This is a genomic window from Noviherbaspirillum sp. UKPF54, assembly GCF_007874125.1.
In the GTDB taxonomy this organism is placed as follows: domain Bacteria; phylum Pseudomonadota; class Gammaproteobacteria; order Burkholderiales; family Burkholderiaceae_D; genus Noviherbaspirillum.
This window is the reverse complement of record NZ_CP040128.1, coordinates 622,024-850,559: the sequence shown is the minus strand read 5'-3', so window position 1 is coordinate 850,559 and position 228,536 is coordinate 622,024. Positions and strand designations below refer to the sequence as shown.

The 228,536-nt window shown below is 62.3% G+C and carries 211 protein-coding genes, 7 tRNA genes, 3 rRNA genes and 2 pseudogenes (1 of these 223 running past the window's edge); 107 read left to right on the top strand and 116 right to left on the bottom strand.

Annotation, left to right across the window (positions count from 1 at the left end; all coding sequences use genetic code 11):
- On the bottom strand, positions 1-1,145 hold the 5' portion of the coding sequence (locus FAY22_RS04010; protein ID WP_146329019.1) for an AMP-binding protein. 601 nt of this gene lie to the left of the window's left edge; the window shows 1,145 of its 1,746 coding nt (coding positions 1-1,145); it begins with the start codon at positions 1,143-1,145; the stop codon falls past the left edge of the window.
- Between the two features lie 357 nt (positions 1,146-1,502).
- Here FAY22_RS04010 and FAY22_RS04005 point away from each other — a divergent pair, with 357 nt between their 5' ends.
- Together FAY22_RS04005 and FAY22_RS04000 are read left to right on the top strand one after the other, a co-directional pair.
- Positions 1,503-2,252 (top strand): MBL fold metallo-hydrolase, encoded by a 750-nt coding sequence (locus FAY22_RS04005; RefSeq protein ID WP_146329018.1) that lies wholly within the window; start codon positions 1,503-1,505, stop codon positions 2,250-2,252.
- 59 nt (positions 2,253-2,311) lie between these two features.
- Entirely contained in the window at positions 2,312-2,764 is a 453-nt protein-coding gene (locus FAY22_RS04000) for an isoprenylcysteine carboxylmethyltransferase family protein (RefSeq protein ID WP_146329017.1), read from the top strand.
- A gap of 1 nt (position 2,765) precedes the next feature.
- Here FAY22_RS04000 and ppsA read toward each other — a convergent pair whose 3' ends face one another.
- Together ppsA and FAY22_RS03990 are read right to left on the bottom strand one after the other, a co-directional pair.
- Positions 2,766-5,192: a phosphoenolpyruvate synthase gene (ppsA, locus tag FAY22_RS03995; protein ID WP_146333212.1), complete on the bottom strand. Its 2,427-nt coding sequence runs from the start codon at positions 5,190-5,192 to the stop codon at positions 2,766-2,768.
- A 159-nt stretch (positions 5,193-5,351) separates the two neighbouring features.
- Complete coding sequence (locus FAY22_RS03990) at positions 5,352-5,798, bottom strand: Hsp20/alpha crystallin family protein (RefSeq protein WP_146329016.1); 447 nt, start codon at positions 5,796-5,798, stop codon at positions 5,352-5,354.
- Positions 5,799-6,021: 223 nt separating this feature from the next.
- Between FAY22_RS03990 and FAY22_RS21930 the strand changes: the two genes are divergently transcribed.
- Positions 6,022-6,183 carry a hypothetical protein gene (locus FAY22_RS21930; protein ID WP_168204765.1) on the top strand — a complete coding sequence of 54 codons (162 nt, stop codon included), beginning with the start codon at positions 6,022-6,024 and terminating at the stop codon, positions 6,181-6,183.
- A 6-nt stretch (positions 6,184-6,189) separates the two neighbouring features.
- Here FAY22_RS21930 and FAY22_RS03985 read toward each other — a convergent pair whose 3' ends face one another.
- Positions 6,190-6,612: an NUDIX hydrolase gene (locus FAY22_RS03985; protein WP_146329015.1), complete on the bottom strand. Its 423-nt coding sequence runs from the start codon at positions 6,610-6,612 to the stop codon at positions 6,190-6,192.
- 240 nt (positions 6,613-6,852) lie between these two features.
- Here FAY22_RS03985 and atpD point away from each other — a divergent pair, with 240 nt between their 5' ends.
- From atpD to FAY22_RS03945, 8 genes are read left to right on the top strand one after another with little or no spacing between them, the layout of a single operon-like run.
- Complete coding sequence (gene atpD, locus FAY22_RS03980) at positions 6,853-8,223, top strand: F0F1 ATP synthase subunit beta (RefSeq protein ID WP_146329014.1); 1,371 nt, start codon at positions 6,853-6,855, stop codon at positions 8,221-8,223.
- Positions 8,220-8,630, top strand: coding sequence for a F0F1 ATP synthase subunit epsilon (locus FAY22_RS03975; RefSeq protein ID WP_146329013.1), 411 nt, complete (start codon positions 8,220-8,222; stop codon positions 8,628-8,630). The genes atpD and FAY22_RS03975 overlap by 4 nt, the downstream gene beginning before the upstream one ends.
- The gene (locus FAY22_RS03970; RefSeq protein WP_146329012.1) at positions 8,627-8,902 is read left to right on the top strand and encodes an AtpZ/AtpI family protein; all 276 of its coding nucleotides are present in this window, start codon (positions 8,627-8,629) and stop codon (positions 8,900-8,902) included. Before FAY22_RS03975 ends, FAY22_RS03970 begins: the two co-directional genes overlap by 4 nt.
- Positions 8,899-9,603, top strand: coding sequence for a F0F1 ATP synthase subunit A (locus FAY22_RS03965; protein WP_146329011.1), 705 nt, complete (start codon positions 8,899-8,901; stop codon positions 9,601-9,603). The genes FAY22_RS03970 and FAY22_RS03965 overlap by 4 nt, the downstream gene beginning before the upstream one ends.
- Entirely contained in the window at positions 9,600-9,866 is a 267-nt protein-coding gene (locus tag FAY22_RS03960; protein WP_146329010.1) for a F0F1 ATP synthase subunit C, read from the top strand. The genes FAY22_RS03965 and FAY22_RS03960 overlap by 4 nt, the downstream gene beginning before the upstream one ends.
- An 8-nt stretch (positions 9,867-9,874) precedes the next feature.
- On the top strand, positions 9,875-10,612 hold the full coding sequence (locus FAY22_RS03955) for a F0F1 ATP synthase subunit delta (protein ID WP_146329009.1): 738 nt from the start codon (positions 9,875-9,877) through the stop codon (positions 10,610-10,612).
- Positions 10,605-12,056: a F0F1 ATP synthase subunit alpha gene (locus FAY22_RS03950; protein ID WP_146329008.1), complete on the top strand. Its 1,452-nt coding sequence runs from the start codon at positions 10,605-10,607 to the stop codon at positions 12,054-12,056. Before FAY22_RS03955 ends, FAY22_RS03950 begins: the two co-directional genes overlap by 8 nt.
- The gene (locus FAY22_RS03945) at positions 12,053-12,847 is read left to right on the top strand and encodes a F0F1 ATP synthase subunit gamma (RefSeq protein WP_146329007.1); all 795 of its coding nucleotides are present in this window, start codon (positions 12,053-12,055) and stop codon (positions 12,845-12,847) included. The genes FAY22_RS03950 and FAY22_RS03945 overlap by 4 nt, the downstream gene beginning before the upstream one ends.
- Before the next feature lie 4 nt (positions 12,848-12,851).
- Here FAY22_RS03945 and FAY22_RS03940 read toward each other — a convergent pair whose 3' ends face one another.
- From FAY22_RS03940 to FAY22_RS03930, 3 genes are all read right to left on the bottom strand, one after another.
- Positions 12,852-13,988 carry a 6-phosphofructokinase gene (locus tag FAY22_RS03940; RefSeq protein WP_246860649.1) on the bottom strand — a complete coding sequence of 379 codons (1,137 nt, stop codon included), beginning with the start codon at positions 13,986-13,988 and terminating at the stop codon, positions 12,852-12,854.
- Positions 13,989-14,111: 123 nt separating this feature from the next.
- A complete protein-coding gene (locus FAY22_RS03935) occupies positions 14,112-14,315 on the bottom strand; it encodes a hypothetical protein (RefSeq protein WP_146329006.1) in 204 nt (67 codons plus the stop codon).
- A gap of 107 nt (positions 14,316-14,422) precedes the next feature.
- Positions 14,423-15,310: a mechanosensitive ion channel family protein gene (locus FAY22_RS03930; protein WP_146329005.1), complete on the bottom strand. Its 888-nt coding sequence runs from the start codon at positions 15,308-15,310 to the stop codon at positions 14,423-14,425.
- 332 nt (positions 15,311-15,642) lie between these two features.
- Here FAY22_RS03930 and FAY22_RS21925 point away from each other — a divergent pair, with 332 nt between their 5' ends.
- Positions 15,643-16,497: a hypothetical protein gene (locus tag FAY22_RS21925; RefSeq protein WP_168204764.1), complete on the top strand. Its 855-nt coding sequence runs from the start codon at positions 15,643-15,645 to the stop codon at positions 16,495-16,497.
- Between the two features lie 7 nt (positions 16,498-16,504).
- Here FAY22_RS21925 and FAY22_RS03915 read toward each other — a convergent pair whose 3' ends face one another.
- Positions 16,505-16,855: a hypothetical protein gene (locus FAY22_RS03915; RefSeq protein ID WP_146329003.1), complete on the bottom strand. Its 351-nt coding sequence runs from the start codon at positions 16,853-16,855 to the stop codon at positions 16,505-16,507.
- A 164-nt stretch (positions 16,856-17,019) separates the two neighbouring features.
- Positions 17,020-18,822 carry an SLC13 family permease gene (locus FAY22_RS03910; RefSeq protein WP_146329002.1) on the bottom strand — a complete coding sequence of 601 codons (1,803 nt, stop codon included), beginning with the start codon at positions 18,820-18,822 and terminating at the stop codon, positions 17,020-17,022.
- A 335-nt stretch (positions 18,823-19,157) separates the two neighbouring features.
- On the opposite strand from FAY22_RS03910, the gene FAY22_RS03905 reads away from it, so the two are divergent.
- The 13 genes from FAY22_RS03905 (at position 19,158) to ccsA (ending at position 36,977) form a co-directional block, all read left to right on the top strand.
- Positions 19,158-22,652 carry a PAS domain S-box protein gene (locus tag FAY22_RS03905; protein ID WP_168204763.1) on the top strand — a complete coding sequence of 1,165 codons (3,495 nt, stop codon included), beginning with the start codon at positions 19,158-19,160 and terminating at the stop codon, positions 22,650-22,652.
- 415 nt (positions 22,653-23,067) lie between these two features.
- Positions 23,068-23,505 (top strand): hypothetical protein, encoded by a 438-nt coding sequence (locus FAY22_RS03900; protein ID WP_146329000.1) that lies wholly within the window; start codon positions 23,068-23,070, stop codon positions 23,503-23,505.
- Positions 23,506-23,518: 13 nt separating this feature from the next.
- The gene (locus tag FAY22_RS03895; RefSeq protein WP_146328999.1) at positions 23,519-24,673 is read left to right on the top strand and encodes a 6-bladed beta-propeller; all 1,155 of its coding nucleotides are present in this window, start codon (positions 23,519-23,521) and stop codon (positions 24,671-24,673) included.
- 147 nt (positions 24,674-24,820) lie between these two features.
- Positions 24,821-26,125, top strand: a complete 1,305-nt coding sequence (locus tag FAY22_RS03890) for an acyl-protein synthetase (protein WP_146328998.1) — start codon at positions 24,821-24,823, stop codon at positions 26,123-26,125.
- A gap of 17 nt (positions 26,126-26,142) precedes the next feature.
- Positions 26,143-27,726, top strand: coding sequence for a B12-binding domain-containing radical SAM protein (locus tag FAY22_RS03885; protein WP_210411892.1), 1,584 nt, complete (start codon positions 26,143-26,145; stop codon positions 27,724-27,726).
- A gap of 10 nt (positions 27,727-27,736) precedes the next feature.
- Positions 27,737-30,496, top strand: a complete 2,760-nt coding sequence (locus FAY22_RS03880) for a cytochrome c3 family protein (protein ID WP_146328997.1) — start codon at positions 27,737-27,739, stop codon at positions 30,494-30,496.
- A gap of 40 nt (positions 30,497-30,536) precedes the next feature.
- A complete protein-coding gene (locus FAY22_RS03875; RefSeq protein ID WP_168204762.1) occupies positions 30,537-31,505 on the top strand; it encodes a cytochrome c biogenesis protein ResB in 969 nt (322 codons plus the stop codon).
- Complete coding sequence (locus tag FAY22_RS03870) at positions 31,505-32,344, top strand: formylglycine-generating enzyme family protein (RefSeq protein WP_168204761.1); 840 nt, start codon at positions 31,505-31,507, stop codon at positions 32,342-32,344. Before FAY22_RS03875 ends, FAY22_RS03870 begins: the two co-directional genes overlap by 1 nt.
- Positions 32,341-33,363 (top strand): SUMF1/EgtB/PvdO family nonheme iron enzyme, encoded by a 1,023-nt coding sequence (locus tag FAY22_RS03865; RefSeq protein ID WP_146328994.1) that lies wholly within the window; start codon positions 32,341-32,343, stop codon positions 33,361-33,363. Before FAY22_RS03870 ends, FAY22_RS03865 begins: the two co-directional genes overlap by 4 nt.
- Positions 33,360-34,208: a hypothetical protein gene (locus tag FAY22_RS03860; protein ID WP_146328993.1), complete on the top strand. Its 849-nt coding sequence runs from the start codon at positions 33,360-33,362 to the stop codon at positions 34,206-34,208. Before FAY22_RS03865 ends, FAY22_RS03860 begins: the two co-directional genes overlap by 4 nt.
- Positions 34,209-34,250: 42 nt before the next feature.
- Entirely contained in the window at positions 34,251-35,081 is an 831-nt protein-coding gene (locus FAY22_RS03855; protein WP_168204760.1) for a formylglycine-generating enzyme family protein, read from the top strand.
- A gap of 53 nt (positions 35,082-35,134) precedes the next feature.
- Positions 35,135-36,094, top strand: coding sequence for an SUMF1/EgtB/PvdO family nonheme iron enzyme (locus FAY22_RS03850; RefSeq protein ID WP_168204759.1), 960 nt, complete (start codon positions 35,135-35,137; stop codon positions 36,092-36,094).
- Between the two features lie 61 nt (positions 36,095-36,155).
- A complete protein-coding gene (ccsA, locus tag FAY22_RS03845) occupies positions 36,156-36,977 on the top strand; it encodes a cytochrome c biogenesis protein CcsA (protein WP_210411891.1) in 822 nt (273 codons plus the stop codon).
- A gap of 52 nt (positions 36,978-37,029) precedes the next feature.
- On the opposite strand, the gene FAY22_RS03840 is transcribed toward ccsA, so the two are convergent.
- Positions 37,030-39,681, bottom strand: a complete 2,652-nt coding sequence (locus FAY22_RS03840; RefSeq protein WP_146328990.1) for a sulfatase — start codon at positions 39,679-39,681, stop codon at positions 37,030-37,032.
- A gap of 328 nt (positions 39,682-40,009) precedes the next feature.
- On the opposite strand from FAY22_RS03840, the gene FAY22_RS03835 reads away from it, so the two are divergent.
- From FAY22_RS03835 to FAY22_RS03810, 6 genes are read left to right on the top strand one after another with little or no spacing between them, the layout of a single operon-like run.
- A complete protein-coding gene (locus FAY22_RS03835) occupies positions 40,010-40,981 on the top strand; it encodes a MoxR family ATPase (RefSeq protein ID WP_146328989.1) in 972 nt (323 codons plus the stop codon).
- A complete protein-coding gene (locus FAY22_RS03830; RefSeq protein ID WP_146328988.1) occupies positions 40,978-41,925 on the top strand; it encodes a DUF58 domain-containing protein in 948 nt (315 codons plus the stop codon). The genes FAY22_RS03835 and FAY22_RS03830 overlap by 4 nt, the downstream gene beginning before the upstream one ends.
- Positions 41,922-42,392: a DUF4381 domain-containing protein gene (locus FAY22_RS21920; protein WP_168204758.1), complete on the top strand. Its 471-nt coding sequence runs from the start codon at positions 41,922-41,924 to the stop codon at positions 42,390-42,392. Before FAY22_RS03830 ends, FAY22_RS21920 begins: the two co-directional genes overlap by 4 nt.
- Positions 42,389-43,306, top strand: coding sequence for a VWA domain-containing protein (locus FAY22_RS03820; RefSeq protein ID WP_146328987.1), 918 nt, complete (start codon positions 42,389-42,391; stop codon positions 43,304-43,306). Before FAY22_RS21920 ends, FAY22_RS03820 begins: the two co-directional genes overlap by 4 nt.
- Complete coding sequence (locus tag FAY22_RS03815) at positions 43,303-44,763, top strand: tetratricopeptide repeat protein (protein ID WP_146328986.1); 1,461 nt, start codon at positions 43,303-43,305, stop codon at positions 44,761-44,763. The genes FAY22_RS03820 and FAY22_RS03815 overlap by 4 nt, the downstream gene beginning before the upstream one ends.
- Positions 44,757-45,974, top strand: coding sequence for a BatD family protein (locus tag FAY22_RS03810; RefSeq protein ID WP_146328985.1), 1,218 nt, complete (start codon positions 44,757-44,759; stop codon positions 45,972-45,974). Before FAY22_RS03815 ends, FAY22_RS03810 begins: the two co-directional genes overlap by 7 nt.
- A 31-nt stretch (positions 45,975-46,005) precedes the next feature.
- On the opposite strand, the gene FAY22_RS03805 is transcribed toward FAY22_RS03810, so the two are convergent.
- The 4 genes from FAY22_RS03805 to FAY22_RS03790 all read right to left on the bottom strand — a co-directional run bounded on the left by FAY22_RS03805 (position 46,006) and on the right by FAY22_RS03790 (position 49,196).
- Complete coding sequence (locus tag FAY22_RS03805; RefSeq protein WP_146328984.1) at positions 46,006-47,076, bottom strand: porin; 1,071 nt, start codon at positions 47,074-47,076, stop codon at positions 46,006-46,008.
- 38 nt (positions 47,077-47,114) lie between these two features.
- Positions 47,115-48,434: a guanine deaminase gene (gene guaD, locus FAY22_RS03800; protein ID WP_246860648.1), complete on the bottom strand. Its 1,320-nt coding sequence runs from the start codon at positions 48,432-48,434 to the stop codon at positions 47,115-47,117.
- Positions 48,435-48,557: 123 nt separating this feature from the next.
- The gene (locus FAY22_RS03795; protein WP_146328983.1) at positions 48,558-48,773 is read right to left on the bottom strand and encodes a hypothetical protein; all 216 of its coding nucleotides are present in this window, start codon (positions 48,771-48,773) and stop codon (positions 48,558-48,560) included.
- Between the two features lie 39 nt (positions 48,774-48,812).
- Positions 48,813-49,196: a DUF427 domain-containing protein gene (locus tag FAY22_RS03790; RefSeq protein ID WP_146328982.1), complete on the bottom strand. Its 384-nt coding sequence runs from the start codon at positions 49,194-49,196 to the stop codon at positions 48,813-48,815.
- A 379-nt stretch (positions 49,197-49,575) separates the two neighbouring features.
- On the opposite strand from FAY22_RS03790, the gene FAY22_RS03785 reads away from it, so the two are divergent.
- The gene (locus FAY22_RS03785) at positions 49,576-49,878 is read left to right on the top strand and encodes a hypothetical protein (protein ID WP_146328981.1); all 303 of its coding nucleotides are present in this window, start codon (positions 49,576-49,578) and stop codon (positions 49,876-49,878) included.
- 31 nt (positions 49,879-49,909) lie between these two features.
- Positions 49,910-50,182, top strand: a complete 273-nt coding sequence (locus FAY22_RS03780) for a hypothetical protein (protein ID WP_146328980.1) — start codon at positions 49,910-49,912, stop codon at positions 50,180-50,182.
- A 342-nt stretch (positions 50,183-50,524) separates the two neighbouring features.
- Here the strand turns inward: FAY22_RS03780 and FAY22_RS03775 are convergent, their stop codons facing one another.
- The 4 genes from FAY22_RS03775 to FAY22_RS03760 form a co-directional block, all read right to left on the bottom strand.
- The gene (locus tag FAY22_RS03775; RefSeq protein WP_210411890.1) at positions 50,525-51,955 is read right to left on the bottom strand and encodes an amidase; all 1,431 of its coding nucleotides are present in this window, start codon (positions 51,953-51,955) and stop codon (positions 50,525-50,527) included.
- 99 nt (positions 51,956-52,054) lie between these two features.
- A complete protein-coding gene (locus FAY22_RS03770) occupies positions 52,055-52,975 on the bottom strand; it encodes a delta(1)-pyrroline-2-carboxylate reductase family protein (protein WP_146328979.1) in 921 nt (306 codons plus the stop codon).
- Positions 52,976-52,998: 23 nt separating this feature from the next.
- Positions 52,999-53,472: a CreA family protein gene (locus tag FAY22_RS03765; protein WP_146328978.1), complete on the bottom strand. Its 474-nt coding sequence runs from the start codon at positions 53,470-53,472 to the stop codon at positions 52,999-53,001.
- An 82-nt stretch (positions 53,473-53,554) separates the two neighbouring features.
- Positions 53,555-54,001 (bottom strand): response regulator, encoded by a 447-nt coding sequence (locus FAY22_RS03760; RefSeq protein ID WP_371417349.1) that lies wholly within the window; start codon positions 53,999-54,001, stop codon positions 53,555-53,557.
- Positions 54,002-54,283: 282 nt separating this feature from the next.
- Here FAY22_RS03760 and FAY22_RS03755 point away from each other — a divergent pair, with 282 nt between their 5' ends.
- The 10 genes from FAY22_RS03755 to FAY22_RS03710 all read left to right on the top strand — a co-directional run bounded on the left by FAY22_RS03755 (position 54,284) and on the right by FAY22_RS03710 (position 62,511).
- A complete protein-coding gene (locus tag FAY22_RS03755; protein ID WP_146328976.1) occupies positions 54,284-54,718 on the top strand; it encodes a hypothetical protein in 435 nt (144 codons plus the stop codon).
- Positions 54,719-54,967: 249 nt separating this feature from the next.
- Positions 54,968-56,272, top strand: coding sequence for a dicarboxylate/amino acid:cation symporter (locus FAY22_RS03750; protein WP_146328975.1), 1,305 nt, complete (start codon positions 54,968-54,970; stop codon positions 56,270-56,272).
- Positions 56,273-56,295: 23 nt separating this feature from the next.
- The gene (locus FAY22_RS03745) at positions 56,296-56,646 is read left to right on the top strand and encodes a GlpM family protein (RefSeq protein ID WP_146328974.1); all 351 of its coding nucleotides are present in this window, start codon (positions 56,296-56,298) and stop codon (positions 56,644-56,646) included.
- Positions 56,647-56,726: 80 nt separating this feature from the next.
- On the top strand, positions 56,727-57,488 hold the full coding sequence (locus FAY22_RS03740) for a TSUP family transporter (protein ID WP_146328973.1): 762 nt from the start codon (positions 56,727-56,729) through the stop codon (positions 57,486-57,488).
- A 90-nt stretch (positions 57,489-57,578) separates the two neighbouring features.
- Positions 57,579-59,468 carry an ATP-binding protein gene (locus tag FAY22_RS03735; protein ID WP_146328972.1) on the top strand — a complete coding sequence of 630 codons (1,890 nt, stop codon included), beginning with the start codon at positions 57,579-57,581 and terminating at the stop codon, positions 59,466-59,468.
- Positions 59,461-60,798, top strand: a complete 1,338-nt coding sequence (locus FAY22_RS03730; protein WP_146328971.1) for a sigma-54 dependent transcriptional regulator — start codon at positions 59,461-59,463, stop codon at positions 60,796-60,798. Before FAY22_RS03735 ends, FAY22_RS03730 begins: the two co-directional genes overlap by 8 nt.
- 60 nt (positions 60,799-60,858) lie before the next feature.
- Positions 60,859-60,934: transfer RNA gene (locus tag FAY22_RS03725), tRNA-Asn, on the top strand.
- A gap of 13 nt (positions 60,935-60,947) precedes the next feature.
- Positions 60,948-61,232: a hypothetical protein gene (locus tag FAY22_RS03720; RefSeq protein ID WP_146328970.1), complete on the top strand. Its 285-nt coding sequence runs from the start codon at positions 60,948-60,950 to the stop codon at positions 61,230-61,232.
- 113 nt (positions 61,233-61,345) lie between these two features.
- A complete protein-coding gene (locus FAY22_RS03715) occupies positions 61,346-61,684 on the top strand; it encodes a hypothetical protein (RefSeq protein WP_146328969.1) in 339 nt (112 codons plus the stop codon).
- 389 nt (positions 61,685-62,073) lie between these two features.
- On the top strand, positions 62,074-62,511 hold the full coding sequence (locus FAY22_RS03710; protein WP_146328968.1) for an iron-sulfur cluster assembly accessory protein: 438 nt from the start codon (positions 62,074-62,076) through the stop codon (positions 62,509-62,511).
- Positions 62,512-62,776: 265 nt separating this feature from the next.
- Here FAY22_RS03710 and FAY22_RS03705 read toward each other — a convergent pair whose 3' ends face one another.
- Both FAY22_RS03705 and FAY22_RS22645 read right to left on the bottom strand, forming a co-directional pair.
- Positions 62,777-63,133 carry a hypothetical protein gene (locus FAY22_RS03705; protein ID WP_146328967.1) on the bottom strand — a complete coding sequence of 119 codons (357 nt, stop codon included), beginning with the start codon at positions 63,131-63,133 and terminating at the stop codon, positions 62,777-62,779.
- Positions 63,134-63,292: 159 nt separating this feature from the next.
- Positions 63,293-64,144, bottom strand: a complete 852-nt coding sequence (locus FAY22_RS22645) for a hypothetical protein (RefSeq protein ID WP_371417347.1) — start codon at positions 64,142-64,144, stop codon at positions 63,293-63,295.
- A 227-nt stretch (positions 64,145-64,371) separates the two neighbouring features.
- On the opposite strand from FAY22_RS22645, the gene FAY22_RS03695 reads away from it, so the two are divergent.
- On the top strand, positions 64,372-67,143 hold the full coding sequence (locus tag FAY22_RS03695; protein WP_168204757.1) for an EAL domain-containing protein: 2,772 nt from the start codon (positions 64,372-64,374) through the stop codon (positions 67,141-67,143).
- An 8-nt stretch (positions 67,144-67,151) separates the two neighbouring features.
- Here FAY22_RS03695 and FAY22_RS03690 read toward each other — a convergent pair whose 3' ends face one another.
- The 3 genes from FAY22_RS03690 to FAY22_RS03680 all read right to left on the bottom strand — a co-directional run bounded on the left by FAY22_RS03690 (position 67,152) and on the right by FAY22_RS03680 (position 71,587).
- The gene (locus FAY22_RS03690; RefSeq protein ID WP_146328965.1) at positions 67,152-68,459 is read right to left on the bottom strand and encodes a hypothetical protein; all 1,308 of its coding nucleotides are present in this window, start codon (positions 68,457-68,459) and stop codon (positions 67,152-67,154) included.
- A complete protein-coding gene (locus FAY22_RS03685) occupies positions 68,456-69,196 on the bottom strand; it encodes an RNA polymerase sigma factor (RefSeq protein WP_146333197.1) in 741 nt (246 codons plus the stop codon). Before FAY22_RS03685 ends, FAY22_RS03690 begins: the two co-directional genes overlap by 4 nt.
- Before the next feature lie 276 nt (positions 69,197-69,472).
- Positions 69,473-71,587 carry a TonB-dependent siderophore receptor gene (locus FAY22_RS03680; RefSeq protein ID WP_146328964.1) on the bottom strand — a complete coding sequence of 705 codons (2,115 nt, stop codon included), beginning with the start codon at positions 71,585-71,587 and terminating at the stop codon, positions 69,473-69,475.
- Between the two features lie 281 nt (positions 71,588-71,868).
- Between FAY22_RS03680 and FAY22_RS03675 the strand changes: the two genes are divergently transcribed.
- From FAY22_RS03675 to FAY22_RS03645, 7 genes are all read left to right on the top strand, one after another.
- A complete protein-coding gene (locus FAY22_RS03675; RefSeq protein ID WP_146328963.1) occupies positions 71,869-74,076 on the top strand; it encodes a carboxy terminal-processing peptidase in 2,208 nt (735 codons plus the stop codon).
- Between the two features lie 436 nt (positions 74,077-74,512).
- A complete protein-coding gene (locus tag FAY22_RS03670) occupies positions 74,513-74,722 on the top strand; it encodes a hypothetical protein (RefSeq protein ID WP_146328962.1) in 210 nt (69 codons plus the stop codon).
- Positions 74,723-74,859: 137 nt separating this feature from the next.
- Positions 74,860-75,546 carry an acetate uptake transporter family protein gene (locus tag FAY22_RS03665; protein ID WP_146328961.1) on the top strand — a complete coding sequence of 229 codons (687 nt, stop codon included), beginning with the start codon at positions 74,860-74,862 and terminating at the stop codon, positions 75,544-75,546.
- A 54-nt stretch (positions 75,547-75,600) separates the two neighbouring features.
- Complete coding sequence (locus FAY22_RS03660; protein ID WP_146328960.1) at positions 75,601-77,247, top strand: acyl-CoA synthetase; 1,647 nt, start codon at positions 75,601-75,603, stop codon at positions 77,245-77,247.
- A gap of 86 nt (positions 77,248-77,333) precedes the next feature.
- Positions 77,334-77,798: a MaoC family dehydratase gene (locus FAY22_RS03655; RefSeq protein WP_146328959.1), complete on the top strand. Its 465-nt coding sequence runs from the start codon at positions 77,334-77,336 to the stop codon at positions 77,796-77,798.
- 25 nt (positions 77,799-77,823) lie between these two features.
- Positions 77,824-79,614, top strand: a complete 1,791-nt coding sequence (locus tag FAY22_RS03650; protein ID WP_146328958.1) for an acyl-CoA dehydrogenase — start codon at positions 77,824-77,826, stop codon at positions 79,612-79,614.
- Between the two features lie 23 nt (positions 79,615-79,637).
- Positions 79,638-81,323 (top strand): electron transfer flavoprotein-ubiquinone oxidoreductase, encoded by a 1,686-nt coding sequence (locus FAY22_RS03645; RefSeq protein ID WP_146333195.1) that lies wholly within the window; start codon positions 79,638-79,640, stop codon positions 81,321-81,323.
- Positions 81,324-81,368: 45 nt separating this feature from the next.
- Here FAY22_RS03645 and FAY22_RS03640 read toward each other — a convergent pair whose 3' ends face one another.
- The 7 genes from FAY22_RS03640 to FAY22_RS03610 all read right to left on the bottom strand — a co-directional run bounded on the left by FAY22_RS03640 (position 81,369) and on the right by FAY22_RS03610 (position 88,779).
- Positions 81,369-82,112: a DUF2894 domain-containing protein gene (locus FAY22_RS03640; RefSeq protein WP_146328957.1), complete on the bottom strand. Its 744-nt coding sequence runs from the start codon at positions 82,110-82,112 to the stop codon at positions 81,369-81,371.
- The gene (locus FAY22_RS03635) at positions 82,105-82,743 is read right to left on the bottom strand and encodes an OmpA family protein (RefSeq protein ID WP_146328956.1); all 639 of its coding nucleotides are present in this window, start codon (positions 82,741-82,743) and stop codon (positions 82,105-82,107) included. Before FAY22_RS03635 ends, FAY22_RS03640 begins: the two co-directional genes overlap by 8 nt.
- Positions 82,743-85,163 carry a DUF802 domain-containing protein gene (locus FAY22_RS03630; protein WP_146328955.1) on the bottom strand — a complete coding sequence of 807 codons (2,421 nt, stop codon included), beginning with the start codon at positions 85,161-85,163 and terminating at the stop codon, positions 82,743-82,745. The genes FAY22_RS03635 and FAY22_RS03630 overlap by 1 nt, the downstream gene beginning before the upstream one ends.
- Positions 85,160-85,918: a DUF3348 domain-containing protein gene (locus FAY22_RS03625; RefSeq protein ID WP_146328954.1), complete on the bottom strand. Its 759-nt coding sequence runs from the start codon at positions 85,916-85,918 to the stop codon at positions 85,160-85,162. The genes FAY22_RS03630 and FAY22_RS03625 overlap by 4 nt, the downstream gene beginning before the upstream one ends.
- A gap of 253 nt (positions 85,919-86,171) precedes the next feature.
- Complete coding sequence (locus FAY22_RS03620; protein ID WP_146328953.1) at positions 86,172-86,588, bottom strand: PaaI family thioesterase; 417 nt, start codon at positions 86,586-86,588, stop codon at positions 86,172-86,174.
- Between the two features lie 125 nt (positions 86,589-86,713).
- Positions 86,714-87,178: a MarR family winged helix-turn-helix transcriptional regulator gene (locus FAY22_RS03615; protein WP_246860646.1), complete on the bottom strand. Its 465-nt coding sequence runs from the start codon at positions 87,176-87,178 to the stop codon at positions 86,714-86,716.
- A 44-nt stretch (positions 87,179-87,222) separates the two neighbouring features.
- The gene (locus FAY22_RS03610; RefSeq protein WP_168204920.1) at positions 87,223-88,779 is read right to left on the bottom strand and encodes an MFS transporter; all 1,557 of its coding nucleotides are present in this window, start codon (positions 88,777-88,779) and stop codon (positions 87,223-87,225) included.
- A 799-nt stretch (positions 88,780-89,578) separates the two neighbouring features.
- Between FAY22_RS03610 and FAY22_RS03605 the strand changes: the two genes are divergently transcribed.
- The gene (locus FAY22_RS03605) at positions 89,579-89,812 is read left to right on the top strand and encodes a ParD-like family protein (protein WP_146328952.1); all 234 of its coding nucleotides are present in this window, start codon (positions 89,579-89,581) and stop codon (positions 89,810-89,812) included.
- Positions 89,809-90,627 carry a type I methionyl aminopeptidase gene (map, locus tag FAY22_RS03600; protein WP_210411889.1) on the top strand — a complete coding sequence of 273 codons (819 nt, stop codon included), beginning with the start codon at positions 89,809-89,811 and terminating at the stop codon, positions 90,625-90,627. The genes FAY22_RS03605 and map overlap by 4 nt, the downstream gene beginning before the upstream one ends.
- A 269-nt stretch (positions 90,628-90,896) precedes the next feature.
- Here the strand turns inward: map and rrf are convergent.
- The 5 genes from rrf to FAY22_RS03575 form a co-directional block, all read right to left on the bottom strand.
- A 5S ribosomal RNA gene (rrf, locus tag FAY22_RS03595) occupies positions 90,897-91,009 on the bottom strand.
- A 146-nt stretch (positions 91,010-91,155) separates the two neighbouring features.
- Positions 91,156-94,031 (bottom strand): 23S ribosomal RNA (locus tag FAY22_RS03590).
- Between the two features lie 252 nt (positions 94,032-94,283).
- A tRNA-Gly gene (locus tag FAY22_RS03585) sits at positions 94,284-94,359 on the bottom strand.
- 32 nt (positions 94,360-94,391) lie between these two features.
- Positions 94,392-94,468, bottom strand: a tRNA-Val gene (locus tag FAY22_RS03580).
- A gap of 63 nt (positions 94,469-94,531) precedes the next feature.
- A 16S ribosomal RNA gene (locus tag FAY22_RS03575) occupies positions 94,532-96,062 on the bottom strand.
- Together the 16S, 23S and 5S rRNA genes with 2 tRNA genes alongside form the textbook arrangement of a ribosomal RNA operon.
- A 523-nt stretch (positions 96,063-96,585) precedes the next feature.
- Here FAY22_RS03575 and FAY22_RS03570 point away from each other — a divergent pair.
- A complete protein-coding gene (locus FAY22_RS03570) occupies positions 96,586-96,969 on the top strand; it encodes a hypothetical protein (RefSeq protein WP_146328951.1) in 384 nt (127 codons plus the stop codon).
- Positions 96,970-97,601: 632 nt separating this feature from the next.
- Here FAY22_RS03570 and FAY22_RS03565 read toward each other — a convergent pair.
- Both FAY22_RS03565 and acs read right to left on the bottom strand, forming a co-directional pair.
- Positions 97,602-97,691: transfer RNA gene (locus tag FAY22_RS03565), tRNA-Ser, on the bottom strand.
- A 160-nt stretch (positions 97,692-97,851) separates the two neighbouring features.
- Entirely contained in the window at positions 97,852-99,834 is a 1,983-nt protein-coding gene (acs, locus tag FAY22_RS03560) for an acetate--CoA ligase (protein ID WP_146328950.1), read from the bottom strand.
- 311 nt (positions 99,835-100,145) lie between these two features.
- Here acs and FAY22_RS03555 point away from each other — a divergent pair, with 311 nt between their 5' ends.
- Positions 100,146-100,775 carry a YqhA family protein gene (locus FAY22_RS03555; RefSeq protein WP_146328949.1) on the top strand — a complete coding sequence of 210 codons (630 nt, stop codon included), beginning with the start codon at positions 100,146-100,148 and terminating at the stop codon, positions 100,773-100,775.
- Between the two features lie 16 nt (positions 100,776-100,791).
- Positions 100,792-102,324 carry a fumarate hydratase gene (locus FAY22_RS03550; RefSeq protein WP_146328948.1) on the top strand — a complete coding sequence of 511 codons (1,533 nt, stop codon included), beginning with the start codon at positions 100,792-100,794 and terminating at the stop codon, positions 102,322-102,324.
- Between the two features lie 115 nt (positions 102,325-102,439).
- Here the strand turns inward: FAY22_RS03550 and FAY22_RS03545 are convergent, their stop codons facing one another.
- The gene (locus FAY22_RS03545) at positions 102,440-103,009 is read right to left on the bottom strand and encodes a YIP1 family protein (protein ID WP_146328947.1); all 570 of its coding nucleotides are present in this window, start codon (positions 103,007-103,009) and stop codon (positions 102,440-102,442) included.
- A gap of 281 nt (positions 103,010-103,290) precedes the next feature.
- Between FAY22_RS03545 and FAY22_RS03540 the strand changes: the two genes are divergently transcribed.
- From FAY22_RS03540 to FAY22_RS03520, 5 genes are all read left to right on the top strand, one after another.
- Positions 103,291-103,701, top strand: coding sequence for a MarR family transcriptional regulator (locus FAY22_RS03540; RefSeq protein ID WP_371417346.1), 411 nt, complete (start codon positions 103,291-103,293; stop codon positions 103,699-103,701).
- Between the two features lie 9 nt (positions 103,702-103,710).
- Positions 103,711-104,556 carry a glutamate racemase gene (gene murI, locus FAY22_RS03535; protein ID WP_146328945.1) on the top strand — a complete coding sequence of 282 codons (846 nt, stop codon included), beginning with the start codon at positions 103,711-103,713 and terminating at the stop codon, positions 104,554-104,556.
- Positions 104,557-104,638: 82 nt separating this feature from the next.
- Positions 104,639-104,714 (top strand) — tRNA-His (locus tag FAY22_RS03530).
- 126 nt (positions 104,715-104,840) lie between these two features.
- Positions 104,841-106,277: a tyrosine-type recombinase/integrase gene (locus FAY22_RS03525; RefSeq protein WP_146328944.1), complete on the top strand. Its 1,437-nt coding sequence runs from the start codon at positions 104,841-104,843 to the stop codon at positions 106,275-106,277.
- A gap of 59 nt (positions 106,278-106,336) precedes the next feature.
- Positions 106,337-107,350, top strand: a complete 1,014-nt coding sequence (locus tag FAY22_RS03520; protein WP_146328943.1) for a hypothetical protein — start codon at positions 106,337-106,339, stop codon at positions 107,348-107,350.
- Positions 107,351-107,740: 390 nt separating this feature from the next.
- Here the strand turns inward: FAY22_RS03520 and FAY22_RS03515 are convergent.
- A pseudogene (locus FAY22_RS03515) lies at positions 107,741-108,088 on the bottom strand (transposase); the annotation flags it as partial.
- A 15-nt stretch (positions 108,089-108,103) separates the two neighbouring features.
- A protein-coding gene (locus tag FAY22_RS03510; protein WP_146333116.1) for an IS3 family transposase occupies positions 108,104-109,224 on the bottom strand; the annotation gives its coding sequence in 2 pieces (ribosomal slippage) (positions 108,104-108,981 and positions 108,981-109,224; 1,122 coding nt in all).
- Positions 109,225-109,426: 202 nt separating this feature from the next.
- Between FAY22_RS03510 and FAY22_RS03505 the strand changes: the two genes are divergently transcribed.
- On the top strand, positions 109,427-109,684 hold the full coding sequence (locus FAY22_RS03505) for a WGR domain-containing protein (protein WP_146328942.1): 258 nt from the start codon (positions 109,427-109,429) through the stop codon (positions 109,682-109,684).
- Positions 109,685-109,799: 115 nt separating this feature from the next.
- Here the strand turns inward: FAY22_RS03505 and FAY22_RS03500 are convergent, their stop codons facing one another.
- Positions 109,800-110,036: a hypothetical protein gene (locus FAY22_RS03500; RefSeq protein WP_146328941.1), complete on the bottom strand. Its 237-nt coding sequence runs from the start codon at positions 110,034-110,036 to the stop codon at positions 109,800-109,802.
- Between the two features lie 153 nt (positions 110,037-110,189).
- Here FAY22_RS03500 and FAY22_RS03495 point away from each other — a divergent pair, with 153 nt between their 5' ends.
- A complete protein-coding gene (locus FAY22_RS03495; protein WP_146328940.1) occupies positions 110,190-110,651 on the top strand; it encodes a CBS domain-containing protein in 462 nt (153 codons plus the stop codon).
- A 12-nt stretch (positions 110,652-110,663) separates the two neighbouring features.
- Here the strand turns inward: FAY22_RS03495 and FAY22_RS03490 are convergent, their stop codons facing one another.
- From FAY22_RS03490 to FAY22_RS03440, 11 genes are all read right to left on the bottom strand, one after another.
- The gene (locus FAY22_RS03490; protein ID WP_168204756.1) at positions 110,664-111,143 is read right to left on the bottom strand and encodes a hydrogenase maturation protease; all 480 of its coding nucleotides are present in this window, start codon (positions 111,141-111,143) and stop codon (positions 110,664-110,666) included.
- On the bottom strand, positions 111,140-112,438 hold the full coding sequence (locus FAY22_RS03485) for a Ni/Fe hydrogenase subunit alpha (protein WP_146328938.1): 1,299 nt from the start codon (positions 112,436-112,438) through the stop codon (positions 111,140-111,142). Before FAY22_RS03485 ends, FAY22_RS03490 begins: the two co-directional genes overlap by 4 nt.
- A complete protein-coding gene (locus FAY22_RS03480; protein WP_146328937.1) occupies positions 112,431-113,216 on the bottom strand; it encodes a sulfhydrogenase subunit delta in 786 nt (261 codons plus the stop codon). Before FAY22_RS03480 ends, FAY22_RS03485 begins: the two co-directional genes overlap by 8 nt.
- Positions 113,216-114,046, bottom strand: a complete 831-nt coding sequence (locus FAY22_RS03475; protein WP_146328936.1) for an FAD/NAD(P)-binding protein — start codon at positions 114,044-114,046, stop codon at positions 113,216-113,218. The genes FAY22_RS03480 and FAY22_RS03475 overlap by 1 nt, the downstream gene beginning before the upstream one ends.
- Positions 114,043-115,182: a 4Fe-4S dicluster domain-containing protein gene (locus tag FAY22_RS03470; protein ID WP_146328935.1), complete on the bottom strand. Its 1,140-nt coding sequence runs from the start codon at positions 115,180-115,182 to the stop codon at positions 114,043-114,045. Before FAY22_RS03470 ends, FAY22_RS03475 begins: the two co-directional genes overlap by 4 nt.
- A 9-nt stretch (positions 115,183-115,191) precedes the next feature.
- Entirely contained in the window at positions 115,192-116,205 is a 1,014-nt protein-coding gene (gene hypE / locus FAY22_RS03465) for a hydrogenase expression/formation protein HypE (RefSeq protein WP_146328934.1), read from the bottom strand.
- Positions 116,199-118,499, bottom strand: a complete 2,301-nt coding sequence (hypF, locus tag FAY22_RS03460; protein WP_246860645.1) for a carbamoyltransferase HypF — start codon at positions 118,497-118,499, stop codon at positions 116,199-116,201. Before hypF ends, hypE begins: the two co-directional genes overlap by 7 nt.
- Before the next feature lie 3 nt (positions 118,500-118,502).
- A complete protein-coding gene (gene hypD / locus FAY22_RS03455; protein WP_146328933.1) occupies positions 118,503-119,615 on the bottom strand; it encodes a hydrogenase formation protein HypD in 1,113 nt (370 codons plus the stop codon).
- Positions 119,612-120,277, bottom strand: a complete 666-nt coding sequence (hypB, locus tag FAY22_RS03450) for a hydrogenase nickel incorporation protein HypB (protein ID WP_246860644.1) — start codon at positions 120,275-120,277, stop codon at positions 119,612-119,614. Before hypB ends, hypD begins: the two co-directional genes overlap by 4 nt.
- Positions 120,278-120,354: 77 nt before the next feature.
- Positions 120,355-120,702 (bottom strand): hydrogenase maturation nickel metallochaperone HypA, encoded by a 348-nt coding sequence (locus FAY22_RS03445; RefSeq protein WP_146328931.1) that lies wholly within the window; start codon positions 120,700-120,702, stop codon positions 120,355-120,357.
- Entirely contained in the window at positions 120,695-120,931 is a 237-nt protein-coding gene (locus FAY22_RS03440) for a HypC/HybG/HupF family hydrogenase formation chaperone (protein ID WP_146328930.1), read from the bottom strand. The genes FAY22_RS03445 and FAY22_RS03440 overlap by 8 nt, the downstream gene beginning before the upstream one ends.
- Before the next feature lie 228 nt (positions 120,932-121,159).
- On the opposite strand from FAY22_RS03440, the gene FAY22_RS03435 reads away from it, so the two are divergent.
- Positions 121,160-121,549: a cyclic nucleotide-binding/CBS domain-containing protein gene (locus FAY22_RS03435; RefSeq protein WP_146328929.1), complete on the top strand. Its 390-nt coding sequence runs from the start codon at positions 121,160-121,162 to the stop codon at positions 121,547-121,549.
- Here FAY22_RS03435 and FAY22_RS21915 read toward each other — a convergent pair.
- The 8 genes from FAY22_RS21915 to FAY22_RS03400 all read right to left on the bottom strand — a co-directional run bounded on the left by FAY22_RS21915 (position 121,546) and on the right by FAY22_RS03400 (position 128,845).
- Positions 121,546-121,713 (bottom strand): hypothetical protein, encoded by a 168-nt coding sequence (locus FAY22_RS21915; protein ID WP_168204755.1) that lies wholly within the window; start codon positions 121,711-121,713, stop codon positions 121,546-121,548. The two genes, FAY22_RS03435 and FAY22_RS21915, sit on opposite strands and share 4 nt — an antisense overlap.
- A gap of 329 nt (positions 121,714-122,042) precedes the next feature.
- Positions 122,043-122,291 (bottom strand): DUF3562 domain-containing protein, encoded by a 249-nt coding sequence (locus FAY22_RS03430; protein ID WP_146328928.1) that lies wholly within the window; start codon positions 122,289-122,291, stop codon positions 122,043-122,045.
- A gap of 154 nt (positions 122,292-122,445) precedes the next feature.
- On the bottom strand, positions 122,446-123,567 hold the full coding sequence (locus FAY22_RS03425) for an ABC transporter permease (RefSeq protein ID WP_146333185.1): 1,122 nt from the start codon (positions 123,565-123,567) through the stop codon (positions 122,446-122,448).
- Positions 123,564-124,754 carry an ABC transporter permease gene (locus tag FAY22_RS03420; protein WP_146328927.1) on the bottom strand — a complete coding sequence of 397 codons (1,191 nt, stop codon included), beginning with the start codon at positions 124,752-124,754 and terminating at the stop codon, positions 123,564-123,566. Before FAY22_RS03420 ends, FAY22_RS03425 begins: the two co-directional genes overlap by 4 nt.
- 7 nt (positions 124,755-124,761) lie before the next feature.
- The gene (locus tag FAY22_RS03415; RefSeq protein ID WP_246860643.1) at positions 124,762-125,727 is read right to left on the bottom strand and encodes an HlyD family secretion protein; all 966 of its coding nucleotides are present in this window, start codon (positions 125,725-125,727) and stop codon (positions 124,762-124,764) included.
- 7 nt (positions 125,728-125,734) lie between these two features.
- Entirely contained in the window at positions 125,735-127,144 is a 1,410-nt protein-coding gene (locus FAY22_RS03410; RefSeq protein WP_146328925.1) for a TolC family protein, read from the bottom strand.
- Positions 127,145-127,293: 149 nt separating this feature from the next.
- Entirely contained in the window at positions 127,294-127,668 is a 375-nt protein-coding gene (locus FAY22_RS03405) for a DUF4148 domain-containing protein (RefSeq protein WP_146328924.1), read from the bottom strand.
- A 289-nt stretch (positions 127,669-127,957) separates the two neighbouring features.
- Positions 127,958-128,845 (bottom strand): YihY/virulence factor BrkB family protein, encoded by an 888-nt coding sequence (locus FAY22_RS03400; RefSeq protein WP_146328923.1) that lies wholly within the window; start codon positions 128,843-128,845, stop codon positions 127,958-127,960.
- A gap of 249 nt (positions 128,846-129,094) precedes the next feature.
- On the opposite strand from FAY22_RS03400, the gene FAY22_RS03395 reads away from it, so the two are divergent.
- Together FAY22_RS03395 and FAY22_RS03390 are read left to right on the top strand one after the other, a co-directional pair.
- Positions 129,095-129,772: a dienelactone hydrolase family protein gene (locus FAY22_RS03395; protein WP_210411938.1), complete on the top strand. Its 678-nt coding sequence runs from the start codon at positions 129,095-129,097 to the stop codon at positions 129,770-129,772.
- Complete coding sequence (locus FAY22_RS03390) at positions 129,756-130,604, top strand: phosphoribosyltransferase (RefSeq protein ID WP_246860642.1); 849 nt, start codon at positions 129,756-129,758, stop codon at positions 130,602-130,604. Before FAY22_RS03395 ends, FAY22_RS03390 begins: the two co-directional genes overlap by 17 nt.
- 32 nt (positions 130,605-130,636) lie before the next feature.
- On the opposite strand, the gene FAY22_RS03385 is transcribed toward FAY22_RS03390, so the two are convergent.
- Together FAY22_RS03385 and FAY22_RS03380 are read right to left on the bottom strand one after the other, a co-directional pair.
- Positions 130,637-131,269, bottom strand: coding sequence for a glutathione S-transferase family protein (locus FAY22_RS03385; RefSeq protein ID WP_168204754.1), 633 nt, complete (start codon positions 131,267-131,269; stop codon positions 130,637-130,639).
- Between the two features lie 55 nt (positions 131,270-131,324).
- Entirely contained in the window at positions 131,325-131,663 is a 339-nt protein-coding gene (locus tag FAY22_RS03380) for a DUF2917 domain-containing protein (protein WP_168204753.1), read from the bottom strand.
- Between the two features lie 122 nt (positions 131,664-131,785).
- Between FAY22_RS03380 and FAY22_RS03375 the strand changes: the two genes are divergently transcribed.
- Positions 131,786-132,655, top strand: a complete 870-nt coding sequence (locus FAY22_RS03375; RefSeq protein WP_146328919.1) for a LysR family transcriptional regulator — start codon at positions 131,786-131,788, stop codon at positions 132,653-132,655.
- A gap of 35 nt (positions 132,656-132,690) precedes the next feature.
- Here the strand turns inward: FAY22_RS03375 and FAY22_RS03370 are convergent, their stop codons facing one another.
- From FAY22_RS03370 to FAY22_RS03330, 9 genes are all read right to left on the bottom strand, one after another.
- Positions 132,691-133,038, bottom strand: a complete 348-nt coding sequence (locus tag FAY22_RS03370) for a GFA family protein (RefSeq protein ID WP_146328918.1) — start codon at positions 133,036-133,038, stop codon at positions 132,691-132,693.
- 59 nt (positions 133,039-133,097) lie between these two features.
- Positions 133,098-133,544: an SRPBCC family protein gene (locus FAY22_RS03365; protein WP_146328917.1), complete on the bottom strand. Its 447-nt coding sequence runs from the start codon at positions 133,542-133,544 to the stop codon at positions 133,098-133,100.
- Between the two features lie 72 nt (positions 133,545-133,616).
- The gene (locus FAY22_RS03360; RefSeq protein ID WP_146328916.1) at positions 133,617-134,408 is read right to left on the bottom strand and encodes a class I SAM-dependent methyltransferase; all 792 of its coding nucleotides are present in this window, start codon (positions 134,406-134,408) and stop codon (positions 133,617-133,619) included.
- A gap of 45 nt (positions 134,409-134,453) precedes the next feature.
- The gene (locus FAY22_RS03355) at positions 134,454-134,864 is read right to left on the bottom strand and encodes a DUF1801 domain-containing protein (protein ID WP_146328915.1); all 411 of its coding nucleotides are present in this window, start codon (positions 134,862-134,864) and stop codon (positions 134,454-134,456) included.
- A gap of 100 nt (positions 134,865-134,964) precedes the next feature.
- Positions 134,965-135,450, bottom strand: coding sequence for a VOC family protein (locus tag FAY22_RS03350; RefSeq protein ID WP_146328914.1), 486 nt, complete (start codon positions 135,448-135,450; stop codon positions 134,965-134,967).
- A 450-nt stretch (positions 135,451-135,900) separates the two neighbouring features.
- Entirely contained in the window at positions 135,901-136,650 is a 750-nt protein-coding gene (locus FAY22_RS03345; RefSeq protein ID WP_146328913.1) for an SDR family NAD(P)-dependent oxidoreductase, read from the bottom strand.
- Positions 136,651-136,918: 268 nt separating this feature from the next.
- Positions 136,919-137,500, bottom strand: a complete 582-nt coding sequence (locus tag FAY22_RS03340; RefSeq protein WP_146328912.1) for a TMEM175 family protein — start codon at positions 137,498-137,500, stop codon at positions 136,919-136,921.
- Positions 137,501-137,657: 157 nt separating this feature from the next.
- A complete protein-coding gene (locus FAY22_RS03335; RefSeq protein ID WP_146328911.1) occupies positions 137,658-138,149 on the bottom strand; it encodes a hypothetical protein in 492 nt (163 codons plus the stop codon).
- A gap of 113 nt (positions 138,150-138,262) precedes the next feature.
- Positions 138,263-138,643, bottom strand: coding sequence for a VOC family protein (locus tag FAY22_RS03330; protein WP_146328910.1), 381 nt, complete (start codon positions 138,641-138,643; stop codon positions 138,263-138,265).
- 564 nt (positions 138,644-139,207) lie between these two features.
- Here FAY22_RS03330 and sstT point away from each other — a divergent pair.
- Positions 139,208-140,437, top strand: a complete 1,230-nt coding sequence (gene sstT / locus FAY22_RS03325) for a serine/threonine transporter SstT (protein WP_146328909.1) — start codon at positions 139,208-139,210, stop codon at positions 140,435-140,437.
- A gap of 129 nt (positions 140,438-140,566) precedes the next feature.
- Here sstT and FAY22_RS03320 read toward each other — a convergent pair whose 3' ends face one another.
- Both FAY22_RS03320 and FAY22_RS03315 read right to left on the bottom strand, forming a co-directional pair.
- Positions 140,567-141,190: a glutathione S-transferase family protein gene (locus FAY22_RS03320; RefSeq protein WP_146328908.1), complete on the bottom strand. Its 624-nt coding sequence runs from the start codon at positions 141,188-141,190 to the stop codon at positions 140,567-140,569.
- A gap of 338 nt (positions 141,191-141,528) precedes the next feature.
- The gene (locus tag FAY22_RS03315) at positions 141,529-142,713 is read right to left on the bottom strand and encodes a PilT/PilU family type 4a pilus ATPase (RefSeq protein WP_146328907.1); all 1,185 of its coding nucleotides are present in this window, start codon (positions 142,711-142,713) and stop codon (positions 141,529-141,531) included.
- Positions 142,714-143,155: 442 nt separating this feature from the next.
- On the opposite strand from FAY22_RS03315, the gene FAY22_RS03310 reads away from it, so the two are divergent.
- From FAY22_RS03310 to FAY22_RS03295, 4 genes are all read left to right on the top strand, one after another.
- Positions 143,156-143,551, top strand: coding sequence for a DUF883 family protein (locus tag FAY22_RS03310; protein WP_146328906.1), 396 nt, complete (start codon positions 143,156-143,158; stop codon positions 143,549-143,551).
- Between the two features lie 90 nt (positions 143,552-143,641).
- Positions 143,642-144,010: a phage holin family protein gene (locus tag FAY22_RS03305; protein WP_146328905.1), complete on the top strand. Its 369-nt coding sequence runs from the start codon at positions 143,642-143,644 to the stop codon at positions 144,008-144,010.
- The gene (locus tag FAY22_RS03300) at positions 144,007-144,435 is read left to right on the top strand and encodes a hypothetical protein (protein ID WP_146328904.1); all 429 of its coding nucleotides are present in this window, start codon (positions 144,007-144,009) and stop codon (positions 144,433-144,435) included. The genes FAY22_RS03305 and FAY22_RS03300 overlap by 4 nt, the downstream gene beginning before the upstream one ends.
- Before the next feature lie 39 nt (positions 144,436-144,474).
- Entirely contained in the window at positions 144,475-144,612 is a 138-nt protein-coding gene (locus FAY22_RS03295) for an entericidin A/B family lipoprotein (protein ID WP_146328903.1), read from the top strand.
- A gap of 92 nt (positions 144,613-144,704) precedes the next feature.
- Here the strand turns inward: FAY22_RS03295 and FAY22_RS03290 are convergent, their stop codons facing one another.
- Together FAY22_RS03290 and FAY22_RS03285 are read right to left on the bottom strand one after the other, a co-directional pair.
- Positions 144,705-145,916, bottom strand: a complete 1,212-nt coding sequence (locus FAY22_RS03290; protein ID WP_146328902.1) for an AI-2E family transporter — start codon at positions 145,914-145,916, stop codon at positions 144,705-144,707.
- Between the two features lie 2 nt (positions 145,917-145,918).
- Positions 145,919-146,689: a hypothetical protein gene (locus tag FAY22_RS03285; RefSeq protein WP_146328901.1), complete on the bottom strand. Its 771-nt coding sequence runs from the start codon at positions 146,687-146,689 to the stop codon at positions 145,919-145,921.
- A gap of 317 nt (positions 146,690-147,006) precedes the next feature.
- On the opposite strand from FAY22_RS03285, the gene FAY22_RS03280 reads away from it, so the two are divergent.
- The 4 genes from FAY22_RS03280 to FAY22_RS03265 all read left to right on the top strand — a co-directional run bounded on the left by FAY22_RS03280 (position 147,007) and on the right by FAY22_RS03265 (position 151,290).
- On the top strand, positions 147,007-147,738 hold the full coding sequence (locus FAY22_RS03280; protein ID WP_246860641.1) for a C39 family peptidase: 732 nt from the start codon (positions 147,007-147,009) through the stop codon (positions 147,736-147,738).
- A complete protein-coding gene (locus FAY22_RS03275; protein ID WP_146328899.1) occupies positions 147,735-149,210 on the top strand; it encodes a RimK family protein in 1,476 nt (491 codons plus the stop codon). Before FAY22_RS03280 ends, FAY22_RS03275 begins: the two co-directional genes overlap by 4 nt.
- On the top strand, positions 149,207-150,466 hold the full coding sequence (locus FAY22_RS03270) for a glutamate-cysteine ligase family protein (protein ID WP_146328898.1): 1,260 nt from the start codon (positions 149,207-149,209) through the stop codon (positions 150,464-150,466). Before FAY22_RS03275 ends, FAY22_RS03270 begins: the two co-directional genes overlap by 4 nt.
- A 101-nt stretch (positions 150,467-150,567) precedes the next feature.
- Positions 150,568-151,290, top strand: a complete 723-nt coding sequence (locus FAY22_RS03265) for an N-formylglutamate amidohydrolase (RefSeq protein WP_146328897.1) — start codon at positions 150,568-150,570, stop codon at positions 151,288-151,290.
- A gap of 26 nt (positions 151,291-151,316) precedes the next feature.
- Here FAY22_RS03265 and FAY22_RS03260 read toward each other — a convergent pair whose 3' ends face one another.
- The 8 genes from FAY22_RS03260 to FAY22_RS03225 form a co-directional block, all read right to left on the bottom strand.
- The gene (locus FAY22_RS03260; RefSeq protein WP_146328896.1) at positions 151,317-151,970 is read right to left on the bottom strand and encodes a dienelactone hydrolase family protein; all 654 of its coding nucleotides are present in this window, start codon (positions 151,968-151,970) and stop codon (positions 151,317-151,319) included.
- Between the two features lie 62 nt (positions 151,971-152,032).
- Positions 152,033-153,628 (bottom strand): FAD-dependent oxidoreductase, encoded by a 1,596-nt coding sequence (locus FAY22_RS03255; RefSeq protein WP_146328895.1) that lies wholly within the window; start codon positions 153,626-153,628, stop codon positions 152,033-152,035.
- A gap of 35 nt (positions 153,629-153,663) precedes the next feature.
- Entirely contained in the window at positions 153,664-153,852 is a 189-nt protein-coding gene (locus tag FAY22_RS03250) for a hypothetical protein (protein WP_146328894.1), read from the bottom strand.
- Positions 153,853-153,898: 46 nt separating this feature from the next.
- A complete protein-coding gene (locus FAY22_RS03245; protein ID WP_146328893.1) occupies positions 153,899-154,927 on the bottom strand; it encodes a UDP-glucuronic acid decarboxylase family protein in 1,029 nt (342 codons plus the stop codon).
- Positions 154,928-154,997: 70 nt separating this feature from the next.
- Entirely contained in the window at positions 154,998-156,725 is a 1,728-nt protein-coding gene (locus tag FAY22_RS03240; protein WP_146328892.1) for a carbamoyltransferase C-terminal domain-containing protein, read from the bottom strand.
- 204 nt (positions 156,726-156,929) lie between these two features.
- Complete coding sequence (locus FAY22_RS03235) at positions 156,930-157,223, bottom strand: hypothetical protein (protein ID WP_146328891.1); 294 nt, start codon at positions 157,221-157,223, stop codon at positions 156,930-156,932.
- A gap of 8 nt (positions 157,224-157,231) precedes the next feature.
- Positions 157,232-158,482, bottom strand: a complete 1,251-nt coding sequence (locus FAY22_RS03230) for a sodium:proton antiporter (protein WP_246860640.1) — start codon at positions 158,480-158,482, stop codon at positions 157,232-157,234.
- A 132-nt stretch (positions 158,483-158,614) separates the two neighbouring features.
- Complete coding sequence (locus FAY22_RS03225) at positions 158,615-159,583, bottom strand: Hsp20 family protein (protein WP_146328889.1); 969 nt, start codon at positions 159,581-159,583, stop codon at positions 158,615-158,617.
- 445 nt (positions 159,584-160,028) lie between these two features.
- Between FAY22_RS03225 and FAY22_RS03220 the strand changes: the two genes are divergently transcribed.
- From FAY22_RS03220 to FAY22_RS03200, 5 genes are all read left to right on the top strand, one after another.
- Positions 160,029-161,834 (top strand): ABC transporter ATP-binding protein/permease, encoded by a 1,806-nt coding sequence (locus FAY22_RS03220; protein WP_210411887.1) that lies wholly within the window; start codon positions 160,029-160,031, stop codon positions 161,832-161,834.
- A 121-nt stretch (positions 161,835-161,955) separates the two neighbouring features.
- Positions 161,956-163,089, top strand: a complete 1,134-nt coding sequence (locus FAY22_RS03215) for a glycosyltransferase family 2 protein (RefSeq protein WP_146328888.1) — start codon at positions 161,956-161,958, stop codon at positions 163,087-163,089.
- Positions 163,086-164,159, top strand: coding sequence for an SPASM domain-containing protein (locus tag FAY22_RS03210; RefSeq protein WP_146328887.1), 1,074 nt, complete (start codon positions 163,086-163,088; stop codon positions 164,157-164,159). The genes FAY22_RS03215 and FAY22_RS03210 overlap by 4 nt, the downstream gene beginning before the upstream one ends.
- Positions 164,160-164,169: 10 nt before the next feature.
- Positions 164,170-165,120 (top strand): glycosyltransferase family 4 protein, encoded by a 951-nt coding sequence (locus FAY22_RS03205; RefSeq protein ID WP_146328886.1) that lies wholly within the window; start codon positions 164,170-164,172, stop codon positions 165,118-165,120.
- A gap of 10 nt (positions 165,121-165,130) precedes the next feature.
- Positions 165,131-165,631: a hypothetical protein gene (locus tag FAY22_RS03200; RefSeq protein WP_146328885.1), complete on the top strand. Its 501-nt coding sequence runs from the start codon at positions 165,131-165,133 to the stop codon at positions 165,629-165,631.
- Between the two features lie 93 nt (positions 165,632-165,724).
- On the opposite strand, the gene FAY22_RS03195 is transcribed toward FAY22_RS03200, so the two are convergent.
- From FAY22_RS03195 to FAY22_RS03180, 4 genes are all read right to left on the bottom strand, one after another.
- Positions 165,725-166,018: a PRC-barrel domain-containing protein gene (locus tag FAY22_RS03195; RefSeq protein WP_146328884.1), complete on the bottom strand. Its 294-nt coding sequence runs from the start codon at positions 166,016-166,018 to the stop codon at positions 165,725-165,727.
- Between the two features lie 29 nt (positions 166,019-166,047).
- Positions 166,048-166,872, bottom strand: coding sequence for a hypothetical protein (locus FAY22_RS03190; RefSeq protein WP_146328883.1), 825 nt, complete (start codon positions 166,870-166,872; stop codon positions 166,048-166,050).
- A 188-nt stretch (positions 166,873-167,060) separates the two neighbouring features.
- Complete coding sequence (locus tag FAY22_RS03185; protein WP_146328882.1) at positions 167,061-167,888, bottom strand: mechanosensitive ion channel family protein; 828 nt, start codon at positions 167,886-167,888, stop codon at positions 167,061-167,063.
- A 47-nt stretch (positions 167,889-167,935) separates the two neighbouring features.
- Positions 167,936-168,418 carry a glycine zipper 2TM domain-containing protein gene (locus FAY22_RS03180; RefSeq protein ID WP_146328881.1) on the bottom strand — a complete coding sequence of 161 codons (483 nt, stop codon included), beginning with the start codon at positions 168,416-168,418 and terminating at the stop codon, positions 167,936-167,938.
- A gap of 519 nt (positions 168,419-168,937) precedes the next feature.
- Between FAY22_RS03180 and FAY22_RS03175 the strand changes: the two genes are divergently transcribed.
- The 6 genes from FAY22_RS03175 to FAY22_RS03150 all read left to right on the top strand — a co-directional run bounded on the left by FAY22_RS03175 (position 168,938) and on the right by FAY22_RS03150 (position 174,346).
- Positions 168,938-170,224, top strand: coding sequence for a glycosyltransferase family 1 protein (locus FAY22_RS03175; protein WP_146328880.1), 1,287 nt, complete (start codon positions 168,938-168,940; stop codon positions 170,222-170,224).
- Between the two features lie 47 nt (positions 170,225-170,271).
- On the top strand, positions 170,272-171,042 hold the full coding sequence (locus tag FAY22_RS03170) for an SDR family oxidoreductase (RefSeq protein WP_146328879.1): 771 nt from the start codon (positions 170,272-170,274) through the stop codon (positions 171,040-171,042).
- A 159-nt stretch (positions 171,043-171,201) separates the two neighbouring features.
- Positions 171,202-171,825 (top strand): HAD-IIIA family hydrolase, encoded by a 624-nt coding sequence (locus FAY22_RS03165; RefSeq protein ID WP_146328878.1) that lies wholly within the window; start codon positions 171,202-171,204, stop codon positions 171,823-171,825.
- Positions 171,822-172,880, top strand: coding sequence for a lipopolysaccharide heptosyltransferase II (waaF, locus tag FAY22_RS03160; protein WP_146328877.1), 1,059 nt, complete (start codon positions 171,822-171,824; stop codon positions 172,878-172,880). The genes FAY22_RS03165 and waaF overlap by 4 nt, the downstream gene beginning before the upstream one ends.
- A 164-nt stretch (positions 172,881-173,044) precedes the next feature.
- Entirely contained in the window at positions 173,045-173,644 is a 600-nt protein-coding gene (locus tag FAY22_RS03155) for a hemerythrin domain-containing protein (RefSeq protein WP_146328876.1), read from the top strand.
- Positions 173,645-173,713: 69 nt separating this feature from the next.
- Entirely contained in the window at positions 173,714-174,346 is a 633-nt protein-coding gene (locus FAY22_RS03150; protein ID WP_146328875.1) for a Ku protein, read from the top strand.
- Between the two features lie 116 nt (positions 174,347-174,462).
- Here the strand turns inward: FAY22_RS03150 and FAY22_RS03145 are convergent, their stop codons facing one another.
- From FAY22_RS03145 to FAY22_RS03115, 7 genes are all read right to left on the bottom strand, one after another.
- Positions 174,463-175,233 (bottom strand): SGNH/GDSL hydrolase family protein, encoded by a 771-nt coding sequence (locus FAY22_RS03145; RefSeq protein ID WP_146328874.1) that lies wholly within the window; start codon positions 175,231-175,233, stop codon positions 174,463-174,465.
- Position 175,234: 1 nt separating this feature from the next.
- Positions 175,235-176,173 carry an MBL fold metallo-hydrolase gene (locus tag FAY22_RS03140; protein WP_210411886.1) on the bottom strand — a complete coding sequence of 313 codons (939 nt, stop codon included), beginning with the start codon at positions 176,171-176,173 and terminating at the stop codon, positions 175,235-175,237.
- A gap of 121 nt (positions 176,174-176,294) precedes the next feature.
- Positions 176,295-176,681 carry a DUF488 domain-containing protein gene (locus tag FAY22_RS03135; protein ID WP_146328873.1) on the bottom strand — a complete coding sequence of 129 codons (387 nt, stop codon included), beginning with the start codon at positions 176,679-176,681 and terminating at the stop codon, positions 176,295-176,297.
- Positions 176,682-176,733: 52 nt separating this feature from the next.
- Positions 176,734-177,234 (bottom strand): DUF421 domain-containing protein, encoded by a 501-nt coding sequence (locus tag FAY22_RS03130; RefSeq protein ID WP_146328872.1) that lies wholly within the window; start codon positions 177,232-177,234, stop codon positions 176,734-176,736.
- Between the two features lie 71 nt (positions 177,235-177,305).
- On the bottom strand, positions 177,306-177,752 hold the full coding sequence (locus tag FAY22_RS03125; RefSeq protein ID WP_146328871.1) for a PRC-barrel domain-containing protein: 447 nt from the start codon (positions 177,750-177,752) through the stop codon (positions 177,306-177,308).
- A 103-nt stretch (positions 177,753-177,855) separates the two neighbouring features.
- Complete coding sequence (locus FAY22_RS03120; RefSeq protein WP_168204752.1) at positions 177,856-178,377, bottom strand: PRC-barrel domain-containing protein; 522 nt, start codon at positions 178,375-178,377, stop codon at positions 177,856-177,858.
- Positions 178,378-178,459: 82 nt separating this feature from the next.
- Positions 178,460-180,700 carry an FAD-dependent oxidoreductase gene (locus FAY22_RS03115; protein WP_146328869.1) on the bottom strand — a complete coding sequence of 747 codons (2,241 nt, stop codon included), beginning with the start codon at positions 180,698-180,700 and terminating at the stop codon, positions 178,460-178,462.
- On the opposite strand from FAY22_RS03115, the gene FAY22_RS03110 reads away from it, so the two are divergent.
- The 3 genes from FAY22_RS03110 (at position 180,684) to FAY22_RS03100 (ending at position 185,040) form a co-directional block, all read left to right on the top strand.
- Positions 180,684-180,998, top strand: coding sequence for a hypothetical protein (locus FAY22_RS03110; protein ID WP_146328868.1), 315 nt, complete (start codon positions 180,684-180,686; stop codon positions 180,996-180,998). The two genes, FAY22_RS03115 and FAY22_RS03110, sit on opposite strands and share 17 nt — an antisense overlap.
- A gap of 276 nt (positions 180,999-181,274) precedes the next feature.
- Entirely contained in the window at positions 181,275-182,180 is a 906-nt protein-coding gene (gene galU, locus FAY22_RS03105; protein WP_146328867.1) for a UTP--glucose-1-phosphate uridylyltransferase GalU, read from the top strand.
- 31 nt (positions 182,181-182,211) lie between these two features.
- Positions 182,212-185,040, top strand: a complete 2,829-nt coding sequence (locus tag FAY22_RS03100; RefSeq protein ID WP_146328866.1) for a PAS domain-containing protein — start codon at positions 182,212-182,214, stop codon at positions 185,038-185,040.
- Between the two features lie 70 nt (positions 185,041-185,110).
- Here the strand turns inward: FAY22_RS03100 and FAY22_RS03095 are convergent, their stop codons facing one another.
- The gene (locus FAY22_RS03095) at positions 185,111-186,508 is read right to left on the bottom strand and encodes a sigma-54 dependent transcriptional regulator (RefSeq protein ID WP_146328865.1); all 1,398 of its coding nucleotides are present in this window, start codon (positions 186,506-186,508) and stop codon (positions 185,111-185,113) included.
- 126 nt (positions 186,509-186,634) lie between these two features.
- On the opposite strand from FAY22_RS03095, the gene FAY22_RS21910 reads away from it, so the two are divergent.
- On the top strand, positions 186,635-187,084 hold the full coding sequence (locus tag FAY22_RS21910) for a hypothetical protein (protein WP_168204751.1): 450 nt from the start codon (positions 186,635-186,637) through the stop codon (positions 187,082-187,084).
- Between the two features lie 574 nt (positions 187,085-187,658).
- On the top strand, positions 187,659-188,609 hold the full coding sequence (locus tag FAY22_RS03085) for a sigma-54-dependent Fis family transcriptional regulator (protein ID WP_246860639.1): 951 nt from the start codon (positions 187,659-187,661) through the stop codon (positions 188,607-188,609).
- A 19-nt stretch (positions 188,610-188,628) separates the two neighbouring features.
- Here the strand turns inward: FAY22_RS03085 and FAY22_RS03080 are convergent, their stop codons facing one another.
- Positions 188,629-189,489, bottom strand: a complete 861-nt coding sequence (locus FAY22_RS03080; RefSeq protein ID WP_146328863.1) for an SDR family oxidoreductase — start codon at positions 189,487-189,489, stop codon at positions 188,629-188,631.
- A 144-nt stretch (positions 189,490-189,633) separates the two neighbouring features.
- Positions 189,634-190,614, bottom strand: a complete 981-nt coding sequence (gene dusA, locus FAY22_RS03075; RefSeq protein ID WP_246860792.1) for a tRNA dihydrouridine(20/20a) synthase DusA — start codon at positions 190,612-190,614, stop codon at positions 189,634-189,636.
- 196 nt (positions 190,615-190,810) lie between these two features.
- Between dusA and FAY22_RS03070 the strand changes: the two genes are divergently transcribed.
- Complete coding sequence (locus FAY22_RS03070; protein WP_146333178.1) at positions 190,811-192,163, top strand: aspartate aminotransferase family protein; 1,353 nt, start codon at positions 190,811-190,813, stop codon at positions 192,161-192,163.
- Positions 192,164-192,167: 4 nt separating this feature from the next.
- Here the strand turns inward: FAY22_RS03070 and FAY22_RS03065 are convergent, their stop codons facing one another.
- Both FAY22_RS03065 and typA read right to left on the bottom strand, forming a co-directional pair.
- A complete protein-coding gene (locus FAY22_RS03065; RefSeq protein WP_146333176.1) occupies positions 192,168-193,034 on the bottom strand; it encodes a DMT family transporter in 867 nt (288 codons plus the stop codon).
- A 140-nt stretch (positions 193,035-193,174) separates the two neighbouring features.
- On the bottom strand, positions 193,175-195,010 hold the full coding sequence (gene typA / locus FAY22_RS03060) for a translational GTPase TypA (RefSeq protein ID WP_146328861.1): 1,836 nt from the start codon (positions 195,008-195,010) through the stop codon (positions 193,175-193,177).
- 166 nt (positions 195,011-195,176) lie between these two features.
- On the opposite strand from typA, the gene FAY22_RS03055 reads away from it, so the two are divergent.
- Positions 195,177-195,995 (top strand): M48 family metallopeptidase, encoded by an 819-nt coding sequence (locus FAY22_RS03055; protein WP_146328860.1) that lies wholly within the window; start codon positions 195,177-195,179, stop codon positions 195,993-195,995.
- Here FAY22_RS03055 and truB read toward each other — a convergent pair.
- The 8 genes from truB to FAY22_RS03015 all read right to left on the bottom strand — a co-directional run bounded on the left by truB (position 195,992) and on the right by FAY22_RS03015 (position 205,235).
- Positions 195,992-196,924, bottom strand: coding sequence for a tRNA pseudouridine(55) synthase TruB (gene truB, locus FAY22_RS03050; protein ID WP_146328859.1), 933 nt, complete (start codon positions 196,922-196,924; stop codon positions 195,992-195,994). The genes FAY22_RS03055 and truB overlap by 4 nt on opposite strands.
- Positions 196,925-196,964: 40 nt before the next feature.
- Positions 196,965-197,351, bottom strand: coding sequence for a 30S ribosome-binding factor RbfA (rbfA, locus tag FAY22_RS03045; RefSeq protein ID WP_146328858.1), 387 nt, complete (start codon positions 197,349-197,351; stop codon positions 196,965-196,967).
- A gap of 122 nt (positions 197,352-197,473) precedes the next feature.
- Complete coding sequence (infB, locus tag FAY22_RS03040; protein ID WP_146328857.1) at positions 197,474-200,293, bottom strand: translation initiation factor IF-2; 2,820 nt, start codon at positions 200,291-200,293, stop codon at positions 197,474-197,476.
- A gap of 51 nt (positions 200,294-200,344) precedes the next feature.
- A complete protein-coding gene (nusA, locus tag FAY22_RS03035; RefSeq protein WP_146328856.1) occupies positions 200,345-201,904 on the bottom strand; it encodes a transcription termination factor NusA in 1,560 nt (519 codons plus the stop codon).
- Positions 201,901-202,386: a ribosome maturation factor RimP gene (gene rimP / locus FAY22_RS03030; protein WP_146328855.1), complete on the bottom strand. Its 486-nt coding sequence runs from the start codon at positions 202,384-202,386 to the stop codon at positions 201,901-201,903. The genes nusA and rimP overlap by 4 nt, the downstream gene beginning before the upstream one ends.
- 240 nt (positions 202,387-202,626) lie before the next feature.
- Complete coding sequence (rluB, locus tag FAY22_RS03025) at positions 202,627-204,180, bottom strand: 23S rRNA pseudouridine(2605) synthase RluB (protein WP_146328854.1); 1,554 nt, start codon at positions 204,178-204,180, stop codon at positions 202,627-202,629.
- The gene (gene scpB, locus FAY22_RS03020; protein ID WP_168204750.1) at positions 204,158-204,997 is read right to left on the bottom strand and encodes an SMC-Scp complex subunit ScpB; all 840 of its coding nucleotides are present in this window, start codon (positions 204,995-204,997) and stop codon (positions 204,158-204,160) included. Before scpB ends, rluB begins: the two co-directional genes overlap by 23 nt.
- 161 nt (positions 204,998-205,158) lie before the next feature.
- Positions 205,159-205,235, bottom strand: a tRNA-Met gene (locus FAY22_RS03015).
- 158 nt (positions 205,236-205,393) lie between these two features.
- Between FAY22_RS03015 and FAY22_RS03010 the strand changes: the two genes are divergently transcribed.
- Complete coding sequence (locus tag FAY22_RS03010) at positions 205,394-205,975, top strand: NUDIX hydrolase (protein WP_146328852.1); 582 nt, start codon at positions 205,394-205,396, stop codon at positions 205,973-205,975.
- A 79-nt stretch (positions 205,976-206,054) separates the two neighbouring features.
- On the opposite strand, the gene FAY22_RS03005 is transcribed toward FAY22_RS03010, so the two are convergent.
- A complete protein-coding gene (locus FAY22_RS03005) occupies positions 206,055-207,257 on the bottom strand; it encodes an ammonium transporter (protein ID WP_146328851.1) in 1,203 nt (400 codons plus the stop codon).
- A 184-nt stretch (positions 207,258-207,441) separates the two neighbouring features.
- On the opposite strand from FAY22_RS03005, the pseudogene aat reads away from it, so the two are divergent.
- From aat to FAY22_RS02990, 3 genes and pseudogenes are all read left to right on the top strand, one after another.
- A pseudogene (gene aat, locus FAY22_RS03000) lies at positions 207,442-208,163 on the top strand (leucyl/phenylalanyl-tRNA--protein transferase).
- 79 nt (positions 208,164-208,242) lie between these two features.
- Positions 208,243-208,974 (top strand): arginyltransferase, encoded by a 732-nt coding sequence (locus FAY22_RS02995; RefSeq protein WP_146328850.1) that lies wholly within the window; start codon positions 208,243-208,245, stop codon positions 208,972-208,974.
- Between the two features lie 84 nt (positions 208,975-209,058).
- Positions 209,059-210,102, top strand: a complete 1,044-nt coding sequence (locus tag FAY22_RS02990; RefSeq protein ID WP_146328849.1) for a quinone-dependent dihydroorotate dehydrogenase — start codon at positions 209,059-209,061, stop codon at positions 210,100-210,102.
- 55 nt (positions 210,103-210,157) lie between these two features.
- Here FAY22_RS02990 and clpA read toward each other — a convergent pair whose 3' ends face one another.
- The gene (gene clpA / locus FAY22_RS02985; protein ID WP_146328848.1) at positions 210,158-212,458 is read right to left on the bottom strand and encodes an ATP-dependent Clp protease ATP-binding subunit ClpA; all 2,301 of its coding nucleotides are present in this window, start codon (positions 212,456-212,458) and stop codon (positions 210,158-210,160) included.
- Entirely contained in the window at positions 212,455-212,763 is a 309-nt protein-coding gene (clpS, locus tag FAY22_RS02980; protein ID WP_040040154.1) for an ATP-dependent Clp protease adapter ClpS, read from the bottom strand. The genes clpA and clpS overlap by 4 nt, the downstream gene beginning before the upstream one ends.
- Before the next feature lie 327 nt (positions 212,764-213,090).
- Between clpS and FAY22_RS02975 the strand changes: the two genes are divergently transcribed.
- The 3 genes from FAY22_RS02975 to FAY22_RS02965 all read left to right on the top strand — a co-directional run bounded on the left by FAY22_RS02975 (position 213,091) and on the right by FAY22_RS02965 (position 215,472).
- Positions 213,091-213,294, top strand: coding sequence for a cold-shock protein (locus tag FAY22_RS02975; RefSeq protein ID WP_040040153.1), 204 nt, complete (start codon positions 213,091-213,093; stop codon positions 213,292-213,294).
- A gap of 184 nt (positions 213,295-213,478) precedes the next feature.
- Positions 213,479-214,834, top strand: a complete 1,356-nt coding sequence (locus FAY22_RS02970) for a cache domain-containing protein (protein ID WP_146328847.1) — start codon at positions 213,479-213,481, stop codon at positions 214,832-214,834.
- Entirely contained in the window at positions 214,831-215,472 is a 642-nt protein-coding gene (locus tag FAY22_RS02965; RefSeq protein ID WP_146328846.1) for a response regulator transcription factor, read from the top strand. The genes FAY22_RS02970 and FAY22_RS02965 overlap by 4 nt, the downstream gene beginning before the upstream one ends.
- A gap of 65 nt (positions 215,473-215,537) precedes the next feature.
- Here FAY22_RS02965 and icd read toward each other — a convergent pair whose 3' ends face one another.
- Positions 215,538-216,791 (bottom strand): NADP-dependent isocitrate dehydrogenase, encoded by a 1,254-nt coding sequence (icd, locus tag FAY22_RS02960; RefSeq protein ID WP_146328845.1) that lies wholly within the window; start codon positions 216,789-216,791, stop codon positions 215,538-215,540.
- A 369-nt stretch (positions 216,792-217,160) separates the two neighbouring features.
- Between icd and FAY22_RS02955 the strand changes: the two genes are divergently transcribed.
- From FAY22_RS02955 to FAY22_RS02945, 3 genes are all read left to right on the top strand, one after another.
- Complete coding sequence (locus FAY22_RS02955) at positions 217,161-217,718, top strand: pseudouridine synthase (protein ID WP_146333174.1); 558 nt, start codon at positions 217,161-217,163, stop codon at positions 217,716-217,718.
- Positions 217,719-217,857: 139 nt separating this feature from the next.
- Positions 217,858-218,058 carry a hypothetical protein gene (locus FAY22_RS02950; protein ID WP_040040148.1) on the top strand — a complete coding sequence of 67 codons (201 nt, stop codon included), beginning with the start codon at positions 217,858-217,860 and terminating at the stop codon, positions 218,056-218,058.
- 88 nt (positions 218,059-218,146) lie between these two features.
- Positions 218,147-218,596, top strand: coding sequence for a DUF192 domain-containing protein (locus FAY22_RS02945; protein ID WP_146328844.1), 450 nt, complete (start codon positions 218,147-218,149; stop codon positions 218,594-218,596).
- Between the two features lie 161 nt (positions 218,597-218,757).
- Here the strand turns inward: FAY22_RS02945 and rpsT are convergent, their stop codons facing one another.
- Positions 218,758-219,021 carry a 30S ribosomal protein S20 gene (gene rpsT, locus FAY22_RS02940; RefSeq protein ID WP_146328843.1) on the bottom strand — a complete coding sequence of 88 codons (264 nt, stop codon included), beginning with the start codon at positions 219,019-219,021 and terminating at the stop codon, positions 218,758-218,760.
- A gap of 189 nt (positions 219,022-219,210) precedes the next feature.
- Here rpsT and murJ point away from each other — a divergent pair, with 189 nt between their 5' ends.
- Both murJ and FAY22_RS02930 read left to right on the top strand, forming a co-directional pair.
- Positions 219,211-220,761 (top strand): murein biosynthesis integral membrane protein MurJ, encoded by a 1,551-nt coding sequence (murJ, locus tag FAY22_RS02935; RefSeq protein ID WP_146328842.1) that lies wholly within the window; start codon positions 219,211-219,213, stop codon positions 220,759-220,761.
- A 65-nt stretch (positions 220,762-220,826) separates the two neighbouring features.
- Positions 220,827-221,666, top strand: a complete 840-nt coding sequence (locus FAY22_RS02930; protein ID WP_146328841.1) for a SirB1 family protein — start codon at positions 220,827-220,829, stop codon at positions 221,664-221,666.
- A gap of 16 nt (positions 221,667-221,682) precedes the next feature.
- On the opposite strand, the gene FAY22_RS02925 is transcribed toward FAY22_RS02930, so the two are convergent.
- The 3 genes from FAY22_RS02925 to FAY22_RS02915 all read right to left on the bottom strand — a co-directional run bounded on the left by FAY22_RS02925 (position 221,683) and on the right by FAY22_RS02915 (position 225,562).
- Entirely contained in the window at positions 221,683-223,584 is a 1,902-nt protein-coding gene (locus FAY22_RS02925; protein WP_146328840.1) for an ATP-binding cassette domain-containing protein, read from the bottom strand.
- A gap of 314 nt (positions 223,585-223,898) precedes the next feature.
- Entirely contained in the window at positions 223,899-224,483 is a 585-nt protein-coding gene (locus FAY22_RS02920) for a hypothetical protein (RefSeq protein WP_146328839.1), read from the bottom strand.
- 14 nt (positions 224,484-224,497) lie between these two features.
- A complete protein-coding gene (locus FAY22_RS02915; RefSeq protein ID WP_146328838.1) occupies positions 224,498-225,562 on the bottom strand; it encodes a hypothetical protein in 1,065 nt (354 codons plus the stop codon).
- Positions 225,563-225,906: 344 nt separating this feature from the next.
- On the opposite strand from FAY22_RS02915, the gene FAY22_RS02910 reads away from it, so the two are divergent.
- Positions 225,907-225,981: transfer RNA gene (locus FAY22_RS02910), tRNA-Arg, on the top strand.
- 211 nt (positions 225,982-226,192) lie between these two features.
- On the opposite strand, the gene FAY22_RS02905 is transcribed toward FAY22_RS02910, so the two are convergent.
- Entirely contained in the window at positions 226,193-228,121 is a 1,929-nt protein-coding gene (locus FAY22_RS02905) for an FTR1 family protein (protein WP_146328837.1), read from the bottom strand.
- Positions 228,122-228,536: the final 415 nt, after the last annotated feature.

Genomic DNA, 228,536 nt, shown 5'->3' with positions numbered 1-228,536 from the left:
GGCAGGCCGATGCTGCCGCTATAGGTATTGATGTCCGTGCGGTTGGCGCACACGATGGGCGATGTTTCGGTCAGGCCGTAGCCTTCCACGATCGGCATGCCGAACAGGCGTTGCCAGCGCTCCGCCACGCCGCGCTGCACCGCCATGCCGCCGGCGACGAACAACTTTGCAGCGGTGGTGTCGATCTGCTCGATGCCGGGCGCGTTAAGCAAGGCATTGAACAGGGTGTTCACGCCGATCATGGCGCTGAACTTCGTGTGCTTGAGCTCCTTCAGGAAGGCCGGAATGTCGCGCGGATTGGTGATCAGCACGTTGTTGGCGCCGAGCGCGAAAAACGACAGCATGGCCGTGAGCGCAAATACGTGGTACAGCGGCAGCGGAATGACGGCCACCTCATTGCCCTCTTCCAGCGCCCCCTTCACCCATGCGGTGGTCTGGCGAATGTTGGCCACCAGGTTACGATGCGTGAGGATGGCGCCCTTCGGCGTGCCGGTCGTGCCGCCCGTGTACTGGAGAAACGCCATGTCGCCGCCGCGCGGCGCACCGTCGCGCAAGGACATTGACGATCCGTCGTGCAGCAGGCCAGGCAAGGTCAGCGCGCCATCGATATGCCAGTCGGGGACCATGTGCTTCAAGTGCTTGACGACGAAATTGGCGACCTGCGCCTTGGGAAAATGCAACAGGTCGCCGATACGGCTGACGATCACATGCCGCACCTGCGTATGCGGCAAGGCTTCCTGCAGGGTATGCGCAAAGTGATCCAGCACGACGATGGCAGTCGCGCCCGAGTCGGCCAGCTGATGCTGCAGTTCTCGCACGGTGTAGAGCGGATTGGTGTTGACGACGGTGCAGCCTGCGCGCAATGCGCCGAACACAGCAACCGGCTGCTGCAGCAGATTGGGCATCATGACGGCGACACGATCACCCTTTCCAAGCCCGAGAGCGTTCTGCAGATAGGCGCCGAATGCGCGCGACATCCGTTCGAGCTCGTCATACGTGATCGACGCGCCGAAGTTGCTGAACGCCGGCCGCTCCGCGAAGCGGGCGCACGACGCTTCGAGCAGACTGACCAGCGATTCGTTTTCATCGACATGAATTTCCGCCGGTACGCCAGGCGGATAACTCTTCAGCCATCTCTTTTCCATGACTACCTCCGAAGTGGAATTCAGCACAGTGCCATGCGCCTCGGGCCGCAGAACGCATTCATGCTCGCCGCGACCTGCTTGTGTTTGCCAACACGATGCGCCTGCGGATACTGAAGATCTTTGCGCTAGATCAGCCGAACGAAGCAAAATCCGGCAACGCGTGTCACGTAGTCGGCCGCGGTATCGGAGTGGTCAGAACGATGTGCCGTGCTGCGCGTCTATGAACTGAGCGAGGAAGAGGATCAATACCGACGCCGGCCAGCTGGACTTTATGCATACGTTGGAAACGCTGGCAGGCGCGACATATAAAAAAATATCCATCGACAAGTTTTTCCGGCCCTGCAAGGAGACGCGATCATGATCTTCCGTCAGTTGTTCGAACCTTTGTCGAGCACCTACACGTACCTGATTGGGTGCGAGGAAACCGGGTTGGCGCTGGTGATCGATCCGGTGATCGTCACCATCGAGCGCGACCTGGGCGAGATAGCCGGTCTGGGCCTGCGCCTCGCGTACACACTCGACACGCACATCCACGCCGATCACATCACCGCCGCGCTCGACCTGAAGAAGCGGGTCGGAAGCCGCATCGCCGCCCCAGCCCACGACGGCTTGCCCTGCCTCGATGTCGGCATCGAGGAAGGCACGCCCTTCGCGCTCGGCAGCGTCACACTGCAACCGCTGCACACGCCGGGCCATACCGACGGGCATTTCGCATATGTCTGGAACGACCGCGTATTCACCGGCGATGCGCTCCTGATCGACGGGTGCGGCCGCACGGACTTCCAGAACGGCAATGCGGATGCGCTGTATCACAGCGTCACAACCAAGCTGTTTACGTTGCCGGACGACACCCTGGTGTATCCGGCGCACGACTACCAGCAGCGGCGGGTTTCCTCGATCGCTCAGGAAAAGAAGCGCAATCCGCGGCTCGGCGGCGAACGCAGCCTGGAAGAATTCCGACAAATTATGGAGAACCTCAATCTGCCCTATCCGAAGTTCATCGACTATGCGGTACCCGGCAATCGCCAGTGCGGCGTCTGCCCGGCAGACGTGCCGGACAATTTACAGAAGTATTGCCACCACATGACGGAAAGTCCTCAGGGCTAGAGAGTGTCATGGGCTGGCTTATGGAACAATGCGCATTCTCGTAGCGTAAAGGAGCAACGATGGGGCGTCGTGGAGAATCTTGGGTGCTGGTGCAGGCGATACTGCTGCTTCTGTTTGTGTTCGTGCCGCGCGTTGGACCGGAGTGGCCGCATCCGGCTCTGTTTCGCTTGATCGGCGCGGCGCTTGCCATCTCCGGCATATTGCTGCTGGCATGGAGCGCAATCAACCTGGGCCGGTCGTTGACGCCATTTCCGCGCCCGCTACCGCAAGGCAAGCTGGTTACCGGCGGCGCGTACCGCTTCGTGCGGCACCCGATCTATTTCGCCGTCCTGGCGATCTGCATCGGCCTCGGACTCGCGACCTGGAGTCCATTGCGGCTGGCACTGGCCGGCGCGCTCCTGGTCTTCTTCGATCTGAAAGCCAGGCGCGAAGAAACCTGGCTGCAGGAACGCTATCCGGAGTATGTATCCTACCGACAGCGTGTCAGGAAACTGATCCCCTGGATTTACTGAGTCATGATGTTTTGTCGCGCGGCGCCTTCCCGAGACGCTTTTCCACCTCCAGTACCAGGCGCGTGGTCTTGAGCAAGGTATCCGGATTCAGGCTCATCGAATCGATGCCAAGCTCGACCAGGTACTCCGCCATTTCCGGATAGTCGGACGGCGCCTGGCCGCAGATGCCCACGTGGCGTCCGTTGCGACGCGCGCCATCAACCGTCTGTCGGATCATTTCCTTGACGCCTTCGTCGCGCTCGTCGAAATCGAAAGCCACGATTTCCGAGTCGCGGTCCACACCAAGCACCAGTTGCGTCAGGTCGTTGGAGCCGATCGAGAAGCCGTCGAACAGCTTTGAGAAGGCATCGATCAGCACCACGTTGTTCGGGATCTCGCACATCACGTAGATTTCCAGCCCGTTTTCGCCGCGCCGCAGGCCATGCTGCGCCATCGCCTCCAGCACCGCCTGCGCTTCGGAGATGCGGCGGCAGAACGGGATCATCAGCTTCACGTTGGTCAGGCCCATCTCGTCGCGCACCCGCTTCATCGCCTCGCATTCGAGCGCAAAGCCTTCCGCATATGCAGGATGCGCGTAGCGCGACGCGCCGCGAAAGCCGATCATCGGATTGGCTTCGTCGGGCTCGAACCAGCGCCCGCCCAACAGGCTCGCATACTCGTTGGTCTTGAAGTCGGACATGCGCACGATCACCGGCTTCGGATAAAAAGCGGCGGCGATGGTGGCGACGCCTTCGGACAGCTGACGCACGAAGAAATCCGCCGGCCGCGCAAAGCCGCGCGTGAGCTGCGCGATTTGCGCGCGTACCCATGCGTCATCCACCCGTTCCGGATGCACCAGCGCCATCGGATGCACCTTGATATGCTCGGCCACGATGAATTCCATGCGCGCCAGCCCCACGCCGTCGGTCGGCAGGAAACTGGTCTGGAAGGCGACGTCGGGGTTGCCAAGGTTGACCATCAGCTCGGTCTGCGGTTTCGGGAGCGCAGAGACGTCGGTGCGTATGGTTTGGAATGGAATGCGGCCGGCGTAGACGCGGCCGGTATCGCCTTCGGCGCAGGATACCGTCACTTCGTCGCCGGTACGGATGACTTCGGTCGCGTTGTCGCAGCCAACCACGGCAGGAATACCGATCTCGCGCGCCACGATGGCCGCGTGGCAGGTGCGCCCGCCGCGGTTCGTAACGACGGCAGCGGCGGTCTTCATCACCGTGCCCCAGTCGGGCGCGGTGGTGTCGGCGACCAGCACTTCGCCCGCTCGGAACTGGTTCAGTTGCGATACATCGGTGATCACGCGCGCCACGCCGGTGGCAACCTTGCCGCCGACGGCGCGTCCGCGCGTGCGAATCTCACCTTTTCCTTCCAGCACGTATTCTTCCAGCATACCCGCTGCCTTGCGCGAAGCGACCGTTTCCGGCCGCGCCTGCACAATGTACAGGTTGCCGTCCACGCCATCCTTGGCCCATTCCATATCCATCGGCATCGGATGGCCTGCCTTGGCGCTGTAGTGGTTTTCCACCTTGATCGCGGCTTCGGCGAGAAGCAGCACTTCGTCGTCGGAAAGGCAGTAGCGTCGCTGGTCGTCCTTTGGCGTGGGCACATTGCGCGTTGTGTCGCGCCCGGCCGCGCTGGCATACACCATGCGGATTTCCTTGCCGCCGAGCGAACGGCGCAGCACTGTACGCCGGCCGGCGTTGAAGGTGGGCTTGAAGACGTAGAATTCGTCCGGATCGACCGTACCCTGCACCACGTTCTCGCCCAAGCCATAGGCGCCGGTGATGAAGACCACGTCGCGGAAGCCCGATTCGGTATCGAGCGAAAAGATCACGCCGCTCGACGCCAGGTCGGCGCGCACCATCTTCATGACGCCGACCGAAAGGAAGACCTTCATGTGGTCGAAGCCATTGTCGATGCGATAGCGGATCGCACGGTCCATGAACAGGCTGGCGAAGCAGCGCTTGACCGCATCAAGCAGTTTCGCCTCGCCGGCGACATTGAGGTAGGTTTCATGCTGGCCGGCGAAACTCGCCGTCGGCAAGTCCTCGGCGGTGGCGGAGCTGCGCACGGCCACCGTCAGCTGTTCGCCGTACTCCGCCTTGAGCGCCCGGTACGCTTCGACAACCTGCGCCGCGAGATCGTCCGGCAAGGGCGCGCCGTACACGATCTCGCGCGCCAGATGGGCGCGCCTTGCCAGGTCGTCGACGTCGTCCGGATTCAATCCGTCCAGCGCCTGCTTCAGTTTCGGCCAGGCACCGGCGCTATCCATCACGTAACGGTAGGCTTCGGCGGTGACGGCAAAGCCGTTCGGCACCTTGACGCCTTGCGGCGTGAGTTCCCGGTACATTTCCCCGAGCGAGGCATTCTTCCCGCCCACTAGGGGAACGTCGTCGATACCGAGGTCCGAAAACCAGCGAACATACTGCGCGTGCATGTCTGCCATGTGCGACTCCCTGTCCGGTTGCTCAATCACCCGCCTTCATTCATTTGATCACAATCGATTTGTCACCCAAACATGTATTTGGCGCACCTGATAGACAAAAGGCCGATGGCGCAACCGCGCGCATCGGCCGTGTTGGCGACAGGCGCCGACTCACTGGATGGTGATCTGCTTGCTGGTCGCGCCGGCTTTCTTCGGCAGGGTCAGGCTCAGCACGCCATCCTGGTATTTCGCCTCCGCCTTGCTTTCATCCACTTCCTGCGGCAGCGTGAAACTGCGGTACTGTTCGCCGAAATAGCGTTCGCTGCGCATCATGTTTCCTTCCATCTTTTCCTGTTTCTCTTCCTTGGTTTCGGCGCGGATGGAAACGGTATTGCCCTCGATGGAAATTTTGATGTCGTCCTTCTTCACGCCCGGAATGTCAGCCTTGACCGTATAGGCCTGCTCGGTCTCGGATACATCCATGCGGATGCGCGGTTCCGGCTCGAACCCGCGCAGCGAGGGCAGCATCGAAAACTCCTTGAAGAAATCGTCCGCGTTGCGGAAAGGATCGAGCCGCATCATTTCCCGGAACGGGTCAAAACGTGTCAGGTTCGCCATATCAGACTCCTTGTGGTGAATAAACCAGGCCGTAACAGCCTGTGTGTGGGTGCCGATTCAGCATAAGTAAAGCCACCAATTTCGATCTGAGCGTGCTCAATACCGTCTACTGCCGGTATGGCGCTTTCAACCTACCCTGCATCAAATTTTCTTCGCGCCACGCTTGAGCCTTTCGGCAAATTTTCTATACTGAAATCGCAGATCTTTCTATGGGAGCAAGATCATGAGGCTGCATCTCACTGGCGCCGCACCATTGGATTTTCGGACAAGGCGCGAGCGCCTACAGGACCTGATATACACGGCCATGTTCGTTATCGGCGTGCCGGCCGTGATAGCAGGTTCGATGTATTTGGTCGACGCGCTGTTCGACCTGTTGTGGCATTGAGCAGGCTTACCACTCCAGCGCAAGCAGGCGCTGCGCCATGCGTGGCCAGCACATGGTCCTGATCTGGTCGCGCGTGGCCCAGCAGAAACCGTCCACCTCGGGAGTCGGCTCTCCGGTCAAGTGATGCGGGAAATGGCTGGTGCACTCCAGGTGGCCAAGGCTGTCGAACCCGTCCGGAGCCTGCACCTTGTACAGGTGCAGCCGCTTGTCCGGCCGGTAATCGAAGTCGCCGATTTCCTCGAACAGGCTTTCATCGAACACGATGCCGGTTTCCTCGCGCAGTTCCCGGATCGCCGCCTGCAACGTAGTTTCGCCGGGATCCTGCAAGCCCTTCGGGATATCCCAGTGATTGGTGCCGGTGACATGGCACAGCAGGATTTCGCCGCGCCTGTTGATGATGAGCGTCCCACATGAAGTCGATTTTTTCATCTTTGCCTGCGGCTTGCTGTTAATGCCAGGACAGTGTAATTCACCGGAGGAAAGGCTGCGACAGGAATTGATCGCGATCAGGCAAGTCGCGAAGCAGGTCCCTATCGCACGCGCTTACCGCCAAACACACCCCGGCACGCCATACAATGTCGGAGCCGCCGGCAGTCGGAGCGCGGTTCCACAACTGTTTTCCACGCCCCTGCTCCATGCAACTGCGGCCCTTCGTTCCGGGAGACTGCGATGACTCAGACCGACTTCAGCGTAGGCAGCATCGAGGCGGTGCATGGCCCCGTCATCGACGTGCGCTGCAAATACCTGCCGCCGCTCGGGCAAGCACTGGATGTCGAGGATCATTCCGAGCACTGCGTGCTGGAAGTGCACCAGCACCTCGGACCGGACCGGGTGCGCGCAATCGCGCTGCACCCGGTCGCCGGACTGTCCCGCGGCATGCCGGTGTTCGACCGCGGCGGGCCGCTGCACGTGCCCGTGAGCCCGGCATGCCTCGGCCGCATGCTGAACATGTTCGGCGAACCGCTGGATGGCGGCGATCCGCTTCCTGCCACCGCCTTTCGCAACATTCTCGCACTGCCCCCGGTCGTGTCGGACGTGCTGCCGCCGCAGCAAATCCTGCCGACCGGGATCAAGGTAATCGACCTGCTGTGTCCGTTCGTCCGGGGCGGCAAGACCGGATTGTTCGGCGGCGCCGGCGTCGGCAAGACGGTGCTGATGATGGAATTCATGCATGCGGTGAGCACCTCGATGCACGGCGTTTCGGTGTTCAGTGGCGTGGGCGAACGCATGCGCGAGGGCCACGAGCTGTGGCATGAAATGCGCGCTGCCGGCGTGCTGGACAAGGCAGTGCTGGTGTACGGCCAGATGAACGAGTCGCCCGGCGTGCGCTTTCACGTCGGCTACACCGCGCTGACCTATGCCGAATACCTGCGCGACAGCATGGCGACCGAAGTGCTGCTGCTGATGGATAACGTGTTCCGCTTCGTGCAGGCCGGCAGCGAAATTTCCGGCCTGCTGGGACGCATGCCGGCCACGGTCGGCTACCAGCCCACGCTGCTCACCGAGGTCGCATCGCTGCAGGAGCGCATCGTATCGACGCCGACCGGCGCCATTACCGCAGTGCAGGCGGTATACGTGCCGGCGGACGACATGTCCGATCCTGCAGTGGCGACCATCCTGGGCCACCTCGACAGCGTGGTGATCCTGTCGCGCCAGCAGGCTGCCAAGGGTATCTATCCGGCGGTCGATCCGCTGCGCTCCACCAGCCGCATGATGGACCGCCGCATACTGGGCGAACGCCATTACCGGATTGCACGCGCGGTGCGCGAACACCTGGCGCGCTACGCCGAACTGGAAGACATCATCGCCATGCTCGGCATCGAAGAACTGTCGGCCGAGGACCGCCGCATCGTGGAGCGTGCGCGCCGGCTGCAGCGCTACCTGACCCAGCCGTTCCAGGTCGTGGCCGAGCACAGCGGCATGGCAGGCGCGAGCGTGCCGCTCGAACGCACGCTGGACGATTGCGAAGGTTTCCTCGCAGGCCGCTTCGATACGCTGGCCGAATCCGACTGCTACATGCAGGGAGCGATGCCGGCATGAACACCTTTTCGCTGACGCTGTGCGATTCCCGGCGCACCGAACGCTTCGACGCGGTGACGCGCTTCGTCGGCGCCGGCGCCGGGGGCGCGTTCGGCGTGCTGCCGCACCATGCCGAACTGGTGGCGGTACTGCGCTACGGCCTGGCACGCTTCGCCGACGATCGGGGCCGCTGGCAATATCTGGCGCTGCCCGGCGGCGTGCTGCATTTCTCCCGCAATGCGATGACCATCGTCACCGCACGTTATTTTTTGGGCGATCAACGCGACCGCATCGCGGAACAGCTGGCGGCCGAAATGGCGCAGGAAGATTCCGAACTGCATGCATCGCGCGCCACGCTGGACGAAATCGAACGCACCTTGCTGCGGCGCCTGAGCGAGCTGGGCTCGAAAATAGGGGCGCGGGCATGAACGATCGCAACAAACTGATCGACCAGACGCGGCGCGACGTGCAACACCTGAATGAGCGCGAACGCAGGCCGGCAACTTTGATCGGCATCATTTTCTACGGCGGCACCCTGGGCTTACTCTTTGTGGTGCCGATCGTCGGCGGCGCCTATCTCGGCCGCTGGCTCGATTCGCTGGCCGCCGGCTATTCAGTGCGCTGGACGGTCAGCCTGATCGTGCTTGGCGTGATCGTCGGCGGCTATAACGTCTATCGGTTCGTGAAGGATAAATTGTGAACTCAGCGGAGCTGGCGGGCAGCGTCGTGTTCCACCTCGGCCCGTTGCCGGTAACCGACACCGTGGCGACGACCTGGGGCATCATCGCCTGCCTCGCGCCGGCAGCCTTCCTCGCCTCGCGCCGTCTGAAAAGTTCGCCCGGGCGCTGGCAGGCGGCGCTGGAGGGCGCGCTCATCGCCGCCGAGGCGGCGATTGCCGAAGTCGTGCCGGGCGCTGCAGTACGGCCGGTGCTGCCCTTCGTCGCCACGCTTTGGCTGTTCATCCTGGTTGCGAACTTGGTCGGCCTCGTGCCGGGGCTGCACGCGCCGACGCGCGACCTTTCGCTCACCGCCGCGCTGGCGCTGCTGGTGTTCCTGTCCACCCACTGGTTCGGAATCAGAAGCATCGGCTGGCGCGCCTACCTGCGCCACTATATCGAGCCCAGCCCGATCCTGCTGCCGTTTCACGTCATCAGCGAATTCACGCGCACGCTGGCGCTGGCGATCCGCCTGTTCGGCAACATCATGAGCCTGGAAATGGCAGCCATGCTGATGCTGCTGATCGCCGGCTTCCTGGTGCCCGTTCCGCTCTTGCTGCTGCACCTGGTGGAAGCGTTGGTGCAAGCCTACATCTTCGGCATGCTGGCGCTGATCTACATCGCCGGCGCGATGGAGCGCAGTGAAGACATTGATTCCTCCACCTTAGCGAAAGATCTGCCATGACCGATCTGCACTGGTTCAGCATCGTTTCCACCATCGTCGCCGGCCTCACCATCGCGGTGGGCACAATGCTGCCTGCCGTCGCCATGGGCCGCGCCATCGTCAGCGCGCTGGAAGCGCTGGCACGCCAGCCTGATGCCGAAAAGACCATCACCCGCACGCTGTTCATCGGTCTGGCGATGATCGAATCGCTGGCGATTTACTGCCTGGTGGTCGCGCTGATCCTGCTGTTCCGCAATCCGCTGCTCGAATACTTCCTGAAGTAATTCCTGCCATGCCCTTCGACTGGACCAGCTTTGTGCTGGAAATCCTGAATTTCCTGGTGCTGCTGTGGATACTCAAGCGCTTCCTGTACTGGCCGGTGCTGGATGTGCTGGACGCGCGCCGGCAGGCGGTGCGCGAACAGGTGGCACAGGCGGAAGCGACGCGCGCGCAGGCCGACGAAATGAAGGCTCAATACGAATCGCGCATGGCGGCGTGGCAGACGGAGCAGGAACAGGCGCGGCGAGAACTGGCGCTGGCGCTGGCGCGCGAACGCGGCGCACAGCTCGACGCGCTGCGGCAAGACCTGGCCGGCGAAAAGGCGAAGTTGCAGGCGCGCGAGGATGCGCTATCGGCTTCGCACGAGGCGGCGCTGGCGCGCAAGGCGACTGCCGAAGCCTACCAGGCGGCTGCGGCGATGTTGCGGCGGCTCGCGTCGCCGGCTCTGACGGCGCATATCGCGGACCTGTTCGTGCAGGACGCAAAGCTGCTGCCGGAAGCGCAGCGCACGGCTGTGCGCGACGCCGCCAGTGCAGATGCGGTCGTGGAAGTCGCCAGCGCCCATGCGCTCGACGAGGCGCGCCGCAACAGGGTCGTGCAGGCGCTCCAGGAGCTGGCGGCACGGCCGCTGCAGCCGGTATTCCGCGAAAGGCCGGAACTGATCGCAGGCCTGCGCGTGGCCATCGGGCAGTATCTGCTGCAGGCAGACCTCGCCGACGAGCTGGAATTCTTCAGGGAGCGCCATGCCTGATTCCGCCCTGCCCGATATGGCTTCCTACCGCTTCGGCCTGCGTCTGACCGAGCGCGGCTGCGTGCTCGGCGTGGGCGACGGCATCGCCTGGATCAAGGGGCTGCCCTCGGCCCAGATGGACGAAGTGCTGCACTTCGATGACGGCAGCAGCGGGCTGGTGTTCCAGCTCGGCTCCGACCGGCTGGGCGCGATCCTGCTGTCGCAGACGCATGGCCTGACCGCGGGCATGGAAGTGCGGCGCACCGGCAGACGGATCGAGATAGGCGTCGGCGACGCGCTTCTGGGGCGGGTGGTCGATCCGATGGGAGCGCCGCTCGACGGTCTTCCCGCACCGCAGGCGCGCGAGATGCGTCCGCTGGAGACGGAAGCTCCGACGATACTGGAGCGCGACTATGTCAGCCAGCCGCTCTATACCGGCAACAAGATCGTCGACACGCTGATCCCGATCGGCAAGGGACAGCGCCAGCTCATCATCGGAGACGACGGCGTCGGCAAGAGCGCGCTGGCACTGGACGTCGTGCTCAACCAGCGCGGACGTGGCGTGTTCTGCGTGGTGGTGCTGATCGGCCAGACCCGCACCAGCGTGGCCGCCACCGTCGAGACGCTGCGCGCCGGCGGTGCGCTCGACTACAGCGTGGTGGTGGTGGCCGAAGCGAATGCACTGCCGGGATTCCGTTACCTGGCACCGTTCGCAGGCTGCGCGATCGCGGAGCACTGGATGCGAACCGGGCGCGATGCGCTAGCCGTCTACGACGACCTCACGCGCCATGCGCAGTCGTACCGCGAGCTGTCGCTGCTGCTGCAGCGCCCGCCGGGCCGGGAAGCCTATCCGAGCGATATCTTTTACCTGCACTCGCGTCTTTTGGAACGCTCCGCCGCTCTTGCCGCCGGTAGCGGCGGCGGCAGCATGACCGCGCTGCCGATCGTTGAGACGCGACTGGGCGAAATCGCTGCCTACATCCCGACCAACCTGATCTCGATCACCGACGGCCAGATCTACTTCGACAGCCACCTGTTCGCCGCCGGCGTGCTGCCCGCAATCGACATCGGCCGTTCGGTGTCGCGCATCGGCGGCAAGGCGCAGGATGCGGCCATCAAGCAGGCCGCCGCGCGGATCCGGCTCGATTACCTGCAGTTTCTCGAACTGGAGCTGTTCGCCCGCTTCGGCACCCGGCTGGAAGCCGGGGTCGAGGAAAAGCTCAGGCGCGGCCGCCTCCTGCGCGAACTGCTGAAGCAGGACCGCCTGGCGCCGCTGCCGGAACAGGCGCACCTGGCATGGCTGCTGGCGTATGGCGAAGATCTGCTGGACCGCTTCGCTCCGGAGCAGGCAGCTGCCCGCCTGCCGCCGCTGTTTGCCGCGGTCGCCGCGCGCGGGCTGCGCATCGATGCGCCGCGCGAGGACTGGCTGGCGGCGTTGCGCGATGCCTTGTGGGAGGCGGCATGACGCAGCGGCGCGAGCTGGATAACCGCCTCGCCCTGTACGGCGACCTGTCCGGCATCCTGTCGGCGATGCGCAGCTTCGCGCTGGCCGAGCTGCGCCGGGTGACGCAGCGCGAGGATGCGCAGCAGAGGTCCGCGCAGTCGCTGTCCGAGGCTTTCGACGCGATGTCTCCGGCCTTGCCGCCCGCGGGCGCGCCTGCCGGCGACATCTGGCTGCTGCTCGGCTCGGTGCGCGGCTTTTGCGCAAGCTTCAACGAGGACGTGGCGAACCGCTGGCGGCAAGAAAAGCCGCGGCCGCTGGCAACCATCGTTGCCGGTGAACGGCTGGCCGCGCTGATGCCGGAAGAGGCGTCGGCGGTGGCAGGCGCCGTGAGCGCAACCGACGCGGTGCCCGCCATCGAGCGCATCCTTGGCGCGGTGGACGGCACCCGCCAGGTCGTCGGGTCCGACGCGGGCCTGGTGGTCTGCCTGCGCGACGAGGATGGTGCCCGCGTAGAGCGGCTGCAACCGTTTTCAGTGTCATCCGGCCGCACGCCGGATGAATTGCCGGTCACCCACGAGCCTGCGGCGCAGGTTGCCGCGGGCGTTGCGCAACACTTCCTGTTCCATCGGCTGCTGGCGCTGCTGCTACGCTCGTTGCGAGTGGAAAACCACATGCGGCTGCTACAGATGGAGAATGCGCTGCAGCACATCGAGCGTAATACCGACGCGCTGAAACTGCTGCGTAACCGGCTCAGACAAGATGAAATCGTAGAAGAAATCGAACTAATCCAGCGCGACGCGTCCCGCTTCTGACGATTCAGTCGCCGAAACAGATGCCCAGATCGCGCGCCGTCTGCAGCGTATCGCTATCCATCGGTACGCCCTTCATGCGGCCGGCGACTTCTTCCAGGTCGACATACACCACGTTGGGGAAAGCCAGCGACACCATCACGCCCGAGCGCCCTTCTTCCAGCGCGCGCACCGCCGCCGCGCCGAAGCGCAGCGCGGCCAGCCGGTCGAACGAGGTGGGACTGCCGCCGCGCAGCAGGTGGCCGAGCACGACCACCCGCGCATCCTTGCCGGTGCGCTCCTGCAGCGCCCGCGCCACGCGCTCGCCGATGCCGCCCAGGCGCTCGGCATGACCGACCTCGGCCGGCGCGACGATTTCGCGATGGCCGTCGACCGGTTCGGCGCCTTCGGCCACCACCACGATCGAATACATGCGGCCGAGCGTATCGCGGCGCTGGATTTTGGCGACGACGCGATCGAGATCGAACGGGATCTCCGGAATCAGGATGCTGTGCGCCCCGCCGGCGATTCCCGAATGCAGCGCGATCCAGCCGGCATAGCGGCCCATCACTTCCACCACCATCACGCGCTGATGGCTCTCGGCGGTGCTGTGCAGGCGGTCCAGGCATTCGGTGGCGAACGCCACCGCAGTGTCGAAGCCGAAGGTGGTGAAGGTCTTGTCGAGATCGTTGTCGATGGTCTTGGGCACACCCACCACGCGCAAGCCCTTCTGGTGCAGGGCATTGGCGATGGTGAGCGAGCCGTCGCCGCCGACCGATACCAGCGCATCCAAGCCATGTTTTGCGAAATAGTCCAGTACGTCGCCGGAGCGGTCCACTTCCTGGATCGTTCCGTCCGGCGCCTGTTTGGGGAAATGCAGCGGATTGCCCTTGTTGGTGGTGCCCAGGATGGTGCCGCCCAGGTGCGCGATGCCACGCACGCGCTCCGGCGTGAGCCGCACCACGCCACCATCTGGATAACGCTCGGGGCAGAGGATACCGTTGAAGCCGTCGCGAATGCCGTAGCACTCCCAGCCACGGTTGCCGGCGGCTATCACTGTCGCCCGGATCACGGCATTCAGGCCAGGCGCGTCACCGCCGCCGGTGTTGATGGCAATACGTCGAATCGGGCTGGTCACCGCGGCTCCTTCGGTCTGGATGGACATGGACAGTCGCGGATGGCAATGCCAGTCCGCAGGAGCGAAGTATCCCCGCCGCCAATGGCCAAGTCAATGTCCGCGCCGGCGGCAATGACGCGCGGGCGGGCATGAAGCAGCGATGGCAGGCCGTCAGTGGCGCCCGGCGATGGCGCGCAGCTGGGCCGCCAGTTTCGGGCTGATCGAATCGAAGTCGGAGGCAAGCTGGTACAGCAGCCGGATATCCTCCGCCCGCACGTGTTCCGGGGCCGCCCCCCTAGCGCGGCCAGCGGCCGGGACGACCGCTTCTGCAGCGGGAAAGACAACGGACGGCGTGACGAGGTTTTGATTGAACATGTCCGGCGTACAGGGTGGTGCGTGACGCTTATCAGTATGGTGCGTGCATTTCGGAAAGCTAATTTCCGTTGTGAATATCCGTCATCACGCCCATGAATGCCGGCGGATCAGGCGGCTTCGGCAAGCATGCGCTTGTCACGGGAAGCAGAGGCCGGCAGCGCACCGCGGTATTTCAGGAAAGCCCGCAGGATAGCCTGCTCCACCTTCACCCGGTCGTTGGGGCGGCAGCAGTAACGCAATGCCAGCGTGTACTCGCGCGCCGAATGCAATTGCAGCAGCACGCGCGGCTCGGCGGATGGCAGGTCGACCAGGTCGCGCGACTCCAGCTGTTTCAGGTGGCGGTCGGCGTCGCCCAGCCAAGGCGCGCAGACGTCCCTGGCCGCCCGCAGCAGCGCCTTTTCCATCGCCAGCAAGTCGTCGTCCGGATCGGCGGCGATATTGAGCAGGTTGATCACATAGGCGCCGGTGGCGGTGAGGTTCTTGACCGGCCTGACCAGCAGCAGAGAATTGGGCAGCACGGCGGTGCGGCCGGTGAGCTGGTGCCCTTCCAGCGTCTCCGCGATGGTGGTGACCATCAGGTCGGTATCGAGCACGCGGCCGGTGGCGTCGCCCATTTCGATGAAGTCGCCCACCCGGTATGGCCGCGAGATCGCCAGCATGGCCGAGCCCAGCACGTTGGCCAGGAATTCCTTGCTGACGATCAGGACGGCGCCGGCAACCGCCGCCAGCGACAGCGCGGCGCCCGCAATCTTGGTGGCCCAGATGGAGCCGACCGCCACCAGCGTCAGGCCGATGATCAGGTTGCGCGCCAGGACCAGGTTGCCGCGCCGGTGTTCGACGTCCAGCATGGTGGACGAACCCAGACGCAGGCGCTTTTGCGACACGCGCAGCAGGATTGCCGCGATGCTGATCGAGACGACGGTGGCGATGATGCGCCCCAGCTCTGTTTGTGCAAAGGCGGCAAGAATGCCAAACAGCGGATACGTGCTATTCATATGTGCAGCTTTCCGGTAACGAAACGAAGTGAATTGCGCAGAAAGTGCCGCGCTCGGGCACCGGATTCCTGCGGTAAGATTTCCCAGCTATTAATAAGCAGGCAATATTTCTGAAAAGAAGCTTTGCTTATGATGGGTCGGGTAGCAAATAGTTCAGCCTGGAATTTGTGGAAAGTTTTTACTTCCGCCTCGTCTAACCGGCAAAGAAAGGCGCCCGGTATTGCGACCGCCCAGCGGGGTCGTACATTTTGAAATAAATGCCATTTCGCCCGTGACGTAGAATCCGGGCGATACGGTGGACAGCGCCATCTTTTCAGTTTTACAACTAAGGCATGCCAATTCCTGCTGCTTCCAACGCCATGCATCCTCGCGGCGCGCGAAATATCACGGTGTTTTTCGCGCTGTCGCTGCTGATTCATGGCCTGCTGTTTTTCGTGTTGATGCATCAGCGCGAGGAGGTGCCGCGCGCCTCCGAGGCGCAACGCTCGCCATTGTCGGTACGACTGCTGCCGGCTCCCCCGCCATCTGCGGCAGCCCCTCCCGCGCACCCCACGCCGCCCCCCGTGGCTCGCGCAGCGCCACGCCCGAAACCGAAACCGGCGCACAAGCCGGCGCCGAAGCCGGCAGCCGAGCCAAAGGTGGCGAAAAGCAAAAGCGCGCCGCCGAAAGCGGCACCACGCGAAGCGCAGACCGAACCTCCGCAGCAGGCCGAACGCGCCGCGCCGCCGGAGATGGATATGATGAGCATGCTTAACGCCGCCCGCGCAAGGCGCCGCGCCGCCGCAATGGACAACGACATGCCGGCGGACAGTGCGCCATCGACGAACGACATCGCGCTCGCCAACATCAATCGCGACCTGCAGCGCAACGCCGGCGCCAGGAATGGCATGGGAAATGTTTATGTACGGCTTACCCGCAAGGGCGTGCGCACCGCGCAATTCCAGATCCGGGGCTGGAACCCGGTATCAGGCAATCGCTGGAGCCAGACCATCGACGTGGATGCGGGACCGGACGGCGATGTGGAACTGGCAACCGTGCAAAAAATGATCGAATGGATCCGCGCCCACTACAGCGGCGATTTCAACTGGGAATCGCACCGGCTGGACCGGGTTTTCACGCTGTCGGCCCGGCCGCGCGACAATGCCGAGCTGCAGTCGTTCCTGATGCAGGAATTTTTCTCCGGGTGAATCGCGTTCAGCGCTCCGGTGCAAGCGCGCTCTTGATGATGGTGCGCTGACCTTGCCCGAGATATTCGTCGAGCCGCATCGCCGCCTGCAGCAGGCTGTCGACCGGGTTCTTCTTGCAGTAATCCGACACCCAGTAAACGAAGTCTTCCGAATTGGCCGATACCTGGCGCGCGCGCAGGTAGTTGGCGCCGGTCACGAATCCCATGATGAACAGGTTGTACTCGTGGTCGAGCTGGGTCGCCTGCTTGAGGTAGTCGCGGCAGAATATGTGGGTGCCGTATCCGGTGAACGGCCCGTCCTTGGCGCCGGCGATGCCGGACAATGCCAGTGCAACGGCAAACACAACGATCTTCTTCATGCTCCGACCTCCTTCGCGACACTCTCTTGGGCAAGCCTTGCGGGACGTTTTCATTATCGGCTCTCGTGTTGCCCAAACGCAATACAAACGATGTGAAAGCGCCACAGGAGAATCAAAAAACGCGCATGCATGGCTTGCACCGCCCTGCCCAGCGGCAGGGGATTTCAGGCGAAAACGATCGGCGTCAGCCATGCCACGACCAGCCCGATCAGTACAGTCAGCGGCGTGCCCACCTTGACGAAATCCGAGAAGCGGTAATTGCCTGGCCCGAACACCAGCAGGTTGCCCCAGTGCGCGATCGGCGTCACGAAACCGGTCACGGCAGCGAACGCGATCGCCAGCACATAGGGTTCGGGGGGGCGGCCCAGCGCGTGCGCCAGCGCAATGGCGACCGGCCCGAAAATCGATAGCGTGCCCGCATCCGACAGCACCTGGGTCACCAGCGCGGCGACTGCGAACAGCGCGAACAGCGTCGCCATCGGCGGCCAGCCCCCCATCACACCTTGCAGCAGATGGGCGATGCGCTCGGCCGCCCCGGTTTTTTGCATTGCCAGCCCCAGCGGGATGGCACCGGCAATGAAGACGAAAATGCGGGTATCGATCGCCTGGTAAGCCTGGTTGACCGTGACGCAGCCAAACAGCACCATGGCCAGCGCGCCGGCCACCAGCACGACGGGCAGCGGCAAGAGGGAGGCGGAGGCAAGGCCGATGGTGGCCGCCATGATGGCAGCCGCCACCCGGGCCTTGCGCGGGCGCGGCTGGCCAGGGAAAGGCGCGAGCATCAGCCCCGGCTGGTCGCGCGTGAGCTCCTGGATTTCAGCCTCGTCGCCTTCCAGCACCAGCACGTCACCCACGCGCAGGCGCACCCGGTCGATCTCTTCCGACGCCGGCGTGCCCTCGCGCGAGACGGCCAACGCGACCACGCCATATTTGCGCTGCAGCCCGAGCTCGCGGATGGTGGCGCCAACCAGTTGCGAGCGCGGCATGACCACCGCCTGCACCATGTGCGCCGACAGCTCCTCGCCGGGCCCCTCGCTCTGCGCCCCCGGCCGGTCGAACTGTTCGACCGGCTTGAGCTTGAGGCCGTCGGGCTCCTGCCGCAGCGTGGCCAGTTCGTCCGAGGTAAGGTGGATCAGCAGCGTATCGCCCGGTTCCAGCACCTGCTTGCCGAACGGTCGCCGCAGCGACTCGCCGTTGCGCAGCCACTTGATCAGCTCGAACGAACTCAGCCCCGCGCCGCGCAACTGCTCCAGGTGCGCGCCCACAAGCGCCGAATCCGGCAGCACCGTCAATTCCGCCAGGTAGCGCCCGGTCTGGAACAGGTCGCTGCCGGAGCCGCGTCCCTTGTTTGCGGGCAGCAGGAAGCGGCCTATCAGCAACACGTACAGCACGCCGAGGATGGCGAGCGCCAGGCCGACTGGCGTGATCGAGAACAGCGAAAGGCCGGGCCGGCCCGCCTGCTGGAGCAGCGTGCTGGAGAACAGGAAGGCTGGCGCGCCGATCAGGGCGATCGTGCTGCCCAGCGAAGCGGCGAACGACAGCGGCATGAGCAATTTTGATGCTGGTATGCCGCGTTCGCGCGACAGCTTCAGCAGCGCCGGCATCATGATGGCGGTGGGCGTGACGTGTTCGGTAAACGTGGCGAAGGCGGAGACGCCGAGCATCATGACCGCCAGCACGCGCGACTCTCTCTTGCCCGCCGCCCGCACGATCCAGCCGGCGACCATGTCCGACAGCCCGCTCAGCTGCAGTGCCCTGCTCAGCACGAAGATGGCCGCGACAATCACCGCAGGCTCGCTGGACAGCCCCGAAAAGGCATCCTGCGGCTTGAGGATGCCGCTAATGGCCAATGCCAGGATGATCAGCACGGCGACGATATCGACCCGCAGCCACTCGGTCACGAGCAGGCCGAGCGCTGCCGCGGCGATGAGAAAAAAGATAATCTGCTGCGCCTCCGGCGTATGCATGAACAAGCTCCGGCGTTATCGAAAGGCCATTGCGGCCATGTAAAAAACTCCCACCCCAAGGCCCGATGTGCGGCTGGCTTGGACAGGCATGTGGCAATCCAGTCAAGCAAATCACATTCCAGCAGGCGCGGCAGGGCTGGCTTGGTTCGGGGCAACGAAACGACGCCTTTCGCGGCGTTACCACAGGAATACACGTGCGCGTTGACGCCCTTGCTGAAATCCCCTATAAAGACTTACTTTCCCATATGCAATATCGATCGCGGTACTTTCCCGTTATTCGCGCAATGCACCGAGAATCACCGCCCCCGAGCAGCCAACCTTCTCCGCCGCCTGCGATGTGGCAGCTTGCCGATTCCTGCCGGATGATCGTCTGGATGACGGACGTCGACGATAACTTCGTCTACCTGAACCAGAGCGCCGCCGCCCTGATCGGCGCCGGGGTCCCGCTCAGCGTGTCGGACTGGGCGCGCTTCATCCATCCCGACGACCTGCCGAACGTGCGCCGGGTGTACCGCGAGGCCAAGCAGGCGCACGCCGAATACCAGTGCGAATACCGCGTAGTGCGCAGCGACGGCGGGATCCGCTGGATGCTCGGCTCGGGCGCGCCGCGCCATGACGCTGCAGGGGAATTCATCGGTTATACCGGTACCGTGCTGGAAGTCACGGAGCAGCACGAGGCGCACGAGCGCCTGGCCGCGAGCGAGGCGAATCAACGCCTGATGACCGAGTACAGCTCGGACTTGATCAGCCATTGCGACCGGAACGGCATCTACCTGTTCGTCTCCCCGTCCTACACGCGGGCGCTGGGCCTGGAGCCGGCCGACCTCGTCGGCCGCAGCGTGTACGATTTCGTCCACCCCGACGACTGGCATATCGTGCGCAGCGAAGTCCAGCGGCAGGTGCAGGATGGCGCCGAAAGCAGCCTGATCGAAATCCGCAAGCGCCATCGCGACGGGCACTATATCTGGATGGGCACCAAGGCGCGCATCATGCTGGACGCCGTCACGAAGGCCAAGACCGGTTCGGTGTCGGTGTCGCGCGACATCACGTCCGAGCGCCATGCCAGGGCCGAGCTGAAGAGAAGCGAGGAACGCTTCCGCAGCCTGACCCAGCTGTCATCGGACTGGTACTGGGAAATGGACGAAGCCGAACGGTTCACCTTCTTTTCCGACGGCCTGCAGCGCGTGTTCGGCATCGCGCCGGAATACGCGCTGGGCAAGACCGGCTTCGAGCTGGCGCTATGCACGCAGCAGCCCGACCTGGAAACCTACCGCAGCAGGGTCGCCGCGCGCGAACCGTTCCGCAATCTCGTCTTCATCGTCCGCGACCCCGTTGGCGGCGGCACGCGCCACGCCTGCATTTCGGGCGAACCGGTCTACGAAGACGGCATCTTCAAGGGCTATCGCGGCATCGGGCGCGACATCTCCGCGGAAAAGGAACTGCTGCTGCAACTGGCGCGGCTGGCCGAGGAAAACAAGGCGCTCATCGAGCATTCGCCCGACATCATGGTGCTGTTCGACGCAAGCGGCAGGATCCTGCGCGCCAACCGCGCGGTCAAGCGCGTCATCGGCTACGAGCCGGAGGAATTGACCGGGCGCCATCATCTGGAATTCGTCACGCCCGGCACCAGGGAAGAAACCAAAGCGCTGGTCGCCGCCATCGGCGACGCCAGTGACACCGTTCCCGACCTGGAAAACTGCTGGCTGCGCAAGGACGGCAGCGCCGTGCATCTGTCGTGGGCGGTGCGCCGCATGGATGACAGCGGCCTGACATACGCCACTGCGCGCGACGTGACGGAGCGCCGGCGCACGCGCGCCAAGCTGCGCCGCGCCAACCAGCGCCTGAACACGATCCTGGAAAGCATCGGCGACGCCTTCTTCTCGGTGGACCGCAACTGGCGGCTGACCTATGCCAACCGTAAGGCGATCGTCTTTGTCGGCGTAGAGCGTGACGCGGCGATCGGCAAGGTGATCTGGGACATCGTCCCGGGCATCCGCAACTCCCCCATCTTCGAGCATTACCAGCATGCGATGCGCTCGGGCGAAAAGGTATCCTTCGAAGCCGTGTACGAGCCGACCGGAGCCTGGGTCGAAGTGCGCGCCTATCCGCACGAAGGCGGCTTGTCGGTGTTCTTCCACGACATCACGGCGCGGCGCGTGGCCGAGCAGGCGGTGCGCGAAAGCGAGCAGCGGCTGCGGGAGATGCTCGAGATAACGCCGGCCGGCTACTTCCTGACCGATGCCGAAGGCATCGTGCAAGACGTCAATCCGGCGCTGTGCGCCCTATCGGGCTATGCCAAGGACGAGTTCATCGGCAAGGACATCAAGCGCTTTCTGCCGAGCTGCCCGCTGACCGCCGGGCTGGCAGCCAGCGGCGCCGGGCACGCCATGGAGACGGTGATCCGGCACAAGGACGGGCGCCCGGTCTACGTGCTGCTGAACCTGTCGGCCAAATCGGACACAAGCGGCCCGCGCTCGCTGACCGCGTTCGTCACCGACATCACCGAACGCAAGCAGGCCGAAGCCCGCCTGCAGCAACTGGCCAGCCACGACCCGCTCACCGGCCTGCCCAACCGCTCGCTGATCGGGCAGCGCGTCGAATCGCTGCTGGAAGCCGGCCCGGCCGACGAGACGCTGGCGGTGATGTTCATCGACCTGGACGGCTTCAAGCAGGTCAACGACTCGATGGGGCACGCCTCGGGCGACGGACTGCTGCGCCAGGTCGCGCTGCGGCTGCAATGCAACACGCGAACCGGCGATGTGATCGCGCGACTCGGCGGCGACGAGTTCGTGGTGGCGGCGCACTGCCCCGACGGCAAGGTTTCGGCGGAGGCCATCGCGCAACGCCTGCTGGCCGCGCTCACCGCGCCCTTCGACATCGAAGGCCAGGAAGTGTTCGTGAGCGCTTCGATCGGCATCTGCATGCTGGCGGCGGATACGCGCAGCAGGGACTTGCTGTTCCAGAACGCGGATACCGCGATGTACCGCGCCAAGGCCGCCGGGCGCAACTGCTACCGCTTCTTCGAAGCCGAGATGAGCGTGGAAGCCAAGACGCGCATGACGCTGGAGCACACGCTGCGGCGCGCGCTGGAACGCCGCGAATTCGAGCTGCACTACCAGCCGCGCGTCAAGCTCAAGTCGATGGGAGTGGTCGGCATGGAAGCGCTGATCCGCTGGAACCATCCACAGCTGGGCAGCATCCTGCCGATGCAGTTCATCCCGATCGCGGAAGATCGCGGGCTGATCGAATCGATCGGCCAGTGGGTGCTGGAAGAGGCCTGCCTGCAGACGCGCCGGCTGATGGACAAGTTCGGCCGCCCGCTGCACGTGTCGGTCAACCTGTCTGCGCGGCAGCTCAAGTGCCGCAACTTGACCGAGCAGGTCGAAGCCGCGCTGGCCAAGGCCGGCCTGCCCGCCGGCATGCTCGAACTGGAACTGACGGAAAGCGCGCTGGTCGAGGACATCGACGAATCGGTCGACGTGATGAAGCGGCTCAAGAAACTGGGCGTGCTGCTGTCGGTGGACGATTTCGGCACCGGCTATTCCGGGCTGTCGTACCTCAATCGCTTCCCGTTCGACATCCTGAAACTCGACCGCTCCTTCGTGTACCACCAGCCCGAAGGCCTGAGCAGCTTCGAATTCGTCAAGGCGCTGGTCGACATGGCGCACGCGCTGAAGCTGTCGGTGGTGGCCGAAGGCGTGGAAACCGGCGAGATCCTGCACCTGCTGCGCGACGCCGCCTGTGACGAAGGGCAAGGCTATCTGTTCGCCAGGCCGCTGCCGCTGCCGGAGCTGGAAGCCTTCCTGGCGCGCCTGCCGTCGCGCACCTAGCTGAACTTTACCAGGCAGTTATTCCCGCAAATGGAATACCGTTCCCGAGCACGGGAGTATTTCACCGCATTGAGCGACCCGACCTGACTCAAGTCAAGAGCGGCGGGCATGCGCCGCATATGGCCGCAATAGGCGAGCCACGAAGTCGCTTAACCAGTGTTGACTCTAAACAAGAAATTCAAAAATTCCAGATTGCATATCTCGCAACAGTATTGCTCTCCCCGATAATACCCATCGCGCTCAAGTGGGTACATTCATGCTGCCCCATTGCTTGATCGCCACGACTTAGGCTGTCACGCGTGCGAACCCTGGCTGCCTGCTCCGATCGGCTTGCCGCAGCTGGCCGGCACCGCTATGACCGATATGGTTCGCATGGCGCTTTTTGCAGACCACTCAAGGACAGGGAGAGACCGACATGCATCGATTGTTGTATTCGGCAGCACCTTTGCTGGCGGGCTCCCTGGCGATGGGCCCGGCCCTTGCGTCCCCCTTGATGGAGTACTGCGACAGATCGAAGGTGCACATGGCATCCGGCAGCGGCGGCGCTGCAAGCGATGTGTCGCGCTGCCCATTCTGCCGCATGCCGCCGGAGGCCCATGGACACGGCAGCAATGACGTGCCGCCGCATCCTCCGTTATGGCATCGCGGCATTCCGGCGCGCACGCCGTATCCGAAGTTGGCCATGGTCGAGCCGGCCACGCCGTCGGCACGCGGCGCGGACGGAGTGAAGATATGCCTGACCTGCCATGACGGCTCACTGGCCGCCATGTTGATCGTTGAAGCAACGGATGCGAAAAACGTACCGGACAGCAGCAGCGGCAAGCGCGACGCCAGCTTAACGGCGAGCCATTGAACAGATAGCAAGCATGATTCGATCAGGTTTCAACGCGGTGTACGCCAGTGTGCAAGCACGCCTGTCCTGCGCCTTGATCCTGCTGTGCGCGGCGCTGCTTTGCGGTTGCGCCAGCGACGGCTTAGTGCGCGGCCGGCTCAACTACGATTTGCGTCCCGAACCGGAGCGTAGTGCGGTGCACTTGCCTGCGCCGCCGGACGAGCCGCGCTACCGATACGCCGGCACACTGCTCGGCGCGCCGAACTTCGTGCAGGACGAAGAGGAACAGGGGCCGAAGCGGATCGCCGAAAACGTGTTCAAGTGGCTGGTCGGCCTGTTCGAGAACAATGAACCGCTGCTCCTGCAGCGCCCCATGCACGGAGCGACCAGCGATGACGGGCGGATCTATGTGGTCGATGCCGGACGCAGCGCCGTGGTGGTGTTCGACCCCAATCCTCCGCCCGACGACGACGACTCGAAGCATGGACAAATGCTGGTGTGGGAACAAGTCGCTCCGCGCGTGCGTCTCGGCGGCCCGGTGGCGCTGGCGATCGCGTGGGATGGCGAAATCGCGGTGTCTGATGTCCAGTACGGCGCGGTGCTGCGCCTGAACCGCAAGGGTGCGCTGGTCGGCGTGGTCGGACAGGGCGATCTCAAACGCCCGGCCGGGCTGGCTTTCGACCGTGACCGCGGCCTGCTTTACGTGGCCGATGCAGCGGCGCATGACGTCAAGGCCTTTGACTCCGGCGGCCGGCTGGTGCGAACCATAGGCAGCGCCGGCGACAGCGAAGGCCTGTTCAACGCGCCGACTTTCCTGTCGTTTTCGGACGATCACCTGTACGTGAGCGACACCCTGAACAACCGGGTCCAGGTGTTCGATGCGGAAGGCAGGCGCGTAAGCGGCTTCGGCGAGCGCGGCGTCTATATCGGCAATTTCACGCGCCCGAAAGGCGTCGCGGTCGATGCCGGCATCGTGTATGTGGCGGAGTCGTATTTCGGATACCTGCTCGCCTATGACGACAAGGGCAAGCTGCTGCTCGCGATGAAAGGCAACGGCATGCAGGACGACAAGTTCATCCTGCCCACCGGCGTATGGACCGACAAGCAGGGGCGAGTCTATGTCGCAGACATGCTCAATGCGCGCGTCGTGGTGTTCCAGTTCCTCGGCAATACGACGACAAAGGAATAGTGCCGCGTCCCGCGGAAACAGATGATGGAAATCGCCCGGCGATGCACCGGGCCAAGGAAATGGAGTGCTATCGATGAAATCCCGGCTAATTCCGAGCGGCGGCTTGCGCCAAGATTCGTTAACCATGCCGCCGGACCGGAGGTTGCCATGAACGCGCAGACCCAACGCGCGCAGCTGGCGCTGCGCATCCGCACCATGTTCGCGTCCGGCGTCGACGGCGACCCGGCGCCGTTCGATCAGCTCGCGCTCGACATTTTCAACTATCAATACGGCAGCAACGCGCCGTACCGCGCATTCTGCGACGCGCTCGGCGCGCGGCCCGGCAAGATCGCGCACTGGCGCGACATACCTGCTTTCCCCACCGACAGCTTCAAAACCGAACTGGTGACCTCATTCCCGTTCGACGAAGCGATGATGGCGAACCTGACCAGCGGAACCACGGCCATCGTGCGCGGCCAGATCTTCCGCGACGAAATCGGCCGCGAACTGGTACTGGACGCGAACCGCATCATGACCGGCGCCTACCTGTTCCCGGATTTCGCCGCAGGCCAGCGCTGCCGCGTGCTGATCCTGGCACCCAGTCCTGAAATGGCGCCGTCGATGGGCATGGCCGTCGGCATGGACGAGACGCGCAAGATGTTCGGTACGCCCGACAGCCGCTTTTTGCTCAGCCACAGCGGCATCGACGTCGCCGCACTGGTCGAGGCGCTGACCCAGTCGGAGGCGAGCGGCGTGCCGGTGGCGATGATCGGTTCCACCTCGGCCTTCGTATTTTTCTTTAACGCCTGCAAGAAGCGCGGCGTGTCGTTCCATCTGCCGGCCGGCAGCCGCATCGGCGACGGCGGCGGCTACCGCGGCCGCTTCGGCGAGCTGACGCAGGAAGACTACCTGAAGCTGGCGTACGAGGTGCTCGGCATCCCCTACTCGCATTGCGTGAACGTGCTCGGCATGGCCGAAAGCGCGACCGGCTTTTTCGACGACACGCTGCGGCGCGCAGTCAAGGGTGGAATGCCGGGCAAGCGCATGCGCCCCAACCCGCCGTGGGCGCGCACGGTGGCCGTCGGCACCGACGACCTGCGGCCGCTACCGCCGGGCGAGGTCGGATTGCTGCGCCACTACGACGCTGCCAACCTGCCGACGGTACTGGCGGTACAGACCGACAACCTCGGCTTTACCGACGCCTCTGGAAATTTCCAGATCGTGGGCCGCGCGCAGCGCGACGAGCAAGGCAAGGTCTCATTGATGCCGAGCGAGCGCACAGTCGGCCCGATGGGCGACAAGCGCATCTTCCGCATGCTGGAGGCATACGTTAACTTCTCGATCCGCTTCAAGTCGGGGCGTCTGAAGCCACGCACGCCGATGGTGCCGCCGGCCTGCCCGTGCGGCGAGCTGGCCGATTCCGCGATCGCGGATACGCCGGAGCAAGCGCTCGAAGAAGCGCTGACCAGATAACGACAGCAGAGAGCGACATGAGCATCATCGAACAGCCGGTCACATTTATGCGCAAGACGCAATCAGCCGGCGAGGTCAGCAAGAAGCTGCCAAGGAAAGTAAAGCGGGTCGCGCTGGTCACCGCGCCCTACCACTCCGGCGTGGTCGAATCCGCCGGCACCTGGCTCAACCTGGGCTTTGTATACGTCGCCGGCGCGCTGCGCGCCGCCGGCTACGAAGTCGATTACTACGACGCGATGGCTCTGTGGCACGACGAAGACCAGATCCGCAAGCGCCTGGAAGACTTCCGGCCGGATGCAGTAGCCTCTTCCGCCTTCACCGCCGCGGTATTCGCCGCCACCGGCGTATTGCGCCTGGCGAAGAAGGTCAATCCGGATATTGTGACCCTGATCGGCAACGTGCATGCGACCTTCTGCTATGACGAGATGCTGCGGGCCGACCACGATGTGATCGACTTCGTCGTGCGCGGCGAAGGCGAGCACACGCTGGTGAAATTGCTCGACTGCCTGAACGCGGGAGACGATCCTGCCAAGGTGCCGGGACTGGCGTTCTGGCGCGACGGCGGCGTCGTGACAACGCCGCCGGCGCCCATGATCTGCGACCTCGATGCGCTGCCCACCGCCTGGGACCTGGTCGAATGGCCGATCTACAAGTACCGCGCGAAGAACGATGCGCGGCTGGCGATCGTGTCGTCGTCGCGCGGCTGCACGCAGAACTGCTCGTTCTGCTCGCAGAAGTTGTTCTGGCAACGCGGCTGGCGCACGCGCAGCCCGGAAGCATTCGTGTCCGAGCTGGCCATGCTGCACGAGAAATACGGCGTGAAGGTCGCGATGCTGGCCGACGAAACACCGACCATGGACCGCAAGCGCTGGGAGCGCATTCTCGACCTGATGATCGAGCGCCAGCCGGGCGTGAAGCTCTTGATGGAAACGCGGGTGGTGGACATCGTGCGCGACGAAGACATCATGGACCGCTATCGCCTCGCGGGCGTGGAGCACATTTATGTCGGGGTCGAAGCAGGTGACCAGGCGACGTTGAACCTGTTCCGCAAGGGCACCAAGACGGCACAATCGAAGAAGGCGATTGAATTGATCAATGGCGCCGACATCGTTTCGGAAACCTCGTTCGTGCTCGGCATGCCGACCGACACCAAGGAGTCGATCACGAGGACCGTCGAACTGGCCAAGGCCTACGACCCGGACATGGCCTTCTTCCTGGCGATCGCGCCGTGGCCGTATGCGGACCTGTACCCCGAGCTGAAGGATTACGTCGCGACCAAGGATTACAGCAAGTACAACCTGGTGCAGCCGGTGGTCAAGCCGACCAATATGACCATCGAGGAAGTCGAAAAGGAACTGGCGATGGCATCGAAGAAGTTCTTCATGCACAAGTTCGAGAACCTCGACAAGCTCACGCCGTGGAAACAGGAATTCATGCTGTCGGTGTTCGACATCCTGATGAATCACTCGTACCTGTCGCACCAGATGCGCGACATGACGCAGCAGAGCAAGAAGATGCCGGAATCGGTGCGCAACATGATCAGGAATGTAAAGGCGGCCAAGCGCGCGCTGTCGAACGAGCCGATCGCACCGCTGCCGTAAGCGACGCGATATGTCCCGAAAAAACAAGATGGGGGGGATGGAAGTGGCGAAGTTGAGATTACCTGCAAGCCTCCGGCGCTGGCCGGCGTTGCGAGCGGCCGCGCGCGGCCTTGCCGTTGTCGCCCTGCTCGCGACGAGCGCGACGGTGGTGCGTTATGCAACTGCGGCGTATACGCCACCGACATCCAACATCGCCATCACTGCGCACAACCTGTCGAAGTCCGGCACCAAGACCGTGACCGCCACCACCGAAACCGAGATCTGCGCGTTCTGCCACACGCCGCATAGCGCCAACACGGCATTGGGAAAGCCGCTGTGGAACCGCAATTCGTCGGGCAGCACCTACACGCGGTACACATCGGGATCTCTCGACGCCAGCAACATCGTCGGCGGGTTCAACGCCCAGCCCGCCGGCAGCTCCCTGCTCTGCCTTTCCTGCCATGACGGCATGGTGGCGCTCGGCAACGTCAATGTACTGCGCGGCCAAAGCGCCTCCATTACCCTCAACAACACAAATAGCGGCAACATGCCAACCGGCGTCGGCGCACAGACCGGATTCACGCGCGTCATCGGCACCGACCTGTCCAACGACCATCCGATCTCGATCACCTACAACAGCGACCTCACCACCGCCGACAATCGGGGAGTGGCCGCTGCAGAGGAACTGCGCAGGCTCGATGACAGCCAGCGCTATCCATCCGGCGATCCTGCCGCGGGAAGCTCTTCCGTGATCGGCATGCGCAGCAGCGGCATCAAGCCCTTGCTGCCGCTCGAGGGTACCGGCAAGGACGGCGCCGGCCAGGTGCAATGCACGACCTGTCACGATCCCCACATCACCGCCGATAAATTCCTGCGCCTGAACCGCTTCCAGCTTGCCGCTCCAAGCACCACCGGCTTCGATGCGGAGAACGACCAGATCTGCCTGGCCTGCCATCCGAAGCTGGGTGCGGCCTGGGCCTCGTCGGCGCACGCCAATTCGGTGACCGCCGACGAGGTGTACACTACGGAAGCAGCGGCGCTACGGCAGTTTTCGGTTAAGGGGCAGGTTCCGGCGGTATGGCAGGTGGGCTGCCTGAACTGCCACGACACCCACTCGGTGCAGGGTTCGCGCCGTCTGCTGCGCGAAGGCGTGAACGGCGATCCGCTCGCGATTTCCAGCGGCACCGCGGCGGGAGCGGCATACCAGGCAGGCTATGCTTCCCAGACCGACAACCAGGTCACCTCTGCCGTCGAGAACACCTGTTTCCAGTGCCATCGCGATGCAGGCACGGACTCCAAAGGCGTCAAGAACGCCCTCGTCGCAGCCACGGGCAGCACGGTCCCTTCCATCAAGTCCCTGTTCGACCTGACTTACGGCATGCCAATCAAGACCGTGGACCAGGCAAATGGCACCAAGGAAGTCCACAACATCTACACTTCCGATTTCCTCGAGGATCCCGTCAACCTCGGCCAGGGCAACAATGCAAACCGCCACGTCGAGTGCACCGATTGCCACAATCCGCACCGGGTGCGGCGAGGAAGGACCTTTGTCACGACCTCGTCGAACACGGCCGGCGACGACGGCGCCCTACGCACGCACACTCCAGGCGGCAAGACCGGCGATCTGTCTACCGGCAATGGTAATGTCGCCTCCGGCGTGTTGCGCGGGTCATGGGGCGTGGAACCGACAATGCCGGCGATTACCTACACCAGCTGGCCGAGCGTGCCAACGGGCTTCGACGTGAAGAAGGGCGATCCGGGCAGCGCTGCGGCGCCGACCACCAGGGCAGAAACCCTGACCGCCACTTACCTGACGCGCGAGTACCAGTTGTGCTTCAAGTGCCACTCGAACTATGCCAATGGCCCGCTGGCGACCGATTTTCCCGCACTCGAGTATTCCGGGGTGAACTGCACGTCGCGGCGTTGCACGCCGAAAACGCTTGCCAATGGCATGACGCGCTACACCAACGTCGCCGCCGAATTCCTCTCGGTGACCGCGACCGATCCGCCGACCACCGGCACCGACCAGGGCGAGTTTGCGAACGGCACCAGCAATAAGGGCAGCGCCTGCGGCGGCGGCGATTGCGAACCCCGGACCACTTCAGGTACCGCACCTGATAACGGCTATAACCACCGCAGCTGGCACCCGGCGGTCTACCCGACAGGCCGGGACCGGGCTGAGAGAAAGATGGCGTCGAGCGGCACCATCAATCTGATGGCCCCTTTCGCCGCCAATATCGGCATTCAGACCATGTATTGTTCCGACTGCCACGGTCAGGAATCTTCATGGACAGCGGGCTCGGGCCCTACGGCGGGTACCGTGCAGGGGCCGCACGGCTCGTCCAACCCGTTCCTGCTGCGCGGTGTATGGGACCGTTGTGTCACCCTGGACAATGTCAACCAATCTACCGCAGCCCCCGGCTGTCAATCAGGCACGCAGCGCCGGTTGTGCGGCACCTGCCACAAGCCAAAGACCGGAAACAGCAACGGCGGCAGCGGCTTCAATTTCAACCATGTTCCTGACAGCGACATGAGCAGCATCCGATGCATGGTTTGCCATATCGCGGTGCCGCACGGGTGGAAAAACAAGGCATTCCTGGTCAACATGAACTGTGTCGGGAAAGAAGGCGGGCAGACGGGCGACTGCGTCAAGGCCGGCGGCTGGGGCTCTGCGCTTTACGCCCCGCCCTACTACAACGGCAGCATGCTCTTGATATCGTCCTGGGCGCGCAGCGGCTCCTGGACGGATACCAGTTGCGGCGGCGGCTCCATGACAAGCGCCAATTGCTAGGTGGCGCGGCATGACGAGGGTAGATCGGTCAAAATCCGCCATGCCGCGCTGGCTATACGCGCTGGCGGCACCGCGCTGGACAGTGCTGTTCTTTCTGCTGACGGCGGCGGCGGCGCTGGCGGTGGCCTACGAGGCGATGCCGGCGACGGCGCTGATGGCCGTGCCATTCGCGCTGTTGATCGTCAACCTGGCGGCGGCGATTCTCGTGCAGCCGCGCTTCCGCGCCGATCTCCCGCTGCTGCTGTTTCATCTCTCGCTGGTCGCGCTGGTAGCACTGTTCGTGCTGGCGCGGCTGGTGTATCTGGACGCAAGGATAACGCTCACCAGCGGCACAACCTTCGATGGCCAGTTGCAAAAGGACGAACACGGCCCCTTGCATCGCTGGCGCCCCCAGGATCTGCAATTCGCCAACGATGGTTTCACCGAAGATTTCTACGCACAGGGAATGGGCAAGCATCATGCCACCTACAACCGCGTGCACTGGCAAGACGATGCCGGTCAATTGCATGCGGCGCAGATCGGCGACGACCGTCCACTGATTCTCAACGGCTACAGAATTTATACCACGCGCCTTCGCGGCTTTTCCCCGGTGTTCCGGTGGCAGCCGAAGGCCGGCCAGGAAGAATACGGCACCGCGCAGCTGAGCGCGCAGCAGGACGGCGCTTTTGCCTCGTCGGCGGCATGGCGGCTGCCTTCCGGCGCGCAAGCATGGGCCATGCTCGACATTAAGAAGCCGGACGAGCGGCGCAGCGGAACGCGCACCGACCTTGGCGCACAAGAACTTGCGCACAACCTGGTGCTGCGCATCGAGCAACGGAGCGGACCACAGCGCCATGTGCTGAAGGAGGGCCAGAGCGTCGAACTGGACGATGGCACGCTTACTTATGTGCGGCTGGATTCCTGGATGGGCTATGTGATCAGCTATGACCCCACCCTGCCCTGGATCATGGGCACCATCCTGCTTGGCGTGGGCAGCCTGGTCTGGTTTTACTGGCGGCGGATATGGTAATGCATCGCTCCCTCATTGATCGTTTTTTCAGGCAGCTGGCGCTGGCCTGCATCCCCCTTGCCATGCTGCCTACCGTGGCGCTCGCGGCAAAGGCCGCGCCGCGGATCTGGCAGGAACCACACACCGGCATGCCGTTTGTCGCCCTGCCCAAGGGATGCTTCCAGATGGGTTCGGCTGTATCGGCCAAGGGGGCGATGGATGGCTCGCTCTATCAGTTCCGCTACGGCCCGGGGGCGGACGAGCAGCCGCGGCATGAAGTGTGCATAGACGCTTTCCTGATCGGCCAATTCGAGGTACGGGCCAACGACTGGGTCAAGGTCATGGGCGAGAACCCGCCCGGCGGGAACGGCCCGGAACCGGCCGGCGGCATCAGTTACGACGCCGCGCAAGAATTCGCGCGGCGCCTGACACAGATGTCGGAAGGCAAGTACCGGTTCCGGCTACCGACCGAAGGCGAGTGGGAATATGCATGCCGCGCCGGGCAAAAGAAGGAAGCGATGCCGTTCGATAACGACCATGTCGATGTCGCGTGGTACAGCGTTTCCGGTCATCGGGTATTGAAGCCGAACGCGGTCGGCGCGCTCAAGCCCAATGCCTGGGGGCTGCACGATATGCTCGGCAACGTATGGGAATGGGTGGAAGACGGCTACCGGCACGACGCCTATTCCAGGCATGCGCTGTACAACCCGGTGGTGAAAGAGGCGCGGGACGGCCAGCGCGTCATTCGCGGCGCCAGCCACCGCAGCGACTTCATCCAGGTGCGCTGCGCAAAGCGGGCCTTCTATCCTGCCAGCGATGCGCTCGGCCAGATCGGCCTTCGACTGGTGCGCCAGCCATGAACGCTCTGCTCCGACTCTTTCTTGCGGCGCTGTGCTGCGCGTGGGCACCCGGCGCCAGTAGTGCGACAACAAACAACGCCGACGGGGCGCTGCCGCGCGAAGTCATCGTCAACGGCGTCGAGATGGTGCTGATTCCCGCAGGTTGGTTCTGGTACACGGTGAGCGTCGCCGACGATGACCGCGTGGAGGCAGGCGCCCGCCTGCATCGCGATGCGCATGTCTGGCTGGACAGCTTCTATATCGCCAAGTACGAGGCGCGCGCGCGCGACTTCGTGCGCTTCTTGAATGCGGGCGCGGCTTCACCCGAAACGCTGTCCCGGCAGGCGGAGGAAAAGGAAAAAAGCAGCGTGGAAAAGGAAATCACCATGACTGCAGAAGGCGAAAAGGTCGTGGAACGGCGGATCGAACAGCCGGAATGCATGGTGCGCCGGCAGCCGGACGGCACCTGGCTGGAAACCGACACCGCACGCGACATGCCGGCAACCGATATGTCGTGGGCCCTGGCAAAGGAATTCGCCGCATGGATGGGCTTTCGCCTGCCGACAGAGGCGGAATGGGAAAAGGCGGCGCGCGGCGACGCAGATCGCCGGGTATGGCCGTGGGGCAATGTCTATCCCGACGATACCTATGCCTTGTACAGCTGGGGCGCGCCATGCGCTCCGGCGCCGGTTGGCGCCTATGCCAAAGGGCGCTCGCCGTATGGCCTCTACAACATGGCCGGCAATGTCGGCGAATACGTGGCTGACTGGTTCAACCGGGGCTTCGATGACGGTATCAAGGATGGCATGCACAATCCGCCCCTGGCGGCGGAAGGTTCGCCGCTTCCCGAAGAGGGGCCGATGAAGATGAGTAAGGGCGGGTTATGGCGCACCGACGCCGTCTGGATCCGCATCCAGAAGCGCCGGCTGGTTCGGCCGTACAAGCCGGGGGAATGGGAAGGCGTGCGCTTCGCGGCCGACGTCGCAACGGTGCGCGCGCATCTGGAGCGAGGTACCGCACGCATCGTGGAGAGCAAATGACACCAAAAACGTACGCTCCGGCAAAACCGCGCGCGACGAAGCGTGATTACCGATTGGCCGCGCTGCTGGCTGTAACCGCGGGAACCGTGGTACTGGGATATCTGGTGAGCCTGATGCCGGGACGCGGAGTCACCGCCACATCGGCCGCGCCGCCGAGCGCCGCATCGCCTGCCAAGCCCGGACTATCCGCCCTGCCTGCAACGCCCGCGGAAGCCCGGCGCGCCGCAGCGGAAGAAGACCCCGAGACCGAGGAGCTCCCTGTCTCCAGCAGCAAGGCGACCGATCCGAAGGCGGAAGAAACAAAAAAAATCCTAAAGGAAACCAGGGAGAAAATCCGCGCCAAGCGCTATGACGAAGCGATCGCATTCCTGCACGCGGCGCGCGAGCAGGTCCAGCACGATCCACGCTCGTACATGACGATGGCGCGCGCGCTGGAGGGCAAAGGCGATTACAGCACCGCGCGCGATTTCTACGCAGCGGCAGTCGACAAGGATCCGTATCTGGCGGACGCCTACTTCGGATTCGCCACCGCGTCGGAGGCGCTGGGGGACCTGGAGGCGGCAATCGGCGGCATGCGCAATTTCCTGCATGTGCAGCCGAAGCCCGATCCCGAGCGCCTGAAAATCGCGCAGGCGCGTTCGGCGATCTGGGAATGGGAGTCGAAGCTGGGGCGCGGCGCATGGGGGCCGACCAAGGGCATTCCGCCCGGCTTTACGGCCGAAGAGCTCAAGCGCGACGGTCGCGGGGTGGGCATCAAGATGCCGATTCCGGGAACGGAACAGCCGGATGGCAGCAGGAAGTATGAAATCAAGCATCAGGACAAGTTCAAGTTGTTCAAACCCTGAAGGGAGCTCTCAATGCATATGAGTCGTCTGACACTGCCGGGCATGCTGATGCTGCTTGCGGGCTCGCCGTCCTGGGCGCAAGCCCCCGCGACCTGGACCGAGCCGACCAGCGGCATCGAGTTTGTGAAAATCGCCAAGGGCTGCTTCCAGATGGGTGCCGTCCAGGCGGGGTCGAGCATTCCCGGAGAGGGCATGTCGGTCCCCATGCCCGATGAAGTGCCAAGGCACGAGGCATGCGTGGACGGATTCTGGATCGGAAAATTTGAAGTCACGCGCGCACAGTGGCAACGCGTGATGCATCCCGGCGCGCGCGAGGCCGAGCATCCGCAACGACCGGTGCTCAAGATTGCGCCGGAAGACGCAAAACTGTTTTTGCAGCGCCTCAATGCGCAGGCCGGCGACCGTGACGGCACGTATCGGCTGCCGACGGAAGCGGAATGGGAGTATGCCTGCCGCGCCGGACAGGCGCCAGACGATCAGGCGGAATACTCGCCGGACGTGGACGCGACAAACAAACTAAGAACCGTCGCCTGGTATCAGGAGCTATCGAGTAATGCCTATGACCTGGAAGCGCTTGAGGTGGGCACGATGCGCGCCAATGCCTGGGGGCTGCACGACATGCTTGGCAATGCCCTGGAACTGGTGCAGGACGATTACGATGAAAATGCCTACAGCCAGCACGCGAAAATGAATCCGATGATAAAGCGCGACGGTTCACGATACGTCCTCCGGGGCGGGAGCTACAAAAGCGAAGTGTGGCATGTGCGCTGCGGAGCGCGCATGTTTGGTATTGCCGGCGACCGGCTGGAAACGGTGGGTCTGCGCGTCGTCAGATCTGTCAGGACGGCCGGAGCCGCCAAGGCGCGCCCATGACGATGGTCCTGGCTGTTGAAAAACGAACTGTGGTGGCGGCAATGAAAAAACATATGAACGGATGGCGCAAAGGTGCAATCGGCCTGGCGGCGGCCATGCTGGCAATCGTGCTGACAACAAGCGCTGGCACGGCCCATGCCGCTGCCGAGGCTGCGCCGAAGGAAGTCATGATCAACGGCGTGGAGTTCATCCTCATTCCGGAAGGCTGGTTTTACAAGACCGCGGGCATTCCCAAGGAGGGCCCGTTCCAGCCGCTGGACGATATCGGCGGCGGCAACGTGAAGATCTGGCTGGACAGCTACTACATCGCCAAGTTCGAAGCGCGCTCGCGGGACCTGGTGAAGTATCTCAATTCGGATGCCGGCAAAATGGAAAAATATGCCGGCAGCACCATCAGCTGCTCCATCGGACTGGACAAGAGCGGCAAACATATCCGGCTCAGGCCGGATGAAGATTTGCCCGCCACGCATATGCACTGGGAACTGGCGGACCGCTGGGCGCGCTGGATGGGCTTCCGGCTGCCCAACGAAATCGAGTGGGAGAAAGCCGCCCGTGGTCCCGATCAGCGCATCTATCCATGGGGCGACGCCTATCCGGACGAAACCTATGCCGGATTCAACACCCGCAGCCCATGCTTCACCTGGCCGGTCGACAGCTTCCCGAAGGGGCGCTCGCCGTACGGCGTCTACAACATGGCGGGCAATGTGCGCGAGTTTGTCGCCGACTGGTATAGCGTCGAGAACGATGCGCGGCTCAAGGATGGCATGCGCAATCCGTCGCCTGCTTCCCAGGGAACGGTACTGACCGAAAACTTTGCCGGCGAGTATAAGGGGCCGTGGAAGATCCTGAAGGGAGGACGCTGGCAATCCAAGCACCGACAGCTTCGTATCGGATACCGCAACTACGCCATTCCGGACGACCCTTTCCGCTGCAACGGCACCCGATTCGCGCTGGACGTGGCAACGGTGCGCGCGCATCTGGCCAAAGGCACGGCGACCGTGATCGCCCCATGAGCGCGCCATGATCGTGCCGCAACTCCCCTCTCACTATCAACTTCGTTAAGGATACATTCGCTTGGACCTGCTGAAACTTGAAACGATCGCGCTCTGGATCGCCATTGTCATCTATTCGGTGATCACCGTCGTCGCGATCTTCGCGGCGGTACTCCGCAAACGTCCCGAGCGCAGCATGCTGGCCCTGATCGCGCTAGCCGTAGCCTCGCATACCGTCGCCATCGGCGCGCGCTGGATGCGCATCGGCCACCTGCCGGTCGGGAACGGCTTCGAAATGCTTTCGGCTAACGTGTGGGGCCTGATGCTGGCGCTGCTGATCGCTTACTGGCGACTGCCTAAAGTCAGGGTGTTCGCCGCCGTGCTGATGCCGGTGGTGATCATGCTCATGGCGTGGATGCTGCTAATCCCCGTCAAGGAATCGTCGCTGCCGCCCACCTATGACACGGTCTGGCTGTTTGTCCATATCGGCTTCATCAAGCTGTTCATGGGGTGCGCCTTCGTGGCGCTGGGCATGAGCGGCATCGTGCTGCTGCGCGCAGCCGGCATCGGGCACAAGCGCCTGGCGCACCTGCAGCCCGACGCGGCGCTCGACAAGACCGCGTACCGCTGCATGGCGCTGGCGCTGATCTTCGACACGCTCGGCATCGTCGCCGGTTCGATCTGGGCGCAGAATGCCTGGGGCCACTACTGGTCGTGGGACAAGCTGGAGATATGGTCTCTGGTCACCTGGCTGGCGGTCGGGCTGACCTTGCATGTGCGCGCCACGTTCCGCACGCGGCCGACGACCAACGCGATGCTGGTGCTGACGACCTGGCTGATCGCCTTCTTCACCTTTTTCGGCATCCCGTTCGTAACGACGGCTCTGCACAAGGGGATGGTGTAGGCAGCCAAGAGCCCGCTGTCCGAAGCGCCTGTGCGGCGCCTCGATAGCCGGCTCACAACGAGGAGGAAGGCGCGCCGATACGAAATTTTCTGCGCGCGATTTCCCTGTCCCTGTACACAACGACCAGCGACCATTCGCCCAGCTCGACATCGCGTGGCGGGGTCAGCGTAACGTTGTGCCAGAACTGATGCGCCGCCAGCGTGAATGTCTCAGTAGTGCTTCCCCCTGAAGGAGCGACGAGGACATAGGACAGCACCCGATCCTGGTCGCTCATGTTCCATTCGGACTCGAATCTGACGGGTTCTCCCGCAGGAATCTCGCGCACCGGCATGGCGTGTCCCGCGGAGTCGCGACCAATATGCAAACTGACCAGTTCGGGCCAGCGATAACCGGCTGGTGCGCGTGCCCGGACATCCGGAGTCACCTCGAGCTGGGTCGCGCCCACCCTCTGCCCATCCACATCGACAGTCAGCTGCCAGCTGCCGGCCGGCCATGGTGCCTCCCCCGGAAGAAAGACGCGCTGCTGCGTGACTTGAGGGCGCAGCACTTGCGTGCTGTCGATCTGTTTCCCCGCCGGCGATTGCCAGTGATAGACGATACGACGCTCCACCTGGGCCGGCCGCCAGCTCGTTTCGAGCGCGATGCGGTCAGCGGGATTGGCGGTCCGCGCGGCCGCAAAAAATGACCGGCTGCCGTCCGGGACCAGCACGCCCGCCGTCAGCGCCTCCAGCCCGAGGCGGGCCTCGCGCGGTCCCACTGCTGTCGCGGCGATGGGGTAGCCGGACAAGAACTCCCTGAATTCGGCATTGCGGCCGAAATACCAGATCGAACACAGTTGATCATAGCGCCGCGCTCTCTCTTTTTCTTTATCGGCCAGGTTGACGCGCTCATCCGGATCGGCATCCAGATCGTAGAGTTCGGGCGACGCACCGGCACGCGGGCTGATGTATTTCCATCGACCGTCACGCAAGCCCCACGATCCCGATGCATGGCCGAATTGAAAAAACGCCGTACGCTGCTGGAAACGATCGCCCAGCAGGTTCTGGCCCGGCACCATCGGCGGCTGGTCCCCGGTCAGCGCGGCAACCGTAGGCAGCAGGTCGCCATGATTGCCGATCCTGCGCGAGCGTAATGCGCCAGGAATAGCCGGCGACGAGACAAGCAGAAAGGTCCTGATGCCTTCTTCGTACAGGCCCTGCCGGTGGCCCTGGTTTCTCCAGGCCACCCGGTTGAACGCCTCCCCATGGTCGCCGGTGATCACGAATACGGTCCGATCTGCTTTTCCGGAAGCTTCGATCTTGCGCACCAAAGTTCCCAGGGCCGCGTCTGCATAATGCAGCGCATTCAGGTAACGGCTATGCATATCGTCACCAGCGAGAAGCTTCGGAAAGCCCGGCGGTATCTGGAACGGGTGATGTGGCGCATTGGTCATGAAATGCAGGAAAAATGGCTGGTCGGCGCTGCCCGCTTGATCAAGCCATGCGGCTGCGGATTCAGCCGTCGCGTCGTCGCGTCCGCCCCAACTGTTGAGCCGCAACTCGTTCTGCCGGTCCGGAGAAAGCTGCCCAAAGTCGGAGAGGACGTCGTAACCGGCCTGCGCGAAGAAACGCCGTGTTTCGAGATAGCCGAGGTCGGAACTGGCAAAAAGGCCCGTACGGTAACCCTTCTGCTTGAGGCGGCGTGCCAGGATATCGCCCGTATAGGGATAGCGCATCAAGTCGGTGATGCTCTGCGCGGTCGGATACCGGCCGCCGGTGCTCATCGCAAGATTGGCATGCGCCGTGCCCGGAATGTTTGCATACACCTGATCGAAGAGCACGCCGTGTCGCGCCAGGCGGGCAAGGTTGGGCGTCACCGCCGGGTCGACTTCTCCGTCGTGCAATAACTGGCGCGCACCGGTTGACTCGAACACCACCAGCACGATATTCGGCCGCAGCGTGCGCTCCACCGAGGCGGCCGCGGAGGCCAGCCGCGCCGATTCCGCGGCATCGATCGGCTGCTGCTCGAAGACCGGCCTGACCGCCGTCTCCAGGTCATAGGCGGCGTCATAGGCGACTGGCTGGGGCGTGCGCGTCGTCATCAAATTGCGCATGAGACTGGCGATCGGATGCCAGGACAATTCGGGAGGCGCGACAAAACGGAAGGCGACGGCGTCCAGCGCCAGGTAGGCGACAACCGCGCCGGCCAGGACGAGAGGCCGCTTTCCCACGTACCCGCCTCCGCCGGAAAGGCTTGTTCGCCCGCGCGCCTGCCAGGCAATACCCAACGCCAGTAACAGCAGATCGAGCGGAATCAGGAAGTCGATTTCGGCCAGCAGCGAGCTGGTCAGGAAGGCTGGCGTTTCGGCAAAAGGGAGAAACGCGACGCTCAGGTGGTCGCCAAGTACACGAAAAGCCCAGGCATCGGCGATTAACAAGAGGCCGGCCGCCGCCGAAACCGCCAAACTCGAACGCGCGGCGCCCAGGCGCAGCAGTGCCGCGACCATGGCCGCGACAAGCAAGGCTACCAGCACGCTGCTCCACTGGAATAGCAGCAAACCTCCCGCTTGCTGCGACATCGTGCCGGGCGCGGCAGCCACGTTCTGCGTCCACCAGAGGTTTTGCGCTTGCAAGCCCAGGCTCAGAAAAAGATGCAGCAAGGCGGCACGATATGCCCCCCAAGCCAGAAACGGCGCCATGCTCGCCTTGACTTTGTCATTGCTCACAACGAAATATCCTCTTCCACCAACTTGATTTTCAACCCTAGGCGTGACAACGCTGGAATGTACACCTGATTGACGTAGTTAAACGTTGATTCACGGCAAGGTTCTGAAATCATGCCCAAGGCATAATGACAAGAAACATTTCAGCATCGCCGGCGCCTGTTCTGACTTCACCGCCGCGTTCTTGCAACTCCGCTCCCCTGTACAAAATCGACCAAGGAAAAATCCCGATGGATTTGCTGAGACTGGAATGTATTTCGCTCTGGACCGCCCAGGTCCGGCATTCTCTGATCTGTGCCGTCCCGTTTGCACGAGGGTGGTGTAAGCAGCCATGAGCCACACTCCCTTGCACGACGTCTTCACCCGCCTGGCATCCCGCCTCGATGCGCAGGTGCTGGGCCAGCAGTCGCTCAACGAGCGCCTGCTGATCGCGCTACTGGCCGACGGCCACCTGCTGCTGGAAGGCGCGCCCGGCCTGGCCAAGACGCGCGCGATCAAGGCGCTGGCGACGCTGATCGAAGGCAGCTTCCACCGATTGCAGTTCACGCCCGACCTGCTGCCGGCCGACCTGACCGGCACCGAGGTATTCCGGCCGCAGGATGGCAGCTTCCATTTCGAGCGCGGGCCGCTGTTCCATGAATTCGTGCTGGCCGACGAGATCAACCGCGCGCCGGCCAAGGTGCAATCGGCGCTGCTGGAGGCAATGGCGGAGCGCCAGATCACGATCGGCCAGGCGAGCCACCCGTTGCCGCCGCTGTTCCTGGTGATGGCGACCCAGAACCCGATCGAACATGAAGGCACCTACGCGCTGCCGGAGGCGCAACTCGACCGCTTCCTGATGCATGTGCGCATCGGCTATCCCGATGCCGGCGTCGAACGCGACATCCTGGCACTGGCGCGCGCCGAGGCACGCACCGCACGCAATGTGCCGCCCGAGCCGGTTGCCACGCGCGAACAGATCCTGGCGGCGCGCAACGCCGTGCTCGACCTGCATCTCGCGCCCGAGCTGGAAGACTATATCGTGCGGCTGGTCGGCGCCACGCGACAGCCGGAGCAGGCCGATGCCGCGCTGGCCGGACTGGTGCGTTTCGGAGCCAGCCCGCGCGGCAGCATCTCGCTCGAACGCTGTGCACGCGCGCGGGCATGGCTGGCCGGGCGCGACTACGTGTCGCCGGCGGATATCCAGGCGCTCGCGCCGGATGTGCTGCGGCATCGCGTGCTGCTGGACTACGAAGCGCTGGCGCTGGGCATGAGTGCCGACACGTTCATTGAAAAACTGCTGCGTCAGGTTCCGGTGCCATGACGCCGGACGCCGTGTATCCGGAATACGCCCCGGCCGGCACGGCCGCATCGCTGCACGAACTGATCGCGCTGCGCGAACGCGTCGCCGGTGGTGCCTGTCCCGCGCGCCTGTCGCCGGCGCCAGGCGCGCATGCGTCTAGCCGCCTCGGCCGCGGCATGGAATTCGCCGAAGTACGTCCCTACCAGGCGGGCGACGACGTGCGCAGCATCGACTGGCGCCAGACCGCGCGCCGCGGCCGGCCATATACCAAGTTGTTCCAGGAAGAGCGCGGACGAGCGCTGCGCATCCTGGTCGATCTCGGCCCGAGCATGCGCTTCGGCACGCGCGTCGCCTTCAAGTCGGTGATCGCCGCGCGCGCCGCGGCCCTGCTGGCATGGATGGCGCACGCAGGCGGCGACCGCGTCGGCGGCGTGGTGTGGAACGGCGATGCACGGCGGGAAATGCACGCGCATGCGGACCGGCATGGCACGCTCGAACTGCTGCGTTGCATCGCACAAGCCTCGGCCGAGGCGCCGGCGGACGGCGAGTCGCACATGACGGCGCCGTTGCGCTCGCTTGCGCGCATGCTGCAGCCCGGCAGCCTGGCTGTGCTGGTCAGCGACTTCACGGCACTCGACGACGCTGCCGCGCACGAAATCTCCCTGCTCGCCCGGCGCGCCGAACTGGCGCTCGTGCAGGTGTACGACACGTTCGAAGCGGAGGCGCCGGCCGGGCGCTATCGCCTCACCGACGGCAAGCGCAGCGCAACGCTGGACCTGCGTACCGCCGAGGCGCGAGCCGCGCATGGCGCCGCCTTCGCGCGGCGCTGCAGTCATCTGCAGGCACTGGCAAGGCGCTGCCGCGCCACGCTGCTGCCGCTTGCCACCAACGATCCGCTGGAAGCCATGCTGCGGCAGGCATTTCCCGCCCTGCCCGGACCGCGCTCGACCGACTGCCAGCCATGAACGCAAATTCGCTCGACGCGCTGCGCGACATTCACCTGCCCGCGCCTCCCGCCCCGTGGCTGCTGCCTGACTGGCTGCCGGCCGCCGGAATGCTGGCGTTCTTTCTCGCGCTCTGGTACGCGCGGCGGCTGTGGCGCAGGAGGGCATTGCGCGCCGCGCTGCGCGCGCTTGACGAGCTGGTGGCAGCGCATGCACGCGAGCGCGACGCCGCACGTCTTGCAGGTGGCTTGTCGCGCCTGCTGCGGCGCCATGCGATGGCGCGCTATCCGCAGTCGGACGTTGCCGGACTGACCGGCAAGGATTGGCTGCGCTTTCTCGATGCGCATGGCGGCAACGGCGCGTTTTGCCATGGCGCCGGCGCCGCCCTCGAAGCATTCCCGTACCGGGCGGGCAGCGAAATGGACGCGGCGCAGGCAGCGGCCCTGATTGCGGCGGCACGCCACTGGCTGAAAGCGAATCCGCGATGAGCCTGGCCTGGCCCTGGATTTTCCTGGCGCTGCCGCTGCCGTGGCTGCTGCGCCGCCTGCTGCCTCCGCTGGATGCCGGCTTGGCGTTGCGTCTTCCGCGCCTGCCGGAGGTGCCGCCAGCAGGAACGGCGCGCGGCTCTTCGCCGTTGTGGATCTCGGCCCTCGCCTGGCTGTTGCTGCTGCTCGCCGCTGCTCGCCCGCAAGCGCCGGGCGAGCCGGTGATGCAAGCGGTGCACGGGCGCGAACTGATGCTCGCGCTGGACGTATCGGCCAGCATGGCCACGCGCGACCTGCTGCTCGACGGTCAAGCCGCCGGGCGCCTGCAGGCGGCGCGCCGCTTTGCCGGCGATTTCATCCGGCGCCGCGAAGGCGACCGCATCGGGCTGGTGGTGTTCGGCACGCAAGCCTACCTGCATACGCCGCTGACGTTCGACCTGCAGGCGGTGCGCTCCGCGCTGGATGGCGCGGAAACCGGACTCGCAGGCCGGGAAACGGCGCTGGGCGACGCGATCGCCCTCGCGACCAAGCGCCTGCGGGCCGCGCGCGGCGAGGACCGCGTGCTGGCGCTTCTGACCGACGGCGCCAACACCGCCGGCACGCTGGCGCCGTTGCGGGCGGCGTGGCTGGCGCAGCGCGAAAACGTGCGCGTGCACGTGGTCGGCATCGGCCCTCCCGCCGGCCTGGACGAGGCAACGCTGCGCGGCATCGCCGACCAGACCGGCGGCATCTATCTGCGCGCCACCGACGGCGCCGCCATCGCCAGCTTTTTCCGCGAGATCGACCGGATCGAAGCGGTGAAGCTGGACCCGCTCGCGCTTACGCCGGTGCGCGAACTGTATCCGTGGCCGCTGTCTCTTGCCCTGGCGCTCGCCGCCTGGCTGGCGTTGCGCCGCGCGCGTGGAGCCGGCGCATGAGCGCCGCCCTGCCCGTGCTGCTGCGGCCCTGGTGGCTGCTCACATTGCTGCCGATCGCTTTTCTGATATGGCGGCTGCGGCGTGCATCCGCCGCCGGCGAGACGGCATGGCGCAAGGTGATCGACGCGCATCTGCTGCCGCATCTGCTGGTGCGCGGCGCGCCGCGCACACGCCGCTTCGGCCTGATCGCCGTGACGGCCGGTGCGCTGCTCGCGGTGCTGGCGCTGGCCGGCCCCGGGTTGTCCAGCCAACCGCAAGCGGCCTACCGCAGCGCGGCGCTGCGCGTGCTGGTGGTCGATCTGTCCGCCGACATGGCGCCGTACCTGGAACAGGTGAAGCCGAAGATCCTGCACCTGCTGCACGCGCTGCCCGATGGCCAGACCGCGCTGCTGGTCTATGCCGGCGAACCGTACCTGGTCGTGCCGCCCACCAGCGACGTCGAAACCATCGCGCTGTTTGTACCCGAGCTCGAAACAGGGATCGTGCCGGTTCCCGGCAACAGGCCGGACGAAGCGATGCGCATGGCCGCGATGGTGCTGGAGCGTAATTCACATCGTGCCGGAGGCGCGCTCGATATCGTTTGGATCAGCGCAGCAAGCGACGCCGCAAACCAATCCAAAATCGACGCCGCCGCGCCTGCGGGCGTGCGGCTGTCGCTACTTCTGGCCGCGCCGTCTGAGGCGCCCGGGACGAACGGCATGGCGCTGCGGCTGCACGGCGACAACCGGGACATCGATGCGCTGGTTGCCAGGCTGGCGGGCGAGCGCGGCTGGATGGAAGATCGGGACCGGGCGAATCGCGGCACGGCCGATGCCGGCTACTGGCTGGTGCTTGCGCTGTTGCCGCTAGCGGCATTGGCATTCCGACGCGGCGTGCTTGCGCTGGTGGCCGGGGCGGCGCTGCTGGGCGCCGGCATGCCGCAGCCTGCGCGAGCGAACGGTCCGGCTCCGATAGCCGATTACCATGCGTGGCAGCTGTTCCGGCGCGGCGAATTCGAGGCAGCGGCGGCACGCTTCTCCGATCCGCGCTGGCGCGCCGCCGCTTACTATCGCGCCGGCCGCTATGACGAAGCGGCGCGCCTGCTGGAAGGCGCGCGCGATCCCGATGCGTTATACAACCGAGGCAACGCGCTGGCCAGGCAGGGGCTGCTGGCGCAAGCGCTCGACTCTTATGAGGCGTCGCTGGCGCTGCGCCCGCGCGACCCGGACACCGTGCACAATCGCGATCTGGTGCGCGACCTGCTCAACCGGCATTCCGGTGGCGCACAAGGCAGCGGCCGGAGCGGCGACCGCACCGCGCCTCCCCCTCCGGCTTCAGGCAATGGAGAGCGCGAAGCTGGCGCACTCGCCGAACAATGGCTGCGCGGCGTGCCTGACGACCCGGGCAGCCTGTTGCGCCGCAAGCTGCTGAGCGAACACCGGCGTCGGCGTGCCGGCGAAGCGGAGCGCGCATGGTAAGCATACGCATGGCGCTCGCGCTGCTGATGGCAGCCGTGCTGCGAACGCCGCACGCGAGCGCGGAGCAGGAGCGCGATCTGATGCTCGAGGGGCAGCTGGAGCCGGCGCGCACCTATGTTCAGGCGCAGGCGATCTACCGGCTGCGCTTTTACCAGGCGGTCGACGCGCGTGAACTGAAAATCAGGGCGCCGGCGCCGCGACTGGCCGATTTCGAACCGATCGGCGACATCCGCGTCTATGAAGCACAGCGCGGCGGGCGGCGCTATCGCGTGCATGAACGCAGCTATGCGGTCTTCCCTTTCACCAGCGGCGCGCTTGAACTGGGCGGCGCTTATGCCAGCGTGCGGCTGACTCACGCAGGCGACAAGGGCGACGGGCGACGAACGATACGTATCGACGCGGCGCCGCAAACGCTGATTGTGCTGCCTGCGGCCGATGCGGCCGGTGCCTGGCTGCCGGCGAGATCGGTGGCGATAAGCGAGACCTGGGCGCAAGCGCCGGACGAGGCGCGCGCTGGGCATGCTCAACGACGCACCATTCGCATCGAAGCGTCCGGTGTGCGGGCCGAGCAGATTCCCGAATTGCGCATTGCCGCCGACGGCATGACGGTTCATGCCGGCCCGGCGCGGCTGGAGAACAGGTTCGAAGGAGAGCTGCATGTCGGCGTGCGCGAGCAAACCTTCAGCATGGTGCCGCTGCGCGCCGGCGACATCGTGGTTCCGGCGCTGCAACTGCGCTGGTGGAATACCGGCACCGCAAGTCCCGCCGCCACCATACTTGCGGCGCGCACCCTGCACGTGAGCGGCGACGCCGAGACGCCTACGGCATCGCGACACAAACCGCCCGCGCCGGGAAGGACGGGCGCGATATCGGCGGCAGCGATCGCCGCCACCCTGCTCGTTATGCTCGTTATTTACGGATGCCGCAGACGGCTCGCATCGGCATGGCGCTGGCGCCGGCTGTGCCGCAAAGGCGACCTGCGGGAGATGCGTGACGAACTGCTGATACTGGCGTCGGAGGCATGGCCGCAAGCGCCGCGTACGCTGCCGGCGCTGGCAGCCCGGCTGGGCGATCCTGCTGCACGACGAGACCTCATCGAGATGGACCGCGCGCTGTACGGCGCCGCAGCTTGCTGCGACGTGCGCCTACAGGTGGAAGCGGCGCGCCGGGTGCGGCGCGCCATCGGGCGCCAACGGCGCATCGAAAAGTAAGAAAGCCGGGCCAGACTGGCCCGGCGATCCATCAGAAGCCGTGGCGGATGCCCAGGCCGAAGCTGTTGCCGGCGTCGAAGCCGGTGAGCCTGTCGTTCATCAGCATCGCGTACACGTCGGTGCGCTTGGACAGCGCGTAGTCGTAGCCCACGGTGGTGGTCTGGCGCTTGACGTCGGCGCCGCCGGCGCTGCGCTTGGTCTGCGCGTAGCCAGCCAGGATCTTGCCCGCGCCGACCGGCACCGACAGGCCCAGGGACGCGGTCTTGTCCTCGAGTGCGATGTCATGCGTGGTCTTGTCGTAGGTCGCGTACAGCTTGGCCACGCCGAAATCGTAGCCGCCGCCGACAAACCAAGCCTTCTGCTCACCGTAGCCGTTAGTGGTTTGCAGGTCAGGCGTATCCAGCGGATTGTTGACCTTGACCTTGTGATAGAACGCGGTCAGCGACAGCGGGCCGTTGAAATACAGGACGTTGGCGCCGACGTTGTTCTTGCCGTTGTTGCCCGCAGCCTCGCCGAACTGGTAATGCAGGTTGGCCGTCAGGCCACCGAAGGACGGCGTGGTGTACTTGATCTGGTTGCTCCAGCCGGTGTCGCCGGCGACGGAAGCGGCAAAACGCTTCGAAAAATCTGCGTTAAACAGCGGCACCTGGTGCTGCAGCACCAGCGGCGAGAAGTTGAACGAATCGCCGAACGGGTTGAACAGGATCATCGGCAGGAAGTTGGGTGCCAGTCCGCGTCCCAGCGAGACTTCACCGAAGCTGCCGGCCAGGCCGACGTTGGCGTCGCGCGAGAACAGCGTATCGCCGGGGAAGCGTCCCTGCGTGCCGGAATCGGCCTGGAAGAAGCTGGTCAGCTGGAAGTTGGCCTTCAGCCCGCCGCCGAGGTCTTCCGTGCCCTTGAAGCCGAACCACGAGGTGGTCATGCCGCCGCTGTTGAGGACCGCCTTGCTCGACGCATCGCCGGCATAGCGCACCGATCCCGCGAACGCGTCTACCAGGCCGCTGACCGTCACCGAGGTTTGCGCCATCGCCGGCGCGGCCAGCGCGCCAGTTACGGCGGCGGCCAGGGCCAGTTGCTTGAATTTGGTATTTTTGGATTGCATGAGTTCTCCCTAAGTAAACGGGTGGCATTGTGGCCCGATTACTTACGTTCATGCAATATTTTTCCCGCTACGTACGTGGTTTCTACGACACGGTCATCGCCAAGGATCGCCAGCGCAAACAGCAATTCCTCCAGGCTTTGCGCATGTTGCGTGCGGCGCGCCAGCAGCGGCGTGGCACGCGGATCGAGCACGATGAAATCCGCTTCCGCGCCCGGCGCGAAGCTGCCGATGGTTCCCTCCAGTCGCATGCCGCGCGCGCCGCCCAGCGTCGCGAGGTAGAACAGGCGCAGCGCGGACAGGTGCGCCCCCGTCATGCGCGCCACCTTGTACATCTCGTTCATCGTCTCGAGCATCGAGAACGATGTGCCGCCGCCGACGTCGGTCGCCAGCGTGAGCGCCATGCCGGCACGGTCGGCGCTGCGCACGTCGAACAGGCCGCTGCCGAGGAACAGGTTGGACGTCGGGCACAGCGCGGCAGCCGCGCCGGTGGCGGCCAGGCGGGCGCGGTCGGCGTCGTCCAGCCAGATGCAGTGCGCATACATGGCGCGCGGGCGCAGCAGGCCGTAGCGCTCGTAGACGTCGAGATAACTGCGTGCTTCCGGATAGAGCGACCTGATCCAGGCGATCTCGTCGGTGTTCTCGGCCACGTGGGTCTGCACGAAGGTGTCGGGATAGGCGCACGCCAGATCGCCGGCCAGCTGCAGCTGCGCCGGCGTCGAGGTCGCGGCAAAGCGCGGCGTGATGGCAACCATCTGCCGGCCGCGCTTGTGCCATTTGCGGATCAGCGCCTCGCTCTCGCGCGCGCCCTGCTCCGCGCTCTCGCGCAGGAAATCCGGACAGTGCCGGTCCATCAGCACCTTGCCGGCGACCATGCGCGTGCCGCGCGCCTCGCTTTCGAGGAAGAAGGCCTCGGCCGACTCCGGGTGCACGCTGCAGTACACCATCGCGGTCGTGGTGCCGCAGCGCAGCAGCTCGTCGAGAAAGAAGCGCGCGGCGTCATGCGCATGAGCGGGATCGGCAAAGCGCCGCTCGGCCGGAAAAGTCCAGGTATCCAGCCACGGCAACAAGCCCTCGGCCGGCGAGGCAATCATGTCGGTCTGCGGGTAATGGATGTGGGTATCGATGAAGCCCGGCGTGACGATGCGCCCGCGGCAGTCGACGATGGGCGTACCGGGTTCAAGCGCCGGGGAAAGCGCGGCATGGGCGCCTGCGGCGCGCACCTTGCCGTCGGCGACGACCAGCAAGCCATCCTCTTCCCAGCGGTGCGCGTTTTCCGAGACTGCCGGGTCGCCGCTGAAGTCGAGCAGGCCGCCGCGAATGGCGAAGGTGCCGGTTCCTTGTTCGATGCGCTGGCTCACGCATGCCTCCTGTGGATTGCCGCGCTCCCTGGCGGAGCGCCGGAACCGGCGATGATAGCGGATTGCGCGGGAGTCATGCAGTGGCGGCGCGGGAAGGACGACGAGCCGCCGGAATGGCTGACTTCACTGGCTTGGCGATAGCGGGGAATGGGGAGAAAAACCTTGCGTCGACCCGCGCGAGACCGCATCGCTCACGTCGCGGTTGAGCATGCCGTCGCCGCCGCTCGCGACCGAGCCGGACGTGCCGCTATCCCCGCTCGACTGTCCTGCCTCCTGCGCGGCGCAACCTGCCAGGAGCATGGCTGCCACCGCCAATACCGCCGATGTGCGCGTTTTCATCCTGAACCTCGCAAAAACATGGACCCGGCCGGCACCGGCTCAGGCGTCGAGCCTGAGCCGGATTTCCGGAATCCTGTCGTCGTAAAAGGCGAGCCTGTCCTTCAACTCGCGGTGTTCGTCGTACGGAGCTTCATAGGTCCAGACCGCATCCCCGAACCGGTCGTCGCCCAGCTGCACATCGTAGTAATGCGCGGCACCCTTGAACGGGCATTGCGTGACGGATGCCGAACGTTGCAGTGCATCGGCCTTCACATCCGAGCGCGGGAAGTAGAAGCGGGCCGGATGGTCGTCCTCGTCGACCCGGATAACGTCGCACGAGTCCGCGACGATGCTGCCGTTGATTTCCACCGTCACACGTTGCCCCAGATGCGACTCGCGGACCTTGTGCTCGGGCCATTGCTGGTGTCCTGGCGATTTGCTCATGCGGATCTCCTCCGGCAGCGCGAAGACCGAAAACGGGCATGCCGTGCTGTTTGGACCGGGATGGACGGCATTCGTTTATCGCGACCGCCCGGGCTGCGGGTGATGAAATCCGACAAGTCCGATTCCGATGCCCGACTGTCGCAAGCCGGCCAACAGCATTCGGCAAACTGTTGGCTTGCATCCGGCATTGCAGCGCCGCCGCCAGCATCATTCTTGCGCCGCACTGAGGCGAAAAACAAAAAATTCTCTTTATTTTTCAGATGCTTACAGCACCAAATATCACTCTCGCGGGCGGCTGGCACGCTCCCTGCTGTATGGCTGTCGTGTTCGATGAAACACTCACCAACCCGAAAATCCATCTCATCCAAGGAGCATTGACATGAAAACCCTGACCATCAAAGACCTGGCCCGCAGCGAAGAACTCGACCGCAGCAGCATGGCCGCCGTGCGCGGCGGATTGGGCACCGGCAAATATTCCGCCGCCTCGCCCTACATGCCATCGTTTTCCGCCCCGATGTTCAGCATCACCCAAAACGACTTCGACTTCAACGCATCGCAGTCGCTCGGCCAGAGCCAGAACACGCTCGTCAACAACGGCAACAACGTCGCGTTCGCGGACAACATCACCGCCAACGTGCACCCGACTCAAACCGGCAGCAACAACATCAACTTCGGCCACTGATCGACCAGTCACCACATTCAAGGAGAACACCATGTCCACCCTCAAGATTCACGACCTGTCCGGCAGCAAGGAACTCGACCGCAAGACGATGGCATCCGTGCGCGGCGGCTACGCGGGCAATTCCTGGCTGGCAGGCCTGGGCCCGGTCGCCAACGTCAATGTCGGCGTGACCCAGAACATCACGCAGCTGCAAAACATCGATGTCAACGCGCTCAACAACGTGGGCGTGATCGGCGCCGGCTTCGTCGCGCCCCGACTCGACATCAGCCCGACGCAGTTTGCCAATGCGAGCGCGCTGCTCTGAACAAGCGGTGCGGCAAAAAAAGACCTGCCGCGGCAGGTCTTTTCAATTTTCGGCGCCCCGCGGCAGCGATGCCCGGGGTTGTTTCTGTTATGCCACGGCAGCGCTCAAAAGCCGAACGAGCTTGCCAGGAGCACGGCGATAGCCGATACCGCCACGGCGGCTGCAGTGGCGCGAAACATAATGTCAGTCAGGTCACGAAACATGATCAAGTAAAAAAGAGGAGACGGCCGCTAAACGATAGCACCTAATTTCCATGGCTAAACATTGAAATGAGGGGCTTTTACAATCTGTTTCATGTCCGCGTATGCCGGCGGCAACAGTCGATCGCGTGCAGCCTCCAAATCAGGATCTGTCATGCGCACCGCAGCGTACGTAGCCGCGGAAGCGCCTCTCCAGCTGGCGGCCGAGATGGAACAGCGCCTGTTCGTTGCCGACCGAGGCCACCAGTTGCACCGACACCGGCATGCCATGCTCGTCCGTCCCGACCGGCACTACCAGCGCCGGCAAGCCGAACACGTTGACCAGCGCGACATAAGGCATGACGCGCAGGAACGTGCGGCGCACTGAAAATATTTCGCCGTACACGCCGCCATGCGGCAAGGCGGCGCTGTGATACACCGGCAACACAAGCACCCGGTTGTCCAGGTAGCGCGCCATCGCGGCGTCGGCCTGTTTGAGCTGATCCAGCAAGCCGGCCCACTTGCGGCGCGACGGCTGGAACAGCGACGCGCCGATCAGCGCCCAGCTCAGGTAGCGGTGATATGAGGAGCTATGCCGCGTCACTTCCTTCAGGTACTCGCGCCACGGGCGCGGCATCTGCCCGTCGAACGCGAGGCGGGCGATGCCGGCGCCGCCGTCCAACGACATGACAAGCTGCCACCATAACGCCACCTTCTCGAAATACGGCGGAAAATCCTGCGCGACTTGGCCCTGCCCGGCGAGGAAATCGCGCACGCCATCGAGCAGCTCGCTCGTCGAGGCATCCAGCGGGTAGCGCGGATGGGCCGGCGGCACGACCACCTCGAAGGCTTGCGCATCGAGCGGCTGCGGCGGGCAGTCGGCGACGATCGCATTGACCAGCTCGGCGTCGTCGACCGACTTCGCGAGGGCACCGATGCCGAGCATGCGTTCCTGCCACGGCTCCTCGGTAAACGGGAAATGCCCCTGCTGCGGCACTTGCCGGTCGCCGCTGCGAAAGCCGATGACGCCGTTGAAATGCGCCGGAAAGCGGATCGATCCGCCGATGTCCGAGCCCAGCCCGACGGCCGCGCCGCCGATGGCGATCAGGGCCGCCTCGCCGCCGCTCGACCCACCCGTGGTGCGCGCGGTGTCCCATGGATTATTGCTGCGCCCGTACAGCTTGTTGTCTGTTTCCTGGCAAAAGCACAGCGTCGGCGTATTGCTCTTGCCGAGGATGATGGCGCCTTCCCGCTTCAGCCTCGCGACCGCCTGCGCGTCGCTGGCGGCGCGATGGTTTTTCCGGTGCAGCAGCCCGCCGGTGGTTTTCATCCCCGCCACGTCGAATGCTTCCTTCATCGATACCGGCACCCCGAACAGGCGCCCCTCCGCCCGGCCCTCGGCGCGCAGCGCGTCGGCTTTCCGGGCCTCCTCGCGCGCGGCGTCGAAGCGGTCTTCCACCAGGCAGTTCAACGCGCGGTTGACATGGCGCAGATGATCGATGTAGGCCTCGACCGCGTCGGCCGAGGAAATGTCGCCGGCCTTGATCTTCGCCGCCAGCGCGGTTGCGTCCATGTCGAGAATGGCACGATGCATGTGGTCGTCTCCTGCAAGTTTGTTGTGTTTGTATTGCCAACATAACATTACTTCAGGTGAACGTGCTCCGACGAATGGCAAGGACCGTTCGCGGCCGGATCAGTCGAGGGTCTGCAGCGCCACACGCGCGGCGGCCAGGTCCCATGCCGCCTGCCCCACGGTCTTGAACACCGGGACGGGCGACGCATGTCCGAGCTGACCGGCCAGTACGGAAGCGATATCGCGCACGCGGCTCCAGTCAACATTGGCCTGGATCAGGTCACCCGCTTCGTGCCTGGCGCCGGCCAGGTCGTCGACCACGATTTGCCGCGCGTGCAGCAATGCCGGCGGAAACTCCACCATGTCGGGCTTGAAGGCGCCGACGCCGATGGCCAAGGTCTGCGGCGAAATCGAGGCCGGGATCACCGCCGTCTTCGAGGTGGTCAGCGCAATCACGACGTCGGTCTCGGGAACCTCGCGCTGCAGCGCGTCGGCCGCCAGCGGCTGGACCGCCAGCTGCGCGTGCCGCTCCCGCAGGCTACTGCAAAACGCGTCGACGCCGGCCGCATTGCGCGCCGCGATCCAGAACTGCGCGACGCCGAAATGCTCGACCAGCGCATCGGCATGCGCGGCGGCCTGCACGCCGGTACCGATGATGAGCGCGGAGCGCGGCTTTTTCGGCGCGAGCGTTTCGATGCCGAGCAAGGTCATGGCCGCGGTGCGGCGCGCCGTCACCGTCGGCCCGTCCAGCAAGGCCAGCCGGCGCCCGCTGGCCGTGTCGAACACGATCACTTCGCCCTGAATCGCGGGCAGGCCATGCGCCGCGTTGTTGGCATGCACGGTGATCAGCTTGGTGACGCCGATGTCGGCGCCGATGGCCGGCATGCCGAGCAAGACGCTGGCGGCGTCGATCGTCACCACCTGCCGCTCCGGCGCGCGGATGGCGCCGTCGGCCAGCTCGCGCGCGGCCTGCGCCAGCGCCGGAACGAGTTGGGAAAACGGCAGCGCGGCCGCCGTGCGGGCCTGGTCGAGAATGTGCATGGGATGTGTTCCAGGCTGAATTGTTATTTGACCGGAATGCGCAGGCTGGCCGGGACCGGCACCGCCGTCACGCTGTTCTTGGGGCTGCCCTCGATGACCCGGTCGGAGTACACCAGGTACACCAGCGCGTTGCGCTTGCTGTCGACCATGCGCACTACCTGCACATGCTTGAAGAGGATGGAGGCGCGCTCGGAAAACACTTCCTCCTGTTTCGGAATCGGGCCGTTGAAGCGGATTTCTCCGACCTGGCGGCAGGCGACCGAGGAATCCGACTTGTCCTCGGCGACGCCGAGCGCGCCCTTGATGCCGCCGGTTTTCGCGCGCGACAGGTAACAGGCCACGCCGCCGACCCTGGGGTCGTCAAACGCCTCGACCACGATCTTGTGATTCGGCCCGATAAACTTGAATACCGTGCTGACGTCCCCGATCTCTTCGGAAAACGCGGCAGGCGATGCGGCGAGGAGAAACGTGGCGGCAGCCCATGCTTTTGGCGACATCGGTTTCCTTTCCTGAAATTTCTTTCAGCGGCACACGTTCCGTGCGCCGCAGTCAAAAGGAATACTGTAGCACCAGTGAAGGCTAATGCGCCGTCACGTGCGCGCAGCGCTTGGCCACGATGCGTTCGATCTTCGAATGCAGCGTCTCCGCGTTGAACGGCTTGACGATATAGCCGTCCGCGCCGGCCCGCGCCGCCTCCAGGATCATGTCTTTGGTCGCATGCGCGGTCACCAGCAGCACCGGCAAGGACATGAGCGACATGTCGGACCGGATGCAGCGCAACAGCGCCATGCCGTCCATCACCGGCATGTTCCAGTCCGTGATTACGATGTCGACCGGCACGCCGTCTTCATGCGCCTTGTGAATCATCTGCAGCGCGTTTTTGCCGTCGGCCGCTTCGGACAGGCGCAAGGTGTCGAGCTGTTCCTTGATCAACCCCATCATGACGCGCCGCATGCTCGCGACATCGTCGACGATCAGGATGTGCAGACGGCGGGCTTGGGCGGGGCGCTCGGAGCGTTTAAGCAAGGCAACCTGACTGTTTTCTGCGTAAAGATTGGTTGGACACATTTTTTCACTATCCTTCTTGTAGCCTGTCCCGTGCAGCGCGCCGCGAGAAACGATCAAAGCCTGCTCAAGAGGCTTGAGATGAGCTTAGTGCGTCAGTTTCTGCAAAGCAATGATGCCAATCAACCAATTCGTATATCGCTTCGATCGACGCGAATGCCTGGCACAGCACGCCGCACTTGCCCCATAATCTCTGCCCCCATCTCGCCCCACGACCTGACCGACTCACGTAAGCCTCCTGCCATGATTCTTTCGCCAGACCAAAAGCGCGCCATCCTCCAGGACGTGGACACCTCCGATACGGCGCAGGTGTTCGACGCCGTCGCCGCCGCGCTCGCCCGATCGGCCGGCAGTGCGCCGCAGCCGGCCGCCTGGGCGCGCCCGGACGAACTCGACCGCTTGTCGGAACCCGGCGTCAATGGCCGCAGCTGTTACCTCAGCCGGGAGCAGCGGGAACGCTGCACGGTCCCGCTCTACCCCGCCGCGCCGGACAACCTCGCTCCGGCCAAGGAGCTGGTGCTCGCCGCCGTGCGCCAGGCGCTGGAACATACGCGCCAAGCAGCCGCCCAGCTGGAAGACATGCAATTCCGCAGCGGCATGGAAGCCGCCTGCGAGGAAATCGAAACGGCGCTGGCGCTGTCCGCCGCACACGCCGCGCAGCAGGACGCCCAGAGCTGAGGGCCTCGCCCGTTCGGTTTTCCGAACGTTACCGCACCCCTCTATCCGGAAATCCGTTCGGCGGCATCCGCCGCAAAAAATTTTCCCTTTTAAATCAGCACATTGGATTTGCTCGTCCGGCCCAATGCCATGGCATGAAGAATGCTCAAGAGCAAGGCTGCCGTTTGCGCATGTGAACAACGCACAAGCGCGCGTCATATTTCAATTTGATCATCACTACGCCCCGGAGGCGGGCAAAGGACTACTCGGATGAAAAGAATCAAACTTACTACCTGGATCGGTATAGCCATGGCCGCCGGCGTCATCGTCGGCTTCCTGTGCAACAAGATGGCGCCGGATGCCGCGGCAGCCAAGGAAATTGCCGGCTATTTCTCGATCTTCACCGATATCTTCCTGCGCCTGATCAAGATGATCATCGCACCGCTGATCCTTGCCACCCTGGTCGCTGGCCTCGCCGGCATGGGCGACGCCAAGGCCGTCGGCCGTATCGGCTTCAAGGCGCTGGGCTGGTTCTTCGGCGCGTCCATCTGCTCGCTGCTGATCGGTCTGGCGATGGCCAACCTGATGCGCCCGGGCGATTCCCTGGGCATGCCGCTGCCGGACGTGGGCGCAGCCACCAACCTGAAAACATCGGCGCTGAACCTGAAGGACTTCATCACCCACGTCTTCCCGAAGAGCATTTTCGAAGCGATGGGCAACAACGAAGTGCTGCAGATCCTCGTGTTCGCGCTGTTCTTCGGCCTGGCGCTGGGCAAGCTGCATAACAGCACTTCCAACAGCCTGGTGAAGTCCACGGAAGACCTGATGCACGTGATGCTGCAGGTGACCAACTACGTGATGCGTTTCGCACCCGTGGGCGTGTTCGCCGCCGTATCCTCCGTCATCACCACCCAGGGCCTCGGCGTGCTGCTGGTGTACGGCAAGTACATCGCCAGCTTCTTCCTGGCGCTGGGCGTGCTGTGGCTAGTGCTGATCGGCGCCGGCTACTTCGTGCTGGGCAAGGATGTGTTCCGCCTCATCAAGGCGATCCGCGGCCCGATGCTGATGGGCTTCTCGACCGCCTCCAGCGAATCGGCCTACCCGAAGCTGATGGAGCAACTGGAAAAGTTTGGCGTCAAGAACCGCATCGTCGGCTTCATCCTGCCGCTCGGTTACTCCTTCAACCTGGACGGCTCGATGATGAATACCGCCTTCGTCGCGCTGTTCATCTCCCAGGCCTATAACATTCCGATGACCGTGGGCCAGCAGATCACTATGCTGCTGGTGCTGATGGTGTCCTCCAAGGGCATCGCCGGCGTGCCGCGCGCGTCGCTGGTGGTAGTGGCCGCCGTGCTGCCGATGTTCGGCCTGCCGGAAGCCGGCCTCTTGCTGGTGATGGGCATCGACCACTTCCTCGACATGGGCCGCACCGCCACCAACGTGCTGGGCAACGCGATCGCCACCGCTGTCGTCGCCAAATGGGAAAACGCGATCGATCCGGTCGACGAAGAGGCGGTCGAATCCGACGATCTCATCCCGCTGGAGCAGGAAGTGAAGCTGCCCAAGGCAGCCTGACCAAGCGCATGCACAGAACCGCCATGATGTCCCTCTTGTTGAAATGCCTGCTGGGCGCCGTGGCGGTGCTCCTGATTGCGCTGCTGTCGAAAAGCAGGAATTACTACATCGCCGGCCTGGTGCCGCTGTTTCCCACCTTCGCCCTGATCGCGCACGCCATCGTCGGCGGCGAGCGCGGCGCAGCCGAGCTGCGCACCACGGCGCTGTTCGGCCTGTGCGCGCTGCTGCCCTACGCCATCTATCTCCTGGCGGTGTTCTGGCTCAGCGTGCGCTTCACGCTGGCGGCCACGCTGGCCAGCGCCACCGTGGCGTGGACCGTGGCGGCCGGCGCGCTGCTTCTGCTGTGGAGCCGATTTGTTCCTGCAGGGAACTAATCTACCGGTTACCATCTCTGCTCCGTTTCATTTCTGTGCATCATCCCGGCCCGCTATGCCGGGCGCATTGACAATCTCATATGGAATTCAATTGGCTTATCCTGGCTCCCGCAGCCTTCTTCGCCGGCATGGTCGATGCCGTCGTCGGCGGCGGCGGCCTGATCCAGATCCCGGTGCTGCTGTCGCAGTTTCCGCAATCGCCCATCCCTTCCCTGTTCGGCACCAACAAGGTGTCGAGCATCGCCGGCACCGGCTCCGCCCTGTGGCGCTTCGCCCGCACCGTCCAGATCCCGTGGGCCGTGGTGCTGCCGGCCACGTTCGCGGCGCTGATCGGCGCCTGGCTGGGCGCGGCGGTGGTGGCCTGGCTGCCGCGCGAAGCAATGCGCCCGCTGGTGCTGGTGATGATGCTGGCGGTGGCCATCTACACCTTCCGCCGCAAGGACCTGGGCCACGCCTCCACGCGCGAGCTGGTGCCGGCCGACCGCTGGCGCGGCGTCGCTCTCGGGCTGGCCATCGGCTTCTATGACGGCTTTTTCGGGCCCGGCACCGGCAGCTTCCTGATCTTCGCGTTCGTGCGCCTGTTCGGCATGGACTTCCTGCGCGCGTCGGCCAGCGCCAAGGTGATCAACGCCGCCACCAACGTCTCGGCCATTGCCTTTTTCGCCAGCCACGGCCCGCTGCTGTGGGGCGTGGGCCTGGTCATGGCGGCCTGCAACCTGATCGGCGCCCAGGTCGGCACCGTCGTCGCCCTGAAACGCGGCGCCGGCTTCGTGCGCCAGGCCTTCCTGGCGGTGGTGGCGATCCTGATCGTCAAGATGCTGTGGGATATGGTTCACCCGTGATGCGGCCGCATTCAGCCGGCGTTCAGTCCACATTCAGCCGATTGCGCCGGCGCACGGCATAATTCGGAAATCCGAACGAATCCATTTTCGATGCGTCCCCATCTGCCCCACCGGCTCCAATGGTCACGGCTGGCCCTGCTTGTCCTGGGCTTCGCGGCGCTCGTCGCCGCCGCCAGCCTGTTCGCGTTCCGCTACAGCCTCAACTTGGGCCTGGCCGACCTGCAGGCCACCGGCCGCCACCGCCTCGACCTGTACGCCGCCAGCCTGGAACGGGAAATCGACAAGTACGCCTATTTCCCCACCACGCTGGGACTGGAGCGCGACGTACTGCAGCTGCTCGCCGCGCCCGACGCGGACCCGGACCGCACCGAGCAGGTGAACCATTACCTGGAACAGCTCAACGAGCGCGCAGGCAGCCTGTCCACCTATATCCTCGACCGCAACGGCAAGGTGGCCGCCACCAGCAACTGGCGCCGTGCCGACAGCTTCCTCGGCGAAGACCTGTCCTTCCGCCCCTACTTCCGCCAGGCGATGGATAGCGGCAGCGGCCGCTTCTTCGGCATCGGCACCACGCGCGGCGAACCGGGCTACTACCTGTCCTCCGTGCTGACCGACAGCCGCGGCGTGCTGGGCGTGGCCGTGGTCAAGGTCGGCCTGAAGCAGCTGGAGAAATCCTGGGCCACGGTCGAAGCGCCGGCGCTGGTATCCGACGAAAACGGCGTCATCATCCTGGCCTCGGTGCCGAGCTGGAAATTCACCACCCTGCAACCGCTGGACGAAGCCACCCGCAGCGCCTTCGACCGCACCCAGCAATACAACCGGCGCGCGCTCAACCCGCTCGGCGTCAAGGAACTGGCGGAGCTGGCGCACGGCGCGCGCCTGGTGCGCCTGCCGAAGGCGGAGCCGGAAATGGTGTCGATGTTCCCGGTGGCCGGCACCTTCGTCGCCCAGACTCAGCCGCTGCCCGGCACCCCCTGGAACATCACCGTCTTTTCGCCGCAGGAGCAGGTGCGCGCCATCGCGTTCACCCGCGCGGCGGTGGCCGGCGCGGGAGCGGCCTTCCTGTTCATCCTGATCCTGCTGCTGAACCAGCGGCGGCGCCACCTGAAGGACAGGCTGGCCGACCAGGCAGCGCTGCAGCGGGCGCACGACGAACTGGAGCGCAAGGTTGCCGAACGCACCGCCGACCTGTCGACCACCAACAGCCGCCTGCAACAGGAAGTGGCGGAGCGCATCCAGGCCGAGCGCACCCTGCGTTCGGCCCAGAACGAGCTGGTCCAGGCCGGCAAGCTCGCCGTCATCGGCCAGCTCGCCGCCGGCGTCGCCCACGAGCTGAACCAGCCGCTGGCGGCGCTGCGCACCCTGTCGGGCAACACCAGCAAATTCCTCGCGCGCGGCAACCTCGATGTCGCCAGCAGCAACCTGCACCGCATCGGCGAACTGGTGGACCGCATGGGCCGCCTCACCTCGCAGCTGAAATCCTTCGCGCGCAAGTCGTCCGGCACGCCGCAGGCCGTGCCGCTGCGCCGCGCGGTGGAAAATTCCCTGTTCCTGCTGGAGCAGCGCTTCAAGCAGGCGCGCGCGGTGGCCTGCATCGACTTGGCCGACGAGGAGCTGCAGGCCTGGTGCGACGCCAACCGGCTGGAGCAGGTGCTGGTCAACCTGATCGGCAACGCGCTCGACGCGATGGAAGGCATCGCCGACCCGACGCTGGACATCCGCGCCGCGCGCGAAGGCGCACGCATACTGATCCAGGTGCGCGACCACGGCCCCGGACTGGACGAACAAGCATGCGCGCACCTGTTCGAACCGTTCTTCACCACCAAGGAAGCCGGCAGCGGCCTCGGGCTCGGCCTGGCCATCTCGGCCGGGATCGTGGCCGACTTCGGCGGCAGCCTAACCGGAGGCAACCACCCGGAAGGCGGCGCCGTCTTTACCCTGGAAATCCCCGCCGCCCCGGAGGGCAAGCAACATGACTGACCACCTGCAAGTGCTCGTCGTCGAAGACGATCCCGATGTCCGCCTCGGCTGCGAACAGGCGCTGCAACTGGAAGACATTCCGGTCGCCGGCGTGGACAGCGCGGAAAAGGCGCGCCGCAAACTTTCGCGCGATTTTCCCGGCGTGGTCGTGAGCGACATCCGCCTGCCCGGCATGGACGGCATGGAACTGCTCAAGGAAATCCAGACCATCGACCCGGACCTGCCGGTGGTGCTGATCACCGGCCACGGCGACGTCTCGCTGGCCGTGCAGGCCATGAAAAACGGCGCGCACGACTTCATCGAAAAGCCCTTCTCGCCCGACTACCTGGTGGAAGTGGTGCGCCGCGCCCTGGACAAGCGCCGCCTGACGCTCGAAGTGCGCCAGCTGCGCGCGCGCCTGGAAAGCCGCGACCAGCTCGAAGGCCGGCTGCTCGGCCGCTCCCCCGCCATGGTGCGGGTGCGCCAGTTGGTCTCCGAGCTGGCCAACAGCGCCGCCGACATCCTGATCGAAGGCGAAACCGGCACCGGCAAGGAAATGGCCGCGCGCTGCCTGCACGAATCCGGCCCCCGTCGCTCCGGCAACTTCGTCGCCATCAACTGCGGCGGCCTGCCGGAAACCCTGTTCGACAGCGAAATCTTCGGCCACGAAGCCGGCGCCTACACCGGCGCCGGAAAGCGCCGCATCGGCAAGATCGAACATGCCAGCGGCGGCACCCTGTTCCTCGACGAAATCGAATCGATGCCGCTGGCGATGCAGACCAAGCTCTTGCGCGTGCTGCAGGAGCGCAGCCTGGAACGGCTCGGCTCCAATACCCCGATCCCCGTCAACTGCCGCGTGGTCGCCGCCACCAAGTCGGACCTGAAGGCCTTGTCGGACCAGGGACGCTTCCGCGCCGACCTCTACTACCGGCTCAACGTCGCCACCCTGCCGCTGCCACCGCTGCGCGAGCGGCGCGAGGATATCCCGCTGCTGTTCGAGCATTTCCTGCTGCAGGGCGCGGCGCGCCACGAGCGCCTGGTGCCCGAGGCCGACGCGGCGCGCATGGGCCGCCTGATGGCCTACGACTGGCCCGGCAACGTGCGCGAACTGCGCAACGTAGCCGACCGCTGCGTGCTCGGCATCGAGAAGGGGTTCCCACCGTTCGCCGACGAAGCGCCCGCTGGCCCGCGCTCGCTGCCGGACACCGTGGCCGATTTCGAGCGGGCGCTCGTGGCCGACGCGCTCGCGCGCAACGGCGGCAGCCTCGCCCGCGCGGCCGAAGCCCTGGGCGTGGCCAAGACCACCCTGCACGACAAGATAAGGAAATACCGGCTGGGCGAACAAAATTGAGCGTCGCGCGCATTCTCTTTTGACGCCGCGCCAAACTCTCTCTATAATGCGCCGCTCAATTCCCTGATAGCTCAGTCGGTAGAGCGACGGACTGTTAATCCGCAGGTCCCTGGTTCGAGTCCAGGTCGGGGAGCCAACCAATTCCAGAAATGGGCACCTTCGCGGTGCCCATTTTCTTTTCCAGCACCGCTCCCATCAACGCAGCCTTGCTGCCTGTCATCCGTACTTCATTCCCGGCAATCCGGATTTCCCTCACCAGCAGCCGCAAATACTGTTTCGAGAAACCGCTTTCCTTGTCCAGTAGCTTGGCGCGGAAGGCATTACCGAATGCGGCAATTTGCGTTGAGGTGATGTTGTTGATAGGCAAGGCTTTCTGCTGCCGTGTCCCGGCCATTTCCACCAAGATTGCTTCGCGCCGCGCCTTGAGCTTCTGAGCGCGTTCTTGCAATGTGTTATCCATTGGCAGGAAACACTTTTCAACTGCCTCGTAGAGCCGGTTTGTGTTCTGCTCCACCAGTTCAGATAGCTCTTTTTGGAGGGCAAGCAGGTGCTCATTCTGGCTGCTGCTCGCTTCCTTGATCTGCGCCTTCAAGTCTTTCAACATGACTTTGAGGCGATCAGGATGCACCACCTTGTCCACCAGCGCATTGAGCACCAAGTCATCGAGTTTATGCATCGGCACGGCTGGCGCGTCACATTGGTCAATATGCTTGCCCAAGCGGGTATTGCATTTGTGGCAACGGTAACAGCCGCCCTTCCCCGTCGCCAAGTTCATCCTTGGGATAGTGACACCCAAAACAACGCAAGACAGTTCTCTGCCTTTCGCGTAGGGCGATTGACGGTCTCACGGCTTACGGTGACCGGCGATTCAGTGAAATCGCTGTAGCTGGCGAGTGCTTCAGAAGGGCTTCAATGCTCGGCGCAGTGGATTGAGCAAATCCGACAACACAGTGCTTACACCGCTTCCGAAACATCTTCTGAAAAGGGTGCGGCCTGTCGAAATGCCTTCCGAAATCCGGACAGCGCTCGCCTCGTATCGCATCTAAAAAGCGAAAAGCCCAGACACATGAACCGGACTATTTTAAATCAGGTGACGCGGCATCTCCCGCTAAATGAGCGTTTCGCCATCGACACTTTGCAGCGCACGCTGCTCGGGCAAACTGCCACTCCCATAAACCTAATCCAGCTCAAGGAATTTCGGAATTCACATAATTTCCGTCATGAAATATATCTTTACGGCAATTAATTTTTTGTGCGCCGATCGTACAATCGGACGTGCATTCATTCGTAGCCCTGTGCTGTGAAATGCGCAGGCCTCCATCATTTTTTGATTCGGTATTTTTACGTATGTGCAAATTTAGCCTCACTCCACAAGCTGCGCCACAGGTCCTGGCCGCCGCGCACAACGCCAGTGCTGAAAATATGTTCCTGCGCGTGACTGGTCGACGCGATGAATGTGGTGCGGTCATTCATGGCATGGGCTTCGACGAACTGCGGCCCGGTGATCTGCAAATGGAATCGCAAGGCGTCAAGGTCGTAATTACACCTGCCCATGCAGCACTGCTGGATGGCACGGTTCTGGATTTCGTACAACTTAATACCGGCGGGACGCGCTTTGTGTTCGTGAATCCCAATGACGACGGCTGCGCGACCAACCTAGGTGGTTGTGGTTATTGCGATGTGCGATGCCGTCCCGCGATATCCTGCCACTGATTCATAGCCCGCTGATTGCTGATGTCCTACGCTACAGAAAACCCTAAGAAGTCACTTAAGTTGATTACTAAAGCCCAGAAAGCAGCAATTGATGCATGCGATGCGCGAAAGGCGTAAGGATTTCTTATGGTTACTCATCAATCCCGGTTGTGTAGTTTAGTTAAACGATAAATATAGTCCCCAGTCACCTGATTTATTCAGCTCGGGGAGCCAAAAATTTCAAAGGCCCGGTCGCAAGACCGGGCCTTTTTCTTTGAATCTATCTTTACTGCTGGGGCGACACGAGCGTGATGCGATCGCCATTCGTGATGACATTGATCGGTGCGCCGACTTTGAAGGAGGTGGTCGGGCGCTCGACGATATAGCGTTGTTGCGAACCGTCGGCGAAGAGCACGGTGACGGCTTCCGGCCCGCCGCTTGCGGTGGTGACGACAGCGCTGCTGCCGGAGCTGGTCGTAGCCACCGATTGATCGACCACGGCGACCGATTCGATGGCGGTCACTTTCCCGGTTTGCACGCCTTTTTGCGCGGCGGCGACCGCCGGCGACTTCGACGACGACGCGCATCCGGTGGTGACGGCAACTCCGAAGGCGCAGATGACGAACAGTTTCATTGCATTCATGTTGTTCTCCTTTCTGAACGGGACCGTGAATCGATTCGACTCATTGATAATTTGTCATGCCGATGTGTGACTTCAACAATGTGATTGAGTTCATTGCGGCACTTTCCGGCATAAAAAAACCCGGCTGGGCCGGGTTTTTCTTGGATACCTGACAGGGTATTACTGGGTCACGGCGGGGGTTGACGGTACTGCCGGTGCCGTAGTCGCCGGATTGACCGCCGGCGCGACGGCGGTTACCTGCGGCGTCGGCGTTACCGCTGCGGGCATCGCCGCGGTGACAGCCTGCGCTGCCGTATCCAATTTCTTTTCGGCTACTGCCTTCTTTGCCGGAACGGCCTTCTTTGCCGGAACGGCCTTCTTCGCAACTGCCACTTTCTTTACCGGCGCGGCCTTCGCTTCGGGTGCCGCTTTCTTTGCCGGGGCCGCCTTTACAGCGGGCTCCGGCTTTTTCGGTGCAACGGCTTTCTTTGCCGGCGCTGCCTTCGTTGCAGCCGCCTTCTTTACTACGGTCTTGCCGGCGGTAGGTGCTGCCTTGGTTGCAGCCGGCTTTGCTGCCGTCTTCTTGGCGGGAGCGGCCTTCGTTGCCGTGGCTGCTTTCTTCGCCGGCGCCGACTTTGCGGCCGGGGCGGCCTTCTTCGCGGCTGCCGCCTTCTTCGTGGTGGCCGACTTCGTCACCGGCTCAGCTTTCTTTGCGGTGGGCTTTTTCTTTGTGGCCGCAGGTTTCGTTGCTGGCGCAGCCTTCTTCGCGGCGGCCGCTTTCTTCGCAGGCGCCGCCTTGGTCGACGTTGCGGCTTTTGCTTTCTTTGCAGGCTGCGCGGACTTTTGCTTGGTGGAGCTTAGACCGACGGCGGTCTTGACCTTGTTGGCAACGCGCGCGGGCGTGGTGGCAATGTCAGCGGCCAGCTGTTCCACCCGGATGTCGTGCTGCTCCATGATTTCCTTGATGCGGCGTACGGTCTCTTTCCGCAGGTTTTCCATCTGTTTCTTGAGTCGCTGGTAAGTCTTGGTCATGGCTTTTCGTGTAATTTTGGAAATAAAAAGATTGGCATTCTAGCAGTAACTTTTTTCTTATCAAGGGTTTGATGCAACGCCTTGTCTTTGTGCCACGCAGCGAATTATTCAGCGTGCAACGGGTCGAACGTGGCGACATGGAAGTCGGACGTTTGCGAATTTTTCTATCTGGCACGCTCCTGGGCCGAATATTGCGCCACAAAATATTTTCCGGAACCAATTGGTCGGTGCGAACCCTGCTCACGTGGCTGGTGCTGGCCTGCCTGCTGCCGGGAGTGGTCGGCGCCGGCATCCTTTTCCTGTACGAGTACCGTGCCGAGCGCGCGCAACGGGAAAGGGACTTGCTCCGGACGGCGCGGGCCCTGACGCAAGCCGTCGACAGTCATTTGCTGCAGGCGCAGACCGCCGGGCAGGTCCTTGCCACTTCACGTTCGATCGCCGAACACGACTTCGCCGGCTTTCACGCGCGCGCGCGGGAATTCGTGGCGCTGTCCGCCCTTGGCGTCAATGTCGTCCTGCGCGATGCCGGGGGACGCCTCGTCCTGAATACCGCCGTGCCCTACGGCACGCCACTGCCGCGAGAACCCGTCCGGGAAAACATCGACCAGGTGCTGGCGACCGGGGTGCCGGCGATTTCAGACATTTTCACCGGCGGCGTACTGAAGCGCCCGATCATGAGCGTGGATGTTCCCGTTGAAATCAATGGAAAGATTGCCTATGTGCTAGGTATCGGCATCCTGACCGACCATTTCAATGCGCTTCTGCAGTCGCAGGACATGCCGCCGGATTGGGTGGTGGCGGTGATCAACAGCGCCGGCACGATCGTCGGGCGCAGCCATGCCGCCGACCAGTTCGTCGGCAAGAAGACCGTCCCCGCGCTGCGCCAGGCGCTGACGGCCACCAGCCAGGGTACGCTCGAGGCACTCACCCAGGAAGGCACGCCGGTCATCACGTTCTACAGCCGCTCGTCCGTCACCAACTGGGGAGTGGCCATCGGCATTCCGCGCGAGTCCATCATGGGGCCGCTGTGGCGCACCCTGTTGCTGCTCGCCATCGGCGTGGCGGCGCTGTTCGGCATCGGGCTGGTCTGGGCCCGCTTTGTCGGCCGCCGCATCGCGTACTCGTTCGAGGTCCTGAGCGAACCCGCGGCCGCGCTGGGAGAAGGCAGATCGATGCCGGTGCCGCCGGTCCATGTCAAGGAAGCCTGCGACGTGGCCGACGCGATCGGCCGCGCCGGCAGCCTGCTGCAGGAACGCGCCGCCATCATCCGCGCCAAGGAAACCGAGCTGGCCGAAGCTCATCGGCTGGCCAGGTTCGGTACGTGGCACCTCGACCTGCGCACCGGCACGATCCAGGTATCGGATACGCTGCGCGAAATCTACGGCTGCGAGGTTCCTCCCATGCCGGAAATGCGCGGCACGCTGCTGCCGGAGGCATCGTGGCAACGGCTGAACACCGCGCTGCAGGACACGATACGCACCGGCGAGGAACATGACCTGGAGGAACAGGCCTATCACGCCGGCGGAAGCATGCTCTGGCTCAATTTCAAGTGCCAGGCGGTGCGTGGCGACGGCGGCGAGGTGATCGCGGTGCGCGGCACGGTGCTCGACGTCACCAAGCGCAAGCAGGCCGAGGAAAGGCTGCGGACATCCGAGGAACAGATGCGCGACGCCGCCCTGCACGATGCGCTGACCGGGCTGCCCAACCGTGCGCTGGTGTTCGAGTACGGCGGCCACGTGCTGGCCGCGTCGCGGCGCAACCACAGCCGTGGCGCGCTGCTGTTCATCGATCTGGACCGCTTCAAGCCGATCAACGACCTGTACGGGCACGAGACCGGCGACCGGGTGCTGCAGGCGGTAGCCGGGCGCCTCCTCGAATGCACGCGCGACGAAGACCTGGTCGGGCGCCTCGGCGGCGACGAGTTCGTCATCATCCTGCCGCACCTGGGGGAAGGCTTGCACCGGGCCGATGCCGTGGCGCGGCATGTGATCGAGAGCATCAGCCGGCCTTTCAGGATCGAGGCGCTGGAACTGTCGCTATCACCATCGATCGGCATCAGCTGCTTCCCGGACCACGCCGTCGACATGAACGCGCTGATCCATACCGCCGACCTGGCGATGTACCAGGCCAAGCACACCGGCCGGGCCGGCTATCAGTACTACCGGGCCGAGCTCGACCGGCGCGCCGAGCAGGCGCTGCTGGTCGAGCAGAGACTCAAGAAGGCGCTCAAGCAGCACGCCCTGCGGCTGCACTACCAGCCGGTCATCGATATCCGGAGCAACCGCCTGGTAGGCGCCGAAGCGCTGCTGCGCCTGGACGACGACGGCGAGGCAATCGGTCCCGACCGCTTCATTCCCGTCGCCGAAGCGGCCGGCCTGATCGGGCCGCTGGGGGAATGGGTGGCGATCGAGGCATGCCGCCAGCACAAGGCATGGCTCGACCAGGGTCTGAACACCACGATCGCGATCAATGTGTCGCCGCTCCAGTTCCGGCAGCAGAAATTCGCCGACAGGCTCAGCAGAATCCTCGCCGACACCGGGATGGACCCGGCCTCGCTGGAAATCGAGGTGACCGAGAGCGCAATCATGGAAAACATCGACGAGGCGGTGAGGATCCTCAACCGCATCAAGGCGCTCGGGGTAAAGGTGGCGCTCGACGATTTCGGCACCGGCTATTCCAGCCTGTCCAGCCTGTCCGCCCTGCCGCTCGACAAGCTAAAGGTCGACCAGTCATTCGTGCGGCGCATCGAGCGCGACCAGGCCAGCCGCGCCGTGACCGACGCAATCATCACGCTCGGCCGCAACCTGCAGCTCGAAGTCCACGGCGAAGGCATCGAGTCGGAAACCGCGCTGCGGTACCTGCAGGAGCACGGCTGTCACCAGGCGCAGGGCTACTGGTTCAGCCGGCCGCTGCCGGCCGCGGAATTCGCGCAGTGGTGCCGCGAGCATTGGGGCCGGAGCGAACTGAACACCGCCGGCCCCGCCGTCGCGGGCCGATGATCGCCGCGTCAGATCGACTTCAGATATTCGACCAGGTCGGCCTTCTCCTGATCGGTCAACGCCAGTTTCCGTTGGGTGTTGTAGTGCTCGACCACGTCGCGCAGCGTGGCGAATCGCCCGTCATGGTAAAAGCCCGGCTTCTGGTGCGTCCATAGTCCGGCCAGCGGCGAGGTGCGGTACATGTGCGTGGGCGAGCGGTCGGCCTGGAACGAGTCGATGCCGATTTCGGCCGGCGCATGCAGGTTGTTGCCCGGCTCCGTAAACAGCGGCGCTACATGGCATGACGCGCACTGCCCACGGCCGTCGAAGACGATCTTGCCGCGCGCGGCGGCCGCCTCGTCGAAGCTGCCCTGCGGCGGCTTGGGCGCGGGAAGCGAAAGCTGGTAGGCATGCAGCGCCGGCAGCTTCGACGTGACCTGGTCCGGCGTGTTGCGCACATCGCTGCTGCCGCTCCTGGCGGCGATCGGATACTGCGCCGCATCGGCCAGGCGCGCATCGAAGAAGGTGCCGCGCCCGTGCATTTCGGTCACGGCGACATAGGCATTCCAGTACGGCACGGAACCGAACCCGGTCCAGGTGTGCAGGTTGACGCCGGCCAGGCCGAACGCCGGCGGGATCAACGTTGCCCCAGGCTTGCCGTCCGGCCGGAACGCCTTGCCATCCTTGTCGAGGATGGCATCGAAGCGGCCCGGCCCCCAGCTGGCGAGGACCTTCTTGAGCGTGGCTTCGTCCACGCCCAGCAGGTCGGTGTAGGGGCGCAAGTTGGGCGCGAGCGAAATGATCTTGCCGATATCGAGGTCGCGCGCGGCCCAGCCGTCGAGCCTCCGCCCGATGCCGGGAGCCAGCGAATCGTCCACGGTGGAGTGGCACAGCGCGCATTGCACGCCCATCGACTTGAGGTTGCCGTTCGAATCGAATATGCCCTTGACGCCGACCACCGCATTCAGCTTGAGCAGGGCGACCGTGGTCGCCGGATCGTCCAGGTCTACCTTGCCGCTGTTGAGCTGCTGCTGCAGGTCGGCCGGCAGCGCATCGGCATCGACCTTCAGGCCGACCGCCAGTGCCGTCCGTGGGCTCACGCCGGGGCCGACGCCGCCGTTTTTTTCACCCGCGATCGCCTTGTGCAGCTGCAGCGTGTCGCCCCAGAATGCTTCGTCGCCGAAGGTGTCGAACCGGAATATGTCGCGCCCCTCGTCGATCTGCGAAAGCGTGGCGCCCTGCTTGCCGTTGTTTGCCGCGCCGGACAGGCTCAATGCGGCGAGCAGGCCGCCGGCGAAGGCGGATGCGATGAATGCCGCGCTGCGAGTGATCTTCATGATGCGTCCTCTCTCAAAACGTTGGCCGGCAATTTGCTGCGGGCGCCGCCTTCCCGCGAGTTCCCGAGACGATCGGTCACGGCCGCCACGATGCGGTTGCAGCGCGCGCCGGCAAACGAAAACGCATCCTCGAACGCAAAGTCGATCTCGCGTGACAGCGCTTCGCGCAGCACGCTCCTGGCGCGGAAAAAGCGGGTGCGCACCGTGGCTTGCGGAATGTTCAGGCAGGCGGCGACTTCTTCCACGCTCAGCTCCTCCATCGCGCGCAGCACGAACACGATGCGAAGGGCCGCGGGCAGCTCGTCGATCTTTTTTTCGATCAGGGCGCGCGCCTCGGCGCGCATGGCGGCATGTTCCGGGCGATCGGGCGCGCCCTCCCCCACCTCGGCCGCATCGAGGTCGAGTTCGCCGCCGTCGATACGGAACAATTCGGCGCGGCGGGCTGTCTTGCGCAGGCGTGCGGCGGCCTCGTTGACGACGATGCGGGTAAGCCAGGTCAGCAACGCTGCTTCGCCGCGAAACGTGCCGATGCTGCGGTAGGCCAGGACATACGCATCCTGCAGCACGTCTTCCGCTTCGGCATCGTCCTTGATGAAACTGCGTGCGGTGCGATAGAGGCGGCGATTGTAGCGGCGCATCAATAGCGTGAATGCGCCATGCTCACCTGCGGCAATACGCGCGGCGAGCTCGGCGTCGGAGCAGTCGGCGTTGACTGCTTTCTTTTCGGAGGGAAGCATCATCGTTGCCGCTTTCCTGCTTGCTGAAGACATGGCATTGGATGACGCGAGAAGCGTCCGCGTTCCCGGCCTTCGTGCCGCAAACCTGGAACGCATGCCGGCGCGCTACGAACTGGACGGGAAGATATAGCGGCGCCGATGCGGGACGCGCGTTGCGCCAGATGAAGGGAGGATGTTTTTTGGCGGCGCGGTCGATGGCGCCAAGTTAAAAATGAAAAGGCCGGTCGACGAAGGACCGGCCACGGCTACCACGGCATCGCGCTGTTTAGGCGCCCGTCAGAAAGTGTAGCGTCCTTGCACGTACACGGTGCGCGGAGCGCCCACCATGCGGCCGGCGTTGCTGTCGACGTTACGCGTGTAGTAACGCTTGTCGGCCAGGTTGTTCACGCCTGCCAGCACGTCGAAGCCCTTGGCGCCCGGCACCTTCCAGCTGGCCTGGACATTCCAGACGCGAAAGCCGGGAATCTCGCCGACGCTGGCGCTGGCATTCTCGGCCGCCGTATTGGCGTTGTCGGAGAACTGGCGGCTCTGGTGCGTGCTCGACAGGTTGAAGGCCCACTGGCCGATCTGGTAGCGCGCGCCAATGGTGTCGGTATTGCGCGAATAGAACGGCACGTCCTTGCCGGCGTTGACGCCCGACTCCTGCAGTGCGCGCACATACGTGTAGTTGGCGAACACGCTCAGTCCCGCCAGCGCGCCCGACTTGTCGAATGCGTAGTCGACCGCGGTCTCGATGCCGTCGTGCTTGGTTTCGCCGATATTGGTGGATACGGCGTTAATGCCCGAACCGGTGGTCTGGATCTGATTGTCGAAACGGATCTGGAACGCGGTCACTTCCGCCGACAGCTTCTTGTCGGACCAGCGTGCGCCAGCCTCGATGGTCCTCGCCAGTTCCGGCTTGAGCTCGTTGGCCTGCGGCGTGTTCAACTGCGTATTCTGCACCGCGCCAAACGACGTGCCGTAGTTGGCGAACAAGGTCGCCGACGGATTGAGCAGGTAGGAGACGTTGAGGGACGGCAGCGGCTTGTTGTTGGTGACGACACGATCCGGGTTGCTCGCATTCAAACGGTCTTCGCGCACCGACTCGATATGCTCGAAGCGTACTCCCGGCGTGACGCGCCAGGAACCGAAGGCGATCTTGTCGTCGAGGTAAAGAGCCTGGGCATCCGTGGAGTTCTCGGCGAGGCTCGTGATCTTTTGCACGCCGGTCGAGATTGCCTGGTCGATCACCGTGTCGGTGCCGCGCTCGCGCAGGTAACGGTAGCCGACCGTGACATCGTTGGTCGTGTTGCCGAGGTTGATGCGCTGGGTGTAACGCGGCTCGATGCCGGTGACTTCATAGGTGCGCGGCTGATGCCCCAAGGAAGTCCGCGCCGCGTTGATCAGCACGCTCTTGCGGAAGCTTTCGTTGTAGTACGCGCGGATTTCGAATTCCTGTGTGTCCGACAGGTTGTTGATGTACCCGACATCGATCCCTTTGCGGTCTCCGCTCCAGTAATCGGTGGGACGGGTGTTCTGGAATGGATCGGCATTGTATTGCGCCACGCTCAGGCCGCCCGGCGTCCTGGAGCGCACGTCGTAGTACGACACCTTGCCGTACAGCTCGGAACTCGGGCTCAGCTCCTTGCGGAACTTGATGGCGACGTCGTTGAACCGCTCGTCGGCGTCCTTGCGCCAGGTCTGGCCATCCGAGCCGGAGTAGAGCAGCGCCAGGCCGAGGCCGTTGTCGAGCTGGTCGCCGATGAAGGCGCTGTACGAGGTCTTCGAACCGCCTTCGCCGAACGAGTCCTGGCGGATGGTCGCGTCGCCGGACAGTCCCGGCTTTGCCGGAATGGAGCGGGTCTTGAAGTTGATGATCCCGCCGACGTTCTGCGGGCCGTAGCGCACCGCGCCGCCGCCGCGCACGACGTCGATCGATTCGATATTGTTCAGGCTGACCGCGGCAAAGGACAGTTGCGGCTGGCCATAAGGCGCGACGGCAAGCGGAATGCCGTCGAGCAGCACGGTCGAACGCGGGGTCAGGCGCCCGGTCATGCCGCGCACGCCGATGTTGAGCGAAATCGCGCTGCCGGCGGTGCTCGAATTGTCGGTGGACTGCACGCCAGGAATGCGGCGCAGCACGTCGCCGATGCTGGTCGCGCCGGTGGCCTGGATCTCATCCTTTTTCACGACCGTGCGCGCCCCGCCGAAACTCTTGACGCTGTTTTCCAGGCCGGTGCCGAGCCAGTCGCCGCTGACCTGGATCGTTTCCAGCGTGACGTCATCCTTGGCGCCGGCCGCGGCTTGCTGCGCATGCAATACGCCGGGAAAGGCCAGTACGGCGAGCGAAACGGCGGTCGCGCACTTCAGGCGTTGCGCGGTAAGAGGTGTGTGGCTTTTGATGGCGGCCATGTGGTCAATCTCCCAAGACTTGAAAAATATCGCTCCCAACCACCGAAAAAAGAGGGCCATTTTGGGCAAAATGGCGGGCTGGTCGGAATGAGTTAATGCAAATGAGAATAATTATCAATCATGAGTTGCAGATGGTCAACTCCTTTTGATGGCAAATCGGAATGACGCTGTACACCGGCATATGTTTGCCGACGGGGATCGCGCATAAGCCCTGCATGCGCGCCAAACCGGCATGCGGTATTGGCCTTATACTTGGTGGCGTTCACCACCAGAGGGCCCGCATGAAGCGTAAACTGCTGTCAATAATCCTGGCGTTCGTCGCGGCGGCCAATGTCGCCGCCCTGGAACCCTCCTCCCCGCCTCAGCTGTCGCCGTCCCAGCAGCAAATCCAGACAGCCCATCTCGCTGCCAACATCTTCAAGCGGTTCCCGTACCGGCCGATACCGCTCGATGCCGCGACGTCGGAGCGGATTTTCGATCGCTACCTGAAATCGCTGGATCCGGAAAAGCTCTTTTTCGTCCAGGCCGACATCGACCAATTCTCCGGCGCGCGGCAAAAGCTTGCCGACGACCTCGACCACGGCGACCTGCGCACGCCGTTTGCCATGTTCAACCGGTACGAGCAGCGCGTCGCCGATCGCCTCGCCTATGCGCGCGACTTGCTCAAGCAGCCGCTCGACTTCGCCAGGAACGAAAACTTCCAGTTCGACCGCGACAAGGCCGCTTGGCCGAAAACCGACGACGAAGTGCGCGATCTGTGGCGCAAGCGCGTCAAGAACGACTGGCTGCAATTGAAGCTTGCGGGCAAGAACGACAAGGCGATCCGGGACACGCTCGACAAGCGCTATGCCAAGTCGCTGTCGCGCATCCAGAAGTCCAAGAGCGAGGATGCCTTCCAGGTGTTCATGGATGCGTTCGCGACTTCGGTCGATCCGCACACCGATTATTTCAGCCCGGCGGCATCGGCAGATTTCGACATCTCGATGCGGCTGTCGCTGTTCGGCATCGGCGCCGTGCTGCAGGAAAAGGACGAGTACACGACGATCCGCGAGCTGGTGCCGGGCGGGCCGGCCGCGCTCTCGACCAAGCTGCAGGTCGGCGACCGCATCGTCGGCGTCGGGCAAGGCGCGGACGGTCAGATCGTGGATGTGGTCGGCACCCGGCTGGACGAAGTCGTGAAGCTGATCCGCGGTGCCAAGGATTCCACGGTGCGCCTCGACGTGCTGCCTGCCGACGCCGGCCCCGACGGCAAGCACAAGCAGGTGATACTGGTGCGCGACAAGATCAGCCTCGACAAGCAGGCCGCCCAGAAATCCATTCTCCAGGTCAAGCAGGACGGCGTCACGCGCCAGGTCGGCGTCATCACCCTGCCCGCCTTCTACCAGGATTTTGACGGGCGCCGCAAGGGCGAAAAGGAATTCCGCAGCGCCACGCGCGATGTGAAGCGCCTGCTGGAAGAACTCAAGAAGGACAAGGTCGACGCGGTGCTGATCGACCTGCGCAACAACGGCGGCGGCTCGCTCGACGAAGCGGTGGCGCTGACCGGCCTGTTTACCGGCATGGGGCCGGTGGTGCAGGAGCGCAATGCCCAAGGCCAGGTACGAATCGATGCCAGCAGTACGGCCAGGCGCGCCTGGGACGGTCCGCTTGGCGTGCTGATCAACCGCGGCTCGGCATCCGCATCCGAGATCTTCGCTGCGGCGATCCAGGATTACGGGCGCGGCGTGGTCATCGGCGAGCCGAGCTTCGGTAAGGGCACGGTTCAGACCATCATCGACCTCGACCAGATGGCGCACAACGAAAAGCCGACGTTCGGCGAACTCAAGATGACCATCGCCCAGTTTTTCCGGATCAACGGTGGAACGACTCAGCTGCGCGGCGTCACGCCAGATATCGCATTTCCCGCCATCTCGGACACCGAGCGTTTCGGCGAGTCGAGCTTCGATAATGCTTTGCCCTGGAGCCAGATCCGGGCGGCCAGCTATGCACCGGCCGGCGACATGTCGGGCCTGGTGCCGCTGCTGAAAGCCCGTCATGCGGCACGTATCGCCCAGGACAAGGAATTCCAGTACCTCATCGAGGATATCGCCGAGCTCAAGGCACTGCGCAAGAAAGCCGTGCTTTCGCTTAACGAAGCCGAACGCACCAAGGAGCGCGACCTGCGCGAGGCGCGGCTCAAGCTGCGCAAGACGGCGGACAAGCCGGGTGGCGACAACAACAAGACAGCCTTCAAGACGGAAGCGCCGGGCGTGAAAAAGGACGGGAAACCGGAAACTGCCCTGCCCGACGAAAACGACGTTGACGAAGACCCGCCGGTTGACGCAGTACGCAAAAACGCCAAGGATATCTGGCTGCTGGAAGCGGCGAACGTCGCCGCCGACGCCGCCGGACTCGGCAACGGCGGCACGCGATTCGCGGCGCGTGCGGCAACGTCCGAACGAAAAGCAGCCAATGATCCGGCGATCCGCAAGCCGGTCGGCGTCAATTAGCCGCCACCTTGGCGCTGCCGCCCGCTGCGGCGGCATGCATCGCAGCCTTCAAGGGCGTACTCCGGTACGCCCTTTTTCTTATCGAAACAAAAACAGGCACGCGCAGCGGCATTAACATCCGCACTACGTACTTTCCCTCTGTACATTCTGACAAAAATCAATAAAATGATCCCTTAATGCATGCAACACACTTCAAGTTGCATTGTTACGTTTCGCAACATTTGCGAAACGATTGCGTAATCATTCCTTCCTAGAATTCCCTTCACATATCAAGTTGACAAGCAAACCGGCGCGATCGGCGGCACGGTATGCGTCATCCGGCCAGGCCGCTACCGCGCGCATGGCGCGGGTAAAAGACCGGGGGAAGGATCTTCCCCCGGCACGACACCAAGGCAGCATTTCGTCATTCAGAACCCATCTGGAGGGAGACATTAACGTGTTCGGCAGGCCCCGTACGATCGAAACGGAAATCGGCACAGAAATGCGCTGCGCGGCATGTCTCGAATACTGGCCGGCCGACCCGGAATTTTTCGCGCCGCAGCCGGGCCACGCCCGCTTCTCGGCACGCTGCCTGGCCTGCATCCGGGCCGGCTACTGGGGCACACGGCAAGCTCCGCATTTCCGCGCGCTGGCCATGGATACGTAGCCCTCCCGCGGAATTTTCCGCCGCTCCCAAGAAAAAACACATATCAAGCGTGCGTCTGCATCCGGTGCGCACGCCTGGCGGATCAACGCGTCCGCACCAGTTCACAGCAACATCCCATCAACTTCAGGAGACATACCATGCAAGCATCCACTTCGACCCCGGTCACCGAAACCAAGATCATCATGTCCGACCCCACCTCGCTCGGCGTGTTCGGCCTGTCGATGGTGACCTTTGTCGCGGCCTCGCAAAAAATGGGCTGGACCACCGGCAGCGTCTATCTCATTCCATGGGCGCTGTTCCTCGGCTCGATCGCGCAGATCTGGGCCTCGTCCATCGATTTCAAGAAGAACAACTACTTCGGCGCTATTGTGCTCGGCGCCTACGGGCTGTTCTGGATCGCCGTGGCGATGCACTGGGCCACTGGCCTAGGCTGGCTCGGCTCCATCGGCGACAAGGCCGACGGCAGGCAGCTCGGCGTGGCCTGCATCGGCTATTTCATCTTTTCGCTGTTCATCATGGTGGCCGCCTTCGAAGCCAACAAGGTGTTCGCCGCGATCCTGGTGCTGATTAACGTCCTGCTGCCTTCGCTGGCGCTGAGCATCTTCGGCATCAATGCGCCCTTCTTCAGCACCCTTGCCGCCTATTCGGAACTGGCGATTTCGCTGCTCGGCTTTTACTGCGCCGGCGCCGTGTTCCTGAACAGCTATTTCGGTCGCACGCTGCTCCCGCTGGGCAAGCCGTTCGGCCTGATCCGCAAGGGTCCGGCAGTCCACGCGACCAAGGAAAAGCACCTGGTCGAGCCGATCGCCGCCGCCAAAAGATAAGTACGTCGTTTGATCTTCTCCCAACAATTCAACCGAGAACAGAAAGACATCATCGTGCCCACCACCACAACCAATCCCTACAGCACAGGCCTTGATAAGAATGCTGCCAACTACACCTCGCTGTCGCCGCTGAGCTTCCTGGCCAAGGCCGCGGCCGTCTACCCGCAGCGAATCGCGCTGATCCACGGCGAGCGCCGCATCACCTGGTCCGAAACCTATGCCCGCTGCCGCCGCCTGGCCAGCGCCCTGCAGCGACGCGGCATCGGCGCGGGCGACACGGTCGCCGTCATGGCGCCAAACATCCCGGCGACCTATGAAGCGAGCTTCGGCGTGCCGATGATCGGCGCCGTGCTCAATACGCTCAACATCCGCCTCGACGCCGAAGCGATCGCCTTCCAGCTCAAGCACGGCGAGGCGCGCGTGCTGCTCACCGACCGCGAATTCAGCGGCACCATCGACAAGGCGCTGGCGCTGCTGGACGGTCCGCGCCCGCTGGTGATCGACATCGACGACGCGCTGTACGAAGGCGGAAAACACGTGGGCGAAATCGAATACGAACAATTGCTGCAGGAAGGCGATCCGGATTTCGCATGGAGCCTGCCGCCGGACGAATGGGATGCGATCGCGCTGAACTACACCTCGGGTACGACCGGCAACCCGAAAGGCGTGGTCTATCACCACCGCGGCGCCTACCTCAACGCGGTTTCCAACATCGTGTCATGGAGCATGCCGCAGCACTCGGTGTATCTGTGGACGCTGCCCATGTTCCACTGCAACGGCTGGTGCTTCCCATGGACCATGGCAGCCAACGCCGGCACCAACGTCTGCCTGCGCCGCGTCGATCCGGCGCTGATCTTCGATGCGATCCGCACCCATCGCGTCACCCACATGTGCGCCGCGCCGATCGTCTATAACATGCTCATCAACGCGCCCGCCGGGCTGAGCGAAGGCATCCAGCACAAGGTCGCCGGCTTCATCGCCGGGTCCGCGCCGCCGGCTTCGACCATCGAAGGCATGGAGCGCCTCGGCTTCGACATCACCCACGTCTACGGGCTGACCGAAACCTACGGTCCTGCCGCAGTGTGCGCCAAGCACGACAACTGGTCCGAACTGCCGCTGGACGAACGCGCGCGCCTGAATGCGCGTCAGGGCGTGGCCAGCCCGATGCAGGAAGCGCTCACGGTACTCGATCCGATGACGATGCAGCCGGTGGCGTGGGACGGCCAGACCATCGGCGAAATCATGTTCCGTGGCAACATCACGATGAAAGGTTATCTGAAAAACCACGCCGCGACAGAGGAAGCGTTCGCCGGCGGATGGTTCCATACCGGCGACCTTGCCGTGGTCGACCCGGACGGTTACGTGCGCATCAAGGACCGTTCCAAGGACGTGATCATTTCCGGCGGCGAGAACATTTCCTCGATCGAGGTCGAGGACGTGCTGTACCGCCATCCGGCCGTGGAAGTGGTCGCCGTGGTGGCCAAGCCGGACCAGAAATGGGGCGAGGTGCCGTGCGCCTTCATCCAGCTAAAGGAAGGCCAGAGTGCCACGGAAAACGATATCCGCGCCTATTGCCGCGAACATCTCGCGCATTACAAGGTGCCCAAATCGGTGGTGTTCGGCCCGGTGCCTAAGACCTCGACCGGCAAGCTGCAGAAGTTCCTGCTGCGTGAGCGCGCCGGCCAGGCGGCAGCGGCATAAGCATCGACTGCGGGCGGCCTTCCGTTCACGAAAGCCGCCCTCTTCTCCACCGGATCACGCAACAACGCTAGCAAAGGATGCAAGGCATGAATACCCTGGGCGGGCTAGAGATCGAGGATTTCTCGGTCGGCATGAAAGCGACGTTTTCCAAAACCATCACCGAGGCCGACATCGTCCTGTTTTCCGGCGTCTCCGGCGACAACAATGCGGTCCACATCAACCACGAATTCGCGCAGGCCACCCCCTTCTCCGGGCGCATCGCACACGGCATGCTGACAGCCAGCGTCATCTCGGCCGCGATCGCCAACAAGCTGCCCGGACCAGGCGCGATCTACCTTAACCAGAGCCTGAACTTCCGGGCGCCGGTGCGACCCGGCGACACCGTACACGCGACCGTCACCGTCAAGGAAGTCCTGGCAGAAAAACGGCGCGTGCTGCTGGAGACCACCTGCATGGTGCGCGGCCAGACCGTCATCGACGGCGAGGCACTGGTCAAGGTCGGCTCCGCGCACGCGGCGGCGCGGCCTGCGGCCAGCGCCGTTTCACATTGACAGAAAACAGAATCAGGGAATCATCATGAGCCAATACCAACCACCGCTGAGCGATATCGGATTTCTGCTCAAGCATGTCTTTCACTTCGACCGTCACGCGCAACAATGCGGCATCGAGCTCGACGTCGACACCGCGCTTGCGGTCGCCGACGAAGCAGGCAAATTCGCGCGCGAACGCATCGCCCCGATCAACCGCAGCGGCGACACACAGGGCGCGCGCTGGGACAACAGCGAGGTGACGACCGCAAACGGATTCAAGGAGGTATACCACGCTTTCCGCGACGGCGGCTGGAACGGCTTGCGCTTTCCCGAGCAATACGGCGGCCAGGCGTTGTGCTCGGTGTTGTCGACCGTGGTTGAGGAAATGTGGCACGCCGCCAGCGTAAGCTTCGCGCTGTGTCCGATGCTGACCAACGGAGCGGTGGAAGCCTTGCTGACGGCGGCCGGCGACGAGCTCAAGGCAACCTATCTGCCGAAGCTCGTCAGCGGCGAATGGACCGGCACGATGAACCTGACCGAACCGGGCGCCGGCTCCGACCTGGCAGCGGTGCAGACCCGCGCGGTGCGCCAGCCGGACGGCAGCTATCGGGTAAGCGGACAAAAGATTTTCATTACTTATGGCGAACACGACTTCGCCGAGAACATCGTCCACCTGGTGCTCGCCCGCACGCCGGATGCGCCCAAGGGCGTCAAGGGCATCTCGCTGTTCGTAGTGCCGAAGTTCCTGGTGAAGCCCGACGGCAGCTGCGGCGAACGCAACGATGCGCGCTGCGCGTCGATCGAACACAAGCTAGGCATCCACGGCAGCCCGACCGCGGTGATGCTGTTCGGCGAACAGGAGGGTGCCGTAGGCTATCTGGTCGGCGAAGAAAACCGCGGGCTCGAATACATGTTCATCATGATGAACGAAGCGCGCTTCGCCGTCGGATTGCAGGGCCTGTCGATTTCGGAGCGCGCCTACCAGCACGCGCTCGGCTACGCGCAGGAACGCGTGCAGGGGCGCGCCGTCGGTGAGGATGGCAGCCATGGCAAGACCATCATCCGCCACCCGGACGTGCGGCGCATGCTGCTGTCGATGAAGAGCAAGGTGGATGCGATGCGCGCGCTCGCCGTCTATGTAGCAATGCAAAAGGACATCGCGCACTCCGACGCGGTCGATGCCGGCGCGCGTGCGCACGCGCAGAGCCGGATGGAATTGCTGATCCCTGTGCTCAAGGGCTGGTTCACCGAGAGCGCCCAAGGCGTGACCTACGACGCATTGCAGGTATTCGGCGGCATGGGCTTCATCGAAGAAACCGGCGCCGCGCAGTTTTACCGCGACGCCCGCATCCTCACGATTTATGAAGGCACCACCGCCATTCAGGCCAACGACCTGGTCGGGCGCAAGACCTTGCGCGACAAGGGCAATGCTGCGCTGTCGCTGATCGATTCGATCGAACAGGACATCCGTGCGCTGCGCCTGCTCGATCATGCGACGGCAAATGCGCTTTCCTCCCGCCTGGCAGATGGTTGCGACACGCTGCGCAATATCGTGCGCTGGCTGCACGAGAAAAACGAGACCAACCCGCGCGAGGCCTATGCCGGCGCGGTTCCTTACCTGGAATTATGGGGAACGGTGTGCGGCGGCTGGATGCATGCGCGCAGACTGCTGGCTGCGGCGCATGACATGGTGCAGCCGGAACTGCTGACGGCGACCGCCTTGTCGGCGCGCTTCTATGCCGAGCACATCCTGGTCCGCGCGCAGGCGCTCGGGGAAACCATTCGCGTCGGCGGCAGCAGCTCGCTCGACTTCCCGGACAACGCTTGGCAGCTGTGACGAAAGGGCTTTCCGGAACCATGATGCGAAACGAAACCCTTCTCGAACAATATGGCCCGCGCGAGTCGATGGAATACGATGTCGTGATCGTTGGCGCCGGCCCGGGCGGGCTGGCCACGGCGATCCGCGTCAAGCAGCTGGCAGCCGAACAAGGCAAGGACGTGTCGGTGGTGGTGCTCGAGAAAGGGTCCGAGCCCGGCGCGCACATCCTGTCGGGCGCGGTGATGGACCCGCGCGCCATGAATGAATTGTTCCCCAACTGGAAAGAGCTCGGCGCGCCGCTGAACCAGCCCGTCACCGGCGACGACATCCTGTTCCTGAGCGAAACCGGCGCCAAGCGCACCCCGGATTTCCTGGTGCCGCGCAACTTCCACAACGATGGCTGCTATGTGGTTGCGCTCGGCAACGTCGTCAAGTGGATGGCGCAGCAGGCCGAGGCGCTGGGCGTCGAAATCTTCCCCGGCTTTACCGCCGCCGAAGTGCTGTACGACGAGCAGGGCGCGGTGCGCGGCGTTGCCACCGGCAACATGGGCATCGGCAAGGATGGCGAACCGACCGAGAATTTCCAGCTCGGCATGGAATTGCTGGGCAAGTACACGATCTTCGCCGAAGGTGCGCGCGGCCATCTGGGCAAGCAGCTGATCGCCAAGTACCAGCTCGATGCCGGCCGCGATGCGCAAAGCTTTGCCATCGGCATCAAGGAATTGTGGGAAATCGATCCGGCCAAAGCCAAGCCGGGCCTGGTGGTGCACACCGCCGGCTGGCCGATGGACAAGGAGACGTTTGGCGGCGGTTTTTTGTATCACCTGGAAGGCAACAAGGTCACGCTCGGCTTCGTCATTGGCCTGGACTACAAGAATCCATGGATGAGCCCGTTCGAGGAAATGCAGCGCTGGAAGACGCACCCGAGCATCCGCGCCCATCTCGAAGGCGGCAAGCGCCTGAGCTATGGCGCGCGCGCCATCAACAACGGCACGCCGCAGGCGCTGCCCAAGCTGGTGTTCCCGGGCGGCGCGCTCATCGGCTGCGATGCCGGCTTTCTGAACGCGGCGCGCATCAAGGGCAGCCATACCGCGATCAAGAGCGGCATGCTGTGTGCCGAAGCCGTCTTTGCGGCGGTGACGTCCGGCCGTGCCGCCGACGAGCTGGCGGCGTATCCGCAAGCCTACGAAAGCAGCTGGCTGAAGGAAGAGCTGGACCAGTCGCGCAACTTCAAGCTGTGGTTCAAGAAGGGTTCGCTGATGGGGCCGCTGATGACGGGTATCGAGCAATGGCTGCTGCCCAAGCTGGGAGTGAAGAATCCGCCGTGGACGCTGCATCGCGACAAGCCCGATCATGTGTACCTGCAGCCGGCCGACCAGTGCGCGAAGATTGCGTATCCGAAGCCGGACGGCAAGCTGACCTTCGATCGCCTGTCGAGTGTGTTCGTGAGCAATACCAACCATGAAGAAAACCAGCCGGCGCACCTGACGCTGAAAGACCCGTCGGTGCCGGTGAAGATCAACCTGGCGAAGTTTGCGGGGCCGGAAAGCCGTTATTGCCCGGCCGGCGTGTACGAATTCGTCAAGAGCGATGCGGGCGAAGACCGGTTGCAGATCAATGCGCAGAACTGCGTGCATTGCAAGACCTGCGACATCAAGGACCCGACGCAGAACATCGTGTGGGTCACGCCGGAAGGCGGCGGTGGACCGAACTACTCGGGCATGTAACAATAAAAAAGCCGCGCGAGCGGCTTTTTTATTGTCCAGCGCATGTCATTTTTTCGGCGCCCTCGCCGCCTGCGTTTTTTTGGCCGGCGCCTGCTTGGCGTGGTCGCCCTGGTCGAGGCACAACAAGGTGTCGACGTAAGACATGAAGCGGTTGAGATAATCGGGCGATATATCTCGCATCAACTCCAGCGAACGCAGCACTAGCATGTGGGAATTGATCGGCCCGGCATTCTTTGGCGCCTGCTCCAGCGCCCGCGCCACTTGGATGTCGACGCTCAGCTTCGACCAGGTATTCCTGAAATCCCGCACCGCCTTCAGCTCGGAACGCGATCCGGCACCCTGCCCCGGGAGCGCACCGGTATTTTCCGAGGAATGCTGATCAAGCCGGCGCACCAGTTCGCCCAGGGAAGCGCCTGGTTCGCTGGCACGCAGCGAAGCGGACAATCGCCGCACTCCTTTGAAATCACCGGCGGCAAGGAGCTGCTGAAGATCGCCGGCCGCATGCGGATAGCGCTGCGTGCTCCAGGCGACGGCTTCGCCGGCATCGCGTTGTGCAAGGTCGAATCGCTCTTTCAGCTCCGCCAGCGCCCGCGCCAGCCTGACGCCGAGCACGCATCCGGCGCTCGCGCGATGCGCCGCGGCGCGCTTCGCCAACGCTTCGATGTAGCGCCAGCGCACGGGGTCAAACCGGTCCGCGCCTGCCGTGCGCAGGGGCGCGAGCAGCGCGTCGATCTCGTGCGATTCGTCCATCGGCGCATCCGCGATTTTCCCCGGTGCCGGCTCACTCATGCGGCTTCGCCTTGGTATTGGCGGTTTTCGGCACCGGCGCCATTTCCACCCGCCGGTTTTGCGCGCGTGCGTCGTCGTCGGTGTTGGGCCTGACCGGCTGCTCGGCGCCGAAGGCTGCCGCAAACACCATGGAAGACGGCATCCCTTCCTCGATCAGGGTGCGGGTGACCGTCAAGGCGCGCTGGGCCGACAGTTCCCAATTGTCCGCGAACGGGCCGCCCCGGATCGGCTTGTCATCGGTAAATCCGCTTACCATGAGCAGCTCGTCGCGCGCCGTCAGGTAAGCCCTCAGCGGCGTGACCAGGCTGTTCAGCAGTTGCCGGCCTTCCGGCTGCAGCTGGTCCGAATTGAGCGCGAACAGCACTTGGCCGCTGATGCCGATGCGCCCGTTGTTCAATGTGATGCGCCCCGATGCCAGCGGAATGGCCAGGGCTTTTTCCAGGCTCATGCGGCGCTGTTCCTCGAGCTGACGCTTTTTCACTTCGTCCTGCAGATGCGAGGTCAGTTCCATCTGGACCGCCACCACGGCCACCAGCAGCAGCACGAAAGCGCCCAGCAAGCTCGACATCAAGTCGCCGAAAACGGGCCAGACCGGCGCGGTATCTTCGACGCTCGCGTCACCGTGATCCATTACCTGTCCCCTTCGACGGACATGGCTTGCCTAGCCGGCAGCCGGCGCAGCGATTCGACGATCTCCTTTTGCGAGATCATGGAAAGGTCGATGATTTCCCGTGCCTGGGCGACGTAATAGGCGAGCTGCTCGTCGCTTCTCGACATGGACTTGTCCATCGCGCCTTCGATGCGCTGCAGGTTTTCGATCAGCTTTTCATTGGCTTCGTTGAACGACTGCACGGCAAAGCCGAAGGCTTCGGACAGGCTCGCCACGTCGGCGGCGCTGCCGGTGACGTTGGCGGCGATGTCGGTCAGCTTGGCGGCTTCGGCGGCCACATTGTCTGCAAACGCGCTGGCGGTCGCGTTGAGTGCGTTCCCGGAAGAGGCTACCAGGGAATCGATCGCGGCGCGCTGTTCAAGCGAGGCGTGGTTGATGGCAGAGAGCAGCGCATTGAGGGTTTCCATGATGCGGCTGCGTTCCTCAAGCAGTTCGTTGTCGCGCGCGACGCTGCCCGATATCTGCTGGCGCAATTGCCCGATCACCTCCGCGGCGGCGCGCGGCGCTTGCGAGGCCGTTTCGATCAGCCGCGCGATCGGTTCCTCCAGCGCTGTGCCCAGCGTGGTCAGGTGACTTGCCAGTGCAGCCTGCAATTGCCCCAGCCGCTCCACGGCCGCGTCGCCGCGCGCCGCCTCTTGCTCCTTGAGCGCGCCGAGTTCGGAGCGCAACAGGCCGGCCAGCTGCTCCATGCGCACGCGATGCTGTTCGATCCACTGTGCTTCCGCTGCGATACGCGAGCGCATCAGCTCCTCGGCAGACGTGATCAAGCGCGCCGTCTCGGCGAGCGTGTCGCGCATGCTGGCCTGAAAATGACTGGACAGATCTGTTTGCAATTGCCCCATCCGTTCAAGCGCCGCATTTCCTCGCGCCGCCTCCTCGTCTCTGAGCGCGCCGAGTTCGGTACGCAACAGGCTGGCCAGCTGGTCCATGCGCTCGCGATTCTGTTCGATCCACTGCGCTTCCGCTGTGATACGCGAGCGCATCAATTCCTCGGCGGACGTGATCAAGCGCGCCGTCTCGGCGAGCGAATCGCGGGCGCCGCTGCGTACCTGTTCGCCGACGTCTTGCGCGGTGCGGGTCAAGACGTCGCAGATTTTCTGCTGCTGGGTAAGCGATTGAGCGCCCGCTTGCTGCCATTCCTGAGTGAGTGCCGCAGCCATTGCTTCCAGCGACTGGGTCCACGCCTGCTGGCGCTGCCTGTCGCGTTCCGCCTGATCGGCCTGCAAGCTGGCGTAGGCCTCGCCGACCGTCGCCACGAGGGCACCTGCGCGCTGCTCGAACGTCTCGTTGAAGGCTTCCAGCGAGCGGCCCACCTGCTCGACGACGCCGGCGCTTGCCTGCTCGTGGCTTTTCAGCGCCGCCGTCCAGGTTTCGGCCACGCTGGAGGTTGCCGCGTCAAACCGCGCGGAAAGCCCGTCAAGTTGCGTCTGCACCGCGCCGGCCATGCGCTCGTGCATGGCCGCCGTATCGCGCGCGATGCCGTTCATCGTCGCCTCGAGCACGGGCCTGATGCTTTCTCCGGCAGCATGCGCGCTCTGGCTCAAGCTCTCGCGCAGCGACCGATCGACCGACTGTGCCAGGTCTGCATAGGCGCTTTTGACATTGCGATGAAAATCCTCCTGATTGCCGAGCAGCCGCTCGCTAAGCTGCTGCCCCAGCTGCTGGTTCATGCCCTCCATCTTCGCCATCATCGCCTGCAATTGATCGACGACTGCCGGCAAGGCCTGGGATTGCATCTGCAGCGCCTTGAAGGTTTCCTGGCGCTGGTGCGCAAGCGAAAAGCGGCGCAATACCGTGGTGATCCTGGTATCCAGAAGCTGAGCCGCCATCGTTCTTTCGCGGCGGCTGAGCGACGACATCAAACCCAGCATGGCCGACGCGGCCACTCCCGCCACCGAAGTCCCGAACGCCAGCCCCAACCCCTTGACCGGCACCGCCAGCGCGGACCGGATCGCCGCCAGGTCGGTTGTTTTTTCCAGCGCAAAGACCGCGCCCTTGAGCGTGACGACCATCCCCAGGAACGTGCCGAGCATCCCCAGCATCACCAGCAACCCGACCAGGTACGGCGTGAGGGCGGGTCCGGGCAAGCCGACACGTTCGCCCTCGACGCGCAGGCGCACGGGGTTTTGCAGCGACGGATGCACCTTGCCCAGCCAGTCGCCGAGCTCGGCGAGGTTGTCGGGAATGGCTGCCAGCGCCGCTTCCAGTGTGGATGTAGCCTGGCGAAAGCGGCGCAGCTCGAGTGCGCCGGCGCCATAAACCGCACCGATGATGGCCGTCATCGCCAGCGCCAGGAAGCCGGAGTCGACAAACCCGGCGCCCGCCCAAACGATCCCAAGGGCGCCCAGGAAGAAGGCTATCGTAAATAAATGTCTATTCATTGCGTCTCTTGTTTGAATGCTTCGACGAGCCCCATGGCCGGTTGCAGGCGCAGCTCCAGTTCGGCCAGCAGCAGCATCTGCATGTCGGCGCGAAAGCGCTCCAGCCATCCGCCAGCGTGCGTCCAGCCGGCCGGGTTGTCATCCTGCCGGGTGTCGGCGAGCCGCTGCTGATGCGCCGTGAATAATTGCTCAAATCGCTTTTTCAGCAGCACCGGCACCTTCGCGAGCAATTTGCTCTCGCGATCGCGCAGGATTTTCTCCAGCGTCGCATCCAGCTCCGCAAGTTTCCCGAGCCTGGGCGATGCCTTCGCCAGCTCCGCCCGGACGTTGGTCCTGAGGGGCTGGATGCTCAATTCCATGTCGCGCTGATGCGCTTCATAAAACCGGCGGTACGGCGCATAAGCCGCCGCGAAATCCATCGGCAACTCGAGCCGGGGCTCGGGCAGCTTGATGTGCGACTTGCCCGGATTGGGCGAGCAGCTCTTCGCGATGGACTCCGCCAGGAGAGCCCGAATGCGGTCGAATTCGGTGCCGGCGCGCGCGGCCGCTTGGGCGTCGGGGCGCAATCCTGGCGGGGTCGCCCTGCCGTCGTTGTGCACCGCCGACAGCGCGATGGCGTCGGCAAAATGAATCCATTGACCCAGTTTTTCCGCAAACGCATTCCCGGGATCGGCAGTATCGACGATGGCCAGATCAGCGAGGCAACGAACGAGCTTTGAACTGTGAAAACTGGTACGCGGCAACACTCGCGTCATATACAGGGGCACTCAAGATCGAAAAGGCAGGGGACGAAATTCCCGCCGCTATCCGCACGAACACGCGTTTTGGCCCTGCTCCAGCGAATCCGGGCCACATTGGACTGTCATTTCTTGGCAGAAATGAACCGGCGATTATATCTTGGCGGTGTCGAGAACTCAAACGAGCAAAATATGCAAGTTCCGCCGGTGGCGGCTTGGCTGGGCGAAATTTCTTCAAAGAAAATTATTTTGAAGGAACGACGGCATCCCGTTAAGACTTCAGATATTTCATCGTCGCGACGGCCGTAGCAACGAGCAACGACTCGTCCAGCCACACCTCGGCGCGTGAAAAGTAAATGGAACGGCCTCGCCGTTCAACCATGCCCTTCGCCGTCAGCCGCTTGCCGACACCGTTGCTCAGGAAATTCGAGGTTAGCGACAACGTGACTGCATGCAACTGCGCTTTGCCCGGCGGCGAATACAAGCCGGCATAACCGGTGGCCGCATCCAGCAAGGTGCAAATCGTCCCTCCATGGACGACACCACTCCGGTTGAGCATGGTCGGAACGATCGGCAATGCGAGTTCGACCTGATCTTCGCGCCAGTCCGTGATACTGACGCCGATGCTCTCCAACGCCGGGTTATCCAATTGGAACCCGGTTATCTCATTTTCACGTGCGTCGCTCATGGCGGGAGTAGCCTTACATTGCAATGTCTTCAATTCAGCGCCTCAGGAATCATGGTAAGCGGCATAAAATCGGCCGTTCAGTGGTGATTTTGGAGATGGAACCGCCGGGCGTGGCTCCCGATGCGTCAGGCAGGCGTGTCTTCCGGTGTCGCTTGCTGTTTGGCGGTTGCATTGAAGCGGGTTTCGAGCTGTAGCAAGGAATCCATCAGTTGGCGCAATTGTTCTTCCGGGAGGTCGCCCAAAGTACGTTCAATGAACGCCACACGCCTTGGCAGGCTTTGCTCGACCTGCTGTTTGCCTTGTTGAGTGAGAGAGACATTGGTGATCCGCTTGTCTTGCTGGTCAGTGCTGCGCGCAATCCAGCCCAGCGCTTCGAGCGTTACGAGCTGCCGCGACAGCGCCCCTGGGTCCATATGCGACGCATCGCCGAGCTGTTTCTGGGGACAGGGTTCGTGTTTGTTATACAAATGCAGCATCACCTTCCAGCGCGGAAGACAATGTCCGACTTCCTTTTCATAGGCGGACATAAAAGCGCGGTAGGTGCGACCGAGCTGCTGGAGCACTTTCAATTGTTCTGCTGCTTCGATCATGCTCTTTTCCTCGTTAGTGTTGGATGACGCGCCTGCCATGCGGATTAGGCCGACGGCTGTTCCGTTTTACGGCGCAACTGCAGTCGCGGCAGACGACGCAGTTGCCAGACCGCAATGATAGCAACCACGACGGAAAGCGCCTGGCCCATGTGAATCGATGACACCAGCGACGACCGCGCGACCTCGATCAGGACAGCACTGTCCTGGCCGATCGCATGAAGCTGCGCTGCCAACTGCGTCTGGGCCGCCTTGTCGATCAGGATTTGCGGATCATTCAAATGCGTGAACCAGTGCATTGCATGTACCCCGTTCAGTGCCGAGCGCACGCGGCTGACATACATGTGATTGACCAGGGTGCCGACCAGCGCCGTACCGACCATGCCTCCGACCATGCGCAGGGACTGGATCATGGCCGTGGCAATGCCCAAGTGCGCGCGGCCCGCTGCTTCCTGCGCGAAGATGGTCAAGTTCGGCAAGACGAAACCAAGGCCGAGCCCGCTACCGACCATATAACAAGCCATCAGCGCGTGCGGCGTGCCCTGCTTAAGGGTCGTGATGCCGATGGCCGAAAAACCCAGCAAGGCAAAGCCGGCATACAGCATCCATGCAGGGTTAGGAATGCGGGTCAGCAACCGGCTGTTCGAAATGGAGCCAACCGTAATGCATACCACTAGCGGCGTCATCAGCAAGCCGGCAGCGTTGGGTGCAAGGCCGAAGCCGCCCTGCAACAGCAGCGGCATGTAAAAGATCAGCGCAAACATGATGAAACCCATCAGTACCGCCAGCGAAAACAACGACGCCAGCGCCGGATTGCTGAACATGTCCAGCGGAAGTATTGGATGGCTCGCGCGCTTTTCGCAGAAGATCAGCCCGATGAAGGCCGCTATGCTCAAAGTCGCGAGCAGGCTCATGCCGCCACTGAATCCGTGCGTCGGCAGCAGCTCCACAAACAGTTGCAGGCTGCCGAGCGAGGCGGCGATCAGCAATGCGCCCGCCCAGTCCAGTTTCATCGGCCCCTCGTGCTTGTGGTGGCGAATGAGCGGCATGTGACGGCCGACAAAGTACACACCCAACAACCCCACCGGCAAATTCACGTAAAACACGCTGCGCCAGCCGGCATATTCTGTGAGGAAGCCGCCGAGCGAAGGACCGATGGCGTTGGCGATCCCGAAGGCCGAGCTGATCATTACCTGCCAACGCAGGCGGACATGCGGTTCCGGGAAAAGATCCGGCACCGACGCGAAGGCGGTACCAACCAGCATGCCGCCGCCAATCCCCTGCAGTCCACGCGCCAGCACAAGGAACAGCATGCTGCTCGCGACACCGCATAGCGCCGATGCAAGGGTGAAGACTGTGATAGCGGCAATAACAAAATACTTGCGCCCGAAATGGTCACCCAGCCGGCCGAAGATCGGCACCGTGATCACCGACGCCAGCAAATAGGAAGTGGCGACCCATGCGTACAGGTCGAACCCCTTGAGTTCGGCGACGATGGTCGGCAGCGCTGTTCCCACGACCGTCTGATCAAGCGCGACCAACATCACGACAAAAGCTAAGCCAAGCATGGCCAGCAGGGATTTGCGGAAAGACTGCGCTTGCATGGCGTCAGAGGCAGGATGCGGTGTTGCACCGGAGACAGCCGCAGGAGCTATGCTGGAGAGGGAAGATTCGTTTTCCATTGATTCGATTGACCAATCAACGATTGATATGTCAACGATTTTATGCCGCTATACGCTCTGCGTCAAACATGTTGGTCTTGCATTATTCAAGGCGCTCCGTCAGTTGCTCAAGCTGAGGGGAGATATCTACTTAACTTGGAATGAAATCTCCGCCCTCGCCGCGCGCCTTCAATATTCGGCACAATGTGGAAAGTTCGTTCCACGGCTTCGTTCTTCCGAGCGCCCATGAAACTGAACCGCCTGAAACAGGGAAAAATAGGGAAGAATGGAGGCCGCAAGACGACCGAAAGTCGCGAGCCATGTGACTGACCTACTGGAGATTTGGATGCACCGGCGGCTACCTCTCTGGCTTTGAGCTATTCGCCCACATGCGGCGAACGGAACGTTGCCTCTTTGAAAAAATTGATTGCCGCATATAAGCCTGTTATTTGATTATTTTGGGCATCGCCTGCACCTCGGAATTACAGTATCGGCCACTCTTAGTTGGCTGGGTGCTCCTTGCCGAGCGAGCAAAGTACTGCATGCCACCGCTCTCAACTGGGTGATGCCCCATTTTGAATGGCCGGCTAGGGAAAACAAGCAGCCCCAAAAGATTTCCGATTGACAGGCTGCAGTCGCCCCTCAGCAGACTTGCGGCTTTCTTGAGAGCGGAGACCCGCCAGTCGATCTGGCAACATGATAGTATATGAACCGACTACAATTCATATACTCAGTGTGAAAGATGGGAATTCTGAAAATCTCCGAACAGATGCACGAAAGCCTCCGTTCGACCAGCGCTGCGCTCAGCCGCTCAATTAATGCGCAAGCCGAACACTGGCTTCGAGTTGGCATGCTGGCGGAACTCAACCCCAACTTGAGCTATGGCGAGATCTGCCAGTTGCTGATCAGAGCGCATCAGTCCGGGGATCTTAGTATTACAACTGTCCATCCTGCGGCCGAGCCGGAGGCAGCATGACGATCAGGAGCGGGGTGCCCATCCGCTCAGAGGCGGAGATCGGGATGGCGCGACACGCTGGCACGCTAGCGGCGCAGGTACTCAGGATGCTCGCCGAGCATGTCAAGCCGGGCATTACCACGGACGAACTCGACAGAATTTGCCATGACTACATCGTCAATGAATTGAAGGCCATCCCTGCGAACGTGGGCTACAACGGTTTTCCCAAGACAGTCTGCACCTCTGTCAACCACGTTGTCTGCCACGGAATCCCTTCCAATAAGCGTTTGCAGGATGGCGACATCATCAATATCGATGTTGCTGTCATCAAGGATGGCTGGTTTGGCGATACCAGCCGTATGTACTTTGTCGGTGAGCCGGGAGTGTTTGCCAAGCGGCTAGTACGCACGACTTACGAAGCAATGCGTGCCGGCATTCTTGCAGTACGCCCCGGTGCAACGTTAGGCGACATCGGTCATGCCATCCAGACTGTTGCTCGCAAGGCGGGATTCAGCGTGGTACGCGAATACGGCGGCCATGGTATCGGGACGATCTATCACGACGAACCCGACGTTCTGCACTATGGCCGACCGAGTACCGGCCTGACGCTCAAGCCTGGAATGATCTTCACAGTCGAGCCAATGCTTAACGCCGGCAAGCCAGATATAAAGCAGCTGAGTGACGGGTGGACGGTAGTGACCAAGGACCGCTCTCTGTCGGCACAGTGGGAGCATATGGTGGCGGTTACCGAATACGGCTTCGAAATTCTGACTGCATGGCCCGACGGATACGGGGATTATTTACCCATTACTGTTGATTCCGCTATAGCAGCCTAAACGCCGAGTTTCGCGTCGGGCAGCCCGGCGCAGAACTGATGGGCACCAGAAGCCCCCCTCTTGACGTTACGCGGTTCTTCAATGGACCGCTTCTGCCTGAACATGGGAGAAATGGGCGCTATCCAACTGGTTGCGGACCTTCTGTTCTTACCATTGAATCGCTTTAGACGATCCTAAATGGTCATTGCCGTCGAGACACGCACACCAACCGGCCGCACAAAGCAAAACGCCCCGAGCAGTTGGATGCTGGGGGCGTTTTTGGGTAACAAGCCTGACGATAACCTACTTTCACACTGGTTGCAGCACTATCATCGGCGCGAAGTCGTTTCACGGTCCTGTTCGGGATGGGAAGGGGTGGTACCAACTCGCTATGGTCATCAGGCATAACTTGTAAAGCCGGTTGTTCAGCGGTTGCTGCAACAAACGGCCCAATCTGGAAAGAAGTAGCAATCAGGGGTACTACAAATTTTGGCGGGTGTGATGAATCAGTCATTCACACGCTTACTTGCCTATACCTGCTAAGGTTATAGGGACAAGCCGCACGGGCAATTAGTATCAGTTAGCTTAACGCATTACTGCGCTTCCACACCTGACCTATCAACGTCCTGGTCTCGAACGACCCTTTAGGGGAATCAAGTTCCCGGGAAGTCTCATCTTGAGGCAAGTTTCCCGCTTAGATGCTTTCAGCGGTTATCTCTTCCGAACTTAGCTACCCGGCAATGCCACTGGCGTGACAACCGGTACACCAGAGGTTCGTCCACTCCGGTCCTCTCGTACTAGGAGCAGCCCCCCTCAAACTTCCAACGCCCACGGCAGATAGGGACCAAACTGTCTCACGACGTTTTAAACCCAGCTCACGTACCACTTTAAATGGCGAACAGCCATACCCTTGGGACCGGCTACAGCCCCAGGATGTGATGAGCCGACATCGAGGTGCCAAACTCCCCCGTCGATATGAACTCTTGGGAGGAATCAGCCTGTTATCCCCAGAGTACCTTTTATCCGTTGAGCGATGGCCCTTCCATACAGAACCACCGGATCACTATGTCCTACTTTCGTACCTGCTCGACTTGTCAGTCTCGCAGTTAAGCACGCTTATGCCATTGCACTATTAGCACGATGTCCGACCGTACCTAGCGTACCTTCGAACTCCTCCGTTACACTTTGGGAGGAGACCGCCCCAGTCAAACTGCCTACCATGCACTGTCCCCGACCCGGATAACGGGCCAAGGTTAGAACCTCAAACAAACCAGGGTGGTATTTCAAGGACGGCTCCACGAGAACTAGCGTCCTCGCTTCAAAGCCTCCCACCTATCCTACACAGATTGGTTCAAAGTCCAATGCAAAGCTACAGTAAAGGTTCATGGGGTCTTTCCGTCTAGCCGCGGGTAGATTGCATCATCACAAACACTTCAACTTCGCTGAGTCTCGGGAGGAGACAGTGTGGCCATCGTTACGCCATTCGTGCAGGTCGGAACTTACCCGACAAGGAATTTCGCTACCTTAGGACCGTTATAGTTACGGCCGCCGTTTACTGGGACTTCAATCAAGAGCTTGCACCCCATCATTTAATCTTCCAGCACCGGGCAGGCGTCACACCCTATACGTCCACTTTCGTGTTTGCAGAGTGCTGTGTTTTTATTAAACAGTCGCAGCCACCAGTTTATTGCAACCCCTTCACCCTCCTGGCGCAGGCCAGTCAAGCTACAAGGGCGTACCTTATCCCGAAGTTACGGTACCAATTTGCCGAGTTCCTTCTCCCGAGTTCTCTCAAGCGCCTTAGAATACTCATCTCGCCCACCTGTGTCGGTTTGCGGTACGGTCTCGTTAGACTGAAGCTTAGAGGCTTTTCTTGGAACCACTTCCGATTGCTTCGCGGCACAAGGCCGCTCGTCCCATACCCTTGAATTACGCCAGCGGATTTGCCTACTGGCCTTCTTTGATACAGGAACCGGGACATCCAACACCCGGACAACCTTCCGCGATCCGTCCCCCCATCGCATCTAACGACGGTGCAGGAATATTAACCTGCTTCCCATCAGCTACGCATCTCTGCCTCGCCTTAGGGGCCGACTCACCCTGCTCCGATGAACGTTGAACAGGAAACCTTGGGCTTACGGCGTGCGGGCCTTTCACCCGCATTATCGCTACTCATGTCAGCATTCGCACTTCTGATACCTCCAGCATCCTTTACAAGACACCTTCGCAGGCTTACAGAACGCTCTCCTACCATCTGCATTACTGCAGATCCGCAGCTTCGGTGACTGGCTTAGCCCCGTTACATCTTCCGCGCAGGACGACTCGATCAGTGAGCTATTACGCTTTCTTTAAAGGATGGCTGCTTCTAAGCCAACCTCCTGACTGTTTTAGCCTTCCCACTTCGTTTTCCACTTAGCCAATCTTTGGGACCTTAGCTGGCGGTCTGGGTTGTTTCCCTCTTGACGTCGGACGTTAGCACCCGGCGTCTGTCTCCCAAGCTCGCACTCACCGGTATTCGGAGTTTGCAATGGTTTGGTAAGTCGCGATGACCCCCTAGCCATAACAGTGCTCTACCCCCGGTGGTGATACTTGAGGCACTACCTAAATAGTTTTCGGAGAGAACCAGCTATTTCCAGATTTGTTTAGCCTTTCACCCCTATCCACAGCTCATCCCCTAGTTTTTCAACACTAGTGGGTTCGGACCTCCAGTGCGTGTTACCGCACCTTCATCCTGGCCATGGATAGATCATCTGGTTTCGGGTCTACACCCAGCGACTGAACGCCCTATTCGGACTCGCTTTCGCTACGCCTTCCCTACACGGTTAAGCTTGCCACTGAATGTAAGTCGCTGACCCATTATACAAAAGGTACGCAGTCACCCCTTACGAGGCTCCTACTGTTTGTATGCACACGGTTTCAGGATCTATTTCACTCCCCTTCCGGGGTTCTTTTCGCCTTTCCCTCACGGTACTGGTTCACTATCGGTCGATATCGAGTATTTAGCCTTGGAGGATGGTCCCCCCATGTTCAGACAGGGTTTCACGTGCCCCGCCCTACTTGTCGCAAGCTTAGTTCCACAATCCAGATTTCGCATACGGGGCTATCACCCGCTATGGCTGCACTTTCCAGAGCATTTTGCTATCTCGACTGCTAAATCTTGCAGGCTGTTCCCATTTCGCTCGCCACTACTTTGGGAATCTCGGTTGATTTCTTTTCCTGTAGCTACTTAGATGTTTCAGTTCGCCACGTTCGCTTCACACACCTATGTATTCAGTGTGAGATGACCCAAAGGGCCGGGTTTCCCCATTCGGAAATCTGCGGATCAAAGCTTGTTTGCCAGCTCCCCGCAGCTTATCGCAGGCTACAACGTCCTTCATCGCCTGATATCGCCAAGGCATCCACCATGTGCACTTAGTCGCTTGTCCCTATAACGTTAGCTTCTCTTGCAAGAAACGCTATAGAGCTTGAGTTTGCGTGCCGTATTCCAGAACTTGTCGCTCGTATTTCTACTTGCGAGAACTCTTTCATACTAATGATTGATACAATCACAACCCACCAGTCGTCACCAATACGTCATCACAACATATCAGCTCCAACTGATAAATCTTTACTACTTCTTCCAGATTGTTAAAGAACAAAAACAGCCTATCGATCGTAAAAGATCAAACCTAAATACATGGAGCGGGAAAAGAGTCTCGAACTCTCGACCTCAACCTTGGCAAGGTTGCGCTCTACCAACTGAGCTATTCCCGCGCCGAAAACTTAGGTTTGATTTTTCAGCAATGTGGTAGGTCTGATTGGACTCGAACCAACGACCCCTACCATGTCAAGGTAGTGCTCTAACCAGCTGAGCTACAGACCTATTGCTGTTCTCGAATAACACACCGATAAGTGTGAACGCTTGATTTCTGCGCGGATACTCTAGAAAGGAGGTGATCCAGCCGCACCTTCCGATACGGCTACCTTGTTACGACTTCACCCCAGTCACGAATCCTACCGTGGTAAGCGCCCTCCTTGCGGTTAGGCTACCTACTTCTGGTAAAACCCGCTCCCATGGTGTGACGGGCGGTGTGTACAAGACCCGGGAACGTATTCACCGCGACATGCTGATCCGCGATTACTAGCGATTCCAACTTCATGTAGTCGAGTTGCAGACTACAATCCGGACTACGATACACTTTCTGGGATTAGCTCCCCCTCGCGGGTTGGCAGCCCTCTGTATGTACCATTGTATGACGTGTGAAGCCCTACCCATAAGGGCCATGAGGACTTGACGTCATCCCCACCTTCCTCCGGTTTGTCACCGGCAGTCTCATTAGAGTGCCCTTTCGTAGCAACTAATGACAAGGGTTGCGCTCGTTGCGGGACTTAACCCAACATCTCACGACACGAGCTGACGACAGCCATGCAGCACCTGTGTGATGGCTCCCTTTCGGGCACTCCTCAATCTCTCAAGGATTCCATCCATGTCAAGGGTAGGTAAGGTTTTTCGCGTTGCATCGAATTAATCCACATCATCCACCGCTTGTGCGGGTCCCCGTCAATTCCTTTGAGTTTTAATCTTGCGACCGTACTCCCCAGGCGGTCAACTTCACGCGTTAGCTGCGTTACCAAGGAAATTAATCCCCGACAACTAGTTGACATCGTTTAGGGCGTGGACTACCAGGGTATCTAATCCTGTTTGCTCCCCACGCTTTCGTGCATGAGCGTCAGTGTTATCCCAGGGGGCTGCCTTCGCCATCGGTATTCCTCCACATATCTACGCATTTCACTGCTACACGTGGAATTCTACCCCCCTCTGACACACTCTAGCCGTGCAGTCACAAAGGCAGTTCCCAGGTTAAGCCCGGGGATTTCACCTCTGTCTTGCACAACCGCCTGCGCACGCTTTACGCCCAGTAATTCCGATTAACGCTTGCACCCTACGTATTACCGCGGCTGCTGGCACGTAGTTAGCCGGTGCTTATTCTTCCGGTACCGTCATCCCTTCCGGATATTAGCCAGAAGGATTTCTTCCCGAACAAAAGTGCTTTACAACCCGAAGGCCTTCTTCACACACGCGGCATTGCTGGATCAGGGTTGCCCCCATTGTCCAAAATTCCCCACTGCTGCCTCCCGTAGGAGTCTGGGCCGTGTCTCAGTCCCAGTGTGGCTGGTCGTCCTCTCAGACCAGCTACTGATCGTCGCCTTGGTAGGCTTTTACCCCACCAACTAGCTAATCAGATATCGGCCGCTCTAAGAGCATGAGGTCTTGCGATCCCCCACTTTCACCCGTAGGTCGTATGCGGTATTAGCTAGTCTTTCGACTAGTTATCCCCCACTCTAAGGCACGTTCCGATATGTTACTCACCCGTTCGCCACTCGCCGCCAGGCCGAAGCCCGCGCTGCCGTTCGACTTGCATGTGTAAGGCATGCCGCCAGCGTTCAATCTGAGCCAGGATCAAACTCTTCAGTTCAATTCCTGTTTTGTGCCGTTTTACCGGCAGGTTCCTAAGAACCGTCGCTCACTCAAAATACTGACTAGGTCCGTTCTTGCGAACTTACCTGTATTTCTTGCGAGCACTTGATATGCTTTGAGCTTCGGCAGCTTCCGCCACCGCCGCACGCCCACCAAGCGCCCACACTTATCGGCTGTTACTTGTTAAAGAACTTGTCCTGCCGTCGCCGCTTTCGAATCGTTTTGTTCGCTGCGTTGCGCGACGGGAGGCGAACTATAGCAAGCCAAAATCCAGTGCGCAAGGGTTTTTCTAAAGATTTTTATTTTCGTTACGCGCAGGCGCAGCAATCGATAACATTTCGTCATTATTCGACCTCCGCCGGATCACAACAGAATGGCAAACGCGGCTGCGTGACCAAGACGCTCATCACTTCCAATCTGTCGCACCGCAAGCTGTAGGTGGAAACGAATGCCTTCGCCACATGCATCCTGTTCGAGGGCGGCGAGCAGGAAAGAATTTCAGGTTTTGAACTGGACTTTCCTTGAAGCCCCTTGGCACTACGAATGGGGCACATCAGGATGAACTACGCGAGGCTGTCCGGCTAGCAAAAAAGGTGCGGCCATTGCGATTCTCACCGCTTCTGTTCTGCAATCGCTTAGGCGAATACTATTACGACGAGGAAAGCGGCCGCGCTGGTGGGTGGGACTCAATCTCGCGCGGCTTTATGAGCCTGGTGCTAAGTGAAACCAAGGTGCAAGAGCGTTTCACCGAGCACGACCTCTGGGCCAAATGCGCACGCGATGCAGCAACGCTGGAACACGCCCGTGCCCTGCTCTCCCATGCCGAGAGCCGCCTGACCGACAGGGTTTATCGTCGCAAGCCAGAACTTGTGAAGCCGTTACGTTACGACTTTGCCCTCCCTTGAATATGGGATAGGCGGGGGCTGCGTGAACGCTGTTTAATCTTGCTATACAGCACATGCAAGAAAATCATTATCTAATGAATAAAAATTCCGTAATTGCCGCTGCCATTAACCTGACTCTCACTATCAGCTCAGCTATGGTCTTTGCGCAGCAGCTCCCAGCTCCGTCTCGGACTGTTTTTAAGTGCACAGTTAATGGTGCCACGGTATATTCGGATGCTCCGTGCAAGGGAGCAGAGAGAATCGACGTAGAGCCAGCCCGCGGTGCCAACTCCTATTCTGGACGCCAATTAACTGGGAAAGACGTTCGTCATGAGCAGAATCGTGAAGCTTTTGCGGAGGCGATTCGCCCAATCACTGGGATGAATGCAAAGCAATTTGATATATTCGGACGTCGCACGAGACTAAGGCCTGAGGCGCAGCACGAATGCAAGAGACTAGATACCAACATTCCGTCTCTTGAACGAGAGGAAGCAATGGCCACAGCAGAAACACGCTCAACTATCCAAGCTCGCCTTCTTTATTTGAGGCAACAATTCCGCGAGTTGGGTTGCTAGTCAAATCGAATCGAATAGCGCAACTGCAATCTATAGCGCAAATAAAAAGGCCTCCACTCGGGAGGCCTTGGTGCTACTTGGCGGAGAGGGGGGATTCGAACCCCCGATAGGCTATTAACCTATACACGCTTTCCAGGCGTGCGACTTAAACCACTCATCCACCTCTCCTGGATTCGGGTTCGCCTTAGCGAAGCCGCAAATTATAACAAAACTCCCCCGATTTATTGCAACTTTTCATCGGCAATGCCAAAAATTTCCTTAAATAAAGAAGCCGGCGCAGTTTGTGGCCGCGCCGGCTCTTCTTGTCTCCCCCGGTGAGCAGGCTTGGTTATTGCGCCTGCTTCAACTGCTCCAGGATAGCGGGATTTTCAAGCGTCGATACGTCTTGGGTGATCTGCTCGCCCTTGGCCAGCACGCGCAGCAGGCGGCGCATGATCTTGCCAGAGCGGGTTTTCGGCAGATTGTCGCCGAAGCGGATTTCCTTGGGCTTGGCGATCGGGCCGATTTCCTTCGCGACCCAGTCACGCAACTCCTTGGCGATCTGCTTAGCTTCCTCGCCGGTCGGACGGGCGCGCTTCAGGACCACGAAGGCGCAGATCGATTCGCCGGTGGTTTCGTCCGGCTTGCCGACCACGGCGGCCTCGGCCACGAGCGGGTTGGCAACCAGCGCGGATTCGATTTCCATCGTGCCCATGCGGTGGCCGGAGACGTTGAGCACGTCGTCGATGCGGCCGGTGATGGTGAAGTAACCGGTCTGCTCATTGCGCACCGCGCCGTCGCCCGCCAGGTAGATCTTGCCGCCCAACTCTTCCGGGAAGTAGCTCTTCTTGAAACGCTCCGGGTCGCCCCAGATGGTGCGGATCATCGACGGCCACGGACGTTTCACGACCAGGATGCCGCCCTGCCCCCACGGCAAATCGTGGCCGGTTTCATCCACCACCGCTGCCATGATGCCCGGCAGTGGCAGCGTGCACGAACCCGGCACCATCGGCGTCGCGCCCGGCAGCGGGGTGATCATGTGGCCGCCGGTTTCGGTCTGCCAGAAGGTGTCGGCGATCGGGCACTTTTCGTTGCCGACATTCTTGTAGTACCACATCCAGGCTTCCGGATTGATCGGCTCGCCCACCGAGCCCAAGAGGCGCAGCGACGACAGGTCGTACTTCTTCGGATGCACGTCGGCGTCCGCTTCGGAAGCCTTGATCAGCGAACGGATCGCGGTCGGCGCAGTGTAGAAAATGGTGGTCTTGTGCTTCTGGATCATGTCCCAGAAACGGCCGGCGTTCGGATAGGTCGGCACGCCTTCGAACACGATCTGGGTCGCGCCCACGGCCAGCGGGCCGTAGGTGATGTAGGTGTGGCCGGTGACCCAGCCGATGTCGGCGGTGCACCAGAACACGTCGGTCGGTTTGATGTCGAAGGTCCACTTCATCGTCAGCATAGCCCACAGCAGGTAGCCGCCGGAAGCGTGCTGCACGCCCTTGGGCTTGCCGGTGGAGCCGGAGGTGTAGAGGATGAACAGCGGATGTTCGGCATCGACCCATTCCGGCTCGCAGGTGGCGGCCTTGCCGGCGACGACATCGTGCATCCACAGGTCACGGCCTTCGACCAGCTTGATGTTGGCGCCGGTGCGCTGGTAGATCACGACGTTCTTGAGGTGCTCGCAGCCGCCCATGCCGATCGCCTCGTCGACGATGGCTTTCAGCGGAAGCTGCTTGCCGCCGCGTACCTGCTCGTCAGCGGTGATCACCGCGACAGCGCCGGCGTCGATGATGCGTTCCTGCAGCGATTTGGCGGAGAAGCCGCCGAACACTACCGAGTGGGTGGCACCGATACGTGCGCAGGCCTGCATTGCGACAATGCCTTCGACCGACATCGGCATATAGATCACGACGCGGTCGCCCTTCTTGATGCCGAGCGACTTCAAGCCGTTGGCGAACTGGCACACCTTGTCGTGCAATTCCTTGTAGGTCACGCGGGTGACCTGGCCGCCGTCCGCCTCGAAGATGATCGCCGTCTTGCCGGCATTGCCGTTGGCGAGATTGCGGTCGAGGCAGTTGTAGGAGACGTTCAACTGACCGTCTTCAAACCACTTGTAGAACGGCGCTTCCGACTCGTTCAGCGTCTTGGTGAACGGCTTGTGCCACTGGATGTTGTCGCGCGCAAGCTGCGCCCAGAATCCCTCGTAGTCGCGCTCAGCTGCAGCGCACATCGCCTTGTACCCTTCCATGCCGGAGATGTTCGCATTCTTCACGAACTCCGCCGGCGGCTCGAATACGCGATTTTCTTGTTTTAGAGTTTCGATGTCAGACATGGTTATCTCCCGGTTCGAATTAGATGATGCAAAGTTAAACAGGTACTCTTACTGGCGCCTTACATGCCTTTCATGCAAGCGTGGCACGGCGAAAAATTCGGGCGCAAGAATGCGTAATCAGCGGCAAGATCAGGCGTACGATGCGGCATTGCAAGTCTTTGCCAGACGATCGGTTATAGACGCTCGCAGCCTGATGCTGTTGAGATATCTCAGTGCGGTTGTCGATGTTACATCGCGAGAAACCAGGCAGCGAATTAGCAGGGAAGTGTAAAATGCGAGAGTTTCATTTCCTCCCTGAAATTCAATTCAGCATGAGTAACAGCGATAACATTACTCCCCGCGACAACAGCCTCACCAGACCGATCCGGCCGCTGCCCAACTTCATCTTCATGAGCCGCTGGCTGCAGTTGCCGCTGTATCTCGGCCTGATCCTGGCGCAGTGCGTCTACGTCTATCACTTCTGGGTCGAACTGTCGGACCTGATTGGCGCGGCCATAGGCAACCAGGGCGCGCTGCAGCACATCCTCGACGCCGTCGCGGTGGAAGGCGCAGTCAAGCCGGCCAAGCTGAACGAAACCACGATCATGCTGGTGGTGCTGGGCCTGATCGATGTGGTAATGATTTCCAACCTGCTCATCATGGTCATCGTCGGCGGCTACGAAACCTTCGTGTCTCGCATGAACCTGGAGCAGCATCCCGACCAGCCGGAATGGCTGTCGCACGTGAATGCGTCGGTGCTGAAGGTCAAGCTCGCCACCGCGATCATCGGCATCTCGTCGATCCATCTGCTCAAGACCTTCATCAATGCCAGCGCGTATGACGTGAAAACCATCCTCGCGCAGACCGGCATCCATTTCGTGTTCCTGCTCTCGGCGATGGCAATCGCCATGTGCGACCGCCTGATGGCCGTTCCCGATCAACACTCCCAGCAATCCCACTAACCCTTCAGCAAACATCATGACCATCATCAAGCAAGAAGACCTGATCGAATCGATCGCCGCTGCGCTGCAGTACATCAGCTACTACCACCCGGTGGACTACATCCAGCATCTGGCGCGCGCTTATGAAGTGGAACAGAGCCCGGCGGCCAAGGATGCGATCGCACAGATCCTGACCAACTCGCGCATGTGCGCCGAAGGCAAGCGCCCGATCTGCCAAGACACTGGTATCGTCAACGTATTCCTGAAGATCGGCATGGACGTGCGCTTCGAGGGCTTCAAGGGTTCGATCGAGGATGCAGTCAACGAAGGCGTGCGCCGCGGCTACAACAACCCGGACAACGTGCTGCGCGCATCGGTCGTCGCCGATCCGCAGTTCGAACGCAAGAACACCAGGGACAACACGCCTGCCGTGATCCACATGGAGCTGGTGCCGGGCAATAAGGTTGATGTGCAGGTCGCGGCCAAGGGCGGCGGCTCGGAAAACAAGACGAAGTTCGTGATGCTGAACCCGTCCGACTCGCTGATCGACTGGGTGCTGAAGACGGTACCGACGATGGGCGCCGGCTGGTGCCCGCCGGGCATGCTGGGCATCGGCATCGGCGGCACCGCAGAGAAGGCCATGCTGATGGCCAAGCAGTCGCTGATGGAAGATATCGACATGTACGAACTGAAGAAGCGCGGCCCGCAGAACAAGCTGGAAGAACTGCGCATTGAACTGTGCGATCGCGTCAACGCGCTCGGTATCGGCGCGCAAGGCCTGGGCGGCCTGACTACGGTGCTGGACGTAAAGATCAACATGTATCCGACGCACGCTGCTTCCAAGCCGGTGGCGATGATCCCGAACTGCGCGGCGACCCGCCATGGCCACTTCGTGCTCGACGGTTCCGGTCCTGCGTACATCGAACCGCCGTCACTGTCTGACTGGCCGAACGTGAGCTGGGCGCCGGACACCGAGAAGTCCAAGCGCATCAATCTCGATACCCTGACCAGGGAAGAAGTCGCATCGTGGAAGCCGGGCCAGACGTTGCTGTTGAACGGCAAGATGCTGACCGGCCGCGACGCCGCGCACAAGCGCATCCAGGACATGCTGGCCAAGGGCGAATCTCTGCCGGTCGACTTCACCAACCGCGTGATCTACTACGTCGGCCCGGTCGATCCGGTGCGAGACGAAGTGGTGGGTCCGGCAGGCCCGACGACGGCCACCCGCATGGACAAGTTCACCGACATGATGCTGGAGAAGACCGGCCTGATCTCGATGATCGGCAAGGCCGAGCGCGGCCCGGTCGCGATCGAGTCGATCAAGAAGCACAAGTCGGCCTACCTGATGGCCGTGGGCGGCTCCGCTTACCTGGTGTCGAAGGCGATCAAGAGCGCGAAGGTCGTGGGCTTTGCCGACCTGGGCATGGAAGCGATCTACGAGTTCGAGGTCAAGGACATGCCGGTGACGGTGGCGGTCGACGCCAACGGCATCTCGGTGCACAACACCGCGCCGAAGGAGTGGCAGGAGCGCATCGCCGCGGGCAAGCTGATTTCCGTGACGCCCGCCTGAGCGGCTGAAAAATGAGAAAAGGGCACGCAACAGCGTGCCCTTTCTTTTTTATTTACCCCACCGCATGCGGGTCGCGGCCCGGGGTGTCTCCTCTACTCTCCCGCAACTCGCTCCGTCAATTCATCAGGGTCAACAGCACAAACCCGCACAGCAAGGCCCACATCATCGCGCCAAAGGCAAACACTTCGCAGCTCAGCAATTGCGCGTCCATCGGGTCGCGCATCTTCAGCACGTAATAGCAGCCGCGGTACAGCACGCTGGCGGCAATCCCCAGGCCAAGCACAATCACTGCGATCATCGGCCACATCCGCGGAATCGCCAGCCCCAGGCTGGACAGCCACATCGGCACGGCGGTAATCGCGGCCAGCTGGTATGTAGCCCCGAAGTCGGTGCAAATGTGGCGCGTGGAGGCAACCTGCTTGATCACCATGCCCATCAGCGGCACCGTGATCAACTCCGCCGCGAAAAATACCTGCGCCAGTTCCAGCCAGTGAGACAGGTCCGCGTCGATCATGTACGCCTGCGCGTGATGGGCGCCCGCATACATCAGCATGGCCGGCGGCAGCAGCGATAGCGGCAGCACCAGCAGGAAGAACGTCTTCATTACCGAGGGATGCACGGCGCCGACCTCGTCCCAACCTTCCTGGAACGAGAATGGCATTTTCGCGTATTTGAGCAGGCTCATTTGATCTTCTCCTTGTCCACCGATTGGTCACTACACAGCCGTCACACGGCCGCCCGGACGTCGGCTCCGGCGGCAATTTATATCACTCTATGATACAAATTGAAAAAAGTCCATATCGTGCTGCGTGCCCATCATCTCAAGCCGGAGCGATTATCTCCGCCAAAGAACGCCACAAATTGCCTTGCAAGGCCGCGCGATCGTATATCATCGCGTTCTGAGTCCATTCAGAGTCCCCCCTACACCTGATGCCCAGCGCCGCCCCCACCGATTCGCTTTCAAAAATGGATTACGAAGCCCTGGCGGATTTCCGTTACCGCCTGCGGCGCTTTCTGCGATTTAGCGAGGAAGTCACGCAAGCGGCCGGGATCACGCCGCTGCAATACCTGCTGCTATTGCAGATCAAGGGATATCCAGGCCGGGAATGGGCAACCATCGCCGAACTGGCCGAACGCCTGCAGGCGCACCATCACGGCGTCGTTTCGCTGACCTCGCGCTGCGAAAAGGCCGGCCTGGTGGCGCGCCGTCCAGGCCGGGACGACAAACGCTGCGTCGAGGTGTATCTGCTGCCCAAGGGCGCAGCGCTGCTGCGCGAACTGGCGCTGCTGCACCGCGACCAGGTGCAGGAGCTGCAGCATGTGCTGGCGGCGCCGTACGGAGGCCGGGCCTCGCATTCCGATTTTTTCGTGGGATAACAGCGCGGCATGGTCGCAATCCAGTCAGATTCCTATCAAGGCGCCGATGCGCCGGTCGGCGTTTTCGATTCCGGCATCGGCGGACTGTCGGTGCTCAAGTACATCCGCGCCTGCCTGCCGTGCGAGCAGCTGCTTTACTTTGCCGACTCCGGCTATGCGCCCTACGGCGGCAGGAGCGAGAGCGAAATCGTCGCGCGTTCGCTGGCGATCGCCGAATTCCTGATGCAGTACCGGATGAAGGCGCTGGTGGTTGCCTGCAATACCGCTACCGCCGCCGCCATCAAGGCGCTGCGCGAGCGCTACCCCGCCCTGCCGGTGGTCGGCGTCGAGCCGGGCCTGAAACCGGCCGCCGCGCTCTCGAAGAGCGGCACGGTCGGCGTGCTGGCGACCGAGCGCACGCTGGCGAGCGCCAAGTTCAACCTGCTGCGCGAACAAATTTCGGCCGCCACCAATGTCCGCTTCCTGCTCCAAGCCTGCAAAGGCCTGGCGGACCAGGTCGAAAAAGGCGAACTGCATTCCGCCGCGACGGCCACACTGCTGCAGCGCTATGTCGCGCCGCTGCTCGAACAAGGCGCGGATACGCTGGTACTGGGCTGCACCCACTATCCGTTCGTGCGGCCGCTGATCGAGGAAATCGTCGGCCGCGCAACATCCCGGCCCGTCACGATCGTCGATACCGGCGAACCGGTGGCGCGGCAACTGGCACGGCTGCTGGCGAACCGCAGGTTGCTGCGACCGGAAGGCAATGGGACGGTGCAGGGATTTACCACCGGCAGCGAAACTGCGCTGTCCAGCGCATTTTCCAAGCTGCTCGACCTGCATCCGCCGGTGGTCAAGGTGGATGCTTCGACCTGATTTTGCGGGATTTGCCAGTTTGCAGCGAAGTTTGTATAATTACGGGCTCGCTTGGCATTTAGCCGGGCGATGTCTCTCAATGGTGGCCGTAGCTCAGTTGGTAGAGTCCAGGATTGTGATTCCTGTCGTCGTGGGTTCGAGTCCCATCGGCCACCCCAAGTATTCTTTTTCCTTGTAACTACAAGGACTTAAGATCAGTCGGGCACTGATCGGTGTAGCACTAAGTGAAGCACTTGGTGTAGCACTTCCAAATTGTTCGCAAGCTCCTACATGGAGCTTGACGGATGCAAAACACCTACCAGAACAGGCACGGCACTTTCTATATTCGCCTGTTCGTCCCCAAAATTCTTCATCCTCATGTTACCCGGACCAAGTTCGTCCAAAGCCTTCGGACAAAGGACCGAAAACTGGCATACTTACGGTCGTTGCAAATAAGCATTGACTTTGAGAGTTGGGTTGCCGATATGACAAAGAAATTGGGCGGGGATGGGTTCCGAGAATTGACAGTTACCCTGCCCGATGGGGTCAAGATTGATTTTGATTTGAGCCTTGCAGAAGAACGGTCCGCCTATGAAGACACCATTGAAAAAATCGGCGTCTTCAAACAGCCTGCCATTGCTTTACGGGATGTTTCCACCGATGGGGCAAGGTATCGGCTTACTGACCTTTTTCACTCGTATAAGGTCGCCAAAGAAAAGACCTTTGCCGAGGCTACTCGTGCTGCCTATTTTCCCCGTATTGAAAAGTTTATCGAATATCACCAAGCCAAAGGCATCATCTTCATTGATGAAATCCGTAAACCTCAGGCAAGCGATTACCGAGAAGTAGTTATTCAATCTCAGGACAGCCCGCTTACGGTGGACAACTACACCAAGACCTTGAAGGGCTTTTTTGATTATTCTATTGATGCTGGCAAATATCCCTTTGAAAATCCATTTGCCAACATGCACTTGGTCAAAAAATCAGAACGGGAAAAGCATACTGATTCATGGCTTCCCTATTCAAATGAAGAAATACAGCTTCTATTTGTTAAAGAATTTGAAGCCTATGTGAAACGTTTTGATAAGCCTGATTTGTTTTTTGCCCCTATTATCAGCCTCACAACGGGGATGCGAGTTGACGAAATTGCTCAACTTCAAGTGAGCGATGTCTATCAAGTCAACGGAACTTGGGTCTTTGATATTAATGACAATGGCGATGATAAAGAGGTTAAAACACCGGCCTCAATCCGAAAAATGCCATTGTGCACAGGTGTTTTGATGACAAATTTCCTTGAATACCATTCGCTAGTAAAAAGGAAATATGGGGAAACTGCTCTGCTCTTTCCTTACCTGACAAAAACTGCCTCTAATGGCTATGCAAAAAATATCGGCTACAACTGGACCCAATACAAGAAAAAATTGATCGTGGTCGATCAGTCTCAGAAAAACTTCCATAGCCTGCGAAAAACCATCGGCGCTAGGATGGTAGATATGGAATATGACCTACCTTTGCGAAAGCGAATTCTAGGTCATAGCATGAGTGGCGATATTACCCAAACTGTTTACGGCAAAAAGTATGAGTTGGAATATATTCGCTCTTGCTTAGACAAAATTAATTGGGAAATTAGCTTCATCAAATTCCAGTTTCAATTTAAGAATGATCGGGTGTTGGATGGCCTAGTGAATAAGAAAGCGATCAACGAACGACGGAAGACGATAAAAGCAGGAAGCCAGAAATAAAAAGAATGATCCAAATCTTTCTGGCATCAGTTAGAAAATAATTTCAAGGGGGAATGTTGATGTTTAATATATTTCGCAAAAAGTCACAATTAGAAAAACTTATTGATGCAGACGGCATTGAGCATGCTACCGGCCGATTTGCGGAGATTATTGCAAGGAAGCTGACAAGCCGAGAGATTGCTTATCAGTTCATCTTGCAAGAGCTTGACGGGGCTAGCAGGGGAAATGACGCCTCACAGCAGTTCGCAGAGAGCAGTGGTTTTCTTCCAGAAGAATATCGAAACGCTTTGGAGAACTCAATTCCAGAGGTTGATGGTCCCGACGGGCCACAGCAACAACTGCTTGCCCTATCCCTTGAACTCTTACCTAATCAAGAGTTAGTAGCAAAGTTTAGGTGCATGGTTGATGACAAAATCATGCGGATGTTCAAGCTTGGACGATATGCTCAAAAAGAAGACAGGATTATTAATTTATTGAGCACATTGAAAGATATTCTTATAAGCGATAAGGATGTAATTCCCGCCTTTACTCCCAATGTGCCAGTACCTGTCGGCGCCCAAGTACGGCATATTCATAATCGCCAAAAGAATATAGCTTCTGCCAAAGAGTTGATTTCAATATTGTCACAAATGACACGCGATGATAGCGAAACCATTATCAAAAAAGCGCTGTCTCTTGATGAAACAAAAGCAACTGGATCGAATTCAGAAGCCAGTTTGGAACAAAAATATGCAGAAATTGCAGAAGCAATTGTCTCGGCTATCAATCAAGGTGGCGTTGCAATGGTAGATCAGCAAGGAGCTACTAGCATAGTCAAAGAAACTCTTGAAAGGATGTCAGAACGGGAAATATTAGGATGCAAAACTTCAGTTGCATCCTTGTTCTCAATGGCACACCTAGCTGACTCTGCCTTTAAAGACAATGACAATGTATTGGCAAAATATATATCTATGCGATGCAAGCCCATTGGACAAAAAATAATGCAAACACCGAACGATCAATATAGTGATCTAGAATTCACTATGGTTGATAGTGCTTTCGACATTATGAAGAAAATTGACGGGTATGCGTGACGAAACTTTGAGGACGAGTTTTTAAGGCTCGGCCTCAAATTTGTTTTCGTTGTTGGGAAAATCCAAAAAGGGAAATCCCTTTTTGGCCTGCGGTAACCTAAGGAGCGTAGCGGTAGGTTGCCATAGTAGGTGATGATGACCTAAAAGGTCTCATTGACTCCGTCAAAATTTCCGGTATCGTAAATTGGAAGGAGCCCACAACAACAAGAACAAAGGCCATGTATGCAATTCTACGAACCAGAAAACTCAAGAGCAAATCTCATCTAACACGAGCATGTGAGCACAATCTGCGATTGCGACAGCAAAATAATATCAATGCTGATCGCAGTCACATTGATGTGCCCCCATTCGTAGTGCCAGGGGCCTTCTAGCAAAGTCCAATTAAAAACATCAAATTCTTTCCTGCTCGCCGGCCTTTGGCAGCCGGTTTGTCCGGCAGCTTGCAGCAAATTCGGCTGGTGTCTGGTAGTTCAATGCGCTATGCGGCCGATGCTCATTGTAATCGCGCCGCCATGCCGCGATTCGAATGCGCGCTTCCGCCAGGCTGGTGAACCAGTGGTCGTTCAGGCATTCATCTCTGAAGCGACCATTGAAACTCTCGATGTAGGCGTTCTGCGTTGGCTTGCCCGGCTCAATCAGCTTGAGTTGCACGCCATTCTGATACGCCCACTGATCCAATGCCTTGCCGGTGAACTCCTGATGTGCCCCCATTCGTAGTGCCAGGGGCCTTCTAGCAAAGTCCAATTAAAAACATCAAATTCTTTCCTGCTCGCCGGCCTTTGGCAGCCGGTTTGTCCGGCAGCTTGCAGCAAATTCGGCTGGTGTCTGGTAGTTCAATGCGCTATGCGGCCGATGCTCATTGTAATCGCGCCGCCATGCCGCGATTCGAATGCGCGCTTCCGCCAGGCTGGTGAACCAGTGGTCGTTCAGGCATTCATCTCTGAAGCGACCATTGAAACTCTCGATGTAGGCGTTCTGCGTTGGCTTGCCCGGCTCAATCAGCTTGAGTTGCACGCCATTCTGATACGCCCACTGATCCAATGCCTTGCCGGTGAACTCCGGACCCTGATCCGTTCGGATTGCTGATGGCAAACCACGGAACTGCGCTGCTCGCTCCAGCACGCGAACGACGTAGTGACCGGAAATGCCATGCTCAGCCACCAAGTCGACCGACTCCTTGGTGAAGTCGTCCACGATGGTCAACACCTTGATCCTGCGGCCATTGGCCAGCGCATCGCTGACGAAATCCATAGACCATACTTCATTGGGCCGGCTTGGCAGTACCAGTTGCTCCCGTTCGACTGCTACACCATGCCGCTTGCGCCGGCGCTTTACCGCCAGGCCAGCGCCCTGATAAAGACGAAAGATCCGTTTGTGATTTGCCTCGATGCCTTCACGTCGTAACAGCGCATGCAGGCGACGATAGCCAAAGCGGCGGCGTTCGCCGGCCAGTTCAACCATGCGAGCCTGCAATTGCTCGTTCTCGGGTTGTGCCTTGCCCTGGTAGTGCAAGACAGTGCGTGACAGCCCCACAAGCAGACAGGCGCGGCGCTCGGAAATCGTAGTCTTCTCCCGCATCGCTGCGACCATCTCACGCTTGGCCTGTGGGTTCAGTGCTTTCGGCCTAACGCCACTTTCAGAGCTTCTGCATCCAGCATTGATTCGGCCAACAGTTTCTTGAGCTGGGCATTCTCTGCTTCCAGGTCCCGCAGCCGCTTCGCATCCGGCACCGTCATGCCGCCGAATTTGGCGCGCCAGGTGTAAAACGATGCATCGCTAAAGCCATGCTGTCGACACAGCTCTTTGACCGATACGCCGGCATCTGCCTGCTTCAGAAATCCAATAATCTGCTCGTCGGTAAACCGCTTCTTCACGTTCATTCTCCCTTTCGAAAACGAACTTTACTAGATCCCGATTGGCACTCTTTATTGGGGGCACATCACAAAGATTCAAGCGAAAAGCCCGGCTCCATGGCCGGGCTTTTTGTTTTTGCACATGCAGCACGGGGCATCGGCCCTTCACGCCCTTCGCGTGGATCGGCTGGCAGAAAAGTTTTTCCAGGAAACGAATGCGCAAATGATCGACCCAACGGACTCCGTCACCCGCTTCATTCCCCATCCTGTCCGCTTGGACTTCGTGTCGGCAACGCGCACCTACAGCATCGCGCTGGACCGGGACTTGTTCGATCAATGGACGGTGACACGCTCCTGGGCGCGCAAGGAGAACAATCTCCGGGGAAAGAGAATCACGCATGTCGACTCTTTCGAAGCCGGCATGGCGATGGTCCAGGCAATCGCCAGGGTACGTGAAAAGCGCGGCTATCAGCCGGCATAAACAAAAGAGCCCTCGACGGCTTGCGCCGGAGGGCTCAAAACAACCTAGGGAACTACACCCTGTCAACGGCACCGCCGGCGCGATCTTTAGCGCCTGCGAAAAATATTCCTTCGCCTCAGAACTCGCCGGATGAGACATGCGCCATCGCGAAGCGCCTGGCTTCATCGAGGGCGGCCTGCTCCGACTCGAACGCCTCGTCTTCCGCGATCCGCTGCTTCGGGAAAATCACCGCGCCCACATCCTGGTCCTCGGAGCAATCCCGGATCTCAAGATACGGAATCCACCTGCCGTCGCCGGCATGGCGGACGGCCGACAAGTCAAACTCGAAATTGGAAAAGCGTTCTTTACTCATGGCGTTTTCCTGAAATCCTGCAAGAAACCTCTTCCCTCATTTTCGGCGCCCGGCAGGCGGCAGGCGAGATCGAACACGTTGGCATTGAGTTATCTCAATCTCGCTCAGGCCGTCCGGCCCACACTTGGTGCATTCTGGCCAACGGAGGAAGGCATGTACGAAAAAATGGACATTGGCGAGATCTGCAACCGCGAAGTGGTCTTTGCGACCGAAGACATGAGCGTGAAGGAAGCTGCCGAACTGATGCGCGACAAGCACGTCGGCAGCCTGGTCGTGATCCGGGAAGCCGATCTCGGCCGCATCGTCACGGGCATGGTGACGGACCGCGACATCGCCATTGTCGCGGTGGCGCGCGACTTCGATCCGCAAAGCCTGCGCGTCGGCGACATCATGAGCGGCCAGGTCATCACGGCCCGCGCCGATGCGTCGCTGAACGACGTGCTGCATCTGATGCGCCAGGGCGGCGTGCGGCGCGTGCCGGTGACAACGGAAAACGGTGTGCTGATCGGCATCGCGACGCTCGACGACTTACTGGAAGTCCTCGCGGAAGAAATGCAAGGCTTCGTTCAGGCCATTACCAGCGCGCAGCGGCGCGAAACGCGAGAGCGCGGATAGGCGTCGCTTGCATCAATCGTTTTCCTCGACGAGCCTGCGCAAATCGGTTTCGATTTCGCGCAGCAGGGCTGGAATTGCCGCCAGCACCGCTTGGCTGATCTCTTGATCCGCGGCCGGCGCCCCGATTTCGATGCCGTAAATCGTCAGCGTCCGGGGCAGCATGCCGAGCGTGCGCGCCAGCGCCAGGCTTTCCGCCACGCCCAGGCCGTGGCTCGATACATTCCCAAGCCCGTCGGGCAGCTCGCCGTCCTCGATCCTGCGCACCGCGCCGGGAGGCGCGCCACTTTTCATGCCGTCGATCAGAAAAACCGCCCGTGCGCCCGACATCATCGGCAGCAAGTCGGTCACCGGGTGGCTGCAGCGGCACGCCGTTGCCATGCCGGCGGGGAAGCTGGCCAGCATGCCGCTACGCTCGATCGCCTCGACGGCATGCCAGCCGACGCGGTCGTCGCCAAACGGCGAGCCGATGCCGATCAGCCGTATCGGGCTCATGCGCGGCGCACGTCCAGTTTCAGAAAATGCGTCGCGCATGAAATGCACGGGTCGTAGTTGCGGATCACCTGCTCTCCCAGGCGCCGCAATGCATCGTCGCTGTGCTCCAGCCCGAAGGCTTGCAGCGACAGCCGCAAGTCCTGCTCGATGCGTGCCTGGTTCTGGCTGGTGGGCGGCACGATGCGGGAGGTCCGGATGCTGCCGTCGTCATTCGTTTCGTAGCGATGCCACAGCAGCCCGCGCGGCGCTTCGGTGCAGCCGAAGCCGACGCCGGCGCGCGGCACGACCTCGGCATACGGGCTTTCCGGCAGCGCATAACCATCAAGCAGGCGCAGCGCCTCCCACAGCGCGTCATAGACTTCCGCCGCGCGCGCGACGATGCCGTGATACGGGTTGTGGCTGGGGAAACGCACCGGTGCGGCGCGCAATGCATCCGCCACGGGTGGCGACAGCCTGTCGTGGTTCAGGTTGACGCGCGCCAGCGGCCCGACCAGATAAGGCTGCCCCTGCAGCAGGCTGTGCAGTGCTGTGGAATGCGGGATATGCCGCTCCAAGAAAAACCTGTCGTATTCGCCGGCGCCGATATCCAGCCCGCGGTCGGACACGATGCGCCCTTCGTTCATTGGATATTCCGACGCATGGCGCAGCGCGACGCAGGCGAACTGCTGGTCGCCGCCCTGCATCGGCAAGCCGGCGGTCCATGCCAGCAGCGCTTCGGCTTGCGGCAGTGCCGCGCGGATGCGCTCGCGCAGCGCCGTGACCGTCTCCATGTCCGGCGCCTTGTGAAATCCGCCCACGCGCACGCCCACCGGATGCACCGAGCGCGCACCAAGCATGCGGATCAGATCGTTGCCCAGCGCCTGCAGCGCCAGGCCGCGCCGCACTTCGTCCGGGTAGTCGCGCGCCATCTCGATAACGCTGCCGTAACCGAGGAAATCGGGCGCCGCCAATAGATGAATGTGCAGGCAATGGCTTTCTATCCATTCGCCGCAATACATCACGCGCCGCATCGCCCGCACCCACGGCCCGGGATCGACGCCGAAGATGCTTTCCAGCGCATGCACCGCGCTCATCTGGTAGGCGACCGGGCAGATGCCGCAGATGCGCGCCACCATGTCCGGCACTTCGTGATAGGCGCGCCCCTCCAGGAATTTTTCGAAGAAACGCGGCGGCTCGAAGATGCGCAGCCTGAGGTCGGCGATGCTGCCGTCCCGTATGTCGATCTCCAGCGCGCCCTCGCCCTCCACCCGCGCCAGTACCGGCACCCGGATGCTCACCTCGCGCCTGTCACTCATCCGTCTTCTCCTTTGCCGCCAGGCCGGCCTGGCGGAATTGCGGAGCGCCGTTGTTGATGAACAGGTAGCGCCGCGCGATTTCTTCGCGCACCAGGCCAATGCCTTCCAGGCGGCGCGACAGCGATGCCGTGTTGAGGTTTTCCGCCGGCCCGTAGCAGCCGTAGCAGTCGCGCCCGAACGACGGGCACAGCGCGCCGCAACCGGTGCGCGTGACCGGCCCCATGCAGGGGATGCCGTGCGCGACCATCACGCACACGGCCTGCCGGCGCTTGCATTCGAGACAGACCTTGTCCTCCTCCTCGGGCGGCATGAAACCGGACAGCAGCGCGCGCAGCGCCCCCAGCACCTGGCGAGCGTTGACCGGGCAGCCCCACAACTCCAGGTCCACCCTCACGTGATCGGAAATCGGCGTGGAAGTCGCCAGCGAGTCGATGTATTCGGGGCTGGCGTAGATGCCTTCCACCCAAGCCTTGGTATCGGCCATGCCGCGCAATGCCTGCACGCCGCCGGCGGTGGCGCAGGCGCCGATCGTCACCAGATGCGTGCAGTTGGCGCGCACCTGGCGGATACGCTGCTCGTCATGGGAAGTGGAGATGCTGCCCTCGACGAAGGCGACATCGACATGCTCGTCGAATGCGAGCGGGCCGGCCTCGGCGAAATGCACGATCTCCACCAGATCGGCCAGCCGCACCAGGGTTTCGCCGAGGTTGAGAAAGGCCAGCTGGCAGCCGTCGCAGGACGCGAACTTGTGTACGGCAACGCGCGCTTTCGCTTGCATCAGAATCCCCTCGTGTCGAACAACGGCCTGACCTCGGGATAGGAGAACACCGGCCCCTGCCGGCAGACGAACGCGCCGCCGTACTGGCAATGGCCGCAATGGCCGACCGCGCACTGCATGTTGCGCTCCATGTTGACATGGATGCGCTCCGGCGCGATGCCGCGCCCGAGCAGATTGTTCACGGCGGCGCGCATCATGCCTTCCGGGCCGCACATCATCGCCACAGTGCGCTCGGGCACGATGCGAGCGTCGTCGAACACCTCGGTGACGAGACCGACATGCCAGGGCCAGAGAGGGCCGCCGTGGTCGGCCGCCAGCAGCACCTGGGTGTCGGGCAGCGTGGCCCAATACGCGTAGCGATCGCGCCACAGCAAATCCTCGGCATGCTTGACGCCCTGGATGATGGTCAGCCGGCCGAACGCGGCACGACGCGCCAGCACGTAGTTGATGACCGAAACCACCGGCGCGCAGCCCAGGCCACCGGTGACGATCAGCACATCGTAGCCATGAGCCTGCTGCAGCGGCCAGCCGCGCCCATAGGGGCCGCGCAAGCCGATGCGCTCGCCGGGCCGCAATCCGGCCATGGCGCGCGTGACGCGTCCCACCACGCGGATGGCGTGCCCGAGTACGGCAGGCTCTCCCGGATCGGACACGATCGAGATCGGCACTTCGCCCGCGCCGTACAGGTAGAGCATGTTGAACTGGCCGGGTTCAAAACGGTAGTCGTTGCGCGCAGCCTCGTCGGTCAGCCGCAGGCGCAGCGTGAATACGGTCTTCGACTCCTGCACCCGCTCGACGATTTGCGCCTCCAGCGGCAGGTAGGGATTCATGGCTTGCCTCCGCAGATGGCCGCCGCTTCCTCGGTAATGTCGATGCCGACCGGGCACCAGGCGATGCAGCGGCCGCAGCCGACGCAGCCGCTGCGCCCGAACTGGTCGTGCCAGCTGCCGAGCTTATGCGTCAGCCACTGACGGTAGCGGGTGCGGGTATCGGGGCGCACGGTGAGTCCGTGGATATAACTGTGGCCCTTGGTGAAGCACGAATCCCATTCGCGCACATGCTCCGACTGCGCGCCGTCGATCTGCTGCCAATCGCGCTCGCCGTGGCAGAAACAGGTCGGGCAGACCGAAGTGCAATTGCCGCAGGAAAGGCAACGGTCGGCGACATCGTTCCACCTTGCGTGTTCCAGGTTCGCGAACAGCGCATCGCGCAAATTGCGGCCGGGCAGGCTGCGCGTCATGCGCTGCTGTGCCTGCCGCGACTGCTGCTGCGCCGCGTCGGTCTGCCCGCGCGCCGCCGGCGCCAGCCGTATCGCGCCGACGATCGTTCTTGCGCGCTCGCTCCCGCATTCCAGCACGAAGCCGTCATCGAGCTCGTCGAGCGCCAGGTCGAACCCGCCGCCGGCGCGCGGGCCGTCGCCGGTCGACGCGCAAAAGCAGGTTGCAGCCGGATGGCTGCAGTTTACGGCGACCAGGAACAGGCCCTCTCGGCGCTGCGCGTAATATGGATCGACATAGGCGCCGTGCGCCTGCTGCAGAAAATGCCGGTCGAGGATGGCGAGAGCGGCAAGGTCGCAGGAGCGCACGCCGAACACCGCCAGCGGCTTTTCCCGCGGCAGCGCCTCGTCGAACGCGAGGCTGCCGTCGGGGCGGCGTGTTGCCCGCCACAACACCTCGCGCGGCGCGAACAGCAGCGGCTTCAATGCCTGCGGCCCGTTGGCCCACGCGAACTGTCGCACGCCTCCGCCCGCATGAAGGCGGTAGCGGCCCGGCTCCTGCTCGTCCTGCAGGCCGGCCGGCAGCTGCGCCGCGGAATGCAGGGTGTCGAACACGATCGCGCCATCCTTGGGTGTCGGCCCGACGCAGCGATAGCCGGCTCCATGCAGCGCATCGATCAGATCCTGCAGGCGCGCGCGCGGCAAAAACAGCGGAGTCGCATGCGTCGTTTGCGGCGAGTCTTTGTGCATGGCGATTTCCTAGCAAATACGCGGCAACGGATCGTCTTCCAGTTCGTCCAGCAAACGTTCGCCGCCGATCTCGGTTTGCAGGACCACGTGTGGCCGACCGGCAGTCATCGCGCCGACGATTTGCGCATCGCGTCCGGCCGGCAGCGCCCGCCAGGCTTCAAGTGCCGCCTCGGCGTCGTTCTCGTCGACCACCGCGGCTACCCTCCCCTCGCAGGCGAGATACAAGGGGTCGTAGCCGAGCATGTCGCATACCGAGCGCACCGCTGCGCGCACCGGGATCGCGGTCTCGCGCAGGCGCACGCCGAGCCCCGTTCCCCGGGACAGCTCGTGCATGACGGTCGCGAGCCCTCCGCGCGTGGGGTCGCGCATGAAGCGCAGCCCCGGCAAGCGCAGGAGCGCGCTGGTCAGATCGAATACGTTCGCGCAGTCGGAGCACAACTCGCCCGCCAGCCCGAACTCCTCGCGTGCCAGCAGCACCGCGATGCCATGATCTCCGACCGGCCCGCTGACCAGGATGCGGTCGCCCGCGCGCACTTCCCGCATGCCGAGGCGCCGTTCATGGGCGCGCATTCCGACACCGGTCGCGGCGATATAGAGGCCGCCGCCCTCGCCGCGCCGCACCACCTTGGTGTCGCCCGCGACCACCGCGATGCCGGCTTCGCGCGCGGCGCGGCCGATGCTGGCGGCGATGCGATCGAGCAGCGCGATTTCCGTGCCTTCCTCGATGATCAGGGAAAGCGTCATGTAGCGCGGCGTGGCGCCGGCTACCGCCAGGTCGTTGACGGTGCCGTGCACGGCGAGCGTGCCGATATCGCCGCCGGGGAATTCGAGCGGCTGCACGGTAAATGCATCGGTGGTGAGCATGAGCGCGCCGTACCCGGCCGGCACGGCAACGGCAACCGCATCCACCTGCGCATCGAGCAAGGGATTGGCAAGCCGCGGCGCGATCACCTCCTCGATCAGTTCCCGCATCAGCCGACCGCCGTTGCCATGCGCCAGCGTCACGTATCTTTCGTCTAACATTGCCCGCTCCCCGCTTCCACCAGTTGACCGAATGAGAGAGCGCCGTCGTTGCACGGCAGGCGCTCCGGCATGCGCACCTCGAACCCGTCATCCTCCAGCAGCGACACCGCCTGTTCGCTCAGCAAGCGGTTCTGGAACACGCCGCCGCACAGGCCTACGTGCCGCACGCCCGTTTCCCGCCGCACCGCCCTTGCCTGCGCCAGCAGACCGTGCGCCAGGCTGCTGTGAAAGCATGCGGCGCGCCACGCGGCGCACTGGGTTGCGTCGGTCAGCGCGCCGACCAGCGGCGCCCAGTCGAGTTGCCAGAGCCCGACGGCATTCTTTGCCAGCGGCAGCGGGACCGGCGCCGCCGTTTCGTTGCACGCCGCCGCTTCCAGCCACATCGGTCCCTGCCCCTCGTGGCTGGCTTCGTCCAGCAGGCCGACCAGGGCCGCGGCGGCGTCGAACAGGCGGCCGGCGGCCGAGGTGCGCGGGCAGTTAAGCTGCCGGCGCCAGGCATGGTGGACAGCGGCATGCTGTTCGATGCGCCAGGGATGGCCGATTTCCCAGCATGCGCCGGCGGCGCTGCGCCACGGCGCGCGTGCCGCCTTCTCGCCGCCCGGCAGGCAAAACGGCCGCAAGGTCGCCGCGCGCGTCCACCGTCCCGGCCGGCCGAGCAATCCTTCCCCGCCCCACAGGGTGCCGTCGTCGCCCAGCCCCACTCCGTCCCACGCAAATGCCAGCCAGGTCTCGACGTCGGAATGTTCCGCCGCCAGCGCCGATGCATGCGCCCGATGGTGCTGCACTTTCAGTACCGGCAGGCCAATCGCCATGGCCCAGCGGCTGCCGGCGTAACCGGGATGCGCATCGCAGGCGATGGCCTGCGCCGTCACGCCGTACAGCGCCAGCAAGTCGGCGATGGCCTGTTCGAACACGGCCTGCGCGCGCGGGCTGCCAAGGTCTCCGATGTGCGGCGAAATCACCGCGCGATCCTGCCAGGCCAGCGCGATGGTGTTTTTCATCTGGCTGCCCGTGGCCAGCAGGGGCCGCCGCAGCGCAAACGGCAGCCGCCACTCGACCGGCGCCGCGCCCCGGCCCAGGCGCAGCGGGCGCGCCTTGCCCGCGATCACGCGCAGCACGGAATCGTCGGCCGGACGCAGGATGGGCCGGTCGTGGTGGAGGAAGCCATCGGCGACTTCGCCCAGCCGCGCCTCCACCTCGGCCGCCTCGGTCAGCACCGGCTCGCCGCTGAGATTGGCCGAGGTGACCACCAGTGGCTTGCCGAAGTGCTGCAGCAGCAAGTAATGCAGCGGGCTGTAAGGCAGCATCGCGCCGAGCTCCTTCAACCCGGGCGCAATGCCGGCGCTCAGCCCCGACTGCGCTCGCATCGGCGCCAGGACGATCGGGCGCACCGGGTCGAACAGCGCGGCGCGCGCGGCGGCATCCAGCGTCACAGCCCGCTCCAGCCAGCCGCCCTGCGGCGGGAACATCACCGCCACCGGCTTGTGCGGCCGGCGCTTGCGCTCGCGCAGCCGCGCAAGCACAGCATCGTCGGTCGCGTCAGCCAGCAGGTGGTAGCCGCCCACGCCCTTGACGGCGACAATCCCGCCGGCGGCAAGCTGCCGAACGCAGGCAGCCAGCGCATCAGCCGTATCCGGCACGTCGGCCGCGCCGGGCATGCGGCAAACCAGGCGCGGGCCGCACGCCGGACAGGCTACCGGCTCCGCATGAAAGCGGCGGTTGCCCGGGTCCTCGTATTCGGCGCGGCATTGCGCGCACATGGCAAAGCCGGCCATCGACGTGTTGGCGCGGTCGTAAGGCAGCCGCGCAATCAGCGTGTAGCGCGGCCCGCACTGCGTGCAGTTATTGAACGGATAGCGATAGCGCCGTTCGTCCGGATCGTTCAGCTCGCGCAGGCAATCGTCGCAGCAGAAGCAGTCCGGCGGCAGGTGCGCGCCGGCCCCGTCGCCGTCCTCGCTAGCGAGAATGGCGAACTCATCGTGTCGCGCCATGCCGATCTCGGCGCAGGAAACGATGCGGGGCCGCGCCAGCGGCGGCGCCTGCTCCAGCAAGGCGCGGGCGAACCGGGCCAGCATCTGACGCGGGCCTTCCCCGACGACCACGACCTGCCCCGACCGGTTCTGCACGAAGCCGCGCACGCCAAGTGCCCGCGCGAGGCGGTAGACGAACGGCCGGAACCCTACCCCCTGCACCCGCCCCTCCACCAACCAGCGGCACGCCGCCGTGTCCGTGCCTGCAGCGTCGGGCGCACCGGGCGCATCGAGCATAGCGAGCGTTTGGCGCGCGTCGGTCATCGCCTATCCTTCACTGCCTTTACCTGTGGCCGCGCGCGGACGGCTCGCCCACCAGATGCGGCATGCGCCTTCATCCGACACCATGCACGGCCCGACCGGCGAACGCGGCGTGCAGGCTCGCCCGTACAGGCGGCATTGATCCGGATATATCCGTCCCAGAACGACGCTAGCGCAATCGCAGCCCGGCGGCATCTGGCCGGCGCGCTTGCGCTGCGCAGCCGCGTCGAGCGGAAAACGCAGCCGGGCGTCATGCGCCGCGAATGCGCCGCGCAGCCGGTAGCCCGAGCGCGCAATCACCCCGATGCCGCGCCAGTTCGCATCCACCACGTCCATCACCTGCTCCAGATGGCGTTGCGCCACCTGATTTCCGCCTGGGCGAACCGCCTGCGGATAGCAGTTGTCCAGCCTGCGGCAACCTTCGACAAGTTGATGCAGGACCGACCAGGTCGCTGCCAGCAGGCTATCCACGCCGAAGCCGGCAACTGCCACAGGAATCCTGTGCCGGTCCACGACGAAATCCCATTCCTGCGTCCCCATGACGGTGGCCACATGGCCGGGCGCCAGCAGCGCGTCGAACGACGGCTGTCCCGACTCCAGCAGCATCGCAACCGCCGGCCAGGTCCGGCGCGCGGCCAGCAGCACGGAAAGATTGTCCGGCGGGCTATCGGACAGCATCGCCGCCACCGGTGCCGTCGTCGTCTCGAATCCTGCCGCGAACAGCACCACATTGCGCTGTGGTTCGGCGCGCGCCAGGCGCAACGCATCGAGCGGACTGGCGATCGGGCGCACATCGGCGCCGGCGGCGCGCGCCGCCTCCAGAGTGCGCACTTCGCCCTTGGGCACATTGGTTGGCACACGCAGCATGTCGCCGAACGCGAGCAGCGTCACCTTGTGTTCCAGCGACAGCCGGATGGCGTAATGGATATCCTCCTCGGGGCAGACGCAGACCGGACAGCCGGGCCCGGGAATCACTTCCACCTGTGGCGGCAGCACGCTGCGCAGCCCCGACATGGACACGGTGCGTTCGTGTCCGCCGCACACGTTCATGACCTTGACCCTGCGCGGCAAGCCGAGCGCGGCGATCTTCTCCAGCCACTCCTGCGCCGCGCCGCTCATGCCCGTCGCTCCCGCTTGGCGGCGCGCAGCCAGTCCAGCCAGGCGTCCATGCCACCGCCCCTGCGCGCCGACAGGGGCAGCACCGGCGCGGCATTGCCGAGCTGGCGCAAGGCCGCGCTGGCGCGCTGTTCGGAGAAATCTTCCATGCATGGCAGCAAGTCGGTCTTCGTCACCAGCATGGCGTCGGCGGCGCGGAACATCACCGGATACTTGGCGGGCTTGTCGTCGCCTTCCGTCACCGACAGCAGGACGGCGTTGCGATGCTGCCCGAGATCGAAACTCGCCGGGCATACAAGATTGCCGACGTTTTCGATGAAGAGGATGTCCAGGCCCTCCAATGGCGTGTGATGCAGCGCGTCGTGGATCATCGCCGCATCGAGATGGCAGGCCGCGCCCGTGGTGATCTGCAGGGCGGGGACGCCCCTGGCGCGAATGCGCCGCGCGTCGTTGTCCGTTTCCAGGTCGCCCACGATCACCGCGACGTCGAGTTCCCCGCGCAAAGCCTCGATGCTGGCCTCCAGCAGCGCGGTCTTGCCGGCGCCCGGCGACGACATCAGGTTGATCGCGACGACGCCGTGCCGGTCGAAATGCTCCCGGTTGTGGCGCGCGATCCGGTCGTTCTCGGCCAGCAGACCGTGCATCACCTTTACCGGGACCGCCATGCTGTCGTGTGTTGTTGCGCATCCGCATTCGCTACACATTGCCGCTCCTGTGAAAGGTTGGCTGTCAGGGAAGATCGTTATCCGAAAATCAGGTCGACCGACTCGATCAGCATTTCATCGCCGCCAAGGAGTATCGTGTGCGCGCTGCCGCACCGCGCGCAGACAAGCCGGTTGGCGGCGGCGTTACTCTCGGTGCCGCACGCGTCGCAGCGGATGCGCACCGGCATGGAGGTAATGACGAGGCGCGCATGTTCGGCCACCGTATCGATGCGCAACTGTTCATAAGCGGCGCGCAACAGCGCCGGCTCGATTCCGGATAGCGGGCCGATTTGCAGGGTAATGCCGGTGACCGCACGGGCGCGGCGCTGTGCCGCCACGACGACAACCTGGTCCAGCAATGCGCGGCCGATGGCGAGTTCATGCATCGCGCGCTCCCTGCGTCATTAGGACGTCGACCAGGCCCCAGGTGGCTTCGGCATCTTCAGGAGCAATTTTTTGGATCGCGTAACCGACGTGGACAATGACGAAATCGCCGCACGCTATGGAGTCCGACGGCAACAGGAAGAGGCTGACCTCGCGTTCGACGCCGTTGGCCGAGCAGCGCGCCATCGTTCCGTCGACCGTCACGACTTGCATTGGAATCGCCAGGCACATCGCAGCCTCCTTGCATGCACTCTGCCGGCTATTACATCCGCCGCTTCCGCCCGCGTCAAGACAGGCTGATCAATAAAGGGCGCGATGACGCGATCATGGTTGGCAGCAATTTTCCTCGCATGCAAACAGGTTCACGCCGGCCTCTATGGCGGGTTTGAACGAGATCAAAACAGTCGTATCAAGGACGCGTATGTTTTTTCAACTCACCCTACCGCGCAGGCCACCACCATGAGCGATCCGATTTCCTCGATCATGCACGCGACTGTCACCCCGGTCAGCATGGACGATACCGTGGAGATAGTGGAACTCCTCATGAAAACCAGGCACATCTCTTCCGCGCCCGTCTACGATGGCGACGGTGCCATTCTCGGCATCGTCACCGCGACCGACCTGGTGAAATTCCATGCGATGGGGAAAGATCCAAAAATCGTGAAGGCGTGGGAAATCTGCACCTATCGCCCGGTCGAGGTCACGCCGGATACGCCGGTGATCGAGGTTGCCGCATTGATGCTGGAACACAAGGTTCACCATGTGGTGGTGATGGAAAACGAGGCAATGTGCGGGATCGTCTCGTCGCTAGACTTTGTCCGCCTGTTCGCCGAACAGAATCGGCGCTAGCGGCCTCGGCGGTCGTGCTGCCGCCGCTCCACCATATCCCAGCCGATTTCCTGCCGGATTTGCTCCGGGTCGTGCAGGGGCGCGCGCGTATTCTGCCGGCGCTCATTCTGCCGCCGTTCCAGATACTCTCTGACTTTTTCCTTCGCTTGTTTCGGCTGTTCCATCGCGGGATTCCAGTTTGCCGCCTGAGGAGCGGTTCGAGGGAATGGCACGGTCATGGCCAACACCGCCGGCCGACTGTTAACGTACGGGTTCTGACTGGATGGCGTTTGATACGACACAATGAATGGCCAGCTGCATCCGCCATGCATGCCTCATCGCGCCGGCGCCAGGCGAAAAAAAACCCGCTGTCTTGCGGCAGCGGGTTCAATCCAATTCAAGGAGAGTTGGAGGAGACAGGAGTAATCATACGTTCAGGCTGGCATGTCGTCCGCTTTATTCTTCGAATAGCAGACATTCATGAATCAAATACCACCTGAACCGGATTGCCGCGTCAATGTTGCCGGCACATCTGCTTCACCTTTTTCGAGACCAGCACCGGCAGATAATCGGGAATCTGCGCCGTGGCCTTCATTTGTCCCAATATTTCTTCATACAGTTCGGCGATCTCGTCGAGCGGCCGGTGCATTTCGTCGGCAATTGCCTGCATGCTTCCGCGATGCCGCTGCCGGTCATGGCTATCCGTGTAAATCGTCCCGTCGGTCTGGCTGGCGTTCCCTGTTTCTTCGCGCGCGGCTGTCATGAGTGGCTCCGTGTCATCTGAAACAGACTTTCAGCCTGTGGCACCCGCTTCGCGCCGGCGCCTGACGTTCAGATAAGCATAGACAGCTTCCGACAAAAGCCATTATTAAAAGAATAATCTTCGCGAAAAATCACGCCGCAGGATACATAGGGAATTAACGTGCCCGGCCCTTGATACACAGCGCGATTCCCGCAAGCACCGCCAGCCCGGCCAGCACGCCCAGATAGCCCGCCACGTCGGCAATGCTCGCGCCCATCTGGTTCAGGCGCAGCGATGCCTGGATGCCGGCGGTGCTCGGAATCAGCCAGCGCAGCAGTTGCAGCGGATAAGGCAGCGCCTCGCCCGGCCAGGAAAATCCGGACAGAAAGGCCATCGGGATCGAGGTGAACAGCAAGACCTGGATGGCGCGCTCGCGGTTGGCGAAGACGAGACCGGCCAGCGCGCCGAGCGCGGCCACGGCGGGAATGAACAGCATCAGCAACAGCACCGCTCCCCCGATGTTGGCCGCGCGCGGATATTCGTGTACCGCGAAAATCCAGCCTAGATACAACAAGCCCATGAACACGCCGAAGGTGGAAAAGGCGGCGATGCGGCCAAGCCAGACATGCGTGCCTGCCCGGTGGACCGCGCTCTCCGCCCAGGTACCGACGAGCAGCGCCACGCCCATCAGCAGCGTCTGCTGGATGATGATGATCGCCACCGCCGGCACCGCGTAATTGCCGTAGCCTTCATCCGGATTGAACAGCGCCACCAGCTGCGTGTTGATCGGGCTGCGGCTATCGGCGGCCTGGCGCGCGCTCTGGCCCTTGCTTTGCAGCTTCTTGATTTCGATGCCGGCCGAGACGGTGCCAACCGCTTCCGCGAATCCGGTCAGTACGGTCTTGTTCAGCAGCAGGTAGGCGCCGTTGCCTTCGACCGGGACCACCGCTGCCTCGCCGCGCAGCACGTTGCGCTTCAAGTCTTTCGGCAGGATCGCATAGCCTTCGATGTCGCCTTTCCACAGCGCCTGCCGCGCGTCGCGCTCGTCGCCCGTGACCAGCGCGACGTCCAAGCGCGGGCTGGCCTGCGCAAAGCGCGTGATCTGGCGTGACAGGCTGGAATGATCGAGATCGACGATGGCCACCGGCACGCGCGTGACCACTTGCGTGGAAAACGGCCACGGGTAGAAAAAACCATAGAACAGCGGGGCCACCACCAGGAACAGCAGCGCGCCCTTGTCGCGCACCACCGCTTTCATCGTGTCGAGCCACGCCTGGATGAACACGCCGCGATTCATCGCGCCCCCCATGAGTCCGGCTGTTGCGCAGCCTTCGCCAGCGCGCAGGCAGCAGCGAGCAGCAGCGCCAACGTCACGGCCGGCATCCAGACCAGCGCAGGCAGCGAGTAACGCATCGGCGCCCCCATCTGCAGCTGCTCGATCTGCACCCGCAAATAGTGCGTGAACGGCAGGCTGTCGGCCCACAGGCGGGCGCGGGCCGGCATGGCCGACAGCGGAAACGCCGCGCCGCTGAAGGCGAAGGCTGGCGCTGTGACGATGCCGGTGACCGACAAGGCGGTGCGCAGCGAGCGCGTTACGGCTGCAACCACGGCGCCGAGCGCGATCGACAGCGCCAGCATCGCCATCAGGGCCAGCAGCGTAAACACGAGCGAACCGGCCGGATGCATGCCGCCGGCGATGATCACCGCCAGCAGGCCGGATACGCCGGCCGCGCTCAGCGAAATGAAGGGAATGCTCAACTTGCCAAGCAAGGCGGCGAAAAACGATGCTCTCTCCTGCCCTTGCATAGCGGTATTGCGCCATTCGCCGATCGTGGCGTCGCGCAACTCGGTGCCGACCGACCAAGCGCCGGCGGCCATCGCAAAGATGTGCAACAGCGCCGGAATCAGCGCCATGCCGAGGAATTGCAGGTAATCGAGAGACGGATTGAACAGGTTGGCGAGGCTGGCGCGGATCGGCTCGGCGGCAAGCCTGGCGGCGCGCAGCGGTTCGCCGCGCTTGTTGCGCGCGACGATCTCGATGCCCGCCGACAGCGTCCCTACCGCGGTACGCACATCGCGCTGGATGATGCCGGAGTGCGAGCTGAACTGCGCGTTATGCAGCAGCGTGACTTGCGCCGCATGGCCGCGCTTGACGTCGCGCGCGAATTCGCGCGGGATTTCGACCACGCCGTACACGCGGCCGGCGCGCATCGACTGCTCGACCTGCCACTCGTCATCGTACCGCGCGACCACCTGCAGGCCGGGCGTCGCGTCGAGGAAGCGCACCAGCTGGCGCGACAACGCCGAATGGTCGGCATCCCACACACCGACCGGCAGCCGGGTCGGAATCCCGTTGGAAAAGATCCACCAGATCAGCGCGACCGACAGCAGCGGCACCCAGGAAATCATTGCGACATCCCAGGGGCGGCGGCGCAGCAGCTGCCACTCGCGCCGCAGGCTGGCCCGGAAAATTTGTGCATGCATCGCGCGCTTACTGGACGATCACGCTCATGCCCGGGCGCACGCCTGCGATCGGCGCCGCCGGCCGCGCCCGCACTTCGAAAGTGCGCGCATCGAAGCCCTGGTTCGCATGGGTGGCGCGCCAGGTCGCAAAATCCGGCAGCGCCGCGGTGTAGTACACCTTCATTTTTGCCTTGCGGTTGCCGAGCGCCGGAATGACGACATCGATCTCCTTGCCTTCGGCGAAGCGCTGCAGCTTGTCCTCGCGCACGTTGAATACTGCCCACTGGTCCTGCAGGTCGACCACGGTCACCACCGCCACGCCCTGGGGCGACAGTTCGCCGGCGCGCGCGAACACCTTGACCACTTCGCCGGCGACCGGGCTCTTCAGTTCGGTTTCGGCCCTGGCCGCTTCCACCTCGGCCACCACGCCCGACACCTGACGCGCCTGCGCGGCGGCGGCCGCCTTGTCCTCGCTGCGCGCGCCGGATTTCGCCATGTCGTACTGGGCTTTCGCAGCTGCAGCCAGGTCGCGCGCGGCGCGGTAATTGGTCTGCGCCTCGTCGCGCTTCTGCTCGGCGACCAGGCCTTCCTTCGCCAATGCTTCGACGCGCTTCAACGAATTCTGCGCCAGTTCGGCGGCGGCCTGCGCACGCTGCCAGTTGGCCTGCGCCATGCGGATTTCCTCGGCGCGCGCGCCCGCCTGCGCCTTGGCCGACACGGCTTTCGCGGCGTCGCGCGCGGCGCTGGCCTGCTCCAGCTTGGCGGCCACTTCGGGGCTGTCGATGGCGATCAGCTGGGTGCCGACATTGACCTTGTCGCCTTCCTTGACCAGTACCTGCGCGATGCGGCCCGGGACCTTGGGAGCGATGTCGGTTTCGCGCGCTTCCATCTGTCCCTGGAACACGTCGGGCGCCGGACGCGAGGCATACCAGATGCCGCCGCCGGCGAGCAGGATGGCGGCGATGGCTGCCGCGAGTGCGCTTGCTTTTTTCATGTTTTCCTCAGTCGATTCTGACATCCGCGCGGACGATGTATTGGGGGATTTCGTCGGACAGGCCGCAGGATTCGAGCAGGTTGGCCAGTGCAGTCACGTACTCGTAGGCCGACTGCGCGCGCTCGGTCTGCACCTTGGACAGGTTGATTTCGGCGTCGATCAGCTCCAGCATGGTGCTGGTGCCCTCGCGCGCGCCGGCGGTGCGCAGCTTGAGCAGTTCCTGCGCCAGTTCGGCCGAAGGCCCGAGCGACACGAAATTCACGCGCGCCTGCTCGGCGGCGCGCCAGTTCTTTTCCACCAGGAGCGCGATGTCGCTGCGCGCCTGCGCGTCGGTCAGCTCGGCCTGGCGCACCTTTTCCATGGACGACGCCGACAGCGCCTTGCGGTCGAGCGAATCGAACAGGGTCCAGCGCACGCCCACGCCCGCGACCCAGGTCGCGTCGGACGTCTTCAGCTCGCTCTGGCCGAAAGCGAACACCTGCGGGCGGCGCAGCGCCTCGTCGCCCTCGTGCAGGTTCAGCGCCTGCGCCTTCTTGGCGGCGACCTTCTCCAGCCCGGGGTGATTGCGCAGGGCGATCTGGATGTAGTGGTCGACCGGTTCCAGCGGCTGCGTGATCGCGAACAGCGGTGTGCCCGGCGTGATCGGAGCGGCCGACTTCAGCATGCGCGCCAGCGCGGCCGATGCCAGTTCGGCATCGCTTCTCGCCTTCACCGCATTGCGCCGCGCGTCTTCCAGCGCGGTACGCGCCTGCAGACGCTCCACCCGCGAGATCACGCCGGCCTTGAGCATTTTCTCGGCGGCGGCGTCGTGCTGCTCGATATCCTTCAAGGCCGCCTGGCGCAGGTCGGCGGCCTTGATTGCCAGCTGCGCGCCGAAATAGCGTTGCGCCAGCTGCGAGGCCAGCTCATGCTCGGCCTGCGCCCGCTCGGCCTGCGCTTCCCTGCCCTGCGCCTTGACGAAGCCGCGCGTGGCGTTGCCAATGCCGCCGACATAGATCGGCCACACCGCCGACACGGTGGAGGTGGTCAGCGTGTCGTGCTGGTTGAAGGTGTAGCGCGACGGCAGCTGCGGCAAGGGCAAGGGGATGGGCAGGTTTTGCAGCGGCACCGGCAGGTGCTGCTCGACCTGGGTCAGGCGCCGGTTGACCGGATCGAGATCGACCGACAGGTTGGCGTTGTAGGCCAGCGCGGCAGCCGACAGGCTGACCACCGGACCACCCAGCCCCTGCACCGCCTTGCTTTTCAATTCGCTGCTATCGACGGCGGCCTGCGCGGCGCCGAGCTTGTCCGATACCGTGCGCACGCGCTCCCAGGCGGCGTCGAAGCTTAGCGGTTCGGCCAGCGCGTTGCCGCATGCGATTGCCGCAAGGACGCCGGCCGATAGTGCGCGCGCCGCAGAAAGCGTTCTGGTTCTCATCTCTTGCTTGCCTGCATTAAATAAAGCTGAATGGTAATGGATAGATTGAACTTCGATAACAAAATCGGGGCGCTTGTGCCAGTGCAGTGACACAATGAAAAATGCCAGCCGGCGTCGCCGGCTGGCATTCCATGCGACCGAGGGATCAATTACAGGCCGCGCGGCGCGGCGCCATTGCGGGAAGCCTGCATTTCTTCGCGCACCTGGGCTCGGCTCTTGGTCGAGGCGACATGCGTGAAGTCGACATATTCCTGGTTGCCGGCGAGCTGGCCTTCCGCCCTGGCTTGCGCCAGTTCGGCGCGCACTTCGGCACGGGTCTTGCCGGTCGCGACCCTGGTGAAATCCACCCATTCGGTCTGCGCCACCGGCTGGACCGCCTGCTGCTTCGTTTCGGCGACCACTTCGGCGCGGGTCTTGGTGGACACGACGCCGCCGAAATCGACATACGGATAAGTGCTCTCGGCAAAGGCGGAACCGGCGGCGGTCATCACGGCAAGGGCGGCAATCAGATTTTTCGCATTCATTTTCTTTCTCCACTAGTCAGGTTGTTTCGGATTCGGTGGCACTGGGCGCTCATCGATGAAACACAGTCTAACTATTGCGAAGAACGAGAAAAATAAGATTTCAGTAAATGAATTATTCCTATTTCGGAAATAAAGCGGAATTAATCCGCTTGCCTCATCCCATGGCAAGCATGGCGCGCGAGCTGCCATGATTTTCATCAAACCTAAAATTTCCTTACAGATCATGGAGATAAGCAACCCTCTACCGGCTTATCCACAGAATTAACCACAGTAAATGTGCACAACAGAATCATAATTCCGCCCCTTGCGGCGGCCGGCCGTCGTCGCCGCGCTCGTATTCGGCGATGACCTGGGCGCCGAACAAGAGCAAGGTCGCCGCCACCTCCAGCGTCAGCAGCACCACGATCGCGGTCGTGAGCGAGCCGTAGACGACGCTGACCTGAGACAAGGTTGCGAAATACCATACCAGTACGTGGCGCGTCACTTCCCACAGCAGGGCCGCGGTCACGCCGCCGATCAGCGCGCGCTGCACCGACAGCCGGCCGACCGGCATCACCACATACACCGAGGTCAGCACCAGGATTTCCCCCGCCAGCCCGAGCAGGTAGAGCAGCGCGCCGGAAACGCCTTGCAGCGACCAGTGATGACCGAGGAAATCGATGCTTTCCTGACCGATGGCTTGCAGGCTGCCGGACACCAGCGTCACCAGCAGCAAGCCCAGGCCGAGGAACAGGATGTAGCAGTACGGCAGTACCGCCGACACCAGGAAATGGCGGCGCTTGATCGCTACGCGGTGGAAAAAGATGACCGACATCGCGTTTTCCAGCACGGTGAACGCGAGCGAGCTGAAGAACAGCAGCGTCACCAGCAGCACCCACCCGATCACTTCGCGGTAGGCAAGAAAATGATCGAGTTCCGCCACCACCGCCTTCGACTGTCCCGGAATCAGCCACTCCAGGTAGCGCCCGAGCGTCTGCAACAGTTCGGCGCGGTCGATGACGTGGGATAGCGCGATAACGGTGACGATCAACAGCGGCACGATCGACAGCAGCGCATAGTAGGCCACGGCGCCGGCCAGCAGCAGGCCCTGGTTGGCGCGAAATGCCTTGAGCGACCGGATCGCGAATGCCACCGGATGGCGCAGTACATTGCGGCCCTTCTCGTCGACGATCTGCATGAAGAAATTCCTTTCGTCTGTAATCGCAGGTGGCGCATCGTGCGTGCGGCGCCCTGGCCTGCTTTCGTGTTCGCTATCGCGGCTGCAAAACGGATAGAAGCATTGTGCATTGCCAGCGCCAATCCCAGGATATAACGTGTATGCAAAGCTCAAAAAGAAAACGTGATGCGTGAATTTTATTGAACCGCGGCAGCCCCCATGGCGGACTCGCTTTCGACGTGCTGGCGCGAAAAAGCCGAGGTATGCATGATGAGTTCTCCCATGGGCGACGTGCAAGCAGTCCGCATCGAACCGAACGGCCTGGAAGGCTTGCTTGGCATGAACGACATGCCACAGGGCCTGGTCCTGTTTGCGCATGGCAGCGGCAGCGGCCGGCACAGTCCGCGCAACAATTATGTGGCCTCCGGCTTGCGGCAAGCCGGGATGGTCACGCTGCTGCTCGATTTGCTGCGCCCCGAAGAGGAAGACGACCGGGCCAAGGTATTCGACATTCCCTTGCTGGCGTCGCGCCTGCTCGATGCCACGCGCTGGGCGCGGCAGCAGCGCGACCTTGCGCAATTGCCGATAGGCTACTTCGGCGCCAGTACCGGCGCCGGCGCTGCGCTGGTGGCGGCCGCCGATCCCTCTGTCGAGGTTGCCGCGGTCGTCTCGCGCGGCGGCCGTCCCGACTTGGCCGGCCCGGCCCTGGCCCGAGTGCGCGCGCCGACGCTGCTGATCGTCGGCGGCCTCGATATGCCGGTGATCGACCTCAACAAGCAGGCGCTCGCGCAGCTGAACTGCGACAAGGAATTGACGATCGTTCCCGGCGCCACCCATCTGTTTGAAGAACCCGGCACGCTCGCGCAGGTACTGGCGCTGGCCGCCGGCTGGTTTGCGCGCCACCTGCGCGCGGCCGAGACGGGAAAGGAAGATGAAAATGACATATGACAACTCCACATTCCGGGATCGCCACGACGCGGGCCGCCGGCTGGCGGCGGCGCTGGCGCATCTGAAGGATGACGCCCCGGTCGTGCTGGCCCTGCCGCGCGGCGGCGTGCCGGTCGGCTACGAGGTTGCGCGCGCGCTGGACGCGCCGCTCGACGTGCTCATCGTGCGCAAGATCGGCGCGCCGGGCCACGCCGAGCTGGGGCTGGGCGCGGTGGTGGACGGACAGCATCCGCAATGCATCCTCAACGACGACGTCGTGCAGATGGTCAATCCGCCGCCCGGATATATCGAAGCGGAACAACGCCGCCAGCTGGCCGAGATCGAACGGCGCCGCGCACTCTACTGCGGCGCGCGCGCCCCGCTTCCGGTCGAGGGACGTACCGTCATCGTGGTCGACGACGGCATCGCCACCGGCGGCACGTTGAAGACGGCCCTGGCCGCGCTGTCGCAAGCCGGCGTCGCGCGCCTGCTCTTCGCGGTGCCGGTGGCGCCCGCCGAGAGCCTGGCCGCCCTGCGCGGCGAGCCGCATGTCGAGCAAGGCATCTGCCTGCTGGTGCCCGACTGGTTCCGCGCCGTCAGCCTGTATTACGACAAGTTCGACCAGACCAGCGACGAGGAAGTAGTCGACCTGCTCAACGCGGCGTCGATCCGCCCCGGGCACGAGCATGACCGCGAGCCGCTTGCACGCCCAGCGCACGGACCGATCCCGGAACTCGGCGCAGGCTCGGAACTGGATGCCGTGCCGCCGGATGCGTCGCGCGACGGGCTGCCGCCGGATTCGGCGCGGCTGGTCGCGGGCAACCCGCAGGCGCCCAAAAACGCCGGCGCCTGACAAGTTGCGAGGCTGGACCCGCTGGGCATCGCTTATCGCAGCCCTTCCCGATCGCAGGCGCGCCTGACCGCGTCGCGCGCGGCGATACGCCTGGCATGCGCATGCCAGGCGGGGTAGGCCTGCGCTACATCGACGCCAATCTTCCTGGCCCAGTTGTAGAAAACAAAGAGATACGGGTCGACCACGCTGTACTCGTCTCCCACCGCCCACTGCCGTTCAACCATGCGAGCTTCGATATAAGCAAAGCCATCACGCAGATTGTCATCAGCGCGTGCCTGCACGTCGCCAAACAGCGCGGTGTCCTTGACGAAGCGCTGTGGCCGCCATTTGCCGCCAAACGCGACCGCGTGCAGCGTCCCCGACAGCCAGTTGAACCATTCGAGCACGCCCGCGCGCAACAGCGCATCTGCCGGAATCAGCCCCTTGCCTGCCGCGCCGATATACCAGCAGATGGCCGGTACTTCGGTGAGCGTCCGACTGCCGATCGCGAGTACCGGTACCCGCCCCTTGGGATTGATCTTGAGGAATTCATCTTCCTGCGTCTGCCCCTTCGCCACGCTCACTTCCACCAAGCGGTAATCGGCACCTGTTTCCTCAAGAAGGATGTGCGGCGCGAGTGAACAGGCGCCAGGGGAGTAGTACAACGTCATCGAGGTGGTGTTCATGCTTGCCCCTTTCCATTCCGGTCCAGTCCAGTCCGGTCCGGTCCGGTCCGGTTGATTATCGTGCCGCATGGCGCAGCCGCAGCGCGCCGCCAATGATGGCCGGCCACGTCCTGGTCCGCCACAAGCGCGGCGCCGGCTGCGCCGACGTGCACAAAACGATGTGCGCCGCGCCATCCGACTTGTGCACGCTGAGCGTGATGTCGTCGCCCGGATGCAGCGCCACGCTGTCACCGGCGCCGAACAGATAATCCATGCGCTCGCCCACGCGGGTCATCCACACGCTCCTGCCGGCTGCCTCCACCACCGTCAGTGTCTGGTTTCTGTCGCTGCGCATGGTGAGGGCCGTGCCGGGGCGCACGACCATGCATGCGGATGGAGAGGCTGCTTTTGCCATGATGTCACTCCCTTCAGTGGTTCCCGCTGGTTGTGCCAGCACGGAAGCAAAGGTAGCATGTGCATGATTTGATAGGAATTCCATAAATAAGCACATAATCTGTGCAAAATTTGACAGCTAACATGAACTGGGACGATATCCGGGTCTTTGTCGCGCTGGTGCGCGCCGGCAGCCTCAGCCTCGCGGGACGCGCGCTGAACGTGGAGCATTCGACGGTGGTGCGTCGCATCGATGCACTGGAAAAGGCGCTGGGCTTGCGGCTGTTCGACCGACTGCCGCGCGGCTGGCAACTCACGGCCGAAGGCGAACAGCTGTTTTCGCGTGCCGAGCAGATGGACGACTGCGCCCATGCCCTGCTGCGCGACGCCAGCGAAGGTGCGGCATTGTCGGGCACAGTCCGGATTTCAGCTCTGCCCGCGTTTTCGACCGCCTTTCTGGCGCCGCGCCTGGCAGCGCTGCAGGAGCGCTGGTCCCCGATCACGCTGGAGCTGGTGGGAGAAATACGGATGGCCAGCCTGACGCGGCGCGAAGCCGACCTGGCGCTGCGCGTGGGTCGCCCGCAAGACCCGAGCCTGGTGGTGCGCCCGCTCGGCGCGCTGGGCTACGGCCTGTTCGCCCACAAGGATTACCTGGCGCGGCATGCGCCACAGGACTGGCGCTTCATCGGTTTCGACGACAGCCTGCGCGACGCGCCGGAGCAGCAATGGCTGGACCGCTATCGCGCACAGCGGCCGTACTCACTCAAGGGCAACAGCACCTTGACGCTGCAAGAGGCGGCGCTGGGCGGCCTGGGCATTGCACTGCTGCCGCACTATCTCGTCGCCGCGAGCGCCGGGCTCGCACCGATTGCGACAGACACGCCGCCGCCCAGGCGCGACCTGTGGCTGGTGATTCATCCGGAGGTGCGGCGCTCCGCGCGGGTCCAGTTGATTGCGCAGCTCGTCACCGAAGTGGTGAACGCTTCGTCGAGCCTGCTTTGCCCACCATCGTGATGAACTCCGGCGCCAGAAAGCGCCGCCGTATGGCGTCAGACCGACCGGCCGTCGAAATGCCGCACCGGGATAGCCGCCAGGTCGATATCGTCGATGCAGCGGATGTTGATCGCGGCCATTTCGTTCCCCTGGGCGTCGACGCCTTCGCCATAGGGATGGATGCCGCATGTCGGGCAGAACCGGTGCCTGATCACGTGCTTGTTGAACGTGTAGGTGGCCGCCGCATCTTCCGGCGTCAGCAGCTTCATCCCGGAGCGCGGCATAAACCAGAGCAGCGAGCCTTTCCGCTGGCAGATGGAGCAGTTGCAGGCGAGCGCTTCCGCAATCTCTCCTTCGAACTCGAACGACACCTTGCCGCAATGGCAGCTGGCTTTATATTTCATGCAGGATCTCCGATGGATTTGTTTTAATTGCCGATGCGCTTGCGGCCCGATATGGCAAGCTAATCCGGAATCACGGGCTCGACCAGCTTCGCCAGTTGCGCCAGAGACTCTTGCCAGCCGAGGTAGCACATCTCGGTCGGAATGACTTGCGGTATCCCTTCTTGCACGACATTGAGCTCGGTACCGCACGACACTTGCCGGAAGGTCACTGTCGTCTGCATTTCCCCGGGCAGGTTCGGGTCGTCGAATTTGTCCGTATAGCGGATCTTCTCGGATGGCACCAGTTCAAGGTACTCGCCGCCGAACGGATGTCCCTTGCCCGACGTGAAATTCGTGAATGTCATCCGGAAGGCGCCACCCACCCTGGCATCCATGTGGAGGACCTTGCACGTAAACCCGTACGGCGGAAGCCACTTGGCCATGGCATCCGCGTTCAAGAACGCCTGATATATCCGCTCGGGGGGCGCACGAAGCACGCGATGTAGCCGGACTGTTCCTGTAGACATAACCAAACTCTCCTTTCGATTCACATCCTCTCCACTCAATCGCCGTTCCCCAAACCGCGAGGAGCATCCTCCTCACCGTTCGGGCACCTGTCCTTTGACGGCGTTCGCCCGCGCGCTGTACGTAATCCGGCCTGTCGCCTCCGCCGGCAAGCGCTCTCGCATCCGCGCCTTGAGAAGCGCGAGATCGTCGGACGCCATCGCCGCGAGCGCCCGACCGACGCTCGGTCCGCCGAGGATTGTCGCCCAGTAGTCGTCGAAATCGGCGAATGCCCTTTGCACCGTGATTTCGTGCGTTTCAACAGCTTCCAGCCCGGCACCGGTCCATAAGTCCCGCATGGCGTCTATCCGGGACGCGCCGGGACTGGGCGGCACCGGTACGGCGACGCCCATTGCCCGCATTTCAGCGTGCAGCGCCTCGTAAGGAAAGCCGCCGCCCGCCATGTCCCAGGCATAGGCCGAGACGCTGCCGCCCGGGCAAACCACGCGCGCCATTTCGGCCACGCCCCTGCCCGGGTCGGGAACGAAGAAAATCACCAGGGGCATGACAGCCGCGTCGAACGCATCGTCAGGGAAAGGCAGCGCCATCGCGTCGCCCTGGTGAAATTGCGCGACGCGCGAAGCGGGCCGTGCGCGCGCATAGGCAAGCTGCCCCTCGGACGGGTCTATTCCGCTCACCGAGGCCGGCGCGCAGCGCTCGACGAGCATTTCGGTAAAGGCGCCGTTGCCGCAGCCCACGTCGAGCCAGCGCCATCCGGGTTCCGGCGCAAGCCAGTCGAGAAAAGCCTCGCCCGCAAGCTGGCTCCACTTCCCCATGTATCGTTCGTAGGCCGCCCCGTCATCGAAACGGATCTGTTCGTTCGCCATGCGTGTTTTCCTCCGGTTGGACTGCGCGCGAAAAGCGGCGCGATGTCAGATGTTTCGCGCTTTTGATGCTTTTGAGTTGTTCAGCGCCACGGCGGCGCGAATCAGCGCCTTCAATGCCGCCTCGTCCACCTCGTCTCCCTCGCGGAAGTCGATGGCGCGTCTTGTGTTGCCCTCGAGGCTGGAGTTGAAGAGGCCGGCAGGATCATCCAGGGAAGCCCCTTTGGCGAAGGTCATCTTCACGACGTTCTTGTAGGTTTCCCCGGTGCAGATCAATCCGCCGTGCGACCACACCGGCACCCCTCTCCATTTCCATTCTTCGATGACGTCGGGGTCCGCTTCCTTTACCAGGGCGCGCAGCCGGCCGAGCATTTCTCCACGCCAGTCAGCCAGCTCCTGGATTCTCTCGTCGATGAGCCGGGAAGGAGGCTTGCCTTGCTGGGGCTCGCTTTTCGTCATGCCGATTTCTCCTCTTTAATTCGGCGTCCGGGCGAGTGCGAAACTGGTGGAAAACCACCCACTCGGAACCGGCCCGGTGCATGCCCGCGAAGGCGCCATTTCAACCGCGATGCGCCGCCTCGATGGCTGCGATGTCGATCTTTTTCATCTGCATCATCGCGTCGAATGCGCGCTTGGCGGCGCCGCGATCCGGGTCGGTGACCGCATTTGTCAAAGCCAGCGGCGTAATCTGCCAGGACAGGCCCCATTTGTCCTTGCACCAGCCGCACACGCTCTCTTGGCCGCCGTTGCCGACGATCGCGTTCCAGTAACGATCCGTTTCGGCCTGGTCAGTCGTTGCGACCTGGAAGGAGAACGCTTCATTGTGCTTGAAATCGGGCCCGCCATTGAGCCCGATGCAGGGAATTCCCATCACGGTGAACTCGACGGTCAACACATCTCCTTCCTTCCCGGACGGAAAATCTCCCGGCGCGCGGTGCACCGCGCCAACGGACGAATCGGGGAAGGTCTGGGCGTAAAACCGCGCCGCTTCCTCGGCGTCGCCCTCGTACCAAAGGCAAATCGTGTTCTTTGCTTGCTTCGTCATGTCGTCTCCTGCATCTTTGTCTTCTTTGGTCACGAACGTCGCGGTCGTGAACAGGTTTGAACGATCGAGTTTTTGTGGTTAGGGAATGACCGTGGCAAACCATTTTGCCGACCCAGCATACTTTCCCTGGCCAAATGCAGTTTGAGCCAGTTCAGACCATTGCTTGGTCAGATTGCTCATATTTGCAGAAATTCGATTGCATGTAGCGGTCGCTTGCAATCATCTGGGCCGTTTCGTCGTCCGCAGTCGTTCCGACAATTCGTCTTCGACGCTTCCGGCGCGGTAAGCAGGTGCGGCGAGGTAGCGGTTCAGTTTCGGCATCATCCGCACCATTGCGAAACGGCGATCTCTGCGACACCGTCAACAAGAACTATACCGCTGAAATCGGCCTGACAATTCCTCTTTGGGCCGGGGGAAACTGCCAAGCCTCGATTCGCCTACACCGGCTTCTTATCCGATGGTATACCCGCCATCGACAACAATTTCTTGACCGTAAATGTTCTTTGCCGCATTTGAAGCCAAGAAGACGGAAGTCTCGGCGATATCCTCAGGCTGACCAAATGTGCCTTGCATGAGCCGGGCATTGATTTTTTCCGCAACTACGCCGAGCGTATCTGCCGGTAATCCGACCGTGCCCCACAAGGGTGTGGCAATGGGACCAGGCGCAATAGAATTCACACGTATCCCTTTCGGCGCCAATTCTGCTGCCAGTGTCTGTGATAGGGACTTGAGTGCCGCCTTGCTAGCGCTGTAGATGGCCAGACCCGGGAAGCCGACCTGCGTCAAGAAGGTTGTGATGAACTGGATCGAGCCTCCCTTGCGGATATGCGGCACGAAAAGACGCGCCGTTTCGGCCGCACCGAATAAATTCACCGAAAACTGTTCGGAGAATGCGTCGGCTGTGCTGTCCTCGAACGATACAACACGGGCAATCCCTGCGTTCGGAACAAGGATATCAATGGCGTCGGTCTGCTTCAGAACCGTCTCCACTAATTGCTTCAGGTCTTCTTGGCGCGTGACATCGCCATTGACCGCGACAACCTGTCCCGGATATGCGGCTTCCAGTGCTTTCAGCGCCTCGGCATTACGAGCAAAAGCGAAAACCTTCGCGCCTTCGGCGATAAATCGTTCAACAATCGCGCGCCCAATACCACTGCTTGCGCCCGTTACTACAGCGGTTTTTCCGTCCAGACGTTTCATATGCTTTCTCCTAAAGGGACTTCTCGTGCGGTTGCAAAAATGGGTAACTGCACTCTAGCATAAAACATATATTTTAAGTATATGTTTAAATGCCAAGGTATTCCCTGTTGGTATGCAAGCATGGCTAATTACAAGTCAACGGCAGCTTACGAGAAGCTCAACTGGCGGCGTCAAGTCAGGGTGAGCTGGTCTGCCGAATCTGGGTTACGACTGTTTGGTCGCGTTTCACTGACAGATGACAATCCTCGATGCAGGATTTGTCGCCTAATTATTCATGATGATCGAGCATACGCTCAATGCGTCGGTCGGGAACCAGCCAGATAAGTGCTGCAAAAACATAGAGGCTTTGCCCTATCCATGGCTTGAGGAAGGAGGCGCCAATGCCTGCCATATAAAGAACCGGTGAAAGTTTTCCCTTCCAGTCCGATCCGATTGCGCGCTTCAAAAGAGAGTCTTGCCCCTCGATTGAAATGATGCATGTTTGAAGAAGTTTATAGGCTATCGCAGCCATCAGCAGCACGACGCCGTATGCAGCGCTGGGCAAGGCTGAAAAGTGATTCTCTCCCATCCATCCTGTCGCAAACGGCAGAAGTGAAAGCCAGAACAGTAAATTCAGATTAGCCCAGAGCACACCGCCAGAAACGTACCTGGTTGCGTGAAGCATGTGATGGTGATTGTTCCAGTAGATGCCGACGTACAGGTAGCTTAAGACGTAGCTGAGAAAGACCGGCAGCAACGGCGCCAGAGATGCGAAATCATGGCCATGAGGTACTTTCATTTCCAGCACCATGATGGTAATGATGATGGCCAGGACGCCATCGCTGAACGCTTCAAGTCTGTTCTTTCCCATGCTTGGCATTGTTTCTAACGCTGAGATGACTGGACTGCTCGCAAATCAGTGTTCATCTTTGAGATTTAGACAAAGTCATACGCAGGTACGTATGACGTCATATCCAGGAGAGCTAACGATTCAGCCAGTCGACCGGAGCCCCCTGGACCAGCGAGGCTCACTCTGCCCTGGCATCGGCACCGTGTTCCGAAAGCTGAGCGCCGAACCAGCGGTGAATAGCCGTTATGAGGTGAAGATCATCCGTCTGGAATGTGATTGCAGCACCCATCGGCAATTCCACATACGAAACCCTGATGCGTGAGGCCTCGGCTTGAAGTTCCTTAAGGCCTGGCATGTCCGTACCGTGCAGCTTCGCCGGGTCCGAATAGTCGCCGTGTTGAAACCTTCCGGCCTCGTGCTTAAGATGCTGCCGAACCAGTGACACTTGATCGGTATCGCCTGGCTCTCTCGCGACAACCTGCTGCACGCCTCCCGACTCGGTCATCTTGAACATGTGTATGGTCTTTGAGGCGTCGAAAGGCATGACGCTGTGGGACATCCGATGGACATGCTCTTGCGGCGTTTGCGAAAACGCTGCAGAACCGCTTGATAGCAGAAGTACGGCGAGCATTTTCGCCACACTGCAAATGCTGCGAGCTTGTAACCGCATGAATCATCTCCTCATCTCAGCGAACCAAATGGTTTTTCTAACGCATAAGCTCAGATGTACAACGCTTTCTCGCACCCGCCTTCTGCGACGAGTTAAGAGAAGAATTTGATCGCTTATTCATGGCAGACCGCTTCGATATTGTGTCCATCCGGATCCAGCACGAAAGCGCCATAATAGTTCGGATGATAATGTGCCCGAATGCCAGGCGGGCCATTATCGACTCCGCCCGCTTCGATTGCAGCGCTATAAAATGCGTCGACATCGCCCCTGCTCTTCACCCGGAAGGCGATGTGAACTGCGGGTTTGTTGGGGGTGCCGAGGCTTATCCAGAATTCCGGTTTCGGTGGCTCCCCGAAGCCGGCGACATCGGCATGCCCCGTAATCGCCGCGGGAAATTCCGCCAGCAGATCGAAGCCGATTGGCTTAAGCGCCGCCGAATAGAACCGCTTGCTTCTATCGAAGTCGCTGACGACTACTCCGGTGTGATCGATCATAAGTTCCTTTCACTATGCATTTAACAGGGCAGCTCGCGCCGTCATGCACGGCCGCGAACCCTTATGCAAATTCGCTCAACCGCCCGCAAACCGCCTGGCGGCTGGCCTTGGCTCGTTATGCGCGCATACACGGGATTAAATAAACGAGAAACAAGGCGTGCACAAAACAATAACAGAAAGACAACCGCGTTTGCTCGATCTCCTGCTGGTGCAAGCGCTGCAAGTACAACGGCGGCAAACCGCCTTCGCACAGCCGTCAGGGCTGCAGCACAAGGCATTCATTGGCTGAAGAACGTCAAATTGCGTCCCGCTTCCGCCATGCCATTCCTGCAACGTTGTTGCATCTATTTAATTTCAATGAGTCATGTCAATTTATTTGCTTGTTCAGCTGTGATACAGTCTCGCCCTGTTTTTTTTCGGCAATACCTGCGCCCAGTTTGCGCCCGTAACACCGTTTTCCCGTACCGGTTTTCGCCACCGAGCTTCGCACGTCGCCTTACGCCTTATCGTTCGCCAGACTTCTGGCCACATTTTCTTCCTGGTTTACAACTGTCATATCACGCCATGGCTACTTTTCTCATCGCCCCCGTTTCGCGCCTGTTCAGCCGCGTCAGCCTTGTCCAGCAGATCATCATCGGCATGGTTGCCGGTATCCTGCTCGCGACGTTCTCGCCGGCTGCTGCGCAGTCGGCCGGTTTCCTCGGCAATGTATTCATCGCCGGACTGAAGGCTGTCGCGCCGATCCTGGTGTTCGTGCTGGTCACCGCGTCGATCGCCGACCACCAGCCGGGCCAGCAGACCCATATCCGGCCGATCCTGCTGCTGTACCTGATCGGCACCTTCGCCGCCGCAGTCGTCGCGGTCGCGGCCAGCTTCCTGTTTCCTTCCACGCTGATGCTGGCCGCCGGCGACGTGAAGGCAGCGGCGCCGGGCAGCGTCGTGGAAGTGCTGCACTCGCTGCTGATGAGCGCCATCGACAATCCGGTCAAGGCGCTCATCAACGGCAACTTCATCGGCATCCTCATGTGGGCGGTCGGCCTGGGCATCACGATCCGGCATGCGAGCCAGACCACGCGCATGGTCTTCACCGATCTGTCGAACGGCATTTCGCTGATCGTCAAGGCGGTGATCAGTTTTGCACCGCTGGGCATCTTCGGCCTGGTCGCCTCGACCTTCGCCGACGCGGGCTTGAACGCGCTGCTGGGATACCTGCACCTGCTCGCCGTGCTGCTCGGCTGCATGCTGTTCATCGCGCTCGTCGTCAACCCGGCCATCGTCTGGTGGAAGATCCGGCGCAATCCTTACCCGCTGGTGCTGACCTGCTTGCGCGACAGCGGCATCACCGCCTTCTTCACGCGCAGCTCCGCCGCCAACATTCCGGTCAACCTGGAACTGAGCAAGCGCCTCGGCCTGCATGAGGACACGTATTCGGTATCGATCCCGCTGGGCGCGACCATCAACATGGCCGGCGCGGCGATCACCATCACCGTGCTGACCATGGCCGCGGTCAACACGCTCGGCATCGCGGTGGACATTCCGACCGCCATTCTGCTGAGCGTGGTCGCATCGCTCTGCGCCTGCGGCGCCTCCGGCGTGGCCGGCGGCTCGCTGCTGCTGATTCCGCTGGCCTGCAGTCTGTTCGGCATTTCGAACGACATCGCGATGCAGGTCGTCGCGGTCGGCTTCATCATCGGCGTGCTGCAGGATTCCGCGGAGACCGCGCTCAATTCCTCCAGCGACGTGCTGTTCACCGCCGCCGCCTGCATCGCCATGGGCGACGTGGACAAGCAGTAATGCCGGAACGCGGCCGCCGTTCCGAACGGTGGCCGCGCTCGCTAGTCATTCCCAGGCATCACGGAACATCACCTGCGCAAGCCGGAGCGCGACGGATGCATTCCGGCTTCGGTGTACAGGCCCTCACGGTTACGGCATGCCATTGCGCCCATGCATGCGGTACCCTGCCCGCTCATTCAGGCGCTCGTAGTACGCCTCCACGGCGGGAAGCACGGGCCGGCGCATCGGTGTCATGAACCACCGGTTGACAGACAACCCGATCACGATGTCCGCCAGCGAGAAGGTCTCGCCCGCCATGTAGGCCCCCGTGCGCGACAGCTGCGCTTCCACGATACCCATGTGACGATTCCAGCCTTCCACGCCGGCAGCGATGGCGGCAGGGTCTGAATGCGCGGCGCTTTGCCGGACCAGCGCCATGAACGCATAGCGCCAGGAGTTGTTCAGTTCAGTGGCCTGCCAGTCCATCCACTGCTCGACCAGTGCGCGCCGCTTCGGATCGCCGGATAGCAGCGCGAAGTTCGCTTCTCGGCTTGCGAGATATCTGCAGATGGCATTGGATTCCCATAGGACGAATTCTTCGTCGATAAGTACTGGAACCATCGCGTTCGGATTGAGCGCTCGAAAGTCTTCCGTCTCCGTCGATCGAAATCCCGCGCCCCACTGCTCCTGCTCATATGGCAGCCCCAACTCCTCGCAGGTCCAAAGCACCTTGCGTACGTTTATCGACGATGACTTCCCCAGGATCTTCAGCATTCATCAACCTCCCTTGCACAGACGCTTCGCATTTCTTGGCGCCTAATGCAATATCCCCTGCGGCGGCCGAACGCCATGGCGCTTTCGAACGCCGTGACAATATTTACCGGCATGAAAACTGGCCTCCCCATATTTGGCTTAACAGTAAAAATAGAACGCCAATTGCCAAATATCCCGATAATGGTTTCAACCAACTGAACAGGTCTTAATACCTGACTCGATGTCGGTAGACAGCCAGCGTCTGATTAAGCTTCCTTGCAGTCCGCCTATCTCGACCGCCTGATTTGCCGTCCCTTGGCGAATGGTCGTTGTGAAACAAACCGCGGGAACAACCTGCCTCACTTCCCCTTCTGCTCTTCTTCCTCGTCCTTGTCCTCGTCGATCGCGAGGTTGAACGCGCCGCTCCCCTTGTCGCCCGGCTGGCCGCGCTCGGCCTTGAGCTTGATCTGCAGCCGCAGCTCGTTGGCAGAGTCGGCGTTGCGGATCGCTTCGTCGTAGCCGATGTGGCCGGTGTTGTACAGCTCGAACAGCGCCTGGTCGAAGGTGCGCATGCCCAGTTCCTTCGACTTGGCCATGGTTTCCTTGATTGCGTGGAACTGGCCTTTCAGGATTTGCTCGGCGATCGTCGGGGTATTGAGCAGGATTTCGATGGCGGCCTTGCGGCCCTTGCCGTCCTCGGTGCGTACCAGGCGCTGCGAAATGATGGCGCGCAGGTTGGACGACAGGTCGCCCAGCAGCTGGTTGCGCCGCTCCTCGGGAAAGAAGTTGATGATGCGGTCGAGCGTCTGGTTGGCGTTGTTGGCGTGCAGCGTGCCCAGGCACAGGTGGCCGGTCTCGGCGAAGGCGATGGCGTGCTCCATGGTTTCGGTGTCGCGGATCTCGCCGATCAGGATCACGTCCGGCGCCTGGCGCAGCGTGTTCTTCAATGCGTGGTGCCAGGAGTGCGTATCGACGCCGACTTCGCGGTGCGTGATGAGGCACGATTTGTTCTTGTGCACGTACTCGACCGGGTCTTCCACGGTGATGATGTGGCCGGCCGAGTTTTCGTTGCGGTGGTCGATCATTGCCGCCAGCGTGGTCGACTTGCCCGAGCCGGTGCCGCCGACGACCAGCACCAGACCGCGCTTGGTCATGATGACGTCTTTCAGCACGTCGGGCAGGCCGAGCTTGGCGAAGTTGGGGATCTCGGAGGCGATGGTGCGGATCACCATGCCGACCTGCTGCTGCTGCACGAAGACGTTGACGCGGAAGCGGCACACGCTGGGAAGCGAGATCGCGAAATTGCACTCCAGCTCGGCTTCGAATTCGTTCTGCTGGCGCTCGTTCATCAGCGACAGCGCAAGCTTCTTCGTGATGTCGCCGTTGAGTTTTTGCTGGCTCAGCGGTTTCATCGCCCCCTGCACTTTCATGCTGGGCGGGAAATCGGCGGAGATGAACAAGTCCGACCCGCCGGCCTGGTTCATCGCCTTAAGCAGTTGGTGCATGTAATTGCGCGCTTCTTCTGGACCGAAACCGGTGGACATGGCTGCCTTTCTTGCGGGGATGGAAACGTTCTGCAGTGTTGCTGCAATTATGTTTCCTTGTGGATACATTCTGCAAGTAGAGCCGCGGCATGCTCTTGTGAAGATATGCCATGCCAGTTGCAAGAATTACATGCAACTCCTGCAAAGAATGCCCGCCGTTTTTACCGCTTTACATGCGGCTCGCGCCATAGGTAGGCATTACGCGCCCTTTTCTGCCCGATTGCCGTTGATCGTGGATTGGCATGTCCCTTGCTGCGCACTGGGCGCAGGCCACAGACGGAGGGCCGCCGTGATGATGTGCCGTCATGTTTTCGTGGTTGCAACGATCGATGCAGTCATCCTGCGCGGCTGCTGCAGCACGGGCTGCGATGGCAACTGATGATTGTTATCTCTTTCATCGTTCATCTCTTTTGTTTTGTCCACTTCAACCCAGGAGCGACTCATGGAAACAACCAATCTCTCTACCGGCAACGGCAGCGACAAGATCTCCTCGACCAGCAGCGCCGCCAAGAGCATGTACAGCGACGCCAAGGGCTCGGCCCAGCGGGTCGGCGCAACACTGCGCAGCGAACTGTCGAACCTGAAGAACGACCTGGATGCGCTGATGACGCGCGCGCCCAGCCTGTCCGACGACGAGTTGAGCCAGGCGCATACGCAGCTGATGTCGAAATTCAGCTCGATGCGCTACGCGGCCAAGGGCCTGGCAAGCGAAGCCAACCGCCAGCTGAATCGCGGCATGGAAACCACGACCGAGTACGTCAAGGACAAGCCGATGCAGTCGCTGGCCGTAGCCGCCGGCACAGGCTTGCTGCTCGGCCTGCTGTTCAAGCGCCGCTGACGCCCGCCGGCAGGCTGCCTCGAGCGCCGGGCGCAAGCGCACGGCATTGCGGCCGCCTGCCTGTCGATTTTCCATGCACCAGGAGAAGCGATGATTTCGGCACTCCATAAATCCAGGCAGCTCTATCTCATCACGCTCGACCGCGTCAGCGACTACTTCGACCTGCTGCGGGTCGAGCTGAAGATCCAGGAGCACAACATCGCATTGCGCATCGCCGGCTTCGCGGTCGCGGTGCTGTTTTCCCTGCTGGCGACAGTATTCCTCGGGCTGGCGATCATCGTCAGTTTCTGGGATTCACCGTTGCGGGCGCTGGCGGCATGGTTCGTGGTCCTGCTGTACGGCGGTATCGCCGGCGTCTGCCTCAACCTGGCGCTGAAGCATTTCCGCTCGCAGCCGATTGCCAATACCCTGCGCACCGAATTCCGGCGCGATCTGGACGTCATCAAGGAAAGCGTATGAGTTCACTCGAAGAGGAACGTCAATCCATCCTGGCGCGCATGCAGGTCAGCAGGGAGCACTACCGGCGCATGCTGCTGAACCAGCCGGAACTGCACGCCAATCCCGCCCATCCGGCCGGGCACCATGCCTCCTATGCGCTGGCCGGCCCGGGCTTCCCGCGCAGCAAGGCATTGCGCTGGGTGGCCGAGCATCCACTCATGACCGCCGCGGCTGCAGCGACGGTGCTGGCGCTGGTGTCGAGCCGGGTGGCGCGCGGCGCAGCGAAAAACACTGTACGCAGCGGCAATCCAGCCGCCGCGCCGCTGCCGCGCACCGCCTCGAACATCGACGCGATCGTGCGGCTCCTGACCACGGTGGCCAATCTCGCGACGCTGATTCCACCGCGCGTACCGCCCGGTGTTCCGCCGCATGTACCGCCACGCTAGGGCGGAACGTTTTTTGTCGTCAACCTGAAAGGAAAAATCATGAAAAAAATCGTCTCCATCCTGAGTATTCTGATCGCTACCTACGGCCTGTCCGCTTGCAACACCATGAAGGGATTCGGGCAGGACGTGCAGCGCGGCGGTGAAAAGGTCGAAGGCGCAGCGGAAAAGAACAAGTAATATTCCGGAACCGGAAATAAGTCACCTTCCGGACGCGGTGCAGAGCGCCGCGTCCGGTCGTTATCCGCCGCGCGTCACGTCCGCTTTCCGTGTTACCCAGGCCTGCCTGCGCGTCCAGCCTCTCCTCCTGCATTCAGCTTCTCCACCTGCTCCACCACGTCTTCCACGTACAGCAGCCTGACCGCGACGATGCCCGCCGCCGTCAGCGGCGAGGCCAGCACCGCGCCCAGCGGGCCGGCCAGCGCCGCCAGCAGCACGGTGGCGAAAATCACCAGCGCCGGCGGCAGCGACACCGTACGCTGCTCGATCAACGGCGAGATCAGGTAGCCTTCCGCGGTCTGGATCGCGACATACAGCATCAGCACATAAAATGCCTGCGTCGGCCCGACATTGAAGGCGATCAGCAAGGGCGAAATCGCCGACAGGATCGGCCCCAGATAGGGAATGAATTCGAGCATGCCGCTCAATACGCCCAGCGTGGCGGCCAGCGGGATGTCGAGCCACCACAGCCCGATGCCGGCGGCAAAGCCGACCAGCAGCATGACGATCAGCCTGCCGAGCAGCCACCAGCGCAGCACCGAGCCGATTTCGTCGAGCACTTCTGCCGTGCGCGGGCGCATGTGCTTGGGCAGCAGGTTCATGAAGCCGCGCTGGTACAAACGCGGCTGCGCGGCGAGATAGACGCCGATGAAGAACACGATCAGCAGGCCGATCAGGGCCGAGGCGGTCGACGAGATCAGGCCGCGCGCCTGCACCAGCGTGCGCAAGTCCAGCTGGGCATGGGACATTTCGAGCAGCAGCGGCCTGGCCCACTGGTATTCGCGCAGCGACTGGCGCAGGCGCGCCATGGCGCGCGGCAGCTGCGACATCAGCTGCCCCACCTGCTCGGCCATCGGCACCGCGAAGATGTACACCAGCGTGCCCAGCACCGAGACCAGCGCGAGCACCGACAAGCCGAGCGCCATGTTGGGCGTCAGCCGCAGGTGCCGCACGATCCCGTTGATCGGGGCGCGCACCAGCACCGCCAGCAGGATGGATGCGAACAGCACCAGGAAGACCTCGCTGGCGTTCCAGATCAGCGCCAGCACGAGCGCGGTCGCGATCGTCATGCCACTGACGAAGACGGTGCGCCGGAAAAACTGCGTGTCGCTGAACATCAGCGGCTCCGGCGCGCGCCGCGGCGAGAACGTGGAGCGGGCCGGCACGGGGCGCCGTGGCGCCCTCCCCTCGGCGCTCGGCCCCTGCGCCGCCAGCGGCTCGCCCTGGCCGAACTCCCCGGGGCGCGGATCGATACCGGCGGCCATCGTCAGCGCGCGCCGCTGCTGCGCTCGCCGCCGCTGCTGCCGGTGGCGGCGCCGGGAGATGCCGGCCCTTCGGCTACCTGCTGCGGCCAGCTCAACACCACCGAGGCGACGTGCGGCCCGGCCTTCTGCTTGGCGCGCACCTTGGCGGTCCGGTCCAGCTCGTAGCCGGCGGCGTCGGCGCGGATGCGGTAGGTGCCGCTTTTCGGCACGTCGACCAGCATCATCGGCGCATCGCAATTGGCCTGCAATACCTGCTTGCCCTGCGCATCCCGGATGTCGACGTTGACGTCGGCCAGGTAGGAGCCGTCGCGCGCGGCGAAGGTCAGCATCAGGTCGTAGCCGCGCGCCTGCTGCGTCATGTAGGCGGCCTCTTCGGCGCCCACGCCGCCGCACAGGTAAGTGACGTCGCCCTGGGTGCGCGGCTGAACGCGCGCCACCGGCGGCGGCGCGGCGCGCAGTTCGGCGCCGGCTTCGGACTGCATGCCGGACGCGCCGCTGGCGTCCTGCACGCTGCCCGGCGTGTCGGCGCTGCCGCCGTGGGCATCGGAGCCGGGGCCGGACGACGAGGAGCCACCCGACGCACCCGAGGTGCCGGCGCCGCCGGAAGCGCCGGGCGCGCTCAGCGTGGAAGTGCCCGACGCATCGGAGCCCGGTTCCGGCAGGGTCGGGGCCGACTGGACCGGCGCGTCCGGCATCGGCTGCGGCGGCGGGTGCATCTGCGCCAGCGCGGCCTGGGCGCTTAACCCGAGAGCAATGGTCCAAAGACTTTTCATGTGGAAAACCTCCTGAACGAACGGGCATGAAGAAGATACGCGCGCGGCGTAGAAGCCGCCGTCGCCGCCGGGCGAGGCGGACCTGGAACTTGTGAATATGCAGCATTCGTGCCCGGCGCTGCGCCCCCAGCGGGAATGCAGCAACGGCTGGAAACTTTTACATGCAAGTGAAGTCATTAGCGACATCATGCAAGCTCGTTTCCGCTTCGCCGCTGCTTGTTGCGACTGGCATCAAAAATGCTGGGAGGGCTTGCGGAAGAAAGAATATTTTTTCTTCGCTAATGATTGATGACTGCGTCTATTGCCAAGGCATTTCCGTGAGCCATCCCGTACTGGAACTCCCTGTCAAGATTCTCCCGCAGCCGGACGAGACCACCTGCGGCCCGACCTGCCTGCACTCGGTGTACCGCTACTGGGGCGAGGACGAGGAACTCGCCGAGGTCATCGCGCGCGCCGGCCGGCTGGAGCACGGCGGCACCTTCGCGGTGTTTCTCGCGTGCGATGCGCTGGCCAAGGGCTACAAGGCGACGATCTATACCTACAACCTGACCGTGTTCGACCCGACCTGGTTCGCGCCGGGGGTCGACATCGCCGACCGCCTGCGCCGGCAGCGCGAAATCAAGATGGATTACCGGCTGCAACACGCCACCACCGGCTACCTGGAATTCCTTTCGCGCGGCGGCCGGCTGCGCCTGCTGGACCTGTCGCGCTATTTGATCCGCGGCATCCTGCGGCGCGGCCTGCCGATCATTACCGGCCTGTCTTCGACCTACCTGTACCGGGTACCGCGCGAATACGGCCCGGAAGACAAGCCCGACGACGTGCGCGGCCTGCCCTCCGGGCATTTCGTGGTGATCGCCGGCTATGACCGCGAGCGCCGCCAGGTGCTGGTGGTCGACCCGTACGCCAAGAATCCCTACGCCAGCGCGCACGAGTACTGGCTGAGTATCGACCGTGTCGTCAATGCGGTACTGCTCGGCATCGTCACGCACGATGCGAACCTGCTTATCATTCACCCCCCCAGACCGGGGCGACAGGAAGTACCATGAATATCCTTTTCGTCGTAAGTCAGCAGCAAGATTGGCCCAGCGACATCCCAGGCGTCACCGTCATCCCTGCACAAACCTACCTGATGGACCCGGCCTACGGGGACAGCAACTCCACCAAAGTCTTCAACCTCTGCCGCACCTACCGTTACCAGAGCGACGGCTACTACGTGTCGCTGCTGGCGGAAGCGCGCGGCCACCAGCCGGTACCGGACGTGGAAGCGATGAAATCGCTGCAATCGGAAAGCCTGGTGCAGGACATCACCGAAAAGCTCGGCGATCTGATCGACTGCGCGCTGGCGCGCGACAGCGAGGATTTCATCGACCTGAACATCTACTTCGGGCGGGATAGCGCGCAAGAGCAGCGACGGCGCCACCAGCCGCTGGCCGATGCGCTGTTCAAGATGCTGCGCGCGCCGGTGCTGCACGCCCGCTTCGAACGCGCCAACGAGCGCTGGCACCTGTGCGGCATCTATTCCGGCAGCGTGCGCGACATCCCCCAGCATGACCGCGACTGCGCGGCGCAGGCGGCGATCGACTTCCTGCGCGAGCAAAAGATCCGCTCCACGACGCCGGCCCGCAGGAAGCCGTCGCTGGCGATCCTGTACGATGCCGAGCGCTCCGAATGCCCATCCAATGCGGAAGCAATGCGCAAGTTCGTCGACGCCGCCGGCGTGCTCGACATGCAGGCGGAACTGATCGCGCGCAAGGATGCGGGCCGACTGGCCGATTTCGACGCGCTGTTCATCCGCGAAACCACCAACGTCAACCACTACACCTACCAGCTGTCGCGCCAGGCGGCCGACTCGGGCCTGGTGGTGATCGACGATCCGGACTCGATCCTGCGCTGCACCAACAAGATCTACCTGGCCGAACTGCTGGCGCGCCACCACATCCCGATCCCGAAGACGATGGTGGTCCACCAGGGCAACGTCGAGCAGATCGTGTCGACCCTGGGCCTGCCGTGCATCCTGAAGCAGCCCGATTCGGCGTTTTCGCTGGGCGTGGTGAAGGTCGAATCGGAGGCGCAACTGCTGGCCAAGGTCAGCGAGCTGCTGCGCGAGTCGGAACTGGTGCTGGCGCAGGAATTCCTGCCCACCGAATTCGACTGGCGCGTCGCGGTGCTCGACCAGCGCCCCCTGTTCGTCTGCAAGTACTACATGGCGCCCGGCCACTGGCAAATCATCAAGCACGAGTCGCAGCACAGTTACGAGGGCCGCACCGAGGCGCTGTCGGTGGGCGAGGCGCCCGACGAGGTGATCAAGACGGCGGTGGCGGCCGCCAACCTGATCGGCGACGGCTTCTATGGCGTGGACCTGAAGCAGGTCGGCAGCCAGGTGTGCGTGATCGAGATCAACGACAACCCGAACGTGGACGCCGGCAATGAAGACGCGGTGCTGGGCGATGCGCTGTACCGCGAGGTGATGGGCGTGTTCCGCAAGCGCATCGAGGCGCTCAGGGGAAACATCACATGACGACGGACGACGATCCTCCGCTGCTGCACGTCTTTTCCGGCTACGGCATCGAACTGGAATACATGATCGTCGACCGCGACAGCCTGTCGGTGCGGCCGATCGCCGACCGCCTGCTGCGCGACGCCGACGATGCCGTTGTCGGCGAGGTGCGGCGCGGCCTGCTGGGATGGTCGAACGAACTGGCGCTGCACCTGATCGAGGTGAAGAACCTGCGCCCGATCATCATGCTGTCCATGCTGCAGGACGCCTTCCAGAGCGAGGTACGGGAAATCAACGAGCGGCTGGCACCGCACGGCGCCTGCCTGATGCCCACCGCCATGCATCCGTGGATGAACCCGGCGACCGACACGGCGCTGTGGCCGCACCAGAACGAGGAAATCTACCGCGCCTATGAGAGCGCTTTCGATACAAGGAGCCACGGCTGGCTGAACCTGCAGAGCATGCACATCAACCTGCCGTTCGCCGACGACCGGGAATTCGCGCGGCTGCACGCGGCGGTGCGGCTGGTGCTGCCGATCCTGCCTGCGCTGGCGGCCAGTTCCCCGATCGCCGACGGCCGCGCGACCGGCTTCGCCGATTACCGCATGCGCGTGTACTGCGACAACGCCAGGAATATCCCGTCGATCGCCGGGCTGGTGGTGCCGGAAACCATCACCAGCCGCCGCGCCTACGAGCAGCGCGTGCTGGAACCGATGTACCGCGACATCGCGCGCCACGACCCGCGCGGCGTGCTGCGGCACGAATGGCTCAACTCGCGCGGTGCCATCGCGCGCTTCGACCGCAGCGCCATCGAGATCCGCGTGGTCGATACCCAGGAATGCACGCGCGCCGACCTGGCCGTCGCCGCCGCCGCCGTGTCGGCTGTGCGCCTGCTGTACCGCGCGCCCGACGCCGCCCTGCTGGCGCAGCAGGAAATCCCGACCAATGCGCTGGCCGCCATCCTGCAGGATTGCCTGCGCGACGCGGAGCAGGCCGTGATCGACCATGCCGGCTATCTGGCCCTGATGGGCGTGCCGGAAAAGCGCTGCACGGCCGGCGAGCTGTGGGCGCACCTGGTGGGACAGATCGCGCTCGACGACCCGGTGCACGAGAGCCTGTGGCATGCGCCGCTGCAAGTCATGCTGCAGCAGGGGCCGCTGGCGCGGCGCATCCTGCGCGCCGTCGGGCCGGAATGTTCCAGGGCAAAGATGACGGCGGTGTACCGCGAACTGTGCGCCTGCCTGCAGGAGGGACGGATGTTCGTGGAAAACGGGTAACTGTTCTCCCCTCGGCTGCTCCCTGCGCCGGGAGCCCCTGCATCCGGCGTGGGGAATGCGGTTCTTCGATTTCGGACAGGAGCGTTTAATCCATCACCGCCATGCCCTTCCCCACCCATTTCCTCATCACCTGCGAGCACGCCGGCAACCGCATCCCCTCGCGCTACCGCGATTTCTTCCGCGACCGGCAAGCCCTGCTGCATACCCATCGCGGCTACGACCTCGGCGCGCTGCGCCTGGCGCGCGAGATGTCGTCGCTGCTGGACGCGCCGCTGCTGGTGTCGACCATCAGCCGCCTGCTGGTCGACCTGAACCGCTCGCTCGGCCATCCGGAAGCGTTTTCGGAAGTCACGCGCGCACTGCCGGCGGAATTGCGCGAGGAAATCATCGCCCGCTACTACCAGCCCTACCGCAACAAGGCCGAAACCATGATCGCGCAGGCCATCGACGGCGGCGCGCGCGTGGTCCACGTGTCCTGCCACAGCTTCACGCCGGAACTGGACGGCGAGGTGCGCGACGCCGATATCGGCCTGCTGTACGACCCGGATCGCGGCGCGGAGGTAGAGCTGTGCCGTCGCTGGCGCGTGGCGCTGCACGTCTATGCCGCAGCGCTCAAGGCGCGCATGAATTATCCGTACGAGGGCACGGCGGACGGTTTCACGGTTTACCTGCGGCGGCGCTTCGGCGCCGACCGCTACCTCGGCATCGAACTGGAGATCAACCAGAAGCACGTGCGCGCGGACGGCGCGCCGCACTGGCGGGCGGTGCGCCATGCCATCCTCGAAGCCTTGCGCAGCGCCGCGCCGCAGGCGCTGCCGGCCTGACGGCCGCGGCAGCTCGCCACAGGCCGCTACAGGTGGCGCTCGGCGGTGCTGGCATAGCGCAGGAACCAGCCGCGCGCCAGGCGGGCGATCACTTCCAGGCTGCCCGGCTCGTCGAACGAATGCGTGCCGCCGGGGATGATCTCGAAGCGCTTGCGGCAGTGCAGCGCCGCATAGGCTGTCCGGTTCTGCGCGATCACGCCGTCGTCGAGGCTGCCGACGATCAGCAGCGTCGGCGCGACGATCCGCGTGAGCGTGGCCGGTTCCATGAGGTCGGTGCGGCCGCCGCGCGACACGACGGCCGCGATGCGCGCGCCCTGACCGGCTGCCAGCTGCATGGCGGCGGCGGCGGCATGACTCGCGCCGAACAGGCCGATCGGCGAACCGCGCGTGGCCTGGTGTTGCCGCAGCCACTCGCAGGCGGCCTGCATGCGCCCGGCCAGCTTGCCGATATCGGCCACCGTGCCGCGCATGCTCCTTTCCGCAGATGTGAGCAGCTCCATCCACAGGGTGCCGAGGCGGGCGGCGCGCAATACGCTGGCGACATAGTCGGTGGGCGGCTTGACGCGATTGCCGCCGCCGCAGCTGGCAAACAGGACCACGCCGATGTGGTTTTCCGGCAGCCACAACACGCCATCCAGGGCAATCGAATCGGCGTCAATCGTGACTTGTTCTATATGCATCTCTCATCGCGGGAGAATCGAATCCGTAGCCGACGCGCACGCAAGCTCCATGCCACGGCGCCCTACCCTGCCTTCGGCGCGGTGGCGTCGAGCCCGGCGATGGTGCGCCGTTCCAGCGGCGCCAGCGCCGGCCCTTCCAGCACATCGCCTTCATGCGAGAAGCGGCTGCCGTGGCAGGGGCAGTCCCAGCTGCGTTCGGCGCGGTTCCAGTGCACGATGCATTTCAGGTGGGTACAGACCGGCGACACGGCGTGCAGGTCGCCGGCATCGTCCCGGTACACCGCCAGCTTGTCGCCGTCGATCTCGATCACCCGGCCTTCGCCGCAGCGCACTTCGGTCAGCGCCCTGGCTTCGCCGCCCTTGATGTAATCCTTGACGTAGTAGCCGGCCACGTTCAAATTTTCTTTCAGAAATTTACCGGCCGACTTTACCGGGGTGAAACGGCGCGGCGAATACAGCTCGTCGTATTCGGTGCTGCGCCCGGCGATCTGTTCCGACAGCAGGATGGCAGCCAGCGTGCCGTAGGTCAGGCCGTCGGTGGCGAAACCGGTCGCCAGGTACAGGTGGCTGGAGCCGATGCTGTGGCCGATGTAGGGCAAGCCGTCGGCCGGCCGATAATGCTGTGCCGACCAGCGGTATTCGACCGCCTGCACCGTGAAGCGCGCGCGCACGATCTGCTCCAGCTTGCGCCAGGCCGCGTCCGTGTCTTCCCGCTGGCCGCTCTTGTGCCGCTCGCCGATCAGCAGCACATGCGGACGGCCATCGTATTCGACCAGACGGGTGGAAGTCCTTTCCGCGCCGACGCTCCAGAAAATCCCTCCGGACAGCTGCTTTTCGGCGAGCGCGCCCGCCACCGCGTATTCGCGGTACGGCGCCAGTTCGGTCTGCAGCGTATTGAAGCCCTTGGGCGTGTGGGTCGCCATCACCACGTGCTGCGCGCGCACGGTGTGCTGCGCGGTGCGCACGAGCGCATGGCTCTGGTCGATCTCCACCACCGGCGTGCCTTCGTAGATATGGCAGCGCTCGGAGCGAATCGCGGCGGCCAGCTGGCGCACGTAATGCAGCGGGTGGAACTGCGCCTGGTGCGACACCACCAGCGCCTTGTTGATGCTGTAGGGCAGCGGCGCCTCGTTGCTCACGCGCGCATCCAGCCCGCATTTCACGCAGGCCTGGTATTCGCGCTCGATCAACTCATCGTCTTGCGCCGAGGAATCGGTGCTGTACAAGACCCAGGGCTGGCGCAAGAATTGGCAGCGCAGGCGGTAATCGAAGATATTCTGCTCGACAAGGTCGATCGCCATGCGGCGCGACTGCACCACCTGGCGCGTCCTGTCCCAGCCCCACTTGTCGGCCAGGCGGTGCAGGTAGGAGTCGACTGTCGCGTACAGGTTGCCGGTCGAATAACCGGTGCTGCCGTAACCTACGCGCACCGCTTCCAGCACCGCGACGCGCCGCCCGGCGCGCGCCAGCAGGGCGGCGGTGGTCATGCCGGTGATGCCGCCGCCGACGATGGCCACATCCACCTCCAGGTCCGCCGCCAGGGGAGCGAAGGTCAGCTCGTCCGACGCCCGGTTCCAGATCGAGCGCCGCATCAGCGGACCGCCTGCCGCGTAGTCCGACAAGCCTCCGGTGCCGCAATCTCCTGAACGGTGGTCCATGTGATTCTCCTGCAATGAAAAGCAGCGTGCCAGGCTTACATCGGGCCGGGCCTCGGCGGCACCGGCCGCGCCGCCAGGTCGAGCTGCGCGGTCGTCGCGTGGCCGCCGCCGTAATGCATCGAAGTGACCGGCCGCGGCGGCCCCTTCGGCGTGTCGCCCTCGCGCCCGCAGGCGGCAAGGAACAGGAGCAGCGCGGCGGCATAGGGCAATCGGTTTCGTATCATGGTGGCACCTCGAATTGGCTCGTTTCTGGAATAAGAATGCGGGCTCTCAGCCATGCAATCGTTGTTCCTGCATGGCGTGCTCCTGCGGAAGGTATGGCGGCGCCGTTTCCTCCTCCTGCACGCCGCCGCCCTGCAGCCTGCGGAAATAGTCGATGGTGCGCTCCAGGCCGTCGGCCAGTCCGACCGCCGGTTCCCACCCCAGCATGTCGCGCGCCAGCGCGATATCGGGGCGCCGCCGCACCGGGTCGTCGCTGGGCAGCGGCTGGAAGACGATGTCCGAGCCGGACCCGCACATGGCGATCACGCGCTCGGCCAGCTCCACCATCGTGTGCTCGACCGGATTGCCCAGATTGACCGGCCCGCAAAAGCCGTCCGGGCTCTCCATCAACCGGTACAGGCCGTCGATCAGGTCGCCGACGTAACAGAACGACCGGGTTTGCGCGCCGTCGCCGTAGACGGTGAGCGGCTGGCCGGCCAGCGCCTGCATGATGAAGTTCGAGACCACCCGGCCGTCGTTGGGATGCATGCGCGGGCCGTAGGTATTGAAGATGCGTGCAATTTTTACCGACAGCTTGTGCTGCCGCCGGTAATCCATGAACAGGGTTTCGGCGCAACGCTTGCCCTCGTCGTAGCAGGAGCGCAAGCCGATCGGATTGACATGACCCCAGTAGCATTCGTCCTGCGGATGGATCTGCGGATCGCCGTACACTTCGCTGGTGGATGCCTGCAGGATCTTCGCCTTGAGGCGCTTGGCCAGTCCCAGCATGTTGAGCGCGCCGTGCACGCTGGTCTTGGTGGTCTGCACCGGATCGTTCTGGTAATGCACGGGCGAGGCGGGACAGGCCAGGTTGTAGATTTCATCGACCTCGACATACAGCGGAAAGGTCACGTCGTGGCGCAGCAGCTCGAAGCGCGGATGCACCAGCAAGTGCGCGATGTTGCGCTTGCTGCCGGTATAAAAGTTATCGACGCACAACACGTCGTGGCCTTTCGCCAGCAGGTAATCGCACAGGTGCGAACCGAGAAAGCCGGCGCCGCCGGTGACCAGGATGCGTTTGCTGTCGTTTTCTTTCATGGATGCGCCCCGTGTTGATGCCCTCTCCTGCAGACGGGAGAGGGACGCCCGGCATAGGAGAGCCTTCGTATCACCCGTTCTTCTCCACAATGAAATTCCCGATCGCCAGCGCATCGAGCGGGGTCGTGCAAAACGATGCGAGCGCGTCGCGCGGGGTGCATACCACCGGTTCGCCGCGCGTATTGAACGAGGTATTGATCAGCACCGGCACGCCGGAACGCCGCGCGAACGCGCGCAGCAGGTCGTAATATGGGGGGTTCTGCGCGCGGTTGATGGTCTGGATGCGCGCGGTACCATCGACATGGCGCACCGCCGGTATCCGCTCGGCCTTGTCCGGCCGCACGTCGTACACGAACACCATGAACGGCGACACGCCGCCGTCGACGAACCATTCGGCGGCTTCCTCTTCCAGCACCACCGGTGCGACCGGGCGGAAATCCTCGCGGTCCTTGATCTGGTTCAGGCGCTGCTGCATCGATGCATCGAGCGGCGAGGCCAGGATCGAGCGAGCGCCGAGCGCGCGCGGTCCGAACTCCATGCGGCCCTGGAACCAGCCGATCACCTTGTTTTCCATTAACAGCTGCGCCACCTCGGACGACAGGTCGGCGGCGCGGCGGTAGCGCAGCTTCGATTGCTGCAGCACTTCCTCGATCTCGCCGTCGTCGTAGGCCGGCCCGAGGAAGGCATGTTCCATGTGCCAGCTGCGCCGTTCATTGACAGCTGCGCCACGCTGCCGGCTGTCGATCCACAGCGCGACGCCCAGCGCGGTGCCGGCGTCGCCGGCGGCCGGCTGCACCCACACCCGCGAAAAGGGACCGCGGTCGCGCAGGCGCGCATTCATCACGCAATTGAGCGCCACGCCACCGGCCAGCGCCAGGTTGGCGGCGCCAGTTTCCTCGTGCAGCCAGTGCGCCATCTTCAATACCGTTTCTTCCAGCGCCACCTGCAGGGACGAGGCGATATCCATGTGCCGCTGCGTGAATTCGGCGCCGCGCTCGCGCGCCGGGCCGAACAGTTCGGCCCAGTCGGCCGGCCGGACTTCGTAGGCGCCGTCGCCGCGATATTGCAGGATGTCATGGAAGCGGTCGGCGTACACCGGCGTGCCGTAGGACGCCAGCGCCATCACCTTGTATTCGTCGGAGGAATGCAGAAAGCCGAGGTAGTCGGTCACCGATTCGTACAGCAGGCCGAGCGAATGCGGCAGGTCGACCTGGCGGATGCGCCGGTAGCGCCGGTCGCGGTACAGGCCATAGCTGGTGGTGGCGCGCTCGCCGCGCCCATCCATGGTCAGCACCGCGCACTCGTCGAACGGCGCGGCCAGGAAGGCGCTGGCTTCGTGCGCCAGGTGATGCTCGACGAAATGCCACTGGTAGGGCCCGTCGTGGCGCACGCCGCGAAAGCGCTTCTTCAGGTGGTGCGGCGCGCCGGAAGCGAGCTGGCGCGGCGCGTTGACGATGGACGACAGGAACAACGGGTCCCAGGGCGACAGCCACTCTGTCTCGTGCGCCGACGGCTCCAGCGGCAGCGTGATGCTGGACTGCTTGCCGTACTTGCCGAGCAACAGCGCCGGGTCGTAGGAATAGGCGACGTGGTCGACCTCGGCCAGCGCGATGCCGGCTTGCCGCAGGCAGTAGTCGATCGCATGGAACGGCAGCTGCCAGGTCGAGAACGGCACCGGCCGCTTGCCGTGCTTGATGCGGGTAAAGCGCTCCTCTTCGGCGGCGGCGATGACCTCGCCGTCGCGCACGAGGCAGGCGGAACAATCGTGGTAGGCAGCGTTGATTCCGAGCGTATACACAGCATCCTCCGGGGATGACCGCACGATGGGGACACGATGGCAGCCTCGGGCCAGTCCTTGGCCCGCAGATGTCGCGAAACCAAGCAAGGTACGTACCCGGACCGCGCATGGCACTTGCCGTGCGTGCCGGTATGCATTTCCGCGTGTCTTTCCCCTTCTTACGCGGTAACAAATACAGATGCTTGTAAATTTTAAAATCGGCGGTTACCGGCGCGCCGGGGACTTTCCCTGCGCGCGGCTTTCATCGAGCCGCCTGTTGCGCAGGTAAATGTACTCACCCGCCACGGCAGTCAGGAAAATGAAGAAATTGGCGAACACGAATACCCAGTTTTCCACCAGGTAGCTATAGACGGTAAAGCCGAGCGATGCCATCAGTTGTCCAATGAACAGCCATTTCGACACGCCCTGCGCGCTGCGGCTGCGCCACTGCGAATAGACCTGGCGGGAAATGGTCAGCACCAGCACGCCGGCGCTGAGCCAGCCTATCAGTTCGGTCATCATCGTTTCTAGCGTCGCTTGTAGTAGAGATCCATGATGGGCGTGGCGGAGATGCCGTGCGCCAGCACCGAAATCGCGACCACCGTCAGCACCAGCGGCACCAGGCGCTCTGCCAGCGGCGGCGGCAACGGGAATTGCAGCGCGAACATCAGGTAATACAGCGAACCGATGCCGCGGATGCCGAACCAGGCCATCAGCCGGCGCTGCAGGCGCGTCACGCCGCGCGTCCCGGCCAGCGCCGCCACCGCCGACAGCGGCCGTATCACCAGCAGCAGCAGGAGCGCAACCAGCGCGCCTTCGCCGGAAAGGCCGCTGCCCGACAACATGATTCCCAGTAGCAGAACCATCACGAATTCGGCGATGTGCTCCAGCTGCTGATTGAACCCAAGCACGGTTTCCGCCATATAGGCCGGCGCCTTCTGCGGGTCGGTGGCGACCGCGATCTCCTCGCCGACCGGCACCGCGCCCAGCGCCTGCGCCGGCGGCATGCGCCCGGTGGCATGATGCTCGATGTGGCGCATGGCGACGCCGGCCGCGAATACCGCCAGAAAGCCGATGCCGTGGATCAGGTCGGCCACGCCATAGCACAGCGCGATCAGGCCGAGCGTCAGGAATTCTTCCATGCCGAGCGCCTGGCGGAAGTGTTTGCGCAGGTACAGCGCCAGCGACACCACGATGCGTCCCAGGAACCAGCCGCTCAAGGCGCCCGCCACGATTCCCCACAGCGCCAGCGGCAGCGCCGCCGGCGTGCCGTATTGCGCCGCCTGCGGCACGCCGAGCAGGCACAGGCCGAGCATGGCGAACGGGTAGGCCGTGCCGTCGTTGAGCCCGCCCTCGCCCGAGAGCGCGAAGCGGGTACGGTCGTGGTCGCCCACGTCCTTGATCTGCACGTCCGACGCCAGCACCGGATCGGTCGGCGCCAGGATCGCCGCCAGCAGCACCGCCGCCCCGGCCGGCAGGCGCAGCAGATACATGCCGGCCAGGCTCAGCAGGAAAATGGTGACCACCATGCCGGGCAAGCCCAGGCGCAGCGGCAGCCACCAGATGCGGTTGGTCAAGTCGACGCGCAGGCGCAAGCCGACCGCGAACAGGGAAATCAGCAGCGCGATTTCCGTAATCAAGGTCAGCAGGCCGGCATGGACGAAGGGATCGAGGCGCACCAGTCCCGCCCCCGACGGCCCGAGCGCGAAACCGATGACCAGGTACAGCATGGCCGGGCTGAGCGGCAACGGCTGCAGCACCGAGCCGGCCAGCCCCATCAGGATCAGCAGCGCACCGATGATCAGGTACCAGATCGTGATGGTCTCGATTTGGGCATCTCCTGCGCGAACACTCCGTGAATACTCCCTTGCATGCGGTAAAAGACGGTCATGGACAGGCCGGCGCGGCGCTCACTGCGGCCGGATGTCGACGCGGCGCGCGCGGCGCCCTCCTTCCGGCACCGGCACCGTAATCTCCAGCACGCCGTCGCGCAACGCGGCCGAGGCGGCGTCCGGCTCGGCGCCTTCCGGCAAGGCGATGACGCGGTAAAAATGGCCATAGTTGCGTTCCGAGCGTTGCAGTTCCTGTGCCTGCCGCGCCGGATGGCGGTCGCCCTCGATGGTGACCCGGTCATTCTTGATTTCCACCCGCACATCGTCGCGCCCCACACCCGGCAGCTCGGCGCAGATCACCATCTTGTCCGCGCCCTGCGCCACCTCGACCGCCGGCTCCCAGGCGCCTGGGGTAGACGCGCGGCTGAAGGGCTGAGCCGGCCGGGCCATGAAGCGCCCCACCAGCTGGTCCATTTCTTCCGACATCTTGCGCATCATCGTCAGCGGCTCATCCCACATTTGCATCAGGCGGGGAAGCCAGGATTGCTCGCCGGCGCGCGGCTGCTCCTGCGCTTGCTGCCCTGCTGGCTGCCCTTCCTGCTTTCCCTCCTGTGGCTGCGCTTCCCGCGGCCGCTCCTCGATGAATTTCCGGAAGCGCGCCAGGCCCTGCGCGGCGCGCTCGGCCACCGCGCGCGCGGCATCGCCGCGCTGCGCGAGCAGCTGTTCCCCGTGCTCGCAGTCGACGCTCACGGTGATCCGGGTGCGCTCCGGCGCCAGCGCCTGCAGCTCGATGCGACCCGTGTAGTGGGGCTTGCTGGTGTGACGCCAGGCAATACAGCGCTCCGGAACTTGTTCCGTAATCTCGGCATCCCATTCCCTGTCCAGATTGCCGGCCCTGCTGCGCCAGTGCAGGTGGGTATCGTCGAGCTGGCGTACCTGCACCACATCGTCCATGTAGCGCGGATAGTGCTCGAACCGCGTCAGCTGGTCATAGGCAGTGCTTGCAGGCACATTGACTTCGATCGATTGTTCGATTCTTGCCATCATGAAGCTCCTTTCTGTCCTTGCCGCGCGATGCAAACAGCCGCACGCGGCATGCGCCGCACTGCCGACGCCGGTCCGCCCTTGCGCTTCGCCCCACCCGCGCAGCGACGGCATGGAGGTAGCCAGCGGACATTGCGGCGGTCGTCATTGCATGCGTGTCAATCGTCTTGGAATAAATAGTGCTAACCAGCCCTGCGAAGCACCCGGCCGGCCGGGATATGCGAACTTGATCGCGAACGTGACCGGCACCCCTCTTCGCAAGTTCCATTCCACTGGATGGGCTGTGCCGCGCGGCTTCCTTCCCGCGCAGGCAGCGTCGGGTGGCCCGATGCATGCCGGCGCCGCCAGGAAGATAAGGGAGTTCGTTTGTAAAAGCGCTTTGTAACTATTACAGGCAGGAATGGAACAAGCTTGCACTGCCTGCCGTTTCTTGTGACCGGATACGTAAATGGATATGTCACCTCCGCCCGACGGCCAGCCTCCCCGCCAGAATGTCATGCGCGACCTGTGGCAAGTCGTTTCCGGCTTTCGCGGGCGTATCGCCGCGGCGCTGATCTGCCTGATCCTGGCCAAGGTGGCGGTGGTGTCGGTGCCGCTCATGCTCAAGCGCATCGTTGACGAGCTGTCCCATCCGGAACACATCACCTCGCTGCCGATCGTGCTGCTGACCGGCTATGCGATCATGCGCTTTGCCAGCACGCTGTTCAACGAGTTGCGTGACCTGGCATTCTCGCGCGTGACCCAGCACACGGTCGCCACCTACGCCCACAACACATTCTCCCACCTGCATTCGCTGTCGGCGCGCTTTCATGCGCAGCGCCGCATCGGCGGCCTGTTGCCCGACATCGACCGCGGCACCAACGGCATCGCCTTCCTGCTCGGCGTGGGCCTGTTTACGCTGGTGCCGACGCTGCTCGAGATCGGCATGGTGATCGCCATCATGACCACCCGCTACAGCCTCTGGTACACCGCCATCATCGGCGTCACCTTCCTCCTCTACTGCGGCTTCACCCTGGTGTTCACCGCCCGGCGCGCCATCCACCAGCGCCGCGTGAACCGCCTCGACTCCAGCGCCAAGAGCCTCTTGACCGACAGCCTGATCAATTACGACACGGTCAAGTACTTCACCAACGAAGGAAAGGAATCGCATCGCTTCCAGGATGTCATGGACCACTGGGCCGAAGCGGTGGTGCAGAACCAGCGCGCGCTGTTCATCCTGCACGTCGGACAGAGCGCGATCATCGCCCTCGGCGTGGCATCGGTGATGCTGCTGGCCGGCCACGGCGTGATGACGCGGCAGATGCTGGTGGGCGACCTGATCCTGATTAACGCCTACGTGATCCAGCTCTGCCTGCCGCTGAACTCGCTCGGCTTCGTGTACCGCGAATCGCGCGATGCGCTGGTCAACACCGAAAAGCTGTTCCAGCTGCTGCGCGAAAAGCCGGAAATTCCCGACCCGCCCGGCCTGCCGGAACTGCGCGTGGCGAAAGGCGAAGTGGTGTTCGACAATGTCAGCTTCGGCTACGAGCCGGGGCGCATCATCCTGCGCGACGTCTCCTTCCGCATCGCGCCCGGCACCACCGTGGCGGTGGTCGGCGGCAGCGGCTCCGGCAAGTCCACGCTGGCGCGCCTGCTGCTGCGCTTTTACGACGTCGGCAGCGGCCGGGTGCTGGTCGACGGCCAGGACATCCGCAGCGTGTCCACCCGGAGCCTGCGCGCGGCCATCGGCGTGGTGCCGCAGGAAACCCTGCTGTTCAACGACACCATCGCCTACAACATCGGCTACGGCCGCCCCGACGCCACCATGGACGACATCGTAGCCGCAGCCAAGGCCGCGCACATCCACGAGCTGATCGAATCGCTGCCGCAGAAATACGATACACCGGTCGGCGAGCGAGGCGTCAAGATGTCGGGCGGCGAGAAGCAGCGCATCGCGCTGGCGCGCGCCATCCTCAAGAATCCGCCGCTGCTCATTTTCGACGAAGCCACCTCCGCGCTCGACTCGCAATCCGAGCGCGCCATCCAGGAAGAGCTCGACCAGCTGTCGCACAACCGCACCGCGCTGGTCATCGCGCACCGCCTGTCGACCGTGGTCGACGCCGGCGAAATCCTGGTGATGGACCGCGGCCGCATCATCGAGCGCGGCCCGCATGCGGAACTGCTGCACAAGGGCGGAGCCTATGCGCGGCTGTGGCAGCTGCAGCAGAGCAGCGAGCACAGCGAGGAGCGGGAAAAGGAATTGCTGTCCGGGTAGCAATCCACGCAGAAAAGCAGGCAATGATGTGGCACAAGAGTTGCCTTCGAACCGGGAACGCCCGGGAACAATAGCAGGCGTGCTTATTCCAATTTAAAAAAACCCATTCAGGATCGCAGCCATGCCGAAAGTACTCGCATTTAACAGGGATCGCCGGCGCCGTCGCGCCGAAGGCGACGGCCTGCGCGCAGGCCGCACAAGGGAAGCGCCGCCCGCTGCGCCACGCAGCGCCTCGGTCACGCGCCTGCATCCCCATGCCGGCGACGCCCCGCCGGCGGTCGACATCGACGTGTCGATCGTGGTGCCGACGCGGGGCCGCCCGCAGCTGCTCAACCGCTGCATTGCCAGCCTTGTCCTGCAGCGCTTCGACCCGGGCCGCTTCGAAATCATCATCGTCGACGACGGGCCCGACGACAGCACGCGCGACATCGTGGTCGGCTGGTCGGCCCACACCGCCGGCACCGGTCCCGACATCGTCTACATCCCGTCGATGGGGCCGCACGGGCCGGCTGCCGCACGCAACCACGGCTGGCGGGCCGCGCGCGGCGGCATCATCGCCTTCACCGACGACGACACGATCGCGCGCGCCGACTGGTTGCGCAACGGCATGCTTGCATTCAACGACGACGTGCACGCGGTGCGCGGACGCATCGTCATGCCGATGTCCGGCACGCCCACCGACTACCAGCTCGACGCCAAGAACCTGGAAACCGCCGAATTCGTCACCGCCAACTGCTTCGTGCGCAGGCGCGTGCTGGAAGACATCGGCGGCTTCGACGAGCGCTTCCGCTTTGCCTGGCGCGAGGATTCCGACCTCTATTTCAGCCTGCTCGAATACAGCGCCGGCATCGTGCACGCGCCGAACGCGGTGATGACGCATCCGATCCGTCCGGCCGGGTGGGGCGTGAGCATCTCCCAGATCAGGAAGATCCAGTTCGACGCGCTGCTGTTCAAGAAGCATCCGCTGCTGTACCGCGAGAAGATACGCGCCCGCCCGCGCTGGGATTTCTACCTGACGGTGGCGGCGCTGTTCGCCTGCCTGGCCAGCCTGCTGGCCGCCCTGGCCGAGGCGGCGGTCGCCGCGGGCCTGGTCTGGCTGTTCATGACCGCGCGCTTTTGCGCGCAGCGCCTGAAGCGCACGTCGCGTACTCCGTCGCACATCGCCGAGATGCTGATCACTTCGATCCTGATCCCGCCTCTTGCGGTCTTCTGGCGCGCCGTCGGCGCGCTCAGGTTCCGCGCGAGGCTGATATGAGCGACGCGGGCGAGGAGGTTGCGCCGCCGCGCACGAACGAAGGGGGCTCATTGGCGCGCGCAAATGACGACGTCGCGCTGCCGCGCTTCGTGCAGATCGAGCCGGTCGGCCAGTGCAACCTGCGCTGCCGCATGTGCCCGATCCAGTTCCGCGGCGAAGGCGGCCCCGGCCAGCCACGCGCCTTCATGGATTTCGAGGTGTTCTGCCGCCTGATCGACCAGTTCCCCCAGCTGGAGGAATTGCAGCTGCAGGGGCTGGGCGAACCGATGCTGCATCCGCGCTTTTTCGACATGGTGCGCTACGCCGCCGGGCGCGGCATCGCGGTGTCGACCAATACCAACCTCACCGTCCTGACCGACGCGCGCGCCGAGGAATGCGTCGCGAGCGGCCTGCGCACGCTGCATGCCTCGCTCGACGGCGCCAGCGCCGACACCTTCCAGGCGATCCGCCTGCGCGCGCGCTTCGAGCGCGTGCTGCGCAACCTGCGCCGACTGGTGCAGGCCAGGGAAAAACTGAGGAGCGCAACGCCCGACATCCGCCTGGTGGCCGTGGCCATGCGGCGCAACCTGCACGAACTGCCCGACCTGGTGCGGCTGGCCCGCCGCGAAGGCGTACGTGCGCTGTCGGTGCAGCACCTGTGCCACGATTTCGGCGAGTCGAGCCTGCCCGAGCGCTACCGTCCGATGCGCAGCTTCGTCGACGAAGAAAGCCTCGTCAACGACGACCCGCAGCGCGTCGAACGGCACTTCGAGGCAGCGCGCGCGGCCGCGCGCGAGCTCGGCGTCGCGCTGCGCCTGCCCAACGTGAGACCACGCCCGCACCCGCCCGGCATGCCGGGAAGAGCCCGCTGCGACTGGCCATGGCGCGGCGCCTACATCAGCTACGACGGCCGCGCCATGCCATGCTGCATGGTGTCCACGCCGGACCGCATCCACTTCGGCGACATGGCGCAAAACGGCGTGGCGACGATCTGGAACAATCGCCAGTACACCGCATTTCGCGAACAGCTCGCCTCTGCGACGCCCCCGGAAGTCTGTCGCAGTTGCGCCATCTACGCAGGCACTTTCTGATTGCGCCCCTATGCAGCGACGACTGAAAATCCTCACCTGGCACACGCACGGCAGCTACCTCTACTACCTGACCCAGGCCCCGCACGATTTCTACGTCCTGTCCAAGCCCGACCGTCCGCCCGGATACGGCGGTCGCTGCGGCCACATCCCGTGGGGCGATAACGTGATCGACCTGCCGGTCGACGAAGCGAAGGACTGCCAGTTCGACTGCATCCTGTTCCAGGACGACGACCAGTACCTGAAGGACCAGCACCTCTACCTGTCGGAAGCGCAGCGCCGCCTGCCGAAGATCTACCTGGAGCACGACCCGCCGCGCGAGAACCCGACCGACATGCGGCACCCGGTGCAGGACCCGGATGTGCTCCTGGTGCATGTCACGCCGTTCAACGCGCTGATGTGGGATAGCGGCGCGACGCCCGCGCGCATCGTCGAGCACGGCGTGATCGTCCCCCCGCACGTAAGCTACGGCGGCGAGCTGGAGCGCGGCATCGTGGTCGTCAACAACATCGCCCGGCGCGGCCGGCGCCTGGGCGGCGACGTTTTCATGCGCGCGCGCGAGGCGGTGCCGCTCGACCTGGTCGGCATGGGCGCGCCGGAAGCGGGCGGGCTGGGCGAAGTCGAGCACGCGCAGCTGCCCGCCTTCTGCGCGCGATACCGCTTCTTCTTCAACCCGATCCGCTACACCAGCCTGGGCCTGGCCGTGATCGAGGCGATGATGATCGGCATGCCCATCGTCGCGCTGGCGACCACCGAAATGGCGACCGTGATCGACAACGGCGTCTCCGGCTACGTCGACACGCGCGAGGACGTGCTGGCCGAGCGCATGCGGAAATTGCTAGCGCATCCCGGGCATGCCCGCGAGCTCGGCGCGGCGGCGCGGCGCTACGCGCTCGAACGTTTCGGCATCGAGCGCTTCGCGCGCGACTGGGACGCCGTCTTCCGTTTCGTTACCCAACTCTAAAGGAGAGTCCATGGCAGCTTCCGGAAGCTACTTCATCGATCGCGCGGCTGCGGAAAAGGCGGTCGCCATGAGCCTGCCGCTGATCCACGAAGCGATGAAGCACAAGGAAGTCGGGGAAAGCGGCTTTCTGTACCTCGTAGTGATGGACCCGCTGCTCGGGCCCGCCGACTCCTCGTTCGAGGAAGCGATTCTCTACGAGCACGCCGTCGGCGACCGTGAAAAATGGGATGCCGATTATGCGGCGTTCGCGCATGCCAAGGCGCGCGTGGCATGGCGCACCGGATTGGATGGCCACGTGGTACAGGAGCTGCGGCCGCACTTACTGACCGCGCGCGATACGGTGCTGTGGGGCAGCGTTGTGGTGGACGGAATCGTGGTCAGCTGCAGCGGGGCCAATCCTTGGTACGACGAGGCGTTTGCGGGAACGGTGGCGATGTGGTTGCGGGCGATGGCGAAGGGGGGATTGTGGCGGAACGGGGGAGGCATTTGTTTTTGCCGGAGAAGTGATTGATGTTTCTTCGGTGCCCCCGGCACCGCGGAGAAGTGATTGATGTTTCTTCGGTGCCCCCGGCACCGAAGAAACATCAAAAGCCAGCCCATAACATCAAACCCACGTATAAAACACCAACCTCCCCGCAGCCGCATCGAAATACAGCGCATGCCACGGAATCGCCACCTCCGCCCCATGCCGACGCCCACGCGCCAGCATCACGTACCTCAACTGATGCGTCTCCGCATCCACCATCAGGTGATCGACATGCCCGATGCGCGATCCTTCGGGCGTCACAACCGGGCAGCCGTGCAGCAGCTGCGCGGTGCTGGAATCGCATTCGGACACCCTGACAAAGCGCCTGCGGCTGTTGTCCGAGCTGCGTGTCCGACTTCCTGCTGTTCTCATGCGATTCCCTTTCACAAAAAACGCCGGCCTCAGGCGGGCGGCGCCGCGCCGGATGACCAGCTTACGCGGCGCGATCCGGCCGCGCCCATGATGCCGCCGCCCATGCCGATGGCCAGCGCCAGGGCCACCGCCGCGAACACCAGCCAGGCGGCGGCGCTGGTGCGGCGTACCGCGCTCTCGGTCGCGCCGCGGCCCTGCGGCGAGGCGGCGCCGGCCGGACCGGTCAGGATCAGCGCCTGGTCCACCACCGCCGACGCCCTGGCGGGCTCCACGCCGGTGGCGTTGATCACCAGCTGCACAGCCTGATCGCGCTGGCCGGCCTGCAGGTACTGCTGCAGCTGGCGCAGGCCGGCGGCGTCCATTCGGATATCCTGCGCGCGCATCAGCGCCGCCAGCGGCGATTCGCCTGACCGCGCGCCGGCGCTGGCGAGCTGGTTCATGTTGTTGAACACGCCGCTGACCAGCGTGCCGCCGATCGAGGTCGCCAGCATCGAGAACAGGATCGTGGTCACCGCCCACGACACCGCGCCATGCAGCACGCCGTCGGCCTTGCGCTTGAGGCCCGACATGCGCGCGGCGACATAGCCGCCCACGAAGGCCGCGATCAGCATGGATAGCCCGGCCCACAGCAGCGGCCCCGTTCCCATGCCCTCGCCTTGCGACACATCGGTTGCCGACAGGCCAGTCGCAATGCCCAGCAAGGTCAGCAGCAGCTGCACCGAAATGCCGACCACCACGCCCGCCAGCACCGCGCCCCAGCGCACCGCGGAAAACAGCGGCCGCCGCGCGTAGGGCATCGGATCGATCTGTTGCGGCAGTTCTCCACGGCCGGAATGGATGTCGTCGATTCCCATGTCATTCCTCCTGTCATCCCGGGCAGACGGCAAAGCCTGTTCGGTTGCCGATCGTTTCGCTGCACCCGGCCGACGGGTCCACGCAGACGCAAAACGCAACATCCATGCCTGCGAAACCGTGCGCCGGCGCGCGCCGCGCCGGTCCGCGTTCCGGGTAAAGTTTGCACGGCTCCGGGTAAGGATTCCAATTACGTCGGAGAAGCCGGCGGGTGCTCCCTGTCCAGCGCCAATTTCATGCGGCGCAGAAATTCCCGCCGCACGCTCCACTGCCGGGAAGGCTTCACTTTCAGTCGGCAACGCACCGTCATTGCCGCATCCTCGACTTTTTCGACCCCGGCGATATCGACCTCGCCCAGCACCGCCGTCCCCACGGCGGCGTCCGCGCGCATGGCGGCGCCGACCTCGCGCATCAGCGCGAAGACACGATCCAGGTCTTCCCGGCGGCCTACGGACAAATCGACCACCGCATAGGCATATTCCCGGCTGCGGTTGGTGACGGTGGTGATCATGCCGTTCGGGATGAAGTGCACGCTGCCGTCGTAGTCGCGCATGCGGATGTGGCGCAGCGTGACGCGCTCGACATGGCCGGACTTGCCCGCGACCTCGATCACGTCGCCTTCGCTCACCTGGTTTTCCAGCAGCAGGAACAGGCCCGTGAAAAAGTCCTTGACCAGGCTTTGCGCGCCGAAGCCGATGGCGATGCCGGCCACGCCGGCCGTGGCAAGGATGGGCGTGATGGAGATGCCGATCTCGCCCAGCGTGAGCATGGCCGCCACGCCGAACACGACGATGCCGGCGGCGTAGCGAAACACGTTGGTCAGCGTCTCGATGCGCCGGAAGTCAAGCGCCCCGTCCGGCTCGCGCTCGACCTTGTGCTCGATGTGCAGCTTGAATGCCGCCAGCGCGCGGCGCAGCGAGCGCAGCACCAGCCACGCCAGCACCCACACCAGCAGGATGTGCCAGAACGGCCGCAGCAACTCCGCCCAGCGGCCGATATCGGCCAGGACGAGGCTCATCGCCCGCGGCCGCGCGGGCGGAACGGCAAGCGCCGCAAGCGTCGCCCTTAGCGGAAGCGCTCGACGATCACGCCGTTAGCCAGGCGCACGCGGTCACCGGCCGCCACCTGAGGCGCCGTTTCCTGGGCCAGGGTCTGGAGCGAGCCGTCATCCATGCGCACCGTGATCCGGTACGCCTGGTCCGCGCCGCGCGCATTCTTTTCCATCTGGTGGCCGGCCAGCGCCCCGCCGGCCGCGCCGGCGACCGTCGCCGCGGTCCTGCCGCTGCCGCCGCCGACCTGGTTGCCGAGCAGGCCGCCGACGGCCGCGCCGGCCACCGTCCCCAGGCCGATACCGGCCTGCTGGCGCGGCACCACGTCGATGGACTGCACCACGCCCATGCCGGACACGTTGCTGGCGGTGGCGGCGGTGGTCGTCACCGGCGGCGCGGACGCGACGCCGGTGGAGCTGTTCATGCCAGTCGTGCCGCACGCGGCCAGGGCAAGGCTGCAGATGGCGATGGCGCCGAATTTCGATTTGTCAGTCCACATTGTTCATCTCCTTATCTTGAAGACCATCATCTTTCCGGCGTCCCCCTGTCGAGGAGCAAGGCTGCGCGGAACGCGTCCGGCATTAATGCAACACGCAGGCGGCCGCCGTCTCCGAAACTTCATCGATGCAGGTTACATGCCAGGCACGCGGAGCATCCTTTCCTCGTCGCAGCATCCGAAAAATGCCAAGCCTGGAAGTAACGATTGCACGCCGGCGCAACGCAGCAGCACTTTTTACAGCGACCTGTATCTCTTACGCGCCTATTCCGTACCTATTACGTGCCGCCATCTTGACGAGCAGCATCGGGGAAGTCCGACATCGGTGACTCGAGGCAATCTTGCGGCCGCGACAGTCATGCGCAGATGCAGTAACGACAAGCCTTTGCACAAGGTGTTTGCGGCAGCGCAAAGGCCGGCGACTGCCTGCGCAAGCCGCAGCCCAGCCCGCATCGCGGCTAGGTACATGCTTTGCTTTGTGTGCGGTGCAGCGCTTCGATAATTCCAATAATCCGGACAATCATGCGAAAAATTGCACTCATCAGCGAACATGCATCGCCCCTGGCGCTCATCGGCGGCATCGACAGCGGCGGACAAAACGTCTATGTGGCGCAGCTTGCCAAGCATCTGGCCCGCCTCGGCTACGAAGTCGACATCTTTACCCGCCGCGACTGCACCGATCAGGAAGCGGTGACCGACTGGTCGCCCGGCGTGCGCGTGATCCATGTCCCCGCCGGGCCGGCCCACTTCATTCCCAAGGAAGCGATGCTGCCGTATATGGAACAGTTCGGGCGCTTCGTGATCCGATTTGCGCGAAGGCAAAAAATTCCCTACGACCTGATGCACGCCAATTTCTTCATGTCCGGCATGGTCGCGCAGCAGGTCAAGCACATCCTCGGCATTCCGTTCGTGATGACCTTCCATGCGCTGGGACGGGTGCGCCGCCTGAACCAGAAGGATGCCGACGCCTTCCCCGACATCCGCTTCGACATCGAGGAAAGGCTGATGCAGGACGCCGACTGCATCCTCGCCGAATGCCCGCAGGACCAGCAGGACATGGAAACCCTGTACGGCGCGCCGAGGGAGCGCATCGACGTCGTGCCGTGCGGTTTCGACCCCGATGAATTCTGGCCGGTCACGCTCGACGCGCGCCAGCAGCTCGGCATCGGCCGCAACGAATTCGTGGTGCTGCAACTGGGCCGCATCGTGCCGCGCAAGGGCATCGACAACGTGATCCGCGCCGCCGCCATCCTGCAGCAGCAGCACGAGGTGCCGGTACGTCTTTTGGTGGTGGGCGGCAATTCCGAGCTGCCCGACCCGATCGCCACGCCGGAACTGGGACGACTGATGCTTCTGGCGGAGGAGCTCGGCATCGCCGACGCGGTGACCTTCACCGGCCAGCGCCAGCGCGCCCAGCTGCGCTATTACTACAGCGCGGCCAACGTCTTCGTCACCACGCCCTGGTACGAGCCGTTCGGCATCACGCCGGTGGAAGCGATGGCCTGCGGCACGCCAGTCGTCGGCACCGCCGTCGGCGGCATCAAGACCACCGTGGTCGACGGCGAAACCGGCTACCTGGTGCCGCCCAACGACCCGCAGGCGCTGGCCGAGCGCCTGCTGTGGCTGCAGCGCCATCCGCACATCGCGCAGCGCCTGGGCTGGGCCGGCATGCGGCGCGCCTACCAGCAGTTCACCTGGCGCACGGTCGCCACGCGCATCGCCGACGTGTACGAGCGCGTGGCCCTGCCGTCGCCGGCCTACGCGACCGGCACACGCAACGCCGCAGCCGAGGTCGGATTGCGCAGCTAGGACACCATTCCCCATCCCTTGTCGGAACCACCCTTTTGGAGGCCCACTTGAGCAACGTTAACGTATCGAACTATGCTGTCAGCCCCACCGAAGCGTCCGACCTGGCGGGCAAGGCCGTGCTGGTCACCGGCGGCGCCAGCGGCCTGGGCGCCGCGCTGTGCCACATGCTGTCATCCTGCGGCGCCGACGTCGTGGTGGGCGACCTCAACCTGGACAAGGCGCAGACCGTCGCCGCGCTGCTGCAGCCGTCGTGCGGGAAAACCCATGCGATCGGCTTCAACGTCGGCGACCCGGTCGCCGCCGAGCGCGCAATCGACGACACGGTCGAGCGCTTCGGCAAGCTCGACGTGCTGATCAACAATGCCGGCACCGACGTCACCTGTCCGATCGAGGAACTCGACTACGCGGACTGGGACCGCGTCATCCGCACCAACCTGTACGGCCCGTTCCTGCTGTCGAAGTTCGCCGCGCGGCACATGAAAAGGCAGCGCGGCGGCCAGATCGTCAACATCTCCTCCACCGCCGCCAAGCGCGCGTGGCCCAACGCCTCGGCCTACCATGCCAGCAAGTGGGGGCTGCTCGGCCTGTCGCACGCGCTGCACGCGGAACTTCGTCCGCACAACATCAAGGTCACCGCCGTCGTCGCCGGCGGCATGCGCACGCCGTTCCTGCTGGACCGCTTCCCCGACATCGACGTCTCGACCCTGCAGGACCCGGCCAACGTCGCGCGCGCGGTGAAGTCGGTGCTGATGCTGCCGGAGCAGACGGTGATACCGGAAGTGATGGTGCTGCCGATGCAGGAGACGTCGTGGCCGTGACGGGACGAAAAATGCGGCGGCGAGCACGCGTTGCCGCCCTCTCCCCGCGCCTCATCCCGTCCCTGATGCCGGGCCGCCCCCGGCTGATCTCCAGGGAGAAAAGACAGCATCGCGTCACCGAAGAAAAACCACGACAGTGACGAAACGAGGCCACCAACCATGCGCGCAATCTTCCTCGACAAAGACGGTACTCTTGTAGAAAACATCCCCTACAACGTCAACCCCGGCCTGCTGCAGCTCACCTGGCACGCCGGCCCCGGCCTGCAGCTGTTCAGGCAGCTCGGCTACGCCCTGTACGTCGTCACCAACCAGTCCGGCGTCGCCCACGGCCTGTTCACCGAAGCGGCGCTCGACCAGGTCGAGCAGCGCCTGCAGGAACTGCTGGCGCAGTACGGCGTCACGCTCGACGGCTTCTACTACTGCCCGCACGCCATCGAGGGCAGCATCAGCCGCTACACGATCCCCTGCACCTGCCGCAAGCCGATGCCCGGCATGCTGCATCGCGCCGCCTACGAACACGGCGTCGACCTTGCGCAGTCCTGGATGATCGGCGACATCCTCAACGACGTGGAGGCCGGACGCCGCGCCGGCTGCCGCACGGTCCTGATCGACAACGGCAACGAAACGGAGTGGAAGATGTCGGCGCTGCGCACGCCGCACTTTTCTGCGTCCGACCTGTACGCCGCCGCGACCCTGATCGCGGAGCTGGACGAGCCGCAACTGTCGGCGGACATTCCGCCCGATCTCCTGCGCGCCGCGCCCGGCAGCGCGCTGAGCCCGTGAGCGAACGCGGCTGGCAGCACGCCCGGAACGTCCTGTGCATCCGGCTCGACTATCTGGGCGACGTGCTGATGACCACTCCGGCGCTGCGCGCGCTCAAGCAGTCGCTGCCGGGTTGCCGCCTCACGCTGCTGACCTCGCGCAGCGGCGCCGAAGTTGCGCGCTTCATCCCCGAAGTCGACGCCGCCATCGAATACGACGCGCCCTGGCTCAAGAGCAGCGATGCGCGCGACGCACGCGCCGACATGGCGATGATCCGCCATCTGCGCAAGCAGCGCTTCGACGCGGCCGTCATCTTCACCGTCTACAGCCAGAACCCGCTGCCGTCGGCGCTGCTGTGCCACCTGGCGCGCATCCCGCTGCGCCTGGCGCACTGCCATGAGAACCCCTACCAGCTGCTGACCCACTGGGTGCGCGATCCGGAGCCGCAGGAGCGCGTGCGGCACGAAGTGCGGCGCCAGCTCGACCTGGTGGCGTCGGTCGGCGCGCGCACCGGCGACGAACGCCTGTCGTTCCGCATCGAGCCGGGCGACGCCGACTGGGCCGCGTCCTGCATGCGCGCGCTCGGCATCGCTGCCGGCGCGCCATGGGTCTTGCTGCATCCGGGCGCAAGCGCCGCCTCGCGCCGCTATCCGGCGCGGCACTGGAAGGCGGTGGCGCGCGAATTGGCCGATCGCCTGCAATGCCCGCTGGTGCTGACCGGCGGGGCGCAGGAAGCCGCGCTGGCCGACGAGATCAGGGCCGGCATTGCGCGCGCCCATTCGCTGGCCGGCCAGCTCAGCCTCGGGCAGCTGGCCGCGCTCATCGCGGCCGCCCCGCTCGTCATTTCCAACAACACAGGTCCGGCCCATATCGCAGCCGCCGTCGGCACGCCGGTGGTCGACCTGTACGCATTGACCAATCCGCAGCACACGCCGTGGCAGGTACCGAACCGGGTGCTGTTCGAGGATGTGCCGTGCCGCTTCTGCTACAAGAGCGTATGCCCGCAGGGACACCATCGTTGCCTCGAAGGCGTGCCGCCGGCGCGCGTGGTCGGCGCGGCGCTTGAACTGCTGTAAGTTTTACACCTGATTGCAAAAACGCTTTCGACCTGCAACACGCGCCACGCCGCCGCCTCCCACTTGGCGGCTTTTCGCCTGAAGCCGTTCTTGGCACAGAGCTTGCGACAAGCAACGGACTGCCGGCTGATCAGTACGGCCTGACAACCTCACAGGAGATAGCCATGCCACGTAGTTCGTCTTCCAAGTCTTCTTCGAAGGCTACCTCGTACCGCGGCCATGCCAAGACGGAACCCCAAGATGCGCTCGACGTGCTTGCCGACGACCACAAGAGAGTGGTGCGCATGTTCGATGAATTCGAACAAATGAAAGAAGACAACGATCCGGACGATGAATCCAAACAGCTGCTGGTCGAAAACACTTGCGCCGAGCTGACCATCCACGCGCAGGTGGAGGAAGAGCTGTTCTACCCCGCGCTGCGCGAAGCGATCGACGACCTGGACTTGCTGGACGAAGCCGAGGTCGAGCACGCCTCCGCCAAGCAGCTCATCACGGAGCTGGCGGCCATGCAGCCGGAAGACGACCTGTACGACGCGAAGTTCACGGTGCTGGGCGAATACGTGAAGCACCATATTCAGGAAGAAGAAAAGGAAATGTTCCCGAAAGCTAAGAAGGCCGACCTCGACCTGGAAGGCCTCGGCGACGAGATCCGCCAGCGCAAGCTGGAACTGCGCGAGGAGCTCGGCATCGCGCCGGCGGAAACGGTGGACGACGAAGACGAGGAACCCGCTGCCAAGACCAAGGCGGGGCGGCGCGTGCACTAACCGGCGCCAGCGGTTGCCGCGCTTGCCGCGAGAACCGTCAGGACCAACGAAGACAAGGAAAGGCACCAAGTGATTTTGACCGACAAGGGAGCAAGCGGGAGCGAGATCAGGCCGACGCATGCAGTCGACATTTTCGCCTTCGTCGAGGCGCAGGAAATCCCCTTCCATTATTTCGGGACGCCCTATTACCTCGCGCCGCCGCCGGGCGGCGAAAAGGCCTATGCGGTGCTGCGCGAGGCGTTGCGCCGCACCCGCAAGATCGGCATCGCGTATGTGGTGATCCAGATGCGCCGGCACCTGGCGGCGCTGGTTCCACAAGGTAAGGCGCTGGTGCTCAACACACTGGAGTATGCCAGCGAAACGCGCGACTGCAACGTGCCCGGCATGGCGCCGGGCGAATTCGCCGAAGCCGACATCAGCGAAAGCGAACTGGCCGCCGCCACACGGCTGGTCGACAGCATGACGCAGCAATGGGATGCGCTGCGTCCGGAACCGGACGTGCGCATCGAGGTAGCCATGCCGGGCCGCTCGGCGGAAGTGGTCGAACTGGAGGAACTGCTCGACCTGGCCGAACAGGGCGGGCTGGAGCTGGAAGAGGATTTGATGGACAGGCTGTGGGGCAGGCCGCACCGCCGCACGCCGCGCATGGCGGCGCGGCGCGGCAGCGCGACGGCAGGCCGGACGCGGGGCAGGCTGCATTAGCGCATCCGTGCGCGCAAGAGAAAATCGAGTTGGATGTCTCCTGGTGGTGTGTTTGTTCGGGTTGCAGGGCGACGCAAGTTGCCCTGCTTTTTTTTGCCCTGCCTTTTTCGGCTGCCTCAGCCGGGCGGGCCGGCCGCGAGCTCCATGGGCGATAAGCGTGCCAGCCAGTCGTTGCGCGCCGTGGCACGCAGCGCCGCCAGCAGCAGCACGCGATGCTCGACGGCCGTCAGTCCGCGCGGCACATCCGGCATGCGCGGCGACTTGCCGAACAGGGTGAGCTGGAACACATAGGCAGCCAGGTAGGACCCGGCCAGGGTTGGATGGCTATTGTCGCTTTCGTATAGACGAATGCGCGGGTCCAGTTCGCGCGCGATGGCCCAGGCCGGCCCCACCGGGGCCACGCGCGCGCCGATTTCGCCGCCGATGCCGTAATAGACGCGGTTGATCTGGGCCTGGGCCTCGGGCGCGGTAGCGCGTGCCCACGTCAGGTACAGCACGGTGCGCGCGCCCGCGCGGCGGATCTGTTCGTCGAACAGGCGCACGTACTGCCGCACGGCCGCCGCGTCGGTCAGCGGCAAGGTGCTGAAGTCCTGCAGCACCACGTAGTCCCATTTTTTCCGCATCAGGGCCGCGCGCGCCGCGCCCTGCTCCCAGTGCCATTTCAGGTCCATGCCGCCGGCGGTGACCGCTTCGGTTTCCACCCGCCGTGCCGCGCCGCTGGCCCGCGCCAGTTCGCGCACCAGCGCCGGCAGGTCGTTGGTATAGGTATAGCTGTTGCCGATGAAAAGAATGTGCAGCGCGGCGGGCCGCGCGGGCGGCGCCGCCTGTGCGCCCATGCCGCACAGCAGCGCCAACAGCAGTATGGCCAGGCAGCGGAACTTGGCCATGCTATTGCGCGGCCGCCGGGAACACCGGCAAGGCGGCCATCGCGCGCGCATCGTGCGCCGGCAGCATGCGGATCTGCGGGAAGCGCCGGTGGATGGCGGCGACGTGCGCGATATTCGCCCGCACCGCCTGGGCGTCGACATCGACCAGCGTACGCGCGAGCCATGGCCGCTCGGCGGGCAAGTCGATGCCCTCGGCCTGCCATACCAGGTCGCCCAGCAGCGCATAGCGCGCGCCCGACGGCAGCGTGATGAATGCGATCACCGAGCCCGGCGTGTGTCCCGCCGCCGGCACCAGCACGATCGAGCCGTCGCCCCAGATGTCGAGGCTTTGCGTAAAGCCGAGATAAGGCCGGTCGGCGAAGCGGTACGGCTTGAGCTCCAGCCGGTCCAGGCTGCGCGCCACCGAGGTCATGTCGCCGCCGCCGGCGATGAAGTCGCTCTCGGCCGCCGTCACCCAGACCGGCACGCCGGGCAGGCTGTCGAGCCCGCTGACGTGGTCCCAGTGGGCATGGGTAATCACCACGCCGGCCAGCCTGGCGGGGTCGAAGCCGTGCGCGGCGAGCTGCTCGGCGGCGGGCGTGCCCTTGCTGAAGGTGGCGGTGGCGCGCATGAGCGCCGGCTGCATGGCCAGGTGCTGCTCCAGGCGGCGGCCGAATCCGGTGTCGAACAGCAGGTCGCCGCGCGGGTGGCGCACCAGGATCGCGGTCATCGCAAATTCGCGCTCGTCGCTAAAGCGCCCGCCGCGATAGGCCAGCGCCGCGCGCGACTTCATCGAGCCGGTCGGCAAGGCCGACAGCGACATGCCCGCCGGCGGCGTAGCCCGCGGCAGTTCCATGGCTTGCAGCGGCGCCGGATCGAGCAAGGCCGGCGAGAAAGTCCAGGCCAGCGCGACGGCGCCGGTCAGCAGCAGGAACAGCAGTGAAAAGAACACTCGTTTCATGGAAAGATCTCGCAGGCAGGGCCGGAGCTTCGGCTCGTCGGAATGTTCCACATTTCCGCCGGACCTCTTATTGATTTCGCTTAACTTTCGTTCGGGAGCGTTCGAGCCGGCCCGGCCTGCCTTACCGGAGTTTCGCGCCGCGTTGCGCCAGCAGCTCCCTGAGAACCGAGCGGTGGCAGCGGGCTTCATCCTCGCAATAACAGCCTATGGACATGTCCGACTGGTGCGACAGCGCCGCCAGCAGGTCCAGCTCCCGGCTCGCGTCGGGCCGCTTCATTTCGGCCACGAACTTGCGCTTGAAAAGCTGCCATGCGCGGGCGTCGTCGGCGGCTTTTGCTTCCTTCAGCAACTCCTCGGATGGCGACAGGTTGGGAAACCACACGTCATAGATATCCTTCGACGCGTATTCTTCCTTGCGCACGCCGCGCGGCGGACGGCGCACGGTCCCGATGCGCAAGCCTTCGCCCTGCTCCCTCGGGCTGCCGAGCCGTACGATTCGAATCGTCATTCTTTTCTCCCCTTGTCGCGACACGCGGATCATATCAAGCCGGCACGATGGGTTAACGTTTCTTTATGACGCTGACCTGGCCGTCCGATTCGATGAAGGCTTCCTTGACCTGGTCGAGGGATTCGATGCCCGCCTCCCGCAGCTTGCCCCAAAGTTCCTCTTCGGTGATGAATTCCTTGCGCATATTACGCTTGAGTATTTGCCCGTTCATGACCAGGCGCAGCGGCTTCGGCTCGGCGAAGCGGCGCATGGCGGGGAAACGGAAACTCAGCCAGTCCAGCAGCATGTTCCAGCCGATCAGCGTCAGCACCAGCACCACGGCGTCGCCGACGGACGTGTATTCTCCCGCCATGCCGTTCTGCGCAGCGTCGGCGACGATGACCAGCACCAGGATGTCGGCCACTCCCACCGCGCCGACGTCGCGCCTGACCAGGAACCTGAACACGACGAACAGAAACCAGTACATCGCGCTTCCCCTGACCACGATCTCGAGAAAAGGAATGCTCAGCTTGAAGACGCGGCCCCAGTCGACGGCCGAAAGAAATGCATCCATCTGTCATTTCCATGAGTTAAAAAAATGGCGCCGCTGGGGCGCCATTTCCAAATTCCGAGCCATCGGACCGGTCAGCTCGTCAGTTCCCAGTACGGGCGCTGGTTGTAGTAGGAGTGGATCTGCTCGCCCCAGGTGCGGTCGGCCATGGCCGGCCAGTGATCCTTGTCGAAACCGGGAGCGTTCTTCAACTGCTCCTTGTCGACATTGAGCACGAAGCAATGCCGATCGGCGTCCAGCGTCAGCGCGCTCCAGGGGATGGCGAACAGCTTGTCGCCGATGCCCATGACGCCGCCGAACGACAGCACGGCATAGGCAATGCGCCCGCTCGGGACATCCAGCATGATGTCCTTGATTTCGCCCAGGTTGTCGCCCTGTGCGTTGATCACGTCGTCGCCCTGCAGCGTGTCGGCGGCCATGATCTGCGGGCCCGGCCCGGAAGTGTTGGCGTCGCCGCCGATGATGCGCGCGCCGGCGCCGGTGGAGGTCGAGGTGGAAGGAGTGGAAGGATAGTTAGCCATACGTGTTTCCTTTCGAGTGTGCGGATGCGCAGCCTGCTTGTTATGCTTTCGGTGCCGCTCCAGGCCGGACGCATCGTACGTTCTCCCTGCAGATAAATCGGTGTCAGCGGCTGCCCGGCGCCGCCGCCGGGCCGGAAGGCAGGCGATTGACATCGGCGCTGCCGGGGCCCAGCCTGCGACTCCAGTAGCGGTCCACGTCCGCGCTCCAGCGCTCGTCGGCCAGGTCGGGCCAGTTGCCGCGATCGAAGCTGGGCGCCAGGCTGATCGTTTCGCGGTCCGCCTGCAGTACGTAGTAGCGGCCATCGTCGCTGGGCCGCAATATCTGCCATGGAATCGCATGGTATTTCGATCCGACACCCAGCACGCCGCCGAAGTTCACCACTGCGTACGCGACCGCGCCGCGCCGGCTGTCGAGCAGGATGTCCTTGATCTCACCGATCTTGTGGTCCTGCGAGTCGCGCACGGCTGTGCCAATGATCTTGCTGCCGCGGTACATATGCTTGTTCTGCGCGGCCATCGATGGCGACGGCGCGGTAGCCGTTCCGGCATCGGGCGCCGCCGCATGCGCGAGGCCGCCGGCGTTCGCCAGCGCCGCGACAATTACCGAAAAATACAGTGCGTTCATTTCTGTCCCGATCGATCGCCGCCCATGCCCGCGCTCCTCAGTAATCACCGTAACGCTGCAAATCCCGTACCAGCAGGCATCGTCACTCGGCGAGCGCGCTCTGCGCGGGTTCGAGCCATTTGATCGTTTCGGCCGCTTTCTTGCCCGCGATAAATGCATGGTCGGCGCTGTCCGGCTCCCATTCGGCATGGCGCCCGGCCACGACGATGCCGTGCCGGTCCAGCCAGTCCTTGATGATTTGCACGTTCTTTTCGCGCACGCGGTCGTATACGACGTGAGCGTAGGGCATGTCGATCTCGTGGACGGCGAGGACGCAGTCATCTCTGCGCAACAGGCCGATGTCGATGCAGTCGCGCCGGCAGCGCTCGGCCAGCGCCTGGCCGGACAGCGGCGGCTTGTCTTGCGGCGAATAGCCGATCTCGCAGGTCAGGCCGAAGCCGCCCGGCGGATTGCATTCCGGGCTGGCATTGCCCTGCGCGAAGATGCGATGGAAGATCGCGCCTTCCGGCATGTGGATCCAATGTTTGTCGGTAATGCGTTCACGCGCCACGCCGAGGCTCACGCAGCGTTGCGACAGGTAGCGCAAGCCGGCCGCCGCGCGCCTGATTTCGTCCGGGGCCTCGTCGCCGAGCGCGCGCACCAGTTCCGGCAGCGGCATGGTGCTGATCAGGTTCCGGTATTGAAAGCGCCGGCCGCCGGCCAGCACGAACGTGCGCTGGCGCGGGGAAATCCGCACCACGTGGGCATTGAGTTCGATGGTTCCCTTGATATGGGGTACGAAGCCGGACATCAAGGCCTGGATGCCGCCGCGCAGCGGATAAGCGAAGCGCGCCGCGCCCCCCCGCCCGATGCCTCGCATGGCCGCCGCCGGCGCCAGGCCGGCATTCTTGCGGACCACCCAGTCCTCGCTGTCCTGCCAATGCAGGTTGGAGCCGAGCAGGATGCGGTACAGTGCGAGCACGTAGGGGTCGTCGGAAAGCATGACGTGCCCGGCATGATCGAAGGTGAAGCCCTTTTCCCTGACGGAGCGGCACCGGCCGCCCACCATCGGCTGCTTCTCGAACAGCACCGCGTCGTGTCCCAGGTGATAGGCGGCCGACAGTCCGGTCGGCCCGGCGCCGATGATGGCGGTGGCCACGTAGCGGGGGGCTTCGCTGCGCGGCAGGCGATTGATGCTGGGCATGCCATCCGGCACGACGCCAGCGGCCGCCTCCGGTTGCGCACGGCGGCGCGGCGCGCTGTCGAGCAGTTTGCGCACCTTGTCCACGCGCGCGTCCCATGCCATCGGCGCCAGCGCCGCACGCATCCTTTCTGCCCGCGCCGCATGCGCCTGCGGCGGCGCCAGGAGCGCTTCCTCGCAGGCGGCGACGAAGGCTTGCGCGTCGCCGGCGACCGCGACGACGTCGCGGTACGACCGGGTCACCTCGGGCAGCGGGGTACTGACGACCGGCAGCTCGGCGGCCATGTATTCGAGCAGCTTGAGCGGGCAGCTGGCGCGCGTGGCGCCGTTGAGCGCGAACGGCAGCAGGCACACGTCCCAGCCCGCCAGGAAATGCGGCAGCGCGTGATATGGCTGCAGCCCGAGGTAATGCACGTTGGCGCGCTGCGGCAGCGCTTGCGGATCGATGCCGCGAACCGGCCCGACCAGCACGATCTGCCAGCGCGGATGGGCATCGGCCAGCTGGCCGAGCAGCGCGACATCGAGGCGTTCGTCGAGCACGCCGTAGTAGCCGAGGCGCGGACCTGGAATCTCGCGGTGCGCGGGATGCGAATTGGCGCGCTCGAGCGCCGTTTCGAAGTGGGCCGCGTCCACACCGCCGGGCAGGTAGTGCACGTTCGGATGCCGGCGGCGCCGCGCGCGGTACAGGTCGCGCCCGCCGGCGAGCACGAGGTCGGCCGCTTTCAGCAATGCGTTTTCGCGCTGACGCCACTGCCTCGGCGCATGCCTGAACGCTGCGGCCTCCTCCATGCAGTCGTACACCACCAGCTTCGGCTGCAGCTCCTGCAGCAGCGGCAAGGCCATCGGCGTGTAAAACCAGGCGATATGATCGTCCAAGCCGCGCAGCGCCTGGCGCAGCAGCGGCCGCAGGTACGGCAGCTGGTCGTCGTGAAAGCCGGGCTGCCCGACCGGCGTCAACGGCTGGCATACCAGCACGCCGGGCAACGGGGAGTACGTCTCGAGCGCCGCTTCGCCTTCGCGGTACTGCGGTTCCTCGACGAACACCACCGGCTGGTGGGCCGCCAGGCGCGCCATGAGCTGTTGCGGACGGCAATAAACGAAATCCCAGCGCACGTGAGAAAAAACGATGATTGCAGATGCCATGCTTTCTCCTCTAATGGCGAAGCCGCCGCAAACATCTCTGTCAGGAAACTTTCGGATGACAGTGCTGGTGCATGAACCGGCATTAATTGTGACGCCATCGCGCATCGCTGCGATGACAGGATGCGGCGGGTTTGTACAAGCTCAATGCAGCAGGGGAGGCTTAGGCAAGACTTATGCCGACCAGGGTAGTCTTGGCTGTGGGCCCGCTGTACGCCGCTGGCAGAAAGAAGATGCAGCGCAACAGGATTTCATTTCAGTAATTTTTACAGCACGGGGTAAAAGCTACAACTTGCCTTGACAGCGATTGACCATATTTTTCAATTGCTTATAAAGGTCGCCATGCTTGCAGGAAGCATACGTATTGCCCATTCACAGCAACAGAAATGAGGCTCGGTATGCTTCCTGCTTAACAAGGCCCGGAGCCGCAGCCGCATAGTACAGGTATATCGCAGGCAGGCCGCTCCGCCCTCGCCTTCAACGCCGGCCCATCTTTTTTGCGTGCCGCGGCGAACTGGTAAAAAACGCAACAGCCATGTAATCGTTACTAGCAAACCTGACCGAAGAGAGACGACATATGACCAAGATTCGCAAAGCAGTATTCCCGGTTGCCGGGCTAGGAACACGTTTTCTCCCTGTTACCAAGGCCTCGCCAAAAGAAATGCTGCCGATCGTCGACAAGCCTCTTATTCAATACGCGGTGGAAGAAGCCGCCGCAGCAGGCATCACGGAAATGATCTTCGTCACGGGACGCAACAAGCGCAGCATCGAAGACCATTTCGACAAGGCATACGAACTGGAATCCGAACTCGCTTCGCACGGCAAGCTGAAACTGCTCGAGGAAGTCCAGAGCCTGTTGCCGGACAACCTGCACTATTCCTATGTGCGCCAGAGCGAAATGCTCGGCCTCGGTCACGCGGTGCTGTGCGCCAAGCCGCTGGTGGGCGACGAGCCGTTCGCGGTGGTGCTGGCCGACGACCTGATCGATGCCGACGTCCCGGTGCTGAGCCAGATGATCGACCTGTACGAGCAGCATGCCAGCTCGGTGATCGGCGTGCAGAACGTGCCGCTGGAGCAGACCAGCCAGTACGGCATCGTGCGTCCGCAGTCGATGGGCGTGCGCATCCACCGCATTGCCGACATGGTCGAAAAGCCGCAGCCGGAGCATGCCCCCTCCACGCTCGGCGTGGTCGGGCGCTACGTGTTCACGCCGGAGATCTTCGACTACCTGGAACGCGTCATGCCGGGCAGCGGCGGCGAAATCCAGCTCACCGACGCCGTCGCCGCCATGCTCGACAAGCATCCCGTGCTGGCCTACGAATTCAAGGGCCGCCGCTACGATTGCGGTTCCAAGCTCGGCTACATGGAAGCGGCGGTGGTCTTCGCGCTCAAGCATCCCGCCATCGGCGAAAGCTTTACCGACTTCATCTTGAACCTCCAGGCCGAATTGCGCCAGCAAAAGGTCGGCACCCGCAGCGCCTGATTCAGAAACGGAGCAAGGAGCAGTATTCACCATGGCGGTTCCCGGCAACCAGATTTCATTCATTCGCAACACCGGCCACCTCGCAACCCATCATGACGTCGTGCGGCATGCAATGTCTACCATCCCACACCGGCCGGAGCGCCATCCGGGCGGGCAGCACTATCGCCACCTGATCGAGTTGTGCGTCGACGGCGTTCTGCTGCTGCGTGACGCGCGCATCGTCGGCGCCAACCGGGCGGGGCTAGACCTGCTGGGTTGCGGCAATCCGGAGCAGGCGCACGGGCATTCCCTGTTCGATTTCCTGCATCCGGAGGGCGGGGCTGCCGCCGCCCAGCGCCTGCGCAGCGCGGTCGAGGAAGGGCCGGCCGACGTGTCGCTGGAGCATCGCCTGGCGCGCGACGACGGCACCGTCTTCGACGCCGAAATCACGGTCGCCCCCTATCCCGACCTGGACGATCCGAACGGCCGCCTGGTGGTGCTGCGCAATCTGACCGAGCGGCGGTGCATCGCCGCCGCACTCGACCAGCAGGATCAATACCTGCGCCTGATCACCGACGCGGCGCCGATCCTGATTGCCTACATCGATAGCGACGAGCGCTACCGCTTCATCAATGCCGCCTACGAGTCGTGGTTCAAGCTGCCGCGCCCGGACATCGTCGGCAAATCGCTGCGCGAGGTGCTCGGCGCGTCATACCCGGCGCTGCAGCCGCAGATCGCCCGGGCGCTGGCGGGCGAACGCGTCCGCTACGAAGCCACCGTCGAGCACGATCTGGGACGGCGCCACGTGATCGCCACCTACACGCCGGATATCGGCGACGACGGCAAGGTGCGCGGCTTTTCTTCGGCCGTGATCGACATCACCGAGCGCAAGAATGCCGAACAGGAATTACGCGAGCGGGAAGAACAGTTGCGCCTGATTACAGACGCTCTGCCCGTCTTCATCGCCCAGTGCGACCGCGACTACCGCCTGCGCTTCGTCAACCGCACCTATGCAGACCGTTTCGGCTTTAGCGGATCCGAGGTGATCGGCCGGCGCGTGCCGGATATCGTTGGCCTGGAAGCGTTCGCGCGCATCCGGCAATACCTGGACGCCGCCCTGGCCGGCCAGCCCCAGGAGCACGAAATGCGCATCAACGCGCCCGACGGCGAAGAACGCTGCCTGCAGCTGATGTATGTGCCGGAGCGCGACGAGCATGGCGCGGTGCGCGGCGTGGTGGCCGCCGTCAACGACATGACGCGGCTGCGCCGCACCGAGGAGCGGTTGATCAGGCGCGAAATCGAATTCAAGACCCTCGTGGAAAACTCGCCCGACATCATTTCCCGCATTGACCGCAACATGCGCCACCTGTATGTCAACCCGGCCGCCGTCAAGCTGGCCGGCATCGCGCCGTCCGACTACATCGGCAAGACCAAGGCCGAGCTCGGCCTGCCGCCGGAGATGGTCGCGGCCTGGGACGAAGCGGCCGAGGCGGGGTTTCGCACCGGCCGCGAGCAGCGCCTCGATTTCGACAATATCGTCGATGGCCAGACGCACTTCTTTTCCGGGCGCATCGTCCCCGAGACCGACCAGCACGGCCGCATCGAATCGGTGGTCGCCATCGCCTACGACGTCACCGAGCGCGCGCGCGCCGAGAAGGAGCGCGACGACCTGCTGGTGCGCGAACGCGCCGCACGCATCCAGGCGGAAACTGCGGCGCGCGCGCGCGACGAATTCCTCGCCATCGTGTCGCATGAATTGCGCGCCCCGTTGAACGGCATCCAGAGCTGGGCGCACGTGCTGGAAAACTACCTGAAGGATGTGACCTCGGCGCCGCTGGCGCAGCGCGCGCTGCAAGGCATCAAGACCGGCGTGGGGCAGCAGGTACGCCTGATCGAAGACTTGCTCGACGTGACGCGCATGATGAGCGGAAAGCTTCGCCTGGTGCGACAGCCGCTAGCGCTGGTTCCCCTGCTGGAAGCCGCCGTGGAAAGCGTGCGCCCGACGGCGGCAGCCAAGAATATCGCCATATCCTGCGGCTACCGCATTACCAACGAGCAGATCGAGGGCGATTCCGACCGGGTGCAGCAGATTTTCTGGAACCTGCTGTCGAACGCCGTCAAGTTTACACAGCAAGACGGCAGCGTCTGGCTGACGGCCGAGCGGGATGGCGGCAACATCCGCGTCACCGTACGCGATAACGGCATGGGCATCTCCGCCGAATTCCTGCCGCATCTGTTCGACCGCTTCAGCCAGGAAGACACATCCAGCACGCGCGGCCACAGCGGCCTCGGGCTGGGCCTGTTCCTGGTGCGCCACCTGGTCGAACTGCATGGCGGACAGGTGCGTGCGGAAAGCGCCGGCGAAGGCCGGGGAACCACGTTTTCCGTATCCCTGCCGCTGCGCGTGGCCACCGAAAAATATGCCGTCGCCACCTTCGAGGAAAGCGCCTCGGCCAACCTGCCGCTGCCCTCGCTTAAAGGCTTGCGCATCCTGTTGATCGACGACCAGGCCGAAGCGCGCGAATCGCTGACGGTGGTGCTGACCACGGCCGGCGCCGATGTCTTCGCAGCCGACTCGGCGCGCCAGGCGCTCGCCTGGCTGCCGACGCTCGCTGGCCAGAGGCTGCCCGACGTGCTGGTATGCGACATCGCCATGCCGGGCGAGGATGGCTACGCCGTGCTGCGCAAGCTGCGCGCATGGAAACCGGACGGCAAGTCCGCGCCGCTGCAACGCATGCCGGCGCTGGCGCTGACCGCGTTCGCGCAGCGCGAAGACCGGATACGCGCACTGACCGCGGGCTTCCAGATGCATGTCACCAAGCCGGTCGCCCCGGAAGAACTGATCGTCGTGATCGATACGATGGTGGCGCGCACCCAGTAGCCGCCGGACAGCAGACAGATATCAGGCACGCACCGGACAGGCGGCCCGCAGGCCGCACTGCCGGCCGCGTTCAATGAAAGGAGCCGCTGCCGTTCTGCATGGGAGCCGGCTCTTCGCCCTTGTGTACGCCTTCGTAGGGCCCGTATTCCTCCAGCCTGTTGTACAGCGTCTTGAGGCTGATACCGAGGATGTCGGCCGCACGCTTCTTGACGCCACCGCACAGCTCCAGTGTGGCATAGATCAGCTTGCGGTCCACTTCGGCCAGCGAAGTGCCGACGGGAATGGCCAGCGTCATGCCCACCGGCGACTGCGTAGTGATGACCGGCGCCAGCGCGCTGGCGTCGATCGTATGGTCGGACAGGATGAAGGCACGCTGCATGTAATTGCGCAGTTCGCGCACGTTGCCGGGCCAGTGGTAATTGGACAGGCAAGCCAGGCCGTCGGGCGAGAGCGTCTTGGAGGTGCCGTGCGCGGCATTGAGCTCTTCCAGAAAATGTTGCGCCAGCAATTCGATGTCGGCGCCGCGCTCGCGCAAGGGTGGGATGCGTAAGGGGAAGACATTCAGCCGGTGATACAGGTCGAGCCGCAGCTTGCCTTCGGATACCGCGGATTCCGGATCGCGGTTGGTGGCCGCGATCACGCGCACATCGGTTTCGATTTCCTGGTTGCTGCCGATGCGCATGAAGGTGCCGGTTTCCAGCACCCGCAGCAGCTTGACCTGCAATTCGATCGGCATCTCGGTGATTTCGTCGAGAAACAGCGTGCCGCCGTTGGCGCGCTCGAAATACCCCTTGTGCTGGCGGTCGGCGCCGGTGAAGCTGCCCTTCTCGTGCCCGAAGATTTCGCTCTCGATCAGCTGCGGCGAAATCGCGCCGCAGTTCACCGGCAAAAACGGATGCTTCTGGCGCAGGCTGAGCTCGTGGATGGTCTGCGCCGCGAGTTCCTTGCCGGTGCCGGACTCGCCCAGCAGGAGCACGGTCGCCTCGGTCGGCGCCACCCGCCCGATGTGGTTGTACAGCTTCTGCATCGCCGGCGCGGCGCCCAGCATCTGGCCGAAATGCCCGAGGCGGCGCAGCTCGCTGCGCAGCACGCCGATTTCCTCCTTCAGGTCGACGGTGCGCGGTATGCGCGACAGCAGCGACTTCAGGCGGCGGAAATTGATCGGCTTGGTCAGGTAGTCGGCGGCGCCCAGGCGCAAGGCCTCGACCGCTGTCTCGACGCTGGCATGGCCGGTGATCAGGACGATCTCGGTGGTGGCGCGCGATTCGATATCGTTGAACAAGTCCATGCCGCTGCCATCGGGCAGCTTCAGATCGATCAGCACCACGTCGGGGCGCTGGCGCATGATCTGCGCCTGGGCCTCGCGAATATTTCCTGCGACGGCAGTCGAGAACCCTTCGGCACCGGAGATCTCCGCCAGCGCCTCCCGGGTGTTGATGTCATCATCGACGATCAGTACGTGTGGCATATTTCGATTTCTGTAAACGGTTCCTGGACTAAGACACTAACAGTTCGACTCTCACCGGCTTCTGCCATTTCGCAAACGGCCAAGCCAGCAGGCCTCGTTCATGAACCACGCCCGTTGATACGGTTCATGAACGAAACGCATGTATCAGGAATGATTGGACCGGCATTTCACACGGACATTCCCGCCGATTTATCTTTCATGCGCGAAGAACTCGGCGCGGCGCTATCCGTCCGAAAAGGAATGCGTCATGCGCGGCACGCGATGCAGCCGGCATGCCAAAACGCGCCGGCCGAAGAAGGTGGCCGCTGTATTCGTTGCGGTGGAGGCGGCATGATGCCCATGCGCCACCTCCACCGCCTTGCACAGCGAAAGGACTGGAAGTGCAGTTACCGGAACAACCTAATAGCTGCAAATAATCGCATTGCCAGAGGAATCCGTTACTTGTTCGTGCCGGAAGAACCGGAGCTGCCGGAAGAGCCCGAGCCCCCCATGGAACCGGACGAACCGGATGTGCCGGAAGAACCGGACGATCCCGACTGGGACGTGCCCGAGCTGCCCGAAGTACCCGAGCTCTGATCGGTGGCGCGGCGTTCGCAACCGGTGGCGGCCATGCCCAATGCGGCAACGACCAGCAAGACCTTCGAAGCGTTGAGAAGCGTCTTCATTGTTGTTCCTTTCACATAAAATGGACAATGTGACGTTCTTGACCATTTCATTTGCGATAAGTTCGTCGCATTCGGCGTCAACGCGCCGAATGAAGTTTCCAAGCAAGGATTATTACGAACATCCGGAAGTTGCCTTGTCGGACGATACGCCGGCATATCGGAATCGTCCGACATTTGATGCAGGTAGAGAATTGGCCAATCGGCCCTGGCATCGCCACACCCGCTGCGCAATATCGTGTATTGTGAGGTGGTGTACAGTCTCATGATTACAGGGTATTCCGGCGCATTCTTTCAATACGGCATACGCTTCGGAAACGGCGTTCCTGATCCATCTCAGCAAAGCATTTCGCCCGTACATGACGTGGTTTGCGCCCCGAAACTGAACTGGCGCAACTACATCTTCCATCAGGATAAGAAAATCATGGAGACCGCTCTTGTTACCGGGCCATCGTTGTTTATAGCGAGCCGGGCAGATGGAAACCAACATGTCTCTCGATAAATCGCTCAAGCATTTCGGCATCATGTATGGCGCGTCTCCCGCCATGGAACGGCTCTACCAGCAGATCGAGCGCGTGGCCGCCACCGATGCAACGGTGCTGCTGGTGGGTGAAAGCGGGACGGGCAAGGAATTGATCGCCAATGCCATCCATCATGCCAGCGCGCGCAAGTCGGAAACCTTTGTCGCCGTCAATTGCGGCGCGATTCCGGCGCACCTGATCGAGGCAGCCCTGTTCGGGCACGAGAAGGGCAGCTTCACCGGCGCCATGCGCCAGCACATCGGTTATTTCGAGCATGCCTCGCGCGGCACACTGTTCCTCGACGAAATCACCGAGATGCCGGTCGACATGCAGGTCAAACTGTTGCGCGTGCTCGAGTCCGGCAGCTTCGTGCGCGTCGGCGGCGATGAAGAAGTCAAAGTCGACGTGCGCCTGGTCGCCGCCACCAACCGCGATCTTGAAGCCGCAGTCAAGCAAGGCAACCTGCGCGAAGATCTGATGTACCGCCTCGCGGTGTTTCCGGTGCGCGTGCCGCCCCTGCGCGAACGCGGCAGCGACATCGAATTGCTGGCGCAATCCTTTTTGCAGGAACTCAACGAAAAGGAAAACTCGCAAAAGGTGTTATCGCGCAATTCGCTCGACGTGATCCGTTCCTATTCGTGGCCCGGCAATGTGCGCGAACTCAAGAACGTGGTACAGCGTGCCTTCATCCTCGCCACCGACACGCTCGACATCGAGGAATGCATCTCCGATCTGGCGAGCAAGAAACCGACTGTCCATGAGGGCTATCTCAACTTCTTCGTCGGCACACCGCTGGCCGACGCCCAGCGCGAAATCATCCTCGCCACCCTGAAGCACTACAGCGGCAACAAGCGGCTCACCGCCGAGGCGCTGGGCATCAGCCTCAAGACGCTGTACAACCGTCTGAAGGAATATTGACGGCAACGGTACTCACCTGTTACCCGTTGATCACTTCGCCGCCGTTCGGATGCAGCACCTGCCCGGTCATGTAGGAAGCATCGTCGCAGGCAAGATAGACATAGGCTGGCGCAATCTCGTCGGGCTGCCCCGGGCGGCCCAGCGGCACCTTTTCCCCGAACTGGGCTACGTGCTCGGGCGGGAAAGTGGAGGGAATCAGGGGCGTCCACACCGGCCCTGGCGCCACCGCATTCACGTAAATTCCCTTCTCGGCCAACTGCTGCGACAGCGAACGCGTAAAGGCTACGATCGCGCCCTTGGTCGCTGAATAATCCAGCAAATGCGAACTGCCGCGATAGGCGGTCACGGACGTGGTGTTGATGATGCGCGCCCCGGGTTTCAGGTGCGGCAAGGCGGCGCGCACCGTATAAAACATGGAAAAGATATTGATGCGAAACGTCTTTTCCAGTTGTTCGTCCGAGATGTCGGCAATGCTTGCCTGCGGATATTGCTGGGCGGCGTTGTTCACGAGCACGTCCAGCTTGCCAAAAGACGACACAGTCGTTTCCACCATCTTCTTGCAGAACGCCGGGTCGCCCACGTCGCCGGCCAGCGTCACGCATTCCCGCCCTTCCGCCTCGATCAGGCGGCGCGTTTCCTGCGCATCCTGATGTTCATCGAGATAGGAGATGACGACGTTCGCCCCTTCCTTGGCAAAGGCGATCGCCACCGCGCGGCCGATGCCGCTGTCACCGCCGCTGATCAGCGCGATCTTGCCCTTCAGTTTTCCACTGCCCTTGTAATTCTTTCCTTCCGCTTGCGGCCGCGGCGACATGGCCGCTTCCGATCCGGGCTGGTGGTCCTGATGCTGAGGGAAGATATTGGGTTTCTCTTGTGGCATGGCTGATCCTTCCTAGGCTGCGAAATCCGAACAAAACCGCCACGCGTCGGGCACATCCCCGCCGGCGGCTGAAAAGTCAGGATTTTGAGCAGCTTCCATGCCACGCCGGTCCCGGCCAGGTGGCTGGCGAAAATCAGCAGAGAGTCAGGCCGCGAGCGGCTGGGTGCGGGTGAATGCTTCCATCAGCAGCGCCGGATCTCCCGCCGCCAGCTTCTTCGCATCCGACAAGGTCTGGCGGAAGGCGCGCGCACCGGGCATGCCCGCCATCAGGCCGAGCATGTGGCGTGTGATGCTGTTGAGCTTCAAGCCGCCGCCCGGCTCGTTCTTGCCGGCCGTTTTTCCATACAGCGCGAGTTGCTCGCGAATATAGGGCAGCATCGCCTGCAACACCTCGGCGCGCGATTTCACCGGCGCCGCATCGCCGTAATAGCGGGCGTCGAAGGCCGCCATCAGGTAGGGATTGTGATACGCCTCGCGCCCGATCATCACGCCGTCGACCTGACGCAGATGCGCGTCGATATCGTCCAGCGTCTTGATGCCGCCATTGATGATGATTTCCAGTTGCGGAAAGTCGCGCTTGAGCCGATAGGCATAATCCGGCTTGAGCGGCGGGATCTCGCGGTTTTCCTTCGGGCTCAGGCCCTTCAGGATGGCATTGCGCGCGTGCACGATGAAGGTCTGGCAACCGGCTTCGGCGATGGTGCCGACAAAGTCGCGCACGAACTCGTAGGACTCGACCTGGTCGATGCCGATGCGGTGCTTGACCGTCACGTCGATCGCCACCGCGTCGCGCATCGCCTTAACGCAATCGGCCACCAGTTGCGGCTCGGCCATCAGGCAGGCGCCGAACGCGCCCTTTTGCACGCGCTCGGACGGGCAGCCGCAATTCAGGTTGATCTCGTCATAGCCCCATTGCTCGCCCAGCTTCGCGCTTTTCGCCAGGTCGGCCGGTTCGCTGCCGCCCAGCTGCAGCGCGACCGGATGCTCCTCGCCATTGAAATTGAGATGGCGCGCGACATCGCCGTACAGCAGCGCGCCGGTCGTCACCATCTCGGTGTAGAGCCAGGTATGGCGCGTGATCTGGCGGTGAAACATGCGGCAATGACGATCTGTCCAATCCAGCATCGGTGCGACGGACAGCCTGCGCGGGGGCAACTTGGCGGATTTCAAGGAGGAGCTCATAATTAGCCGGTATTGTACCGGACAGAATCTGCTGCATTGATGTGCTGTTGAACAGAGTAAAGGCCCATATTTCGCATGAACGATACAGGGCCGGAACATCCACCCGACACCCACTCCCAAAGAGAGCCGCATGAAAGAGATGCCCGCCACGATCGACACCAGCCATTTCTGGATGCCCTTCACCGCCAACCGGCAATTCAAGTCCAGGCCGCGCCTGCTCGCCGCCGCGTCCGGCATGTACTACACGACCGATGACGGCCGCCGGATTCTCGATGGCACCTCCGGCCTGTGGTGCGTCAACGCCGGCCACTGCCACCCGAAAATCACCGCCGCCATCCAGCAGCAAGCCGCCGTGATGGACTATGCGCCGACCTTCCAGATGGGCCATCCGCTGGTGTTCGAAGCCGCCAGCAAGCTGGTTTCCATCGCGCCGGAAGGCTTGAACCGCGTCTTCTTCTGCAACGACGGCTCGGAAGCGGTCGACACCGCGCTCAAGATCGCGCTGGCCTACCATCGCATGCGCGGCGACGGCTTGCGCACCCGCCTGATCGGTCGCGAGCGCGGTTATCACGGCGTCGGTTTCGGCGGCATCGCGGTCGGCGGCATTGCCGGCAACCGCAAGCATTTCGGCCCGACGCTGGCCGGCGCCGACCACCTGCGCCATCCGCTCGACATGACGAAAAACGCCTTCTCGCGAGGCTTGCCGGAACACGGTGCGGAACTGGCCGATGAACTGGAGCAGCGCCTGCTCGCCCTGCACGACCCGGCCACCGTGGCCGCCGTCATCGTCGAACCGATCCAGGGTTCGACCGGCGTGATCCTGCCGCCCAAGGGCTACCTGCAAAAGCTGCGCGGCATTTGCGACAAGTACGGCATCCTGTTGATCTTCGACGAAGTCATTACCGGCTTCGGCCGCCTGGGCGCGGCATTCGCCGCCGACTACTTCGGGGTGGTGCCCGACATGATCACCTGCGCCAAGGGCCTGACCAATGCCGCCGTGCCGATGGGCGCGGTGCTCGTGCGCCAGGATATCCACGACGCGTTCATCGACGCCGCGCCGGAAAACACAATCGAATTCTTCCACGGCTACACCTACACCGGCCACCCGCTGGCCGCCGCCGCCGCCATCGCGGCCATCGACGTCTACACCGAGGAAGGCTTGTTCGACCGCGCCAATGCGATGGCGCCGTATTTCGAGGAAGCCGCACATCAGCTGCAGGGCTTGCCGTATGTAAAAGATATCCGCAACCTCGGCCTGGTATGCGGCATCGAGCTGGAAGGCGTGCCAGGCAAACCGGGCACGCGCGCCTTCGACGTGTTCCTGAAATGCTTCTGGGACAAGGGTGTGCTGATCCGCACCACTGGCGACATCATCGCACTGTCGCCGCCGCTGATCATCGACCAGTTGCAGGTCGATCAGCTGTTCGCCGCGATTGCCGACGTGCTGAAAACGCAGAAGGCAATTCCCGCCGCCGAGCACGCGGCCGCGTAGTTTTTCAGGCGGGCGTGCCGCGCCGGAGCGACGCGCCACGCATCGCCGCCAGTTCGTTCGATATCAGCGCCGTCATCACCACGGCGCCGCCGATCAGCGTTTCCTGCGCCGGCACCTCCCCGGCGCCCAGCCAGGCCCACAAGGGCCCCAGCAACACTTCCAGCAGCGCCAGCAGCGACACTTCCGGCGCCGACAGATGGCGCGCCGCACGCACCATCAGCATGCATGGAAAGCCGAGCTGGAAAAAACCGAGCGTCGCCAGGATCGCCAGATCATGCAGCGAAGCCTGGAGCGGCCACGCCAGCGGCAGCATCAGGATGGCCGCGAACACGCTGCCCAGGAACACGGCCGGGATCAGGTCGACGCCATGCCCGGCGCGCTTGATGGCGATCAGGTTGACCGCCGCCGCCACCGGCACGGCGCTGGCGATCAGCATCCCGATCAGATGCTGCCCCCCCACATCATTGATGCTGCGCACGAACATCCACAGAATCCCTCCGAACGCAGCGACAATCGCCAGCCAGGTGCGGCGCGGAATGTCGGTCTTGAGCAACAGCCAGGCGAGAAAAGCGGTCAGCAGCGGCGACACGCTCATGACGATCAGCGTGTTTGCCACCGTGGTCTTGGTCAGCGCGATCATGAAGCTGGTAAACATCGCGCACCACATCAAGCCGCTCACCACACCAAGCGGGCCGACAGCACGCACCGTTTTCAGCGCGGAGCGCACGCCCCCCTGCTGCAAAACCAGCGCGCCGGCAACAAACAGGGCGGAGAAAAAACTGCGCCAAAACGTCACCTCGAAACTGCGCGCCGCTTCCAGGTGGCGCGTCAGCACGCCGGCGATGCTCCACAGGGTGGGCGCGATAATCATCAACACGATCGCGCGACGATGAGTATTCAGAAATGGCATAGGCAAGACTAGGCAAGACATGAAAAAACCCGGCGGCCCCAAAGGGCGGCCGGGCTGACGTCATAACGTTTTACCACGCCGCATGCGTCGTGGTTTTCAAATTACGCCGCCTCGCGCGAAGCCTTCTTGCGCTCGTGCTCCTTCAGATGGCGCTTGCGCAGGCGGATGCTCTTCGGCGTGATCTCGACCAGTTCGTCGTCCTCGATGAATTCCACCGCATATTCCAGCGTAAGCTGGATCGGCGGCACCAGGCGCACTGCTTCGTCGGTGCCGGAAGCACGCACGTTGGTCAGCTGCTTGCCCTTGATCGGGTTCACGACCAGGTCGTTGTCGCGCGAGTGGATACCGATGATCATGCCCTCGTACACCGGGTCGTTATGGCTGACGAACATGCGGCCGCGATCCTGCAGCTTCCACAGTGCATAGGCAACCGCCGCGCCGTCGTCCTGAGAAATCAGCACGCCGTTGCGACGGCCTGCCAGTTCCGGCTTGTTCATGTCGACCGGCGAGTAGTCGTCGAAAATATGGCTCATCAGGCCCGTGCCGCGCGTCAGCGTCATGAATTCGGACTGGAAGCCGATCAAGCCGCGCGCCGGAATGCGGTATTCAAGACGCACACGTCCCTTGCCGTCCGGCTCCATGTTCTGCAGGTCGCCACGGCGACGGCCCAGTTCTTCCATCACGCCGCCCTGGTGCGCGTCTTCCACGTCCACGGTCAGCAATTCATACGGCTCGCACTTGACGCCGTCGATATCCTTGAACACCACGCGCGGACGCGATACGGCCAGCTCGTAGCCTTCACGGCGCATGTTTTCCAGCAAAATGGTCAGGTGCAGTTCGCCGCGGCCCGACACTTCGAACGTGGTGTCGTCGCCGGTATCGTTGACGCGCAATGCGACGTTCGATTTCAATTCGCGGTCGAGACGGTCACGCAACTGGCGGCTGGTGACAAACTTGCCTTCGCGGCCCGCCAGCGGCGAGTTGTTGACCAGGAAGTTCATCGTCAGCGTCGGTTCGTCCACCTTCAGCATCGGCAAGGCATCCGGTTTGTCAGGAGAGCACACCGTGGTGCCGATGCCGAGGTCCTCGATACCGTTGATCAGCACGATGTCGCCGGCGATCGCTTCATCCACCAGAACGCGCTCCAGGCCCTTGAACTTCAGCACTTGATTGATGCGCGCCTTGGCCGGGGTCGAGTCCGGACCATTCATGATGATGACGTCCTGCAGCGCCTTCACGCGGCCGCGGCTGATGCGGCCGATGCCGATCTTGCCGACGTAGGAAGAATAATCGAGCGAGGAAATCTGCAGCTGCAGCGGACCGTCCGGGTCGTCGTCGCGCACCGGCACGTGTTCCAGCACCGCGTCGAACAGCGGCTTCATGTCGCCTTCGCGCACGGTCGGGTCCAGGCTGGCATAGCCGTTCAGCGCCGAAGCGTACACCACCGGGAAGTCGAGCTGCTCTTCGGTCGCGCCCAGCTTGTCGAACAGTTCGAAGGTCGCGTTGATCACCCAGTCCGGACGCGCGCCCGGGCGGTCGATCTTGTTGACCACCACGATCGGCTTCAGGCCCAGGCCGAGCGCCTTGCGCGTGACGAAGCGGGTTTGCGGCATCGGGCCTTCGACAGCATCCACCAGCAGCAGCACGGAATCGACCATCGACAGCACACGCTCCACCTCGCCGCCGAAGTCGGCATGGCCGGGGGTATCGACGATGTTGATGTGGGTGCCGTTGTATTCGACCGCGCAATTCTTCGCCAGAATCGTGATGCCGCGCTCCTTTTCCAGGTCGTTCGAATCCATCACGCGATTGTCGACTTGCTGATTCTCGCGGAAGGTACCGGACTGGCGCAGCAGCTGGTCGACCAGCGTGGTCTTGCCATGGTCGACGTGGGCGATGATGGCGATGTTGCGCAGGGCGCGTTTGGTGTTTGACATGGTGATGAGGTGCTGGATACGGAAAACCGAAAATTATAGCATGCTGCGCCGCGAAGAATTGGAAAAACCCTTGAAATTCAAAAGCTTGCTTGCTGAAACACAAGGCATTCAAGATTCCATTTGATTAACTTATACTCTTGCACGTCTAAAATCTTACGACTGGAATATGACAGCACGATTTTTCTCCCTGCTCGCCTTGCTGATCCTGAGCGCATGCGCGCAAGTCAGCACCACCGCACCCGGCGTGGTCGGGGTCAGTCGGGCGCAATACATGACTTTCTCATCCGACAAGTTCAACCAGCAGATGAGTGCGTCGTACAGCGAGATGATGCGCGGTGCGGCGGACAAGAAATCACTGAACCAGAATTTCGCGATGGTGTCGCGCGTACGCACCATCGCGAACCGCCTGATTCCCCACACCGCCGTATTCCGCCCCGACGCGCCTGGCTGGCAATGGGAAGTGAACGTCATTACCTCCGACGAGCTAAATGCGTTTTGCGCAGCCGGTGGAAAGATCGCGTTCTACAGCGGAATTATCGACAAACTGAAACTGACAGACGACGAAATCGCGGCCATCATGGGCCATGAAATCTCGCATGCATTGCGCGAACACGGGCGCGAACGCGCGTCCCAGCAGTTGGGAACGCAGCTCGGCCTGACCTTGGTCGGCATCGCCGCAGGCGTCAACCAGGGCCAGATGAACCTGGCCGGCGACATGTCCAAATACCTGTATTTGCTGCCGAACAGCCGGGAACATGAAACCGAGGCCGACCGCATGGGAGTCGAGTTGGCGGCGCGCGCGGGATATGATCCGCGCGCGGCCATCTCGGTATGGCACAAGATGCGGGCGACGGACAGCCGGCAACCGCCGCAGTTCGCCAGCACGCACCCCTCCCATGAAACGCGGATCGCCGATCTGGAAGCCTACAGCGCGAAGGTGATGTTTCTCTACGAAGCGGCGAAAGCGCGCAAGCCGGCAGGTTAATGGGTGCCGGTGGCGATCAGGCGTTCCGGCGCGAGCACGCCGAATTCCACCAGTTGCGCCGTACCAAGCAGGCTGCGGTCGGATTCGCGATACACGCGCACCCGGCCTTGCTCCAGCCGGCCATACCCTTCCCGGCCTAGGGCAAGACGCTGGCCATGCAAAAAACGCCTGGCCAGTTCGTCGGATAGCGATACCGCCGGAAACGTTGAAAGCAAGGCATCGACCGGCGCCAGCCGTGTCTCGCGCTCCGCTTCGGCCGTATCCATCAATTGTTCAAGAGTGACTGCGGCGTCAAGGCTCAGCGCCCCTACTTGCGTTCGCCGCAGCGCCTGCAAATGCGCGCCGCAGCCGAGCGCGGCGCCGATATCCTGCCCCAGCACGCGGATATAGGTTCCTTTGCTGCAACGAACGCGCAACTTCAGATATGGCGCCCGGTAATCGAGCAATTCCAGCGTGTGTATCGTCACCCGGCGCGCCTCGCGCTCGAGCGTCACGCCGGCGCGCGCGTACTCGTAGAGCGGCTTGCCGTCGCGCTTCAAGGCCGAATGCATCGGCGGCACCTGGTCGATGTCGCCGCGAAATCGCGCCAGGACTGCTTCGATCCGCTCCAGCGTCACGTCGACTTCGCGCGTTTCGATGACCTCGCCTTCGGTGTCGCCAGTCGCTGTCGTCACACCCAGATGCACCACCGTCTCGTACGTCTTGTCTGCGTCGAGCAAATCCTGCGCAAACTTGGTGGCCTCGCCAAAACAAAGGGGCAGCAAGCCGGTCGCAAACGGATCGAGGGTACCGGTGTGCCCCGCCTTTTGCGCGTTGAGCAGGCGCTTGGCCTTGATCAGCACGTCGTTGCTGGAGTGGCCAGCAGCCTTGTCGAGTAATAAAACGCCGTGCACCGGCACGCGTATTTTCTTGGGCAATGCTTGCGCCATAGGGGGAAATCAAGAGAGCCGCGCGCGGCGCGGCGAACGTTCAGTCTTCGGCGTCCTTGGCACGCGTCGCATTGGCCGCGTCGATCAGCTTGGACAACTCCATGCCGCGCGACGTGGACGTGTCGTACACGAAGTGCAACTCGGGAATGGTATGGATAGTCAGGCGCCGCCCCAGCTGGCCGCGAATGAAGCCGGCCGCCTTGCGCAATCCCGACAGCGTGTTCTGCACCGCTTCGTCGTTGTCAACCAGCGTCGTGAAAAACACCTTGGCATGCGCGTAATCGGGGGTCACCTGCACTTCGGTGATCGTGATCATCCCGACGCGCGGGTCCTTCAGTTCGTAGGCAATGATCTCGGCCAGGTCGCGCTGGATCTGGTCGGCGACACGCACGCCGCGCCCGGGAATGGATTTGCTATGTTTAGCCATGGTTCTGCAACCTTAAAACGAGATAGCCCGGACGGAGCCTTAAACCGCATTGCGCAACCCGCTAGCGGGTCACGCAGTGCGCCGGCTCCATCCGGGCTATGAAACTGCCCGCGACAATCGAATTACAGGGTACGTGCGACTTCCTGCACTTCGAACACTTCCAGCTGGTCGCCTTCCTGGATGTCATTGAAGTTCTTCAGCGACAGACCGCACTCGAAGCCGGCCTTCACTTCCTTCACGTCATCCTTGAAGCGCTTGAGCGAATCGAGTTCGCCGGTCCAGATCACCACGTTGTTGCGCAACAGGCGAACCGATGCGCCACGCTTGACCAAGCCGTCGAGCACGTAACAGCCGGCAATCGAGCCGACCTTGCTGACGTGGAACACCTGGCGGATTTCGACCAAGCCCAGCGCCGCTTCGCGCTTCTCCGGTGCCAGCATGCCCGACATGGCGGCTTTGATTTCGTCCACCGCATCGTAAATGATGTTGTAGTAACGAATATCGATACCGCTGGCTTCGGCCAGCTTGCGTGCGGAAGCGTCGGCACGGGTGTTGAAGCCGATGATGACTGCTTTCGACGCGACCGCGAGGTTGACGTCGGACTCGGAGATGCCGCCAACGGCCGCGTGCACGATCTGCACCCGTACTTCGTCGGTCGACAGCTTTTGCATCGAGTGCACCAGTGCCTCCTGCGAACCTTGCACGTCGGCCTTGATGATCAATGGCAGCGACTTGACTTCGCCCTCGGCCATCTGCTCGAACATGTTCTCCAGCTTTGCCGCCTGCTGCTTGGCCAGCTTCACGTCGCGGAACTTGCCTTGACGGAACAGAGCGATTTCACGCGCCTTGCGCTCGTCTGCCATCACGATCACTTCTTCGCCGGCGGCCGGCACCTCGGTCAAGCCCTGGATTTCAACCGGAATCGACGGTCCCGCTTCGGTAATGTTCTTGCCGTTCTCGTCCAGCATCGCACGCACGCGACCATAGGACGAACCGGCCAGCACCACGTCGCCGCGCTTCAAGGTACCGGACTGCACCAGCACCGTGGCAACCGGGCCGCGGCCCTTGTCCAGCTTGGCTTCGATCACGAGGCCCTTGGCCAGCGTGTCGACCGGCGACGTAAGCTCCAGCACTTCGGCTTGCAGCAAAACGTTTTCCAGCAAGTCGTCGATACCCTGGCCGGTCTTGGCCGACACCGGCACGAACGGCGCATCGCCACCATAGGCTTCCGGCACGACGCCTTCGGCAATCAATTCCTGCGTGACGCGGTCCGTATTGGCTCCCTGCTTGTCGATCTTGTTGATCGCCACCACGATGGGCACGCCAGCTGCTTTCGCATGCGCGATCGCTTCCTTGGTTTGAGGCATCACGCCATCATCGGCTGCCACCACCAGAATCACGATGTCGGTCGCCTTCGCGCCGCGGGCGCGCATCGCGGTAAACGCTTCGTGGCCCGGCGTATCGAGGAAGGTGATGATGCCGCGCGGCGTTTCGACGTGATAGGCGCCGATATGCTGCGTAATGCCGCCAGCTTCGCCAGCCGCCACTTTGGCACGGCGGATGTAGTCCAGCAGCGAGGTCTTGCCATGGTCGACGTGGCCCATCACGGTCACCACCGGCGCACGCGGCAATGCCTCAGCATCGACGTGTTCGCCGACTTCTTCGAGCATTGCTTCCGGATCGTCCAGCTTGGCCGCAAACGCCTTGTGGCCCATTTCCTCCACCAGAATCATCGCGGTTTCCTGATCGAGCACCTGGTTGATGGTGACCATCTGGCCCAGCTTCATCAAATGCTTGATCACTTCCGACGCCTTCACCGCCATCTTGTGTGCAAGTTCGGCGACCGTAATGGTTTCCGGCACGTGCACTTCCTTGATTACGGCTTCGGTCGGCACCTGGAAGTTCGATTCGCGCTGATCGTCGCCGTGCGAAGAGCGGCGTCCCTTCGGACCGCCACGCCAGCCGTCGCGGCCGGTCGCCGGCCCGGCAGTGCCCGCGCCGCGGGTCTTGATGCCGCCGCGCTTTTTCGCCTGCTCATCCTGCCAGGTAGACGAAACGTTGGCCGACTTGATCGACTTCTTGTCGCCAACGGCAGGCTTCTTCTCGTCCTTTTTCTCGACAGGTTTCTTGTCGGCGGGCTTGTGCAGCGTACCTTCCGCAGCCTTCGCCTGCGGTGCGGGCGCCGGCTCCGGCGCCTTCATGACCTTGCGCGGCGCGTTCATCATCGCCTTGATCTGCGCAACTTCATCTTCAACAGCCTTGCGTGCGCGCTCGGCGGCGGCAGCGCGCTCCGCTGCCTCCTTTGCTTCCTGCTCGGCAGCCTTCTTCCTGGCGGTCTCTTCGTCCGCACGCTTCTTCTCTTCGGCAGCGGTGAGGTCGACCTTTTCCTGCTGCTTCGCCGCAGCGGCCGCTTCGGCCGCCTTGCGCGCTTCCTCGGCCTCTTTCTGCGCCTTGGCTTGCGCCTCCTTCTCGGCTTCCAGCTTCGCCAGACGCTCCTGCTTTTCACGCAACTCGGCTTCCTGACGCGCGATCAGCTCCGCCTGGCGGCGCGCTTCTTCCGCGCGGCGCGCCACTTCCGCTTCGTCAATCACGGGAGCGGCTGGTGCAGTCGGCGCGGGCGCGGCTTCGACAATCGGCTCGTCGCGTTTGATGAAGGTGCGCTTCTTGCGCACTTCAACCTGGATCGTGCGCGACTTGCCGCTGGCATCGGCCTGCTTGATCTCGGTCGTTTCCTTGCGCGTGAGGGTGATCTTCTTCTTTTCGCCATCCGGCGACGCTCCGTGCGAGCGGCGCAAATGGTTCAACAGCTTGTCCTTGTCTTCCTTGGACAGCACATCGGACGCCGAACGCTTGTCGACGCCGGCGGCACGCAGTTGCGTCAGCAGCAAATCCGCTGGCATCTTCAGTTCGGTGGCAAATTGAGCTACGTTGTTACTCGCCATTCAGTCCTCTTTTCTATGTGGGCTCGACAGATGATATTGAAGCGTTGCAGGTCATTTCGCTGCAACCAGCTCCCGCGCTTTCTCTTGCAATGCCCGTGCACGATCATCGTACTTGGCATCGATCAGGCGCATTTCATCGTCGGTCACATCCTCAAATTCATTTCCAATCAGTTCACGCGCACGCTCTATCGGCAAGGCCAGGATGGCGCCGAATTCGTCATAGGCTAAACCGGCAAACGCGTCCACCGTCTTGACCCCGGCCAAACCCAGTTTGCCCGCCGTAATCCGGTCGATGCCTTCCAGATTGACCAAAGCATCTTCCATGCCTTCCAAACCCTCTTCGGAGGCAATGGCTTCCGTCACAAGTGCGTCGCGCGCGCGGCTGCGCAGCTCGTTGACAGTGTCTTCGTCGAAGGCTTCGATATCCAGCATTTCGTTGATCGGCACGTAGGCAATTTCTTCCAGGCTGGAGAAGCCTTCCTGCACCAGGATGTCGGCCACTTCCTCGTCGACGTCGAGCTTTTCCATGAACAGCACGCGAATCGCCGCGGTTTCCGCCGCCGCCTTGTCGGCCGATTCTTCCGCCGTCATGATGTTGATCTGCCAGCCGGTCAGCTCGGACGCCAGGCGCACGTTCTGTCCGCCGCGGCCGATCGCAATCGCCAGGTTTTCCTCGTCGACCACCACGTCCATCGCATGCTTTTCCTCGTCGACCACGATCGACGACACATTCGCCGGCGCGAGAGCTCCGATCACGAACTGGGCCGGATCTTCCGACCACAATACGATGTCGACGCGCTCGCCACCGAGTTCGCCGGTCACCGCCTGCACGCGCGAGCCGCGCATGCCGACGCAGGTGCCGATCGGGTCGATGCGCTTGTCGTTGGTGTGCACCGCGATCTTGGCGCGCACGCCCGGGTCGCGCGCCGCCGATTTAATTTCGAGCAAGCCTTGCTCGATTTCGGGCACTTCCAGCTCGAACAGCTTCATGATGAATTCCGGCGCGGTGCGCGACAGGATCACCTGCGGGCCGCGTGCATTGCGGTCGATGCGCAGGATGTAGGCGCGCACGCGGTCGCCGACGCGCAGATTCTCCTTCGGGATCATCTGGTCGCGCGGCAAGCGCGCCTCGATCTTGCCCGATTCGACGATCGCATCGCCGCGCTCCATGCGCTTGATCGTGCCGGTCACCAGCGCATCGCCGCGCGCCAGGAAATCCTGCAGGATCTGCTCGCGCTCGGCGTCGCGAATACGCTGCAGCACCACCTGCTTGGTGTCCTGCGCAAAGCGGCGGCCGAAATCGACCGATTCGATCGGCTCCTCAATGTAATCGTCGACTTCGATGTCGGCAATCTGCTCCTTCGCCTCGAAGTGCAGCACTTCCTGGTCGGGCAATTGCAGACCTGCCTCATCCGGCACGACGTGCCAGCGGCGGAAGGATTCGAACTCGCCGGTTTCGCGATCGATGGAGACGCGGACATCGACGTCGCCCTCGTAGCGTTTCTTGGTCGCTTGCGCAAGCGCATGCTCGAGCGCTCCGAAGACGATTTCCTTATCGACGTTTTTTTCTCGTGCCAGCGCATCGACCAACAACAGTACTTCGCGACTCATGCTTTGCGACTCCTAAAATCCACTTTCGGCACTAGCCGTGCCTTGTCCACGTCGGCGAGCGTAAACTCCAGCATCGCCGGCCCTTCTTTTCCCTCAAATTCCAGTTTCAGCTTGTCGCCTTCCGGCTCATGCAGAATGCCTTGGAACGACTTGCGATTCGCTGCTCCGGGCATCGGCATGCGCAGCTTCACGACAGCTTCCTGCCCTGCGAAACGCGTATAATCGGCCGCCTTCTTCAGCGGACGATCGAGCCCGGGAGACGAAATCTCCAACCGCTCGTAATTGGCATTCTCGACCGTCAGCATATGCGACAATTGGTGGCTGACCTTTTCGCAGTCATCCACCGTGATATTGCCCTTGTCGGCCTGCTCGGGCGGGAAGTCGATATACACACGCAGCAAACCATGCGCCGCCTGCTCGAAATCGACCAGTTCGTAGCCCATGCCCACCACGGTTTTTTCAATTAAGTCCAACAACCGCAAAACAGTTCTCCAAAACCACGCCAGCCAGTCCGCACAAAGCGTTCAAGAAAAAAAAAATGGGCATCTGCCCATCTTTTTATCGCTTCAGCCCACTTAACGTGGCACCCGGCAAACTTTTATTCTTGCGGGCCGACTTTTGTTAACTCTCTAATTATAAACAATTATTTGGCGCATCGCAATGGCATGGCGCACCCCAAGTCCGGGGCGCGCATTTCCACATAACAAGCCTCCCCCTGCGGATCAGCCGCGAGAGCGGCGCCGCGCCATGCCCTGCAGCCCAAGGCCGCCACGCGCCTGTCCACCGGCGCGACGCCCGTAGCCGACATCGGGAAATCCGAGTGCGGTTTGCAGCGGGTCGGGCTGACGGCTGCGCGGTGCGCCTTGCGCACGCCCCTGCTGTCCACCGCGCGACTGGTTGCGATTTTGCGGCTGGTTCTTATCAAAGCCATTCTTCGCTCCCCGCTCGCCGCGCACCTTTCCCTGAGACTGCTGGGTCGCGGCCTTCTCCAGACCACTCAGCGCCATCAGATTACGCACGGCGTGCTCGTCCAGCTCTTCCCAGCGTCCACGCTTGAGCCCGCTTGGCAGGGTCATTGCGCCATATCGCGTCCGGATCAGCCGCGACACCGTCAAGCCAACGGCTTCGAACATGCGACGCACCTCGCGGTTGCGCCCTTCGCCAATGATCACACGATACCAGCGATTGGCCCCTTCGCCACCGCCATCGGCGATCTTCGAAAACTGCGCAACACCGTCATCCAGCTCGACACCAGCCAATAGCTTCTGCCGCATACCCTCTTCCAGCTCGCCCAGCGTGCGCACGGCGTACTCGCGCTCGATTCCGTAGCGCGGGTGCATCAAGCGGTTGGCCAAATCACCCGAGGTAGTAAACAGCAGCAAGCCTTCGGTATTGAAATCCAGCCGCCCGACCGCAAGCCACTTGCCGGCCTTGATAGTCGGAAGGCGCTCGAATACCGAGGGGCGGCCGTCCGGATCGCTGTGGCTGACGATCTCGCCAGCAGGCTTGTGATATACGAGCACGCGCGGCGGGCGCTTGGTGACTTTGCGCTGAATTAGCTTGCCGTTGATACGCACCTGGTCAGTCGGCAGAATGCGCTGCCCGATATGAGCCGGCTCGCCGTTGACCGAAACACGCCCGGCGATAATCAATTCTTCCATGTCACGGCGCGAGCCGAGTCCAGCATCAGCCAGCACCTTGTGCAACTTCGGCGCATCATCTTCCGCCGTCAAATCGCGACGCACATTCTTGGCCTGCATCTGGCGCCCGTCGCGGCGCCCATTGCCAGCATCCTCGGCGGCGCTATCGAAGGCATCGGAGGTCACGAACGAGAAGATATCGTCGGGGCTGTCGCCCTTGGTTTTCGATTGAACAGCCTTGCCTTGCCGGTCACGCCCCTTCTGCCCGGGCTTACCCTTTGCGAACTCATCCCTCTTGCGGTTTTCGCGCGTGCCACGCTGCGGCTTGCCGCCACTCGGTTCGCCGCCCTCCACGGATAACTGGGTCGAATCGGCGCCCCCATTTCCATCCGCAGAGACAGCGGCGCCTCCCGCCTTCTCCGCATCAACCGGACGCGGAGAACGGCTGCGCCGCAGACTACGCGGCCCACGCACACCGCGCTTGACCGGTTTTTTCCTACCTTCCTCCGCCTGACCGCCGTCGGTAGACGTCGATGCATCGCTACGGGACAGTTCCTGGCTCTCTTTGGATTCCGACACTGCAGAGGAATCGGTTGCCATGACTACTGGCGCTTCATTCTGGATTGGCAGATTCATCGTTCGCTTCTTGATTGTGCTCACTGGAGGGGGCGTCTACGGGTGTTTTGACATCAGCCTCTCGGCTGGACATATCTGTGCCGCGCTGCGAAGCCGGCAATTCGGTTTGAAGTTGTGCGACCAAGCCCTGTTCCGACCTGGCCACGCCGGCTTGATCGACCAGGCTTTCCGACCCTAGGGCATTCGGCCCCTGCACCGCCAGGCTGATTGCGCGGTCCAGACCAGCCTGCATTCCACCTTCGAGCGCCTGCATTTCCGGCAGCATGCCCGCCTGCATATCCTCTTTCGCGACTTGCTGCAGCGGCGGCAACTGATCAAGCGAGGTCAATCCCAGATCATCAAGGAACTGCCTGGTCGTAGCGAACAAGGCCGGCCGACCCGGCACGTCGCGGTGACCGATCGCTTCGATCCAACCTCGCTCTTCGAGCATCTTGATGGTTTGAGAGTTCACCGCGACACCACGGATTTCCTCAATATCCCCCCTGGTAACCGGTTGGCGATAGGCGATGATGGCCAAGGTTTCCAGAGTTGCGCGCGTATATTTCGGCGGCTTCTCAGGATTGAGCCGCTCAAGATATTTCTTCATCCCCGGACGACTCTGAAAGCGCCAACCGGTAGACAGGCTGACAATTTCAATTCCCTTGTCGGACCAGTCGTCGCGCAATTCTTCCAGCATCGCTTTGATGGTATCGGCACCGACTTCTGCATCACCATCACCGCTTTCCATGTAGAGCTTCTTCATGTCATTGATCGACAAGGGCTCGTGCGCGCACAGCAATGCTGTCTCGAGGACTTTCTTCGCCTCAATAGTATTCATCGGTATGCGTCTTGTTTTTTTCCAACAATGTGCAGATATATTCGTCAACGACACGCACCATTTGATGCTGCCAGGCCGGACACGAGAGTCCATTGATGCTGCAATCCCGCGCCCGATTTTTATTGGATATATGAAGGACGGGAATTCAAGACTGTGAGACTTGGTTGCGGGGGCAGGATTTGAACCTGCGACCTTCGGGTTATGAGCCCGACGAGCTGCCAGACTGCTCCACCCCGCGTCTGAAGAACATAAGTATATCCGGTATCGACTACCAACGCAAATGTAATTGTTGACCACACTTGCGGTGTACACTTCTACTCCATTCGAACAATGCGCCGATTGTCGTCGCCGAATTACATCGTCGCGCGCTTAACCCCATTGTCCGTCGCCCCCCTTATGAAATTTTGCTCTGAATGCGCGCATCCGGTTTCGCAGCTAATCCCGCCGGACGATAATCGTCCACGTTACGTATGCGGACAATGCGGAACGATCCATTATCAGAACCCCAAGATGGTGATCGGCTCGATTCCGGTGTGGGACCACGAAGGCGACACGCGCGTACTGCTGTGCAAGCGCGCAATCGAACCGCGTTACGGCTACTGGACCCTGCCCGCCGGCTTTATGGAAAATGAAGAAACTACGACGGAAGCAGCCTTGCGTGAAACGCAGGAAGAAGCGGGGGCGCACATTGAACTGCATGAGTTGTTTTCGCTGCTGAACGTGCCGCACGTGCATCAGGTGCACATGTTCTACCGCGCCACCTTGCTCGACCTCGATTTTGCAGCCGGCACCGAAAGCCTGGATGTGAAGCTGTTTTCAGAGTCGGAGATTCCGTGGAAGGAAATCGCATTCCCGACGGTCGCCTATACCTTGAAGTTTTTCTTTACCGACCTTGCGCGCATCAGGCGCGAGGGGGGCACCTATGCCCTGCATACGCGCGACGTGCTGACACCGATGCGCCAGTCTGCCGAAGGCTAAGCAGCATCGCGCATGGCCGCGCCCCGCAAAAAACAAAAGAGGATGCACATAAACGCGCATCCTCTTTTTTATCCCGCACTTACCAGCTTGTCTCGCGCTCCGCGGTGGCGCTGATCCTATGAATCGACAGATCGGCGCCGTCGAACTCCTGCTCCGGATCGAGGCGAATACCGACCGTCCTTTTCAACAGCCCGTACACGATCGCGCTCGCGCCGGCCGCAATTGCCACGCCGAGCACGGTACCTACCAATTGCGACATGAACGACACGCCGCCGATTCCACCCAGCGCCTTCTGACCAAAAATACCGGCGGCGATACCGCCCCAGGCGCCGCATAAGCCATGCAGCGGCCACACGCCGAGCACGTCGTCGATCTTCCATTTGTTTTGCGTGAGCGTGAACATCCACACGAAAATGACGCCTGCAACGCCGCCCGTCACAAGCGCGGCAAGCGGGTGCATCAAATCAGAACCGGCACACACCGCCACCAGCCCGGCCAGCGGACCATTGTAGGCAAAGCCCGGATCATTCTTGCCCATCAAGACGGCGACCAGCGTGCCACCAACCATGGCCATGAGCGAGTTGATCGCCACCAGTCCATTCATCTTGTCGAGCGTTTGCGCGCTCATCACATTGAACCCAAACCAGCCGACGGTCAGAATCCACGCGCCGAGCGCGAGAAACGGGATATTCGACGGCGGATGCGCCGCGACGGCGCCATCCTTGGAGTAGCGCCCGCGCCGCGCCCCGAGCAGAAGCACCGCAGGCAGGGCCGCCCAACCACCGACGGCATGCACGACTACCGAACCGGCGAAGTCATGAAACTCCTCCGAGAACATCGCCTTCAGCCAAGCTTGCACGCCAAACTTGTGATTCCATGCGATACCTTCAAAGAAGGGATACACCAACCCTACCAGCATCGCGGTTGCAAACAGTTGTGGATAGAATTTGGCGCGCTCGGCGATGCCGCCTGAAATAATTGCCGGAATTGCCGCAGCGAACGTGAGCAGGAAAAAGAATTTCACTAACTCGAAGCCACTCTTCGCCGCCAGTGCACCAGCATCGGCAAAGAAGTCGATGCCATACGCAATCGTGTAGCCGACAAAAAAATAGGCAATGGTCGAGATGGCAAAATCGACTAAGATTTTGACCAAGGCGTTAACCTGATTTTTCTTGCGAACCGTCCCCAGCTCCAGAAAGGCGAACCCGGCATGCATCGCCAGAATCATTATGGCGCCAAGCAAGATAAATAAGGTATCGGCACCGTTTCGAAATGCGTCCATGCAAAAAATCTCCCTGTTAAAGTGCATGCTGGAATCAACAAGCACCAATAAAGCAATATTTATTCCAATTTAGTGCACAACAGCAAGATATTGATTTCCAAGGAGAAAATTTTGTTTGAAAAATGGGCGCAATGCTTTTATGCACCTGTTTTGTGCATTCCAATGATCTACTTTGGTGAAAAGAATGATTCCTTGGCTTGAGGCGAGCACTCCCTTTCCAGACGTATCATCCGCGCTAAACGAAGAAGACGGGGCGCCAGGGCTACTCGCCGCCGGCGGCGACCTTTCCCCTAAGCGATTACTGGAGGCCTATCGCCGGGGAATCTTCCCCTGGTACTCGGAAGGACAGCCTATCTTATGGTGGAGTACCGATCCGCGCATGGTGCTCTTTACCGAGCGGTTTGTGATTTCGCACAGCCTCCGGAAGACCTTGAAAAAGGTGCACAAGAGCATGCATTCGGATCGGCGCTGGCAAATCCGCTTTGATACGGCATTCGAACAAGTGATGCTAGCCTGCGCCGCACCGCGGAAAGAAGGTGCAGGCACCTGGATTTCGGAAGACATTATTCGCGGCTACAGCGCATTGCATCGTCAAGGATATGCCCATTCCTCTGAACTGTGGCTCGACAACCAGTTGGTCGGCGGCGCTTACGGTGTGTCCATTGGGCGCATGTTTTATGGCGAATCAATGTTTGCGCGTATCCCGGATGCATCAAAAGTCGCCCTCGCCTATCTGGTCCATTTTCTAAAGGGGCAAGGTGTGTCGATGATCGATTGCCAACAAGAGACATCGCATCTGGCGTCGCTTGGGGCAGCCCCCTTCCAAGGAAAGAATTTATCCGATTGCTGCGCGAAGCAATCGCGCAACCGCAGATACACGCTTGGCATCCGCTCGACATATTCTAGGCATACGCAAAAAACACTTCTGCCGATCACGCCATACGGTGTAAATTAACAGAGTCGGAATCGTAGCTAGGTATGCCGCATGACGCATCTTAAAGATCTGCCTTTCGCCACCCTGCAGTTTTACGCGACCGCGCCATATCCGTGCAGTTATCTCGAAGGACGCCAAGCGCGTTCACAAGTCGCGACGCCCTCTCACCTGATTAACGCCGATGTTTATTCGGAACTGGTCAAGAATGGCTTCCGCCGCAGCGGCATCTTTACCTATCGGCCGTTGTGCGACGGCTGCCAGGCATGCATTCCGGTGCGCGTGAAAGCCGGCGCATTCCACCCCAATCGCAGCCAGCGCCGCGCCTGGAGCAAGCATGAGGGGTTGACCACGTGGATCACGACGCTGGCGTACGTGCCGGAGCATTACGATTTGTATCTGCGCTATCAGTCAGTGCGGCACGCTGGCGGCGGCATGGACCATGACAGCCGCGACCAGTACGCGCAGTTCTTATTGCAGAGCAAGGTCAACACACGCCTGGTCGAGTTCCGGGACAACGACGGCACCCTGCGCATGGTAAGCATCATTGATATCCTGAACGACGGCCTGTCCTCCGTCTACACCTTCTACGACCCCGATATCGAGGGCGCGTCCTTGGGTACCTACAACATCCTTTGGCAAATCGAGCAAGCCCGGCGGCTTAACATGCCACACGTCTATCTTGGCTATTGGATCAGGCACAGCCGGAAAATGGCGTACAAGATCAATTTCAAACCGCTTGAAGCACTCCGGCATGGCACGTGGGAGGCATGGCAGCCGGAGTGACACCTGTCACCACCATCTATTGATAAAGCGCAATAGTAAAATAGCGGTTTTGCCGCTCGCAGGCATCGCCTACCTATTTGCCCCATGTCCGACAAATTCCTGTACGCACTCACCCGTCCCCTCCTGTTCTCGCTCGACCCGGAAGCCGCCCACAACATCGCGCTGCCTGCACTAAAGCGCGCCGCAGCCTGTGGCCTGACCAAACTCATCGCGCGCCCCCTGCCCGACCCGCGCACGGTGATGGGCATTACCTTTCCCAATCCTGTCGGCTTGGCCGCCGGCCTGGACAAGGATGGCGCCTACATCGACGGCCTTGCAGCACTCGGATTCGGCTTCATCGAAGTCGGCACAGTTACGCCGCGCGCGCAGCCTGGCAATCCGCAGCCACGCATTTTCCGCCTTCCGCAGGCAAATGCGGTCATTAACCGCATGGGCTTCAACAACGGCGGTGTAGATGCCTTTGTCACCAATGTCCAGTCGTCGAAGTTTTATCAGAACAAAGAAGGTGTGCTCGGCCTAAACATCGGCAAAAATGCCGATACGCCAATCGAACGCGCGGCGGACGACTATCTGCATTGCCTGGAGAAGGTATATCCCTACGCAAGCTACGTGACGGTCAACATCTCCTCGCCGAATACCAAGAACCTGCGCCAGCTTCAGGGCGGCTCGGAACTGGACGCGCTGCTGTCCAAATTGAAGGATGCGCAACTCCGCTTGGCCGACCAGCATATGCGCTATGTGCCAATTGCATTGAAGATCGCTCCCGACATCGATGGCGATCAAGTCAAGTCCATCGCGTCCGCGCTCATGCGCCACAAGATGGATGCGGTCATCGCGACCAACACGACCATCACGCGCGACGCAGTAAAAGGGTTGCCGCACGCCGAAGAAACTGGCGGACTTTCGGGCGCGCCGGTATTCGAACTGTCCAATACCGTCATTCGCGCATTGAACGCCGAGCTGAAAGGCGCACTACCAATCATTGGCGTCGGCGGCATTCTCTCGGGAAAAGATGCGCAGGCGAAGATCGATGCCGGCGCCTCCATGGTGCAGTTGTACACCGGTCTGATTTACCGCGGCCCCGCATTGGTCAAGGAATGTGCGGCGGCATTACGCAAAGCTCGTTAAGGCAGAAAAAATAAAAAAAGCCCGGAACGAATCCGGGCTTTTTTCTTCACGCCGATTATTCGACTTCCAGAGTCTCTTCCGGAGCCGGCGGCGGAGACGCATCTCCTTCCGCGAAATCGAGCTTAATCTGCTCCTTGTCGTCCAGATCGACCGTGACCCGACCACCGGACACCAGGCGGCCAAATAGCAATTCGTCGGCCAGCGCCTTGCGAATCATGTCCTGGATCAGGCGCGCCATCGGCCGCGCGCCCATCAGCGGATCGAAGCCCTTCTTGGCAAGGAAACGGCGCAGGCTGTCGGTAAAGACCGCCTCGACCTTTTTCTCGTGCAATTGCTCTTCGAGCTGCATCAGGAACTTGTCGACCACGCGCAGGATGATTTCCTCGTCCAGCGCCTTGAAGCTGATGGTCGCGTCGAGACGGTTACGGAACTCGGGCGTGAACATGCGCTTGATGTCGGCCATCTCGTCGCCGGCTTCCTTCTTGTCGGTGAAGCCGATAGAACGCTTCTGCAGCGCCTCTGCTCCCGCGTTGGTGGTCATGATGATGATCACGTTACGGAAGTCAGCTTTGCGGCCGTTGTTGTCGGTCAGCGTGCCATGGTCCATCACTTGCAACAGGATATTGAAGATATCCGGATGCGCCTTTTCAATCTCATCCAGCAAGAGCACAGCGTGCGGCTTCTTCGTGATCGCCTCGGTCAGCAGGCCGCCCTGGTCGAAACCGACATAGCCGGGCGGCGCACCAATCAGGCGCGAAACCGCATGACGCTCCATGTACTCCGACATGTCAAAGCGGATCAACTCGATGCCGAGGATGAATGCCAGTTGCTTGGCGACCTCGGTCTTGCCGACGCCGGTCGGGCCGGAGAACAGGAAGGCGCCGATCGGCTTGTCGGTCTTACCGAGACCAGCGCGCGCCATCTTGATGGCGGATCCGAGCGCTTCGATCGCCGGATCTTGGCCGAACACCACGTTCTTCAGGTCGCGGTCGATCGTCTGCAGCTTGGAGCGGTCGTCCTGGTTGACCGTCTGCGGAGGAATGCGCGCAATCTTCGAGATGATGTCCTCGATCTCGGATTTGCCGATCGTTTTCTTCTGCTTCGACTTCGGCAGGATGCGTTGCGCGGCGCCCGCCTCGTCGATCACGTCGATCGCCTTGTCCGGCAGATGACGGTCATTGATGAAGCGCGCCGCCAGTTCCGCCGCCGACGTCAGCGCGGAAGCCGAATACTTGACGCCATGATGCTCTTCGAAGCGCGATTTCAGGCCGCGCAAAATCTGCACTGTCTGCTCCACGGTCGGCTCGTTCACATCGATCTTCTGGAATCGCCGGGACAGCGCATGGTCCTTCTCGAACACCCCACGGAATTCCGTGTACGTGGTCGCGCCGATGCATTTCAGCTGGCCTGACGATAGCGCCGGCTTCAGCAGATTGGATGCATCCAGCGTGCCGCCGGAAGCCGAACCGGCACCGATGATCGTGTGGATCTCGTCGATGAACAGGATACCGTGCGGATTGTCGCGCAACTGCTTCAACACCGCTTTCAGGCGCTGCTCGAAATCGCCGCGATATTTCGTCCCGGCCAGCAGCGCGCCCATGTCGAGCGAGTAGACGACAGCGTTCTGCAGAACTTCCGGCACGTCACCCTGGGTCACTCGCCAGGCGAGGCCCTCCGCGATCGCGGTCTTGCCGACGCCGGCCTCACCAACTAGCAGCGGATTGTTCTTGCGGCGGCGGCACAAGGTCTGGATGACTCGCTCGACTTCTGACTCGCGGCCGATCAACGGATCGATCTTGCCTTCGGCGGCGAGCTTGTTCAGATTCTGAGTGAACTGATCGAGCGGGCTTTCCTTCTGCTGCCCTTCGGCCTGCGCCTCTTCCGCACCTTCCGGCGATTTCTGCGAATCGGCCTGCTGGTCCTTGCGGACACCGTGGGAAATGAAATTCACGACATCCAGGCGCGTCACACCCTGCTGGTGCAGGTAGTACACCGCATGCGAATCCTTTTCGCCGAAGATCGCCACCAAGACGTTGGCGCCGGTGACTTCCTTCTTGCCGTTCGACGCTGACTGCACGTGCATGATGGCGCGCTGGATCACGCGCTGAAACCCGAGGGTCGGCTGCGTGTCGACTTCGCTGGTGCCCGGCACCGTCGGCGTATTGTCCGTTATGAAGTTGGTCAATGTCTTGCGCAGATCCTCGATATTGACTGCGCAGGCGCGCAGCACCTCAGCCGCCGACGGATTGTCGAGCAGCGCAAGCAGCAAGTGCTCTACTGTGATGAACTCGTGCCGAGCCTGGCGGGCTTCGACAAAAGCCATATGCAAACTAACTTCCAGTTCCTGCGCAATCATGCTTCCTCCATCACGCATTGCAGGGGATGTCCTGCCTTTCGAGCGTGGGTTAAAACGAGTTCCACTTTAGTCGACGCTATGTCTTTAGGATAGACGCCGCACATACCTTTTCCATCACGATGTACCTTGAGCATGATCTGCGTCGCTGTCTCTCGGTCCTTGTTAAAGTATTCCTGAAGGATCGCAACCACAAACTCCATCGGCGTGTAGTCGTCATTCAGGAGAAGCACCTGATACATAGGCGGGGGTTTGAGCTTCTGCTCTTGCCTAGCAAGTACCGTACCGTTGTCATGCTGAGTTTCCATGCTTCTATTCTATTGCATCAACTTTCGCGCAATGCGCAGAAGTAAAGAACATCCTCTTTGTATATTACGCCGTTTCTGCACAGTGCGCAGATGAAGTCAAACCCCCCTGATTTCAAGAATCCTTCTCGGTAATTAGCTTGTAATAGCTCAAAAAGGACATGGATTGTGCCTTGACTTTTATATTTTTTGCGGGAACAATGGTATTTATTGACATTACAGCAGTTATGGGAATGTCAATAGAAGTGAGCATTTAGGAGGGGGCAGCGTTACGCGGAGCTTCTTGCTTATACGGCTCGTGTGATTAGTTATTATTTGAAAGACGCTTTTATGGCAACAGGTACCGTCAAGTGGTTCAACGATTCCAAAGGCTTCGGATTTATCACTCCGGATGACGGCGGTGAAGATTTGTTCGCCCACTTTTCCGCAATTCAGATGAACGGCTTCAAGACTCTCAAAGAAGGTCAAAAGGTGTCGTTCGAAGTAACGCAAGGCCCCAAAGGCAAGCAAGCTTCCAACATTCAGAACGGCTAAACTAATCACACCGATTAGCAAGAGCAGTGAAAAGCCCCGTTTCGACGGGGTTTTTTTTCGTCCTTACAGTTGAACATTTTTGCATCCGGCCGGCATTCTTTACAATATGACGCGAATAAACGAGGCCCGCTGTATTTTTCATATCTAATTGCTTCAGAAGAAAATATCTGTAAAGTAATACTTCATGAAGCTGCGTCAAAAAATCCTGGCACTCGCAATTACACCGCTCATTCTTGCCGTGCTTGCCATTGCCCTCGCAGTGCGCTACCAAGCTGCGCAGCTGGCAGGTCAACAACGTGCCTCAGTGGAGGCTGCTTATCTCGCGAGCAAGGAAGCGGAGCTGGCGCATTACGTCTCGCTAGGCACCCGTTCAATTGCACATCTATATGAATCCGGGCGCCAGGATAAAGCGACGCTCGACGAAGCGAAAGCCATCCTTGCCAAACTCGATTATGGCGACGACGGTTATTTCTTCGTATACGACCTGCAGGGCAAGAACCTGATGCATCCGCGCCAGCCGGATCTGGTCGGTCGCAACCTGTGGGATCTGAAGGATGAGCATGGCAATCCCACTATCCAGCATCTGATCAACCAAGCCAAAGCCGGCGGCGGCTTTGTCCGCTACCTGTGGGAAAAGCCTTCTTCAGGCAAGATTGCGCCCAAACTTGGATATGTGGTCATGCTGGAGCGCTGGAACTGGATGCTTGGAACGGGTATTTATCTTGACGACGTCGATGCGGCGCTGGCGAAGATCGATACGCAAATTTCCAGCAACATTCAATATACGTTGCTGTGGATCGCCGCAATTGCCATCATTATTGCGTTGATCATCACATTGTCCGGACTCGCGCTCAACATCAGCGAAAATCGCGTTGCAGACGCTAAGCTCAAGGTACTGGCGCAAAGCGTGGTGCGCTCCCAGGAAGAGGAACGGGCCCGCCTTTCACGGGATTTGCATGACGGAATCAGTCAATGGTTAGTATCGATTAAGCTGCAGGTCGAATCCGGCATCGCAAAACTGACCTCCCCTAGCTCGACACCGGAAACGGCACGCAGGTCGCTCGATCGCGCCGCTTGCCAGCTCAACGACGTGCTCGGCGAAGTCAGGCGCATTTCCCACGCCTTGCGCCCCGCACTGCTTGATGACCTCGGTTTGGCGGCAGCGCTAGATCATTTGACACGGGAATTCAGTGAGCACGCCGGCATCGATATCATGTTTGCATCGGAAGGCGAAACCGACAGGCTGACCGACGTCGGCAACACGGTGTTATTCCGTATTGCGCAGGAAACCCTGACCAATATCGAACGTCATGCCAATGCCACCCAAGTCACAGTCCACCTCTCGGGCGACAAGACTGGCATCGTCCTTACCGTTACCGACGATGGAATCGGCTTCGATGTGGCGCGCATTGCCGAACATCCCAAGCGCGGCATTGGCTTGCGCAACATGCACGAGCGCGTGGAATCCGTTGGCGGCACATTTCAGCTCACTTCATCGCCGGAAGGCACCCGAGTCATCGCAACCCTCCCCCGAGTATGAATCAATCCCCTATCCTGCAACGCCATATCCATATCCTGCTGGTGGACGATCACCCGCTTGTGCGCGACGGCCTGCGCGCACGTCTCGAAACGATCCCGCATTTCGCTGTCGTGGCCGAGGCCGGCAACGCCGACGAGGCACTACGGCATGCCACTGCCGAGCATATCGATCTGGCACTGATGGATATCAATCTCAATGGGGCGAACGGCATCGAATTAACCGGCCGATTCAATACCTTGCATCCGGAAATCGCGGTGTTGATGCTTAGCATGCACGACAAGGCGGAATACGTTATGCAAGCCATTCAGGCAGGCGCACGGGGTTATGTGTTGAAGGATGCGCCAGCAACGGACATCATCGCCGCCATCGACACGGTAATGTCAGGGGGCATTTATTACAGTGCCGGTCTAACCAAACAGCTGGCCAAACCGGCGCAGCCGGCAACGCTCTTGACACGGCGTGAGCGCGAAGTACTACACTACATTGCCACCGGCAAATCGAACAAGCATATTGCACGAGAAATGGACCTGAGCGTGCGTACGGTGGAGACACACCGCCTGAATATCAAGCGCAAGCTCGGCATCGAAGGACAGGCCGATCTGATCCGCTTCGCGCTTGAGCACGCGCCGATCAAATAACGGTGCAGCAAATAAAAAAGGCCGGAAATCTTCCGGCCTTTTTTTATCGCGTCAGCTACCGCAATTTACATGTTGTCGATCATTACCTGGCCAAAACCCGAGCAAGATACCTGAGTTGCACCTTCCATCAGGCGCGCGAAGTCGTAGGTCACCTTCTTCGACGTGATTGCTTTTTCCGTTGAGGTGATGATCAGGTCGGCGGCTTCAACCCAGCCCATATGACGCAGCATCATTTCGGCGGACAAGATCAGCGAGCCCGGATTCACGTAATCCTTGCCGGCATACTTCGGTGCGGTGCCGTGAGTTGCCTCGAACATCGCCACGGAGTCGGACAGGTTGGCGCCCGGAGCGATGCCGATGCCGCCGACTTGTGCTGCCAGCGCGTCGGAGATGTAGTCGCCGTTCAGGTTCAGCGTGGCGATCACGCTGTACTCGTTCGGACGCAGCAGGATTTGCTGCAGGAATGCGTCAGCAATCGAATCCTTGACCGTGATTTCGCGGCCAGTCTTCGGATTCTTGAACTTGCACCACGGGCCGCCATCGATCAGCTGCGCGCCGAATTCCTTCTGGGCCAGCGCATATGCCCAGTCACGGAAGCCGCCTTCGGTGTACTTCATGATGTTGCCCTTGTGGACAATCGTCACGGACGGCTTGTCGTTGTCGATCGCATACTGGATCGCCTTGCGCACCAGGCGCTCGGTGCCTTCGCGCGACACCGGCTTGATACCGATGCCGGAGGAACCCGGGAAGCGGATCTTCTTGACGCCCATTTCCTTGATCAGGAAATCGATCACCTTCTTGGCGCCGTCGGAGCCTTCCGCCCATTCGATACCGGCATAGATGTCTTCGGAGTTTTCACGGAAGATCACCATGTCGGTCTTTTCCGGCTCACGCACCGGCGAAGGCACGCCCTTGAAGTAACGCACCGGGCGCAGGCAGACGTACAGGTCAAGTTCCTGGCGCAGGGCCACGTTCAGCGAGCGGATGCCGCCGCCGACCGGGGTCGTCAACGGGCCCTTGATCGATACTACGTAATCCTTCAATATCTTCAGCGTCTCTTCCGGCAGCCATACGTCCGGACCATACACCTTGGTCGACTTCTCACCGGCATAGATTTCCATCCAGCTGATCTTGCGCTTGCCGCCATAAGCCTTAGCAACCGCGGCATCCACCACCTTGATCATGACCGGGCTGATGTCCACACCGGTGCCATCGCCTTCAATGTAAGGAATGATCGGATTGTCTGGAACGGTCAGGGAGAAATCGGCATTGACGGTGATCTTTTGTCCGTCGGCAGGCACTTTGATATGTTGATACATCATATGCTCCGGGGGTTAAGGAGGAAAAGGATGGCGTATGAACTTTAAATTTTTGTTTTAAAGTTTCACTCTGGTCTTATATAAGACATAAGACCAACATTTCGTATTATGCACTACTATTTTACTAGATGCCATAATTTTTACCGCGAGCAACATCAATAACAATCAAGCAATGGTCGCTTTTTGGCACACGCAACCTTGCTCGTATGGCTATGGCGTTTGGATCAGTACAAGGTTAGTTCAAAATCCCAAGCGCGCAACGCGTAAAATAGAGCACCTTGCAAGCGCTGCAATATCTCGATTGTCATGAATCGCGCTGACGAGAACCTTACCGATTCACGTCCGACTTCCATCCATAAAAAACCCCGCATGCCGCTGATCCTGTTCAACAAGCCCTTTCAGGTCATGTGTCAATTCTCGGCGCATTCAAGCCGGGCGACACTAGCCGATTACCTGACGATTCCAAATATCTATCCGGCTGGACGACTGGACGCTGACAGCGAAGGCTTGCTACTGCTGACCGACGACGGAAAACTTCAGCATGAAATCAGCCATCCGAAACGCAAGCAACCTAAAACCTATATTGCACAAGTAGAAGGTTTGCCCGATGAACGGGCACTTGAACGGCTGAGCGGTCCGCTCGACCTTAGCGATTTCGTGACGCAGCCTTGCGAGGCAAAACAAATCCTGACACCGGAATGGCTATGGGAACGCACCCCACCGATCCGTGAACGGGCCCAGGTGCCAACAAGCTGGCTAGCAATTACTTTATCCGAGGGGAAAAATCGGCAGGTGCGACGGATGACTGCCGCAGTGGGGCTGCCGACCTTGAGGCTGGTACGTATTGCAATCGGTCCATTTTCGTTGGAAACACACCCGTTATTACCAGGCGAATGGTGCGAAGTATCGCCCTCCCGGCTCCGTTGAACCCATTTCTTCACAAATCACGTCTTACTGAAACAGCCGGATATCGACAAACCATTGTCAACCGTACTTGTTGTATTCCGTTAATAACATTGATTCATCTGAATCAACGTTATCAACATTCTTACCTGAAGGACAACAAATGAAAAAACTGATCGCCGCCCTGATTGCTGGTCTGTTCGCCACCGCTGCCTTCGCCGCCGACCAGGCTGCCGCTCCGGCCGCTTCCGCCGACGCAGCCGCTTCTGCTCCGGCACCGAAAGCCAAGAAGGTCAAGAAAGCCAAAAAAGCAAAGAAAGCCGCTGCTGCTCCGGCCGCCGCATCCGCTGAAGCCTCCAAGTAATCCCTGGTGCATCAGCCTCAATAGAAAAGGCAGGCTTGTCCTGCCTTTTTTGTTGAGATGCGCCGCCGATCACGCTTAAGATTAGGCCATGAACAAGCTCACACCCTTCCGCGTTACGTTAGCGACTGTATTCGCCACGCTCATCAGCGGCACCGCCCTCGCTCAGCAAGCAGTCAAATTTCCGGTGATACCCCTCAATGCCGGCATTCATGTCATCAAGGCCGAAGTAGCGGCAACGGAAGCTCAGCGCCAGCAGGGGTTAATGCTTCGTGAAAAGATGGGGCAGAACGAAGGCATGGTGTTCCTGTTCGGCGCACCCGCCGGTGTCTGCATGTGGATGAAAAACACATTGATTCCGCTGTCAGTCGCCTTTATCGACGAGACAGGAAAGGTCATCAACATTGAAGACATGGAGCCACAGACGCTGGAATCGCATTGCGCGAAAAAGCCGGCAACCTACGCGCTGGAAATGAACCGCGGCTGGTTCAAGCAACGCAACATTAAGCCGGGCAGCATCATCGATGGCTTGCCGCGCTAAGAACCTTATTCAATGAAGTAAGAAGACGCGTTCCGCCCGCTTCATCGGGCTGGAGCGAAAAACAATCTCCACGGAAACGACAGAACCCGCATGACAGACATCATGCGGGTTGGATTCATTCCGATCATACCCCTGACTCGCGCCAGGGGAGACAGGCTTGCTTAGGCCAGCGCCTTCAGGGCAGCAGCCAAGCGGCTCTTGTGGCGAGCAGCCTTGTTCTTGTGGATGATCTTCTTGTCAGCGATACGGTCGATGGTCGACACGGAAGCCTGGAAAACTTGCGAAGCAGCAGCTTTGTCGCCAGCCTCAATCGCCTTGCGAACGGCCTTGATCGCGGTGCGCAGCGTGGAACGCTGGCTGGAGTTGTGCGCGTTTTGCTTGACTGCTTGACGAGCACGCTTGCGTGCTTGTGCGGTATTTGCCATGTAAGTTTCCTAAAACGAAATCGAACTGTATGCGCCGAACCTCAGAATCAGCCACACAGAAATCAGTAAAGCTGCGGATTATAACGCCTTTTTAGAAAATGGGCAACGCTCTCCATGGAATCGGATACGAAACAACTGGAAGCAATTGCGCGCCGGGCACCGTCATATCCGCAGCTATAATGGCGCCCCATGAATCTGCACAAAACGCTTGCCACGATCTTCGGCATGACCATGGTATCCCGGGTCACGGGCCTTGTCCGCGAACTCCTGGTGGCGCGCGCGTTCGGCGCCTCCGCCTACACCGACGCCTTTTTCGTTGCCTTCCGTATCCCCAACCTGCTGCGCCGGCTGTTTGCAGAAGGCGCGTTTTCGCAAGCCTTCGTGCCGATCCTGGCCGAGTACAAGAACAAAAAAGGAAGCGAAGCCACCAAGGAACTGGTCGATCACGTCGCCACCTTGCTGACCTGGATACTGGTACTGACCTGCCTGCTGGGAATTATCGCCTCGCCGGTCATCGTCTACTTCATGGCAACCGGCCTCAAATCCGATCCGGACGCCTTCAATGTGTCGGTCGTCATGACCCGCCTCATGTTTCCATACATCGGCTTCATGTCCTTCGTGGCGCTGGCCGGCGGTGTGTTGAATACTTGGCGTGAATTCCGGGTACCTGCCTTCACCCCGGTCCTGCTAAACCTGTCCTTTATCGCCGCCTCGCTGTTTCTCGCGCCGCATTTGCAGCAACCGGTCTATGCACTGGCGATTGCGGTCATCATCGGCGGCATCCTGCAGGTGGCCGTACAGATACCGCCGATGCGCAAGATCGGCATGCTGCCGAAAATTGCCGGCAATCCCCTGATTGCCACACGCGATGCCGGCGTACGCCGCGTCCTGCGCCAGATGGTCCCGGCAACATTCGCCGTATCGGTTGCGCAGATCAGCCTGATCATCAATACCAACATCGCGTCGCGCCTTGCCAACGGCAGTGTGTCGTGGCTGTCCTACGCGGACCGCCTGATGGAACTCCCGACCGCGCTGCTTGGCGTTGCCTTGGGCACCATCCTGTTGCCCAGTCTTTCCAAGGCGCATGCCGATAACAATACCGAGGAATACTCGGCCCTGCTGGACTGGGGCCTACGCCTGACTTTCCTGCTTGCGATGCCGGCGGCGGTGGGACTTGCCACATTGTCGGAACCGCTAACAACGACACTGTTTCACTACGGGAAATTCGATGCGCAATCGGTTGCCATGACCGGGCGCGCCTTGGTGGCCTATGGTGTCGGCCTGATCGGCCTGATTCTGGTGAAGATCTTGGCGCCCGGTTTTTATGCACGGCAGGATATCCGCACACCGGTAAAGATCGCCATCGGCGTGCTGGTGGTAACACAATTGATGAACCTGCTGTTCGTGCCGTGGATTGCCCATGCCGGGCTCGCCCTGTCGATCGGTCTTGGCGCCTGCGTCAATGCGGCGTTTCTCTACTGGGGGCTGCGCCGACGCGGCATTTACGTGGCCCGGCCCGGCTGGCGCATTTTCCTGCTCAGGCTGGCCGGCGCGCTGTTCTTATTGGCGGGCATGGCGCTATGGTCGGCCGGGCACTTCGACTGGATGGCGCTGCGCGCTCACCCGTTGCAGCGCGTCGGCGCTCTCGGCATCGTGATCGTCGCTTGCGGGGCAACTTATTTTGGAGCACTGCTGGCAATGGGATTTCGCTTCCGGGATTTCAAGCGCGTGTCTGCCTGACATCGCGGCCATCCTTTTCCACTCTGCCCTTTATTTGGCAGCGTGATGGTTTATGATGGTCATGTATGGTGATCAAATCCCTCGATTACTTCGCGTCGCTGGTACAGGAGGACGATTCGATCCCCCTGTTCGAAGCCGCACTGGCCATTGCGCAGGACGTCGATCCGAATCTGGACCTGGCGGCGACGCAGGCCGAAGTCGACATGCTTGCCGCAAAGCTGCAGCGGCGCTTTCCATCGGATGCTTCGAACATCCAGAAACTGCGGCTGCTCAATCATTTTTTCTACCGCGAACTCGGCTTTGCCGGGAACGTGAACGACTACTACGATCCCGACAACAGCTACCTGCACCGCGTCATTAGCACGCGGCGCGGCATACCGATTTCGCTGGCGGTGCTGTATATGGAGCTGGCACAGCAGATCGGCCTGAACGTCAAGGGCATTTCCTTCCCCGGCCACTTCCTGATGAAACTGTCGGTACAGTCGGGCGAAATCGTGCTCGATCCGTTCAATGGCGCCAGCCTGTCGCGCGAAGAACTGGAAGAGCGGCTGGAGCCTTACTTCGAGCAGCAGAGCTATCCGGGCGCGATCCCGCTGTCGTATTACCTGCATGCCGCCCATCCACGCGAAATCCTGGTACGCATGCTGCGCAACCTGAAAACGCTGTTCGTCGAGCATCTGCGCTGGCAGCGCGTTCTGGGCGTGCAGCAGCGGCTGGTGATCCTGCTGCCGGATGAAATCACTGAACGGCGCGACCGCGGACTGGCCTACGCCAACCTGGAATGCCCGCAGGCCGCGCTGCTGGACTTGGAAGCTTATCTGGCCGAACGTCCGTATGCGCCGGACGCGGAATCCTTGCGCGGAAAGCTGCCGGAACTGCGCGAAGCGTGCAAGCGAATGAACTAGGACCAGCCGTTGCGCGTCAACCCTTTGCTTTCGCCTCGATCGCTTCCCACTTTTCAAGACTTTCCATCAGCAACTCGTCGATCTCTGCGAAGCGTTCGTTGAGCCGCTGCACCTCTTCCGGCCGTTGCCGGTACAGCTCCGGATCGGCCAGCTGTTCAGAGATCGTCTTCTGCTCCGCTTCGAGATCGGCAATGAGTTGCGGCAGCGTTTCCAGCTCGCGCTGTTCCTTGTAGCTGAGTTTCTTCGGTTTCGCCGCCTGCGGCTGCTCCTTGGGAGCGGGCTTGCTCTCCGTTTTGGCAGATGCCTTCGCCGGCACGGCACTCGTTGCGCGCACACGCTCCCAATCGGAATATCCGCCGACATACTCGCGCCACAATCCCTCGCCCTCCGCGACGATCACCTGCGTGACTACGTTGTCGAGGAAGGCGCGGTCATGGCTGACCAAAAACACGGTACCGCTGTAATCTTCCAGCAGTTCTTCCAGTAGCTCCAGCGTATCGATATCGAGGTCGTTGGTCGGCTCGTCGAGCACCAGCACGTTGGCCGGCTTGGCAAACAGCCGCGCCAGCAGCAAGCGATTGCGTTCGCCGCCCGACAGGGATTTCACCGGCGAACGGGCGCGCTCCGGCGCGAACAGGAAATCGGACAGATAGGTCATCACATGCTTGCGCTGGCCGTTGATTTCGACCCAGTCGCTGCCCGGCGAAATGGTATCGGCCAAACTCGCCTCTTCATTCAGCTGCGCGCGCATCTGGTCGAAATACGCGATCTGCAGACGTGCGCCCGGCTTGATCGTACCCGTATCCGGCGCTTCCTCGCCGAGAATCAGTTTCAGCAGCGTGGTCTTGCCCGCGCCGTTGGGGCCGATCAGGCCGACCTTGTCGCCGCGCAGGATGATTGTGCTGAAATCGCGCACGATGACCTTGTCGCCGTAACGCTTGCCGACATGCTCCAGCTCCGCAACGATCTTGCCGGAGCGCTCGCCCGCCGACACGTCGAGCCGGACCTGCCCCTGCTGCTCGCGCCGGGCACCGCGCTGGCGGCGCAGTTCTTCCAGGCGGCGCACGCGGCCTTCGTTGCGCGTGCGGCGCGCTTCCACACCCTTGCGGATCCAGACTTCTTCCTGCGCAAGGAACTTGTCGAACTTAGCGTTTTCGACGGCCTCGATTTCGAGCTGCTCGGCCTTGCGCGTCTGGTAGGCGCTGAAATTGCCGGGGAAGGAAAGCAAGCGTCCGCGGTCGAGCTCGATGATGCGGGTGGCGACATTGTCAAGGAAGGAGCGGTCGTGGGTGATGAACAGGATACTGCCCTTAAAGTCGCGCAGCAGCGCTTCCAGCCACATGATGGAAGTGAAGTCGAGGTGGTTGGTCGGCTCGTCGAGCAACAGCACGTCCGGAGCCCCGACCAGTGCACGCGCCAGAGCAACACGCTTTTGCGTGCCGCCGGACAGTGTTCCCATCAGCGCGCTCTTGTCGAGGCTCAGGCGCGCCAGCGTTGTTTCCACCCGATTGCTAAGGCTCCACGCGTCGGCTGCGTCGAGCCTGGACTGAATCGCGTGCATGCGGTCCATGAGAGCAGCATCATCGCCACCGCCCAGTTGCCCGGCTAGCCCGTTGTATTCTTCAAGCAGCTGCGGCAGCTCGCCCATGCCGGACGCGACGGCGTCGAATACGCTCATATCGCTGGCGAACTGCGGTTCCTGCTCCACATACGCGATCTTGAGCCCCTGCTGCATCACCAGCAAGCCGTCGTCCAGCTTGGAGTAGCCTGCAATAATTTTCAGCAGCGAGGATTTGCCGGTGCCGTTGCGGCCGATGAGACCGACGCGCTCGCCCGGCTCCAGGGAAAATTCCGCGTGATCAAGCAAGGCGACGTGGCCGAATGCAAGTTGCGCGTTGGTGAGGAAAATAACCGCCATGATGAGCTATGCCTGACGGATTGGCGCAAGGAGCGTCAACCCGAATAAACGAATAAAGCACGCATTGTACCGATAAGCCATGGCGAAACGCATTTCCCGCGAGAGTCTCGGCTATAATCTCGGGCGTGTCGCAAAATGCTGCGCCATTCTCTTAGCGTCTCGCCGTAGTTCAAGGGGAAATTTCCCGCGCCAGCTCTAGCTCTCCGTCACGCTCGTATCACTCGCGTATCACTTTTCCGAATTGCTTAGACACCAGACGCACTTAAATGCATGGAGTCTACTCAGAGAGCGCGAACAACAAAATCGATAGTGATTCAATGCGGACGAATGATTTTTCCGTAGTCGTCTGGCACTAACTGTTGAGGCAAGCTTACTTCTGACGAAGCTTGCTTAACCTGCTCTGCAGCTGCTCTCTTCGCAGCATTAATGACTAGCTCTGATCGCAGTTTCTGAAGACTTATCACTCCTTGGAAAAGTCCAAACATCTTCACGAGCACAAAGCTGATTGCGAATGCGACCAATGCGCTGAGGCCCGGCGCGATATCGATGGTGCCAATGTCAAGCCTCCCTAGCTTAGGAATTTCGATTTCAGTTGGCTTCTTGTCCAGGGCAGAAATGATCACGACCAAGACGACTGCAGCAACGGTGCTTGCCAATAGCCCGATCCAGTACAGCTGCTGCTTGCCGAGCTGGGCAGAAAGCCGTTCTGCCTCAATTGGCGTTAATCGATCTGACTGCAAAAAATTTGCTGTAACCGGAATGATTTGAACAAGGGCCGCTGCCAACAAGCCGAGAAAGACCAATAGCCCTTGGTTCATCTGGATCCAGACAGACAATGGCATCCATATGAACGAGGCTATGGCAATTATCGTTGGCAGAATAATGCCGACCCATTTCATTTCATTTCACCGATTCACTCTACAATTTTTCCGTTAGCTATAAAAACAGTATACGCCTCAAACATTGCGCGTAAAACATCGGCCGGATCCATTAATGATCCCACGATCGCCGTGTCCCCGTCTTGTCTTTTAAGCAAATTAATCGCAGCAGGATGGTGAAGTCTAATCGTTCCGTCCGCCGCTTTTGATGCCCCTTTCGACTTAACCTGCAGCTGACTATCAGGAAGATTTCTTAGTCCAGTTTCCAACTGCCTCAAAGCAACGCGACTAACTTGGCGCTTCCGAGTCTTATATCCAATATGGACTTCAACGCGGAGATCGGCATCCGGCGGAACCGCCTGCATAAACTGATTGACAGTCGCATCACCACCTAGAAGAGTCCTCAAAATTTCGCGAGCTTGCGCCCAACCTGTTTGACGAGCAGCTTCCACCTCGCCGGTCGTTGTCACATTCCTTTCAACTTCCTGCGTGACTGGTGGCAGATTTTCTATCTGTGGCTCTGTTGGCTGAGTCGCGACGCCCCCGATAACGATTTCCTGAATATCGTCCAAATCGCCACCGACCAATTGTTGATCAAACTTTGCAGCAAGCACGATGCCAAGCGTGTCTGGAAGTAGCTGAGTCTTTTCACGAAGCAACCACGCAAGATACTGCTCGAAGTGCTCAGTCCTTAACGAAATACTCTGCAGGATGAAGACATGGTCTCCTTTTACCATCCAGAACATCTGTGAGTGGACGTATTCGCTCTGCGCTGGCGCAGGCATCTGCTGTACCGGCGCGTAAGGCTGTGCAGGCTGCCCAACTTGGAACAATGCTTGCAAGTGCCCTTTCGTGAAATGAATCACATCACCAAAAACAAGGCTTGTTCCATTTGCAGCGGCCGTGAAATAAGTGTTGACGAAGTAGTTGTCATCTCCAACGGTGTGCACACGAGAAACATATCGATCCCTTAAACGTGCTCCATCAGCAACAGAATTCATTGCAGCAGCAATCATCCCCTCAAGCGTTGTCGCTGGGTGGCCTGCTTCTCGCTGGTATTTTCGGTAGTGAATTGTGACTGGCTTTTTCTCTGCGGCCATCGAACATATCCCCTTGTCATTATTGACATAAGGAAATAGTGTAACACTACCAACAATCAGTCACTGATTTTCTAGGCAGAATACCAAGTGCCATCACCTTGGCAATAATTGTGACGCCGTCGAAGAAAGGACGAGACCATTCGATAAGGCCTAGGGGTAGAACGGCACAATGGAGCGGAAAGCTCGGCTCTGTTACAATCTCACCTCTTCTAATCTGAACTCATTCTGTATCACTTGCCGTATCACCTTGTATCACTGAGGTGAAAAATCGGATGAAATGAAATGAGTTCGGATGAGTCTCGCAGAGGGAATAATGGGTCTTGGAAACACGTTCCACCCATTAGCTCGCCGTAGTTCAATGGATAGAACGAGTGCCTCCTAAGCGCTAGATACAGGTTCGATTCCTGTCGGCGGGACCAAGTAGCGATCCAACACAGTCCAATATCTCAAAAACCCGCGCATCTCCCAGTGAGTACGCGGTTTTTTGCTTAAAGACGTCCACGGGGCAATATTTATATCCAAGAAATTGGGAGGGGTACATCCGGGGATAGTTGTTCCCGTCTGCGACGTTCCAAAATACCCTCTCGATATCCGTTACGCCTGAAATCGATTTCGGCGGTTCTGCCAAACTTACGCCGCGTCAGTTTTTTTCTGCGACTGCAGGTTGTAAATGATGCTGACCACGATGACCAGCAAGATAAGGACTTGCGCCACAATCGTCTGCATCGACGGGTAAATTCCCAAGACATCGATACGCGGCGCCCTGATCGGTGTAATGTCAAGGAAGCCGACCTTTTGCAGGGCGGCGACACCCTTGCCCATGAGGACGACGGCCAGCACGCCAACCAGTGCCGAACTGAATGCGAAGAACTGGCTGATCGGCAACCGCGTGGAGGAACGCAACAGGACGAACGCCACGACGCCGAGGATGGCAATACCTGTTCCCAAGCCGGCGAGCATGTAAGTCCCGTTGCCCTCCGCCCAAAGCGCGGCATAGAAGAGAACGGTTTCAAAGACTTCGCGGTAGACCGTGACAAACGACAGCAGGAACAACATCATTGCCGATTTCCTAGTCAGGGCCGACGACAGCTTTTGTTTCACATAGGCTTGCCAGCGCCCGGCCAGGCTCTTCTGGTGCATCCAGATACCCACGCCCAACAGCACGACAGCGGCGAAAATAGCGGAAAAGCCTTCCGTCATTTCCCGGCTGGCGCCGCTCACGTCCACCAGATAGGTCGCAACAGCCCAGGTCAGCCCGCCGGCAGCCAACGCGGCAAGCCACCCTGCATGGACGTACGGCAGAACATCGGTGCGTTCGGCCTTCTTCAGGAAAGCGATCATCGCCACCACCACCAGGAGCGCCTCCAGGCCCTCGCGCAAGAGGATCGTCAAGGCCCCCACGAAAGCCGACAGCGGATTGCTGGTTTCCTCCAGCGCCGATTGGGCTTCGGCCAGCAGCGCTTGCAGGTGTTCTTCCATGTCGTGCGCCTGCTTGGCTCGACCGCCGGCGAGGGCGCTGCGGTACGCGCTCATCGACTTCTCGATCTCCTCGAACAGCGACTGGTTCTTGGCCGCCAGCGCCGGCTCCACCGGCTCGAAGCCATCCAGATAGGCTGACAGCGCCAGCTGGGAGGCTGCCGACAGGTCGCCCCGGTCCAGGGCCGCCACGCTTTCCTTCAATTTACGCTTGGCAATCGGCAGCGTGTCCGCGCTCGACGCGTTGAGCGCTTCCGGGGTGCTGCGCAGGTAGGCGAGCAATGACCGGGCAGTCTGCGCTCCAAGCGCCTTGGACAGGTCCGCTTCCGATGTCTGGCTCAGCTTGGAAAGCGTCGGCAGCGCGGCGTGCAGGTCCGGGCGCGAAGCCCAAAGCGCCCCGCCTTCCTGGCGTTCGCTGCCGGAATACGACAGCGTCGACGCGAAATAGGCAATGGCCCAGCGCTCGTCGTCCGACAAGGACGCGAAACCAGGCATGGACGTGCCTTGCACACCGCGCGTGATGATTTGTTGCAGCGCGAACACGCTACGCTCCTTAGCACGTTCATGGTCGGCAAGCGCAATCGGCGGCGGATTCAACTTCGCGGCCAACGGACCGTCAGCCTGTCCGGAAACGCCGTGGCAAGACGCGCACTGGCTTTGATAGAGCTTCGCGCCTTGCCGCAAGTCTGGCAGCCTGGCGGGCGCGAGCGGGACCGGGTAAGCGGCGAGCAGTCCGTCGGCCAGCGCGCGGGCTTGGTCGCCGACAGCGTTCGCCGATGCTTTTTCGGCAATCGTGCTGCGTAAAGCGGCCGCTCCTTTGAGGAGAACGGGCGTGGCCGCCGTGGCTGGCAACTCTCCCAGCTGACGCTCCGCGGCATGCGCAAATTCCTGCATTTCCGCGTACTCGTCCTGGTTGACCACCGCGCCGTCCCTGACCGCCTTGTTGTAGTCAACGGCGAGATAATCGAGCAGTTGCCAGATCTGCTTGGCCTTGTTTTGCGTGGCGAGGTCGTCCGCATGAACTGCCGGCGCCAACGACAGCAGCCAGCACAGTACGATCGGAAAAATGCGTAGCGCTTGCATAAGAGTATTCGCCCAGATGGGCTGGTTACCCACCAAATGAGAATAATTATATTTTAGATTTAAATACCCGTCACGTTGCTCGGCCGATGCGGTTCGTTTCTTTATTGTGCGAGCTATCGCGTCTTGGCGTTCGCCACTTGATAAAGGCCGATCATTCGTGCGAACTCCATCGGTTATGGATTGTCGTAGTAGCATCACCTTGATCATTTGCCACTACCTATGCACACACACAACCAGGAACCGCTTCGTCCTTCCGTTACGCCCGATATCCCGCCGACCGACGAAGAAACGCCATTAAATGAAGATTCCGGCGCAAGCCCGGCACAATCCGAAGTGGTCAGGCGCATCAACCTGTTGGGTAAGCTCATCATCCCTCCTTCCGCACCATGATTTACTCACATAAGCTGTGGCCAAT

Bases quoted from the DNA above. Each gene is read 5' to 3' on its own strand.
- FAY22_RS04005 (WP_146329018.1), top strand. From the start codon at position 1,503: ATGATCTTCCGTCAGTTGTTCGAACCTTTGTCGAGCACCTACACGTAC.
- FAY22_RS04000 (WP_146329017.1), top strand. From the start codon at position 2,312: ATGGGGCGTCGTGGAGAATCTTGGGTGCTGGTGCAGGCGATACTGCTG.
- ppsA (WP_146333212.1), bottom strand. From the start codon at position 5,192: ATGCACGCGCAGTATGTTCGCTGGTTTTCGGACCTCGGTATCGACGAC.
- FAY22_RS03990 (WP_146329016.1), bottom strand. From the start codon at position 5,798: ATGGCGAACCTGACACGTTTTGACCCGTTCCGGGAAATGATGCGGCTC.
- FAY22_RS21930 (WP_168204765.1), top strand. From the start codon at position 6,022: ATGAGGCTGCATCTCACTGGCGCCGCACCATTGGATTTTCGGACAAGG.
- FAY22_RS03985 (WP_146329015.1), bottom strand. From the start codon at position 6,612: ATGAAAAAATCGACTTCATGTGGGACGCTCATCATCAACAGGCGCGGC.
- atpD (WP_146329014.1), top strand. From the start codon at position 6,853: ATGACTCAGACCGACTTCAGCGTAGGCAGCATCGAGGCGGTGCATGGC.
- FAY22_RS03975 (WP_146329013.1), top strand. From the start codon at position 8,220: ATGAACACCTTTTCGCTGACGCTGTGCGATTCCCGGCGCACCGAACGC.
- FAY22_RS03970 (WP_146329012.1), top strand. From the start codon at position 8,627: ATGAACGATCGCAACAAACTGATCGACCAGACGCGGCGCGACGTGCAA.
- FAY22_RS03960 (WP_146329010.1), top strand. From the start codon at position 9,600: ATGACCGATCTGCACTGGTTCAGCATCGTTTCCACCATCGTCGCCGGC.
- FAY22_RS03955 (WP_146329009.1), top strand. From the start codon at position 9,875: ATGCCCTTCGACTGGACCAGCTTTGTGCTGGAAATCCTGAATTTCCTG.
- FAY22_RS03950 (WP_146329008.1), top strand. From the start codon at position 10,605: ATGCCTGATTCCGCCCTGCCCGATATGGCTTCCTACCGCTTCGGCCTG.
- FAY22_RS03945 (WP_146329007.1), top strand. From the start codon at position 12,053: ATGACGCAGCGGCGCGAGCTGGATAACCGCCTCGCCCTGTACGGCGAC.
- FAY22_RS03940 (WP_246860649.1), bottom strand. From the start codon at position 13,988: ATGTCCATCCAGACCGAAGGAGCCGCGGTGACCAGCCCGATTCGACGT.
- FAY22_RS03935 (WP_146329006.1), bottom strand. From the start codon at position 14,315: ATGTTCAATCAAAACCTCGTCACGCCGTCCGTTGTCTTTCCCGCTGCA.
- FAY22_RS03930 (WP_146329005.1), bottom strand. From the start codon at position 15,310: ATGAATAGCACGTATCCGCTGTTTGGCATTCTTGCCGCCTTTGCACAA.
- FAY22_RS21925 (WP_168204764.1), top strand. From the start codon at position 15,643: ATGCCAATTCCTGCTGCTTCCAACGCCATGCATCCTCGCGGCGCGCGA.
- FAY22_RS03915 (WP_146329003.1), bottom strand. From the start codon at position 16,855: ATGAAGAAGATCGTTGTGTTTGCCGTTGCACTGGCATTGTCCGGCATC.
- FAY22_RS03910 (WP_146329002.1), bottom strand. From the start codon at position 18,822: ATGCATACGCCGGAGGCGCAGCAGATTATCTTTTTTCTCATCGCCGCG.
- FAY22_RS03905 (WP_168204763.1), top strand. From the start codon at position 19,158: ATGTGGCAGCTTGCCGATTCCTGCCGGATGATCGTCTGGATGACGGAC.
- FAY22_RS03900 (WP_146329000.1), top strand. From the start codon at position 23,068: ATGCATCGATTGTTGTATTCGGCAGCACCTTTGCTGGCGGGCTCCCTG.
- FAY22_RS03895 (WP_146328999.1), top strand. From the start codon at position 23,519: ATGATTCGATCAGGTTTCAACGCGGTGTACGCCAGTGTGCAAGCACGC.
- FAY22_RS03890 (WP_146328998.1), top strand. From the start codon at position 24,821: ATGAACGCGCAGACCCAACGCGCGCAGCTGGCGCTGCGCATCCGCACC.
- FAY22_RS03885 (WP_210411892.1), top strand. From the start codon at position 26,143: ATGAGCATCATCGAACAGCCGGTCACATTTATGCGCAAGACGCAATCA.
- FAY22_RS03880 (WP_146328997.1), top strand. From the start codon at position 27,737: ATGTCCCGAAAAAACAAGATGGGGGGGATGGAAGTGGCGAAGTTGAGA.
- FAY22_RS03875 (WP_168204762.1), top strand. From the start codon at position 30,537: ATGCCGCGCTGGCTATACGCGCTGGCGGCACCGCGCTGGACAGTGCTG.
- FAY22_RS03870 (WP_168204761.1), top strand. From the start codon at position 31,505: ATGCATCGCTCCCTCATTGATCGTTTTTTCAGGCAGCTGGCGCTGGCC.
- FAY22_RS03865 (WP_146328994.1), top strand. From the start codon at position 32,341: ATGAACGCTCTGCTCCGACTCTTTCTTGCGGCGCTGTGCTGCGCGTGG.
- FAY22_RS03860 (WP_146328993.1), top strand. From the start codon at position 33,360: ATGACACCAAAAACGTACGCTCCGGCAAAACCGCGCGCGACGAAGCGT.
- FAY22_RS03855 (WP_168204760.1), top strand. From the start codon at position 34,251: ATGCTGATGCTGCTTGCGGGCTCGCCGTCCTGGGCGCAAGCCCCCGCG.
- FAY22_RS03850 (WP_168204759.1), top strand. From the start codon at position 35,135: ATGAACGGATGGCGCAAAGGTGCAATCGGCCTGGCGGCGGCCATGCTG.
- FAY22_RS03835 (WP_146328989.1), top strand. From the start codon at position 40,010: ATGAGCCACACTCCCTTGCACGACGTCTTCACCCGCCTGGCATCCCGC.
- FAY22_RS03830 (WP_146328988.1), top strand. From the start codon at position 40,978: ATGACGCCGGACGCCGTGTATCCGGAATACGCCCCGGCCGGCACGGCC.
- FAY22_RS21920 (WP_168204758.1), top strand. From the start codon at position 41,922: ATGAACGCAAATTCGCTCGACGCGCTGCGCGACATTCACCTGCCCGCG.
- FAY22_RS03820 (WP_146328987.1), top strand. From the start codon at position 42,389: ATGAGCCTGGCCTGGCCCTGGATTTTCCTGGCGCTGCCGCTGCCGTGG.
- FAY22_RS03815 (WP_146328986.1), top strand. From the start codon at position 43,303: ATGAGCGCCGCCCTGCCCGTGCTGCTGCGGCCCTGGTGGCTGCTCACA.
- FAY22_RS03810 (WP_146328985.1), top strand. From the start codon at position 44,757: ATGGTAAGCATACGCATGGCGCTCGCGCTGCTGATGGCAGCCGTGCTG.
- FAY22_RS03805 (WP_146328984.1), bottom strand. From the start codon at position 47,076: ATGCAATCCAAAAATACCAAATTCAAGCAACTGGCCCTGGCCGCCGCC.
- FAY22_RS03795 (WP_146328983.1), bottom strand. From the start codon at position 48,773: ATGAAAACGCGCACATCGGCGGTATTGGCGGTGGCAGCCATGCTCCTG.
- FAY22_RS03790 (WP_146328982.1), bottom strand. From the start codon at position 49,196: ATGAGCAAATCGCCAGGACACCAGCAATGGCCCGAGCACAAGGTCCGC.
- FAY22_RS03785 (WP_146328981.1), top strand. From the start codon at position 49,576: ATGAAAACCCTGACCATCAAAGACCTGGCCCGCAGCGAAGAACTCGAC.
- FAY22_RS03780 (WP_146328980.1), top strand. From the start codon at position 49,910: ATGTCCACCCTCAAGATTCACGACCTGTCCGGCAGCAAGGAACTCGAC.
- FAY22_RS03775 (WP_210411890.1), bottom strand. From the start codon at position 51,955: ATGCATCGTGCCATTCTCGACATGGACGCAACCGCGCTGGCGGCGAAG.
- FAY22_RS03770 (WP_146328979.1), bottom strand. From the start codon at position 52,975: ATGCACATTCTCGACCAGGCCCGCACGGCGGCCGCGCTGCCGTTTTCC.
- FAY22_RS03765 (WP_146328978.1), bottom strand. From the start codon at position 53,472: ATGTCGCCAAAAGCATGGGCTGCCGCCACGTTTCTCCTCGCCGCATCG.
- FAY22_RS03755 (WP_146328976.1), top strand. From the start codon at position 54,284: ATGATTCTTTCGCCAGACCAAAAGCGCGCCATCCTCCAGGACGTGGAC.
- FAY22_RS03750 (WP_146328975.1), top strand. From the start codon at position 54,968: ATGAAAAGAATCAAACTTACTACCTGGATCGGTATAGCCATGGCCGCC.
- FAY22_RS03745 (WP_146328974.1), top strand. From the start codon at position 56,296: ATGATGTCCCTCTTGTTGAAATGCCTGCTGGGCGCCGTGGCGGTGCTC.
- FAY22_RS03740 (WP_146328973.1), top strand. From the start codon at position 56,727: ATGGAATTCAATTGGCTTATCCTGGCTCCCGCAGCCTTCTTCGCCGGC.
- FAY22_RS03735 (WP_146328972.1), top strand. From the start codon at position 57,579: ATGCGTCCCCATCTGCCCCACCGGCTCCAATGGTCACGGCTGGCCCTG.
- FAY22_RS03730 (WP_146328971.1), top strand. From the start codon at position 59,461: ATGACTGACCACCTGCAAGTGCTCGTCGTCGAAGACGATCCCGATGTC.
- FAY22_RS03720 (WP_146328970.1), top strand. From the start codon at position 60,948: ATGGGCACCTTCGCGGTGCCCATTTTCTTTTCCAGCACCGCTCCCATC.
- FAY22_RS03705 (WP_146328967.1), bottom strand. From the start codon at position 63,133: ATGAATGCAATGAAACTGTTCGTCATCTGCGCCTTCGGAGTTGCCGTC.
- FAY22_RS22645 (WP_371417347.1), bottom strand. From the start codon at position 64,144: ATGACCAAGACTTACCAGCGACTCAAGAAACAGATGGAAAACCTGCGG.
- FAY22_RS03690 (WP_146328965.1), bottom strand. From the start codon at position 68,459: ATGAAGATCACTCGCAGCGCGGCATTCATCGCATCCGCCTTCGCCGGC.
- FAY22_RS03685 (WP_146333197.1), bottom strand. From the start codon at position 69,196: ATGCTTCCCTCCGAAAAGAAAGCAGTCAACGCCGACTGCTCCGACGCC.
- FAY22_RS03680 (WP_146328964.1), bottom strand. From the start codon at position 71,587: ATGGCCGCCATCAAAAGCCACACACCTCTTACCGCGCAACGCCTGAAG.
- FAY22_RS03675 (WP_146328963.1), top strand. From the start codon at position 71,869: ATGAAGCGTAAACTGCTGTCAATAATCCTGGCGTTCGTCGCGGCGGCC.
- FAY22_RS03665 (WP_146328961.1), top strand. From the start codon at position 74,860: ATGCAAGCATCCACTTCGACCCCGGTCACCGAAACCAAGATCATCATG.
- FAY22_RS03655 (WP_146328959.1), top strand. From the start codon at position 77,334: ATGAATACCCTGGGCGGGCTAGAGATCGAGGATTTCTCGGTCGGCATG.
- FAY22_RS03650 (WP_146328958.1), top strand. From the start codon at position 77,824: ATGAGCCAATACCAACCACCGCTGAGCGATATCGGATTTCTGCTCAAG.
- FAY22_RS03645 (WP_146333195.1), top strand. From the start codon at position 79,638: ATGCGAAACGAAACCCTTCTCGAACAATATGGCCCGCGCGAGTCGATG.
- FAY22_RS03640 (WP_146328957.1), bottom strand. From the start codon at position 82,112: ATGAGTGAGCCGGCACCGGGGAAAATCGCGGATGCGCCGATGGACGAA.
- FAY22_RS03635 (WP_146328956.1), bottom strand. From the start codon at position 82,743: ATGGATCACGGTGACGCGAGCGTCGAAGATACCGCGCCGGTCTGGCCC.
- FAY22_RS03630 (WP_146328955.1), bottom strand. From the start codon at position 85,163: ATGAATAGACATTTATTTACGATAGCCTTCTTCCTGGGCGCCCTTGGG.
- FAY22_RS03625 (WP_146328954.1), bottom strand. From the start codon at position 85,918: ATGACGCGAGTGTTGCCGCGTACCAGTTTTCACAGTTCAAAGCTCGTT.
- FAY22_RS03620 (WP_146328953.1), bottom strand. From the start codon at position 86,588: ATGAGCGACGCACGTGAAAATGAGATAACCGGGTTCCAATTGGATAAC.
- FAY22_RS03615 (WP_246860646.1), bottom strand. From the start codon at position 87,178: ATGATCGAAGCAGCAGAACAATTGAAAGTGCTCCAGCAGCTCGGTCGC.
- FAY22_RS03610 (WP_168204920.1), bottom strand. From the start codon at position 88,779: ATGCAAGCGCAGTCTTTCCGCAAATCCCTGCTGGCCATGCTTGGCTTA.
- FAY22_RS03605 (WP_146328952.1), top strand. From the start codon at position 89,579: ATGGGAATTCTGAAAATCTCCGAACAGATGCACGAAAGCCTCCGTTCG.
- map (WP_210411889.1), top strand. From the start codon at position 89,809: ATGACGATCAGGAGCGGGGTGCCCATCCGCTCAGAGGCGGAGATCGGG.
- acs (WP_146328950.1), bottom strand. From the start codon at position 99,834: ATGTCTGACATCGAAACTCTAAAACAAGAAAATCGCGTATTCGAGCCG.
- FAY22_RS03555 (WP_146328949.1), top strand. From the start codon at position 100,146: ATGAGTAACAGCGATAACATTACTCCCCGCGACAACAGCCTCACCAGA.
- FAY22_RS03550 (WP_146328948.1), top strand. From the start codon at position 100,792: ATGACCATCATCAAGCAAGAAGACCTGATCGAATCGATCGCCGCTGCG.
- FAY22_RS03545 (WP_146328947.1), bottom strand. From the start codon at position 103,009: ATGAGCCTGCTCAAATACGCGAAAATGCCATTCTCGTTCCAGGAAGGT.
- FAY22_RS03540 (WP_371417346.1), top strand. From the start codon at position 103,291: ATGGATTACGAAGCCCTGGCGGATTTCCGTTACCGCCTGCGGCGCTTT.
- murI (WP_146328945.1), top strand. From the start codon at position 103,711: ATGGTCGCAATCCAGTCAGATTCCTATCAAGGCGCCGATGCGCCGGTC.
- FAY22_RS03525 (WP_146328944.1), top strand. From the start codon at position 104,841: ATGCAAAACACCTACCAGAACAGGCACGGCACTTTCTATATTCGCCTG.
- FAY22_RS03520 (WP_146328943.1), top strand. From the start codon at position 106,337: ATGTTTAATATATTTCGCAAAAAGTCACAATTAGAAAAACTTATTGAT.
- FAY22_RS03505 (WP_146328942.1), top strand. From the start codon at position 109,427: ATGATCGACCCAACGGACTCCGTCACCCGCTTCATTCCCCATCCTGTC.
- FAY22_RS03500 (WP_146328941.1), bottom strand. From the start codon at position 110,036: ATGAGTAAAGAACGCTTTTCCAATTTCGAGTTTGACTTGTCGGCCGTC.
- FAY22_RS03495 (WP_146328940.1), top strand. From the start codon at position 110,190: ATGTACGAAAAAATGGACATTGGCGAGATCTGCAACCGCGAAGTGGTC.
- FAY22_RS03490 (WP_168204756.1), bottom strand. From the start codon at position 111,143: ATGAGCCCGATACGGCTGATCGGCATCGGCTCGCCGTTTGGCGACGAC.
- FAY22_RS03485 (WP_146328938.1), bottom strand. From the start codon at position 112,438: ATGAGTGACAGGCGCGAGGTGAGCATCCGGGTGCCGGTACTGGCGCGG.
- FAY22_RS03480 (WP_146328937.1), bottom strand. From the start codon at position 113,216: ATGCAAGCGAAAGCGCGCGTTGCCGTACACAAGTTCGCGTCCTGCGAC.
- FAY22_RS03475 (WP_146328936.1), bottom strand. From the start codon at position 114,046: ATGAATCCCTACCTGCCGCTGGAGGCGCAAATCGTCGAGCGGGTGCAG.
- FAY22_RS03470 (WP_146328935.1), bottom strand. From the start codon at position 115,182: ATGCACAAAGACTCGCCGCAAACGACGCATGCGACTCCGCTGTTTTTG.
- hypE (WP_146328934.1), bottom strand. From the start codon at position 116,205: ATGTTAGACGAAAGATACGTGACGCTGGCGCATGGCAACGGCGGTCGG.
- hypF (WP_246860645.1), bottom strand. From the start codon at position 118,499: ATGACCGACGCGCGCCAAACGCTCGCTATGCTCGATGCGCCCGGTGCG.
- hypD (WP_146328933.1), bottom strand. From the start codon at position 119,615: ATGAGCGGCGCGGCGCAGGAGTGGCTGGAGAAGATCGCCGCGCTCGGC.
- hypB (WP_246860644.1), bottom strand. From the start codon at position 120,277: ATGGCGGTCCCGGTAAAGGTGATGCACGGTCTGCTGGCCGAGAACGAC.
- FAY22_RS03445 (WP_146328931.1), bottom strand. From the start codon at position 120,702: ATGCATGAACTCGCCATCGGCCGCGCATTGCTGGACCAGGTTGTCGTC.
- FAY22_RS03440 (WP_146328930.1), bottom strand. From the start codon at position 120,931: ATGTGCCTGGCGATTCCAATGCAAGTCGTGACGGTCGACGGAACGATG.
- FAY22_RS03435 (WP_146328929.1), top strand. From the start codon at position 121,160: ATGAGCGATCCGATTTCCTCGATCATGCACGCGACTGTCACCCCGGTC.
- FAY22_RS21915 (WP_168204755.1), bottom strand. From the start codon at position 121,713: ATGGAACAGCCGAAACAAGCGAAGGAAAAAGTCAGAGAGTATCTGGAA.
- FAY22_RS03430 (WP_146328928.1), bottom strand. From the start codon at position 122,291: ATGACAGCCGCGCGCGAAGAAACAGGGAACGCCAGCCAGACCGACGGG.
- FAY22_RS03425 (WP_146333185.1), bottom strand. From the start codon at position 123,567: ATGAATCGCGGCGTGTTCATCCAGGCGTGGCTCGACACGATGAAAGCG.
- FAY22_RS03420 (WP_146328927.1), bottom strand. From the start codon at position 124,754: ATGCATGCACAAATTTTCCGGGCCAGCCTGCGGCGCGAGTGGCAGCTG.
- FAY22_RS03415 (WP_246860643.1), bottom strand. From the start codon at position 125,727: ATGAAAAAAGCAAGCGCACTCGCGGCAGCCATCGCCGCCATCCTGCTC.
- FAY22_RS03410 (WP_146328925.1), bottom strand. From the start codon at position 127,144: ATGAGAACCAGAACGCTTTCTGCGGCGCGCGCACTATCGGCCGGCGTC.
- FAY22_RS03405 (WP_146328924.1), bottom strand. From the start codon at position 127,668: ATGAATGCGAAAAATCTGATTGCCGCCCTTGCCGTGATGACCGCCGCC.
- FAY22_RS03400 (WP_146328923.1), bottom strand. From the start codon at position 128,845: ATGCAGATCGTCGACGAGAAGGGCCGCAATGTACTGCGCCATCCGGTG.
- FAY22_RS03395 (WP_210411938.1), top strand. From the start codon at position 129,095: ATGAGTTCTCCCATGGGCGACGTGCAAGCAGTCCGCATCGAACCGAAC.
- FAY22_RS03390 (WP_246860642.1), top strand. From the start codon at position 129,756: ATGAAAATGACATATGACAACTCCACATTCCGGGATCGCCACGACGCG.
- FAY22_RS03385 (WP_168204754.1), bottom strand. From the start codon at position 131,269: ATGAACACCACCTCGATGACGTTGTACTACTCCCCTGGCGCCTGTTCA.
- FAY22_RS03380 (WP_168204753.1), bottom strand. From the start codon at position 131,663: ATGGCAAAAGCAGCCTCTCCATCCGCATGCATGGTCGTGCGCCCCGGC.
- FAY22_RS03375 (WP_146328919.1), top strand. From the start codon at position 131,786: ATGAACTGGGACGATATCCGGGTCTTTGTCGCGCTGGTGCGCGCCGGC.
- FAY22_RS03370 (WP_146328918.1), bottom strand. From the start codon at position 133,038: ATGAAATATAAAGCCAGCTGCCATTGCGGCAAGGTGTCGTTCGAGTTC.
- FAY22_RS03365 (WP_146328917.1), bottom strand. From the start codon at position 133,544: ATGTCTACAGGAACAGTCCGGCTACATCGCGTGCTTCGTGCGCCCCCC.
- FAY22_RS03360 (WP_146328916.1), bottom strand. From the start codon at position 134,408: ATGGCGAACGAACAGATCCGTTTCGATGACGGGGCGGCCTACGAACGA.
- FAY22_RS03355 (WP_146328915.1), bottom strand. From the start codon at position 134,864: ATGACGAAAAGCGAGCCCCAGCAAGGCAAGCCTCCTTCCCGGCTCATC.
- FAY22_RS03350 (WP_146328914.1), bottom strand. From the start codon at position 135,450: ATGACGAAGCAAGCAAAGAACACGATTTGCCTTTGGTACGAGGGCGAC.
- FAY22_RS03345 (WP_146328913.1), bottom strand. From the start codon at position 136,650: ATGAAACGTCTGGACGGAAAAACCGCTGTAGTAACGGGCGCAAGCAGT.
- FAY22_RS03340 (WP_146328912.1), bottom strand. From the start codon at position 137,500: ATGGGAAAGAACAGACTTGAAGCGTTCAGCGATGGCGTCCTGGCCATC.
- FAY22_RS03335 (WP_146328911.1), bottom strand. From the start codon at position 138,149: ATGCGGTTACAAGCTCGCAGCATTTGCAGTGTGGCGAAAATGCTCGCC.
- FAY22_RS03330 (WP_146328910.1), bottom strand. From the start codon at position 138,643: ATGATCGATCACACCGGAGTAGTCGTCAGCGACTTCGATAGAAGCAAG.
- sstT (WP_146328909.1), top strand. From the start codon at position 139,208: ATGGCTACTTTTCTCATCGCCCCCGTTTCGCGCCTGTTCAGCCGCGTC.
- FAY22_RS03320 (WP_146328908.1), bottom strand. From the start codon at position 141,190: ATGCTGAAGATCCTGGGGAAGTCATCGTCGATAAACGTACGCAAGGTG.
- FAY22_RS03315 (WP_146328907.1), bottom strand. From the start codon at position 142,713: ATGTCCACCGGTTTCGGTCCAGAAGAAGCGCGCAATTACATGCACCAA.
- FAY22_RS03310 (WP_146328906.1), top strand. From the start codon at position 143,156: ATGGAAACAACCAATCTCTCTACCGGCAACGGCAGCGACAAGATCTCC.
- FAY22_RS03305 (WP_146328905.1), top strand. From the start codon at position 143,642: ATGATTTCGGCACTCCATAAATCCAGGCAGCTCTATCTCATCACGCTC.
- FAY22_RS03300 (WP_146328904.1), top strand. From the start codon at position 144,007: ATGAGTTCACTCGAAGAGGAACGTCAATCCATCCTGGCGCGCATGCAG.
- FAY22_RS03295 (WP_146328903.1), top strand. From the start codon at position 144,475: ATGAAAAAAATCGTCTCCATCCTGAGTATTCTGATCGCTACCTACGGC.
- FAY22_RS03290 (WP_146328902.1), bottom strand. From the start codon at position 145,916: ATGGCCGCCGGTATCGATCCGCGCCCCGGGGAGTTCGGCCAGGGCGAG.
- FAY22_RS03285 (WP_146328901.1), bottom strand. From the start codon at position 146,689: ATGAAAAGTCTTTGGACCATTGCTCTCGGGTTAAGCGCCCAGGCCGCG.
- FAY22_RS03275 (WP_146328899.1), top strand. From the start codon at position 147,735: ATGAATATCCTTTTCGTCGTAAGTCAGCAGCAAGATTGGCCCAGCGAC.
- FAY22_RS03270 (WP_146328898.1), top strand. From the start codon at position 149,207: ATGACGACGGACGACGATCCTCCGCTGCTGCACGTCTTTTCCGGCTAC.
- FAY22_RS03265 (WP_146328897.1), top strand. From the start codon at position 150,568: ATGCCCTTCCCCACCCATTTCCTCATCACCTGCGAGCACGCCGGCAAC.
- FAY22_RS03260 (WP_146328896.1), bottom strand. From the start codon at position 151,970: ATGCATATAGAACAAGTCACGATTGACGCCGATTCGATTGCCCTGGAT.
- FAY22_RS03255 (WP_146328895.1), bottom strand. From the start codon at position 153,628: ATGGACCACCGTTCAGGAGATTGCGGCACCGGAGGCTTGTCGGACTAC.
- FAY22_RS03250 (WP_146328894.1), bottom strand. From the start codon at position 153,852: ATGATACGAAACCGATTGCCCTATGCCGCCGCGCTGCTCCTGTTCCTT.
- FAY22_RS03245 (WP_146328893.1), bottom strand. From the start codon at position 154,927: ATGAAAGAAAACGACAGCAAACGCATCCTGGTCACCGGCGGCGCCGGC.
- FAY22_RS03235 (WP_146328891.1), bottom strand. From the start codon at position 157,223: ATGACCGAACTGATAGGCTGGCTCAGCGCCGGCGTGCTGGTGCTGACC.
- FAY22_RS03230 (WP_246860640.1), bottom strand. From the start codon at position 158,482: ATGGGGCTGGCCGGCTCGGTGCTGCAGCCGTTGCCGCTCAGCCCGGCC.
- FAY22_RS03225 (WP_146328889.1), bottom strand. From the start codon at position 159,583: ATGATGGCAAGAATCGAACAATCGATCGAAGTCAATGTGCCTGCAAGC.
- FAY22_RS03220 (WP_210411887.1), top strand. From the start codon at position 160,029: ATGGATATGTCACCTCCGCCCGACGGCCAGCCTCCCCGCCAGAATGTC.
- FAY22_RS03215 (WP_146328888.1), top strand. From the start codon at position 161,956: ATGCCGAAAGTACTCGCATTTAACAGGGATCGCCGGCGCCGTCGCGCC.
- FAY22_RS03210 (WP_146328887.1), top strand. From the start codon at position 163,086: ATGAGCGACGCGGGCGAGGAGGTTGCGCCGCCGCGCACGAACGAAGGG.
- FAY22_RS03205 (WP_146328886.1), top strand. From the start codon at position 164,170: ATGCAGCGACGACTGAAAATCCTCACCTGGCACACGCACGGCAGCTAC.
- FAY22_RS03200 (WP_146328885.1), top strand. From the start codon at position 165,131: ATGGCAGCTTCCGGAAGCTACTTCATCGATCGCGCGGCTGCGGAAAAG.
- FAY22_RS03195 (WP_146328884.1), bottom strand. From the start codon at position 166,018: ATGAGAACAGCAGGAAGTCGGACACGCAGCTCGGACAACAGCCGCAGG.
- FAY22_RS03190 (WP_146328883.1), bottom strand. From the start codon at position 166,872: ATGGGAATCGACGACATCCATTCCGGCCGTGGAGAACTGCCGCAACAG.
- FAY22_RS03185 (WP_146328882.1), bottom strand. From the start codon at position 167,888: ATGAGCCTCGTCCTGGCCGATATCGGCCGCTGGGCGGAGTTGCTGCGG.
- FAY22_RS03180 (WP_146328881.1), bottom strand. From the start codon at position 168,418: ATGTGGACTGACAAATCGAAATTCGGCGCCATCGCCATCTGCAGCCTT.
- FAY22_RS03175 (WP_146328880.1), top strand. From the start codon at position 168,938: ATGCGAAAAATTGCACTCATCAGCGAACATGCATCGCCCCTGGCGCTC.
- FAY22_RS03165 (WP_146328878.1), top strand. From the start codon at position 171,202: ATGCGCGCAATCTTCCTCGACAAAGACGGTACTCTTGTAGAAAACATC.
- FAY22_RS03155 (WP_146328876.1), top strand. From the start codon at position 173,045: ATGCCACGTAGTTCGTCTTCCAAGTCTTCTTCGAAGGCTACCTCGTAC.
- FAY22_RS03145 (WP_146328874.1), bottom strand. From the start codon at position 175,233: ATGGCCAAGTTCCGCTGCCTGGCCATACTGCTGTTGGCGCTGCTGTGC.
- FAY22_RS03140 (WP_210411886.1), bottom strand. From the start codon at position 176,173: ATGAAACGAGTGTTCTTTTCACTGCTGTTCCTGCTGCTGACCGGCGCC.
- FAY22_RS03135 (WP_146328873.1), bottom strand. From the start codon at position 176,681: ATGACGATTCGAATCGTACGGCTCGGCAGCCCGAGGGAGCAGGGCGAA.
- FAY22_RS03130 (WP_146328872.1), bottom strand. From the start codon at position 177,234: ATGGATGCATTTCTTTCGGCCGTCGACTGGGGCCGCGTCTTCAAGCTG.
- FAY22_RS03125 (WP_146328871.1), bottom strand. From the start codon at position 177,752: ATGGCTAACTATCCTTCCACTCCTTCCACCTCGACCTCCACCGGCGCC.
- FAY22_RS03120 (WP_168204752.1), bottom strand. From the start codon at position 178,377: ATGAACGCACTGTATTTTTCGGTAATTGTCGCGGCGCTGGCGAACGCC.
- FAY22_RS03110 (WP_146328868.1), top strand. From the start codon at position 180,684: ATGATTGCAGATGCCATGCTTTCTCCTCTAATGGCGAAGCCGCCGCAA.
- FAY22_RS03115 (WP_146328869.1), bottom strand. From the start codon at position 180,700: ATGGCATCTGCAATCATCGTTTTTTCTCACGTGCGCTGGGATTTCGTT.
- galU (WP_146328867.1), top strand. From the start codon at position 181,275: ATGACCAAGATTCGCAAAGCAGTATTCCCGGTTGCCGGGCTAGGAACA.
- FAY22_RS03100 (WP_146328866.1), top strand. From the start codon at position 182,212: ATGGCGGTTCCCGGCAACCAGATTTCATTCATTCGCAACACCGGCCAC.
- FAY22_RS03095 (WP_146328865.1), bottom strand. From the start codon at position 186,508: ATGCCACACGTACTGATCGTCGATGATGACATCAACACCCGGGAGGCG.
- FAY22_RS21910 (WP_168204751.1), top strand. From the start codon at position 186,635: ATGAACGAAACGCATGTATCAGGAATGATTGGACCGGCATTTCACACG.
- FAY22_RS03085 (WP_246860639.1), top strand. From the start codon at position 187,659: ATGTCTCTCGATAAATCGCTCAAGCATTTCGGCATCATGTATGGCGCG.
- FAY22_RS03080 (WP_146328863.1), bottom strand. From the start codon at position 189,489: ATGCCACAAGAGAAACCCAATATCTTCCCTCAGCATCAGGACCACCAG.
- dusA (WP_246860792.1), bottom strand. From the start codon at position 190,614: ATGCTGGATTGGACAGATCGTCATTGCCGCATGTTTCACCGCCAGATC.
- FAY22_RS03070 (WP_146333178.1), top strand. From the start codon at position 190,811: ATGCCCGCCACGATCGACACCAGCCATTTCTGGATGCCCTTCACCGCC.
- FAY22_RS03065 (WP_146333176.1), bottom strand. From the start codon at position 193,034: ATGATTATCGCGCCCACCCTGTGGAGCATCGCCGGCGTGCTGACGCGC.
- typA (WP_146328861.1), bottom strand. From the start codon at position 195,010: ATGTCAAACACCAAACGCGCCCTGCGCAACATCGCCATCATCGCCCAC.
- FAY22_RS03055 (WP_146328860.1), top strand. From the start codon at position 195,177: ATGACAGCACGATTTTTCTCCCTGCTCGCCTTGCTGATCCTGAGCGCA.
- truB (WP_146328859.1), bottom strand. From the start codon at position 196,924: ATGGCGCAAGCATTGCCCAAGAAAATACGCGTGCCGGTGCACGGCGTT.
- rbfA (WP_146328858.1), bottom strand. From the start codon at position 197,351: ATGGCTAAACATAGCAAATCCATTCCCGGGCGCGGCGTGCGTGTCGCC.
- infB (WP_146328857.1), bottom strand. From the start codon at position 200,293: ATGGCGAGTAACAACGTAGCTCAATTTGCCACCGAACTGAAGATGCCA.
- nusA (WP_146328856.1), bottom strand. From the start codon at position 201,904: ATGAGTCGCGAAGTACTGTTGTTGGTCGATGCGCTGGCACGAGAAAAA.
- rluB (WP_146328854.1), bottom strand. From the start codon at position 204,180: ATGAATCTGCCAATCCAGAATGAAGCGCCAGTAGTCATGGCAACCGAT.
- scpB (WP_168204750.1), bottom strand. From the start codon at position 204,997: ATGAATACTATTGAGGCGAAGAAAGTCCTCGAGACAGCATTGCTGTGC.
- FAY22_RS03010 (WP_146328852.1), top strand. From the start codon at position 205,394: ATGAAATTTTGCTCTGAATGCGCGCATCCGGTTTCGCAGCTAATCCCG.
- FAY22_RS03005 (WP_146328851.1), bottom strand. From the start codon at position 207,257: ATGGACGCATTTCGAAACGGTGCCGATACCTTATTTATCTTGCTTGGC.
- FAY22_RS02995 (WP_146328850.1), top strand. From the start codon at position 208,243: ATGACGCATCTTAAAGATCTGCCTTTCGCCACCCTGCAGTTTTACGCG.
- FAY22_RS02990 (WP_146328849.1), top strand. From the start codon at position 209,059: ATGTCCGACAAATTCCTGTACGCACTCACCCGTCCCCTCCTGTTCTCG.
- clpA (WP_146328848.1), bottom strand. From the start codon at position 212,458: ATGATTGCGCAGGAACTGGAAGTTAGTTTGCATATGGCTTTTGTCGAA.
- clpS (WP_040040154.1), bottom strand. From the start codon at position 212,763: ATGGAAACTCAGCATGACAACGGTACGGTACTTGCTAGGCAAGAGCAG.
- FAY22_RS02975 (WP_040040153.1), top strand. From the start codon at position 213,091: ATGGCAACAGGTACCGTCAAGTGGTTCAACGATTCCAAAGGCTTCGGA.
- FAY22_RS02970 (WP_146328847.1), top strand. From the start codon at position 213,479: ATGAAGCTGCGTCAAAAAATCCTGGCACTCGCAATTACACCGCTCATT.
- FAY22_RS02965 (WP_146328846.1), top strand. From the start codon at position 214,831: ATGAATCAATCCCCTATCCTGCAACGCCATATCCATATCCTGCTGGTG.
- icd (WP_146328845.1), bottom strand. From the start codon at position 216,791: ATGTATCAACATATCAAAGTGCCTGCCGACGGACAAAAGATCACCGTC.
- FAY22_RS02955 (WP_146333174.1), top strand. From the start codon at position 217,161: ATGCCGCTGATCCTGTTCAACAAGCCCTTTCAGGTCATGTGTCAATTC.
- FAY22_RS02950 (WP_040040148.1), top strand. From the start codon at position 217,858: ATGAAAAAACTGATCGCCGCCCTGATTGCTGGTCTGTTCGCCACCGCT.
- FAY22_RS02945 (WP_146328844.1), top strand. From the start codon at position 218,147: ATGAACAAGCTCACACCCTTCCGCGTTACGTTAGCGACTGTATTCGCC.
- rpsT (WP_146328843.1), bottom strand. From the start codon at position 219,021: ATGGCAAATACCGCACAAGCACGCAAGCGTGCTCGTCAAGCAGTCAAG.
- murJ (WP_146328842.1), top strand. From the start codon at position 219,211: ATGAATCTGCACAAAACGCTTGCCACGATCTTCGGCATGACCATGGTA.
- FAY22_RS02930 (WP_146328841.1), top strand. From the start codon at position 220,827: ATGGTGATCAAATCCCTCGATTACTTCGCGTCGCTGGTACAGGAGGAC.
- FAY22_RS02925 (WP_146328840.1), bottom strand. From the start codon at position 223,584: ATGGCGGTTATTTTCCTCACCAACGCGCAACTTGCATTCGGCCACGTC.
- FAY22_RS02920 (WP_146328839.1), bottom strand. From the start codon at position 224,483: ATGAAATGGGTCGGCATTATTCTGCCAACGATAATTGCCATAGCCTCG.
- FAY22_RS02915 (WP_146328838.1), bottom strand. From the start codon at position 225,562: ATGGCCGCAGAGAAAAAGCCAGTCACAATTCACTACCGAAAATACCAG.
- FAY22_RS02905 (WP_146328837.1), bottom strand. From the start codon at position 228,121: ATGCAAGCGCTACGCATTTTTCCGATCGTACTGTGCTGGCTGCTGTCG.